General features: G+C 61.5%; 186 protein-coding genes, 3 tRNA genes and 2 pseudogenes (2 of these 191 cut by a window edge). 106 read left to right on the top strand and 85 right to left on the bottom strand.

Going from position 1 to position 230,686, the window contains the following annotated elements:
* The 3 genes from AC0VX3_RS17190 to AC0VX3_RS17180 form a co-directional block, all read right to left on the bottom strand.
* A protein-coding gene (locus tag AC0VX3_RS17190) for a lytic murein transglycosylase (RefSeq protein WP_475521538.1) crosses the window boundary here: on the bottom strand, positions 1–1,179 show its 5' portion. Its footprint begins 18 nt before the window's first position; only the first 1,179 of its 1,197 coding nucleotides appear in the window; its start codon is at positions 1,177–1,179; its stop codon lies beyond the left edge, outside the window.
* Positions 1,180–1,337: 158 nt separating this feature from the next.
* Positions 1,338–1,817: a hypothetical protein gene (locus AC0VX3_RS17185; RefSeq protein WP_475521537.1), complete on the bottom strand. Its 480-nt coding sequence runs from the start codon at positions 1,815–1,817 to the stop codon at positions 1,338–1,340.
* A gap of 166 nt (positions 1,818–1,983) precedes the next feature.
* Complete coding sequence (locus AC0VX3_RS17180) at positions 1,984–3,162, bottom strand: SH3 domain-containing protein (protein ID WP_475521535.1); 1,179 nt, start codon at positions 3,160–3,162, stop codon at positions 1,984–1,986.
* A gap of 284 nt (positions 3,163–3,446) precedes the next feature.
* Between AC0VX3_RS17180 and AC0VX3_RS17175 the strand changes: the two genes are divergently transcribed.
* The 6 genes from AC0VX3_RS17175 (at position 3,447) to amt (ending at position 13,467) form a co-directional block, all read left to right on the top strand.
* Positions 3,447–4,631, top strand: coding sequence for an ABC transporter substrate-binding protein (locus AC0VX3_RS17175; protein ID WP_475521534.1), 1,185 nt, complete (start codon positions 3,447–3,449; stop codon positions 4,629–4,631).
* A gap of 101 nt (positions 4,632–4,732) precedes the next feature.
* On the top strand, positions 4,733–5,344 hold the full coding sequence (locus AC0VX3_RS17170; protein WP_475521533.1) for a TetR/AcrR family transcriptional regulator: 612 nt from the start codon (positions 4,733–4,735) through the stop codon (positions 5,342–5,344).
* 106 nt (positions 5,345–5,450) lie between these two features.
* Positions 5,451–6,557: an alkene reductase gene (locus AC0VX3_RS17165; protein WP_475521532.1), complete on the top strand. Its 1,107-nt coding sequence runs from the start codon at positions 5,451–5,453 to the stop codon at positions 6,555–6,557.
* Positions 6,558–6,921: 364 nt separating this feature from the next.
* On the top strand, positions 6,922–8,766 hold the full coding sequence (ilvD, locus tag AC0VX3_RS17160; protein ID WP_475521531.1) for a dihydroxy-acid dehydratase: 1,845 nt from the start codon (positions 6,922–6,924) through the stop codon (positions 8,764–8,766).
* A gap of 132 nt (positions 8,767–8,898) precedes the next feature.
* On the top strand, positions 8,899–9,990 hold the full coding sequence (locus tag AC0VX3_RS17155) for a metal-dependent hydrolase (protein ID WP_475521530.1): 1,092 nt from the start codon (positions 8,899–8,901) through the stop codon (positions 9,988–9,990).
* Positions 9,991–10,269: 279 nt separating this feature from the next.
* The gene (amt, locus tag AC0VX3_RS17150) at positions 10,270–13,467 is read left to right on the top strand and encodes an ammonium transporter (protein ID WP_475521529.1); all 3,198 of its coding nucleotides are present in this window, start codon (positions 10,270–10,272) and stop codon (positions 13,465–13,467) included.
* Positions 13,468–13,590: 123 nt separating this feature from the next.
* On the opposite strand, the gene AC0VX3_RS17145 is transcribed toward amt, so the two are convergent.
* Both AC0VX3_RS17145 and AC0VX3_RS17140 read right to left on the bottom strand, forming a co-directional pair.
* On the bottom strand, positions 13,591–14,607 hold the full coding sequence (locus AC0VX3_RS17145; protein ID WP_475521528.1) for a hypothetical protein: 1,017 nt from the start codon (positions 14,605–14,607) through the stop codon (positions 13,591–13,593).
* A 331-nt stretch (positions 14,608–14,938) separates the two neighbouring features.
* Positions 14,939–17,125, bottom strand: coding sequence for an anthranilate synthase component I (locus tag AC0VX3_RS17140; RefSeq protein WP_475525196.1), 2,187 nt, complete (start codon positions 17,123–17,125; stop codon positions 14,939–14,941).
* Between the two features lie 713 nt (positions 17,126–17,838).
* On the opposite strand from AC0VX3_RS17140, the gene sthA reads away from it, so the two are divergent.
* The 3 genes from sthA (at position 17,839) to AC0VX3_RS17125 (ending at position 20,805) form a co-directional block, all read left to right on the top strand.
* The gene (sthA, locus tag AC0VX3_RS17135; RefSeq protein ID WP_342894296.1) at positions 17,839–19,239 is read left to right on the top strand and encodes a Si-specific NAD(P)(+) transhydrogenase; all 1,401 of its coding nucleotides are present in this window, start codon (positions 17,839–17,841) and stop codon (positions 19,237–19,239) included.
* Between the two features lie 143 nt (positions 19,240–19,382).
* Positions 19,383–20,213, top strand: coding sequence for an amidohydrolase family protein (locus AC0VX3_RS17130; protein WP_475521527.1), 831 nt, complete (start codon positions 19,383–19,385; stop codon positions 20,211–20,213).
* A complete protein-coding gene (locus tag AC0VX3_RS17125; RefSeq protein WP_475521526.1) occupies positions 20,203–20,805 on the top strand; it encodes an amidohydrolase family protein in 603 nt (200 codons plus the stop codon). Before AC0VX3_RS17130 ends, AC0VX3_RS17125 begins: the two co-directional genes overlap by 11 nt.
* Positions 20,806–20,929: 124 nt before the next feature.
* Here AC0VX3_RS17125 and AC0VX3_RS17120 read toward each other — a convergent pair whose 3' ends face one another.
* Positions 20,930–21,697 (bottom strand): FKBP-type peptidyl-prolyl cis-trans isomerase, encoded by a 768-nt coding sequence (locus AC0VX3_RS17120; protein WP_475521525.1) that lies wholly within the window; start codon positions 21,695–21,697, stop codon positions 20,930–20,932.
* Positions 21,698–21,915: 218 nt separating this feature from the next.
* Complete coding sequence (locus tag AC0VX3_RS17115; protein WP_475521524.1) at positions 21,916–22,491, bottom strand: MarR family winged helix-turn-helix transcriptional regulator; 576 nt, start codon at positions 22,489–22,491, stop codon at positions 21,916–21,918.
* 336 nt (positions 22,492–22,827) lie between these two features.
* On the opposite strand from AC0VX3_RS17115, the gene AC0VX3_RS17110 reads away from it, so the two are divergent.
* Positions 22,828–23,730: a DMT family transporter gene (locus AC0VX3_RS17110; protein WP_475521523.1), complete on the top strand. Its 903-nt coding sequence runs from the start codon at positions 22,828–22,830 to the stop codon at positions 23,728–23,730.
* 28 nt (positions 23,731–23,758) lie between these two features.
* On the opposite strand, the gene AC0VX3_RS17105 is transcribed toward AC0VX3_RS17110, so the two are convergent.
* On the bottom strand, positions 23,759–24,652 hold the full coding sequence (locus tag AC0VX3_RS17105) for an ROK family protein (protein ID WP_475521522.1): 894 nt from the start codon (positions 24,650–24,652) through the stop codon (positions 23,759–23,761).
* A 1-nt stretch (position 24,653) separates the two neighbouring features.
* Positions 24,654–25,358 (bottom strand): class II aldolase/adducin family protein, encoded by a 705-nt coding sequence (locus AC0VX3_RS17100; protein WP_475521521.1) that lies wholly within the window; start codon positions 25,356–25,358, stop codon positions 24,654–24,656.
* A 176-nt stretch (positions 25,359–25,534) separates the two neighbouring features.
* Between AC0VX3_RS17100 and AC0VX3_RS17095 the strand changes: the two genes are divergently transcribed.
* On the top strand, positions 25,535–26,497 hold the full coding sequence (locus tag AC0VX3_RS17095; protein WP_475521520.1) for a DUF6030 family protein: 963 nt from the start codon (positions 25,535–25,537) through the stop codon (positions 26,495–26,497).
* Here the strand turns inward: AC0VX3_RS17095 and AC0VX3_RS17090 are convergent.
* The gene (locus AC0VX3_RS17090) at positions 26,466–27,401 is read right to left on the bottom strand and encodes a pirin family protein (protein WP_475521519.1); all 936 of its coding nucleotides are present in this window, start codon (positions 27,399–27,401) and stop codon (positions 26,466–26,468) included. The genes AC0VX3_RS17095 and AC0VX3_RS17090 overlap by 32 nt on opposite strands.
* A gap of 148 nt (positions 27,402–27,549) precedes the next feature.
* Between AC0VX3_RS17090 and AC0VX3_RS17085 the strand changes: the two genes are divergently transcribed.
* The gene (locus AC0VX3_RS17085; RefSeq protein WP_475521518.1) at positions 27,550–28,092 is read left to right on the top strand and encodes an AAA family ATPase; all 543 of its coding nucleotides are present in this window, start codon (positions 27,550–27,552) and stop codon (positions 28,090–28,092) included.
* 64 nt (positions 28,093–28,156) lie between these two features.
* Positions 28,157–28,762 (top strand): thiamine phosphate synthase, encoded by a 606-nt coding sequence (locus AC0VX3_RS17080; protein WP_475521517.1) that lies wholly within the window; start codon positions 28,157–28,159, stop codon positions 28,760–28,762.
* Positions 28,763–28,807: 45 nt separating this feature from the next.
* Here the strand turns inward: AC0VX3_RS17080 and AC0VX3_RS17075 are convergent, their stop codons facing one another.
* Entirely contained in the window at positions 28,808–29,689 is an 882-nt protein-coding gene (locus AC0VX3_RS17075; protein ID WP_475521516.1) for a LysR family transcriptional regulator, read from the bottom strand.
* A gap of 321 nt (positions 29,690–30,010) precedes the next feature.
* On the opposite strand from AC0VX3_RS17075, the gene AC0VX3_RS17070 reads away from it, so the two are divergent.
* Positions 30,011–31,510 (top strand): CoA-acylating methylmalonate-semialdehyde dehydrogenase, encoded by a 1,500-nt coding sequence (locus AC0VX3_RS17070; protein ID WP_475521515.1) that lies wholly within the window; start codon positions 30,011–30,013, stop codon positions 31,508–31,510.
* A gap of 81 nt (positions 31,511–31,591) precedes the next feature.
* On the opposite strand, the gene AC0VX3_RS17065 is transcribed toward AC0VX3_RS17070, so the two are convergent.
* Positions 31,592–31,945 (bottom strand): hypothetical protein, encoded by a 354-nt coding sequence (locus tag AC0VX3_RS17065; RefSeq protein WP_348143155.1) that lies wholly within the window; start codon positions 31,943–31,945, stop codon positions 31,592–31,594.
* A 250-nt stretch (positions 31,946–32,195) separates the two neighbouring features.
* On the opposite strand from AC0VX3_RS17065, the gene cydD reads away from it, so the two are divergent.
* The 5 genes from cydD (at position 32,196) to cydX (ending at position 38,911) form a co-directional block, all read left to right on the top strand.
* On the top strand, positions 32,196–34,013 hold the full coding sequence (cydD, locus tag AC0VX3_RS17060) for a thiol reductant ABC exporter subunit CydD (RefSeq protein ID WP_475521514.1): 1,818 nt from the start codon (positions 32,196–32,198) through the stop codon (positions 34,011–34,013).
* Complete coding sequence (gene cydC, locus AC0VX3_RS17055; protein WP_475521513.1) at positions 34,010–35,770, top strand: thiol reductant ABC exporter subunit CydC; 1,761 nt, start codon at positions 34,010–34,012, stop codon at positions 35,768–35,770. The genes cydD and cydC overlap by 4 nt, the downstream gene beginning before the upstream one ends.
* A gap of 243 nt (positions 35,771–36,013) precedes the next feature.
* A complete protein-coding gene (locus AC0VX3_RS17050; protein ID WP_475521512.1) occupies positions 36,014–37,615 on the top strand; it encodes a cytochrome ubiquinol oxidase subunit I in 1,602 nt (533 codons plus the stop codon).
* Positions 37,616–37,621: 6 nt separating this feature from the next.
* Positions 37,622–38,779 carry a cytochrome d ubiquinol oxidase subunit II gene (cydB, locus tag AC0VX3_RS17045; RefSeq protein ID WP_475521511.1) on the top strand — a complete coding sequence of 386 codons (1,158 nt, stop codon included), beginning with the start codon at positions 37,622–37,624 and terminating at the stop codon, positions 38,777–38,779.
* A 12-nt stretch (positions 38,780–38,791) separates the two neighbouring features.
* Positions 38,792–38,911, top strand: coding sequence for a cytochrome bd-I oxidase subunit CydX (gene cydX, locus AC0VX3_RS17040; RefSeq protein WP_342894314.1), 120 nt, complete (start codon positions 38,792–38,794; stop codon positions 38,909–38,911).
* Positions 38,912–39,017: 106 nt separating this feature from the next.
* On the opposite strand, the gene AC0VX3_RS17035 is transcribed toward cydX, so the two are convergent.
* Positions 39,018–39,560 (bottom strand): redoxin family protein, encoded by a 543-nt coding sequence (locus AC0VX3_RS17035; RefSeq protein ID WP_475521510.1) that lies wholly within the window; start codon positions 39,558–39,560, stop codon positions 39,018–39,020.
* 411 nt (positions 39,561–39,971) lie between these two features.
* Between AC0VX3_RS17035 and AC0VX3_RS17030 the strand changes: the two genes are divergently transcribed.
* The 4 genes from AC0VX3_RS17030 to AC0VX3_RS17015 all read left to right on the top strand — a co-directional run bounded on the left by AC0VX3_RS17030 (position 39,972) and on the right by AC0VX3_RS17015 (position 44,128).
* Positions 39,972–40,409, top strand: coding sequence for a TRAP transporter small permease subunit (locus tag AC0VX3_RS17030; protein WP_475521509.1), 438 nt, complete (start codon positions 39,972–39,974; stop codon positions 40,407–40,409).
* Positions 40,406–41,962, top strand: a complete 1,557-nt coding sequence (locus AC0VX3_RS17025; protein ID WP_475521508.1) for a TRAP transporter large permease — start codon at positions 40,406–40,408, stop codon at positions 41,960–41,962. Before AC0VX3_RS17030 ends, AC0VX3_RS17025 begins: the two co-directional genes overlap by 4 nt.
* A 25-nt stretch (positions 41,963–41,987) precedes the next feature.
* Entirely contained in the window at positions 41,988–43,052 is a 1,065-nt protein-coding gene (locus tag AC0VX3_RS17020) for a TRAP transporter substrate-binding protein (RefSeq protein WP_342894318.1), read from the top strand.
* Positions 43,053–43,321: 269 nt separating this feature from the next.
* Positions 43,322–44,128 (top strand): hypothetical protein, encoded by an 807-nt coding sequence (locus AC0VX3_RS17015; protein ID WP_475521507.1) that lies wholly within the window; start codon positions 43,322–43,324, stop codon positions 44,126–44,128.
* A gap of 65 nt (positions 44,129–44,193) precedes the next feature.
* On the opposite strand, the gene AC0VX3_RS17010 is transcribed toward AC0VX3_RS17015, so the two are convergent.
* Complete coding sequence (locus AC0VX3_RS17010) at positions 44,194–45,075, bottom strand: DMT family transporter (RefSeq protein ID WP_475521506.1); 882 nt, start codon at positions 45,073–45,075, stop codon at positions 44,194–44,196.
* A gap of 171 nt (positions 45,076–45,246) precedes the next feature.
* Between AC0VX3_RS17010 and AC0VX3_RS17005 the strand changes: the two are divergent.
* Positions 45,247–45,516, top strand: a pseudogene (locus tag AC0VX3_RS17005) (transposase); the annotation flags it as partial.
* Positions 45,517–45,609: 93 nt separating this feature from the next.
* Positions 45,610–46,623: a tRNA dihydrouridine(20/20a) synthase DusA gene (dusA, locus tag AC0VX3_RS17000; RefSeq protein ID WP_475521505.1), complete on the top strand. Its 1,014-nt coding sequence runs from the start codon at positions 45,610–45,612 to the stop codon at positions 46,621–46,623.
* A gap of 27 nt (positions 46,624–46,650) precedes the next feature.
* On the opposite strand, the gene AC0VX3_RS16995 is transcribed toward dusA, so the two are convergent.
* The 4 genes from AC0VX3_RS16995 to AC0VX3_RS16980 all read right to left on the bottom strand — a co-directional run bounded on the left by AC0VX3_RS16995 (position 46,651) and on the right by AC0VX3_RS16980 (position 49,742).
* Positions 46,651–47,364 carry a retropepsin-like aspartic protease family protein gene (locus AC0VX3_RS16995; protein ID WP_475521504.1) on the bottom strand — a complete coding sequence of 238 codons (714 nt, stop codon included), beginning with the start codon at positions 47,362–47,364 and terminating at the stop codon, positions 46,651–46,653.
* The gene (locus tag AC0VX3_RS16990; RefSeq protein ID WP_475521503.1) at positions 47,361–47,543 is read right to left on the bottom strand and encodes a DUF1289 domain-containing protein; all 183 of its coding nucleotides are present in this window, start codon (positions 47,541–47,543) and stop codon (positions 47,361–47,363) included. Before AC0VX3_RS16990 ends, AC0VX3_RS16995 begins: the two co-directional genes overlap by 4 nt.
* A 73-nt stretch (positions 47,544–47,616) precedes the next feature.
* On the bottom strand, positions 47,617–48,822 hold the full coding sequence (locus AC0VX3_RS16985; RefSeq protein ID WP_475521502.1) for an alpha/beta hydrolase: 1,206 nt from the start codon (positions 48,820–48,822) through the stop codon (positions 47,617–47,619).
* Between the two features lie 35 nt (positions 48,823–48,857).
* Positions 48,858–49,742 (bottom strand): adenosylcobinamide-GDP ribazoletransferase, encoded by an 885-nt coding sequence (locus tag AC0VX3_RS16980; RefSeq protein WP_475521501.1) that lies wholly within the window; start codon positions 49,740–49,742, stop codon positions 48,858–48,860.
* A 106-nt stretch (positions 49,743–49,848) separates the two neighbouring features.
* Between AC0VX3_RS16980 and cobT the strand changes: the two genes are divergently transcribed.
* Positions 49,849–50,874, top strand: a complete 1,026-nt coding sequence (cobT, locus tag AC0VX3_RS16975) for a nicotinate-nucleotide--dimethylbenzimidazole phosphoribosyltransferase (RefSeq protein WP_475521500.1) — start codon at positions 49,849–49,851, stop codon at positions 50,872–50,874.
* 102 nt (positions 50,875–50,976) lie between these two features.
* Here the strand turns inward: cobT and AC0VX3_RS16970 are convergent, their stop codons facing one another.
* Positions 50,977–52,533 carry a sensor histidine kinase gene (locus AC0VX3_RS16970; RefSeq protein WP_475521499.1) on the bottom strand — a complete coding sequence of 519 codons (1,557 nt, stop codon included), beginning with the start codon at positions 52,531–52,533 and terminating at the stop codon, positions 50,977–50,979.
* 143 nt (positions 52,534–52,676) lie between these two features.
* Between AC0VX3_RS16970 and AC0VX3_RS16965 the strand changes: the two genes are divergently transcribed.
* Together AC0VX3_RS16965 and AC0VX3_RS16960 are read left to right on the top strand one after the other, a co-directional pair.
* Positions 52,677–53,300 carry a uracil-DNA glycosylase family protein gene (locus tag AC0VX3_RS16965; RefSeq protein WP_475521498.1) on the top strand — a complete coding sequence of 208 codons (624 nt, stop codon included), beginning with the start codon at positions 52,677–52,679 and terminating at the stop codon, positions 53,298–53,300.
* Between the two features lie 168 nt (positions 53,301–53,468).
* On the top strand, positions 53,469–53,951 hold the full coding sequence (locus AC0VX3_RS16960; protein WP_342894380.1) for an Lrp/AsnC family transcriptional regulator: 483 nt from the start codon (positions 53,469–53,471) through the stop codon (positions 53,949–53,951).
* Positions 53,952–54,038: 87 nt separating this feature from the next.
* On the opposite strand, the gene AC0VX3_RS16955 is transcribed toward AC0VX3_RS16960, so the two are convergent.
* Entirely contained in the window at positions 54,039–54,686 is a 648-nt protein-coding gene (locus AC0VX3_RS16955) for a TetR/AcrR family transcriptional regulator (protein ID WP_475521497.1), read from the bottom strand.
* A gap of 168 nt (positions 54,687–54,854) precedes the next feature.
* Here AC0VX3_RS16955 and AC0VX3_RS16950 point away from each other — a divergent pair, with 168 nt between their 5' ends.
* The 5 genes from AC0VX3_RS16950 to AC0VX3_RS16930 all read left to right on the top strand — a co-directional run bounded on the left by AC0VX3_RS16950 (position 54,855) and on the right by AC0VX3_RS16930 (position 61,287).
* A complete protein-coding gene (locus tag AC0VX3_RS16950) occupies positions 54,855–56,891 on the top strand; it encodes an oxidoreductase (protein ID WP_475521496.1) in 2,037 nt (678 codons plus the stop codon).
* Positions 56,892–57,038: 147 nt separating this feature from the next.
* Entirely contained in the window at positions 57,039–58,274 is a 1,236-nt protein-coding gene (locus tag AC0VX3_RS16945; RefSeq protein ID WP_475521495.1) for an aromatic ring-hydroxylating oxygenase subunit alpha, read from the top strand.
* A 4-nt stretch (positions 58,275–58,278) separates the two neighbouring features.
* On the top strand, positions 58,279–59,352 hold the full coding sequence (locus AC0VX3_RS16940) for an FAD-binding oxidoreductase (RefSeq protein WP_475521494.1): 1,074 nt from the start codon (positions 58,279–58,281) through the stop codon (positions 59,350–59,352).
* 118 nt (positions 59,353–59,470) lie between these two features.
* Positions 59,471–59,962, top strand: coding sequence for a DUF302 domain-containing protein (locus AC0VX3_RS16935; RefSeq protein ID WP_475521493.1), 492 nt, complete (start codon positions 59,471–59,473; stop codon positions 59,960–59,962).
* A gap of 419 nt (positions 59,963–60,381) precedes the next feature.
* Entirely contained in the window at positions 60,382–61,287 is a 906-nt protein-coding gene (locus AC0VX3_RS16930; RefSeq protein ID WP_475521492.1) for a LysR family transcriptional regulator, read from the top strand.
* A gap of 3 nt (positions 61,288–61,290) precedes the next feature.
* Here AC0VX3_RS16930 and AC0VX3_RS16925 read toward each other — a convergent pair whose 3' ends face one another.
* The 4 genes from AC0VX3_RS16925 to AC0VX3_RS16910 form a co-directional block, all read right to left on the bottom strand.
* Entirely contained in the window at positions 61,291–62,457 is a 1,167-nt protein-coding gene (locus tag AC0VX3_RS16925) for a trans-sulfuration enzyme family protein (protein ID WP_475521491.1), read from the bottom strand.
* Between the two features lie 53 nt (positions 62,458–62,510).
* On the bottom strand, positions 62,511–63,338 hold the full coding sequence (locus tag AC0VX3_RS16920) for an ABC transporter permease (RefSeq protein WP_475521490.1): 828 nt from the start codon (positions 63,336–63,338) through the stop codon (positions 62,511–62,513).
* Positions 63,335–64,048: an ABC transporter permease gene (locus AC0VX3_RS16915; protein ID WP_342894337.1), complete on the bottom strand. Its 714-nt coding sequence runs from the start codon at positions 64,046–64,048 to the stop codon at positions 63,335–63,337. Before AC0VX3_RS16915 ends, AC0VX3_RS16920 begins: the two co-directional genes overlap by 4 nt.
* Positions 64,049–64,181: 133 nt before the next feature.
* A complete protein-coding gene (locus AC0VX3_RS16910; protein WP_342894338.1) occupies positions 64,182–64,958 on the bottom strand; it encodes an ABC transporter substrate-binding protein in 777 nt (258 codons plus the stop codon).
* 373 nt (positions 64,959–65,331) lie between these two features.
* Here AC0VX3_RS16910 and AC0VX3_RS16905 point away from each other — a divergent pair, with 373 nt between their 5' ends.
* Positions 65,332–65,979, top strand: a complete 648-nt coding sequence (locus tag AC0VX3_RS16905) for a glutathione S-transferase family protein (protein WP_475521489.1) — start codon at positions 65,332–65,334, stop codon at positions 65,977–65,979.
* A gap of 23 nt (positions 65,980–66,002) precedes the next feature.
* Here the strand turns inward: AC0VX3_RS16905 and AC0VX3_RS16900 are convergent, their stop codons facing one another.
* The 6 genes from AC0VX3_RS16900 to AC0VX3_RS16875 all read right to left on the bottom strand — a co-directional run bounded on the left by AC0VX3_RS16900 (position 66,003) and on the right by AC0VX3_RS16875 (position 71,021).
* Positions 66,003–67,280, bottom strand: a complete 1,278-nt coding sequence (locus tag AC0VX3_RS16900; protein ID WP_475521488.1) for a molybdopterin molybdotransferase MoeA — start codon at positions 67,278–67,280, stop codon at positions 66,003–66,005.
* Positions 67,277–67,798 carry a molybdopterin-guanine dinucleotide biosynthesis protein B gene (gene mobB, locus AC0VX3_RS16895; protein ID WP_475521487.1) on the bottom strand — a complete coding sequence of 174 codons (522 nt, stop codon included), beginning with the start codon at positions 67,796–67,798 and terminating at the stop codon, positions 67,277–67,279. Before mobB ends, AC0VX3_RS16900 begins: the two co-directional genes overlap by 4 nt.
* Positions 67,795–68,448: a molybdenum cofactor guanylyltransferase MobA gene (mobA, locus tag AC0VX3_RS16890; RefSeq protein ID WP_475521486.1), complete on the bottom strand. Its 654-nt coding sequence runs from the start codon at positions 68,446–68,448 to the stop codon at positions 67,795–67,797. The genes mobB and mobA overlap by 4 nt, the downstream gene beginning before the upstream one ends.
* A complete protein-coding gene (fdhD, locus tag AC0VX3_RS16885; protein WP_475521485.1) occupies positions 68,445–69,323 on the bottom strand; it encodes a formate dehydrogenase accessory sulfurtransferase FdhD in 879 nt (292 codons plus the stop codon). Before fdhD ends, mobA begins: the two co-directional genes overlap by 4 nt.
* Positions 69,324–69,580: 257 nt before the next feature.
* Entirely contained in the window at positions 69,581–70,039 is a 459-nt protein-coding gene (locus AC0VX3_RS16880; protein WP_475521484.1) for a BLUF domain-containing protein, read from the bottom strand.
* A gap of 286 nt (positions 70,040–70,325) precedes the next feature.
* Positions 70,326–71,021 (bottom strand): SDR family oxidoreductase, encoded by a 696-nt coding sequence (locus tag AC0VX3_RS16875; RefSeq protein WP_475521483.1) that lies wholly within the window; start codon positions 71,019–71,021, stop codon positions 70,326–70,328.
* Positions 71,022–71,409: 388 nt separating this feature from the next.
* On the opposite strand from AC0VX3_RS16875, the gene AC0VX3_RS16870 reads away from it, so the two are divergent.
* Together AC0VX3_RS16870 and AC0VX3_RS16865 are read left to right on the top strand one after the other, a co-directional pair.
* Positions 71,410–72,549, top strand: coding sequence for an Mrp/NBP35 family ATP-binding protein (locus tag AC0VX3_RS16870; protein WP_475521482.1), 1,140 nt, complete (start codon positions 71,410–71,412; stop codon positions 72,547–72,549).
* A gap of 510 nt (positions 72,550–73,059) precedes the next feature.
* Entirely contained in the window at positions 73,060–74,298 is a 1,239-nt protein-coding gene (locus tag AC0VX3_RS16865; RefSeq protein ID WP_475521481.1) for a multidrug effflux MFS transporter, read from the top strand.
* A 36-nt stretch (positions 74,299–74,334) separates the two neighbouring features.
* On the opposite strand, the gene moaA is transcribed toward AC0VX3_RS16865, so the two are convergent.
* Positions 74,335–75,330, bottom strand: a complete 996-nt coding sequence (moaA, locus tag AC0VX3_RS16860) for a GTP 3',8-cyclase MoaA (protein ID WP_475525195.1) — start codon at positions 75,328–75,330, stop codon at positions 74,335–74,337.
* 333 nt (positions 75,331–75,663) lie between these two features.
* Here moaA and AC0VX3_RS16855 point away from each other — a divergent pair, with 333 nt between their 5' ends.
* From AC0VX3_RS16855 to AC0VX3_RS16845, 3 genes are all read left to right on the top strand, one after another.
* Positions 75,664–77,100, top strand: a complete 1,437-nt coding sequence (locus tag AC0VX3_RS16855; RefSeq protein WP_475521480.1) for a cryptochrome/photolyase family protein — start codon at positions 75,664–75,666, stop codon at positions 77,098–77,100.
* Between the two features lie 76 nt (positions 77,101–77,176).
* The gene (locus AC0VX3_RS16850) at positions 77,177–77,545 is read left to right on the top strand and encodes a gamma-butyrobetaine hydroxylase family protein (RefSeq protein WP_348143062.1); all 369 of its coding nucleotides are present in this window, start codon (positions 77,177–77,179) and stop codon (positions 77,543–77,545) included.
* A gap of 186 nt (positions 77,546–77,731) precedes the next feature.
* Entirely contained in the window at positions 77,732–78,451 is a 720-nt protein-coding gene (locus AC0VX3_RS16845; protein ID WP_475521479.1) for a DNA helicase, read from the top strand.
* 66 nt (positions 78,452–78,517) lie between these two features.
* Here AC0VX3_RS16845 and AC0VX3_RS16840 read toward each other — a convergent pair whose 3' ends face one another.
* The 5 genes from AC0VX3_RS16840 to AC0VX3_RS16820 form a co-directional block, all read right to left on the bottom strand.
* Positions 78,518–79,111: a L,D-transpeptidase gene (locus AC0VX3_RS16840; RefSeq protein WP_475521478.1), complete on the bottom strand. Its 594-nt coding sequence runs from the start codon at positions 79,109–79,111 to the stop codon at positions 78,518–78,520.
* A gap of 397 nt (positions 79,112–79,508) precedes the next feature.
* Positions 79,509–81,146 (bottom strand): fumarate hydratase, encoded by a 1,638-nt coding sequence (locus AC0VX3_RS16835; protein ID WP_342894352.1) that lies wholly within the window; start codon positions 81,144–81,146, stop codon positions 79,509–79,511.
* A 147-nt stretch (positions 81,147–81,293) separates the two neighbouring features.
* Entirely contained in the window at positions 81,294–81,851 is a 558-nt protein-coding gene (locus AC0VX3_RS16830) for a YceI family protein (RefSeq protein WP_475521477.1), read from the bottom strand.
* A 24-nt stretch (positions 81,852–81,875) separates the two neighbouring features.
* Entirely contained in the window at positions 81,876–82,460 is a 585-nt protein-coding gene (locus AC0VX3_RS16825; RefSeq protein ID WP_348143048.1) for a cytochrome b, read from the bottom strand.
* 57 nt (positions 82,461–82,517) lie between these two features.
* Entirely contained in the window at positions 82,518–83,102 is a 585-nt protein-coding gene (locus AC0VX3_RS16820; RefSeq protein ID WP_475521476.1) for a YceI family protein, read from the bottom strand.
* Positions 83,103–83,526: 424 nt separating this feature from the next.
* On the opposite strand from AC0VX3_RS16820, the gene AC0VX3_RS16815 reads away from it, so the two are divergent.
* From AC0VX3_RS16815 to AC0VX3_RS16805, 3 genes are all read left to right on the top strand, one after another.
* Positions 83,527–84,246 (top strand): glycerophosphodiester phosphodiesterase family protein, encoded by a 720-nt coding sequence (locus tag AC0VX3_RS16815; protein WP_475521475.1) that lies wholly within the window; start codon positions 83,527–83,529, stop codon positions 84,244–84,246.
* Between the two features lie 445 nt (positions 84,247–84,691).
* Positions 84,692–85,903, top strand: a complete 1,212-nt coding sequence (locus AC0VX3_RS16810; RefSeq protein ID WP_475521474.1) for a FecR domain-containing protein — start codon at positions 84,692–84,694, stop codon at positions 85,901–85,903.
* Between the two features lie 103 nt (positions 85,904–86,006).
* A complete protein-coding gene (locus AC0VX3_RS16805; RefSeq protein ID WP_475521473.1) occupies positions 86,007–88,751 on the top strand; it encodes an EAL domain-containing protein in 2,745 nt (914 codons plus the stop codon).
* A 99-nt stretch (positions 88,752–88,850) separates the two neighbouring features.
* On the opposite strand, the gene AC0VX3_RS16800 is transcribed toward AC0VX3_RS16805, so the two are convergent.
* The 6 genes from AC0VX3_RS16800 to AC0VX3_RS16775 form a co-directional block, all read right to left on the bottom strand.
* Positions 88,851–90,308 (bottom strand): NAD-dependent succinate-semialdehyde dehydrogenase, encoded by a 1,458-nt coding sequence (locus AC0VX3_RS16800; protein ID WP_342895862.1) that lies wholly within the window; start codon positions 90,306–90,308, stop codon positions 88,851–88,853.
* A 233-nt stretch (positions 90,309–90,541) separates the two neighbouring features.
* On the bottom strand, positions 90,542–90,895 hold the full coding sequence (locus tag AC0VX3_RS16795; RefSeq protein WP_475521472.1) for a helix-turn-helix domain-containing protein: 354 nt from the start codon (positions 90,893–90,895) through the stop codon (positions 90,542–90,544).
* Positions 90,896–91,158: 263 nt separating this feature from the next.
* Positions 91,159–95,505 carry a translocation/assembly module TamB domain-containing protein gene (locus tag AC0VX3_RS16790; RefSeq protein ID WP_475521471.1) on the bottom strand — a complete coding sequence of 1,449 codons (4,347 nt, stop codon included), beginning with the start codon at positions 95,503–95,505 and terminating at the stop codon, positions 91,159–91,161.
* Positions 95,506–95,510: 5 nt separating this feature from the next.
* Positions 95,511–97,367 (bottom strand): autotransporter assembly complex protein TamA, encoded by a 1,857-nt coding sequence (locus AC0VX3_RS16785; RefSeq protein ID WP_475521470.1) that lies wholly within the window; start codon positions 97,365–97,367, stop codon positions 95,511–95,513.
* A 320-nt stretch (positions 97,368–97,687) separates the two neighbouring features.
* On the bottom strand, positions 97,688–98,599 hold the full coding sequence (gene folD / locus AC0VX3_RS16780; protein ID WP_475521469.1) for a bifunctional methylenetetrahydrofolate dehydrogenase/methenyltetrahydrofolate cyclohydrolase FolD: 912 nt from the start codon (positions 98,597–98,599) through the stop codon (positions 97,688–97,690).
* Positions 98,600–98,734: 135 nt separating this feature from the next.
* Positions 98,735–99,847, bottom strand: a complete 1,113-nt coding sequence (locus tag AC0VX3_RS16775) for an AGE family epimerase/isomerase (RefSeq protein WP_475521468.1) — start codon at positions 99,845–99,847, stop codon at positions 98,735–98,737.
* A 470-nt stretch (positions 99,848–100,317) separates the two neighbouring features.
* Between AC0VX3_RS16775 and AC0VX3_RS16770 the strand changes: the two genes are divergently transcribed.
* The 5 genes from AC0VX3_RS16770 to AC0VX3_RS16750 all read left to right on the top strand — a co-directional run bounded on the left by AC0VX3_RS16770 (position 100,318) and on the right by AC0VX3_RS16750 (position 106,569).
* Positions 100,318–101,286 (top strand): polysaccharide biosynthesis/export family protein, encoded by a 969-nt coding sequence (locus AC0VX3_RS16770; protein ID WP_475521467.1) that lies wholly within the window; start codon positions 100,318–100,320, stop codon positions 101,284–101,286.
* 76 nt (positions 101,287–101,362) lie between these two features.
* Positions 101,363–102,712 (top strand): capsule biosynthesis protein, encoded by a 1,350-nt coding sequence (locus AC0VX3_RS16765; RefSeq protein WP_475521466.1) that lies wholly within the window; start codon positions 101,363–101,365, stop codon positions 102,710–102,712.
* A 58-nt stretch (positions 102,713–102,770) separates the two neighbouring features.
* A complete protein-coding gene (locus AC0VX3_RS16760) occupies positions 102,771–104,003 on the top strand; it encodes a capsule biosynthesis protein (protein ID WP_475521465.1) in 1,233 nt (410 codons plus the stop codon).
* A complete protein-coding gene (locus AC0VX3_RS16755; protein ID WP_475521464.1) occupies positions 104,000–105,724 on the top strand; it encodes a capsular polysaccharide export protein, LipB/KpsS family in 1,725 nt (574 codons plus the stop codon). Before AC0VX3_RS16760 ends, AC0VX3_RS16755 begins: the two co-directional genes overlap by 4 nt.
* A 20-nt stretch (positions 105,725–105,744) precedes the next feature.
* Positions 105,745–106,569: an SDR family NAD(P)-dependent oxidoreductase gene (locus tag AC0VX3_RS16750; protein ID WP_475521463.1), complete on the top strand. Its 825-nt coding sequence runs from the start codon at positions 105,745–105,747 to the stop codon at positions 106,567–106,569.
* Between the two features lie 38 nt (positions 106,570–106,607).
* Here the strand turns inward: AC0VX3_RS16750 and AC0VX3_RS16745 are convergent, their stop codons facing one another.
* The 3 genes from AC0VX3_RS16745 to AC0VX3_RS16735 all read right to left on the bottom strand — a co-directional run bounded on the left by AC0VX3_RS16745 (position 106,608) and on the right by AC0VX3_RS16735 (position 117,511).
* Positions 106,608–107,960: an aminotransferase class I/II-fold pyridoxal phosphate-dependent enzyme gene (locus AC0VX3_RS16745; protein WP_475521462.1), complete on the bottom strand. Its 1,353-nt coding sequence runs from the start codon at positions 107,958–107,960 to the stop codon at positions 106,608–106,610.
* Positions 107,961–107,987: 27 nt separating this feature from the next.
* The gene (locus AC0VX3_RS16740) at positions 107,988–115,601 is read right to left on the bottom strand and encodes an SDR family NAD(P)-dependent oxidoreductase (RefSeq protein WP_475521461.1); all 7,614 of its coding nucleotides are present in this window, start codon (positions 115,599–115,601) and stop codon (positions 107,988–107,990) included.
* A 371-nt stretch (positions 115,602–115,972) separates the two neighbouring features.
* Positions 115,973–117,511, bottom strand: coding sequence for a trimethylamine methyltransferase family protein (locus AC0VX3_RS16735; RefSeq protein WP_475521460.1), 1,539 nt, complete (start codon positions 117,509–117,511; stop codon positions 115,973–115,975).
* A gap of 337 nt (positions 117,512–117,848) precedes the next feature.
* Here AC0VX3_RS16735 and bmt point away from each other — a divergent pair, with 337 nt between their 5' ends.
* Positions 117,849–118,877, top strand: a complete 1,029-nt coding sequence (bmt, locus tag AC0VX3_RS16730; protein ID WP_475521459.1) for a betaine--homocysteine S-methyltransferase — start codon at positions 117,849–117,851, stop codon at positions 118,875–118,877.
* 48 nt (positions 118,878–118,925) lie between these two features.
* Here the strand turns inward: bmt and AC0VX3_RS16725 are convergent, their stop codons facing one another.
* Positions 118,926–119,423, bottom strand: coding sequence for a hypothetical protein (locus AC0VX3_RS16725; RefSeq protein WP_475521458.1), 498 nt, complete (start codon positions 119,421–119,423; stop codon positions 118,926–118,928).
* A gap of 175 nt (positions 119,424–119,598) precedes the next feature.
* On the opposite strand from AC0VX3_RS16725, the gene AC0VX3_RS16720 reads away from it, so the two are divergent.
* The 5 genes from AC0VX3_RS16720 to AC0VX3_RS16700 all read left to right on the top strand — a co-directional run bounded on the left by AC0VX3_RS16720 (position 119,599) and on the right by AC0VX3_RS16700 (position 124,430).
* Complete coding sequence (locus AC0VX3_RS16720) at positions 119,599–120,942, top strand: ferredoxin reductase family protein (protein WP_475521457.1); 1,344 nt, start codon at positions 119,599–119,601, stop codon at positions 120,940–120,942.
* A gap of 94 nt (positions 120,943–121,036) precedes the next feature.
* A complete protein-coding gene (locus AC0VX3_RS16715; protein ID WP_475521456.1) occupies positions 121,037–121,471 on the top strand; it encodes a PaaI family thioesterase in 435 nt (144 codons plus the stop codon).
* Between the two features lie 214 nt (positions 121,472–121,685).
* Positions 121,686–122,153 (top strand): 50S ribosomal protein L13, encoded by a 468-nt coding sequence (rplM, locus tag AC0VX3_RS16710; protein WP_342895879.1) that lies wholly within the window; start codon positions 121,686–121,688, stop codon positions 122,151–122,153.
* 2 nt (positions 122,154–122,155) lie between these two features.
* A complete protein-coding gene (gene rpsI, locus AC0VX3_RS16705; protein WP_475521455.1) occupies positions 122,156–122,632 on the top strand; it encodes a 30S ribosomal protein S9 in 477 nt (158 codons plus the stop codon).
* A gap of 400 nt (positions 122,633–123,032) precedes the next feature.
* Positions 123,033–124,430, top strand: coding sequence for an MATE family efflux transporter (locus AC0VX3_RS16700; protein ID WP_475521454.1), 1,398 nt, complete (start codon positions 123,033–123,035; stop codon positions 124,428–124,430).
* Here AC0VX3_RS16700 and AC0VX3_RS16695 read toward each other — a convergent pair.
* From AC0VX3_RS16695 to AC0VX3_RS16685, 3 genes are all read right to left on the bottom strand, one after another.
* The gene (locus AC0VX3_RS16695; RefSeq protein WP_475521453.1) at positions 124,391–124,972 is read right to left on the bottom strand and encodes a hypothetical protein; all 582 of its coding nucleotides are present in this window, start codon (positions 124,970–124,972) and stop codon (positions 124,391–124,393) included. The genes AC0VX3_RS16700 and AC0VX3_RS16695 overlap by 40 nt on opposite strands.
* A 107-nt stretch (positions 124,973–125,079) precedes the next feature.
* The gene (locus tag AC0VX3_RS16690) at positions 125,080–125,601 is read right to left on the bottom strand and encodes a hypothetical protein (protein WP_475521452.1); all 522 of its coding nucleotides are present in this window, start codon (positions 125,599–125,601) and stop codon (positions 125,080–125,082) included.
* A gap of 49 nt (positions 125,602–125,650) precedes the next feature.
* Positions 125,651–126,088, bottom strand: a complete 438-nt coding sequence (locus tag AC0VX3_RS16685) for a helix-turn-helix domain-containing protein (protein ID WP_475521451.1) — start codon at positions 126,086–126,088, stop codon at positions 125,651–125,653.
* 68 nt (positions 126,089–126,156) lie between these two features.
* On the opposite strand from AC0VX3_RS16685, the gene AC0VX3_RS16680 reads away from it, so the two are divergent.
* Entirely contained in the window at positions 126,157–127,383 is a 1,227-nt protein-coding gene (locus AC0VX3_RS16680; protein ID WP_475521450.1) for an MFS transporter, read from the top strand.
* Between the two features lie 41 nt (positions 127,384–127,424).
* On the opposite strand, the gene guaD is transcribed toward AC0VX3_RS16680, so the two are convergent.
* Both guaD and AC0VX3_RS16670 read right to left on the bottom strand, forming a co-directional pair.
* Positions 127,425–128,732, bottom strand: coding sequence for a guanine deaminase (guaD, locus tag AC0VX3_RS16675; protein ID WP_475521449.1), 1,308 nt, complete (start codon positions 128,730–128,732; stop codon positions 127,425–127,427).
* Positions 128,733–128,784: 52 nt separating this feature from the next.
* Positions 128,785–129,714, bottom strand: coding sequence for a cation diffusion facilitator family transporter (locus AC0VX3_RS16670; protein ID WP_475521448.1), 930 nt, complete (start codon positions 129,712–129,714; stop codon positions 128,785–128,787).
* A 223-nt stretch (positions 129,715–129,937) separates the two neighbouring features.
* On the opposite strand from AC0VX3_RS16670, the gene speB reads away from it, so the two are divergent.
* A complete protein-coding gene (gene speB / locus AC0VX3_RS16665) occupies positions 129,938–130,900 on the top strand; it encodes an agmatinase (protein WP_475521447.1) in 963 nt (320 codons plus the stop codon).
* 33 nt (positions 130,901–130,933) lie between these two features.
* On the opposite strand, the gene AC0VX3_RS16660 is transcribed toward speB, so the two are convergent.
* On the bottom strand, positions 130,934–131,539 hold the full coding sequence (locus AC0VX3_RS16660) for a DUF6653 family protein (RefSeq protein ID WP_475521446.1): 606 nt from the start codon (positions 131,537–131,539) through the stop codon (positions 130,934–130,936).
* A 375-nt stretch (positions 131,540–131,914) separates the two neighbouring features.
* Here AC0VX3_RS16660 and AC0VX3_RS16655 point away from each other — a divergent pair, with 375 nt between their 5' ends.
* Positions 131,915–134,182, top strand: coding sequence for a putative bifunctional diguanylate cyclase/phosphodiesterase (locus AC0VX3_RS16655; protein WP_475521445.1), 2,268 nt, complete (start codon positions 131,915–131,917; stop codon positions 134,180–134,182).
* Positions 134,183–134,242: 60 nt separating this feature from the next.
* Here the strand turns inward: AC0VX3_RS16655 and AC0VX3_RS16650 are convergent, their stop codons facing one another.
* Positions 134,243–136,048 (bottom strand): PHA/PHB synthase family protein, encoded by a 1,806-nt coding sequence (locus tag AC0VX3_RS16650; protein WP_475521444.1) that lies wholly within the window; start codon positions 136,046–136,048, stop codon positions 134,243–134,245.
* A gap of 337 nt (positions 136,049–136,385) precedes the next feature.
* Here AC0VX3_RS16650 and AC0VX3_RS16645 point away from each other — a divergent pair, with 337 nt between their 5' ends.
* From AC0VX3_RS16645 to AC0VX3_RS16600, 10 genes are all read left to right on the top strand, one after another.
* Complete coding sequence (locus tag AC0VX3_RS16645) at positions 136,386–136,652, top strand: hypothetical protein (RefSeq protein WP_475521443.1); 267 nt, start codon at positions 136,386–136,388, stop codon at positions 136,650–136,652.
* A 115-nt stretch (positions 136,653–136,767) separates the two neighbouring features.
* A complete protein-coding gene (locus tag AC0VX3_RS16640; protein ID WP_475521442.1) occupies positions 136,768–138,003 on the top strand; it encodes a GGDEF domain-containing protein in 1,236 nt (411 codons plus the stop codon).
* Between the two features lie 256 nt (positions 138,004–138,259).
* Positions 138,260–139,477, top strand: coding sequence for an LL-diaminopimelate aminotransferase (locus AC0VX3_RS16635; RefSeq protein WP_475521441.1), 1,218 nt, complete (start codon positions 138,260–138,262; stop codon positions 139,475–139,477).
* Between the two features lie 22 nt (positions 139,478–139,499).
* The gene (locus AC0VX3_RS16630; protein WP_475521440.1) at positions 139,500–140,822 is read left to right on the top strand and encodes a homoserine dehydrogenase; all 1,323 of its coding nucleotides are present in this window, start codon (positions 139,500–139,502) and stop codon (positions 140,820–140,822) included.
* 49 nt (positions 140,823–140,871) lie between these two features.
* Positions 140,872–141,867, top strand: coding sequence for a class II fructose-bisphosphatase (glpX, locus tag AC0VX3_RS16625; RefSeq protein ID WP_342895893.1), 996 nt, complete (start codon positions 140,872–140,874; stop codon positions 141,865–141,867).
* Positions 141,868–141,878: 11 nt separating this feature from the next.
* Positions 141,879–143,696: a single-stranded-DNA-specific exonuclease RecJ gene (gene recJ / locus AC0VX3_RS16620; protein WP_475521439.1), complete on the top strand. Its 1,818-nt coding sequence runs from the start codon at positions 141,879–141,881 to the stop codon at positions 143,694–143,696.
* Between the two features lie 107 nt (positions 143,697–143,803).
* Entirely contained in the window at positions 143,804–143,995 is a 192-nt protein-coding gene (locus tag AC0VX3_RS16615; RefSeq protein ID WP_475521438.1) for a hypothetical protein, read from the top strand.
* Positions 143,996–144,111: 116 nt separating this feature from the next.
* Positions 144,112–145,002, top strand: a complete 891-nt coding sequence (locus tag AC0VX3_RS16610) for a nitrilase-related carbon-nitrogen hydrolase (protein ID WP_475521437.1) — start codon at positions 144,112–144,114, stop codon at positions 145,000–145,002.
* Positions 145,003–145,123: 121 nt separating this feature from the next.
* Positions 145,124–145,609 (top strand): NUDIX hydrolase, encoded by a 486-nt coding sequence (locus AC0VX3_RS16605; RefSeq protein ID WP_475521436.1) that lies wholly within the window; start codon positions 145,124–145,126, stop codon positions 145,607–145,609.
* A 150-nt stretch (positions 145,610–145,759) separates the two neighbouring features.
* Positions 145,760–147,271, top strand: a complete 1,512-nt coding sequence (locus tag AC0VX3_RS16600; RefSeq protein ID WP_475521435.1) for an inorganic phosphate transporter — start codon at positions 145,760–145,762, stop codon at positions 147,269–147,271.
* 119 nt (positions 147,272–147,390) lie between these two features.
* Here the strand turns inward: AC0VX3_RS16600 and AC0VX3_RS16595 are convergent, their stop codons facing one another.
* The 5 genes from AC0VX3_RS16595 to AC0VX3_RS16575 all read right to left on the bottom strand — a co-directional run bounded on the left by AC0VX3_RS16595 (position 147,391) and on the right by AC0VX3_RS16575 (position 153,371).
* The gene (locus AC0VX3_RS16595; RefSeq protein WP_342895899.1) at positions 147,391–148,116 is read right to left on the bottom strand and encodes an endonuclease/exonuclease/phosphatase family protein; all 726 of its coding nucleotides are present in this window, start codon (positions 148,114–148,116) and stop codon (positions 147,391–147,393) included.
* A 112-nt stretch (positions 148,117–148,228) separates the two neighbouring features.
* Complete coding sequence (locus AC0VX3_RS16590; protein WP_475521434.1) at positions 148,229–148,804, bottom strand: sarcosine oxidase subunit gamma; 576 nt, start codon at positions 148,802–148,804, stop codon at positions 148,229–148,231.
* Positions 148,797–151,799: a sarcosine oxidase subunit alpha family protein gene (locus AC0VX3_RS16585; RefSeq protein ID WP_475521433.1), complete on the bottom strand. Its 3,003-nt coding sequence runs from the start codon at positions 151,797–151,799 to the stop codon at positions 148,797–148,799. Before AC0VX3_RS16585 ends, AC0VX3_RS16590 begins: the two co-directional genes overlap by 8 nt.
* Positions 151,796–152,101 (bottom strand): sarcosine oxidase subunit delta, encoded by a 306-nt coding sequence (locus tag AC0VX3_RS16580; protein WP_475521432.1) that lies wholly within the window; start codon positions 152,099–152,101, stop codon positions 151,796–151,798. Before AC0VX3_RS16580 ends, AC0VX3_RS16585 begins: the two co-directional genes overlap by 4 nt.
* Before the next feature lie 16 nt (positions 152,102–152,117).
* Complete coding sequence (locus AC0VX3_RS16575; protein WP_475521431.1) at positions 152,118–153,371, bottom strand: sarcosine oxidase subunit beta family protein; 1,254 nt, start codon at positions 153,369–153,371, stop codon at positions 152,118–152,120.
* Positions 153,372–153,763: 392 nt separating this feature from the next.
* On the opposite strand from AC0VX3_RS16575, the gene AC0VX3_RS16570 reads away from it, so the two are divergent.
* Both AC0VX3_RS16570 and fghA read left to right on the top strand, forming a co-directional pair.
* Complete coding sequence (locus AC0VX3_RS16570) at positions 153,764–154,876, top strand: S-(hydroxymethyl)glutathione dehydrogenase/class III alcohol dehydrogenase (RefSeq protein ID WP_475521430.1); 1,113 nt, start codon at positions 153,764–153,766, stop codon at positions 154,874–154,876.
* Between the two features lie 63 nt (positions 154,877–154,939).
* Positions 154,940–155,767, top strand: a complete 828-nt coding sequence (gene fghA, locus AC0VX3_RS16565) for an S-formylglutathione hydrolase (RefSeq protein WP_475521429.1) — start codon at positions 154,940–154,942, stop codon at positions 155,765–155,767.
* A gap of 22 nt (positions 155,768–155,789) precedes the next feature.
* Here fghA and AC0VX3_RS16560 read toward each other — a convergent pair whose 3' ends face one another.
* The 5 genes from AC0VX3_RS16560 to AC0VX3_RS16540 form a co-directional block, all read right to left on the bottom strand.
* The gene (locus AC0VX3_RS16560; protein ID WP_475521428.1) at positions 155,790–156,872 is read right to left on the bottom strand and encodes a lysophospholipid acyltransferase family protein; all 1,083 of its coding nucleotides are present in this window, start codon (positions 156,870–156,872) and stop codon (positions 155,790–155,792) included.
* Entirely contained in the window at positions 156,869–158,302 is a 1,434-nt protein-coding gene (locus AC0VX3_RS16555) for a cytochrome P450 (protein WP_475521427.1), read from the bottom strand. The genes AC0VX3_RS16560 and AC0VX3_RS16555 overlap by 4 nt, the downstream gene beginning before the upstream one ends.
* A gap of 58 nt (positions 158,303–158,360) precedes the next feature.
* Entirely contained in the window at positions 158,361–158,762 is a 402-nt protein-coding gene (locus AC0VX3_RS16550) for a DUF423 domain-containing protein (protein WP_475525194.1), read from the bottom strand.
* Between the two features lie 48 nt (positions 158,763–158,810).
* The gene (locus tag AC0VX3_RS16545; RefSeq protein WP_475521426.1) at positions 158,811–160,853 is read right to left on the bottom strand and encodes a M3 family metallopeptidase; all 2,043 of its coding nucleotides are present in this window, start codon (positions 160,851–160,853) and stop codon (positions 158,811–158,813) included.
* 170 nt (positions 160,854–161,023) lie between these two features.
* Complete coding sequence (locus tag AC0VX3_RS16540; protein ID WP_475521425.1) at positions 161,024–161,632, bottom strand: pyridoxamine 5'-phosphate oxidase family protein; 609 nt, start codon at positions 161,630–161,632, stop codon at positions 161,024–161,026.
* Positions 161,633–162,132: 500 nt separating this feature from the next.
* Here AC0VX3_RS16540 and AC0VX3_RS16535 point away from each other — a divergent pair, with 500 nt between their 5' ends.
* The 7 genes from AC0VX3_RS16535 to lhpI all read left to right on the top strand — a co-directional run bounded on the left by AC0VX3_RS16535 (position 162,133) and on the right by lhpI (position 169,851).
* Positions 162,133–163,479, top strand: coding sequence for a substrate-binding protein (locus AC0VX3_RS16535; RefSeq protein ID WP_475521424.1), 1,347 nt, complete (start codon positions 162,133–162,135; stop codon positions 163,477–163,479).
* A gap of 92 nt (positions 163,480–163,571) precedes the next feature.
* Positions 163,572–164,600: a branched-chain amino acid ABC transporter permease gene (locus tag AC0VX3_RS16530; RefSeq protein ID WP_475521423.1), complete on the top strand. Its 1,029-nt coding sequence runs from the start codon at positions 163,572–163,574 to the stop codon at positions 164,598–164,600.
* A gap of 1 nt (position 164,601) precedes the next feature.
* The gene (locus AC0VX3_RS16525) at positions 164,602–165,738 is read left to right on the top strand and encodes a branched-chain amino acid ABC transporter permease (protein ID WP_475521422.1); all 1,137 of its coding nucleotides are present in this window, start codon (positions 164,602–164,604) and stop codon (positions 165,736–165,738) included.
* A gap of 12 nt (positions 165,739–165,750) precedes the next feature.
* Entirely contained in the window at positions 165,751–166,506 is a 756-nt protein-coding gene (locus AC0VX3_RS16520; protein ID WP_475521421.1) for an ABC transporter ATP-binding protein, read from the top strand.
* Entirely contained in the window at positions 166,503–167,282 is a 780-nt protein-coding gene (locus tag AC0VX3_RS16515; protein ID WP_342894980.1) for an ABC transporter ATP-binding protein, read from the top strand. Before AC0VX3_RS16520 ends, AC0VX3_RS16515 begins: the two co-directional genes overlap by 4 nt.
* A gap of 409 nt (positions 167,283–167,691) precedes the next feature.
* Positions 167,692–168,792, top strand: coding sequence for a calcium:cation antiporter (locus AC0VX3_RS16510; RefSeq protein WP_475521420.1), 1,101 nt, complete (start codon positions 167,692–167,694; stop codon positions 168,790–168,792).
* Positions 168,793–168,894: 102 nt separating this feature from the next.
* Positions 168,895–169,851, top strand: a complete 957-nt coding sequence (gene lhpI / locus AC0VX3_RS16505) for a bifunctional Delta(1)-pyrroline-2-carboxylate/Delta(1)-piperideine-2-carboxylate reductase (RefSeq protein ID WP_475521419.1) — start codon at positions 168,895–168,897, stop codon at positions 169,849–169,851.
* 65 nt (positions 169,852–169,916) lie between these two features.
* Here the strand turns inward: lhpI and AC0VX3_RS16500 are convergent, their stop codons facing one another.
* Positions 169,917–170,768, bottom strand: a complete 852-nt coding sequence (locus tag AC0VX3_RS16500; protein ID WP_475521418.1) for a GNAT family N-acetyltransferase — start codon at positions 170,766–170,768, stop codon at positions 169,917–169,919.
* A 247-nt stretch (positions 170,769–171,015) separates the two neighbouring features.
* Between AC0VX3_RS16500 and AC0VX3_RS16495 the strand changes: the two genes are divergently transcribed.
* From AC0VX3_RS16495 to AC0VX3_RS16465, 7 genes are all read left to right on the top strand, one after another.
* Complete coding sequence (locus AC0VX3_RS16495; protein ID WP_475521417.1) at positions 171,016–173,727, top strand: caspase family protein; 2,712 nt, start codon at positions 171,016–171,018, stop codon at positions 173,725–173,727.
* A gap of 19 nt (positions 173,728–173,746) precedes the next feature.
* A complete protein-coding gene (locus AC0VX3_RS16490; protein ID WP_475521416.1) occupies positions 173,747–174,016 on the top strand; it encodes a hypothetical protein in 270 nt (89 codons plus the stop codon).
* A 22-nt stretch (positions 174,017–174,038) separates the two neighbouring features.
* Positions 174,039–175,661, top strand: a complete 1,623-nt coding sequence (locus AC0VX3_RS16485; RefSeq protein WP_475521415.1) for a caspase family protein — start codon at positions 174,039–174,041, stop codon at positions 175,659–175,661.
* A gap of 158 nt (positions 175,662–175,819) precedes the next feature.
* Positions 175,820–176,506 carry a hypothetical protein gene (locus tag AC0VX3_RS16480; protein ID WP_475521414.1) on the top strand — a complete coding sequence of 229 codons (687 nt, stop codon included), beginning with the start codon at positions 175,820–175,822 and terminating at the stop codon, positions 176,504–176,506.
* Between the two features lie 128 nt (positions 176,507–176,634).
* On the top strand, positions 176,635–178,437 hold the full coding sequence (locus tag AC0VX3_RS16475; RefSeq protein WP_475521413.1) for an adenylate/guanylate cyclase domain-containing protein: 1,803 nt from the start codon (positions 176,635–176,637) through the stop codon (positions 178,435–178,437).
* Positions 178,438–178,857: 420 nt separating this feature from the next.
* On the top strand, positions 178,858–180,861 hold the full coding sequence (locus AC0VX3_RS16470) for a peptidoglycan DD-metalloendopeptidase family protein (RefSeq protein WP_475521412.1): 2,004 nt from the start codon (positions 178,858–178,860) through the stop codon (positions 180,859–180,861).
* Positions 180,862–181,125: 264 nt separating this feature from the next.
* Positions 181,126–181,422 carry a PAAR domain-containing protein gene (locus tag AC0VX3_RS16465; RefSeq protein WP_348148137.1) on the top strand — a complete coding sequence of 99 codons (297 nt, stop codon included), beginning with the start codon at positions 181,126–181,128 and terminating at the stop codon, positions 181,420–181,422.
* Positions 181,423–181,503: 81 nt separating this feature from the next.
* Here AC0VX3_RS16465 and tssH read toward each other — a convergent pair whose 3' ends face one another.
* The 9 genes from tssH to AC0VX3_RS16420 all read right to left on the bottom strand — a co-directional run bounded on the left by tssH (position 181,504) and on the right by AC0VX3_RS16420 (position 193,790).
* Positions 181,504–184,314, bottom strand: coding sequence for a type VI secretion system ATPase TssH (gene tssH, locus AC0VX3_RS16460; protein WP_475521411.1), 2,811 nt, complete (start codon positions 184,312–184,314; stop codon positions 181,504–181,506).
* A gap of 25 nt (positions 184,315–184,339) precedes the next feature.
* A complete protein-coding gene (tssG, locus tag AC0VX3_RS16455; RefSeq protein ID WP_475521410.1) occupies positions 184,340–185,968 on the bottom strand; it encodes a type VI secretion system baseplate subunit TssG in 1,629 nt (542 codons plus the stop codon).
* Complete coding sequence (tssF, locus tag AC0VX3_RS16450; RefSeq protein WP_475521409.1) at positions 185,965–187,962, bottom strand: type VI secretion system baseplate subunit TssF; 1,998 nt, start codon at positions 187,960–187,962, stop codon at positions 185,965–185,967. Before tssF ends, tssG begins: the two co-directional genes overlap by 4 nt.
* Positions 187,959–188,510, bottom strand: coding sequence for a type VI secretion system baseplate subunit TssE (tssE, locus tag AC0VX3_RS16445; RefSeq protein WP_342894966.1), 552 nt, complete (start codon positions 188,508–188,510; stop codon positions 187,959–187,961). The genes tssF and tssE overlap by 4 nt, the downstream gene beginning before the upstream one ends.
* Positions 188,511–188,654: 144 nt before the next feature.
* Positions 188,655–189,140, bottom strand: coding sequence for an Hcp family type VI secretion system effector (locus AC0VX3_RS16440; protein WP_475521408.1), 486 nt, complete (start codon positions 189,138–189,140; stop codon positions 188,655–188,657).
* Between the two features lie 205 nt (positions 189,141–189,345).
* Positions 189,346–190,869 (bottom strand): type VI secretion system contractile sheath large subunit, encoded by a 1,524-nt coding sequence (gene tssC / locus AC0VX3_RS16435; RefSeq protein ID WP_475521407.1) that lies wholly within the window; start codon positions 190,867–190,869, stop codon positions 189,346–189,348.
* A complete protein-coding gene (gene tssB, locus AC0VX3_RS16430) occupies positions 190,870–191,424 on the bottom strand; it encodes a type VI secretion system contractile sheath small subunit (RefSeq protein WP_342894963.1) in 555 nt (184 codons plus the stop codon).
* A 274-nt stretch (positions 191,425–191,698) separates the two neighbouring features.
* Positions 191,699–192,976 (bottom strand): type VI secretion system protein TssA, encoded by a 1,278-nt coding sequence (locus AC0VX3_RS16425; RefSeq protein WP_475521406.1) that lies wholly within the window; start codon positions 192,974–192,976, stop codon positions 191,699–191,701.
* A 97-nt stretch (positions 192,977–193,073) separates the two neighbouring features.
* The gene (locus AC0VX3_RS16420) at positions 193,074–193,790 is read right to left on the bottom strand and encodes an OmpA family protein (RefSeq protein WP_475521405.1); all 717 of its coding nucleotides are present in this window, start codon (positions 193,788–193,790) and stop codon (positions 193,074–193,076) included.
* Between the two features lie 395 nt (positions 193,791–194,185).
* Between AC0VX3_RS16420 and AC0VX3_RS16415 the strand changes: the two genes are divergently transcribed.
* From AC0VX3_RS16415 to AC0VX3_RS16365, 11 genes are all read left to right on the top strand, one after another.
* Positions 194,186–196,012 carry a type VI secretion system Vgr family protein gene (locus AC0VX3_RS16415; protein WP_348148116.1) on the top strand — a complete coding sequence of 609 codons (1,827 nt, stop codon included), beginning with the start codon at positions 194,186–194,188 and terminating at the stop codon, positions 196,010–196,012.
* A gap of 50 nt (positions 196,013–196,062) precedes the next feature.
* On the top strand, positions 196,063–196,659 hold the full coding sequence (locus tag AC0VX3_RS16410) for a DUF6931 family protein (protein WP_475521404.1): 597 nt from the start codon (positions 196,063–196,065) through the stop codon (positions 196,657–196,659).
* 23 nt (positions 196,660–196,682) lie between these two features.
* Positions 196,683–198,455, top strand: coding sequence for a type VI secretion system-associated FHA domain protein TagH (gene tagH, locus AC0VX3_RS16405; protein ID WP_475521403.1), 1,773 nt, complete (start codon positions 196,683–196,685; stop codon positions 198,453–198,455).
* Between the two features lie 59 nt (positions 198,456–198,514).
* Positions 198,515–199,849: a type VI secretion system baseplate subunit TssK gene (tssK, locus tag AC0VX3_RS16400; RefSeq protein ID WP_342894957.1), complete on the top strand. Its 1,335-nt coding sequence runs from the start codon at positions 198,515–198,517 to the stop codon at positions 199,847–199,849.
* Positions 199,849–201,507: a type IVB secretion system protein IcmH/DotU gene (gene icmH, locus AC0VX3_RS16395; RefSeq protein ID WP_475521402.1), complete on the top strand. Its 1,659-nt coding sequence runs from the start codon at positions 199,849–199,851 to the stop codon at positions 201,505–201,507. The genes tssK and icmH overlap by 1 nt, the downstream gene beginning before the upstream one ends.
* A gap of 32 nt (positions 201,508–201,539) precedes the next feature.
* A complete protein-coding gene (gene tssM / locus AC0VX3_RS16390; RefSeq protein ID WP_475521401.1) occupies positions 201,540–205,193 on the top strand; it encodes a type VI secretion system membrane subunit TssM in 3,654 nt (1,217 codons plus the stop codon).
* A gap of 2 nt (positions 205,194–205,195) precedes the next feature.
* Complete coding sequence (gene tagF / locus AC0VX3_RS16385) at positions 205,196–205,867, top strand: type VI secretion system-associated protein TagF (protein WP_475521400.1); 672 nt, start codon at positions 205,196–205,198, stop codon at positions 205,865–205,867.
* Complete coding sequence (locus AC0VX3_RS16380; RefSeq protein ID WP_348148101.1) at positions 205,864–206,631, top strand: PP2C family protein-serine/threonine phosphatase; 768 nt, start codon at positions 205,864–205,866, stop codon at positions 206,629–206,631. The genes tagF and AC0VX3_RS16380 overlap by 4 nt, the downstream gene beginning before the upstream one ends.
* A complete protein-coding gene (locus AC0VX3_RS16375) occupies positions 206,628–208,514 on the top strand; it encodes a serine/threonine protein kinase (RefSeq protein ID WP_475521399.1) in 1,887 nt (628 codons plus the stop codon). The genes AC0VX3_RS16380 and AC0VX3_RS16375 overlap by 4 nt, the downstream gene beginning before the upstream one ends.
* Before the next feature lie 42 nt (positions 208,515–208,556).
* Positions 208,557–208,979 (top strand): biopolymer transporter ExbD, encoded by a 423-nt coding sequence (locus tag AC0VX3_RS16370; RefSeq protein ID WP_475521398.1) that lies wholly within the window; start codon positions 208,557–208,559, stop codon positions 208,977–208,979.
* 244 nt (positions 208,980–209,223) lie between these two features.
* Entirely contained in the window at positions 209,224–210,699 is a 1,476-nt protein-coding gene (locus AC0VX3_RS16365) for a hypothetical protein (protein ID WP_475521397.1), read from the top strand.
* On the opposite strand, the gene AC0VX3_RS16360 is transcribed toward AC0VX3_RS16365, so the two are convergent.
* The 3 genes from AC0VX3_RS16360 to AC0VX3_RS16350 all read right to left on the bottom strand — a co-directional run bounded on the left by AC0VX3_RS16360 (position 210,691) and on the right by AC0VX3_RS16350 (position 212,372).
* A complete protein-coding gene (locus AC0VX3_RS16360; protein ID WP_475521396.1) occupies positions 210,691–211,362 on the bottom strand; it encodes a MotA/TolQ/ExbB proton channel family protein in 672 nt (223 codons plus the stop codon). The two genes, AC0VX3_RS16365 and AC0VX3_RS16360, sit on opposite strands and share 9 nt — an antisense overlap.
* A gap of 46 nt (positions 211,363–211,408) precedes the next feature.
* Positions 211,409–211,840 carry a hypothetical protein gene (locus tag AC0VX3_RS16355; RefSeq protein WP_475521395.1) on the bottom strand — a complete coding sequence of 144 codons (432 nt, stop codon included), beginning with the start codon at positions 211,838–211,840 and terminating at the stop codon, positions 211,409–211,411.
* An 82-nt stretch (positions 211,841–211,922) separates the two neighbouring features.
* The gene (locus AC0VX3_RS16350; RefSeq protein WP_475521394.1) at positions 211,923–212,372 is read right to left on the bottom strand and encodes a DUF1036 domain-containing protein; all 450 of its coding nucleotides are present in this window, start codon (positions 212,370–212,372) and stop codon (positions 211,923–211,925) included.
* Positions 212,373–212,523: 151 nt separating this feature from the next.
* On the opposite strand from AC0VX3_RS16350, the gene AC0VX3_RS16345 reads away from it, so the two are divergent.
* Positions 212,524–212,940, top strand: coding sequence for an ExbD/TolR family protein (locus AC0VX3_RS16345; RefSeq protein ID WP_475521393.1), 417 nt, complete (start codon positions 212,524–212,526; stop codon positions 212,938–212,940).
* A 129-nt stretch (positions 212,941–213,069) separates the two neighbouring features.
* On the opposite strand, the gene AC0VX3_RS16340 is transcribed toward AC0VX3_RS16345, so the two are convergent.
* The 3 genes from AC0VX3_RS16340 to AC0VX3_RS16330 all read right to left on the bottom strand — a co-directional run bounded on the left by AC0VX3_RS16340 (position 213,070) and on the right by AC0VX3_RS16330 (position 215,765).
* A complete protein-coding gene (locus AC0VX3_RS16340; RefSeq protein WP_475521392.1) occupies positions 213,070–214,611 on the bottom strand; it encodes a caspase family protein in 1,542 nt (513 codons plus the stop codon).
* Between the two features lie 512 nt (positions 214,612–215,123).
* Positions 215,124–215,199: transfer RNA gene (locus AC0VX3_RS16335), tRNA-Glu, on the bottom strand.
* Between the two features lie 125 nt (positions 215,200–215,324).
* Complete coding sequence (locus tag AC0VX3_RS16330; protein ID WP_342894944.1) at positions 215,325–215,765, bottom strand: VOC family protein; 441 nt, start codon at positions 215,763–215,765, stop codon at positions 215,325–215,327.
* Between the two features lie 59 nt (positions 215,766–215,824).
* Here AC0VX3_RS16330 and AC0VX3_RS16325 point away from each other — a divergent pair.
* The 7 genes and pseudogenes from AC0VX3_RS16325 to AC0VX3_RS16295 all read left to right on the top strand — a co-directional run bounded on the left by AC0VX3_RS16325 (position 215,825) and on the right by AC0VX3_RS16295 (position 221,258).
* A pseudogene (locus AC0VX3_RS16325) lies at positions 215,825–216,604 on the top strand (SIR2 family NAD-dependent protein deacylase).
* Positions 216,605–216,741: 137 nt separating this feature from the next.
* Positions 216,742–217,323, top strand: coding sequence for a cold-shock protein (locus tag AC0VX3_RS16320; RefSeq protein ID WP_342894942.1), 582 nt, complete (start codon positions 216,742–216,744; stop codon positions 217,321–217,323).
* Between the two features lie 174 nt (positions 217,324–217,497).
* Positions 217,498–217,983 carry a DUF192 domain-containing protein gene (locus tag AC0VX3_RS16315; protein WP_475521391.1) on the top strand — a complete coding sequence of 162 codons (486 nt, stop codon included), beginning with the start codon at positions 217,498–217,500 and terminating at the stop codon, positions 217,981–217,983.
* A gap of 213 nt (positions 217,984–218,196) precedes the next feature.
* On the top strand, positions 218,197–218,631 hold the full coding sequence (locus tag AC0VX3_RS16310; RefSeq protein ID WP_475521390.1) for a type III secretion system chaperone: 435 nt from the start codon (positions 218,197–218,199) through the stop codon (positions 218,629–218,631).
* Between the two features lie 52 nt (positions 218,632–218,683).
* Positions 218,684–220,645, top strand: a complete 1,962-nt coding sequence (locus tag AC0VX3_RS16305; protein ID WP_475521389.1) for a hypothetical protein — start codon at positions 218,684–218,686, stop codon at positions 220,643–220,645.
* A 30-nt stretch (positions 220,646–220,675) separates the two neighbouring features.
* Positions 220,676–220,888 carry a hypothetical protein gene (locus AC0VX3_RS16300; RefSeq protein WP_475521388.1) on the top strand — a complete coding sequence of 71 codons (213 nt, stop codon included), beginning with the start codon at positions 220,676–220,678 and terminating at the stop codon, positions 220,886–220,888.
* Between the two features lie 293 nt (positions 220,889–221,181).
* Positions 221,182–221,258 (top strand) — tRNA-Pro (locus tag AC0VX3_RS16295).
* A 160-nt stretch (positions 221,259–221,418) separates the two neighbouring features.
* Here AC0VX3_RS16295 and AC0VX3_RS16290 read toward each other — a convergent pair.
* Entirely contained in the window at positions 221,419–221,652 is a 234-nt protein-coding gene (locus AC0VX3_RS16290; protein WP_475521387.1) for a hypothetical protein, read from the bottom strand.
* Between the two features lie 347 nt (positions 221,653–221,999).
* Here AC0VX3_RS16290 and AC0VX3_RS16285 point away from each other — a divergent pair, with 347 nt between their 5' ends.
* Together AC0VX3_RS16285 and AC0VX3_RS16280 are read left to right on the top strand one after the other, a co-directional pair.
* The gene (locus AC0VX3_RS16285) at positions 222,000–222,305 is read left to right on the top strand and encodes an ETC complex I subunit (RefSeq protein ID WP_342894936.1); all 306 of its coding nucleotides are present in this window, start codon (positions 222,000–222,002) and stop codon (positions 222,303–222,305) included.
* Between the two features lie 121 nt (positions 222,306–222,426).
* Positions 222,427–222,503, top strand: a tRNA-Arg gene (locus tag AC0VX3_RS16280).
* A gap of 545 nt (positions 222,504–223,048) precedes the next feature.
* Here the strand turns inward: AC0VX3_RS16280 and AC0VX3_RS16275 are convergent.
* Positions 223,049–223,306, bottom strand: coding sequence for a hypothetical protein (locus AC0VX3_RS16275; RefSeq protein ID WP_342894935.1), 258 nt, complete (start codon positions 223,304–223,306; stop codon positions 223,049–223,051).
* A gap of 180 nt (positions 223,307–223,486) precedes the next feature.
* Between AC0VX3_RS16275 and AC0VX3_RS16270 the strand changes: the two genes are divergently transcribed.
* Positions 223,487–225,466, top strand: a complete 1,980-nt coding sequence (locus tag AC0VX3_RS16270) for a BTAD domain-containing putative transcriptional regulator (protein WP_475521386.1) — start codon at positions 223,487–223,489, stop codon at positions 225,464–225,466.
* Positions 225,467–225,479: 13 nt separating this feature from the next.
* On the opposite strand, the gene AC0VX3_RS16265 is transcribed toward AC0VX3_RS16270, so the two are convergent.
* Positions 225,480–225,761: a hypothetical protein gene (locus AC0VX3_RS16265; RefSeq protein WP_475521385.1), complete on the bottom strand. Its 282-nt coding sequence runs from the start codon at positions 225,759–225,761 to the stop codon at positions 225,480–225,482.
* 78 nt (positions 225,762–225,839) lie between these two features.
* The gene (locus tag AC0VX3_RS16260; RefSeq protein WP_475521384.1) at positions 225,840–226,130 is read right to left on the bottom strand and encodes a hypothetical protein; all 291 of its coding nucleotides are present in this window, start codon (positions 226,128–226,130) and stop codon (positions 225,840–225,842) included.
* Positions 226,131–226,378: 248 nt separating this feature from the next.
* Between AC0VX3_RS16260 and AC0VX3_RS16255 the strand changes: the two genes are divergently transcribed.
* Positions 226,379–227,794, top strand: coding sequence for a YcaO-like family protein (locus AC0VX3_RS16255; protein ID WP_475521383.1), 1,416 nt, complete (start codon positions 226,379–226,381; stop codon positions 227,792–227,794).
* Positions 227,795–228,094: 300 nt separating this feature from the next.
* Here the strand turns inward: AC0VX3_RS16255 and AC0VX3_RS16250 are convergent, their stop codons facing one another.
* The gene (locus tag AC0VX3_RS16250; RefSeq protein ID WP_475521382.1) at positions 228,095–228,643 is read right to left on the bottom strand and encodes a CAP domain-containing protein; all 549 of its coding nucleotides are present in this window, start codon (positions 228,641–228,643) and stop codon (positions 228,095–228,097) included.
* Positions 228,643–229,479: a phosphodiesterase gene (locus AC0VX3_RS16245; RefSeq protein WP_475521381.1), complete on the bottom strand. Its 837-nt coding sequence runs from the start codon at positions 229,477–229,479 to the stop codon at positions 228,643–228,645. The genes AC0VX3_RS16250 and AC0VX3_RS16245 overlap by 1 nt, the downstream gene beginning before the upstream one ends.
* 170 nt (positions 229,480–229,649) lie before the next feature.
* On the opposite strand from AC0VX3_RS16245, the gene AC0VX3_RS16240 reads away from it, so the two are divergent.
* A protein-coding gene (locus tag AC0VX3_RS16240) for an ArnT family glycosyltransferase (RefSeq protein WP_475521380.1) crosses the window boundary here: on the top strand, positions 229,650–230,686 show its 5' portion. 793 nt of this gene lie beyond the right edge of the window; 1,037 of the gene's 1,830 nt are visible here — the first part of the coding sequence; its start codon is at positions 229,650–229,652; its stop codon lies beyond the right edge, outside the window.

Raw genomic sequence — 230,686 nt, 5'->3', positions numbered from 1 at the left:
TGCGGGAGTGGGCCATGCGTCTGCGGGCATGCCGAGCTTCTGCTGGACATCCTGAACGGCGGCGCGGGTGCCCGAACCCAGAATGCCGTCGATCTTGCCGACATCGTAGCCCTGGTTGCTGAGTTTGGTCTGAAGCTGCTTCATCTGCGCGTCGTTCAGGCCCGGTTCCGGGTTGCCCTGGCTATAGACCGGTGCTCCTGCCAGCCGTGTCGCGAAATAGGCGGCCGTGGTCGTGTAGATGAACGACTGGTTCCATTCCAGATAGATGTTGTAATTCGGATAGGCGAGGAAGGCCGGACCCTTGCGCCCCTGCGGCAGCAGCAGGGAAGCAGGGAGATTGCCGGAAATCTGCCCCCAGCGCGGTTGTACGCCAAGCGATGCCCACTGGGACCCGGTCCGGGTCTTGTTGAGACCCGTTGCCGCCCAGTCGAGGCTTTGCGGCACCACCACTTCCTGGAGCCAGGGCTCGCCGCGGCGCCAGCCGAGATGCTGGATGAAGGCCCCGGCAGTCATGATCGCATCGGCGGCGCTTTCCTTCAGCTTGACATGGCCGTCGCCGTCGCCGTCCTTGCCGAACTTGATGATGTCCTCGGGCAGCATCTGCACCATGCCGATTTCACCGGCCCAGGCGCCGGTCGTGCGCTGCGGGTCGAGATCGCCGTGCTGGACCATTTCGATGGCCGCGATCAGTTGTGGCCGGAACAGATGCGGCCGGCGGCAATCATGGGCCAGCGTTGCCAGCGCATTGACCGTGTTGAAATCGCCCTGAACGGCGCCGAAGTCGGTCTCCAGGGCCCAGAACGCGGTGATGACCGGAGCGGGGACGCCGTATTGCGCCTCTTCGCGCTGAAACACACCGGCGTATTTCTTCATGTTGGCGGCGCCGTTTTTCATCCGGTAGCCGGAAATGACGCGCTTGGAGAAATCCAGGAAGGTCATCTTGAAGACACCCTGGGCCCGGTCGCTCGACAGAACCTTGCGGTCGATCCGGGCGCCGGCCAGCGTCCGGTCGGCTGCCTGCGCAGAAAGCCCTTTGGAGACAGCTTCCTGTTTGACACCCTCCAGGAACTGCCCGAAATCGCCACCGCATTGCTGGGCCAGGGCGGGTACCGGAGACATCAGCAGGCCGGTCAGGACGGCAATTGCGGTAGTCGGGAAAATGCGGGCACGGCTCATCATGAAAAAGTCCTGTCGTTCTGAATGCGAGAGGCAGGCCGAAGCCTGAAAAAATCGGCCACAGTTGACTGTGCTTCGCGCTCAAGGTCAACCGTTCACAGGCCTTTCCAGGGGTCTTCCACGAGGCAGTGTGCCGCCACCGGCCGATCAGCAGGGAGGTTCTACCGGCAGTCGCCCATGCCCGAACCCGCGATGATGCCGCCTTCGGGCGTACGTCTCAGGGGCGCGTTGACGCTGGCCGATGAGCGGCAATCGGAACCGGAAGGTGCCAGGCCGGGCGCGGGATAGTAGGGCGCGGCCGCAGCGCCGGAGGTCTGCTGCTGACACATCTGATAGGCCATGTCGTAGAGTGCCTGCCAGCCGCCGGGCAGGGAGCCGAGATTGTCCAGAACGCCGAGGGCGCCACCGGCGCGCGCACCGCGGCGGGCGCCGCCGGGGCCGCGCCAGGCGCCACCTGCAACCGCACCGGTCATGCCGCCGGACACCGCGTCGCCAACCAAGTCGCCGCTGCCCATACGGGCGTTGGCGTAGTCGGTGGCGTAAATGACGCAGTCGGTGCCGTCCGCCAGGGCCGCCGGTGCTCCGGCGCTTGAGGCCACGAGTGCAATCGCGAGGGTGCGGGCGCGGGATCGGCAAGCCATGAACTGTCTCCTGTCGGCAATGCAGCAACCGGGCAGCAACCGGGCAGCAACCGGAATGAACAGGAAGCCACCCGCCTTGGTGATCGCGGCGGGGGCCCGGAATGCGCGCATTCTAGCGGGTTGCGCTTAACAACGTTCTACCGGGATCGGGACAATGTGTCCGAAGTCACTGTGCCTTTTCAAGGAACGACCGGCCGACAAATCCCCGCTGCCCCTGATAGGCGATGCCGCACCACCAGGTTCCGCAGCTGTCGTAAGTCACGCTTGTGCCTGCCGGGACAACCGCCAGAACGGCCGCATCATTGTCGTCCGATTGCCGAAGATTGACCGAAGCGGTGATCGTGCCCGTGTTGGGGTAGGTGCCCGTGTTGGGATAGGTGGCCGGGGCCGGGGAGGCTGCCTCAAGGGGCGGGGCCGTCTTCGTGGTGCTGAAGGCGTCGTCGGCAACAGCGGGTGCCGAAGGGGACACCTGGCCGGATCCAGCGGTCGCCGGTTCCTGTTCGGGCAGTTCTGTCTGCCGGGACACGGCGGCGCCCTGCGTGGGCGTGCCGGGGGGCGCGTCCGTCGCAATAGACCGGAGCGAAGGCGGCGTGGCGGTTTGGCTTGCAACCTGCCGGGGCAAGGTCAGCCGCGCCTGGATCTTGCTTGTCTCCTCTATCCCCGGCCGATTGATCACGGAGCCGGCAAAAGCTTCCTGGATGCGGATCTTCGCGTTGGCGATCTGCGCCGGGCTCGGGCCGTCGGTGCGCGCGTTCTGCCGGGTGGAGACGTTGGCTGCGATCAGCCCCTCGATTGTCGGATTTACTGCGATGTCCTGGGGGGTGACTGTCAGGGTTCCTGAAGTGCTGCCGGAAAAACCGCCGATGCCCAACAGAACGGCGGTGCCAGCCGCCGCAATCGCAAGAGTACCTGCGAGCGCGACCTTGATACCGGGCCTGCGATGGACGGCAGCCGGCGCCGTATCGGGCACTTCCGGCAAGGGAGCTTCGGATGGATCCGTCTGCGCGTGACGCCTGAGAATTCCCTGCATGTCAAAATCATGAGCGCCCAAGGTTTCCGAACCTTCGGCATCTTCTGCACCTTCCGGGCCGTCCGCGAGCCGGGGACGCCGGCAGGTCGTCGCGTTTTCGTCCTCTGCGCCCGCATGCAGATCCAGGATCCGCGCGGCGAGCGTTTCCGGGTTGATCTTCGGCCCGTAAGGGGAAGTCGCCGGGGAAACGTCGGGGGAGGCTATGGGTCCGGTAACCAGTTTCAGACCGGTTTTTGGCGTCGCCTCCGGGACAGGGTCTGGACCGGTGGCGTGGAATTTGTCGCAAGCCGCGGCTGACACGGGTACAAAATACATGAAACCCTCCTTGTGGTGCGGTTGGGGCGCGCTTGAAGCGGACAGGAGTGTATTAACCTTCGCCAATGCGTCGCCACACGGGCCGGATTGCGGCGGCTCTGGGGAAATTTCGGGAAAATATGACAGGGATGTGATCGGGTTTGCGGCAAGTTGCCTGCCGTTTGCAAAAGCCTAACCGTTGTTTGCCATAATGGCCGAAAGTCGTCCGGCTCAAAGACCGGCCGCGGGCGCGCCGGGCCGGTCGTGATCGGTTCTTCGGCGCAATATTGAACGGGCAGATCATGATGAAACGCGGGCTTTCGCAATTTTTTTCCCTCCTGGCAGGCGCTGCGGCCGGCCTTGTCGTCGCCGGCCAGACTGTTGCCCAGGACATACCGGAACTGAAGATCGGCCTGATGGCCACCCTGTCGGGACCGGCGGCCATTTACGGCCAGCACATGCGGGACGGCTTCATGCTTGCGGTTCAGCAATCGAATGGAGCGCTTGGCGGCCTGCCGACCAACGTTCTTGAAGTCGACGACAAGCTGGATCCGGACTATGCGCTCGAACAGGCGACGAAACTCATCGAGCAGAACGGTGTCGATCTCATTGTCGGCGTGAATTTTTCCAAGGTCATGCTTGCTGTTCACGATCCGATCGTGCGCACGAAGACGCTTTTCATCGGCACCCATTCCGGACCGGCGCCGATCGCAGGACGCAATTGCAGTCGCTATTTCTTCTCCACCGCCTCTCAGGATGACCAGGTCCACGAGACCATGGGACGCTACGCCAGTCTGAAGGGCTATCAGCAGGTGGTCACCATCGCGCCGGATTTCGAGGCGGCCCGGGACGCCATCGTCGCCTTCAGGCGGCATTTCAAGGGACAGATCGCCCGGGAATTGTTTCCCAAGCTCGGTGCCACGGATTTTTCCGACGAATTCAAACAGGTCGAGGAAATCGAGCCCGATGCGGTCTATGTCTTCATGCCCGGTGGCATGGGCGTTGAACTGGTCAAGCAGTTTCACACCTCCGGTCTGAAAGGCCTCATCCCGTTCTTGTCCTCCAATACGGTGAATGCCCTGTCGCTGCCTTACACGTCCGAGATGGCGGAGGGATTGTTTTCAGCCTCTCAATGGGCTCCCAATCTGGACAATCAGGCCAACAAGCAGTTCGTGCGCGATTTCGGCCGGGCCTACAGCTATGCGCCGTCTGTCTATGCCGCTCAGGGCTACGATGCGGGCAAGCTGATTCACTTCGCCCTGGAGCTGACCGGCGGTATCAAGGACATGGAAGCCCTGCTGTCCGCGATCGGTGCGGCGCCGTTCGAAAGCGTTCGTGGCGACTTCCGGTTCAATTCCAACCAGTTTCCGATCCAGGACTTTTATCTGGTCGAAGGTGTCCGGCGCACAAGCCGGCTTTACGAGATGGAGGCCGTCGCCCGGGTTTTCGACGATGTCGGCGACGCCTTTGCCGGGTCTTGCCGGATGTGACCGGGCCGCGGCACCACGGTCTCCGGTCTTTCTGAAACGCTCAGTCCAGAAACATCTTCCGGCTCTCTTGCATTCTGGACCTCGCGGTCCATATCAGGGACATGACCGAGACACAGGCACATGCAGGACCAAATAGCGGAGGCGCAGCCAGACGCACTCCCGGACCCGGACGTCCGCGCAGCTTCGACGAAGCGGCGGCGCTGGACGCGGCGATGCGTGTCTTCTGGCAGAAAGGCTTCGAGGCCACGTCCCTGGACGACCTGACCGGGGCCATGGGCTTGAGCCGCTCGAGTTTCTACGGAACCTTCGACAGCAAGCAGACGTTGTTCCTTCGAGCCGTGGAACACTATTCCAGAAACGGGCTCAGGAACCTGAAGGAGGTCGCGGATACCGCGGAAAGCGACGCGGTAGCTGCGATGATGCAGGCGCTTTCGGATCCGAACGGGGGCCCGAGAGGGTGCCTGCTGGTCAATTGCATCACCGAACTTGCTCCGCACGATGAGAGGGTGGCCGCGATCGGACGCAGTCACCTTGAAAGTATCGAGGAATTGTTTGCCAGGGCGATCGACCCCGATAACCCGGATGCAGTCCGTGACAGGGCAAGCGCCTATTCCTCCCTGGCAATCGGGACAATCGCGCTGCGCAAGGCCGGGGTCCCCGCGGACAGGATCGACAGAACCCTTCAACAAGCCAGGTCGGTGCTTTCTCCCTGACCGTCCTGTTTCTCAAAACGCACTCCGGAAACACTTGCGCCTAATTTTGGACTGAAGAGTCCGGAAACAACAACCACGTCAATGACAGTCAAAAGGATGAGTGATCATGTCGGAATTCAAACTTTTTACGCCCTTCACGGCGGGGGCCATCGCGCTTTCAAACCGTGTCGTCATGGCCCCGCTCACACGCAATCGGGCGCGGCCCGAAGACGATGCGCCGCATGACCTGACCGTGAAATACTATGAGCAACGCGCCGGCGCGGGTCTCATCATCACCGAAGCTTCCCAGATCTCGCCCCAGGGCAAGGGCTATGCCTGGACGCCGGGCATCTACTCCGATGCCCAGGTGGCGGGGTGGAAAAAGGTGACCGATGCCGTTCATGCCAAGGGCGGCAAGATCGTCATCCAGCTTTGGCATGTCGGCCGGATTTCACATCCGGTCCTGCAGCCGGATGGCGTGGACCCTGTGGCCCCGTCCGCGATCGCTGCCGCCTCCAAAACCTTTGACGGCACCCAGTTTGTCGACACACCGACCCCGCGGGCCCTTGAGGCAAGCGAGATCCCGGGCATTGTCGAGGATTATCGCAAGGCGGCCGAAAACGCCAAGAAGGCAGGGTTCGACGGCATCGAGGTTCATGCGGCGAACGGTTACCTGATCGACCAGTTCCTGCGTGACGGATCCAACAAACGCGATGACACTTACGGCGGTCCGATCGAAAACCGCGCCCGGTTCCTGAAAGAAGTGATGGACGCGGTCGTCGGTGTCTGGGGAGGGGATCGGGTCGGTGTACGCCTCAGTCCGTTCTCCGGTGCAAACGACAGTGCCGACAGCGATCCGCAGGCAACCTTCTCCCATGCGATCAGGCTGCTCAACGGCTACAGGCCGGCTTATCTGCATCTGGTCGAAGGCCAGACCGGCGGATCGCGCGACATTCCCGAGGGAGGCGATCTCTCGGCGCTCTACGGACTGTTCGACGGCGCCCATATGGGCAACAACGGATATGACCGGGCAACCGCGATAGATGCCGTGGAGAGCGGGAGGCTCGACCTCGTTGCCTTCGGCCGCCCCTTCATTTCCAATCCGGATCTCGTCGACAGGCTCCAGAAGGATGCGCCGCTGAACGAGTTGGACACGGACACGCTCTACGGCGGCGATGCGCATGGCTACACGGACTACCCGGCTCTCGGGGAACGCGCAGTGGCGGCCGAATAAGGAACCCGGACGAGCGATCTGGGTTTCGGGCCGGCTGACATCCACACTGTCCATGGCGGCCCGAAGGAAAGCCGGTGCCGATCCTCGGGTCTGCACCGGCTTTCTCTTTCCAGGCAGTCATGACCTGCCTGACAGTTTCAGGGGTCCGCGCCCGCGGATCGCTTCGGTGAGCCGGTTCGGGTCGGCGGCATCAAGGCAACCGTACCGGAGCGTACACTTTTCCTTCAATCCGCCCTTTCGCCGGATCGAAAAACCTGTCAAACCCTCCGACAGAGTTACATTCGGGCGCGGTAAGCTCTCCGGACCGGCTTGCCAAGGAAGGCCGGTGCCCGAGAGCGGTCTGCACATGTAGGGAGAGACCACTATGCCCCCTTATCGTTCCAGAACGTCGACCCATGGTCGCAACATGGCCGGCGCGCGCGGCCTGTGGCGCGCCACGGGTATGAAGGACAACGATTTCGGCAAGCCGATCATCGCGATCTCCAATTCCTTCACACAGTTTGTTCCCGGTCATGTTCACCTGAAGGACCTGGGTCAGCTGGTTGCGCGGGAAGTGGAAAAAGCCGGCGGTGTCGCCAAGGAATTCAACACCATAGCGGTCGATGACGGCATCGCCATGGGCCATGACGGCATGCTCTATTCACTGCCCTCACGCGAGGTCATTTCCGACTCGGTCGAGTATATGGTCAACGGCCATTGCGCCGATGCGCTGGTCTGTATTTCCAATTGCGACAAGATCACGCCAGGCATGCTGAATGCAGCCATGCGGCTGAACATTCCGGTGGTGTTCGTTTCCGGCGGTCCCATGGAAGCCGGCAAGGTGGTTCTTGAAAACGGTGTCGAAAAATCGGTCGATCTGGTCGATGCCATGGTGGCGGCAGCCGACGACCGCATGTCCGATGCCGATGTTCTCGCGCTGGAACAAAATGCCTGTCCGACATGCGGCTCGTGTTCCGGCATGTTCACCGCCAATTCCATGAACTGCCTGACCGAGGCGCTGGGCCTGTCGCTGCCGGGCAACGGCTCGACACTGGCCACCCATGCCGACCGCGAGCGTCTCTTCGTGGAAGCGGGCCACCTGATCGTCGATCTGGCCAAGCGCTACTACGAACAGGACGACGAAAGCGTCCTGCCGCGCAACATCGCCAGTTTCAAGGCGTTCGAAAACGCCATGAGCCTCGACATCTCGATGGGCGGTTCGACCAACACCATCCTGCATCTGCTTGCGGCCTCCCACGAGGGCGAAATCGGCTTCACCATCGATGACATCGACCGCCTGTCCAAAAGCGTGCCGGTCCTGTGCAAGGTCGCTCCGGCGGTCGAGAACATTCACATGGAGGACGTGCACCGTGCCGGCGGCATCATGTCGATCCTCGGTGAACTTGACCGCGCGGGTCTGCTGCACTCGGACGTGCCGACGGTCCATGCATCGACCATGAAGGAAGCACTGGCCCGCTGGGACATCCGCCAGACCAATTCCGAAAGCGTGCACCGGTTTTTCAGCGCCGCACCGGGCGGTGTGCCGACCCAGGTGGCCTTCAGCCAGGAACGGCGCTGGGATGACCTCGATCTGGACCGGAAGTCCGGTGTCATTCGCGAACTTGACCATGCCTACAGCAAGGATGGCGGACTGGCGGTGCTATACGGCAACATCGCCAAGGACGGCTGCGTGGTGAAGACGGCGGGCGTCGACGAGAGCATCCTGAAGTTTTCCGGCCCGGCCCGTATCTTCGAAAGCCAGGACAGCGCGGTCTCCGCGATCCTGACCAACAAGGTCAAGGAGGGCGACGTGGTGCTGATCCGCTACGAGGGGCCCCGCGGCGGCCCCGGCATGCAGGAAATGCTCTATCCGACCAGCTATCTCAAGTCGAAGGGCCTCGGCAAGGCCTGCGCCCTGGTCACCGACGGACGTTTCTCGGGCGGGTCCTCCGGGCTCTCCATCGGCCATATTTCGCCGGAAGCCGCCGAGGGCGGTGCCGTCGGCCTGGTGGAAGACGGCGACATGATCGTTATCGACATTCCGAACCGGGTGCTGAAGGTGGACCTGTCCGACGGCGAACTTGCCCGGCGGCGGGCGGAGATGGATGCCAGGGGCGAAGCTGCCTGGAAACCGGTCGAGAAACGCACCCGCAAGGTGACAAAGGCGCTGCGCGCCTACGCCAAAATGGCCACCAGCGCCTCGAAAGGCGCGGTCCGCGAAGTGGACTGAGTTTCAAAGCATGTTTTTGCTTGAACAGGCGGGTTTCGAGACCCGCCTGTTCCGTCTCAGGGCAGGGCCGCGTCTTCGGCCCTGCCGCACATGACGGCGCACTTTCCCAATCGATCATGCTACGGTTCTGCGATGGATTCTCTTACTCAGTTCGTGCTCGGCGCTGCCGTTTCCACCGCACTCCTCGGCAGGAAAATCGGCCCCCGCAAAGCCGCTCTTGTCGGCGGCGCACTCGGCACTCTGCCGGATCTGGACGTGTTCATTCCGTTCGATGATCCAGTCGACAGCTTCGTCTACCACCGGGGCTGGACCCATTCGGTCTTCGTGCATGCTCTCGCCACACCGATCCTGGGGGAGGGGCTGCTGCGTCTCTTCAGGGGCCTGCGCGCACATCGCTGGCTGGTCTGGACGGCCGTGTTCCTGTGCCTGTCGACCCATGCGATCATCGATACCATGACGGTCTACGGGACGCGGATCTTCTGGCCGGTCTATTCCGATCCGGTGGGCATAGGCTCCGTGTTCATCATCGACCCGCTTTACACCCTGCCGTTGCTGGCGGTGGTGGTGTGGGCGCTCTTCAAAAAGACGTGGACCCCGCGGCTTGGGAACTGGGTCGCTGCCGCACTCCTCCTTTCCACCGGTTATCTCGCTCTGAGCATCGCTGTCCAACAATTCGTGGCGGTGAAGGCAAATCGGATCTTTCTGGAAAACGGCGGTCCGCCGGACAAGGTCTACGCACTCGCCACACCCCTCAACATCCTTGTCTGGAAAGTGATCGGACTTCGGGAAGACAGCTATGACAACCTGTATATTTCGCTGCTGGACGGACCAGGTCCGGCGGAAATCTACACCCATCCTCGAAATCCGGAGCTGCTGTCCTGCCTTGAGGAAACCGGTTCATTTCAAAAACTGAACTGGTTCAGCCGCGGGTTTTTCACAACAGACCTGATTGACGGCAACGTCGTCCTGTCCGATCTGCGCATGGGTTTGACACCGGGCTATGCCTTCCGGTTCGTCATTGGGGAGATGGGCGACGCCGGCGTTCGGCCCGCCGGCCCGGAACGGCTGCTGGATACCGTCCGGGTGGAAGAGGGCGACTGGGACTGGCTCCAGGCCAGGTTGCTGGGCAGACCAGGTGTGCGGCACGCCGAAGCGGATCTCCCGGGCCTGTCCGGCGACAGCGTGGTCGCCAGCTGTTTATCGGGCGGACCGGCCGCAGGCTGAAAAGGGCGAAAGACCCGCTCTGGAAATCTGGAGCCTGCCCCAATTTTGAGCACGGTTTCAGAGCCTCGTCCTTGCTTCATGGCGTCGGCAACAGGTGCTTTCCAAAATTAGGCATTGTTTTTCAGGTGTTTGTTTTTTGCCCGCGGCCGGTCAGGGAACGGGCGTGGTTGATGAAGAAATATGCAGAATTTTGCCGGTGAAAACCTTGGTAGAATTAGCAAGCAAGAATTAACTGTTCCCGGAAATCATGCCTCTGTTTTTGTTTGACGGGACAGTTTCATGATCAAGCGGACGGCCGCTGCAACAGCCGGTCTTTGCATCGCCGGATTTATCCAGGCTGACACGGCCCACGCTGCGGACTTCGCGGCGTCGGCAACCTTTCAGCAAAGCCTCGACATGGTCTGGGTTCTGTTCGCGGCAAGTCTCGTGCTGCTGATGCAGGTCGGCTTCATGCTGCTGGAAGCGGGCCTGGTCCGGTCGAAGAATTCCATCAATGTCGCGCAGAAGAACCTGCTCGACCTTGCCGTCTCCGTGCTGATTTTCGCGATCTTCGGCTTTTCGCTGGCATTTGGGACAGGCGGTGGCTGGTTTGTCGGTTTCGACCCGCGCCTGTTCGGACTTTCGGGTCTCGATCCCTGGGGTCTGACGGTGTTTGCCTTTCAGGTCATGTTCTGCGGCACCGCCGCGACCATCATATCCGGTGCGGTCGCCGAGCGCATGCGGCTGTCGGCCTATATCTGCTGCTCGGTGCTGACCGCCGGGCTCATTTATCCCGTGTATGCGCACTGGGCCTGGGGCGGCGCGCTTTTCGCGGATGCAAGGGCAGTCCTTGCCGACGCCGGGTTCGTGGATTTCGCCGGATCGACCGTGGTCCATGGAACCGGGGCCTGGATCGCTCTGGCCGCCTGCACCATTCTGGGCCCGCGCAACGGGCGCTTTGCTTCCGACGGACAGGTATTCCGGATCCAGGGACACAGTTCGGTCCTGGCCACATCCGGGGCGCTGATCCTGTTCGTGGGCTGGCTCGGTTTCAATGGCGGTTCAACCCTGGCCGCGTCCTGGGATGTGCCGCAGATCCTGGCCAACACGGTGCTGGCAGCGGCGGCCGGAACCGGGGCAGGTTACGTGATGGGTCGCCTGAAGGATCAGGTCATCCTGCCTGAAAACTCGATCTCGGGACTGCTGGGCGGCCTGGTCGCCGTTACGGCCGGATGCCATGTGCTGACGCCTTTGGGGGCGATTGCCGTCGGCGGTGCCGGCGGCACTGTCGCCATCCTCGGTGCCATGTTCCTCGAGCGCAAACTGAAGATCGACGACCCGGTCGGTGCCATCAGCGTCCACGGCTTCGCCGGGGTTGTGGGAACGCTGGGTCTTGCCCTGCTGGCGCCTGTGGATCAATTGCCGCTTGGGGCGCGTCTGCCGCAACTGATGGTCCAGTTCGCCGGGGTCGTGGCCTGTTTCATCTGGTGCTTCGGTGCCGGCTGGATCCTTCTGTCGCTCGTGAACCGGTTGCAGCCCCTGCGCCTGGATGCGGCCAGCGAGGAACTCGGCCTCAACGAGGCCGAGCATGGCACACGCCTGGGCATCGGACACGTCGAGGACGCGCTCGACCGTCTGATTGCCGGCAAGGCGGACCTGTCCATGCGGCTCGATGTGTCCAAGGGGGATGATTCAGAACGTCTGACGCGCCTGTTCAATGCCCTGATGGACACGGTGCAAAGCGAGGAACAGGCCCACACAAGGGTCGCGGACGCAAAGCGGACACGCGAGGAAGCCGAACGCCTGTCGGCGCTCGCCAACGCCACGTTCGACGCCATCGTGATCTCGGTGGAAGGCCGGATTCTGGACGGCAACAGGACATTCGAAGAATTGATCGGCTATGACATCAACGAACTCGAAATGCGCGGACTCTACGAATTCGTCGACAACGAACTTGCCGGAACGCTTGAAGAGCACCTGATCAAGGCCGAAAAGGAACCGCGCGAGGTCACGCTGATCAGCCGTTCCGGCGAACGGGTGCCGGTGGAGATCCGCACGAGGGTGATTTCCTATCGCGGGATCCCGACCCGGGTTTCGGCGCTGGTCGACCTGAGGGAACGCAAGAAAGCGGAAGCCCAGATCCTGCATCTGGCGCAACACGACCCGCTGACGGACCTGCCCAATCGCGCGGTCTTCAACGCCGAACTGAACCAGGCGATCAGCCGCTGCGAGTTGAACGGGCAGTTCGCTGCCCTGCTGCTCATCGATCTGGACCGCTTCAAGGACATCAACGACCTCCACGGCCACCCGGCCGGGGATACCGTGATCCGGGTGACGGCGGACCGGCTGAGGCAGGCGTGCCGGGACGGGGATACGGTCTCGCGCCTCGGCGGCGATGAATTCGCGGTCATACAGAACGGCATCCAGTTCTCGAACCAGGCCGAGGACATGGCATTGCGCCTTGTGCAGAAACTGTCCGAGCCGGTCGACTGCGGCCAGGGTCTTGTCCTGAAGCCGAGCGCGAGCATCGGCATTGCCCTGGTCGGTGGCCAGGATGCCGAGGATCAGGTGATCTCCAACGCCGATATCGCCCTTTACAATGCGAAGAACCTGGGCCGGAACACCTATTGCCTGTTCCAGACGGGCATGGGCGATGAGGTTCGTCAGCGCCGCGCCCTTGAAAAGGATCTGAACATGGCCCTGTCGGACGGGCAGTTCGAGCTGTATTTCCAGCCGCGCATGAGCCTGTCCGCGCCCAGGATCGTCGGTTACGAAGCCCTGATCCGGTGGAACCACCCCGAGCGCGGCATCGTCAGCCCGACGGAGTTCATTCCCGTCGCGGAGGCATCGGGACAGATCGTGGCGATCGGAAAATTCGTTCTGGCACAGGCGCTGCACATAGCCTCCCGGACCATCCTGGAAGCAAATATCAGCATCAATGTCAGCCCGGTTCAGTTCCGCGACAAGAATTTTGTCGACGACGTTGAGCGCGCGATCGAGAGCTCCGGAGTGCCTGCGGGCCGCATCGAACTGGAAATCACGGAAAACACCCTGATCGAGGACAATGCCAGGGCGCTGTCCGTCCTGACCAGGTTGAAGGCGATCGGGGTGAAGATCTCTCTCGATGACTTCGGCGTCGGCTATTCCTCCCTGAGTTACCTGAGCCGGTTCCCGTTCGATTGTATCAAGATCGACCGGTCCTTCGTGTCCGAGGCCAAGCGGAACTACGGCTCGCTGGCCATCATCGAAACCGTGGTGCGGCTCGGCAAGGCCCTCAACATGCGTATCGTCGCGGAAGGCGTCGAGGATACGGAAAAGCTCTGCATGCTGGCACAACGCGGCTGCCATGAGGCGCAAGGATACCTGATCGGAATGCCCATGCCGACCAGCAAGCTCTCCCGTGACATCCCCGAAGAGGTCTCCAGGGCGCTCGAAGATCTGAAGTTCGGCGGCTTGCAGGTCTTCGAGGAGGCCAACAAGAAGAATATTGCCAGCTGATCGCTGCCCGGGCGTCGGTCAGAACCATCGCCGACTGCGATGCACCGCAACGCGCTTTGCGGCCCGCCGTGCCCGGTGCGCCTTTTCAGGCTCCCGGGCGGTTCAATAGGGTCGGGAAGTGCGCTAGTTGAGATCGGTTTCGGAGATCGGGATCAGCATGGTCCGGCTCAACAGAGTTTCAGGATCGTGAATTTCCGGCACCTGGGCGCATTCGGTTTGCGGACCGCTGGAGAGCGCCAGCGTTCCTTTCAGGTCCGCGCAGATCGGGATCGCCGCCTGGCGCGTGCCGCCGGCGGCGACCGTCATGACATCCAGCAGGGAACCGTCCGTTTCCTCAAGAGCGATCGAGAAGTGTTTGGCAAACAGGGAAATTGTCCTGTCCGCCGAATAGTTGGCCGCCTGTCCGGGCCCGGAGGAGATCACCAGAGCCTCGGGACGGTCCTTGTGGTCGACGCTGTGGCTTTCCAATAGACCTATATCGACCGCATGCGGATTGTTGGTGTCCAGAACCAGAACGACTTCGCCGGCCGGAATGGCATGCACGAGCGCCGCGAAGGCGGAGGCCGACATCCAGGTGCCGTCGCTGATGGCCTGAACGGTCGTTTCCGGCTTTGCCTCCGCCCACAGTTCAAGCGCATAGCTGCTTGCACTGTCGGCGCTGGCGGTATCCGTCAGGCCGAGCGGCAGGTTGGCATAGATGACCAGGCGATCCCGCGGCCCGAGCGTGTTGGCAAGTTCGGTGGCCTTGAGCTTGAGCGCATGCGCACTGGCGCCTTCATTGACGAGAACATGCCTGTTGGCGGGGTCGGCATCCAGTCTTGGCGCCAGCGACGTCATCACCTTTTCCAGACTGTGCCGGCACACCTCGACGGATTGAGTGTGCCAGGGCGGGCAGATGCCGATCGCCAGGACGTGGTTCTGGCTTGAAGGCTGGTCCTGCGCCTGAGCGGGGACGGGCGGGGTCACCAGCATGGCGAGCATGACTGGAAGGGGCGCAAGCAGCGCCGCCGGGCGCGAAGCGCGCGTCCGCCCGATCATTCCCCTGTAGGTTTCCGCCATCTGTTCTCCCAGTTTCACCGGATGTTCCATGACGCGGGCGGGAACACCTGAAAGTTGCTCCCGGCCGATCTGATAGAGCATGTCGGTCGCGAGACAATCAACGTAAAATGCAGCATTCTGTTATACATCAGAATTCGGAAAACATACTGACTTCACGTGAAGACGGTCTAAATTGAAAAGCGTATATCCATTGAAATTTGGTGCTGTCTGTTAATCAATATTATTTCGGTTTTACAGAAATTGCTGCCGCTGAATCCCGAAGGCAAGAAAGTCCCTGTCGAAAGCTGCGCGTTAAAGGGCCATGCAACGTTCGATTGGCGCTCTTGACCTCCGCTGGCCGCCGGCACATCACGCAAGGCGCCGCAGGCCGGGAAACCTGCGGCTTGCCTATTGGTACTGCGCGCCCAGGCCATCAGAGCGATGCGGCGGCCAGTTCGCTCTTCCGGATCACCAGGCGGCTGACGACGTTTTCCACGATCTTGTAACCGGCTTCCTGGTCCAGCGACATGATCGATTCCGGGTGAAACTGAACTGCCGCGATCGCTTCGCTCTGGTGTTCGATCGCCATGACCACGCCGTCCTCCGTTTCCGCCGTCACGCGCAGGTCCGCCGGCAGCGTGTTTCGCTTGGCAAACAGCGAGTGGTAACGGCCGACAATGACCGGCGCGTCCAACCCGTCGAACAGCAGCGAATTGCCGGAGACCGTGACGGCAGACGGTTTGCCGTGCATCGGAATGTCCAGTTGGCCCAGCTCCGCGCCGAAATATTCGGACAGGGCCTGAAGTCCCAGACAGACGCCGAAAACCGGCAAGGCACGAGCCCGGGCGCGCCCGATCGTGGCCGCGCAATCGAAGTCCTGCGGTTTGCCGGGGCCGGGCGACAGCACCACCAGGTCCGGATTGACGTCGTGGAAAACATGGTCCGCCACAGGCGACCGGTAAGTGACAACCTCCGCGCCGGTCTGCCGGAAATAGTTGGCAAGCGTGTGCACGAAGCTGTCTTCGTGGTCGACCAGCAGGATTTTCAAACCCTGACCCGGCTTCTTGTTTTCCCGCTTTTCCGCGGCCCGTGTCGCCAGGCCGGCTTCGCGCACCGCCGCGCGCATGGCCTCTGCCTTCAGTTCCGTCTCCGCTTCCTCGTCTTCCGGAACACTGTCGTAGAGCAGTGTCGCGCCGGCTCGGATCTGCGCCAGGCCATCCTTGATGCGCACGGTCCTGAGCGTCAGTCCGGTATTCATGTCGCCATTGAACAGCACGGCACCGATGGCACCGCCATACCAGGCGCGGGATGATTTTTCATGGTCCTCGATGAACTGCATCGCCCAGCGTTTCGGGGCGCCGGTGACCGTCACGGCCCAGGTGTGCGACAGGAACGCGTCGAGCGCGTCCATGTCATCGCGCAGGATGCCCTCGATGTGATCCACGGTATGGATCAGGCGGGAATACATCTCGATCTGGCGGCGGCCGATGACCCTGACCGACCCCGGCACGCAAACCCGGCTCTTGTCGTTGCGGTCGACATCGGAACACATGGTCAGTTCCGCCTCGTCCTTGGCGGAATTCAGAAGCTTGCGGATCTGGGCCTCGTCCTCGATCGCATTCTTGCCGCGCCGGATGGTGCCGGAAATAGGGCAGGTTTCCACCCGCCGGCCACCGGTCACGCGTACATACATTTCCGGTGAGGCTCCGACCAGGTATTCCGCATTGCCGAGATTGAAGAAGAACGCATAGGGCGACGGGTTGATCTGGCCAAGGCGGCGGCAGACCGCGGAAGGCGGGTTGGGGCAGGGCTCGTAGAATGTCTGGCCGGGAACCGTCTCGAACAGGTCTCCGCGGCGGAAGTAATCCTTCGCCTGGTCCACCAGGCGCGCATATTCGCCCGGCTCGTGATCGCCGCGGCCCGGGTCCCGGTTCGCGGGGGCGTAGGGATGTTGCTCGCCGCTCCGCTCCATGCCCCTGGTTGTCCGGCCGTTCACGACAAAGTCGTATTCCAGCACATGGGCGCGCTTGCCGTGGTGATCGACGATCAGGATCTCGTCCGGCAGGAACAGCACCACGTCGCGCTGGTCGTCCGGCCTTTGCAGTTTCAGATCGATCGGCTCGAACTGGAAGGCGACATCGTAGCCGAAGGCACCGTAGAGGCCGAGCTGGTCGTCATCGCAGGCGAACATGTCCCGCATCGCCCGGACGATCGAGAAGGTCGAGGGCTGACGGGATCGCTCTTCCTCGTTGAACAGCCTGTCCGGTGTCTTCACGCTCAGGTCGATCCGTGTATCGCCGGCCTCGAAGGTTGCGATGTCCGGGTGGGGTTTCAGCGCCGCGGCGACGGCGGGCAGCAACAGCTTGCCACGCTCATTGAGGGCCCGGATTTCCACCCGCCGGTCGGCCGCCTCCAGCACCAGCGGTGGATTGACCAGGGCCATGTCCCAGCGCGTGTAGCGGCCGGGATACTCATAGGACGAGGACAGGACCGCACCGAGTTCGGTGTCCAGACGGTCGATCCATTCGGACGTTCCCGTTTCATAGTCGGACGGACGCGAGGTTCGCAGGATGGTGATCCCGCTGGCGGTTTCATAGGTCTTGTCGGCCAGCACCGGCATGTTCTTCAGGTCCCGTTCTGGTGGCTGCCTGGAAGCGCCGGCGGCCTTATAAAGCATCAAGGCCGCCAGCGGTATCCCGCGGCGGCCTTTGGTTTGATCTATGTTCCGTTCAGAGCATGACTGATCGCTGGCCGCCTATTTCGCGCCGCGCCACCACCATGCTGCCTTCTGGATCGTGTTCATGCCAAGAGGCATAGCCGAAGGGGCCTGAGATGGCAACGGATTTGTTGGCTGCGCGCGCCTCTCGCCGGGCGCAATCAGGTCTCGGGCGCAGTCGGCGCAGCGGCCGTTTTCCAGTCTCCGGTTCGCAATTGACCGGACCCTCATCTTCGCGCCGGACGGGGATGCCACGGCTGTCCTGAAGTCGAGCGCCGGGGCATTGAGGGTCATGGTGCTGATCGTCTGGGCATTGAGTGAACATGCCGCGAGGAACACGCCGCTACAGACCGCTGTGAACAGGCTCAAGCGCATGAAAGCCACTGCGTCCCCTTCGTTTCGTCGTGATGCTGTCGGCATTTTAACGAAAGATCCGGCAAACTCCACAGATCGAAGCAGGTCAAGCTGGTGCGATTCCCGGTCCCGGCTTGACCGATTGGCAAGGATGCGGTCTTTGCGATGCAACAACACCAGGGAATGCACAGGTGCGTGTCCGGCACCTGTCCGGCGCGTGGTGCCGGTGAAGAGTGCGGCGGACAGGGCATGATGAGGGGCGCATGGAACACTACGAACTGATTGTCATCGGCAGCGGACCGGCCGGTCGGCGTGCCGCGATCCAGGCCGCCAAATTCGGCCGCAAGGTTCTTGTGGTCGAACGCGGGCTCCGCGTCGGCGGCGTGTCGGTCCATACCGGCACCATCCCCTCCAAGACCCTGCGCGAGACGGTCCTGAATCTGACCGGCTGGCGCGAGCGCGGCTTTTACGGCCGGGCGTATCGTGTCAAGGACGACCTGACCGCCGCCGACCTGCGCGCGCGCCTCCACATCACCCTTGATCACGAGGTCGAGGTGCTGGAACACCAGTTTGCCCGCAACAAGGTCGACACGATCAGCGGCGAAGCCCGCTTTGTCGATCCGCACAAGATCGAGGTCGAAGGCGACGCGGGTGAAGTCCACACGTTTTCCGCAGACAGGTTTGTCATCGCGGTGGGCACAAAACCGTTTCGCCCGGACTATGTCCCGTTTGACGGTCAATATGTCCTCGACAGTGACGATATCCTGGACCTGAACGAGCTGCCGCGATCGATCGCGGTCATCGGGGCTGGCGTCATCGGCGTCGAATACGCCTCGATCTTCTCCGCGCTGGATGTGCATGTCACGCTGGTGGAACCGCGCGAGACCATGCTCGATTTTCTGGACAAGGAACTGGTGGCGGATTTCACCCATCAGTTGCGCGACCGGGGCATGGCGCTGCGTTTCGGCTCAAAAGTGGACCGGATCGAGAAACACGGACCCGGCAATTGCGAGATCACGCTGGAAGGCGGGCGATGCGTGCGCTCGAACGTGGTCCTGTTCGCCGCCGGGCGGATGGGAGCAACGCCCGCCCTCGAACTGGAAAATTGCGGCCTTGAGGTCGACCACCGCGGCCGGCTCCAGGTGGATCCGATGACCTTCCAGACCAATGTCCCGCATATTTTCGCCGCCGGCGACGTGATCGGCTTCCCGAGCCTTGCCTCGACCTCTATGGAACAGGGCCGCATTGCCGCCTGCCATGCGCTCGGCGAAAAGGCCTACGATCCGCCGGAATATTTTCCCTACGGCATCTACGCGGTCCCGGAAATCTCCACCGTCGGCATGACAGAGGAAGAAATCCGTGAACGCGGCATTGCTTATGAATGCGGCGTCGCCCGGTTCCGCGAGACCTCTCGCGGGCATATCATGGGCCTGGATACCGGTCTCCTGAAAATGATCTTCTCACTCAAGACGCGGCGCCTGCTGGGCTGCCATATTGTCGGGGAAGGGGCGACCGAGCTGGTGCATATCGGCCAGGCGGTTCTCAATCTGCGCGGCACGCTGGAATATTTCGTCGAGAACACCTTCAACTACCCGACACTCGCCGAAGCCTACAAGATCGCCGCCCTCGACGCCTGGAACCGCATGCCGCCGCAGGAAGAGTGAGACGGAACCCGACCGCCGATCCGGAACGCTCTGCCGCCTTTCACAAGAAACAGCTTCAACTTTCGCAAAATGGCGCCGGGCCGTGCGACCGGTTAGCTTGAACAGTGAAGTTTCCTTTCTTTAGGCCCATCCAAGGATCGACGATGCCGCAGACCCTGCTTGTGAAAAACGCCGAGATGCTGGTCTCCATGGACGGTGCCCGCCGCGAGATCGCCGGTGGCGGGCTTTATGCCGAAGACGGCATCATCCGGCAGGTCGGCCCGATGCAAGACCTGCCGGAAACGGCCGACCGGGTGATCGACGCCTCGGGACAGATTGTCCTGCCGGGCCTCGTCAACACCCATCATCACCTCAACCAGACGCTCACACGCAATCTGCCGGCGGCCCAGAACACCAACCTGTTTCCATGGCTGCAGGCCCACTACAGGGTCTGGGCGCGGACCAATCCCGATGCCTCGCGTGCCAGCACCCTCGTGGGTCTCGCCGAACTGGCGCTGTCCGGCTGCACCACCGTGTTCGACCACACCTATCTTTTCCAGAGCGGCAACAAGGTCGACTACCAGATCGAGGCGGCGCGGGAGATCGGCGTGCGCTTTCACGCCAGCCGCGGTTCCATGTCGCTTGGCGAAAGCAAGGGCGGTCTGCCGCCGGACGACTGCGTCGAGGACGAGGAAGAGATCCTGAAGGACACCGTCCGGGTGATCGACCGCTATCATGACGCCGGCCCGGGTGCGATGACCCGCATCGTCGTGGCGCCCTGTTCGCCCTTTTCCGTCTCCCGGGATCTGTTGATCGAGAGTGCGCGTCTTGCCCGCGACAAGGGCGTGATGCTGCACACCCATCTGTGCGAAACCTCCGACGAGGAACGCTACACGCTGGAGCGTTTCGGCAAGCGGCCGGTGGACTGGATGGAAGGGCTCGACTGGACCGGCCCGGACGTTCTGGTTCGCCCATGCGATCCATGTGAACGATGACGAGATCCGGCTGTTCGCGCAGACCGGCTGCGGCGCTGCCCATTGCCCCTGTTCCAACATGCGGCTGGCGTCCGGCATCGCCCCGGTCAAGAAATACATGGCCGCGGGTGTCCGGGTCGGCCTCGGCGTCGACGGCTCGGCCTCCAATGACGGCTCCGGCATGTTGGCCGAGGTGCGTCAGGCGATGCTGCTTGCCCGACTGGAACTGGGCCTGAGGCCGGCGGAGGGGACGGACCGGCAAGCCCTTCTGCCGCCGTCACATCCTTCGAGAGCCGGGGAATGGATGACGGCCCGCGAGGCTCTGGAACTGGCAACACTGGGCGGTGCCTCCGTTCTCGGCCGCGAGGACATCGGCTCCCTGGGGCCGGGAAAATGCGCCGACTTCTTCACGCTGGACCTGACGACGCTGAATTATGCGGGGGCTCTCCACGATCCTGTCGCTGCCACAGTCTTCTGCGCCCCGCAGGTGGCGAAGACAACGGTTGTCCACGGGCGTGTGATCGTTCAGGACGGAGAGGTGGTCACCCTGGACATGGAACCGGTGATACGGGACCACAATCGCCTCAGTCTGGAACTGGCGGCGGGAGAATAGGCGGCTTCGCTCCGGAGAGGTTCAGGACCCGTCAGCACGTGTTGCCGGCAAGGTCATCGCGAAGTTCTCCGTATTTGCCATCCCGAACGGCAGCGGGTCGCTCCACGGGACTGTATTCAGCCGTTCAGCACAACCAGCAATTTTCCGGTGCCTGCGCGTCCGTGACCTCGCCGCCGTCCTGGATCCAGCTGGTGATGCCCTTTTCGACATTGGCGACCCTGGTGAAGCCGGCCTGGCCGGCGAGATATTCGGACAGCATCTGGCTGCGCCGGCCGGTGCGGCAGATAAGGACGAGTTCATCTGCCGGGCCGGAGATCAGTTTCTGCAGCTCCGCGCCGAAACCGGGGTTCACCTTGCCGTCCTGGTCGAAAAAGGTCAGCAGATGGCTGCCCGGGATGACCCCGGTCTGTTTCCATTCGTCCGGCCGGCGTATGTCGATCACGGTGGTGCCCGCCGCAAGTTTCGCCTTCAGGTCCTCATTGCCGATGTCGGAGAACTTCTTCGCCTTGACGTCAAGCAGCTCGATCTCGAATTTCAACGTGGCATCGGGCGGGATGACGCCACCGGCGCCCTTTGAGCCATAGGCCATGTCCGGCGGAATGATCAGCTCTCGCTTGCCGCCGACCTGCATGCCTTCGACGCCCTGTTCCCAGCCCGGGATCACCCGGCGCTCGCCGAGCGTGAAGGAAAACGGCGTACCGCGGTCGACACTGCTGTCGAACTTGGTGCCGTCCATCAGCCAGCCGGTGTAATGCACCACCACCGTCTCGCCGACATTGGCCTCCTCGCCGGTGCCTTTTTCGATGTCGCGTATCTGCATCTCTTCCTGGGCGGCGGCGGATACCGTCAAAAGGGCGGGAAGGGCGAGGGCGGCCAGCCATTTCATGATCATCGGGTCATCACCTGCTTGCGGTCTGTATCTTTGTGCGAAAAGTTGCCGCCAAGGTTCACGATTGGCGGCGGGATTGCAATTCAACGCTATTTGATGGCGGATCTTTGACAAGAGGACGGGACGACGCAGCCGTGAGAGAACCGGGCACCCTCAGGTGAGCGGCACGTGGATCGGCCCTGGGAAAACCTCATCAGGAGAAGCCGCGGCAGGTCCACAGCCTAAGGCAACTTCTTTTCTTCCGCCGAGCGCAGGAGTTTTTCAAGCAGGCCGGACAGGTGCTGCTGTTCTTCCGCGCTCAGTCCGTCGACCGCCCCGTGCTGAACCTCGATATAGTCCGGGATCTTCGATTTGATCAGGGTCAGGCCTTTCGGGGTCAGGCAGACCGACAGGGCACGGCGGTCGTCCGGATGGGGTGTCCGCTCAATCAGACCGGCTTTTTCAAGCTTGTCGAGACGGGCGGTCATGCCCCCGGAACTCATCATCGTGGTCCGGTACAGTTCGGTGGGGGTCAGCTTGTAGGGTGGACCCGAGCGCACCAGGGTCGCCAGAACATCGAACTCGCCGGTCTTGAGCCCGATCTCCGCATAGGCCGGAGCCAGATAGTCACGGCTCATGACCTGTGCGGCTTCGCTCAACCGGCCGAGCAGCACCATTGGCGACAGCCGGTCACGGACTTCCGGCATTTCCTTTTGCCATTGCCGCCGGGCCCGCTCGGCACGGTCGGTGAGGAGATCTTCCGGATCCCCGAACAGGGCTTCCTTGGAAGGGGCCGGATCTCGTGATTGCTTGCTCATGGAAAAGTGTCCGATCCAGTCAGTCCGCGCATCCGGGGAACCTGGATCCCGGTATGTGCCGGATGCGGGTCAACACGCTGAAAACAGGTTGTTTCCTTGCCGGAAACCTGACCGCAGCACCGTCGAATGTCAATGAAAATCAAGAATCTTTAAATCAAGAATCTTGAAATAAAGATAAAATAGGTTATCTCATGTCCGAAGCGCGCGGAACTGTGACGGCGCTGACGAGTGTCGTGAAAGGACAATGCGATGACAGCCCCGATCAGATCCGTACGGACATTGAAAGCAGATGGTTCCGGTCACGGACAAGTTGATACCCCGTCCGGGGCCGTGAAGATGTTTGAACAGCCTGTGGTGCTGCTCCTTGTCGTCGGCAGCTTTCTCGCGGTTTCCACGGTGATTGCCAAGGCGGCACCTGCGGCCGGGTGGCATCCCCTGGCCCTGTTGCAATGGTCCATTCTCGGCGGTGCGGCCGGTCTCTTCGTGATCACACGGCTTGCCATGCCACGATATCGCCGCGCCGGACCGGGGCGCGCACGGCCGGACACAGGGCAACTTGCCGTCTATCTCATTGTCAGCGGGGTGTTGTTCATTGCGCCGAACATGATCGCCTTCTCAGCCGCTCCCAGGGTCGGCGCGGGGTTCGTGTCACTGAGCTTTGCCTTCCCGCTGGTCCTGACCTATGCCTTTGCCGTGCTGCTGCGTCTTGAACGGCTTCAGGCGTTGCGCGGGGCAGGGGTGCTGGCCGGTCTCGCCGGCGCCGTGCTGCTGGCGGTTTCAGGCAAGGACCTTGATGTCGACGCCTCCTGGTGGACGATGTTTGCCCTGTCGATCCCGGTTTTCCTGTCCGTTGGAAACATCTACCGGACCCTGCGCTGGCCGGTGGGCGCGCGACCGGTGGATCTCGCTCTCGGCATGATGGCGGCCGGTTTCACCGCGCTCGCCCTGTTCAATGCGATGGCGGGTATCCCGCTGACGCCGATTGCCTGGAGCCTCGCCAGTCTCGGCCTCCTGATCGCCCAGATGGCAATCTTTGCCTTGCAGTACGGGCTCTATTTCAGGTTGCAACAGACGGCAGGTCCTGTCTATCTCAGCCAGATAGGGTCGGTGGCGGCTGTGGTCGGCCTCGGTTTGGGGCATCTGGTGTTCGGCGAGGTGCCGGACATGGCGAAACTGGCCGCCGTCGCTTCGGTCGGCGCCGGGATCGTTCTGGTGTCCCTGCGCCGGGGCGCGTCCTGATCAGGCGAAACGCGGTTTGCCGGCGGCCTCAGCCCCACAGCCAGGCCGCACCGCGCACGCCTGAGCTGTCACCATGAACAGCCTTGCGGATAGGTGTTTCGAACGTATCGGAAAAGATGAAGGGCAGCATGGCCGCCGGCAGGTCGTCATAGAGTTCGTCGATGTTCGACATGCCGCCGCCAAGCACGAACACGTCCGGGTCCAGCAGATTGGCGGACATGGCCAGGGAGCGTCCGAGACGGCTGACATAAGCCTCGTAGACTCTCACCGCCGTTGCATCGCCGGTGCGTTTCAGCGCCATGATCTCGTGGCCCTTCAGAAGGTGTCCGGTCCTGTCCTTGTAGTCGAGCTGAAACCCGGTGCCCGAGCACCAGCGGTCGATAACGCCCTTGTGCCCGATCCAGCTGTCCGGTCCGGGAAATTCCTCCGCTGTCAGCCAGGGCACGGTGATCGCGCCCCATTCGCCGCCGATGCCGTTGGCGCCAAGGTGGGCTTTGCCGTCGATCGCGATGCCGGAACCGCAGCCCGTGCCGATAATGATGGCATGAACGACATGTCCCCCGGCGCCCGCGCCATCTGTGGCCTCCGAGACAGCCAGGCAGTTGGCATCGTTCTGGATGCGCACGGGCCGGCCAAGGACCGCCTGAAGATCCTTGTCCAGCGGCTTGCCGTTCATCCAGGTGGAATTGGCGTTTTTCACCAGACCCGTTTTGGGGGACAGAGACCCCGGAATGCCAAGGCCGAGCGTGCCGGTTTCGGCCGTGGCCTGTTCTGCCGCCTCGACCAGATGCCGAACGGCGTGCAGACAGCCGTCATAATCGTCGCGGGGGGTGTCCAGCCGTTGCCGGAACATCTCCGCGCCCGCGTCGGACAGCGCGATGATCTCGATTTTGGTCCCACCCCAGTCAATACCCAGGCGCATGTCAGTCCATCCGTGTTGGCAATTCGAAAGCCGCGGGGCCATCGGCGAGTTCGTGCGCCTGTTTGCCGTAGCTTTTGAATTTGGTCAGGATTTCGGCCATTTCCCGATCATCGAGCAGGACCGGATCTCCGAGGGAAAGCGCGGACAGATACTGGTCTGCCAGATCCTCGACGCCCTCGGCGACCGAGAGTGCCTTCTTGAGCGTCGGCGCACCGGCGATCTGTCCGTGATTGGCAAGGAGGCAGGCATTGCGCGAACCAAGCGCCGCGACCATGGCTTCCGACAGGGCCCTCGTGCCGAAGCTGGCGTAGTCCGCGCACGCGATCCGGTCGCCCCCCGCAAGCGCGACCATATAGTGAAAGGCCGGAATTCCACGCCGGTGGCAGGACAGGGCGGTGGCGCGGGGGCTGTGGCAATGAACGACCGCGCCGCACTCCGGCCTGGCGAGATAGAAGTCCAGATGCATGCGCCATTCGGAAGAAGGCAGAATGTCCCCCCGGTATCGTCCCTTTAAATCAAGGGCGACGATGCTGTCGTCGCGCAGCTCTTCATAGGGTGTTCCCGACGGGGTCACCAAAAAGCCGGAATCTGTACGTGCACTGACATTGCCGGAGGTGCCCTTGGTCAGTCCCAGCCGGGGCAATGCGCGCGTGGTCTCGATGATTTCGCGGCGCAGATCGGCTGAGTCGACTGGGAAGGTGGACATTCTGAACCTTGTAGGCTGAATCTGCGGACCTGTGCACATGTGCTCGGGCCGGATTGCAGGAGGATCGTTGAACAGGTGCCTAAATGACAGCTATCCGGTTGCGTTTTCAAGAGTTTGCTTCGATAAATTCTCAATCCCCGGCCCTCCGGTCGGGTGGCAAGGCGAGTTGAACGGAAATGACGGGACTCGCGAACAGGGTCTGGGAGCGGCTCAAGGCCTGGAGACCGGTACCGGGTGACGGCCGCGAAGACCTGCGCCCCGGCGGACGGCCCGCAGCGCGCGGCACCGGCCCGCGATGGGCCGAGTCCGAAGCAGACGACCTCCAGGCCCCTGCACGGGACAAGCCGGACAACCGGGCGCACCCGCCGGCTGCCGGCAGGCCTCAGGTAACGGCCTTTTATGTCTGGGGAACACTTGCGCTGCTCATGATGGGCTTCGCGCTGGCGGGGATTGCCCTGCATCTGCGGCAGGACGTGGCGGGGGACACCGCTCCACGTCTGGCCGATCCGCTGTCACCTCTGCCGCAAAGGGAGCGCGAGGCCCTGCTCGATCCGGCGCCGGAGCTGGCCGCCGAATTGAAGCGCGGATTTCACGGCGCGCCGGATACGCTGTGCGACGAGTTGCGCGCGCTTGGTCTCGCAAATCAGGGCTGGCACAGGGCACCGTTCCAGACAGGCCGCTGGCAGTGCGCGTCCGATCTGGTGCCCCTGACGACACCGAGCGTGGACTACGGTTCCACGACCCTGTTTTTCCTGTTGCGTGGTTCGTCCGAGGACAGCATCGACTATCTCCGTATCAAGCTGGTGGTCGAGGATCCGCGCCAGAAGCAGATCGGGCTCGATGCGGTCTGGCTGGTGATCGATGCGCTCGCGGACCGCTTTGGCTGGACGATGCCGGACAGGTTTCGCGCCGCTGTCGCCGGGTTTCGGAAACTGGAAACAAGCCACCACGGCGTACGTGTGTCCGTGGCACCCGAGGATCCCGCCCTGACGGGAGATCCGCTTGCCAGCGGGCGCCTGAACATCATCATGAATTTTGGCGAGCCGGACCTGATCCGCCCTGCGGACAAGTTCCGCCAGGCGCCGCCGCTTGAAAGTGGCTGGGAGGTCAGGGACCGGACCGGTCGGGCAGGGGAATGAACTCCTCCGCGTCGCCTGGAACAGTATCGAAACGGCCTGTGCGCCAGTCCTCCTTGGCCTGTTCGATGCGTTCCCTGGACGAGGACACGAAGTTCCACCAGATGTAGCGCCTGCCGTCCATCGGCTCGCCGCCGAGCACGACGAAGCGCGCGGGTATCGAAGTGTTGTTCTCGATGACGAGGTGATCGCCCGGCTTGAAGACAAGCAGTTGCGCCGGATCGAAGCTCTGGCCGGCGATGGTGATCCGGCCGGAAACCGTGTAGAGTCCGCGTTCCTCCCAGCTGGCGTCGAGTGGAATTTTCGCGCCGGGGTCAAGACAAATGTCCGCGTAGAACATGTCCGAAGCGGTCGTCACCGGAGCCTTGTGGCCATAGAGTTCGCCGGCGATCAGCTTGACGGAGGCGCCCTTGTCTGAAAATTCCGGCTGCTCCTGAGACCCGAAATGCTGGAAGGACGGCTCTCCTTCCTCAAGATGCCTTGGCAGGGCAACCCAGCTTTGCAGTCCGAACAACGTCCGGTTCAGCATCTTGCGGTCAGGTTGCTCCCGCTCGGAATGAACGATGCCCTTGCCCGCGCTCATCCAGTTCAGCGCGCCCGGGGCAATAGCGATTTCAGTTCCCAGACTGTCGCGGTGATACATTTCCCCCTCGAAGAGATAGGTCACCGTTGCAAGACCGATATGGGGATGCGGGCGCACGTCGATACCGCCGCCGACAAGTAGTTCCGCCGGTCCCATCTGGTCGAAGAAAATGAACGGACCGATCATGCGCCGCCGCACGGACGGCAGCGCTCGACGCACGGAGAAGCCGCCGAGATCAGAGGTTCGCGGCACGATGACCATTTCAACGGGATCGCAGCTCGCGGCGTTGCCGGCGACCGGGTCGGGGGTGTTCAACCAGCTCATTTGCCATTCCCTCAACATGAATGTGCGTCTGAAACTCAGATAAGGTCCTCTCCGTCAGAATGTCCATTGAACAGTGCGTTTCCGCCTTTTCAATGCTGCAGGGATCGTTATAAAGGCCAGCCCTTCGCGCAAATTTGGATAGGTCATCATGAAACGCGTCATGATCGTCGGTGCCCCTGGATCCGGCAAGAGCACGCTCGCGCGTGCGCTTGGCAAGAAAACCGGTCTGCCGGTTCATCACATGGACAAGATCCACCACGGGCCGGACTGGGCCGCACGCTCGGAGGTGGAAAAGGACCGGCTCATCCGTGAAGTGCATGTTCTGGACCGCTGGATATTCGAAGGCGGACATTCGAAGACCTACAAGGAAAGGGCCGCCCGCGCCGACACCTTCATCTGGCTTGATGTGCCCGTTGGCCGGCGCCTGTTTCGTGTGTTGCGCCGATCCGTGAGATATCGTGGCCGCAGCCGCCCGGACCTCCCGGACGGCTGTGTGGAACGTTTCAACCTGCAGACCCTCGAGTTCTTTTATTTCATCTGGCGAACACGTCACAGCTCCCGGCGCAAGCTGGAAGCCATTTTTCGCGCGCCGCCGGCTCATCTGACGGTCCACCGGATGGAAACGTTCGCCGACGTCAGGCAATTCCTCGACGGCCTCGCGGACGCCACTGAACCCGCGCGCCTGCCTTGACAGCGAGCGTGCTGGGCGACATGGCAGGTCCGGCAACATTTTTTACCGGCAGGGCGGTGCAAGCATGAAACTCGATCCTTTCTATCTCATCGTCGACAGCTCCGAGTGGATCGCGCGGCTGGTGCCGCTTGGCGTCAAGCTGGTTCAACTTCGTATCAAGGATGCGCCGCAAGACAGGCTGAGCCATGAAATCGCCGCGTCGAAAGCGGTCTGCGAAGATCACGATTGCCAGTTGATCGTCAACGACCACTGGCGCCTTGCCATCGATGAAGGCTGCGATTTCGTTCATCTGGGTCAGGAAGATCTTGCCGACGCGGACCTCGCCGCCATTCGCAACTCCGGTCTCAAGCTGGGTGTTTCCACCCATGACGGCGATGAACTCGACACGGCCCTTGCCGTCGAACCGGACTATGTGGCGCTGGGCCCTGTTTACCCGACCGTCTCGAAAGACCTGAAATGGGCCCCCCAGGGTCTGGACAGGATCGGTGGATGGAAGAGGCGTATCGGCGGACTGCCTCTTGTCACGATCGGCGGCCTTACGCTGGAAAGGGTGTCGGGCGTTTTTGAACACGGCGCCGACGCGGCCGCCGTCATTTCCAACGTCACCGGCAATCAGGACCCGGAAGCCAGGACACGGGCGTGGCTTGCGCTGACCGAAACATGGCGGTGAAGGTCGGGGCGCCCGATCAGAAAGATCTTCGACTTCGGGTGCCGCTCAGGCGAATATCGCCTTGTCGCACGCGACCTGGTCGCGCAGGAAATCCCTGACGGCGGCCACATGGCGCAAGGGCCGGGAGCTTTCATGGGTCACCATCCAGTAGGCCCGGTGGATCTTGATTTCCGGCAGTATCGCAACAAGGCCGGGATCTCCGCGGGCGATGAAATCGTGCAGGATGCCGATGCCCGCGCCGGCGCGCACCGCCTCTGTCTGGCCGAGGGCGGAGGCGATTTCGAACCGGGCCGACCAGTTGCGCGTTATCTCCGTGCCATAGCTGAGCGAGGGCGAATAGAGAATGTCCTCCACATAGCCGATCAGGTCGTGCGCGCTTAGATCGCTGGCATTTCCGGGTGTGCCTTGCCGGTCGAGATAGCTCCTGGAGGCGTAAAGGCCGAGCGCGTAGTCCACCAGTTTGCCCGCGACGAGGCGCCCGGTTTCCGGCCGGTCGACCGTGACCGCTATGTCGGCTTCCCGACGTGACAGCGAAAAGGAGCGGGGCATGGGGACGAGCTGGATCGTCAGGCCCGGATGCCTTTCGGTGAGCTTGCCCAGGCGCGGTGCGAGATAGGCAACCCCGAACCCGTCCGGCGCGCCGATACGCACAGTGCCGCCAATGCCGGGCGTGTCGCCCGCAAGATCCGCCTGGGCGGCGACGGCTTCCCCTTCCATGCGTTCCGCCCGTTCAAAGAAACGGCTGCCGCCTTCGGTCAGAACACATCCGGACGTTGATCGGTCGAAAAGGCGGGTGCCCAGGCTTTCTTCCAGGGCCGTGAGCCGACGGGCAACCGTCGCGTGGTTCACGCCCAGCCGCCGGGCGGCCGCAAGGATCTGTCCCGTGCGGGCGATGGCCAGGAACACACGGATATCATCCCAATTCATTGCAAAAGGGCTCCATGACAGGCGGGCTTAGCCTCGGTCCCCGATCAACCTGAGCCGGTGGTTTTGTCCGGCAAGCCATGTCTTGACCGCGCGATCGGTCGAGACCTGCGGATGACAATCGGGGGGGATTGCATCTATCGTTCTGGAAGACGGGTGTATTTTCGGGCGAGCGCATTTGGAAATTCTGCCATAACTACAAAAATTGCACAACAGAACCGGAAATCTGCGGCTTGTTTGATGCAAAAATAAAAGTCAGAAAGACGGCATACAGAACGCACAAGAGCTTGGCCTGCGCGTCAGGACATTTGGGAGCAACGGAAAATGCAGAAGATCGGTCATTTTATCGGCGGCAAGCGCGTGGAGGGCACGTCCGGCCGTTTTGCGGATGTCTTTAATCCGGCAACGGGCGAAGTACAGGCACAGGTCGCGCTCGCCAGCCAGCAGGAGATGGACGCTGCCATCGGCAATGCCGCCGCCGCGCAGCCGGCCTGGGCAGCGACCAACCCGCAGCGCCGTGCCCGTGTGATGATGAAGTTCGTCGACTTGCTCAACCGCGACATGGACAAGCTGGCCGAGGCGCTGTCCCGTGAACACGGCAAGACCCTGCCGGACGCCAAGGGCGACGTGATTCGCGGCCTGGAAGTTGCCGAATTCTGCATCGGCGCGCCGCATCTCCTGAAGGGCGAATATACCGAGGGCGCAGGGCCGGGCATCGACATGTATTCCATGCGCCAGCCGCTCGGCGTTGTCGCCGGCATCACGCCGTTCAACTTCCCTGCCATGATCCCGATGTGGAAATTCTGTCCGGCGATCGCGGCCGGAAACAGCTTCATCCTGAAGCCGTCCGAGCGCGATCCGTCCGTGCCGATCATGCTCGCCGAACTGATGATCGAGGCCGGTCTGCCCGCCGGTATCCTGAACGTCGTCAACGGCGACAAGAGCGCCGTGGATGCCATTCTGGACGACGAGACGATCCAGGCGGTCGGCTTCGTCGGCTCCACCCCGATCGCGCAGTATGTCTATTCCCGCGCGACGGCCTCCGGCAAGCGCGCCCAGTGCTTCGGCGGTGCCAAGAACCACATGATCATCATGCCGGATGCGGACATGGATCAGGCCGCCGACGCGCTCATCGGCGCCGGCTACGGCGCGGCCGGCGAACGCTGCATGGCCGTATCCGTGGCGGTTCCGGTCGGCGAAAGCACGGCGAACGCGCTGATCGAGAAACTCGCACCGAAGGTCGAGGCCCTGAAGATCGGTCCGTACACGGCCGGCAATGATGTCGACTTCGGCCCGCTGGTCACGAAGGAGGCGCTTGCGCGCGTCAAGGGCCTGGTCGAGCAGGGCATCAAGGAAGGTGCCAAGCTCGTCGTCGACGGCCGGGATTTCTCCATGCAGGGCTATGAGGACGGCTTCTTCATGGGCGGTTGCCTGTTCGACAATGTCACGAAAGACATGGACATCTACAAGACCGAGATCTTCGGACCGGTGCTGTCCGTTATCCGCGCCGAGACCTACGAGGAAGCCCTCGACCTGCCGATGAGCCACGAATACGGCAACGGCACGGCGATCTTCACAAGGGACGGCGACACTGCCCGTGACTTTGCCTCCCGCATCAACATCGGCATGGTCGGTATCAACGTGCCGATCCCGGTGCCGCTTGCCTATCACACGTTCGGCGGCTGGAAGAAATCCGGCTTTGGCGACCTCAACCAGCACGGTTCCGACGGGTTCAAGTTCTACACCCGCACGAAGACCGTGACCTCCCGCTGGCCGTCGGGCCTGAAGGACGGTGCCGAGTTCTCCATTCCGACGATGAAGTAGACATCGCTGCGCGTTGAAGTCTGAATGGCGCTTCCGGCCTCGGCCGGGAGCGCCATATTTCGTTGAGAAAGCGGACCGGCTTCAGGAAACGGACTGGATCGCGGTCCCGGGCAGGTACCACCAGGCCCCGGCGACCAGGGCCAGAATCAGGACGCCGTAAAGCCAGAAGAAAAACCAGAAAGCAGTCGTCTGCCGCGCACGGTGGAGGTAAACCGGGGGCAGCAGGACTTTTCCGGCGGCAAAATCCCTGATCAGGCAACTCGTCCAGAATGCCAGGAACAGAAACAGGATCAGACCGATTGCAGCCTGCACGTAGGCGCCCGAAAACGACAGCACGACTGCCAGAGTCACGCCAAGCGCCAGGACCAATGAGGCAAGCGCACGCGCCATAATGATGAAGGTGTAGTCACCGATACCGGGTTTGCTGCTGCTCATGACGCTCTCCCGCCGGGAGGGGTGTCGAGTGCCCGGCTCGCGGTATTGGCGGTCAATTGGCGGACAGATGCAAGCCGGCGCAGTGCTGTCAGCTCTGGAAAACGCACCATGTCGGCAACAAAGGCGGATAAATTCAGTCCGCTTCGGCTCAAACCGTGGCAATCTGCCGCTTGAATTCGCGAGGGGAGCGCGACATCAAGAGCCAATGAAACAAAACGTTGAGCAGGGTGGGGACGCCGGAGCCGGACCGGTGGCGACAACGCAAACGAATTCGGATCCGGATACGGGCATCGGTCATCCGGTTGAAGGTGAGCGCAAGGCCTTGTCGCGGGGGGGCGTCTTGCTGGCGGTCGCCGATCTTCTCTGGATTCCCCAGGCCGGACTGATCGCCTTTGCCTTCGGGGTCATGGTGACATCCCTTCATGGAACGGGGGATGGCCTCCCGCCGGACAGCATCCGCTCCGCTCCGCTGGCTGGATCCCTCGCGGGATCCTTGGCAGGACTTGTGCTCATTGCGATCGTCCGGGTGGTGCTGCAGAAGACTGGCCTGGATCTGGCCCGGAAAGCCGCGCGCAGCCTGCAGAGCCGTGCACGCGCCGAGTTGCTGGCGGCGGCGGCCGACTGCTCGCCCGCGGCGGCGTTTCCGGCGTCGGGTGCCTTCGCAGCCCATGTCACCGAGCAGGTCGGCCATCTGGGTCCCTATTACGGCAATTTCGTCCCGCAGACGGTCCGCTTGAAACTGGTGCCGCTCGGGATCGTTCTTGCAACGGCCTGGTTCAGTTGGCTTGCCGCCCTGATCCTGCTGATCTGCGGTCCTCTGATCCCGGTGTTCATGGCACTCATCGGCACGAAGGCCAAAGCTGCCAGCGCGGACCAGCAGGAGGAACTGACACGCCTGAGCGGGGTCCTGCTCGACCGCATCCGGGGGCTCGAAACCCTGGAACTGTTCGGGGCGCTGCAGCGAACCCGCGAGGATATCGCCGGCGCGGGAGAGAAATTCCGGACAGGCACGATGCGTGTCCTCAAGATCGCTTTCCTGTCATCGACGGTTCTGGAACTTTTTTCCGCGCTCGGCATCGCCTTTTGCGCCGTTTTCGTCGGCTTTTCCCTTCTCGGTGAAATATCGACCGGAACCTGGGGGCAGCCGCTCGGCTATGCCACCGGCCTGTTCATCCTGTTGCTCGCGCCGGAATTCTTCTCGCCGCTCAGGGCCTATGCCGCGGCCTATCACGACCGGGCCGGGGGGCTGGCCGCACAGGACAAACTGTCCCGGATCCTGATGCAAGGCCGGGCAGGGGCCGCGCCCGTGCCCATATCCGAGCCCGTGGCCGTCCCCGCACAATGGAAGACCTTCAGGGTCGGGGAAGAAACCCCTGCCTTGACGCAACCCCCGGCAATCTCGTTGCGGTCCGTGAGCCTCGTTCTTGGGGCACGCACGGTCTTTCAAGATCTCACTCTGGAAATCGAACCGGGAGAAACCGTGTTTCTGACCGGGGCAAGCGGCAGCGGCAAGACCAGCCTCCTGGACACGATTCTGGGCTTTCACCTGCCTGGCAAGGGGCAGGTCAGGATCGGCGGCCTCGCGCCCGGGCAACACGGCCCGGACTTTCTGCAATCCGTAAGCTGGCTCGGTCAGGCACCGCGGCTGTTTCACGGCAGCCTGAGAGCGAATCTTCTCAAGGGTGCGGGCGACCCCGCGGCAGTCAGCGACGCGGACATCCGGACGGCACTTGATCTGGCCGGGGCCCTGCCACTGGTCGATCGCCTGCCGCAGGGACTGGCGACACGTTTGGGCGAAGACGGCTTCGGCCTTTCGGCCGGAGAAATCCGGCGCGTGGCACTGGCCCGGGCCGCCCTGAGACACCATTCCAGACTGTTTCTTGCCGATGAACCGACGTCAGGCTTGGACGAGGACACCGCCGCAGCGGTGATCGGAGGCCTGACCCGGCTCGCGCAGGGCCGCACGACGGTCATCGCAACCCACGATCCGGCTGTTCTCGACCTGCCGGGACGGGTGATCGACCTGGGCGCGTATCCTGTCGTCCGGCATCAGGAGGCGGTGACATGAGAGCCGTCCGGGAAATCATTCGCGCCCAGTTTCGCCATGACCGCGTCGCCTTCGTGCTGGCGATCCTGGTTGCGCTGCTGCCCGCAGCTGCGGGCCTTCTCCTGCTGGGTGTTTCCGGCTGGTTCATTACGGCGGCTGCAATCGCCGGCCTGACCGGTGCGTTCCTGAACATCTTCGTACCGAGCGCGCTCATTCGCGGGCTGGCAATCCTGCGCACCGGGGGACGATACGGCGAGCGTGTCCTGACCCATGACGCCACGTTCCGGTTCCTGGCAAACTTGCGCAACCAGGTCTTCACCGGGTTCACAGCCAGCCGCAAGCGCGGCGCGCGGTCCGGTCTGCTGCTCAACCGGCTGACGCTCGATATTGCCGCTCTCGACACGGTGTATCTGCGGATTGTCGTACCCGCCGCGCTCGCTGCGGTTCTTGCTCCTGCACTGCTGTGGTGGTGGGCGGGCATATCCGTGCCGGTGCTGATCACCGGCATCGCATTCTTGAGCGCATGGGCGATGCTGGCCTGGCTGTCCTTTGCGCGGGCGGACAGGAAAGCCGCCCGGCGGGCGGATGCGGCGCTGGAAGCCATGCGCCTGCGCACGGCGGATCTGGTCGCCGGCCGTCGGGATCTTGCCATCTACGGCGGCCTGGATGTGGCCGCGCAAGCTGTGCTGTCGGCCGGAGAGCGCCTTGAAGCCGCGGAAGACACGGAGGAGCGGCGTATCTTGATCCTTGGCGCAGCTTCCGGCCTGATCGGGCAGGTGTTTCTGGCTGCGGCCCTGGCGGTTGCTATCTGGGGCGCGGCATCGGGTGAGATCGGCGCCGCCCTTGCCGTTGCCCTGGTTCTGGTGGTGATGGCGCTGCCCGAAGTGGCCGCGCTCCTGCTGCCGGGCCTGTCCCGGCTGCCGCGTATCGCGCTTGCCGCTGACCGCACGATCGGATTGCTCGGGGACACAGGGGTGGTGGACACAGGCACTGCGGACACTGGCGCCGGGGGAACTGGCGCTGCGGATACCGGTCTCCACGAAGAAACAGGCGGACTTCAGCGGCAGGACGCGGTGGATGTCCTGGCGTTTCGGGATGTATCCTTTGGCTACCCCGGAGCGCGGCGTGATGTTCTGGAGAAGCTATCCTTCCACATCGACACGTCCGAAGTGGTCGCGATTTCGGGGCCAAGCGGTTGCGGAAAATCCACGGTCGCGGCGCTGTCCGCCCGGATGCTCACTCCTGAAACCGGTCGTATCTTGCTGCAAGGCAGGAACCTGGCAGACATTCCCGAAGCGACCCTGCGCGGAACGGTGACGGTTCTCGGCCAGCGTCCCTACCTGTTCAACGACACAGTGGCCGCAAACCTGCGCATCGCCAGGGCAGAGGCGAGCGACGCAGAGCTCTGGACGGCTTTGGAACAGGCGGCCCTGGCGGAGCGGATTGCCGGCAATGCGCTGGGACTGGAAACTGTGCTCGGGGAAGGGGGGATCGGTCTTTCCGGAGGCGAGCAGCGCCGCCTTGCCCTTGCCCGCGCCATGCTGACGCAGCCGGCGCTGTTCATTCTGGACGAAATGACGGAAGGCCTGGATGCGCGGACCGCCGCCGAGGTTCTCGACCGGTTCTTCGCAGCCAGAGGCACGGCTGCGGTTCTGATGATAGCGCACAAACGGCGGGAACTCTCAAGGGCAGACCGGATCGTGCGGTTTCCGGTCCGATCGGCACCGGGGGCAGACCGGCACAAACAGGCGATCCTGTCCGCTCCGCAGGCCTCGTGATGCGTCTGCGGGTCTCAGCATCTGCGGAGTGTGGTGTGCGAAGAGTTGCATTGACCTTGTCAGGCCCCTGCGCCACCATCCGGGCAACAGAAGACTCGGTATTTCAGCCGGTTCATCGATGGCACATGCCTGCGGTTCGACGTGTGGGATCGCCGGGGCTGTCTTGACCGGACCGGCGGAAAATTCACAAGTTCCGGCTTGTTACATGCTCAGGTCCGGCCGGACCTGAAAAGGGGAAATACGATGGAACTAAGCGTCGTTGACCTGTCCCGGCTCCAGTTTGCCATGACAGCGCTCTATCACTTTCTTTTCGTGCCCTTGACGATCGGGTTGTCGATCCTGCTGGCGACCATGGAAACGGTCTATGTGATGACGGGCCGCGAGGTCTGGAAGCGGATGGTCAAGTTCTGGGGAACGCTGTTCGGCATCAACTTCGTGCTGGGGGTGGCGACCGGACTGACCATGGAATTCCAGTTCGGCATGAACTGGGCCTATTTCAGCCAGTATGTCGGCGACGTCTTCGGTGCGCCCCTGGCGATCGAAGGCCTGATGGCGTTTTTCCTGGAAGCCACCTTTGTCGGCCTGTTCTTCTTCGGCTGGGACAAGCTTTCAAAGCGCCAGCATCTGGCCGCGACCTGGGCGGTTGCCATCGGAACCAATTTTTCCGCGCTCTGGATCCTGATCGCGAACGGCTGGATGCAGCACCCGGTGGGGGCGGAATTCAATCCCGACACCATGCGCATGGAAGTCACCAGCTTCTTCGACGTGCTGTTCAATCCGGTCGCCCAGGCCAAATTCGTGCACACCGTATCCGCCGGCTATGTCACCGCTGCCATGTTCATGATCGGCATCTCGGCCTGGTACATGCTGAAAGGCCGCCATCTCCAGATCGCCAAGCGGTCGATCGCGATTGCGTCCGCCTTCGGGTTTGCATCGGCCCTCTCCGTCGTCGTGCTCGGTGACGAAAGCGGCTATGAAGCCAACCTGAACCAGAAAATGAAGCTCGCGACCATCGAGGCAATGTGGGACACCGAGCCCGCACCGGCCGCGTTCAACGTTGTCGCCTGGCCGGACATGGCCAAGCGGGAAAACATGTTCGCGATCGAGGTTCCCTATGTCATGGGGCTGATCGCGACCCGGTCTCTCGACACGTCCATTCCGGGTATCAAGGACCTGGTGGACCGCACCAAGGACCGAATCCGTCAGGGGGCGATCGCCTGGGACGCGCTTCAGAAGATCCGTCAGGACCCCGCGAATGCCGGCGAAGACGTGCGCGAGACCTTCCGGCAAAACGAGAATTCGCTCGGATATGCCTACCTGCTGCTGCCCTTCACCGACAATCCCATGGAAGCGACCACGGAACAGGTGGACGCGGCTGCCTGGACGACCGTGCCGGAAGTCTGGCCGATGTTTTATGCCTTCCGGATCATGGTGGCCTGTGGCTTCTTCTTCATTCTGCTGACCGCCGTGTTCTTTTACTATTCCTCGTCCGGAAAGCTCGACGGATTGCGTGACAACCGCCGCTGGCTGCTGCATGTCGCGGTCTGGTCGATCCCGCTTCCCTGGATTGCCTGCGAGATGGGCTGGTTCGTTGCCGAATACGGCCGCCAGCCCTGGATTATCGAGAGCATGCTGCCGACATCGGTCGGCGTCTCCAGTCTCAGCGTCACCGAGGTGCTGATGACACTCGTGGGCTTTGTCGTGCTCTACAGCGTTCTGCTGGTGATCGAGATCGCCCTGATGATCAAGTACATCGGGATCGGTCCGGAGGACGGCGACACCGAACAGGCATCTCCTGCACCCGCCCGGCCGGTCGCCGGCGTGACCCCGGTTCCAGCGGAGTGATTTGAAATGGTTCTCTACGAATTGATCGACTACTCGGTGCTGAAAATGATCTGGTGGCTGCTGCTCGGCGTGCTCCTGATCGCGTTCGCGGTCATGGACGGGTTCGATCTGGGCGTCGGCACGTTGCTGCCCTTCATCGCCGAAACCGACATAGAACGGCGTGTCGTCATCAACACGATCGGCGCGACCTGGGAAGGCAACCAAGTCTGGTTCATTCTTGGCGGGGGAGCGATCTTCGCGGCCTGGCCACCGCTTTACGCCATCAGCTTCTCGGGTTTCTATCTGGCCATGTTCGTGGTGCTGGCGGCGATGATCCTGCGGCCTGTCGCCTTCAAGTATCGCTCCAAGCGCCCCGATCCGTCCTGGCGGACAGCCTGGGACTGGGCGCTGTTCACCGGCTCCTTTGTTCCGGCGCTGGTGTTCGGCGTTGCCGTCGGCAACGTGCTTCTGGGGATACCGTTCACGCTCGACAATGACCTGCGCATGACCTACGAGGGCTCGTTCTTCGGCCTGTTCTCGCCGTTTCCGCTGTTGTGCGGCGTGCTCTCCGTCACCATGCTGGTCATGCATGGCTCCGTCTGGCTGGTAATGTGCGCGTCTGGCGATATCGCCAGACGCGCACGCCGGACCGGAACCCTGGCCGCCGTTCTGGGGATCGCGTTGTTCGCGCTCGGTGGCTATCTGATCGCATCGGGTTATGTCGAAGGCTTCCGCATCACATCCGTGGTGGACCCGGACATGCAGGCCAATCCGCTTGCCAAGCAGGCGGTCATCGAGGGCGGTGCCTGGCTTGCAAACTATGCGGCCCACCCGATCCTTTGGCTGGCTCCCGGACTCGGCTTTTTCGGCATGCTCGGCACGCTGGCCCTGCTCCAGACCCGTCTCGAGATGCTGATTTTTCCATTTTCGAAACTGGCGGTGCTCGGGATCATCTCGACCGTCGGCGTGTCGATGTTCCCGTTCATTCTGCCGTCTTCGGTTCAGCCCGAGGCCAGCCTGACCGTCTGGGACGCGTCCTCCACCCATCGAACTTTGTTCAACATGCTGGTGGCGACTGCGATCTTTCTCCCGATCATTCTCGTCTACACCGCCTGGGTCTACAAGGTCCTGTGGGGCAAGGTGGACGAGGAAACCATCGAACGCGACAATCACACTGCTTACTGAGGACACCGAAACATGTGGTACTTTGCCTGGATCCTCGGAATGCCGCTGGCCTGTTGCGTGGCGATCCTGAACGCCATGTGGCTGGAACTGCGTTCCGAGGACGAACGCCGCCGGCTGGAAGAGCAGCAGTAGCCGCTGGTGGGTGCGTCCCGTACCCGGATCCGTCCCGCCGGGAATTCGGCAACAAAAAACCCCGGCTGGAAAGCCGGGGCCGTTTGTCTCGTGAGGCAGTGTGCCCTCAGGCCACCTGGACCTTGGCGGCACGCAGCTTCTCGAGGATGTTCTGCGGCGACGACACCCCGTAAGGGTCGCTTTCGCAATTGTCGGAAAAGCCTTCTTCTTCGAACCACTGCTCGACAAGACCGTCATTGACGACCGCGCCGTAGCGCCAGGAACGCATGCCGAAGCCGAGATTGTCCTTGGCGACAAGCATGCCCATCTTGCGGGTAAATTCTCCGGAGCCGTCCGGAATGACGCTGACGTTTTCAATGCCCTGAGCCTTGGCCCAGGCATTCATGACAAAGGCGTCGTTGACGGAGACGCAGTAGATCGCGTCAACACCTTCTGCCCTGAAATCTTCGAAGAGCTTCTCGAAATCCGGCAGCTGGAACGTGGAGCAGGTCGGCGTGAAGGCCCCCGGGAGGGAGAACAGAACAACCTTTTTGCCCTTGAAATAGTCGTCGCTGGTCTTGTCCTCCCAGCGGTACGGGTTCGGGCCCTCGATGGCCTCGTCACGGACGCGCGTGCGGAAGGTAACGGAAGGAACTTTTTTGCCGAGCATCTCTCACTCCAGAATTGGTTGTGGTCGGGATATTCAGGGCCCTGGATCGTGCCTGCGCCGCGGGAGGAAATGCGGGGGGAAGCTCCGGGACCCTGAAGCGGAAGAGGACTCTCGCGTAGCGCATTTGTTGCGATGCCGCAATTCATTTTGCTCTGCAATATCCGGCAAGGCCGGCCGCGGGCGGAAGAATGCGGCGTCAAGGCCGGGGGCTTGGCGGATCAACGGCCTGTGCAGCGCAATTCACCGTTCGTCGGCTTTTCCCTCAAATCATTGTATACATGAATAATTCCGCCATCTAATGTGGCGGCAGCGCGTGCCTTGCCACCGGGTGGCGGGGAGCGCAATCTATCGGGTGCCTCAGGATTTCAAGGGTCGATGCGAACAGTATTCCGGGCAGTGAAACGGCTCTGCATGATCTTGGCCGCCATCGTGTTTTTCGGGCAGCTCGCCATGGTTCTCATGCGCTATCTGCTCGGCTTCGGCTTCCTGGAAATGCAGGACGCGGTGAATTATGCCTTCGCGGCCCTGGCCGCCTTGTCGGTCACGATTGCCTTTGACGAGGACAGGCACGTGCGGGTGGATGTATTCCGCCAGAATTGGTCGGAGCGCACCAATGGCATCATTGATGTTCTGGGTAGTCTTCTGCTCGCCTTGCCGATTTTCGCGCTGATGGCCTGGACGGCCTTCCCGCTGGTGCGCGGTTCCTGGGCGATCCTGGAAGGATCCCCTGAAACGGGCGGGCTTCCCGGGCTGTTCCTGGTCAAGACCTGCCTGCTTGTACTGCCGGTTCTGGTGGTTCTTCTAGTCCTGCGACAGTTGATCGGCGCTTTTCGGCGGACGGCGCCATGAGCGCGGACATTCTCTGGCTGGTCTTCATGGCGATGGCCGTGTTCGCCTGTATTCTCAGCGGGGTCCCGGTTCTGCTCGCGATAGCTGGCGCCCCGGCACTGGTTGCGCTGCTGGCGGCGGCCTGTGGTGATTTCGATCTTCTGTTCTTTCAGGCCGTGCCGCAGCGCGTCTTCGGCATCATGTCCAATCCGCTGCTGCTGGCGGTGCCGCTGTTTATCCTCATGGGTCTCCTGATCGAGAAATCCGGCCAGGCGGAAAAGATGCTCAAAAGCATGAGCGCGGCGCTTGGAGGCAACCAGGCGGGGCTGGCGCTCTCGGTTGTCCTCGTCAGCGCGCTCATTGCGGCCTCGACCGGCATCATCGGTGCCACGATCGTCATGCTGGGCACGATCACGCTGCCCGCGCTGCTTGCAGCCGGGGTGAACAAGCACCTGAGCAGCGGCCTGATCTGCGCCAGTGGCACGCTCGGTCAGATCATTCCGCCCTCGATCGTGCTGATCCTGTTGGGGGACCAGATTTCCAATGCCTATTTCGAGGCGCAACAGGAAGCCGGCAACTTCGCGCCCGATCCGGTCACCGTCGGGGATCTGTTCGCCGGCGCGCTCCTGCCCGGGCTGTTGCTGGTCGTCCTTTACGGCGCCTACGTTCTGTTGCGGCTGCGGGGGGCCGCAACACAAGGACAGCAGGCCGTCGAGCGGCGGCAGGTTCCAGCGCTCGAGCTGATCGGAAACATCGCACCGACGCTCGGTCTCATCGTCGCGGTGCTCGGCAGCATTCTTGTCGGCATCGCCACGCCGACCGAAGCCGCCAGCGTCGGGGTCGCGGGCGCGATCCTGATTGCCGCCGCGGGCCTGGGAGGGCGCGCCGCCCGCCTGGCCATTGCTTGTGCCGGTCTCGCGGTGGTGCTGTTGCTGCTGCGCCGGGCAGGGGGCTTCGGCCTGGAATTCAGCGGTGGCCACATCGACTTCTCGGCGGCGACGGTCCTGTCGCTGGTCCTGACCGGCTCGGCTTTCGCGTTGTTGCTGGCGGCCTCCGGGGCGGTCCTGCGCGGCGGCATGTTGTTGCCTGCGCTGCGGGAGACCGTGACGATCACCGGCATGATCTTCGGAATCGTGATTGCGGCCAGCATTCTCTCGCTGGTATTTCGCGGTTTCAACGGCGACGAACTCGTGGCCGATTTGCTGCAGTCCCTTCCGGGCGGCGCCTGGGGCATGCTGGTGCTGACCATGCTGGTGATCTTCTTGCTCGGGTTCATTCTGGAATTCGTCGAAATCATCTTCATTGTCGTGCCGATTGTCGGACCCATCATCCTGCAATCCGACATCAGTCCGGTCTGGTTCGCCGTGCTGATCGCGATGAACCTGCAAACATCCTTCTTGACGCCGCCATTCGGGTTTGCGCTGTTTTATTTCCGGTCCGTGGCACCGGCGGAAATACGCACGACCGACATCTATGTCGCGGTGATACCGTTTGTTGCCATTCAACTTCTGGCGCTTGGTCTGGTCGCCGCCTTTCCGGCACTTGCGACGCTGTTGCCCGAGGTTCTGTTTTAACTGTTGAGGAGTGGAGGAGAACACCATGAAAAGACGCGAATTCCTGAAGGCCGGGGCGATTGCGGCACCGGCCGGCCTGCTGGCGGCTCCGGCCGTCGCCCAGGGCAAGATCGAGTGGAAGCTGCCGACGTCTTTCCCTGCGAAAGCGCCGGGTGTCGGCACCAATGTCACCACTTTCGCGGACCGGGTCGCGGCCATGTCCGACGGGCAACTGACCTTCAAGGTCTTTTCCGGAGGTGAACTGGTGCCGCCCTTCGGTGTCGAGGATGCCGTCGAACAGGGCACCGCGGAAATCGGTCATTCGACACCCTATTACTCGGCGTCGAAAAACTCCGCGCTGCATTTCTTTTCCGCCGTTCCCTTCGGCATGACGGCAGTGGAGACCACCGCGTGGCTGCGTTATGGCGGCGGCCAGGAACTCTGGGACGGCATTTACGCCGAACGCGGTCTGAAACCGTTTTATTCGGGCAGCTCAGGCGTGCAGGCGGCCGGCTGGTTCAAGAAGCCGGTGGAAAGCCTGAACGACCTGGCCGGTCTCAACATGCGCATCGCCGGTCTCGGCGGCGAGGCCATGCGCAAGGTCGGCGTCAACGCCGTACTGCTGCCGCCTCCGGAAATCTTCCCGGCGTTCCAGTCCGGTGCCATCGATGCAGCCGAATGGGTCGGACCGATGCTGGACCAGGCCTTCGGCCTGCAGAAGGTCGCCAAATACTGTTATGTGCCGGCCTTCCACGAGCCGTCCGCCGCCCTGGAGATCGTCGTCAACCAGGAAGCCTATGACAGCCTGCCGCCCAATCTGCAGGCGATCATCGCCAACGCTGCCGAGGCCGCCTCGAGCGAGACCACGGCGCAGTTCGACTATTACAACGCGGTTGCCATGCGCAAGCTGAAGGAAGACGGCGTTACCTTCGCGGCGTTTCCGGACGATGTCATCAAGGCATTGAAAACAGCGGTCGCCGAGGTGATGGCCGAGAATGCGTCCGCCAACCCGGCGTTCGCCGAAGTCCAGAAAAGCTACGATACGTTTCTGGAACTGGCCAAGGACTACGCCTCTCTGGTGAAGGCCGCGACCTTCACCCAGAGGCTCTAGAAGAACCGACAGGCCGTCGTTTTTCGTTCGGTCGCGTTTATCAGCAGCCTCTCCCCGGCGCATTGTCAGGGAGAGGCTGCTGCGAAGATACCGGTCCAGGCGCCGGTTCATCCGGCAACGACGTGCCGGAACGCTCCCCTCAAAATCATCCGAATTTTCCGAACCGCGAAGCGTGCTGGAGCGCATTGGTCACATAAACAACCTATGATAGATTTATGGAATAATCACAATCAAAAGACTTTTCTCGACACCAATTTTGGAGGAAGATCATGAAGGGCCTTTTCGCAACAATTGTGCTGATGCTGGGCATCGGGTACGCCCCGTTTGCCGCGGTCGCCACGGAAGATCTGCCACCGCCTCGGTCGGACAGCTGGACCGTGCCGACGCAGTTTCTCGCCTGCCGCGGCAATGTCTACGCGCTTTGTTATTACTCCGGACCGGAAATCGCGACGCCGAGCCGGCGTTACTCCAATCCTCCGGTCATGCCGTGCGAGATGGACGCCGATGGGGCCGAGGCCGCCGCGTGCACCTGTTATGCGGTGACCGACCTTCCCGCCATTCCCGACGAGAGCCCTCTGGGGCTGGCGCTTCAGTTCAATTATGTGCTGATGACCAGCATTCTGCAGAAAGACGTCAATCGGGCAACGATCGAGGAATGCGGACCGCTGGGAGACAAATGCCTCAATCTGGTAAACTTGGGCACGTGCGCCGGGTCGGAATTTCAGGGGGAGGGCTGTCAGCAGGCGGACGTCTGTTCAATGCTCGGCGACGCCAGGACCGGCGCGCGGCAGACCCTTTATGAGAACCTGACGGATGTGACGCTGATCTCGACATTCAGCTTCGAAAACGCTTCCCAGCACGCCTTCGGGTCGACCTCCTGCGACGGCGGGAAATACGCGGGCTGCATGACGGCGCCGTGCAAGCAGGACGAAAATGGCCTCACGACATGCCAATGTCCGGTTTTCGACGGCCCTTACCAGGTCGGCCAGCGGTCGGAAAGGCTCAAGGAACTCGGCCTGGGTTGCGATATCTCGCCCAATGTCTGGTCCGCGGCCAACCGCATCGCCCTGCCGTAGGGACAGGACAGCGCAGGGCAGGCGGCCGGAACTCTCGGCGCTGGCGTGGTTGCCGGCGGAAAGGTTCAGGGTTCCGCCTGCCGCTCGCGGTAGACGATGTAGATGCCGCTCGCGATAATGACCGCTGCGCCGATATAGGTGGCCAGATCCGGAATTTCTGCCCACAGAAGATAGCCCAGCAGGGTCGCCCACAGAAGCGCAGTGTAGTCGAACGGGGCCACCACTGTGGCCGGCGCCAGCCGGAACGCCTGGGTCATCAGGGTGATGCCGGTTGTGCCGAACAGGGCGATACCCAGAAAAAGCCAGATGTCCCCGGGCCGGAGCTGCACCCAGAAAAACGGCATGGCCAGCGCGCTCAGGAGAGCGCCCGCCCCAACCAGATAGACCATCAGTGTCCACACGCTCTCGCGCGGATCGACCCAGCGGGCGCTGAGCATCAGCAGCGCGTAGACAAAAGCGGTCGCCACCGGCAGAAGCGAGGCGGTCTGGAAGGTTCCCGAGCCGGGGCGCACGACGATCAGAACGCCGGCAAACCCGACAAGAACGGCCGACCAGCGCCGCCAGCCGACCGGTTCGTGCAACACCAGTGCCGAGATCGCCGTCACGAAAACAGGCATGGCGAAAATGAGCGCCGTCGCCTCTGCCAGTCCGAGATAGAGGAAACTGGTGAAGAACATCGTCGCCGCCAGCAGCCAGAGCAGGCCGCGTAGCAGATGGGCGGCGGGCCGGACGGAGCGCAATGCCGCGGGGCCTCCCATCGTGAGGGCAACCAGGACGGCGACGGGCAGGGCGATGACATTGCGCAGAAAGAGGATCTGCACGGGCGGGTAGCCCTCCGTCAGCGTCTTGCCGATGGCATCGTTGATACACAGGCAGGCCACACCCGCGGTCATCATCACGATGCCGATAGTGACCTGGTTGCGACTGACGGATGTGGCTGATTGCATGACTTGGCCTCCCCCGGGACCGGCAGATAAACATCGCCCGCTCGGGGTGGCAAGCCGGGTTTCGACCACAAATGGAGGGTGCGCGACCTGTTGGTCTGCTCCCGCTAAATGCCTTCGATTTGAGTTAGAGTTTTCCGCGACGATTTTCCTGGCTGGGAAGGAGCGGACTTGATGAAGGCGTCGAAGTTTTCGGATGCGCAGGAGGCGTTCATTGTGAAGCGTGGGGAAGAAGGTGTTCCGGTCGCGGAGATTTGCCGTGAGCCTGGGATCAGTCAGGCAACGTACGTCAACTGGCGCAAGAAATACGCAGGGCTGATGCCGTCGGAGATGAAGCGGCTCCGGGAGCAGCAGAATACCTGGCTCAATGAGATCGTCGCGGACCTGTCTGTGGACAAGGAAATGCTCCAGGCTCGTCAAACGGAAGCTCTGAGGCCTGTCCGTGCGTTTCCCGTGCAATACGAGATCAAATAAGGTACAAGCCCGTGCAACTTGAGCTAATTCCGCGCACGTCACTCTCTGCCTGAATTCATTGAAATGTATCATAAAACTCTGAAAAATAACGCGAAAATACTCGCCATCGCCCCGATGATGGAGTGGACCGACCGGCATTGCCGGGCGTTTCACCGGGCGTTGACGCGGCACGGCCTGCTTTATACGGAGATGGTGACCACCGGGGCGGTGATCCACGGCGACCGGCAGCATCTGCTCGGCTTTTCCGATATCGAGCACCCGATTGCCTGCCAGCTCGGCGGTTCGGATCCGAAGGACATGGCCGAGGCTGCGCGGGTCGTTCAGGACTTCGGCTATGACGAGGTCAACATCAACGTCGGCTGTCCCTCGGACCGGGTCCAATCCGGCCGGTTTGGCGCCTGCCTGATGACGGAACCGGACCTGGTGGCGGCCTGCGTCGCGGCGATGAAGGCCGCAGTGGACATTCCCGTCACCGTCAAGTGCCGGATCGGCGTCGATGACCAGGACCCGGAGGAAGCGCTCGACCGCATGGCGGATGCTGTCTTCGCCGCCGGTTCCGACGCACTCTGGGTGCATGCGCGCAAGGCCTGGCTGCAGGGGCTGAGCCCGAAGCAGAACCGGGACATTCCACCGCTCGATCATGACCGCGTCGTCAGACTGAAACAGCGCCTGCCGGAAAAATTCATCGGCCTCAACGGCGGTCTGCAGACGCTCGACCAGGCGCAGCCCTGTCTCGACACGTTCGACGGGGTGATGTTCGGGCGCGCCGCCTATCATACACCGCAGATCCTGGGCGAAGTCGACCGCCGGCTCTATGGCACGGACGAGCCCGATGTGTCGCCCTGGGAGGCTGTCAGGGCGCATCTGGCCTATCTCGATGGTCAACTGTCCGGCGGCGTCAGGCTGGGGCACATGACACGGCACATGCTGGGCCTGTTTCACGGCCTTCCCGGCGCGCGCTCGTGGCGGCGCATCCTGACTGTGGACGCGATCAAACCGGGGGCAGGCCTGGAAGTGGTCGAACGGGCGCTTGCAGCCGTCAGCCCCGCCAACGCGGAGCTTGCTGCCGCGGAATAGGTCGCGCGCGCAGGGGACGCGCTGCCGTCACGGCGACAGAACCAGCCTGTCACCCTCGATCCGCCAGCCTTGCAGCCGGTCCAGCGCGCTCATGCCGAACAGGCTTGCCTCCAGCGAACCCTGGCGCGCGACGAAACCCCGAATATTGCGCAATGTGTGATCGCCGATCGTGATCGCCTCAATCTGCACCGGTGCGACCATCGTCCGGCCGTTGGCGGTCGACACGGGGACGGTAAAGGACAGATCCTGTTTCCGGAAGCCGGCGCGGCGGGCATCTTCAAAGGTCAGCACCACAGCGCTGGCGCCCGTGTCGAGCAGGAACTGCGTTCTGGTGCCGTTGGTGCGTCCGTCCAGAACGAAATGCCCACCGGCATCCCGGACGATCAGGATGGTGCCGTCCGGCTGGCTCACCGCAAGGCCGGGCGACAGCGCCCCCAGGACCCTGTAGCCGACCTGGACCAGGTCTGTCCGGTAGGTGTAGCCGGTGACCAGCAACAGGCAAAGCCCGCCCCAGAACAACGTTCCCTGGATGATTTCCCGGACCCTTGGCTGGCCGAAGATGAAACTTCCCAGGAAGACGAAGGCAAGAGCGGATAGCGCGACGAAGCGCGGGCCGGTGTCGTCGAAATTGACATTCGAGGGATCGGTGGGATCACCGAAAAACGCATAGTACGCAGCGATCGCCATGACTGCGATCAGCACCACCACCACAAATCCGCGAAAGCGTTTCGGGCCGCTCATCGGCGCCCGCCTGCAGCACCGCCCGGCAGGCGCCGGTCGGCAAGGTCCGCCATGATGTCGGCGCGTTGCCGGTCACTGTAACTTGCCCAGGACGCGATTTCGCCGGCTGTGCGCAGACAGCCCGCGCACAGGCCGCTTTGCCGGTCGATGAGGCAGGTTTTGTTGCACGGTGACTTCATCAGGCGGATATGGCGGCAGATTGTGGCTTTGCCAAGACTGAAACGGGCACAATTGTGCGAGACATGGGACCCGTCACAGACCTCCGGCAGCATAGGTGAAGGGGGCCGTGATCACGCGGATGGGCAGGGTGACGGCGGCCTCGGCGGTCTGTCCGACGAAACTGCCGAGATCACCTCCGAGACCGGCGCCCCGGTTCTGGTCGGTGTTTGAGGCCACAGCCGACTGGCTGAAGGTCGTCACGAGTTCCGGTCTGAACTGCGCCAGTTGCGCGAACTTGGTATGATGCGCCCCGTCGAGCGACTCCAGGTCCGTGACATCGACGACGATGGCGCCCAGTTCGGCGAGCTCCTGGTCGTCGGAATACGCGCCGACGCGTTCCTTGCCGCCGGCAATCCTGCGCGACAGCCGCAGCGCCCTGTCATCCCTGGAGACGATCACGGTGTAGGGTTTTGCCGGTTTGCCGATCTTCTTCAGTTGCGCCTTGAACAGGTCGACATCAATGTCGGGCGCGGCCAGCACGATGTTGTTGATCTCGCGGCTCAGCAGGCCGCGGTTTTCGGGCCGAATCTGGACAGCCGTTTCCATCAGCAGCCAGTTGCCCATGGAGTGGGCCAGAACTGTGATATTGTCCGCCTTTGAACGGGCAAGCTCGACGAGTGTTTCCTCAAGCGCGCTACGTGCGATCGCCGCACTGTTCAGGTCATAGACGTAATCTTGCAACTTGCCGCGCGATGCCCAGGTGAAAAGCACGGGCACCCCTTCGAACCTGGAGTCATGAACGATCTGGGTGAAACGGTAGAGGCTCTCGGGAAAGCGCGTGTTGTAGCCGTGGATGAACACCAGGATCTCGCGTTTTCCCTGTGGCATGGCCGCCAGGCGTTCGTTGATCTCCTGCCGGAAAGCAGCCTTGTCGGCAATGTAGCCGGCGTCCCGGGCAACAAATTCCTTGTCCGGATTGCCCGGCAGGCTTGCAGGCCACTCGATCTCTCCGGGGACGTGGGACGGCGGCACCGAGATCGAGGCTTCCGCATAACTGACTGCGGTCGCGCGTTCACCGCTGAAATAGCTGCCCGGGCGGCTGTCCCGCTCTCGGGTTGTCGCGATCAGGATATCGCTGACCCGCGCGTCGGGCGCCGGATCCGTGTTCAGGGCAAGCGCACCGGCTCCGGGCCGTCCGCTGCAGGCCGTTACCAGCGCCAGTGTCACGACAAGGGCTGTGGCGGTGAGCGCTTGCGTGACCGGGCGTCGGCGCTGATGGGTCCGGTTCAATTTGAGCATGAATGCGATATGTCCTGAAGGCATTGTGCCGCTGGTCACGGCAACATAAGCACGCCGGTGAGAAAACCAAGTCCGCTGAGTTGTTGAATTGCGCCCAAAACATCCCCCGTGACACCGCCGATCCTGGTCAGGGCAAGCCGTCCGGTCATGTGCGCGACCCCGGCCGCGAGCAGCAGGCCGAGCGACAGGGCGGGCAGAGGCAGGAGCAGAGCGGCCGGCAAGAGCAGGATCAGGGCCACTAAGATTGCCTGGCGGGCGGTTTCAGGCAGGGGTTTGCCGAACCGGGCGGCGAGGCCATCAGGGCGGGCCGGGGGAAGGACCTGCCATTGCCAGACCAGCACGGCACGGCTCAGGGCCTCGCTGCCCAGCAGGATGAGGGCAGCGTCTGCCGGACCGAGCCGTTGCCACAGCGCGGCGAGCAGCGCGACGCGCAAGACTGTCGTCACAATCAGCGCAAGAGCGCCATAGGCGCCAATGCGGCTGTCCTTCATGATCGTGAGCCGCTTCTCGCGGCTTGCTGCGCCGAAAAAACCGTCGGCGACATCGCCCAGGCCGTCCTCGTGAAGCGCTCCTGTTGTGAGCGCGAGCAGGCCGATCGTGATGGCGGCCACGGCAAGCTCGGGAAGGTGGGAAAATCCGAGCAGGATCCCGAGCGCCGCTGCCGGCAGCGCGATGGCGGTGCCAGCCAGCGGTGCGGCGCGCGCGATCCGGGCAAAATCCGGCAGGGCTGCTGGATCATCCGACGCATTGACCGCCGGAAGCGGCAAGCGGGAAAAGAATCGGATACAGGCGGCCGTGTCGGCGGCGAAGCCTGTAAGCACTCCTGTGAGCGCCTTGGCAAAGACCACCGCCTGATCCCGGGTTTTGTCGGACCGTGTTTTCTGTCCTGAATCAGGTGTTTGGTCGGATTCGGAGGTCATCAGGCCGGTCCCGCGCTTGAGTTTTTCAAGGACGGGTTATAGATCAGCTCCCTAGCGAGACCAAGTGCCGGCGCGTTGCCGCCGCTCAAACCGGAACCAGAACCCAATGTCCCTCTCCGAGACCGCGCTTCCCTTTCAGGATATCCGCAACCTGGTGCATTCCATGCCCGGACCGGACGAGGAAGCCCTCGCCAGGGTCAGGGCGCGGGATGCCGAATTGACCAAACCGGCCGGATCGCTCGGTCGGCTGGAGGAAATCGCCGAATGGCTCGCTGCCTGGTCCGGCAAGGCGCCGCCAAAAATCACCCGTCCGCTCGTGGGGATCTTTGCAACCGCCCATGGCATCGCCGATGAGGGCGTGTCCGCGTTTCCCGGCTCGGTCAACCGTCAGATGGTCGAGAACTTCGCCGCTGGCGGTGCGGCGATCAACCAGTTGTGCCGGGCTTATGACATTGGCCTGAAGGTGTTCGATCTGGCGGTGGACATGCCGACTCCGAGCATCACCCGCGAAGATGCCATGGACGAAGCCAACTGCGCGGCCACCATGGCCTATGGCATGGAGGCGCTCGCGGGCGGTATCGACCTGATCTGCCTTGGTGAAATGGGCATCGGCAACACCACGGTCGCGGCGGCGGTCCTCAACGGGCTGTTCGGCGGCGAGGCCGGCGACTGGGTCGGACGCGGCACAGGTGTCGACGACGAGGGTCTTGCCCGCAAGCGCGACGCGGTCGCGGCGGCTGTCGCGCGTCTGGGTGGGGAGAAAGACCCGCTGGAAATCCTGCGCCGCATCGGTGGCCGTGAAATTGCCGCCATGGCCGGGTTGATCATAGCGGCGCGTCTGCAGCGCGTACCGGTCATAGTCGACGGCTTTGTGACAACGGCGGCGGCAGCCGTGGTGTATGCCATGGATCCTGCCGGCCTCGATCATTGCCTGTTCGCCCATGTTTCCGCGGAACAGGCGCACTCCAGGGTGTTGGACCACATGGGCAAGCAGGCCCTGTTCGATTTCGGCATGCGTCTGGGGGAAGGATCGGGCGCCGTGCTGGCGGCCGGGATCGCCAAGGCGGCCGCCGAAATGCATTCCGGCATGGCGACCTTTGCCGACGCGGGTGTCGCGGAAAAAGGCGCCTGAGTCCCGGTCAGTGGACCTGACTGGTTCCGTCTCCCGATCAGGAGGGGTGTTCAGGCCAGGTCCAGGGCGCCGCTCACCTGAATGCGCCCGGCGCTCTGTGGGTCAGGCGGAGTGGGCCTTGTCCGCCGGGGGGCCGTCGTCGCGGTTTTCCGGTTCGGCCCAGTCCACGTCCAGCGAATAGTTCATGATCCGGGCCCGCGGCAGGGTCACCGTCACTTCGGTGCCTTCGCCCGGTTTCGATTTCAGGGCGAACCTGCCGTCATGCATGCTCACCAGGGCCTGCACGATGGACAGGCCGAGACCGGTTCCCGGTTCTGCGCTCTTGATCGCGTGGGATCCCTGGCCGAAGGCCTCGAGCACGGTCGGAATTTCATCTTCCGGAATGCCCGGGCCGCTGTCCCTGATGGACACATGCTGACCGCCGTCCGGTGTCGTCCCGACCATGATCCGAACGTCGCCGCCGACAGGCGTGAATTTGACCGCGTTGGACAGAAGGTTCAGTACCACCTGGCGTATGGCGCGCTCGTCCGCCCACACCCGGGGCAGGCCCGGCTCGTGGGTGTGATGAAGCGCGACCGACTTGGCCTTGGCACGCACATTCATCATGCTGGCGCATTCCTCGACGATGTCGTCGAGATAGAGCGATTCCTCATGCAGTTCGTGGCGCCCGGCTTCGATCCTCGAGAGGTCGAGGATCTCGTTGATGAGGTTCAGCAAGTGCTGCCCGGAGCCGTGAATATCGTCGGCATAGGACCGGTAGGTCTTGTTGTGCATCTGGCCGAGCACTTCATCCTTCATGATTTCCGAGAAACCGAGGATGGCATTGAGCGGTGTGCGCAGTTCATGGCTCATGGTCGCCAGAAACCGTGACTTGGCAAGGTTGGCCGCTTCCGCGCGCCGCCGCGCCTCGTCCGACGAGGCGTTCGCCGTCTCCAGCTCCGCGATCAAGTGGTCCTTGTCCGCCCGGTATTCCAGCATGGTGTTGGCATTCTTGAGCAACTGGTTGCCCAGAATGAAGAAGAACCCCTGGGCGCCGATGGCCATCGCGGCGAGCGTGTAATGGATCGGGTCGACCTGTTTCAGGAAACTGACGGTCACCACAAGGGTCATCGGCAGGGTGCTGGCCAGAAGGCATTTCGGCAGCGTCGCCGATTGCATCGTATTCATGGCGACCACGATCAGCAGGGTCGCGAAGTGAAAGATCACCAGACCGTCGCTGGCTTCACCGGCTTTCGGCATCAGGAAGAACAATGCCCAGCTGCAGCCATAGATGAAATCTCCGAGTGTGAAACGCCGCCGCCAGTAGATTCGGGCCTTCTGGTCGGAGGGCGCTTTCTCGAAGGCATGGCTGGTGTAGACCATGAGAAAATGGGTGCACAGGGTAAGGGTGAACCAGACACCGATGAACACTGGGTCGAGCCACAGGACGGAGATCGCCGCGACGATCAGGGCCAGCAGTGGAACGGCATAGGCTGCATTGATGCGGGTGTCCGCGAACAGGTGCTGGCGCTCGAGATCGAAAGTTGTATGCCGGTTGTCCTGCGCCCCGAGGCGGCTGTGAACAGACCGCGCGGACCGTGCCATTGCCCGCCGGCGAATGGCTCGCTGTTCGTTGATGGCGTCTTTGTCGGCGCCTGTATCTGACGCAAGGTTGCCCATGTGCCGCCCGGATGTTTTGATTTTGTTATTGTGATACTGCGTGTTTGTTCAATCTGACTCACCATTCCTTAAGATCGTCCTCAGGATCGTGGTAAGGGAACGGTTAACCGCCTGTACCAAGGTGCAACTACTTGCCGGAAACGATGAAGCCAGCGAACCTTGAAGCTCTTGTCAGCGACGTGCGCGCCTGCCGCATCTGCGTCGAGGCGCCCGAGAAAACCCCGTTGCCGCACGTGCCCCGGCCGGTCCTGCAGGTATCGCGGACGGCCCGGCTGTGTGTTTGCGGTCAGGCCCCTGGAACACGCGTGCACCGGAGCGGCCGTCCGTTCACAGATCCCTCCGGCGACAGGTTGCGTGCCTGGATGGGGGTCGGCGAGGACGTTTTCTACGACGCGGAAAAACTTGCGATCGTGCCGATGGGGTTCTGTTTCCCGGGGCTCGACGACAAGGGGGGCGACCTGCCGCCGCGGCGCGAATGCCGCAAGGCCTGGCATGACAGGCTGTTCGCGGCAATGCCCCGGATCGAGCTGATCCTCGTCATAGGACAATATGCGCAGGCCTATCATCTGGGCGGGGAACGGCAGAAGACAATGACGGAGACGGTGGCGAACTGGCGCGCTCATTTCGACGTTGGACGCGCCGGCAGGCCTGCGGTGCTGCCGCTCCCGCATCCATCCTGGCGCAACAATGCATGGCTGAAAAAGAACCCCTGGTTCGAGGCCGACCTGCTGCCGGTGCTCCGGCGTGAGGTCGCGCGCCTGACGTGATCCCTCGGCACACTGCTAGATGTTCGAAAATAATTCTCAATTTGGCTTGAATTGACAACTCGGTTGAAATTCAGGTACGGATTTTTATCTTCAGGTAAAATGATTTCCCAAGAGCGCGGATTGCCTCAGGTGGGAAAATCGCCGCCGAAACCGGATTTGTGAGCAATGATCGACCGTATCGACCGCCGTATCCTTTCCATTCTGCAGGAAGACTGCACCGTCCCGGTGGCCGAGGTCGGCCGTCGGGTCGGTCTGTCGACCACGCCGTGCTGGCGCCGTATCCAGAAAATGGAAGAAGATGGCGTAATTACCGGACGGGTCGCCCTGCTGGACCCGGGCAAGGTCAATGCCAAGGTCACGGCCTTCGTCGCCATCACCACCAACCAGCACTCGGAAGACTGGCTGAAGAAATTCGCCGACGTCATTCGCGAGTTCCCGGAGGTGGTCGAGTTCTACCGCATGGCAGGCCAGGTCGACTATCTGTTGCGGGTCGCCGTGCCGGACATTGAGGCCTATGACGAATTTTACAAGAAGCTGATCTCGAAGATAGACATCTCGGATGTCTCGACGACTTTCGCCATGGAGCAGATCAAGAACACGACGGCCCTGCCACTCGCCTATGTCGCGGCGGAGAAGCCCAAGTCCAAGTAACGCCCGGATGGATCCCTGGATGCCGGATGGGTCGTTCCGGGCGCGTCCCGGCGGGTCGTCGATCCACGGGCCCGGGCAGCGGGGACCTCATGTTTCCGGGTGAAGGGGATGGCGTGCAAGGAAGCGGGCGCGTTCGGCGTCCAAAACCGGCTGGCCGGAAAAGATCTCCGCGTAAGTGGGCATGCGCCTGAGACGCGGTTCCAGCGGTTCGCTCGGTCCGTCCTTGACCATTGAAATATACCCGATCTGGGTCTGATAGATCGTGTTGGCCCGGATGTTCGCGTGGGCCGGCTCGAACCCGAAGCGGCTGAACATCGCTTCGAGGGACGTGACCCTGATCGTGTCGGCTTCCTCCAGCATCTTCGCCAGGTCCGGATCCGTGTGCGCCCAGTTGCGCATCGCAAATTCCAGGCGCGTGTCGAACAGGTCCGGCAGCAGCCAGAGATCGAAGACATTCAGGATCGCCTCGGTAATCGTTTCCGCGTAATCCTCGGTCCGCTTGATCAGGTTGCCCGTATTCTTCGATTGCCACAGTCTTATCAGGGCGTTCAGCAGATCCTCGCGATCCGAGAAATGCCCGTAAAAACTGGTGCGGGACAATCCGAGGCGTTCGGCCAAGGGCATCACCTTGACCGCGTCGATCCCGCTGTCAAGCAGCACCTGATAGGCCGCTTCGATCCAGATCTCGCGGGACCCGCGCCAGCCGGATGACTTTTCGATCAGGACAGTGTTCATGAGGCTCCGATACCAGAGCCGCCAAACACCGGCAATCAAAATTGACACTTATGTCGACAAAAACGACATGAATGTCGTTTTTGCGTCTTTTCAACAATGTTGAACTGTCACTAGTGTCGCAGGCAGAGGGTTTCCGCAAAGCGGCACAAAACAGGAAGAGGGACGCGCATGTCGAAGGATCCGTTGCTGCAGCCTTACAAGCTCAAGCATCTGACGCTGAAAAACCGGATCATGATCACCTCGCACGAACCGGCCTACCCGGAAGACGGCATGCCCAAGGACCGCTACCGGGCCTATCACGAGGTGCGTGCACGGGCGGGCGTCGCCTTGACGATGACGGCCGGGTCGGCCGCGGTCTCGCGAAATTCCCCGCCCGTCTTCAACAACATCCTGGCTTACAAGGACGAGGTCGTGCCCTGGATCAGGCGCCTGACCGATGCCTGTCATGATCATGGCTGCGCGGTGATGATCCAGCTCACCCACCTGGGGCGCCGGACCCACTGGAACAAGGGGGACTGGCTGCCGGCGGTGTCGTCGAGCCATCAACGCGAAGCGGCGCACCGGGCCTTTCCCAAGAAAGTGGAGGACTGGGACATTGCCCGCATCATCGAGGACTATGCCGATGCCGCGGAGCGCATGAAGGCGGGCGGCATGGACGGCATCGAGTTGCAGGCTTACGGCCACCTGATGGACCAGTTCTGGTCCCCGGTCACCAACACGCTGGATGGGCCCTACGGCGGGTCGCTGGAGAACCGCATGCGGTTCTCGCTGGAGGTGATCGATGCGGTTCGCCAGCGTGTCGGCGACGACTTCATCGTCGGTGTCCGCTTCACCGCCGACGAGGACCTGGAAGGCGGCATCGCGCCGGAGGAGGGACTGGAGATCGCGCGGCGCCTGAAGGCGACGGACCAGATCGACTTTCTCAACGTCATCCGGGGGCATATCGACACCGATCCGGGACTGACCGACGTGATCCCGGTGCAGGGCATGCGCAACGCGCCACATCTGGACTTTGCCGGCAAGATCCGCCGGGACATCGGTTTGCCGACCTTTCATGCCGCCAAGATCCCGGATGTGGCGACGGCCCGGCACGCGATCGCGGAAGGATTGCTCGACATGGTCGGCATGACACGGGCGCATATGGCCGATCCGATGATCGTCAGGAAGATCGCGGAAAAGCGGGAAGGCGACATCCGGCCCTGCGTCGGCGCCACCTACTGCCTCGACCGCATCTACCAGGCGGGCGATGCCCTGTGCATCCACAACGCTGCAACGGGCCGCGAACTGACCATGCCGCACGAGATCCCTCCGGCGGATATAAAAAAGAAGGTCGTCATCGTCGGGGCAGGGCCGGCAGGCATGGAAGCCGCGCGGGTTGCCGCCGAACGTGGACACGATGTCTGCGTGTTCGAAGCCGCGCCTGATGCGGGAGGTCAGGTGCGCCTGACGGCCCAGTCGGAGCGGCGCCGGGAAATGATCTCGATCATCGACTGGCGTATGCAGCAATGCATGGCACACGGCGTAAAGTTTCGCTTTAATACATTCGCGGAAGCAGAAGATATAAAACAGGAAAATCCGGATACGATTATCGTTGCAACCGGCGGTCTGCCGCACACCGAAGTCCTGAGCGAGGGCAACGACCTGGTGATTTCGTCCTGGGATATCATCGCCTCGGATGTGAAACCGGGCAGGCGGGTGCTCGTCTATGACGACGCGGGCGATCACGCGGCGCTGCAGGCCGCGGAAATCATCGCGAAATCCGGCGCGCATGTGGAGATCATGACACCGGACCGTTCGTTCGCGCCCGATGTCATGGCCATGAACCTTGTACCCTATATGCGGGCGCTTCAGGACAGGGATGTCCGTTTCACCGTGACCTATCGGCTGAAGGCAGTGCGCCGGTCCGGCAACATGCTGACCGCCGTGATCGGCACGGACTACTCTGCGCATTGCGAAGAACGGGACTTCGACCAGATTGTCGTCAACCATGGCACCATCCCGATGGACGATCTCTATTTCGAGCTGAAACCGCATTCCAAGAATCTCGGTTCGGTCAGTCAGGATGCGCTGATCTTCGGGCGGCCTCAACCGCTGGACGCCAATCCGGACGGCACGTTCGCCCTTTTCCGCATCGGCGACGCCGTGGCCGCACGCAACACCCATGCGGCGATTTACGACGCGCTGCGCCTTGTGAAGGATGTCTGACGAATGCTGCGCTGCGGCAAAAAAATCGTCCGTGCGTCTGACAGGGATAAGCGGATGCCGCTTTTGCGTCATGCGCCCGGGGGTCTGTGAGCCTAGTTTTCGCACCAGGGATCGGCCGGAAGACTCGGCCGGAAAGGATGGGTCACCATGCTCAGCGATGCAGATATTCATTCTCTCTTGATGAGGCGCCGCGCGGGGTATTCCCTGCCGCAGGCCTTTTATACCGACGCCGATGTCTACCAGGCGGATCTCAAGAACATCTGGCAAAAGGACTGGATTTTCGCCGTTGCCGCTGCCGAGCTGCCCAAAACGGGCAATTACGTCACCCTGCAGATCGGCGCCTGTTCGCTCATCATTGTGCGTGGCGCGGACGGTGTCATCCGGGCTTTCCACAATTCCTGCCGGCATCGCGGCAGCCGAATCTGCTCGGCTGGCAAGGGTTCGGCGCCAAAGCTGGTCTGCCCGTATCACCAATGGACTTATGAACTGGACGGCAAGCTGTTGTGGGCGCGCGAGATGGGGCCGGACTTCAAGCCGGAGAACCACGGCCTGAAGACCGTCCATTGCACGGATATTTCCGGCATGGTGTACATCTGCCTGGCAGACGAAGCACCGGATACGGGCGAGCTGGCAAGACAGGCGGCGCGTTATCTCGGGCCGCATGACCTTTCCAACCTGAAGGTCGCGCACCAGTCCACGATTCTTGAGAAGGGCAACTGGAAGCTGGTGCTGGAAAACAACCGCGAATGTTATCACTGCTCCGGGTCTCACCCGTCCCTGTGCCGCACCTTTCCTGACGACCCGAACCTGGTGGGCGGTGACGACGCCTCCACGTCCAATGTCGGCAGGGCGCATGTGGACCGCTGTGAAAACGCCGGACTGCCCGCGAGCTACCGGATCGCGCCCTCCGAACAATGGCGCCTGGTGCGCATCCCGTTTCTGGGCGATGCGGTCAGCTACACGATGGACGGCAAGGCAGCCGTGTCGAAACGCATCGGCACGGTTCCGTTCGACAACGCCGGAACCTGCCTGTTCTACCATTACCCGAACACCTGGAACCATTTCCTGTCGGATCATGTGCTGACCTTCCGCGTCCTGCCTGTGGGGCCGATGGAAACGGAGGTCACCACGACCTGGCTTGTGCGCAAGGATGCGGAGGAAGGCGTCGACTACGATCTCAAGCGCCTGACCGATGTCTGGATCCATACCAACGATGAGGACCGACGGATCATCGAGGAGAACCAGGCGGGAATTCTGTCGCCTGCCTATGAGCCCGGACCATATTCCCCGGTCCAGGAAAGCGGCGTCATCCAGTTTGTCGACTGGTATTCACGCGCGCTGGAAACCGGCCTTGTCGGACGCTTTCGGGTAGCAGCGGAGTGACACCATGATTCCGATGCCTGGTCGTGACACGCCGCCCTGGAACGCCAGCGAGATGCTGGAATGCGTCAGCGTGTTGCCCGAGGCTCCGGACGTGAAGACCTTCACATTCCGGCCGCCGTCCGGAGCGACCTTCGTCTACAAGGCCGGGCAATTTATCACGCTGGATCTGCCCGTGCCCGGCGGCAACGTGCAGCGCACCTACACCATCTCCTCCACGCCGATGAGCAGCGCCTACATCTCCGTGACGGTGAAAGCCGGGCAGGGCAGCGTCGGCACCCGCTGGATGCTGGGCAGTCTCTCACCCGGAATGCGTCTCAAGGCGTTCGGACCGGCGGGCCTGTTTCACCTGCCGCCTGACCCTGACGGCAAGTTTCTCTTCATTTCGGCCGGTTCCGGTGTCACGCCGATGATGTCCATGGCAACCACGCTGTTCGAGCGGGGGGAGGAGCCGGATATCTGCTTCATCCAGTGCGCCAACAGACCGGTGGACCTGATCTTCCGCAAGCGGCTGGAATACATGGCCAGCCGCGTCAACGGGCTGCAACTGCATTTCGTGGTCAGCCGGAACGACCCCTATGAGGTCTGGACCGGATACCGCGGTCATTTCAATCAGTTGATGCTCGGCCTGATGTGCAACGACTATCTGGAACGCGAGGTCTACTGCTGCGGGCCGGAAGGCTTCATGGAGTCTGTCCGCGAGATCCTGAATGCCCTTGGCTATGACATGGATCGCTATCATCAGGAAAGTTTCCAGGCGCCCGCGGAAACCACCGCAGAACTCACCGAATTCGACGATGTCGTGCCTCAGGACGATGTGCAGGCACAGATCGTCTTCGCGGATTCGAAAGTGACCGCCTGGTGCGCCGAAACCGACACGGTTCTGACGGTGGCCAAGGAAGCGGGGCTGAATATTCCTTCCGGATGCACCTTCGGTGTCTGCGGGACCTGCAAGATCAAGAAGCGCGCCGGTGAGGTTCACATGGTGCATTCAGGAGGGATCAGCGATGACGATATCGCCGCAGGATACATCCTGGCCTGCTGCTCCAATCCCATCGGCACGGTGGAGGTGGACGTCTGATGCCGCCGCCATCGGTCATGGTGCGGGAGAGGGTTGGAAATATGCAAAATTTGCGATGTGTCAATGGCATCCTGCCGCTGGTGAGCGTAGTCTGCGTCCATCACAGAGAGGATGTCGCATGATGAACACGTTTCAAACTGCCATGCTGGCCGGGGCCGCACTGCTTGTGGGGGGAGCTGTTCCGTCGGCGGCGCAATCCGTTCGGGAGGGCGTCACGACCTACCAGGTCGAGGCTGCATTCGAGGATGTGCGCTTCGATCTTGAAAACGCCATCGTCAACCGCGGTCTTGTGATCGACTATGTTTCCCACATCGGCACGATGCTGAACCGGACGGCAGCCGATGTGGGCAGCGAAACCGAGGTGTTTTCGAACGCGCAATCCATGCTGTTCTGTTCGGCCGACCTGTCGCGCAAGGCCATGGAGGCCGATCCGCTCAACATCGCCTATTGCCCGTATTCGGTGTTCGTATATGAGCAGCCCGGCAAGCCCGGTACGGTCACGATCGGTTACCGCCAGTTGAGCGAAACCGGCTCGGACGCCTCCAGGGCAGCGCTTGCCAATGTCAATGCGTTGCTGGACGCCCTTGCCAGGGAAGCGGCCGACCAGTAGCCGGGCGCGCGAAGCTACTCCCTGAATTCTCCCACCGGGCGCTTCGTCCCGGTGGCGGTTCGTCATGGCCGGTGACGTCCCGATTGCCTTTTGTTCTCAGGCAACCGCTCCCCCCCAGATCCTTCTGTCTTCACGTACACAGGCCCGGTCAATCAAGGCCCAGCCAATCAACCCAGATTGACCCACCGGAGCAGGTGAAGCCTGTTGCGCCACCGCTTCGTGCTTTGGGCCTCGAGGACCTTCTGCGTGTGCGGGCCTGGGCGGGTGTTCGGTGTGAAACGGGTTGCTTCCAGAAAGCTGTGCGCGTAGATGTTAAACATTGACTTACATCCTCTTGCCGGTGGTGTGATGGTAATCTGGCAACAAACCGGGAGATATGCGAGTCAGGAAGATTTTTGATATGTAAGGTGGATTAACAGATGGATTGGCGTTCCCTGCCGTCGCTCAACAGTTTGCGGGCCTTCGCCGCGGTCGCGGAAACCAAAAGTCTTTCGGCTGCGGGACGCGAGTTGAATGTGACGCATGCGGCTGTCAGCCAGCAGGTTCGTGCCCTGGAGGCGTTTCTTGGTCTGCAACTTGTCGCCCGGGAAGGCAGGGGCGTTGCGCTCACGCCCGAGGGTGAACGTCTTTTCGAAGGATTGAGCAGCGGCTTCGAAACCATCCGCGAAACCGTCGACGAACTCCTGCAGGACGATGTCGCCAGGCCGCTCAACATCACCATGACCCCGTCCTTCGCGGTCAGCTGGCTGATGCCGCGGATCAATGATTTTCGTCTGCAAAATCCTGATATCGAGCTGATGCTCAACCCTTGCGCGGATGTCGTGGAACTCCGGCCGGGCGGCGTGGATCTCGCCATCCGCTTCGGAAAGGGACAATGGGCAGGACTGGACTCGGAACTGTTTCTGGAAACGAATTTCGCCATTGTCGGTGCAAGTTGCCTGATCGGCGACCGGAGGATCGATCAACCCGAAGACCTGCTGGACTTCCCGTGGCTGCAGGAATACGGCACCAACGAGCTTACCATCTGGATGGAGCGGCAGGGAGTTGTGCCCAAGGGCAAATTGAACATCACCCATCTGCCGGGCTACATGGTGCTGGAAGGCGTGCGCCGGGGCAACGGGATTTCCGCGACCGCCAAAACGTTCCTTGAGGCGGACATCGCTTCCGGCAGCATGAAGGTGCTGTTCGAGGAGGGCGTCTATCCCGGAACGGGGTACCATCTGGTAACCCGCCCGGGTGTCAAGCGTCCGCCGCTGAAGGCCTTTCTCGGCTGGATGCGATCCTTGCGATCCGAGCAGGCGCAACGCGACGGTGAGGGAGGCTGAGCCTCACAGCCTCGCGAGCGCCTGGTCGAAATCGGCGATCTGATCATCGGAGTGTTCGATTCCGACGGACAGTCTGAGCAGGTTCTGCGGTATGGCGGAGTTCGCCCCTTCGATCGTGAAGCGGTGTTCAACGAGGCTTTCCGTGCCGCCGAGCGACGTTGCCCGCTGGAACAGGTCCAGCGCGCCGGCCACGCGCAGGGCTTCTTCCTTGCCGCCATTGACCTGCACCGACAAAAGCGATCCGAACCCGCCGGTCATCATGGATTTGGCAAGCTCGTGCTGAGGATGGCTGACAAGCCCCGGATAGAGAACGGTTTCGACCTTCGGGTGCTTATCGAGAAAGGTCGACAGCTTGCGAGTGTTTTCATTCATGCGCTCGACGCGCAAGGACAGCGTTCTGAGGCTCCGCAGCAGCAGCCAGGCCTCGAAGGATCCGAGCACGGCACCGGCCAGTTTACGTTCTTCCTTGATGAACGCCCAAGCTTCGCTGCCGGCGTCACGGGAGGTGACGACACCGCCCAGCAGATCCGAATGGCCGTTGAGGACCTTGGTGGCCGAATGCATCACCAGATCCGCGCCGAGGGCCAGCGGCTTCAGGATCAGCGGCGTGGCGGCGGTGGCATCCACGCATGAAACCGCGCCCACCTGGCTGCAACACTCGGCAATGCTGCGGATATCGGCGACTTGCAAAAATGGATTGCTCGGCACTTCCAGCCAGACAAGGTCAGGTCTTGTCACCGAAATCTCGTCCAGAAAGACCTCAAGGTCGCTGGTCTCGGCTTCGACAAGGGCGACGTTGTTGCGCGCGCAGAGCTTGCGCAGGAACAGCGTGGTCCCCCAGTAAATTCCGGACTGGACCAGCAGAGTTCCGCCGGGCCGCACCAAACGGGTGATCGCCGCGATAGCGGCCATGCCCGAGGCAAACAGCCGGCTTTCGGCCCCGCCCTCGAGCGCCGCGATCAGACCCTCGGTCTTTTGATAGAGCGCGTTGTCGTCACGGCTGTAGAGATGCGTGGCGCTCACCAGTTCGTAGTTCTCGTCCCGGACAAAGGTTGTCGCTGTCTGGATCGGTGGTACCACCGCCCCGGTCGCGGCGTCGTGACCACCACCGCCGTGGGCCAGCAGGCTGTCGACATGGAGGCCGGGGGCGGCCAATGGCATTTTGGGCATGATAAACTATCCGTTTGTAGAGAGCGGTGGGCAGTCGGGAAAACGGCGGCGGGTTACCGTTTCAGATGACGGGTAAGACGCGCTTCGATCCTGTCCCAGACCCGGCGGAGAACCTCCACGATCATGAGATACAGCACGGCAGCCCAGATATAGGCCTGGAAATCGTAGGAGCGCGAATAGGCCCGTCTGGTTTCACCCATCACGTCGTAGATGGTGATGATGGAGGCAATGGCGGAGCCCTTGATCATCAGGATGATTTCGTTTCCATACGGGCGCAATGCGACCATCAGGGCTTGCGGCAGGATGATCTTGAAGAACGTGACCGGTCTTGACAGGCCGAGCGCCTCGGCGCCTTCCCACTGGCCCTTGGGCACGTTCTGTATCGCCCCGCGCAGGATCTCCGCTTGATACGCCGCCGTATTGAGTGAAAACGCGAAAATCACGCAATACCAAGCTTCCCGGAAGAAGCCCCAGAGCCCGACTGCTTCCAGTTCCGGCCGGAACGAGCCGGCGCCGTAGTAGATCAGGAAGGTCTGCGCAAGCAGAGGGGTGCCGCGGAAGAAATAGACAAACGCGTATGCCGGGGCGGAAAAAATCTTCCACCTGGACGCTCTCGCGATCGCGACCGGAAGGCTCAGCAAGGCACCGATGAGGAGCGAGAGACTGACGATCTGCAGCGTAATCACAAAGCCGTTGACGTAATTGGGCCAGTACTTCAGCACAAACGGGCTGGCGATATTGGACCCGAGGTAATGGACCAGCGAGATGCCGGAAACGATCCAGAGCGCCATCAGCACATGCCCGAGGATCCGGGCGTTGGTCCAGCGGCGAGGCCGTGCCGGGGGGCGTTGCATGCCTGTTTCGGGGGCGGCCGCGATCATCGTGGGCTGTCTCCCCGTTTGCTCCAGTGTTCAATCCGGGTGAGACCAGCGGACGAAATCATTGCCAGAACCAGATAGACAAGGCACGCAACCCCGAAAAACAGGAACGGCTCCTTGGTCACGCGCGCGGCTATGCCCGCCTCCCGTACCAGATCGGCCAGTCCGATGACGGAGACCAGGGACGTTTCCTTCACCAGGATCAGCCACAGGTTTCCGAGGGCTGGAAGAGCAAGACGGATCAGTTGCGGCAGAATGATGAGCCGCATTGTCTTGAAGCGCGACATGCCGAGCGCCTTGCCGCCCTCGTACTGGCCTTCCGGGATGCCGCGAAAGGCGGACAGAAAAGCTTCGGACGCATAGGAGGAAAAGACCAGGGCCAGGGCAACCATGCCGGCCACAAAGGAATTCACTTCGAAATAGGCATCGTAGCCGATCAGTTTCAGACCCTGCTGAATTCCGATCTGGACACCGAAATACACCAGGAACAGGGTCAGAAGTTCCGGCAGGCCCCTGAAAATCGTCGTGTAGATGTTGGCCGCGAGCTTGAGGCTCGGCTCGGACGAGTTCTTTGCAAGTGCAATCAGGAATCCAAGGATCAGACCGAAGGGCAAGGTCGCGAGTGCCAGGGACACTGTTACCAGAACGCCGAGCGCGATGGTGTCGCCCCAGCCGCCTTCGCCAAATGACAGCAGCGTCAAAGCTTCGTTCATAAGCCGGCGCGTCTTTCTTGCTTGTTGGAGTTGGTCAGGCTGCCGCTCTGGCCGTTCCGCGGGTCAAATCCCGCGGCAACGGGGTGCGGCACGTCTATGCGCCACACCCGAATTTTGGTCAACGAGGCTCGGTTCAGCCGCCGTAGACGTCGAACGTGAAGTGCTTGTCGTTGATTTCCTTGTACTTGCCGCTCGCCAGGATGCCCTCGATGGCCGTGTTGAACATTTCCTTGAGGTCGCCGTCGTCCTTGCGGATGGCGATCCCGGCGCCTTCGCCGTTGATGACCGGATCCGGGGTCAGGGTGCCCAGCAACTTGCAGCAGGCGCCGTCATCGGTCGCGAGCCAGTCGGACAGGACAACGACATCGTCGATCACGCCGTCGATGCGGCCGCTGGCGACGTCAAGCTTGTACTCGTCCGGGGTCGGATAAAGCTTCAGCTCTGCCGAGCCAAGCTTCTCTTCGGCATAGTTGGAGTGGGTGGTGGAGGACTGTGCACCAAGAGTGACACCCTTGAGATCGGCGTCGGATGTGCCGGCGATCTTGGAATCCTTCGGCACGGCGATTGCCGGCGGGGTGTTGTAGTACTTGTTGGTGAAGTCGACCTTCTGCTTGCGCTCCTCGGTGATCGACATGGACGCGATCACGGCATCGAACTTGCCGGCCTGAAGAGCCGGGATCATGCCGTCCCAGTCCTGGGTGACGAATTCGCACTCGACCTTCATTTCCTCGCAAAGGGCGTTGGCGATATCGATGTCGAAGCCGACCAGTTCACCATCGGCTGTCAGTGAGTTGAAGGGAGGGTAAGCGCCTTCGGTGCCGATGCGCACCTTGGACCAGTCTTTCGCCTCAGCGCCACCCACGACGGCCAGCACTGCAACAGCGGCCGCAGCCATACGCAAAACACGCATATTCAGTTCCCCTAATAGTGACTTCGCGGCGCAAGCGGGTTCTTCCCGCCTTTTTGCCCGAAAGCTCTATTCCATACACTTCAGCCCAGATTTCAAGCATGCCTATGAAAAAAACACTTGGCCATTTCTTCCGCACGGCGATTTTGCCGCAATGTCGCTTGGGAACCCTCGCCGTGTTGTGGAAAATTCCCGCCGTTGTGCATGCCCGCTCAGGCGATTGGCAGAACTTGCGGCCGGGCGGCAGGGGGCGGATATTCGCAAACGCGATGAATGTCATGAACTTCTTGAATTGGAAGCCTGGCGCGCGGCAGCGTAGGAAACAGGACCAGACAAAGCCCTGCACCTTGCCTGCCGCCCGCAAAGGAATACCGCGATGCCCGATCTTGAGCTCTTCATTGGCAACAAGAACTATTCCTCCTGGTCGTTCCGGCCGTGGATAGCGCTGACACACAAACGGATCCCGTTTCGCGAAAATCTGGTTCCCTTCGATTTCGAAGCCGGCAACCCGGATTTCGCGGCATTTTCCCCGAGCCGGAAAGTGCCGGTTCTGAAGGATGGCGACCTGACGGTCTGGGACAGTCTTGCGATCCTGGAATATGCTGCGGAGCTTTTCCCGGAAACCGGCCTCTGGCCGGAATCGGGCGCGGCGCGCGCGACGGCGCGCTCCGTTTCCGCCGAAATGCATTCCGGCTTCGCAGCATTGCGCGAGGCGTGTCCGATGAACATGCGTCGGGAAAGAACCGCGCTTGCCGTCGATGACGCCGTCAAATCTGATATTGCCCGGATTGTCGATATCTGGAGCGACTGCCTGAACGTGTCCGGAGGGCCGTTTCTCTTCGGCGAGTTCACGATCGCAGACGCGATGTATGCCCCGATTGTGAGCCGCTTCGACAGCTACCGGCTCTCAGACGATGCGGTCGCGGGCCGGTACCACGAGACAATGACCGGCACCGCCGCCTGGACGGCCTGGGAGGCGGCAGCGGTCAGGGAGCTGTGGACCATTCAATCCGAAACCGTTTAGGGCGCTGGCAGACCCACGTCGTTCTACCGCATGCCGAAGCTGGAAAAGGGCAGGAAGGTGACCAATTCCCCCTGGGTTACGGAGGTCGCTTCCTCCGGGATTTCCACCAGCCCGTCAGCCTCCCGCAATCCGGTGATCAGGCCGGATCCGTCGCGCATGAACTTGTGCGCTTCCGGTTTGCCATCGGGGCCGGGTTTCAGAAAAGCACGGTAAAATTCCCGTCGGTCCGGTTTCTTGCGGGGAATTTCAAACGCGGCCGGAACCTGAAATGAGTGCGGGGCGAGAAAAGGCCCGCCTCCCAGAACGCTCATGACCGGCCGCGCATAGAGCAGGAAACAGACCATTGCGGCAACGGGGTTGCCCGGCAGTCCCAGGAAAACGCAGTTGCCGATGCTGCCGAACATCATCGGGCGGCCGGGCTTGATGGCCAGTTGCCACATATGCCGTGTTCCCAGACCGTCGAGCGCCCAAAGAACGTGATCCTCTTCGCCCCGGCTGGCGCCACCGGTGGTCAGGATGACGTCGAAGCGGTCGGCGGCCTCCTTGAGTGTTGCCGTCACAAGCGCGCCGTCATCCCTGACGATGCCAAGATCCACGATCTCGACAGGCAGGGTCGCGCACAATGCACGCAGCAGAAAATGGTTGGAATCATAAACGTCGCCGACGGTGATCAGGTCGCCTGGACGGCGCAGCTCGTCTCCCGTCGAGACGAGAGCCACCTTCAGCTTGCGGAAAACGGGGACTTCGGCGCGGCCCGTCGAGGCGATCGCGGCCAGATCCTGAGCGCGCAGGCGCTGCCCGGCGCTCAGGATGGTCGTGCCTTCGGCCACATCCTCGCCGGCCAGCCTGCAATTGGCGCCTTTCCTGAGTCCCTGCGGCACGATAACGAAATCCTGGCCGTCCTGCTGGTGCTGTTCGCAATCCTCCTGCATGGCCACCGTATCCGCTCCCGGCGGCATGACGGCTCCGGTGAAGATCCGGGCCGCGCCCCAGGGCGCGAGGCCGGCACCGCCGGACTGGCCCGCGGCGATTCTCTGCTCAAGGCGAAAGAAGCCGCCCGCTTCGTCGAAATCACCGTGGCGGAAGGCATAGCCGTCGACCGCGGAATTGTCCGCCAGGGGAACATTGCGCGGCGCGGACAGATCTTCGGCCAGAACCCGCTCCAGCGCGGCTTCAAGCCGAACCGTTTCGGCAGTGGCAACGGCCGTCAGCCGGTCCTTCAGGATCGTCAGCGCTTCTTGGTGCCGCAGGCGGTCCTTGTCATGCAGGAAACAGTCGTCAAGGAGCTGTTTGCCCATCATGCGGGAAGCCTTTCAAGACCAAGCCGGACCTGGATGAAGTCCGCCATGGCCGGTACATCGTCCAGATCGAACACCGGCAATGGCTCGCCCGGCAGCGCGTGATCCGCGGCGATCGCAAGAATGTTCGGGTCAAACGGCGCCAGGGGGCCACGATCCCTGGTTTCAAGGCGTCGTGTCTCGATCTTGGGATGGTTTTCCCGCTTGTAGCCTTCGATCAGAACGAGATCGCACGGGGCCAGACGGGCGAGAATGTCCTCAAGGGGCGGTTCTTCCTCGTCCCGCAATTCATGCATCAGGGCCCAGCGGCGGCCGGAAACAAGGGCAACTTCCATGGCGCCCGCTTCCCGGTGGCGGTAACTGTCGGCCCCCGGCTTGTCGATATCGAAATTGTGGTGGGCGTGCTTGACGGTCGACACCCTGAGGCCGCGCCGCGTGAGTTCGGCGACGAGCCGGCTCACGAGTTGGGTCTTGCCGGAGTTCTTCCAGCCGGTGATGCCGAAGACGGGAGTCGTTTTCATCTGGAATGCTGGCTCAATGCGTTTCGGACGGTGGTCAGGTCGTCAGGACTGTTGGCGTTGAAGAACGGATCCAGGCCAGTGGCCGGATCGGTGCCGAAGGCGACCTCTATGCTGTCGTGCCGGTCGACAAAAGCAAGGACCTTGCCGTTCTTTCCTGTCTCCAGCCAGTCTTGCAAGTCGGGCCGCAAGGCCACAGGCCACAGTCCGAAAACCGGGTGCAGCCTGGCCGCGGAGGAAGCCATCGCAACCACCGGTCTGTCCGCCGGGACGGCGGTGCAGAACCGGTCCACGAGGTCTTGCGGAAAAAACGGCGTGTCGCCGGCGATGGAAACCACATGGGTCACGCCGGGCCGGTGCTCCTGTGCATAAGCCAGACCCGCCAGCACACCGGCAAGCGGGCCTGCATGGTCACCGACCGGATCGGCGATCACCGGAAGTTCGAACCGTTCGAACCGCTCCGGATCGCCGTTGGCGTTCAGGACGATATCCGTGAGCTGCGGGGCGAGCCGGGCGAGAATGAGGTCCAGCATCGACTGACCGCCAAGATCCATCAGGCTTTTGTCACCACCGCCCATGCGGCGGGACTGACCGCCCGCCAGAACGCAGCCCAGCATCTTGTCCCGGGTCAATGTCGCGCGTGCTGCCGTCATCGTGCCGGTACACTCCCTTTCCGCCGGTTTCTGTCCGGCTCCTCCTCGGCGTGGCCGGGATCCATGTCGAAATCTATGCGGTCCTGTCCCGCCAGCGTGACGAAACGCTTGCCGCGGGCGCGGCCGATCAGGGTCAGTCCCGCCTGCCGTGCCAGCTCCACGCCCCAGGCCGTGAAGCCGGACCGGGATATCAGAATGGGAATTCCCATCATGACCGTCTTGATGACCATTTCCGAAGTCAGGCGTCCGGTGGTGTAGAAAATCTTGTCATGGGCCGGAATGTCATTGAGCACCATCCATCCGGCGATCTTGTCGACGGCATTGTGGCGGCCGACATCCTCCATGTAGACGAGGGGCCGGTCCTTCTCGCACAGAACGCAGCCATGGATCGCACCTGCTTCCAGATAAAGGGAAGGGGTGGTGTTGATCGTTCTTGTGAGCGCATAGAGCCACGACGTCTTCAGCCGTGCCTCGCGGGACAGCGACACGGTATCGAAGCCCTCCATGACATCGCCGAACACGGTTCCCTGCGCGCAGCCGGAGGTCCGAACCTTCTTCTTGAGTTTTTCCTCGAAGTCGGTTTCCCGCTCGGTGCGCACGATCACCACATCCAGATCGTCGTCGAAGTCGATGTCCGTGATCACGTCGTCATCGGCAAGCATGTTCTGGTTCTTCAGATACCCCACCGCCAAAAGGTCCGGGTGATCCCCGATGGTCATCATTGTGACCACCTCCTGCGAATTCAGGAAGAGGGTCAGTGGCTTCTCGGTCACCACTCTGGTTTCGACGGCGTCCCCGTTCTGGTCGATACCGCTCACCGTGGTCGACAAGCCCGGGACCGACGGATCCGGTTGCAGGATATAAGGGCCTGTCACAGCCGCGCGACTCCATGCTCTGTTGTTTTTCCAACACTATTGGAGGCGATTGCGCCAGGGCAAGAGATTACTTTGCCGCTTCGGTTCGGGAGAGGGCCATCAAGGCACCGCCAGCCGGACGCCGCCGGAAAGCATCGGAAACGCGCCGGACACACCGAAAAAACCGACGCCGGAGGCGGAACCGGGACATGGAGGTCACAGCAAACGCAATAAAAAGATCGCTGCCTCTTTGCAAAGACGTTTGGTGAGCCAGCGGCTCAGATCATGAGCATGTCGTTGGTCAGGCGGCCTTGCTGCAGTTCATTGGCGAAATGGCTGAACGCGAGATAGGCTTCGTCGCGTGTCACGTCGTTCGGGTGGTCGAGCAAGGGCCGCAGAAGCTCGTTTCCGGCAGCGGCCACGCCGTCGGTCAGGTCACGGAAGAACATCAGCGAATTCGGAAACAGCCTGAAATCGGCCGGTTCGTGAATGATGCCCTCGATATCGTGCAGACGGGAATCGTTCATCACGCAATACACGGTCTCGAGCACCGGGCCGGTGCGTCCTTCCAGGATCTGGATGATGTGCTGGTCGACAAGCAGCAGCGCCCCGGTGACGCCGGCCTTCCGGTTGATGCGACGAATTCGCAGCAGTGTCTTGTCGATTTCATCGGGCAGGGGCAGACGCATCTCGTTCCATCTGATCTTGCTTCTGTAGCAGGCTCGATAAAGTTCCATGACGTGTCCCATCCGTTGGCCGATGAATCCAGCCTGCGCTCCAATTCCTCACATTTGCTTAAAATTTGAATCAAATTGGAAGAAGACCGATGAGGGTTACCCATCCGTTGCCAAGATTTGCGGAAACATGTGCTTGAGCGCCCAGGCGGCGTATCAAGAAAATTGTGTAAAACTACGAAGGTTCATCTTTGTGGGGAGAAGGCGTTTGAATCGCAGGTGGCCTCTTGAATAGTCGGACTTTTTTGAGACGGAAATTCTCCGGTGGCGGAATCAGCCCTGCGGTCGTTCAGAAGGGCCGTTCCTCGCCCGACCACTTGAAGAACTTGCCGGTGTCGGCAAGTGTGAGGCGTTCGCCGATCTTCAGAATGCCGGCGGCGACATCGACCGGAGAATTGTCTGCCTGCGGTCCGCCCATATCCGTGCGCACCCAACCCGGATCGACCAGTGCCACCGGAATGTTCTGAGGCTCAAGCTCGGTTGCGAGTCCTTGCATGACCTTGTTGATCGCGGCCTTCGACGCGCGGTAGGCGATCGTGTCCGGTTTTCGGTAGCCCATCCAGGACATCTGGCTGGACACCGTCAGGATGCGGCCGTTTTCAGACCGCTTCAGGGGCGCGAGAAACGCCTGCGACACGGCCAGCGGCGCGAGCGTGTTGACGCTCAGTGTTTCGGCGAAACCGTCGAAATCCATGTCGAGCGGTGTTTGCCGCTTCGGACCGATGATACCCGCATTGTTGATCAGCAGGTCCAGCGGGCCGGGCAGCGGTGCGGCGGCCGCGCGAACGGCGTCGTGATCGGTCACATCGAAGACCAGCGGCCGGAAATCTCCTTCCGGGAACTCGGCTTCAAGGAGCTTCGCCGTGTCCCTTGCCAGGTTTTCACTTCGCACCGATCCGTAAACAGTCCAGCCCCTGGAAAGGGCAGCACGCGCAAGTTCAAGTCCGATGCCGCGATTGGCAGCGGTGACGAGGCAGACGGGCATGTTCAGGTCCTGATGTTCTGAGTGGCGGGACACAGCCGGTGAAGATCGTGCCGGCCACCAGTCCACGGTTTCATGAATGGCAAGAAATGATGTGAGTTGGAGTGGCCCTCGTCAAGGCGCGCAAGCGGAGAATATGCGGCGCATTTTCGGATCTTTCACAACGCGCGTTACAAGAGAGCTCTCGGCCGGGAAAAGGACCGCGCCGGGTCCGCGCTTCCGCCGGCGGGCTTGTATCGGCCATGCATCACTTCTAAGACTGCCTTCAAATGGAAAATCGCATGTGCTTCAGTTTGGCAGCTTGCGGCGGCGATGCGGAGATTTACATTTCGCACAAGCCGATGATCGCGCGTGACGAGGCGGCGGCCGGCGATTTCAACAGGGCGGAATTATGAACGACTCCATCAAGAACGCGGTCATGGACCGGCTCGGACAGATCAAGGGACCCGATCTGGAGGGCGATATTGTTTCCCTGGGACTGGTGTCGGATGTCTTTGTCTCCGACGGCCGTGTGGCTTTTTCCATCACGGTGCCCGCGGAAAGGGCCCAGGAACTTGAGCCGTTGCGCCAGGCCGCCGAGAAGGTCGTGCGGGAAGTGCCCGGTGTCGAAACGGCGATGGTTGCGCTGACGGCCGAGCGTGCGCCCGGAGCCAGGCCCAATGCCGCTCCCAAGGCGCCGCCGCCCGCCCGCGCAGCTCCGGAAGAAAAGGCGCCGGCAAAACCGGGTGTTCCGGGAATCACCCATATCATCGCGGTCGCCTCCGGCAAGGGTGGTGTCGGCAAGTCCACCACCACCGCCAATCTTGCCCTTGCCATGGCCGCCTCCGGCAAGAAGGTCGGCGTACTGGATGCCGATATCTACGGCCCTTCCGTTCCGCGCCTGTTCAACGTTTCAGGCCGTCCGGAAGCGCTTTCCGGCAGGACCTTGAAGCCGCTGGAAGGCTACGGCGTCAAGGTGATGTCGATGGGCTTCATGGTCGAGGAGGAGACGCCCATGATCTGGCGCGGACCCATGGTCATTTCCGCGCTGACACAGATGCTGCGCGAAGTGGCGTGGGGCGAACTGGATGTTCTGGTTGTCGACATGCCGCCGGGCACCGGTGATGCCCAGTTGACAATGGCGCAGCAGGTGCCGCTCGCCGGCGCCGTCATCGTGTCCACCCCCCAGGACCTGGCGCTGATCGATGCGCGCAAGGGGCTCAACATGTTCAAGCGCGTCGACGTGCCCGTGCTCGGCATCGTCGAGAACATGAGCTACTTCCTGTGTCCCGATTGCGGTGGCCGCCACGATATCTTCGGGCATGGCGGGGCCCGCGCCGAGGCGGAACGGCTCAACGTGCCGTTTCTCGGCGAAGTTCCCCTGGCGATGAAGATCAGGGAAACCTCCGATGCGGGAACACCAATCGTCGTCTCCGATCCGGAAGGTCAGGTCGCGGGGATCTACAAGTCGATTGCGGCGAGTGTCCTGGCAGGGATCGAATCCGAACAGTCGGCTGCCGGCCGGTCGGCACCCGACATCGTGTTCGAATAGGCCATTTTTCAGAAATTGCCTCGGCCGTCCGGAGCTGACGGCCGAGGTCTGAGCGCGGCTGAGCGGTCGCCCCGTTTTCACGGGACCGGCTTGCTTGACATCTGTCTGATGCCAACTGCTTAAATGCGCTGCAGCAGCGTGTTCGGCCGCCTTTGATTGCAACCAAAAATTGCGCATTTTTCATTGAATCGCGATAAGTGCCAATCCTAGGCAATCCGCTCAAAGTGCCTTAGCGGAATCTTGAGTCTTCGGGGATTTCGGTCTGCTTCTCACCGGTGAAGCAGGGGAGAGGCCGGTCGCGTCGACCTGAATCTGCGTCGATTTTCCGGCAGGCATCTCCTGGAAAATCCCTTGATGCGAGCAAGGGTGAAATCGGCACTTTCAGATTGATAAAACCCGTGAGGGTCTGTAACAATTGGGCTTTTCACGTCCGGATCACGGGTGCCGTGTATTCTGAGCAATCGAATTCGGTAATTGAATCCTCAAAACGGTAGAGGCTCATTCCACGGCATGATCTCCGGCCGCGCTCAATCAAGTGGTGATGACGCCAAACCATCCCTGGGGGTTCTCGTCGCGATCTCGACGGTGGGGCCGCTGGCGATGCAGATCTATTTGCCGTCGCTTGCCGGCATGATGATCGTGTTTTCTGCAACCGCGGGTGAAATCCAGCTGACGATGTCCGCTTTCTTTGTTGCGGTCGCGGTGTCCCAACTCTTCTGGGGGCCGTTGTCGGACCAGTTCGGGCGTCGGCCCGTGATCATCGCGGGTCTGTCGCTGTTCGTCCTGGGAAGTGTTCTGTGCCTTGTTGCGCCGACCATCGAAACCCTGATTGCAGCGCGGGTGCTGCAGGCTGCGGGCAGTTGCACCGGCATGGTGCTCGGGCGTGCCATCATACGGGATCTTCAAGGGCCCGAACAGGCTGCCAGCATGATCGGCTATGTCACAATGGGCATGGCGGTGATGCCGACGCTCGCGCCTGCGGCCGGTGGCCTGCTTGACCAGGCCTACGGCTGGCAGGGCGGATTTGTGCTGATGCTGGTCTTCGGGATCGGCGTTCTGTGGGCCAGCATCTACTTCCTGCCGGAAACACATCACAAACGCTCCTCGGTGGGAATTGGACAGATCTTGCGGTCCTACGCGGTTCTTTTGACGGAACCCTTGTTCTGGAGCTACGCCCTGACCTCAGCTTTCAGCGCGCTCACCTATTTCGCCTATCTCGGTGGAGCGCCGTTCATCGCCTCGGGTCTGCTGTCGCTGAGTGCTGCGGAAATGGGTTTCTATTTCATGTTCGTCGCACTGGGATACATTGCCGGAAATTACATTTCCGGCCGGTTCGCCGAACGGGTCGGATTGTACCGGATGATGCTGAGCGGCACCTTGATCGGAATGGCGAGTGTCGTGCTGATCACCGGGTTCGCCTATTTCGGAGCGTTGACCGCCCCGAGCCTTTTCCTGCCGATGTTCCTGCTTGGGCTCGGCAATGGCGTGTGCCTGCCGAGTGCGATCTCGGGCGCCGCCAGTGTCCGTCCGGAACTGACCGGAGCCGCATCCGGCCTGACGGCCTCCCTGCAGGTCAGCACGGGAGCGGTCGCAGGCACGCTGGTCGCCTGGCTCTATGCCGACAGTTTTCTGGCCGGCACGCCCTGGGGCATGATCATCGTAATGGCGATCGGGATGAGCCTCAGTCTCGTCGCGGCACTCACCGTTCGCACACATATGGCGCGAGCCAAATTTGTTCCCGCGGAATAAGACGACACAGCGCGCGCGAAAACACCGGTGATTGCGTCAGCCGCCGGTCACGCTCATGTGGCGGGCGACCGCCGGCTGCTTGCTGTTTCTTTCGATCACGAAATCATGGCCCTTGGGTTTGCGGCCGATGGCTTCGTCAATCGCGCTGTTGAGAAGTTCGTTGCCTTCGGACGCCCGCAAGGGCGCGCGCAGGTCCGCCATGTCGTCCTGGCCCAGGCACATGTAGAGCTGGCCGGTGCAGGTGACGCGGACCCGGTTGCAGCTTTCGCAGAAATTGTGGGTCATTGGCGTGATGAGACCGAGCCGCCCGCCGGTTTCCTCGATTGTTACGTAGCGCGCCGGGCCGCCGGTCTTGTAGGGAATGTCCGTCAGCGTGAAACGCTCGGCAAGGCGCGCTCGCACGGTGGATAGCGGCAGGTACTGGTCCGTGCGGTCGCCGTCGATTTCACCAAGTGGCATGGTTTCGATCAAGGTGAGATCGTGACCGTGTTCATGGCACCATTTCAGCATGGGCACGATCTCGTCCTCGTTGACGTCCTTGAGCGCGACCATGTTGACCTTGATCTTCAGTCCGGCTTCGGTCGCGGCACGGATGCCGTCCATGACCTTGCCGAGATCTCCCCAGCGGGTAACCGTCTTGAATTTCTGCGGATCGAGCGTGTCGATGGAAACATTGATCCGGCGGACACCGCAGTCGCGCAATTCGGTTGCAAATCTGGCGAGTTGCGATCCATTGGTGGTCAGCGTCAGTTCCTCGAGCGCACCGCTGTCCAGATGGCGGCCGAGACTGCGGATAAGGCTCATGATGTTCTTGCGCACCAGCGGCTCGCCGCCGGTCAGGCGCAGCTTGCGCACACCCTTGTCGATGAAGGCGGTACACAGGCGATCAAGTTCTTCAAGGCTCAGAACTTCCCGCTTGGGAAGGAAAGTCATGTCCTCGGCCATGCAATAGACACAGCGGAAGTCGCAGCGGTCGGTCACCGAAACGCGCAGATAGCTGACTGCGCGTCCGAACGGATCGATCATGGGCACACCCGGGGAAACAGGCGTGGCGGATGTACCGGCTGCCGCCAGTTCCTTCGCCGCCGGTTCCACTGACTTTGGGTTCGGCACCAGGATCTTGCCTTCAGACACGTTGCGCTCTCCCTACGCGTTTTCTTGTGTCCCGATCATATGGCGCCGATCGGTCCAAGATCAATCGAAACCGGACCTAAAACGCCCGCTCTACGGTAACAGGTTGCAAAATCGATACAAATGAGCCGCGGCATGATCGCACAACGCGGAAATAAGTGGGCGGAACGCAGGCCGGATTGATCCGTTTCCCGCCAGCGGCGTATTGCAGTTGCAACAAAAGCAAGGGGCATCATGTCAACACTGGTCTGGTTCCGTCAGGACCTGCGCATTCAGGACAATCCGGCGCTGTTCGAAGCTGCCAGAAAAGGAGCGGTTCTACCGGTCTTCATTCTGGAACCAGCGGAACACGCGGGGGACACCCACCCGATGGGGGGCGCCAGCCGCTGGTGGCTGCACCACAGTCTGGCTGCATTGAAACAGGTTCTGCCGGAACTCGTTCTGTTGCGCGGCAGCGCCCGCCACCTCATCCCGGAACTGGTCCGGGACTGCGGAATCCGCGCGGTTTACTGGAACCGCTGCTATGAACCCCACGCCATCGAACGCGACACGGACCTCAAGACGGCGCTGACGGATGAGGGGGTTGAAGCCAGAAGCTTCAAGGCTTCCTTGCTGTTTGAGCCCTGGGAACTGGAAACGAAAACCGGTGGTCCCTACAAGGTCTATTCGCCCTTCTGGAAGGCGGCCCTGGACCGTGATGTGCCGGCGCCGCTGCCTGTCCCCGAAGCCCTCGAACCGGTCGTCTGTGACGGTGGTGAGGAACTGGAAAACCTTGACCTTCTGCCCGGCAGACCGAATTGGGCGGCGGGGTGGGAAGACCTCTGGACACCGGGAGAGGCCGGGGCGACAAGGCGGCTGGCGGAGTTCCTGGAGGGAGGGCTGAAGGACTATGGGACATTGCGCAACCGTCCTGATCTGGACAGTGTCTCCAGATTGTCGCCGCATCTCCACTTCGGCGATATTTCACCGCGCCAGATCTGGCAGGCGACGCAGCAGCGCATCGCCGCGGACGGAGCGGAAACAAAGGACGGCATGAAATTTCTGTCCGAGATCGGCTGGCGCGAATTCTCCCACCACCTGCTGTTCCACTATCCCGCGCTGCCCTCGGAAAACTGGCGCCGGACCTTCGACGCCTATCCCTGGCGGGAGGCGCCAGAGGATCTGGTGCGCTGGCAGAAAGGCCTGACAGGGTATCCCATCGTCGATGCAGGCATGCGCGAACTCTGGCACACAGGCTATATGCACAACCGGGTGCGCATGGTTGCGGCAAGCTTTCTGGTCAAGCATCTGCGTCTCCACTGGCATCACGGCGAAAGCTGGTTCCGCGACACGCTGCTCGATGCGGATCTTGCCAACAATTCCGCGGGCTGGCAGTGGGTCGCGGGGTCCGGGGCCGATGCGGCACCGTATTTCCGGATCTTCAACCCCATCACCCAGGGAGAAAAGTTCGACCCCGAGGGAGATTATGTCAGGCGCTGGGTACCGGAACTGACCGATCTGGAGACCCGCTACCTCCATGCGCCCTTCCAGGCGCCGAAAGAAGCCCTGAAGGCGGCCGGCGTGGTTCTGGGGCAAACCTATCCGAAGCCGGTTGTCGATCATGCGCGTGCCCGCCAGGCCGCCCTTGAAGGCTACGAAGCGGTCAGGGCGGCGGGACAAAACGCGGCTTGACGACGGCCGGTGGCGCGGTATCGTCCGCGTCTTCCGCCGGGGTGCAATCGCCCGGTGTGCCTGAAAGGATCTGCCGATGACCGACAAGACCGCGCCCTGGCCGACCGAACTGCGCGTTTCAAAGGACAGGCGAGTGCTGTCCGTTGCGTTCGATTCGGGGGAACGACACGACCTTTCCGCGGAATATCTGCGGGTCTGCTCGCCGTCGGCGGAAGTCAAGGGTCACGCGCCTTCGCAGAAACAGACCGTGCCAGGCAAGCGGCAGGTGGAGATCATGAAAATCGAACCGGTGGGCAACTACGCCGTCCGGATCCATTTCGACGACATGCACAATTCCGGGATCTTTTCCTGGACCTACTTTCTTGAACTCGGCAGGGACAGGCAAACCCATTGGGATGGATATCTCGGTGAACTTGAGCAGAAGGGCCTGAGCCGGGACCGCTGAATTCAGGCCCGGAAGCGCTTGTGGCGCCGCGCATTCAGAATCAGCTATCCTGCACGCGGCTTGACCCGCGCCTTCCCCCTCCACCTGGAGCAGCAGCCGACCTGCAGGGCAGTTTTTTCATGCTTCCGGACCGTGCGTTCGCATAAGGAGGGATTGCGTCATTCGCACGTGGCATGGAGGTCGCACATGAAATTGACAATCTCGATCCACCGATTGAAACGCCGGGCGCGGCAACTGGCACGGCAAAACAGGATGCCGCTCCACCGGGCCCTCGATGAGACCGCCTCCGCTGAAGGCTTCGATAGCTGGAGCCATCTGGCGCGGACCTGGCGCCCGCGCGGACCGGCACGTGTGCTTCTGGATCGCCTTTTGCCGGGTGATCTGCTGGTGCTTGCTGCCAGGCCCGGGCACGGAAAAACGGTCCTCGGCCTGGAGATTGCCGCGGAAGCACCGGCTGCGGGCCGCGCATCGGTGTTCTTTTCCTCGGAGTGCACGGAACGGGACGTGCGCGACAAGCTGGTCGAAAGCGGGTTCGACGCCACGCCGGGCTCCCACGGGCCGCATGTTGATCTCGCCGACAGCCTCTGTGCGCGGCACATCATGACTGAGCTTGCGCAGGCCCGGTCCGGTACGGTCGCGGTGATCGACTATCTTCAGGTCATGGACCAGCGCCGTCACGAACCGCCGCTGGAGCGGCAGGTAAAGGAACTCAAGCAGTTTGCCTGTGCGCGCGGCCTCGCGTTCGTCTTCCTGTCGCAGGTCTGCAGGACCTTTGACCCGCAGGTCAAACCGCTCCCGGATTTTTCCGACGTCAGGATTGCAAATCCGGTGGACCTGTCGGTCTTCACCGGCGGATGTTTCCTTCACGGCGGGGAACTTGCCATGGTTCCAAACGCTCCAGGCTGATCCCAACGGCTATAAACTCGAAAAGCCGGACACGAAGCCCGGCTTTTCGTCAGATTATCAATCGCGTCAGCGCTTGACGACGACCCTCGAGCCAACTGCGACGTTGTTGTAAAGATGAATAACGTCCTTGTTGGCAAGACGGATACAGCCGGAGGAAACGGCCGAACCGATTGTCCACGGTTCGGTTGTTCCATGGATGCGGTAAAGGGTGGAGCCGATATAAAGCGCGCGGGCGCCCATCGGGTTGTTCGGACCGCCCGGCATATGTGCCGGCAGGATACGGCCCTTGCGGCGCTCGCGCACACGCATCTGCGGCGGCGGTGTCCAGCCCGGCCATTCCGCCTTGCGCGTGATGCGGTGCGTACCGGCCCACTGGAAACCTTCCTTGCCGACGCCGACGCCGTATCTCATCGCCTTGCCGTTTGGCAGAATGTGATAGAGGCGGCGCTCGGACGTGTCGATGACGAGAGTGCCCGGCTTGTACGGACCGTCATACTTGACGCGCTTGCGCTTGACCGGAGACGGGCCGCCAGGATGATACTTCGGCGTTACCCAGGTGTTCGTGCTGTGATCGAAAAAGCCGTATCGCGGAGCTGCCTGAGCCGTCAGCGCGAACGCGCTCACGACTAAAGCCACCACGATGAAGAAAATCTTGTTCATTCTAATCCCCCATTCGCACCGGGTCCACTGCCCCACGGGTGCCAGTCACAGGAGTGACGTTACGAAAATGTCCTTGCCGCACTGTTAATAAACATGTCCCAGATCGTTCGCAAAAGGAATTTCACGTTGATGTGAGCAGGCCCCGGAGTGTTCGAATGTGCTGAATTTGCAACGTTTTGCTCGCTTAGTGCTTGAAGAGGTGGGTGACTCACGCTCAGGTTGCTGTAATTGTCTCTCCGAAGGCGCCGAACCCGCCTTTTTCCTCTCCGGCACGCGGCCGGACCAGGGACAAATCCGATTCGCCCCTGACTCCGACCCGGTTCCGGGCAGTATCTGAGGATACGCGCACCCGGTATCGGGCCGGAGCGGGTCGGGAACTCCAGTGCCGGAGACTGGCCTATCCCAGGTTCAGTTCCTTGAAGAAATCATTGCCCTTGTCGTCGACGACGATGAAGGCAGGGAAATCCTCGACCTCGATTTTCCAGATGGCTTCCATGCCGAGTTCCTCGAACTCGACCACCTCGACCTTCTTGATGCAGTCCTGTGCAAGTCGCGCTGCGGGACCGCCGATGGAGCCGAGGTAAAAGCCGCCATGTGCCTGGCAGGCCCTGCGGACCTGGGCGGACCGATTGCCCTTGGCCAGCATCACCATCGAGCCGCCGGCGGCCTGGAACTGGTCCACATAGGCATCCATCCGGCCGGCCGTGGTCGGGCCGAACGAACCCGACGGCATGCCTTCGGGGGTCTTGGCGGGGCCGGCGTAATAGATCGGATGGTTCTTGAAATAGTCGGGCAGGGGCGCGCCGCTCTCCAGCCGGTCGCGCAATTTCGAATGCGCCAGGTCACGGGCGACGATCAGCGGACCTGTGAGGGACAGGCGGGTCTTGATCGGGTGCCGGGTCAGTTCTCCCAGGATTTCGGACATCGGCCGGGTCAGGTCGATCTTGACCACGGTGTCGGACAGGTGTTCGTCGGTGACTTCGGGAAGATATTTTTCCGGATGCATTTCCAGCTGTTCCAGGAACACGCCGTCTTTCGTGATCTTGCCGACGGCCTGACGGTCCGCGGAACAGGACACGGCGAGGCCGATCGGCAGCGACGCGCCGTGCCGCGGCAGCCGGATGACGCGCACATCGTGGCAGAAATACTTGCCGCCGAACTGGGCACCGACGCCGGTGGCCTGGGTCAGCTTGAGAATCTCCTCCTCCATCTCAAGGTCGCGGAAGGCGTGGCCGAGTTCGGAACCTGCCGTCGGCAATCCGTCGAGATAGCGCGCCGAGGCGAGCTTTGCCGTCTTCAGGTTCATCTCCGCCGACGTTCCGCCGATGACAATCGCCAGATGGTAGGGCGGGCAGGCGGCGGTGCCGAGCGTCAGGATCTTTTCCTTCAGGAAATCGATCATGCGGTCATGGGTCAGCAGCGAGGGCGTGCCCTGAAACAGGAAGGTCTTGTTGGCAGAGCCGCCGCCCTTGGCCATGAACAGGAACTTGTAGGCATCTTCGCCGTCCGCGTAGAGTTCGATCTGCGCCGGCATGTTGCTCTTGGTGTTGGCTTCCTCGAACATGGAAATCGGCGCGAGCTGGGAGTAGCGCAGGTTCTTCTTGTAATAGGCATCGCGCGCGCCTTCACCGAGGGCGGCCTCGTCCGAGCCGTCGGTCCACACGCGGCGGCCCTTCTTGCCCATGATGATCGCAGTGCCGGTGTCCTGGCACATGGGCAACACGCCATGGGAGGAAATATTCGCGTTTTTCAGGAGGTCGAAGGCGACGAACTTGTCGTTTTCGGTGGCTTCGGGATCGTCGAGGATTTTCTTCAGCTGCTCCAGATGTCCCGGACGCAGATAGTGGTTGATGTCCTTGAAGGCTTCCTCGGCAAGCAGGCGCAATCCTTCCGGCTCGACCATCAACACTTCTTCGCCGTTGAACTCTGCCGTCTTGACGAAGTCGGAGGTCAGCTTGCGGTACGGGGTCTGGTCCGCGCCTTGCGGAAACAGGGCGCTGTGGTGGTAGTCGGGGGGCGTGACGGGAGCGTTCATGGGACGGCTTTCCTGATCTGGCTGCTTTCCGGACATCGGGGTCGAAAAGCGCTGGAACATTCTGGTGAGGAACTCATACGGTAAAAAGGCCGCGAGCGCCAAGGGGCGCGGCCTGATCAAATGGTCTCACGCAGGAAAGATATCGCATTACCGCGAAGCGGACAGATCCAGCGTCACCGTCACCGCATCGCCCACCGTGTCCGTTCCGACACCGGAACCGAGCTTGTAGGCGAGACGATTGACGGTGGCAGTGCCCCTGGCCCTTGCAGTGTCGCCGTCGATTTCCAGTGAGAAGTCGAGATCGACCGGTTGGGACACGCCCTTGACCGTCAGGGTTCCGCTCGCGCGATAGCTGTTGCCTTCCACCAGTGTGGCACTATTGGCTGTGAACTCGGCTTCCGGAAAGGCGTTCACGTCGAACCAGTCCTTTGCCGGCAGCGTGCCATCGAACTGGGGATTGCCCGTTGAAGCACTCGCGGGACGGATGGTTGCCGTAATCGCGGCCGTTTCAGGGGCGGCCGGGTCGAAATCGATCCTGGCCTGCCACGTGGCAAAGAAACCCTTCACCGTGCCCGTGCCCTGCTTGACCTCGAAGCCCAGCCGGCTCTGGTCCGCATCGACCGTCCAGACATCCGCGGCAGCTGGTGTCGCCGACCAAGCAAACGACATCATCACAAGGGCAGGGAGAGTGTTTTTCAAAAGCATGTCGGGTTTTCCTGAATCGATCTGTTAGAAATCCGCCTTGGCGGGTCCGGTTGAAATCATCCGTTTCAGCGTGTCGTCCCGGGCGATCAGATGGTGCTTGAACGCAGCGGCCGCGTGGACGACGATCAGCGCGATCAGCAGGTAGGCGCCATATTCGTGAAGGTTCTTGAAAAGGGCTTCTGCCTGCTCCTGGCTTCCAAGGGAGGCGGGCACGGGCAGATGCGGGACCGGCAGAACGTTGAAAAGAACCGTCGGGATGCCCCAGGGCGACGCGGAGACCATCAGCCAGCCGGTCAGAGGCAGCGCGAAAATCATGGCATAGAGGCCGATATGTCCCAGGTGCGCACCGATCCTCTCCAGGGGATGCATGCCGGCGGGAAGCTTCGGGGTCGGGTTGAACAGCCGCCAGAGCAACCGCAGGCCGGCAAGGGTGAGAACCACGAAACCGATGGACTTGTGCAACTGGAAGAGCTGAAACGTGGCCGGCTCGGTGAGCGGCAGACCGCGCATGTAGAGCCCCAGTGTCAGCATGCCGAGGATCAGCACGGCCATCGTCCAGTGAAACAGGATTGCCACGAGGCCGTATCCCGATTTGGTGTTGCGCAGCATTGACGGCTCCATGGATGGGACGGAGGCCGCGAGCAAAGGCCTCCGCTTTGGTCAGGATCAGTTGGTCGCGTCGGCCTTCAACGTTTCGGCGTGGAAGGTCACGGTCACTTCATCGCCGACATATGGCACATACATGTCCATTCCGTAGTCGGATCGTTTGATAACGGTGGAAATCGCGAAGCCGGCGGCTTCCTTCTTGGCCATGGGATGTTCGCCGAAGGTCGTGACGGTCACCTGGAGCGTTGCAGGTTTGGTGATGTCCTTGATGGTCAGGTCGCCGGTCACTTCAAGCTGGTTCTCGCCGACCTGCTCGACCTTGGTGCTCTTGAACGCGGCTGTGGGAAAGGCCTCCGCATTGAAGAAATCGGCGCTGAGGAAATGCTTGTCCCTGTCTGCGAAGAACGTGTCGATGCTGGACACGTCGATCGTGAACTCGACGGTGGAATCGGCCGGTGTTTCCTTGTCGATAAGCAAGGTGCCGTCCCATTCGCCGAAGCGGCCATCGGTGGTGGAGTAGCCGAGATGGTTGTAGGAAAACGCCAGGTTGGCGTGGGACTTGTCGAAATCGAACGCGACAGGCTCTGCGACGGCGGTGCCGGCAAGCAGGGACAGGGCGAAGGCGGAAGCTGCGATGCGGATCATTGTCAAACCTCTGGTAGCGGTGTCCGGAGCGTTCTTTCATGAACGCCGTTTCCCCTAGATAATCGAATTCGCGGGGAGTGCTATTTGACTGACTGTTCGTACTGGATGAACAATGTCGGTCCGGCAGACCGGTTTTGATCGAAGAGGCTATCGGTATGAATTTTCATTTCTTTTGAATGTCTTGATTGCCGGATGCATGGACGAATCAGGCCGCGCTCGGCAAACTGGCTTGCTGCTGATCCTGTTTCAGCCGGAACCGCCGTTTTCCCGGGATTTAAACGCATGAATTCATGTGGAAAGTTGCGATGTCATCAAGACATCAAGAAGATCAGGCAAAGCAAGGATAACTTTCCCTTCAACTGTGGCTTGCAAAGGAGCCCGGTAAGCTCCGAATGATAGGTCCGGAGACACAGGAGTATTGAACGTGAAGCAAGCGGTCATTGTCTGTCACAGGGGCGCCAGCAAGATGGCTCCCGAGAACACTCTGGCATCCCTTGAGAAAGCCATCGAGCTTGGCGCCGGTGTTGTCGAACTGGACGTGCGGCCATCGAAGGACGGTGTGCTTTATGTCATGCATGATGTCACGGTGGACCGGACAACGAACGGGACAGGCAGGTTCTCGGACCTGTCGTCCGCCGACATCGATCGGCTGGATGCCGGATCTTGGTTCGGCGCCGCGTTCGAAGGCGAGCGTGTGCCGCGTTTCGACGTGTTTCTGGACAGCTGCAAGGGACGCATCGCGACCTATGTGGAAATCAAGGAAGGCGATCCGGCCGAGGTGCGCGACATGCTGGCCGTGCGCGGCATGCTCGGCGACGCCTGGACGTTTTCCTTCGACCAGTCCATCCGCGCCGAGGCAAGGGCCAAGGTGCCGGATCTTCGGCGCATGGTGCTCTACATGCATGTCGGTTCCGTTGACCGTGCGGTTGCCCAGGATGCCCATATTCTGGAATTCCACGAAGACAACCTGGATCCTGATGCGGTCGCCGCCGCCAGGCGTGCGGGACTGATCACGCAGATGTTCTATGCCGGACAGGACCGGGCGGTGTTCGAAAAGGCCGTGCGCTGTGGTGTCGAGCAGATGAACATCGACGAGGTCGAAATATACAGGTCGGTGGAAAAAGATCTTCTGGCCATCGTCTGACCTGCAAATAATCAGAGTTCGGTTCTTGCCTGTGCCCATGTTCCGGATGTGGCGGCGGGGACAACGCCGACTGAATCCGGACGTGGCTGCGAAGCACCGGGATATGCCTGCAAGGCACATTGTGGGCTTGGCCGGATCGCGTGATCTGCATGGGCGCGCATTACGCAGGGTTTCCTCAACAAGAAGCCTTCGCTGACCCAGATGCAGGAAACGTTGGATTGAAAACTGCGTATGGATTTTGATCGCAAATCGGGCCGGGTGAAGAAACCGGATTTTAGCCGATGAATTTCACCCGAAATTAAACAACAACCAGATAGATTTGTCGCCGTTATCTAACAGGCGACATACGATGGACCATAGTAAAGCAACGTCTCCATGCGTGACGTTAAAGAGAAAAATCGTTCATTTCGTATTAGGTTTCTCTCGATTGGCTCGAACGACCGGGATGCTGGCTGGTATTCTGCTGACGCTCCAGGTTTGTGATGCGCACGCGGCATCCGCCGGCGAATGGGTGGTCAAACGTGTGTCGGGGATCTCCTATTTTGTCGCGCCGAATATTCCGGCCTTTCGGGTAAAAAAGGGCATGGTATTCCACAAAGGCTACACTCTGGGAACACGATCGGGATCGAGAGTGCTCATCGTGCGCGGAACCGATTCCATCGCCGTGGGCCCGAACACCACGTTTGCACTCTCGAAGTACCGAAGCCCTGGAACCACGACCACGCTCTTGCAACGCAAGGGAACCGTCGACGTGGACGTGCAAAAGCGCCGCCGGCCGCATTTTTCCGTCGAGACGCCGTATTTCGCGGCCGTTGTGAAAGGGACCAGGTTCAGGGTGAGCTTGCGAGGCGGGAAAGGCGACGTATCCGTTCAGCGTGGTGTTGTCGGCGTGGCAGACTTTGCCTCCGGTGATACGGTCGATCTGGGCGCGGGGCAAAGCGCATCGAGCGCACCTTCCCGCAAGGTGGGATTGACTGTCGGCGGTCGAACGAAACCGACAGTCCGCCCCGGCAAGAAACGTGCCCCGGTCTTCGAAACACCGCCCGTCCAGAATGTGCCGGCCAGTGATGCGGCTTCTAGCTCGACGAGCAATTCAAGCAATGGTGTCCTCGGCAGCGTTCTTGGCAGCAGCAACAGCAACAGTAATTCCGGCGGCAACAGTAACGCTGGCGGCAACGGCAACGGAAATTCCGGTGGCAATGGCAACGGCAATTCCGGCGGCAACGGCAACGGCAATTCCGGAGGCAACGGCAGCGGCAACTCCGGTGGCAACGGCAACGGCAACTCCGGCGGCAACGGCAACGGCAATTCCGGCGGCAACGGCAACGGCAACTCCGGCGGCAATGGCAACGGCAATTCCGGCGGCAACGGCAACGGCAACTCCGGCGGCAATGGCAACGGCAATTCCGGCGGCAACGGCAACGGCAACTCCGGCGGCAATGGCAACGGCAACTCCGGCGGCAACGGCAACGGCAATTCCGGCGGCAATGGCAATGGCAATTCCGGCGGCAACGGCAACGGCAACTCCGGCGGCAATGGCAACGGCAATTCCGGTGGCAACGGCAACGGCAATTCCGGTGGCAACGGCAACGGCAACTCCGGTGGCAACGGCAACGGCAACTCCGGCGGCAACGGCAACGGCAACGGCGGCGAGTGATGACGGCCAGCGCGTGCCGCCGGCGAACTGAGGGGACGTTCTGAACGGTGCTGTTCAATACTCAAATCGGGCAGAGGGTGTGTAGGTGTTGCGGGGAGCACAGGTGAGACGTGTCCTGAACGCAGTCCTGATCGTAGTCATCGTGATTGCGGCCACAGCAATGGTGCGTTTTGCCGGTTTCGGCGCCGCGTTGGACAGGTTTCTTCTCGAGGCCCGGTTTCTGGCCGATGAACGGCCGGTAACCGGCGAAATCGTGCTTGTCGAAATTGACGCAAGGAGCCTGGAGCAACTTGGCGTCTGGCCGCTGCCCCGTAGGCTGTTCGCGGACCTGACGGACAAGCTCTCCGCAGCCGGCGCCCGCGACATCGTCTTTGACGTGGACTTCAGCGCCATCTCCAATCCGGAGGACGATGCACTTCTGGCGGAGGCATTCGAACGCGCCGGCACTGTCAGTCTCGCGGTTTTTCGTCAATCGGCCACGGCCGGTTTCGAAACCGGGGAAGTGACCAATCAGCCGATCGACGAACTCATGAACGTCACGTGGCCGGTCGTGGTCATGGTGCCCATGGAAAAGGACAGTCGAATCTGGCGCAATCTCTACGGGTTCGAGATTGACGGCACGGCCGAGTTGTCCGCAGCAGCCTTGCTGGGAGAACATACGGGCAGCACCGCCGGCACATTCTGGCTCGACTACAGCATTGCCGTCGGCCGGCTGGAGCGCATTTCCCTGGTCGACGTTTTGCAGGGCAAGACACCACCTGGCGTTTTCTTCGAAAGGAAGGTGATCGTGGGAGCGAGCGCGCAGGAACTCCGGGACCTGTTTCCAGTGCCGGTACATGAAATCCTTCCGGGCAGCATGATTCAGGCGCTGGGGGCTGAAACCCTGTTGCAGGGACGGGCTCTGGAAAAAAGCGGAGAATGGATTGCGTTCGCCGCGGCGCTCGCGGTTTTCGTTCTTCTTCTTCTTCTGACCAATGTCGAAGGCTGGGCCGTCAAGACCGCGATTCTTGCGTTGTGCGCAGTCGCGCTGGAACTTGTCGCCATTTCCCTGCAGAAGTCTTTCCCGGTGATTGTGCCGACAGCGAGCGCCCATTTCGTGCTGCTGATGGCTGCGGCCAGCGTCGTGTTCAGGGAACTCGGTCTCCACAAGCTCCTGTCGCATATCGCGACCATTCGACAGCGAAACAGCGAGCGCATGCTGGGTCTCGTGTTCGATGACAGCTTCGACGGGATCATTGTCGTCAAATCCGGCGGTCTGGTTTCGGCTGCGAACCAGACGGCCAGGACCCTGTTTCAATGCGACGATCTTGTCGGCAGAAATGCCCGGCAGGTTCTCCCTGCCGAACTTGTGGAGGAAGCGCTTGCTGTGCTGGCCGCTCCGCCGGCAGGAAAACCGGTTCCCAGTATCATCGAGGCAGCGCAAATCGACGGCAAACGCCGGTTTATCGAATATGTCGTCACCCGGTCGGAACGAACAATCGCGAATTCGGCGCGTTCGAAAAAGGTCAGGACGCAAGCAGTCGCCTGCCTCACTTGCAGGGATGTGACCCTTGAACGCGAATCTGTTGAACGCCTGTCCTACCTTGCCCGGTACGATGCCGTCACCGGTTTGGAAAACCGCAATGGCTTTGAGGAAAAACTCGAGCAGGTTATCGTGTCTGCGCAGGCAACCGGTCAGGATTTGTGCGTAATACAGTTCGCGATCATCAATCTCGATCAGATCATTGCGTCCTTGGGATTTTCCTATGGTGACCAACTCCGGCGCGCGATTGCGGTTCGCCTGAAAAATCATCCTGCACAAAAGGCACATTGGGCCGCGATCTCGGCAGACGTCTTCGCGTGTGTGCTGGACTGGCAACCCGACCTGGAATTCGGCGTGATCGAAACGGTGAAACAGGTTGTCGCAGAAGACTACAATATCGAGGGCGCCCGGATCTCGGTGCAGTTGAACTTCGGTTTCGTCGTTTCCGACAATTCCGCGTCGGCGGAGGATCTTCTGAGAAAGTCCGGCAATGCCCTGGCGCGGGTTCGCCGCGACAGCCAGTCACAAACGCTGGCATTCCGGCCCGAGCTTGATGAGCAACTCCAACGCAGGCGTCTGCTTGAGACCGAACTCTTCAAGGCAATCGGCCGTGACGAGATCCACCTGGCCTATCAACCACTGGTGGATTTGTCCGACAATTCTGTTATCGGCGCGGAAGCCCTGATGAGGTGGCACCATCGCGAGCTCGGTCCTATATCGCCTATGGAGTTCGTGCCGATCGCGGAAGAAAACGGCTATATCGTCGAACTGGGTGCATGGGCATTGAACCGGGGGATGAAGGAAGCGCTTTCCTGGCCGTCTCCGCTCAGACTGTCCGTCAATATTTCCGCGGTTCAGTTCAGCCGGGGCAACCTGGTCGCGACCGTGAAGGAGGCATTTGAACGAACCGGATTTCCCTCTGCGCGTCTGGATCTTGAAATAACAGAATCGCTGTTCATCGACGACGATCTGGATCTGGAATTCCGCATGCAGGAACTGAAGGCTCTCGGTTGCAGTTTCTCGCTTGACGATTTCGGAACCGGTTATTCATCGCTCGGCTACATCCCGAAATACTCTTTCTCCAAGATCAAACTCGACAAGTCCTTCGTCCGCCAGTCGATATCCAACAGACAGGATATCACCGTCATCGAGGCGGTGCTGCACCTGGCGAACGGATACGACATGTCGGTCGTCGTGGAAGGCATCGAGACTGCCGAACAGGCAGACAAGCTCAGGCAACTCGGATGCCAGATAGGCCAGGGCTATCTGTTCGGTCGCCCCATGAGCGCATCGAGCCTGTCGGCGCATCTCGCGAATGCTGCCTGACATTGCAGAAGACGGACCGGCATTGATCCCTCCGGCGGCTTTGTTTGGCCACCGGTTTAATGGATCGAAGCTGAGTCAGTGCCTTTCTGATTTTCCGTCTTACAGTCCGAGGCCGCCGATGCAGCTGTATTTGACGTTGAGATAGTCGTCCAGGCCGTATTTGGACCCTTCGTTGCCCAGGCCGCTGTCCTTGACGCCGCCGAACGGCGCGACTTCGGTGGTGATAACGCCTTCGTTGACGCCGACAAGACCGTATTGCAGCCGTTCCATGACACGGTACGTCCGTCCAAGGTCCTGCGTATAAAAATAACAGGCAAGGCCGTACTCGGTGTCATTGGCGAGCCGGACCGCCTCATCCTCGGTTTCGAACCTGAACAGGGCTGCGAGCGGGCCGAATGTCTCCTCGTGCGCAACTTTCATTTCCGCAGTCGCGCCCTTGATCAGGGTTGGTTCGTAAAAGGTTCCCGGACCCTGCGGACGTGCGCCGCCGGAGACCAGCTCGCCACCCTTGGACAGGGCGTCCTTGACGTGATCGGCAACCTTGTCGACCGCGGCTTCGTTGATCAACGGCCCCTGGGTCACACCGGTCTCCAGTCCGCTGCCAACCTTGAGCTGATCGGCCATCGCCGCTTTCAGCTTGTCGGCGAAGGCATCATAGACCCCGGCCTGGACGTAGAACCGGTTGGCGCAGACACAGGTCTGGCCGGAATTGCGGAACTTGCTGGCAATGGCGCCGTCAACGGCGCGATCAAGATCGGCATCGTCAAAGACGATGAAAGGAGCGTTTCCGCCCAGTTCCATCGAAATCTTCTTCATGTTCCTGCCGGCATTCGCGGCCAGCAGCTTGCCGACGCGTGTCGACCCGGTGAAGGTGAGTTTGCGCAGCGCCGGATTTTCACACATCTCCTCGCCGATTGCGGGAGCATCGCCGGTGATGATGTTGATGACGCCGGCGGGAAGGCCGGATTTTTCGGCCATCACTCCGTAGACAAGAGCCGAAAACGGCGTGAATTCGGCGGGCTTCATCACCATGGTGCATCCAGAGGCGAGGGCGGCTCCGAGTTTGCGGGCGATCATGGAATTGGGAAAGTTCCAGGGCGTGATCGAACCGGCAACGCCGACAGGTTCCTTGGTCACCAGAATGCGGCGGTCGGCCCAGGGGGAGGGGATGGTGTCGCCGTAAATCCGCTTTCCTTCTTCTGCAAAGAAACGGATGTATTTCACGCCGAGCGAAATCTCCCCTTTCGCTTCCGCCACCGGTTTACCCATTTCCGTGGTCAGGAGCACGGCTAGGTCGTCCAGGTGGTCCATGATGGCGTCGCACAGGGCATGCATGTGGTTCGCGCGCGCCTCGGCGGTGAGCGCCTTCCAGCCGGCGAACGCAGTCTCAGCCGCCGCGATCGCTCGGGCCGTTTCCGGGCGGCCGCAATAGGGAACCGTTCCGATGGTTTCACCGGTGGCCGGATTGGTGACGCCGATCGTCTGGCCGCTGTCGGCATCCTGCCAGACGCCGCCGATAAACACCTTTTGCTGCAACAACGAGGGATTCACTGACATGAGGAGTTTCCTGTACCGTGGATGCGCCCGCACCGAGGGAGGGACTGGTCTGATAGTGATAAGGACGGCGGGAACGCTCTGACAAGGGCTTTTCGCCCTGGCAGCGCGTGATTGTTCCGTCTTCATTCATCCGGAACTGCCCACGGCGCCCCGGCGGGCCGCCGCCGGAAGCGGCAGCCTCGTCAATCGGGAGATACGTGGGCCATGAGCAGACAGCGCGGAGGCGGGAAGCATCACGCTCCGTCAAGGCGCTCCTGCAAGGTCGCGATTTCGTCCGCGAGCGCCTGGGCCTGGCGCTGCACACGGTCCAGAGCGACACGCATGCTGTCGAGATCCGACACCGCCGGCAGATCCGAAGCCGGCGGCGTTCCGCGACCGACGAGCAGCCAGGTCGGGCTCACATTGAGAATGCCGGCCAGCAGAACCAGCTTGTTCGACCGGGGTTCGGAGCGGTCGCTTTCCCAGCTTTGAAGCGTTGAGGTCTTGATACCGAGGCGGCGTGCAAGCTGTGCGGTTGACAGGCCGGAGACGTCCCGCGCCTTGCAGATCCGCTCGCCGAGAGTGTAGTCGCTGCTGCTCGTGGACATCAATTCCCCCCCGTCATCTTCGGCTGTCTCCGCCGCCAGATAAACAGTCGTCTCCGGGTGAGACGGAGTGTTTCTTGTGTAGGATTTGGTCATGGGCCGCACATTCGCATGGCACGCAAGGAGACCGCAACAGCCCGAGCGGAATTTGTCGCAATAGGGCCCGGACAGGCCGCGTTCCAGCGCGGTGCCTGTCAAAAATACGAAGTCGGTGTGATCAGGAACCGGACTGCCGCAAGCGGGTCGGCCGGCGTTCAACGCCGAAATCAGTATTCGCGCTCAAAGAAGATGCCGGCTTTCGAGGACCCGTCCGCGCCGACTTCGCCGCGCACCTTCAGGCCGCGGTCAAGGTCGATATCGACCTTGACCCGGCTGGATCCCGAGCCGGTTCCCTGTTCCACACCGACATAGATATTGTCGTTGATGTATTTTCCGACCGCGACCGAAGGCCCGTCGTCGCCTTCCGTATTGATATCGATCGCATCGAGGCCGAGAGATTTTCGGATCGAGGCCAGTGGTCCACTGTCGCTGCCGCCGGTCAGCGTGGCAATGGCCGCGGCCAGCCGCGCCACCTGTGTCGCCGACAGATTGCCGACATTCTTGCCGAACAGAAGCAGGGCGAGCACTTCGTCCTGGGGCAGGTCCGGAGAGGACGAGAACGCAATCTGGGGATCGTCCGCCTCACCGCTCACCGTCACGGTGATTGTCGTGTCGCCGACCGATGTCGTGGCCGCGAAATCCAGGATGGGCGTCAGCGACCCTTCGAAGGTGGCGTTGCCGCGAGAGAACACGAGCCGGCGCGTCAGGATATCCAGTTGGCCGCGCCTGAGGCTGAAGGCACCGATTGCCTGAGGGGAGGCCGTCGTTCCGACAATTTTCAGATTTCCCTGAAGTTCGGCGTCAAGGCCGCGTCCCCGGACGAAGATCTGGCCGGGTGCCGAGAGCAGTATGTCCAGCCGCGGCGGAACCGACTTTTGCTGGGTCTGCGCCCGGCCACTCTCGCCGCCGAGTTCCGCAACCTGCTGGCGGATGGCCGCCGAGGCGTTGACATGGTGCACGTCGACCGGCGGGATCGCGCCCGGCAGATATTCCGGTATGGAGACATCCGCCTTGTTGATCGTGATCTTTCCGTCGATCAGCGCGGCTGAAGACGTGGAGGCCAATGGGCCCGACACTTTCAGATCGGCATCGACTTCGGCGCTCACCAATCCGGGATCGATGTAGCGGCCCTTGTCGAGCTTGAGGGCAAGGTTTGCAGGGAAATCGCCCGTCACGCCGACGGTTCCGGACGCGGCCAGAGAGCCGCCCGTGGCCAGGTCGCCCGTGATGCCGTTGATTGATGCCTGGTTCTGATCAACGGTTGCCGTCCCCCGGATGTTCTGCACCGTGAGACCCGTTGACAGGCTGGTGACCTTCAACCCGTCAGGCGTCGCCGTGATCTCGTAGACAGGTGATGTTGCCGTGCCGCCGACGGTGCCGTCGAGCGCGACCGCGCCATCAGCCCGGATTCCGGCGTTCAGCAGGGGCCGCCGCAGGACGGCGGCGGGCACCGTACCGCTCAGGGTCAGCGACAGGGCGTTGGGCTGAGCCAGACCGACAGTGCCGGTGGACGACAGGTTCAGGCCATTGGGATCGCTGATCCCGGTGGTCTGGGAAATCTGGTTGTTCCTCAAGGTGCCCGATGACGACAGTCCGAGCGCGGCAAGCCCGTTGTTTCGCAACTCGGCTGCCGTCAGGTCCGACCCGGTAATGGTCCAGTCTGCTTGCGGATCGGAGGCACTGCCCGTGGCGGAGGCCTTGCCGCTGAGCGTGCCGCCGAGCCCGAGCGACGGCACGAAGGCATTGGCCAGGTTGAGCGGCACCGATTTCAGTTCGGCGGTCAGGTCGAGCGTCTCGCCGGCCTTTCCGGCAAGCGCGAGCGACCCGTCCCCGAATTGCAGCTCCAGCGGTTCAATGGTGGCGACACCTTGCGCGTAGGAAATTGTCGTCGGGTCGATCAACCGGCTGGACACGCCCTGGTAGCGCATGGCCAGTTCCGCCAGGTTCACAAGATAGCTGCCGCTTTCAGGCTCGCTGACTTGAGCCATCAGGGACAAACCGTCCTTGCCGTCGCCATCCAGTTGCATGTCTCCGTCTATCGAGGTGCCGCCATTGTCGGGCCTGGCCTGAAGGGTAACGCTGTGGATCGGTGTTGCATCTGTCAGAAGGTCGGTGATTTCAACATCGGCGGAGACGCTTTCGGGAGCATAGGGAGCCGTCAGATCCGCCTTGAGTTTGAGGCCGCCGACGCTGAGGGAAGGCAGGTTGATATCGGCGCCGGTGATGTTCAGCGCCAGGCGCTTGTTGTCCGGGTCGGCCGAGGCCGTGCCTTCGATGCGTCCGCTTATCTCGGTCAACAGAAGCGGGGAGAGCGAGCCAAGGTCGGGCGCATCGATCTTCAGATTGCCCATCAGTGTCTCGACGGGATTCTCAAGATCTGCAAAGGCAAGCGTACCCGAAACGCTGTTGCCGGCCAGCCGGACCGAAAGAGGATTGATCTCGGCGCCGCCATCCTTGCTGGTCAGTTCCACATCGACAGCAAGCGGCTGGCCATTCAATGCGGCAGTGCCTTCTATTCTGGCCGTGGGTGCGGCAAGGTCCGCCGTGGCTTGCGCCGACAGCTCAAGATTGTCGAGCGGCGTACCGGCAAGAAGGATTTTCTTCGACGCGGCTTCGGCCTTCACGTCCAGCGCGGACAATGGTCCGGCGGTGCTGGCCTCAAGAGCGAGGCTTCCGGACAGTCGCGGATCGACCTTCGCGAGATCCTGGAGTTGTGCTGTCAGATCGGAGGTCAGACCCTCATCCCGATACCGGCCATTGCCCTTGACTGCCAGCTGTTCGTTGTCGAGGGCGAGGCTGGTCAGCGAGATGTCATTGGGCCCCGCGAGGGCCGCCGTGGCATCGACGCGGGTTTCACCTGTCAGGAGTGCGTCAGCCTGAGCACTGCCGGTCGCCAGATCCCGGGTGATCAAAGCCGCGGTCACGGATCCGCTCAGATCTTCCGGGTCCAGGTCGGCCGATAGGGTCCCGGTGACGCTGCCGCCCAGATCGCGCCCGGCCAGAACAGAAAATTTCGCCAGGTCGCTCACCGCAATGTGGCCCTGTCCGTCGACCCGCGCCGGTGACAGTGTCGACTCGGTGAGGGTCAGATTCACCGCTTCACTCGTCAGGGCAAGTTCCCGGAAGTGCAGGTTTTCCGAGGCCGCATCGAGATCGCCGTTGCCCTCAAGCGTCACCGGGCCGGTCAGGGCCGCGGTTTCCGGCACCAGGCCCTCCAGATGGCCGATGTCGAGCTTCAGGGCGAAAGGCGAGGTCATTGCTGAAGGCGACACGTCGGCGTCCTCGCCGGACACGGTCAGACTGACGGCTTCCGTGCGCAGCTCCCTTGTCTGAAACGACGCCAGATCGACACGCGCGCTCCAGTCGGCGGCGTCCTGCTTGCCCGAGACCGAGATCTTGCTGTCAAGCGTTCCGAAGGCAATCCGCCTCTCACCGATATCCAGGCCGATCAGTGCCCCGTCACCGGCGCTGACGGACAGGTCGGCGCTGACGTTCGCGGCGTTGTCCGCGAGGTCCGCGCGTGCGTCCAGTGACACCGTTCGGGTCCTGAGCGACACATCCGCCGAGTTTGGCTCGAAATCGTGCGAGAACCGCGCCGAGCCGGAGGCATTGGTGGTTCCGAGCACAAATGCCTGTGCCGCCGGCGGTGCCAGAGTGGCGAGATCGCCATCCAGGTCGAAAGTCAGATGGCGCCCGGAAGCGGTCTCCATGATCTGCGCCGATCCGGTCACGGTGGTCCGCCCGTCGAGCGCGAGTGACAGTTCGGCGGCCCAGTCCGTCAACGGGCCGTCCCCTTTCAGGGTCAGTTCGAGAGCTGGCAAGTCCGGCACCTCCAGCAACCGGGCGGCCAGTCCGCCGCGGGGTTCGGAGATGTCGATGTCGAACATCAGTTCTTCCGCAGCCGGCTGAAATTGCGCTTTCGCCGAAAGCCCGGCCTCGACACCGTCGATTCGTCCGACATCGAGATCCGCACTGATCAAGGCCGGGTCCAGAGCAAAGGAACCCGAGCCGGACGCGGTCAGGGAAATCGGCGCGCCGAGAAGGGCTTCGCCGAGATTGATCTCCTCAAGGGTCAGTTGTTGCACTCTCACGTCGAAGGGCAGGGGCCAGCCGTCGGAGTCGCCGGCGTCCTGCTGAGACGCGGTGTCGGCGTCCGGTTGCGGCGCGGGCGCCCTTTGCAGGTCGATCTGGCCGGCGGAAATGGACGTAACGTCGATGTCGCCTGACATCAGGCGTGCCGGGCGCCAGACGGCTTCAATGCCTTCCGCCGTCAGCCAGACGCCTGTCCGGTCGGCTATTTCGACACGGCTGACGGCTGCGTTCAATCCGAAGCCGACATAAAGGCCGTCCAGGACAATCTGCCGATCCGGTGTGGAAACCAGCGAACTGACCATGCCCGATATCATGGCACGTCCCGAGGGAACCTGCAGCACCGCGATCAGCAACACAGGCAAGGCGACCGCGAGGGCGATCAGGAATCCGAAGATCCGCAAGGTGAGATTGATAAAACGCATGTGCGTCAGAAAGCCTGGCTCAAACCGACATAAAGGGCGAAATCCGGGTCGTCCTGTCCCGGATCAAGCGGCACCGCCGCGTCGATGCGAAGCGGGCCTATGGGGGTAAAGTAGCGCAGACCGGCACCGACGCCCACCTTCAGGCTTTCGGAAAAATCAGGCACGCTGTCTTCATAGGCGTTGCCCGCATCCACAAATCCGACAATTCCGATGGTGTCCGTCACCTTGACGCGCACTTCACCCGACAGTTCGATCAGCGACCTTCCGCCGGTCACTTCGCCGTCCACACGCGGGCCGACATTGCGATAGGCATAGCCGCGGATCGAACCGCCGCCGCCGGCGATCAGCCGCCGGCTGGCCGGAACCGACTCGACCGAGGGCGCCAGGATGGAACCGGCGGATATCTTGCCGGCCAGAATGAAACGTTTGGAGTCATCCAGCGCCACATAGCTGGACACGGTTCCCTTGACAAAGCCCATGCCGTTTGAATTCAGAGTGTCGTAGGCGGGCTCCGCGAACAGCGCGGCGAAAACGCCTTTTGACGGATTGAGCTTGTCGTCCCGATTGTCGAAGGTCAGGTCGGCGGGAAGTCCGACGAGCAGGTACTCGTCTTCGCCGAAGGCATCTTCCTCGTCGGCGTAAAAGACCTCCGCACCGGCACGTCCCTTGAACTGTTCCGTGAATTCCCGATTGAGATAGGCGTCGTAAGTGATCGTCCGGCTCTTGTAGGCGTCCGGGTTTTCCTGCCGCGCCTCCAGACTGGTGGAAAAGCTGGTCAGGGGACCGAACACGCCAGGCTTCTCGAAGGCGATCCGGGCGGAATATTCCTGGTCTTCAAGACTTGCATTGCCGATCCGGCCGACGGATCCCTCGATGGACAGGAGCTCGCCGCGTCCAAACAGGTTGCGTCGGCGCCAATAGGCCTCAACCCCGAACCCTTCGGTGCTTGACCAGGAGGCGCCGGCGCCGATCACGTGACGCTTGCGCTCGCTGACCTCGATCGTGACGGGCATGGTTCCGTCCGGCCCGGCGATATCGCCTTCAACAAGCCGGATGGAAGAAAAGATGCCCAGGTCATTCAGCCGCTTGCGGGCGCGGGCAAGATCGCCCGGAGAATAGACCCCACCTTCGGGCAGCATGGCCTGCTGGACGACGAAGTCAGGATCCGTGATTTCAGTGCCGTTCACGGCAACCGGCCCGAAGCGGGCCTTGGGCCCTGAGGACGCAACAAGGGCGACGTCGAGCGTCTTTGTGGCATGATCGGCCGTGATGCGGCGCTCGGCAATTCTGGCTTTCGGATATCCACGGCCGCGCAACACGCTCACCATGCGCTTTTCGGCGGACAGGATTTTCCCCGAGGCGGCCGTGTCACCGCTGGCCAGTCCCCAGAAAGACGGGTCGGACGACAGGTCACCCTCGCGTGTCGACACGGACACATTGCCGAACGTGAACACGGGACCCGGATGAACCAGGATCATGACCTTGACCGGTCGCCTGTCCGGCAGATTGCTCTGTTCGAGTGCCGTCTCCAGAGGAACGCCGGCCAGCTTGATCTCAACGGTGCCGCCATAGCGGCCATCCCCATAGAGTTTCGCAATCAGGCGTTCCCGGTCGGACAGCGCCCGCGCGATGAGCCCTGGCTCGCCGGAAGGCGGTTTGGCCTGCTGCTGAACAAGCAAGGAGGCGGCGGAAAGTTCGTCCGTGAGTTCCTTCGAACCGGTCGAGACAGACAGCTCCGTTTCATAGGCAACGGGATCTGGAACCGCATCGGCCTGGTCCTTCGAGGATTCGAAAAATGTCTTGCCAAAAATCTCGAAGGCGTTCGCGGACAGCGCGGTCGTGGTCAGAAAGACGGACGCCATGCCGGCCATCAGTGGCTTGCGCGCACGCCAAAACGCGCCCGTCTCCCGAGAGGCAGACAGCGAGGTAAATGCGATTGCTCGCGTGCCGGCTGACGCACCGGACTTGCAGGACGGTAGACCCTTCACTTACTGCCGCCTGACGGATTGGCCGGGCCGACCGGTCACGGGATATGCTGACACGATCCGGCCCACTGCATCTGCAGCCCCTAAGCTCACAAGCCTAGGACGCCATGGTTAAGGTAATCACAACACGATAGATCATGGCACCCGGAGAAGCGCAAGCGCGAAGGCCGCCCGGTGCCCTGGTGCTGCCGGTTGTCCTAGAAAAGAGCTTCCTCATCGGGAAGGTTGTTCAGCCGGCGCGCGGCCGTGAGGGTGTTGACCATCAGCATGGCGATGGTCATCGGGCCGACACCGCCGGGAACCGGTGTGATCGCGCCCGCATGCGCGGCGGCCTCCTTGAAGGCAACATCGCCGACGAGCCGGGTTTTGCCATCGCCGAGTTCCGGCGCGGGGATGCGGTTGATGCCGACATCGATCACCGTTGCTCCGGGCTTTATCCAGTCGCCCCTGACCATTTCCGGGCGCCCCACGGCGGCCACCACGATGTCCGCCGCACGCACGACGGCCGGCAGGTCCCGCGTACGGCTGTGCGCGATCGTGACCGTGCAGCTTTCCTGCAGCAACAGGCTTGCCATCGGCTTGCCGACAATGTTCGAGCGGCCGACCACCACGGCGTTCAGGCCGGAAAGCGTGTCGCCAAGCGTGCGTTTCAGCAGCACGAGGCTGCCCGCCGGCGTACACGGAACGAGCGCGTTCTTCCGGTCTCCCGATGTCAGCAGGCCGACATTGACCGGGTGGAACCCGTCGACATCCTTTTCCGGCCGGATCAGCCTCAGGACCTTGCTTTCGTCGATATGGGTCGGAAGCGGGAGCTGCACCAGAATGCCGTGAATGTCCGGGTCGTTGTTCAGGGTTTCGACAAGCGCAAGCACGTCGGCTTCGTCCGTATCGGCCGGCAGCGTGTGTTTCAGGGAATGAAATCCGCAGGCTTCCGCGGCCCGGTCCTTGTTGCGTACATAGACCTCACTGGCCGGGTCCGCGCCCACCAGGACGACGGCCAGACCCGGACGTGTCCCGCTGGTTTCAAGCAGTCTGGCTGCCCGGTCGGTGATTTCCTGCCTGACAGATCCGGCGATGGCTTTGCCGTCGATGATTTGCGCCTGGGACATTCGGCCTCGCTGATTGCTTGCGTCGTATCGGGTTGTTCGGGCTCAGCTATAGAGTGCCGTCCGTGATTGAAAAAGACCGAATACGTCTTTTCCTGCTCTGGTTTCGCCATTTCCCTTCAGGCTTGGCGCGGCGCTCTAAAGGCTGCGGGCGAACGTGTTCAGTTCCGCGATGGCGCACACGATGTGATAAAGCGAGCTGGCAGGGGCGGGTTCGGACACGAACGATCCGTCGGGTGAAAGCTTGTCCTGCCACAGCCCCTCGGGAGCGCTGTCCAGGAAAACCCTCAGGGCGCCGACGGCCTCGGTCAGATCGGACAGGTAGGCCGCCCGCTCGGGACCAGTGGAGACCTGTGCCAGGGAGATGGCGGCCTTGATCCATTCGGTCTGTCCCCACAGCCGGGCAAGCGGGTCCCGAACGGTGAAGTCGGAACTGAGTGCCATGAAGGCGACGCCGCGGCTCTCGTCGATGCCATAGGTCCAGGCAATGTCATAGAGCCGCCGCGCGGCGATGAGCGCGCCGGCATCGCCGCGGGACCGGCCCCATCCCACCAGCAGCCAGGCCCATTCGAACTGGTGCCCGGGCTCCATGGTCCGGCCTTTGTCGCCGTCGAACGGTGCCCAGTCCAGACCGAAAAACTCCCGCAGTCCGCCGGACACCGGGTCGATGAAACGCGTCAGCGCCAGCTCGGCGATCTCGTCGGCGAGATCGCGCCATACCGGATCATCGCTGACGCCTTCCCAGGCTAGGCACGCCTCGAACAGGTGCATGTGCGGGTTTGACCGCAACGGCAGCCGGTCGGGAACCGCCTCCCGGAACCCAGCCTCGCTGTGGCGAAGGGTGTCGCGCAGCCTGTTCAGAAGATCGGTTGCGTGTTTGGCCGCGATGTCTCTGCGCCCGGGAAGAGCCGCCGCCACCTGGGCGAAACCGAACAGCGAAAAGGCCTGATTGTAGAGATCAAATGTCGTGTCGGTCACCTGGTCAACCCTGTCCGCCGAAGCGGCATAGAAGCCGTTGTCCAGAAGATAGGTGTCGAGGTACCAGTCAAACAGCGTGGTCGCGATCGCCGCTCCGGGACCCCTCCACCCGAGCCGTGTCCCTTCAAGGAAGGAGTAGATCTGCCTTGGAACTACGCGCGCCCGGCAGGTTGAACCGGTTCCGCTAACGGTTTCTAAGTTGATGGCTTCGAAACACGCGCCGGTCTCGGGGTCGACGCCGTGAGAGGCCCACAGGGGGAGCGCTGACCCCACAAGCCAGCCTGTTAAATCTGACGAGAGTGTTTTAATAAAATCTTCGGTGTCGGTCAGCTCTTTGTCTGTCATCGAAATCCCCGGAATTCATGCGACGGAAAGCAGGCGCAGGCCGTTAAATAGGGCTGAGTCCACGGCGGGCAAAAGGCGATAAATGGGAAATTAATCAATTCACTAGGAAAAGCGGTCTAGTGTTACAGCAAAGTCACAGCCTGGATGTTTCTCCGGGGGATAGCACCGAAGCGTCTTGGACATCCCGGTGTGAGGGTGCTACCAGACTGGCAGCGATAAGGGTGGAATAGGTTCTGATGCGGATTTTGTTAATATTGGCGGTTGCTGGGACATTGTTTGGATGCGCAGCTCTACCGGGGGACGGACCCGCTGCCATCAATATTACGTCCCAGGATGTCGAAGCCAGTGCCCAGTCGGGTGACTATACGGTCGTAACAGTCGGACCGGACAACATCGACATGATCAGGGCTTACCGGCCTCTGGCCTTTGCCAATCAGTTCCGCGGCGTCGGCAGCGGCGGGTCGCCCACGCTCCTCGGTGTGGGGGACACGCTGACCGTGACGATCTGGGAAGCGTCTCCCGACGGCCTGTTTTCCAGCGGCGAAAGTGGTTCCAGCAAGATCCCGTCCGTTGTGGACGAAAACGGCTACATATTCGTGCCCTACGCCGGGCGGGTCCGTGCGGCCGGTCTGAGCATCGAGGGCTTGCGGCAGTCGGTCCAGAAAAAACTGGTCGGCAAGGCCGTGGAACCGCAGGTCCTGATTTCCCTGATGGACAAGCTGAGTTCCACCGCGGTTGTGGTCGGCAACGTCGCCAAACCCGGTGTATACCCGCTTCCACTGCGCAACACGCGGCTTCTGGATCTGGTCGCCCAGGCCGGTGGCGCGCGCGAGGCGACCTACGAGACGGTCGTGACGCTCAAGCGCGGCAAACGCGCCGGCACGACACGTCTGGAAGACCTGTTCGACTATCCGGAAAACAATGTCCTGATTTCCCCGAACGACAATATTCTCCTGTCGCATCGGCCGCGGACCTTTTCCGCCTTCGGTGCCGTCAAGGCCAACCAGCTGGTTCCTTTCCGGACCAAGACGGTCACCATGGCCGAAGCGCTCGCGACGGTCGGTGGATTGCGTGACGAACGCGCCGATGCAAATGGCGTGTTCCTGTTCCGCTTCGAAGACGCGGCTCTGGTCCGCCGCCTGAACCCCGCGCTGGCCGAAAAGATCCCCGGATCCGGGACCGTCCCGCTTGTCTACAAGGTGGGGCTCCGCGATCCAAAGGGCTTCTTCCTGGCGCAGCATTTCGAGATGCGGGACAAGGACATCTTGTACGTTTCAAATCACCCGACCGCGGAACTCGGAAAGTTCCTGCAAATCATCGCGCCGCTGATCAGCAACTACTCGAATGTTGCCAGAATTACCGATTAACCGGTAAGGGTCGGACCGAAACACGCCGCGGCCGAGGTCGGCCGGGGCACCCAAGCCAGCAGATTGGCAATTTGGTATGAGTTCAGTCAGCTCTTTGGTGGTGCTTTTTCTGCAAGGCCCGCCCGGTGTATTTGCACGCACGATCGCGGACAGTCTGGAACAAGCCGGTGCAACGACCCTGCGCGTCAATTTATGCGCCGGGGACTGGCTTGGCTGGCATGACAGCAGATGCGTCTCGTACCGGAAGCGCCTGACGGACTGGCCGGCCTGGCTCCGGGCCTATTGCATTGAAAAACAGGTCACGCATATCGTTTATTATGCGGACCGCGTTCCCTACCATGTGGCCGCCGCCGAAGTGGGCGCGGAACTCGGCATCACCTGCCTGACATATGAAAACGGCTATCTTCGGCCCGACTGGATCACGCTGGAGCATTGCGGCATGTCCGCTCATTCGCGTTTTCCGGAGGATCCGGACGTGATCCGCACGGTCGGAAGCGCGCTGCCGGAGATCGACCGGCAGCCGCGGTACAGGTACCCGTTCATCAATGAAGCCGTGAACGAAGTCAGCTGGAACATGGCCAACGTGATTTTCTTTCTGGCCTATCCCGGATTTTTTCGCGACAAGCTGTATCACCCGGTGATCGACTATCTGAGCAACATTCCCCGATTTGCGATGGCCAGGCGCCGCAACCGGCAAGCCAACCACCTGATCGACGACATCATCTCGACGGATCTTCCATACTACGTATTTCCGTTGCAGCTGCAGAGCGACTACCAGCTGCGCTTCAATTCTCAATATGACCATATCGCCGATGCGGCCGAAGAGGTCATTCAGTCCTTTGCCCGCAATGCTCCGGGTGCGGCCCGGCTGGTTTTCAAGATCCATCCGCTCGACAACGGCATCGAACCCTGGTCGCGGATCCTGCGCACGCTTGCCAGAAAACACGGCGTCAAGAAGCGCGTTGTTCTGGTCGACGGCGGAAATCTCAACCATCTTCTGACCCACGCCGCCGGTTCCCTGACCATCAACAGCACCACCGGCCTGTATTCCCTGCGCGCCGGATGCTCGACCAAGGTTCTGGGCATCGCGCTCTATGACATAGCCGGCCTGACCTGCCAGAAGTCGCTGGATGATTTCTGGCGCGACGGGTCGGCGCCCGACACGGATCTTCTGGATGCGCTGGAACGTCTGCTGGCTGCCTCGATCCAGGTCAAGGGGTGTTTCTATACGAAGGAAGGCCGGGAGGCCGCCGCGGCCCTGATGGCCGATCGTATCATGAGCGGTCGCGTCAACCAGCCTCAGGCGCATTGCGACCGGCCGCCGCGCCTGGAAAAGGCACTCGAGCGCGGGATCGTGACAACATTTGCGGAGCAGATCGCAACGCGCGGCAAAACGGAACGGTGGACCTATGCCTGGCGTGGCTGAGAGCGGGCTGCAGGCAGAAACGCGGCGTGTCCTGTTTCTCCAGGGACCGTTGTCCCCCTTGTTCAGACTGATTGGTGAGCACCTCAGGTCCGAAGGCATGTCGGTCTTCCGGATCAATTTCTGTGCGGGCGACTGGCTGCACTGGCACGGGAGCGGCTGCAGCAGTTTCAAGGGGACCCCGTCCGACTGGCCCGAGTTCATCGAAAGCTATCTGTCCCGCAACGGGATCACCGATCTTGTGCTCCATGGAGACCAGCGGATCTATCACCGGGCCGCCATTGCAAAGGCCCGGGAGAAGAGCATCCATGTCGCGGTTACGGAGCTCGGTGCCCTGAGACCAGGCTGGATGACGCTGGAGCGCAATGGTCTGTCGACCCTCAGTCACTTTCCGGATGATCCCGATGCCATCCGGGGGATCTCGGATAGCGCGGGGCCGGTGGACCTGAGCCCGATGTTTCCGTCTTCATTCTGGCTGCAAACCGCCCCGGATGTTGTCTACAATCTACTCAATGTGTTGCTGGCCCCCCTATATCCCGCCTATGAGCGCCATACGATTTATCCTCCGATCTCGGAATATGCGCGCGGCGCTGTCCGGTTGTTCGGGGAAAAGGCGCGCACCACACGGGCGGAGCGGGACATCCGTCACCTGCAGGCGGCGGGCACACGGTATTTTGTACTGCCGCTGCAACTGGAAGGAGACTTTCAACTGCGCAGGCATTCGCCCTACGACAGCTTTGCGCAGGTTCTGGAAAGCGTCTTCGGATCTCTTGCCGAGGCAGCAACCGCAGAGACGCATATTGTGCTGAAGAGCCATCCGCTCGACGTCGGTTTCGAGAACTGGGCGGCTGTCGTCGATGAGCTGACAGCGAAATACGGACTGAACGGCAGAGTTCACTACCTGGACGGCGGAGGCCTGGCAGCTCCCTTCAGCGAAGCTGCCGGCGTGGTTACGCTCAACTCGACGGCCGGACTCGAGGCCTTGCAGGCCGGACTGCCGGTCAAGACCCTGGTCCCCGCGCATTACGACATTGAAGGCCTGACGCACCAGGGCGACCTGGCCGGGTTCTGGCAGGCGCCGCACCAGCCGGATGCGGATCTGCTGAACGCCTATGTCAACGCGCTGGCCCTGACAACTCAGGTCAGGGGATCGATTCACAACAGCGACGGGGTCCGCGTTGCCGCAAGGAACATCGCCGCAAGGGTCGCAGCGCGGGCGCTCAACCCGCTCGGTGCCTATGTGGATCCTCCGCCGCGGCTTGAAAAGGCGCGCAAGCTCGGAGTGCCGTTATGAGCACCCGGGACCGTCGCTGGTCCGGAAAACTGCGGCTCGCCGATCCTGCGCTCAAGCCTCACCGGGCACGTCTGGTCGCCGCGGTCGACGCCGGTCCGCTGCCGCCACCACCTCCCGGGCACCTCTACCTGGCAGCCGGAGAGAACAGCCTGTTTCGCGCCCGGGCGCGATCGAACCGGTCAGGAACGATCCCGCTTCTGGTGCTCCAGGGCCCGACACCGGCAGAGGCGAACCGCGTTCCCGCGAGCCTCTTGCTGCTGCCCGTCGGGGCCGGTCAGTCTCCGGACGAGGCGACCGCGGTGCTTGTCGATGCCATCTTGAAACAACAACAGCCGTCCGCGTTCGATTTCTGCGGCTTCTGGAGATCGCGTGATCTTTCCTGTCAATCGGCGGGCGAAACCGCGACGCTCGGCCAGGATGAACGCTGCCTTGAAGAGTATCTGTCCGGGAAGGCGGCGAAGCTGCCGGATCATCCGTTCTGGACCGGCGCGGCGACGGCCTGCGCGTCTGCCGGTCTGTCCGAGACGGAGTTTGTCAACCACGTCCTGACCTGGCGAACCGTCTGGTTCTCGCCTTACACGGGCGCCCCCGTTTCACCGGCGGAAGCAGCCGGCATTTTCGCGACGATGCAGGATCAATGGCAATCCAATGCGCAGCCGTCCCATTGTTACGGCGCCCAGTACTGGAACCATCCGTCGATCGAGGCGACCTTCACCGGGACGGGCGGGGGCGTCCGGTTTCACGAAACCCAGGCCGGGGCGATTGACGCCGCTAGCGAAGATGGCGGGCGCATCCTTTCCTGGGCGGGCCGAACCGATCCGGCCTTCGAGGCGGAATGCACGGCCAGGGAAGTTCCACTCCTGCGGATCGAGGACGGGTTCCTGCGGTCCGTCGGGCTCGGTGCAGGCCTCGCGCGCGGCGCCATGCTCGCCGTCGACGATCTGGGCATCTACTATGATCCGTCCCGCCCAAGCCGCCTCGAAAAGCTTCTCAACGATCACGATCTCACGGAGGCAGAACGGCAGCGCGGCGTCACCCTTGTGGATCTCATAAGCCGGACCCGTGTTTCGAAATACAATTTCGGCAAGGCGCGCCGGTACGATTTTCCCTCCGGTGCCACGAAGATCCTTGTGCCGGGACAGGTTGCAGATGACGCCGCGATCCGAAAGTCGCTCTCGCGGACCATCGATTGCGCCAACACACCGAATGTCAATCTGGACTTGCTGCGACTGGCGCGGGAGCGCAATCCCGGCGCCTATCTGATCTTCAAGCCGCATCCCGATGTCGAGACAGGACTGCGCAAAGGCAAGGTGTCCCAGTCGGAAGCGCTGGAATACGCCGATCACGTCGCAGCGGATGCGAACATCATCGACCTCATCGAAGCTGTCGATGGTGTCGAGACCTTTTCATCCCTGTCGGGTTTCGAAGCCCTGCTCAGAGGCAGGAAGGTCGCCGTGCATGGAGCCCCGTTTTACGCCGGCTGGGGACTTTGCGAGGATCTTACCCCGATCGAGGGCAGGGGCCGGCAGCGGACGTTGCCGGAACTGGTTTTTCTCGCACTGGTGAAATATGCGGCCACCATCGATCCGGTGACGCTGCTGCCGTGTTCTCCGGAGTTTCTGGTCTCGAGACTGGCGGCGCAGCGGACGGATCGCAAGCATCTGGTTGCGACGGCCTTGAAACGGCATGCCTCCTGGCTCGGGCGCAAGCTCGGGCTGTGACACAAACGAGGATAACGGCAATGACAAACGAGCATGACAGGGTCATCGTCCTGACGGGAGCCAGCGGCGGCATAGGGGAGGCGCTGGCTCGGGAATTTTCGGGGGCGGGGACCTATTTCGCCCTCATCGCACGTGACGAGACACGGTTGTTGCCACTGCTTGCAGAGCTGCGGTCAACAGGGAGCGACGGCGAGGCAAAAGCGGTCGACATTCGCGACCGGGATGCGCTCCATGCCTATCTCGGGGATCTGGACGCGCGCAAGCCGGTGGATCTGGTCATCGCCAATGCAGGGGTAACGGCAGGTCTCGGTCCGAATCGCACCCGCGAACCGGACGAGGACAGCGACCGCCAGATTGACGTAAATTACCGGGGCGTCGTCAACACCGTGACGGGCGTGATCGACGGGATGCAGAAACGCGGGCGCGGCCAGGTCGTGCTGGTCTCTTCCCTGGCAGGCATGCGGGCCCTGCCGGACATGCCGTCCTACAGCGCGACCAAGGCGGCCCTGATCGCTTATGGACATTCCCTGCGCGGCTGGTTGAAGCCCTTTGGTGTTTCCGTGACGATCATCTGTCCGGGGTTCGTGACGTCGCCCATGTCCGCCCGGCACAAGGGAGCCAAGCCTTTCGAAATGCCCGCGGATCAGGCCGCAATGCTGATGCACAAGGCAATCGCCAAACGGAAAGCGTTTTACGCTTTTCCGTTCCTGCTGGCACTTGGCATCCGCCTGCAAAACCTTCTGCCGACGCGTCTCGGCGACCTGTTCATGGGCGGTTTCAACGTCGAGATCGAACAGGATCCGAGATATCGGGATCAGAACAGGAAAGAGCCGGGCAAGTCATAGCCCGGCTCCCATGGCGCGCGGATATCAGGATACCCTGATTATCTCGCGGCCTTGATCAACCTGTCTACTGCGGACCCGTCTTCGCGCATCGCATCCAGTTCGGTGGCCGTGGTCTCGACGGCCCGCTTGATCTGCTCTTCGGTGTGATCGCTGGTGATGAAGAACCGGATCCGCGCCGATTTTTCCGGAACAGCCGGGAAAATGATCGGCAGTGCGTTGATTCCCTTTGCGAGCAAACGGTTGGAAAGCGTTGCGGCACCGGCGGAATCCCCGACGATGACCGGCACCACCGCATACCCTGCGCTCGGTCCGGTGTTCAATCCGGCAGCCTTGGCCAGTTTCAGGAACAGGGCTCCGTTTTCCTGCAACCGCTGGACCCGCTCAGGTTCCTTTTCAAGCAACTCGGCGGATGCAATGGCCGCTCCGGCGAGGGCGGCGGACAGGCCAACGGAAAACACGAACCCGGGCGCGGAAACTTTCAGGTAATCGCACAGCACCTTGGAACCGGCGATGTAGCCACCGCAGGAGGAAAAGGTCTTGCTGAGCGTCCCCATCCAGATCTCGACTTCCTTAGGGTCAACGCCGAAATGTTCGGAGATCCCCCGGCCGGTCTTTCCGAGCACGCCAATCGAATGCGCTTCGTCCACCATCAGCCAGGCATCGTAGGACTGCTTGAGCTTCACGATCCGTTTCAGATCGGGGAAGTCTCCGTCCATGGAGTACAATCCCTCGACCACGACGAGCACCTTGTCGAACTTGTGCCGGTGGTCGGCCAGCATCTTTTCAAGCGCATCCAGATCGTCATGCGGGAAGTTCATCCGGGTGGCGCCTGACAACCTGACACCTTCGGCGATCGAGTTGTGCACGAAGGCGTCCGTCAGCACCAGGTCACCCTTGTGCATCAGATGCCCAATGCTGGTCACGTTGGTCGCGTGACCGGAGACCATCACAATGGACGACTCCACGCCGTGAATGCGGGCCAGGGCTGCTTCCAGCTCGGCGTGAAACGGACGTTCGCCCGCAACGATCCGGCTTGCGGACACGCTGGTCCCATACTGGTCCACGAAGGCTTTCGCCGCCGCATTGATCTGCGGATGCCCGTTCAGGCCCAGATAGTTATAGGACGCAAAGTTGTCGTAGTCGCGGCCGTCGATCACGCTCGTCCCTGCCGCCAGTCCGTCATGCGGCCGGAAGAACGGGTTTTCGATGCCCATCATGTCCGCAGCAGCGCGGTGCATCTGCAACTGCTTGACCTGGGGCAATTCCTTGAAGTCGTAGACCTTGCGCTTGGGCGCTGCCACTGTGGCGGGGGTCGAAGAAGCCCGTCCGCGTGCGGAGCGCCGGTTGGCCTTCAAGCTGTCCATCAGCTTGGCGCGATCATTTGCGCCCATTCCCGATATTCCTTTATTGGTCGCCGGTTACAGGAACGATCCGAGTTCCCGGCTCTTGTTTTCGACTTCCGCGGCAACGTCGGAAAGATTATCTGTGTCCGATCGGGCGTCATCCGTGTGCAGGCTCGCCAGTTGTTGCGCATCGTCGGACATGCCCGAGGCATTTTCCTCGCCGAGTACGCGGTTGGCAACACGGCTTGACAGATCGATCAGGGTCGCGCCATTTGCCAGCGACATGAGCGGAATGTCGATTCCGAGTTGACGCTCCGCGCTCATGCGCAGTTCCAGCGCCATCAGGGAGTCCATCCCGATGTCCGACAGGGGTTTGTGCGGATCAATCTCTTCGGGAGAGATTCTCAGGATCTTGCCGATTTCCGCTGCCAGAAGCTTGGCAACCGTCTGCGCCGCTGTCACCTGGTCCATGCCGTCCAACATGGCTGCGAGATCGATCGCACCTTCCGCTCCGGCTTCGTCCTCGTCGCCGAGACCAAGAAGACTTACCAGCGGAGTGCCGACAAGGGCAAGGTCCTTGCGGGCTGCCTGCCAGTCGATCCGGGCAAATCCGAGTGCCGCATCCCGTGCTTCGCCGTCATTGGGCAGCGCCATCAGGGCCATCAGGCCGTCCAGCGCTTCCTTCGCGGTCAAGGCATGCCGGCCGAGCTTGCGGGACAGCATTTCGTTGACGTCTTCGTTGCGTGCGAGATAACCGGCGTCGGAGATCGCCCCCCAGGCCACTGAAAGCCCCGGCCGTCCGTCGGCCCGCCGCTTGCGCGCCAGTCCTTCCAGATAACCGTTCGCAGCAACGTAGTTCGCCTGACCAGGATTGCCGACAAGAGTGGTCGCGGACGAATACAGGACAAAATGATCAAGCGGATCGTCGCCTGTCAGTCTGTCCAGCAGCTCCGCGCCGCGCACTTTCGGCGCCAGCACCCGTGTCAGCCCGTCATGATCCATGTTGGCGATCAGAACGTCGTTGAGGACCATGGCGGTGTGGAACACACCCTTGAGCGGCTTTCCGGTCGAACGGATATCGGCCAGAGCCTTCTTGATCGCCGCCTCGTCGGTGATGTCGCAGGCATAGCCTTTGACCGTAACACCGCGATTTGCGAGTTGGCTGACGACCGCCCGGGCCTCGTCGCTGTCGTCACCACGGCGGCTGAGGACCGCAAGAGACTTGGCGCCGTGATCGGCAAGCCGGTTCAGCAATGCGGCGCCGAAGCCACCGAAACCGCCGGCAACCAGATAGACCGCATCGCCGTCGAAGGAGATTTCGCGGGCCGCCGGCACACTTTCGGGGACATCCGGCGGACGGATCACGATCTTGCCGATATGCCCGGCCTGTTGCATCAACCGGAAGGCGTCGACAACGTCGGGTGCTTCGAAAACACGGTGCGGCAGAGGGCGCAATATGCCGTCCTCGAACAATTCGACCAGCTTGACGAAAAGATCCACCGCGAGCTGCGGCTGGCGGGTCAGCAACTGGTCCGCGTCAATGCCGAAGTAGGTCAGATTCTGACGGAACGGCCGCAGGCCTATACGGGTGTTGCCGTAATAGTCGCGCTTGCCGAGTTCGAGGAAGCGGCCGAACGGCTTCAGAACATCGATACTGCGTTCCATGGCTTCGCCGAACAGCGAGTTCAGCACCACGTCCACGCCTTCGCCGCCTGTTTCTTCCATCACGGCGTCGACAAAGGCGAGGCTGCGCGAATCCAGCACAACATCCGCGCCAAGCAGTTTCAGCGTGTTGCGCTTGTCTTCGGACCCGGCAGTCGCGATGATCCGGGCGCCGCGCCATTTGGCGATCTGGAGGGCGGCCAGACCGACGCCGCCCGCACCGCCGTGGACAAGAACGGTCTCACCTTCCGAAAGCGCCGCAAGATGCACGAGTGCATAGTAGGCGGTCAGGAAGGTCACCGGAATGGTGGCAGCTTCTTCCGCCGAGACAGTGCTCGGCATCGGTGCACACCCGCTCTCGTCGACCGTGACGTGGGTGGCGAAACAGGCCGGAGCGAAGGTGATCACCTTGTCGCCCGTCTTGAAACGGGAGACGTCCGGTCCGGTTCCAACCACATGGCCGCAGCATTCCATGCCGAGCGTCGGCCCCGCGAACCCGTCTTCGAGCGCTTCTTCCGGCAGCAGTCCAAGCGCCCACATGACATCGCGGAAGTTCAGGCCGCTGGCCTCAACCGCAATTTCAACTTCCTTCCCGGCAAGCGGCTTGCGCTCGACGGCCTTCCAGGCAAGCTGGTCAAGGGAGCCCTGGCGCAGGATATCGAGCTGCATTGCAGGGTTCGCACCGTCGGGAAGAACCGCATCGGACAAGACGCCGCCCTTGAGCAGACGGATGCCTGAGCGTGTCTTGCTGTCGAGAACGATTTCACGTTCGCCGTTCGTCACCAGGATTTCGTCGGCAACGCGCGCTGCCGCGATTCCGGGCTCCAGGTCCGGGGATACGTCGATCAGCTTCAGCGTCGCATCCGGGTACTCGTTCATCACGACGCGGCCGAATGCCCAGATGCCGGCCTGATCCGGCGCGGGAGCCGCGCCGCCCGCGATGTCCTGAGCGCCGGCAGGGGCAATCAGCGAGACTTCGCCGCTTTCGCCGCCAAGCGCTTTCAGGATGGATATCAGGCTGTAGGCGCGTGTGTCGACGCAGGCAAGGGCGTCCCCCTGGGTCGCATAGGCACCAAGAAGGTGAACCACGCGACCGTCATGTGCGCTCAGCAGGCCCTTCAGAGCCGCGTCGTCTGTTTCGGTCAGCTTGTCCGCTTCCAGCGCGGCGCTCCAGATGTCATCTCCGAGCTGTTCGGTGACATTTCCCGGAACGAGCAGGGTTGCACGATGTCCGGTGCGCTCGAGACAGGACTTGAGCCCTTCGGCCAGGCGGTGTGCAGGTCCTTCGGAATCGGTGAGCAAAAGATACGCTTTTTGCGCTTCTTCAGCCTCTTCCGCCGCGGCGCCGTCCACTGCCTGCGGCTCGCTTTTGTCTTCGGCCGCACGGGCGCTGATGAGGTCGGCTTCCACAAGACTGCTGTTCAGCGGAAGGCTCTCAACGGACCTCAGACCGGCGGTCTCCAGCACACGAGTCCAGTCGGACTGCTGCCTTGAAATCGGGAACTCGGAACTCGCGCTGCCGTCCCACCAGTCCGCTCCGATCCCCATGATCAGGTCGGTGAGCGGGTTCGGCAGCGGCTCCGCACCCAGCACGAGGCCACCTGGTGCCAGGGCGTGCGAGAACCGCTTCAGGGTGTCCGCATCCATGTCGGCAAGAGAAGTGTCGAACAGGATCAGGTCGAAATGTCTTTCGAAGGCGAATTCGGATTCCGTCGGATCGACGAATTGCGTGGCCGAACTGCCTTGCCAAAGACGTTCTCCGCGGCTGACGGCCGCTGGTGACGCATCGGTAACCGAAAGCGCCATGTAGGTCGGATCAAGCGACGCATCAATCGTCGCGGCAAGACCGCCACTTGCCCCGACAAGCAGCACACGCAGGGCCTGGTCGGTCGGCCATTCGGCGACGATCTTTCCGGCAAAGGCATGAAGCGCGGCGGACAATTCCCGCTTTCCGGGCGACGAGGCACGGTAGGCTTCAAAGAGGCTCGAAGCGTACTCCTTGGCCGCGGCATCCAGCAGACCGGTTTTCAGAATTTCGGTCAGACCTGTCCACAGCCGTGCAAGCAGAGCGGCTTCCGCGATGTGTTCGCCGCCGCCGTCCGTCAATGCTTGAAGCAGTTCCGAGGCGGACGGATTTTCTGAAGGATCGCTCAGGAGGTAGCCGTTTTCGGTTTCCTCGCTCATGCCGCTTTCAGCAAGCCAGCTCAGCAGTCCGGCAGCCAGTGGCACCGCGGTCTCGTGCAGGTCGCCCGCGTCCCGCAGACCCTGCAGGAACACAGGGCCGGCCCCGTAAAGGTCATGGAGGGTCTGATGCGCGATGGTCAGCCCGAGCGCTTCCATGAGGACCCGGCTGTCATCAAGCTCCTGATCCTGCGATCCTGCCAGTTCAAGCTTTCGCGCCAGCGCCGCAAGACCCTGAAAGCTGCCTTGAAGCGGCGAAACCCTGTCTCTTGCCGGCAGGACGGTTGCGATCTGGCGATAGATCAGATCGTCCGGCCTTGTGTCCTGGCCCAGCGAGACGGCCCTGAAACGGGCTTTTGTCAGGCGCGCGATGGCCTGTCCGTTGCTGTCGAGGAATTCGAAACTCGCCTCGATCGAACGGGGTGAGGCCTTGGTGACATCGATGCGAACGGAGGCCGGATGTGCTTCGGGCGCAAGCAGACGCAGCGCACCGATGCGGATCGGCAGGAACGACGTGTTCTGCGGCACGTTCTCGACACCGTCGAGCAGGGCGAACAGTCCGTGGAAACCGGCATCGACAAGGGTCGGACACAGGGCAAAGGGCAGGTCTTGCAAACTGTCGTCCTGGGCGAGAAGCGCAACCGTTGCCCGGGTGTTCGAATGTTTGACGACCTTTTCGGCCCGACGGAATGAAGGCCCGTAGTTGAGGCCGAAACTTCTGGTGAGTTCATAAAGCGTGTCGTGATCGAGTTCGGCAACGAACTCCGCACTTTCCCGCAGCCAGGGAGACCGCGACGTGGTCGACGGTGTCATGAACGATCCACGGGCGTTCAGCGACCAGTCGCTGTCGGAAAGCCGCGGCCGGGTCAGAACCTCGATGACGCGGTCGTCCGGCGAAATCCGGACCTGCGTTTCCCAGACTTCGTCGCCTTCGATCACCAGCGGCCGCAGGATATCGAAATCGCGCAACTCGATCTGGTCGCCGCGGGACCAGCGCAAGGCGGCCCTCAGGCACATCTCGATATAACCGGCAGCCGGAAAGACGACGCTCTCCTCGACCTTGTGGTCCTGCAGGAAGGGCAGCGAGCCACTGTCGATATGGTTGAACCATTCGGCCACATCCTGGCGCAGCCGGTAACCCAGAAGCGGCCACGTCTGGCCGAACATGAAATCGACCCGTTCCTGGCTGTTTTCCGGCCGGAACTCGACGTTCTGCCAGGGATAGGAGGGCAGGGAGGCCAGCCGCGCGGGTTTCACGCCGACAAACCGGTCAAGATCCGTTTTCCCGCCGCTGGCGAGGATCGAAGCTGCAATCCTGTCAAGCGGATTGCCGGAAGTGCTCTGCGCTTTCTTGGACGGTTCCTTGAGTGTTTCCAGGAACTTGGCGTTCTTGCCCTTCGCGCGCAAGACATCGTTCACATAGGTGCCGAGAACAGGTTTGGGACCGATCTCGACCAGAACGGTGAACTCGTCGGCGGACATGTTTTCGATTGCCGCGGCGAACCTCACCGGTTGGCGCACGTTGCGCCACCAGTAATCGGCGGTCACGCTGACGTTGTTCTCGCCGGGGGTAACCGTCGAATAGAACGGCAATGCAGGTTTCGCCGGATCGAGGCCGTCGAGAGCTGCCAGAAGCGGCGCCTCGATCAGATCCACGAGCGCACTGTGGTACGGGTAGGCGAGATTCAGACGGCGCATCGCCCATTTGTTCTTGCGCGCGAATTTCGCGAACGCGTCAAGGCTCTCGCTGTCACCGGAAATGGTGACGCTGCGCGGGCTGTTGTCGGCGGCAAGTTCAAGCCGCGGCAGGCCGCTCTCCTCGATCGCTGCGACCGCCTGCTCGGCAGGCAGGAGCAACGCCGCCATGGAGCCGAGATCCCGAACGACTTCCTGCTCGCTGGAGCGGGCGCGAATGACACGCACGGCTTCATCCAGATCGAGGGCGCCGGAGCACCAGGCTGCGGCGACTTCGCCCACCGAATGGCCTGTGGTTCCGGCCGCGGTGATGCCGCGGCTGCGAAGCGAGTCCACAATGCCCACCTGGATCGCGAACAGCAGGGGCTGTGCGATTTCGGAGCGTTCCAGATCCGATTCCAGGTCCTCTGCGAACAGCGTGGTCACGAGTGACCAGCCGCTGAGGCCCATGAAGATCTTGTCGACCTTGTCGAAGGCCCGGCGGAACTCGATGTCGGCCTGGTAGGCCTCCTGGCCCATCCCGGCCCATTGCGAGCCGTTGCCGGAAAAGACAAACCCGACCTTGGCGTCCGGCCTGATGACGCTGCCTGAAACGGCGTCCTGCTGGTCGTCGTCTTCGTTTGCAAACGAACGCAGCGCCGCGAGTTTTTCCTCTTTGGACTTGCCGAGCACCACAAGGCGTTCCGAGAGCAGGTCCCTGCCGTGAACGCTGGACGCGATCACGTTGCCCGCTGCGGCGTCGTCTTCTGTTCCATCGAGCAGGTCCGCATAGCCGGCCGCGAGTTTTTTCAAGGCCTCTGCGGATCTGGCCGTCAGGACCAGAGGCGCTTCAACCGGTGCATCGGAGGAAACGGCCGGAAGCGGATCCGGGTCCCCGATGATGGCATGGGCATTGGTGCCGCCGAAACCGAACGAGTTGACACCCGCGAGACGCCTTGTCTCGCTGGGTTTCAGTTCAACCGCGTCGCCGGCCACCTTCAGGTTCAGGTCCTCGAAGGGGATGTCCGGGTTCGGGGTCAGGAAATGGAGCGATTTCGGAAACAGGTTTTCGCGCAGCGCCATGACCGATTTCAGCAGACCGACAAGACCCGAAGCCGGCTCCAGATGGCCGATGTTGGTCTTGACCGACCCGATCGGAAGCGCGTCGGTGCGTTTCTGGCCGATGACACGCCCGAGGGCATCTGCTTCCGCAGGATCGCCGACACGCGTACCGGTGCCATGCGCCTCGATAAAGGCGAGGCTCGACGGATTGATCTCCAGGCCTTCGTACATCTCGCGCAGAAGGTCGGCCTGCGCATAGGGAGACGGCAGGGACAGGCCGACGGTCCGGCCATCGGCGTTGATGCCGGTCGCAAGCAGTTTTCCGTGGCTTTTCGTGCCCTCGGGCAGGCCCGCACGGGCCGCGCGCAAAACAACGACCGCGCCGCCTTCGGAACGGACATAACCGTCGCCATTGGCATCAAACGCCTGACACAGACCCGTGGGCGACAACATGGTTGCCCGGGAGAAGCCGACAAAGGCGAAAGGGCTGAGAAGAAGGCTTACGCCGCAGACGATGGCCGTGTCGATCTGGCCGCTTTCGATGGCCGAAACGGCCTCATGCAGAGCCACGATCGATGACGAACACGCGGTGTCGACCGTGAAACTGGGGCCGCGCAGGTCATAGATGTAGGAGATTCGGTTTGAGACGATCGACAGGGTGTTGCCCGTCATGAATTGCATGTCCGCCATCGCCGGGTCGACGAGGAACCGGTGATGGTAATCCAGCGAGGAGGCGCCGACATAAACACCCGTCGACGATCCGGCCAGATCGCTCGGACGGATGTTGGCGTGTTCGAGCGCTTCCCACACAAGCTGCAACAACAGGCGCTGCTGCGGATCCATCTGAATGGCTTCACGTGGCGAAATGCCGAAAAAGGCCGGGTCGAACCCCCAGACATCATCCAGTTGGCCGGCGGCCCAGGTGTATGTCTTGCCCGAGGTGCTCTGGCCGGGATTCTTGAACCGGGCAAGCGGCCAGCGATCATTGGAAACGGATGTGACTGCACAGTCGCCGTTTTTCAGCAGCGACCAGAATTCATCACTATCGTTGGCTCCGGGGAGCCGCGTAGAATAACCAAGAATATCGATGTTTGAAGTGAGCGACGCCACAGAACAACCTGTTTTTATTTGTTGAGAACGGACAAGTTATTGAGTTACCTCGAGGAAGCCTAAAATTCCAGAATGCTCATTTCAATGCTCTCCCTCAAAGTCTACTCAAACCAGGAAAGCTCATCCTGAATATGTCAGATACGAGCTTATCCCATGGCCAAGACGGTTTCCACCTGAATGAAAACCACCGAGACCGGCAACCTTTATCCTAAGCTTAATAGCTGTGAAAGGCACTAAGCGCAAAAAACGCAGATCTTCCTCGCGTTATCACTAACTGCTTCAATGAATGCGAAGAAAGTGAGGCTGCAGTTGCGAATAATAAAAAAAACGCCCCGCTGCACGGCGAGGCGTTTTGCGCGATTTGACGAGGGTCACACATTGCTGTCTGGAAAAGACGCCTTGCGTTCGCTCATGTATGCCTGCAATGCCTCGTCAATACCCGGATCGAGTTCCGGTCCGGTATAGGCCCTCAGCTGCTCTTTCCAGCGGCCGTTGGCGCGCCGGGCCGCGTCCAGTTCCCCGTCGGCGAGCCATTGTTCATAGGAATTGTTGTCTGCGATCGAAGACCGGTAGAACGCGCTTTCGAAGTTTCGTTGCGTGTGGGCCGCGCCAAGGAAATGGCCGCCCGGGCCAACTTCCTGAAGCGCATCCATTGCCAGGGATTCGTCGGAGAGATCGATCCCCTTGGCAAGCACATGCATCATGCCGAGCTGGTCGGCGTCCATGACGAATTTCTCGTAGGACGAACACAGGCCGCCCTCCAGCCAGCCGGCTGCATGGAGACAGAAATTCACGCCGGACTGGACAGTCGCGAGGATCGTCTGCGCCGATTCCTGCGCCGATTGGCCGTCCGGAACCTTCGAAGCGGTGAAGGAACCGCCGGACCGGAACGGCAGGTTGAGACGGCGGGCCAGTTTTGCCGCGCCGTTCAGGAGCAGGGAACCTTCCGGGCTGCCGAAGGTGGGGGCGCCGGACTGCATGGAAATCGAGCTGACAAACGCGCCGAACACAACGGGTGCGCCCGGTCGAATCAACTGGGTCAAAGCACAGCCGGCCATTGCTTCGGCCAGAATCTGGGACAGCGTTCCCGAAACGGTCACCGGGCTCATGGCGCCGGCGAGGATGAAGGGCGAAACGATACAGGCCTGGTTGTGGCGGGCATAGACCTTCAGGGCGCCGAGCATCGTGGCGTCGAACACCAGCGGCGAGTTGGCGTTGATCAGCTGGATCATGACGCAGTTCTGATCGACAAAACCCTCGCCGAAGGTGATCTGAGCCATCTTCACGGAATCCTCGGCCCGTTCCGGTGCCGTGACCGAGCCCATGAACGGCTTGTCCGAATACTTGATATGGGAATAGACCATATCGAAATGGCGCTTGTTCACCGGCAGATCGACCGGTTCGCATACCGTTCCGCCCGAGTGATGCATCCAGGGCGACATGTAGGCCAGTTTCACGAAATTCCGGAAATCGTCGATCGTGCCGTAGCGCCGGCCCTGATCGAGATCGGTGACGAACGGGGGACCGTAAACGGGTGCGAAAACAAGGTTGTTGCCGCCGATTTCCACATTGCGCGCCGAATTGCGGGCGTGCTGCGTGAATTGGCGCGGCGCGGTTTTCAGGATCTCGCGCAGCATGCCCTTCGGAAATCGGACCCGCTCCCCGTCAATCTCGGCGCCCGCGGCCTTCCAGATGGCGATGACTTCGGGATCTTCGCGAAACTCCAGTCCGATTTCTGCCAGGATCCGGTCGGCATTCGTCTCTATCCGTTCAGCGCCTTCGTCGCTCAGGATCTCGTAGTTCGGGATATTGCGGGAAATATAGGGAACGGCCTGACCGGCAGGGCCAGCTTGCCGGCGTTCGCGGCGGGCATTTCGTCCTCGACGGCCAGTAAGGGCGGCGTCTGACATTCTTTGGCTCCCAGGATGCGTTTTGTTACGCATAGTCTTGATCAGGCGGTCGGGCCGCCCGGCTCCAGATCCGTCGCGCAATGCCGTAAATGCGTCATGGGGCTTTGTTGCTCCATTTTGTCCCGAAAGTCCATTGACTTCGCGGCCTTGAAAGCCTTAGAGCCGCCCGGGGATCCGCACATGCGCTCCCGGTGCGCTGCTTCTGGAACGAGAGAGCCGCTCCGGGGCCGCAGTTCTCACAGGGACGCTCCTATTGGAAGTACCTGCGGGGTCTGCAATGGCAGAAAGACACCCGGCGGCGGGATCAGGAACGACAAACAAGACGAAAGGCGACCCGATGTCCAAGCTGGAAGACCTTCTGGCCAGAAAAGGCGCTCTTCTTGCCGATGGCGCGACCGGGACCAACCTGTTCGAGATGGGTCTCGTGTCCGGCGATGCACCGGAACTGTGGAACACGGATGAGCCGGACAAGATCCGGGCTCTGCACACGTCCTTCGTCGACGCCGGATCCGATATCATTCTGACCAACACGTTCGGCTGTAACCGGCACCGGCTGAAATTGCACAATGCGCAGAACCGGGTGCGGGAACTGAACATTGCCGGCGTGGCCCTGGCAAGGGATGCCGCCGGCACCACGGAACGCGATGTGCTCATCGGCGGCTCCATCGGTCCGACCGGCGAGCTGTTCCAGCCGCTGGGCGCCCTGAGCTACGAGGAGGCCGTTGCCGCATTCCGGGAACAGATCGAGGGGCTCGTGGAAGGCGGCGCCGATATTCTCTGGGTCGAGACGATGTCGGCGGTGGAGGAAATGAAGGCCGCTGCCGAAGCCGCACGGGACTTCGACCTGCCGCTGGTGATCACCGCCAGTTTCGATACCGCGGGCAAGACCATGATGGGCCTGTCGCCAAAGGGACTGGGAGATCTTCAGGCGCAGTTCGCCTGCACACCGGTGGCCATCGGCTCCAATTGCGGTGTCGGGGCCTCCGACCTCCTGGCGGCGATCATGGACATCACGGACGCCTACCCGGACGCGGTCGTCGTCGCCAAGGCCAATTGCGGCATCCCGCAGATCCGGGGCGACGAGGTCGTCTACACCGGCACACCGGAGCTGATGGCAAACTACGCCCACATGGCCCTGAATGCGGGGGCGCGGGTCATCGGCGGCTGTTGCGGCACCTCGCCGGTCCATCTTGCGGCCATGCGCGCGGCCCTGGACGAACACTCTGCTGGACAGCGTCCGACACTGGAAGACGTGATCGCGGAAATCGGGCCACTGGTGTCCCCGCCGAACACGGCGGCGGATGCCGCGCGTGCCGAAGCTGCCGGTTCTGCCGGAGGCCGCCGCCGCGGGCGCCGGCGCGGCTGACGCCGGAAGGAAACGGGCACGGTGACGGGCGGCCCTTGACCCGAAGCCTCAGCAGGGGCCGGGCGAGACCTTGCCGAAACTTTGATCCGTTGCGCGCAGCGAAGCCGACACGATCCCCATCGGTTGGTAGGGAGGCGCGCTCTGCATGCCCAGATTTGTCATGTGGACGGTGTAGCATCCTGTGAAGACCGTGGTGGTCCCGTCCGTTTTCCGGGCGGCGATTGCCACGGGCAAGGCCCAGTGTATCTGGCCGGCGCCGGGATCCGGTGCCGTCTCTCCGAATCTGACCTTGACGGAGCCGGTGTCCGCGTAGCCCTTTACCCATGTATCGAAACTCTTGGGCGCCGAGCCTTCCTGAAAATAGCTGTAAGCTTGCGCATAGAAGCGGTTGCTGATCGCGTAATAGTAGCTTTGGACCAGTTTCTGGGGCGTGGACCGGTCGTCGAGATAGCTCCAGTCGTCCGCACGGGCCTGGGGCACCGCCTGTGCCACAATTGTCAGCAAGGCGCAAAAACCCGCGGCACCGAAGAATTTCAAGACGCTCATGTATCAAGTCCCGGTTGGTGTGATCGGCATCGTCAGGGTCCGACAGCTCAGCGGTCTCCGCAAGGTGAAACTTTCGTGACCATAACGAATGTTTATCGCTTTTGAGATCCGGCATGATAGGCAGGCGCGCAATTTGGAGCCTTGGGCAAGGCGCGCGCCGGCGGGGGAGGAGCACTTGCGCATTTTCGGTTTGATCCTGATCGCACTGGCGGGCCTTGTGCCGCTTTACTGGTTCGTGCCATTGGCCGGTTCACGGGATGCCGGCGCTCTCTTCAGCCAGTATATCGGCTCCCTGGCACTCATCCTCATGGGGATCAACCAGTTCCTTGCGACCCGCGCACCCGGGCTGGAGACGGTATTCGGGCCCCTTGACCGCATCTACGTGCTGCACAAGTGGCTGGGTGTTGTTGCGATGGTCTGCCTCGGCCTGCATGACATCATCGACGCTGAAATGAACGGATTGCGGGGCGGCCCCCTGGCCGGTATCGCCGAGGATCTCGGCGAGATCAGCCTGTACGGCCTGCTGATTCTTGTGCTGGCGTCGGTGATCACCTTCATTCCCTATCACTTGTGGAAGTGGAGCCACCGGCTGATCGGCATCTTCTTCTTTTTGGGGGTGTTTCATTTCTTCTTTATCGAAAAGCCGTTTTCGAGTTTTGATCCGCTCGGGCTTTACATCTGTGCCTTTTGCCTGCTCGGCATCGTCAGCTATGTCTGGATGTCGGTGTTCCGTCCGATGGCGCCGCGCGGCCACAGATACACAGTGGCAACGGTCCGTCATCTCGGCGGCCTGACGGAAGTGACCCTCAATCCGAAGGGCAGGGGACTGCGGCACAAGCCGGGTCAGTTCGCCTTCCTTTCGGTCGGGGGAAGCGGCCTGTCGGAAGAGCACCCGTTCACCTTGAGCGGCGCGCCGCGTGACGACGGGGCTCTGCGCTTTTCGATCAAGGATCTGGGTGACTACACCCGCCATCTGCGCCGTGAACTGAGTGAGGGGATGGAGGCCACCGTCACAGGGCCATACGGCCGGTTCTCGATGCCAGCCGGAAGGGATCCGCAGGTCTGGGTCGGCGCCGGTGTCGGTGTCACGCCGTTCCTGGCGTTCGCGGAAAGCCTGAAGGCAAAGCAGACCGGGCCGGTCAAGCTCTACTACTGCGTTCGCGAACGCGACGACATCCCCTATGCGGTCGAACTGGAACGGGCCGCCGAAGAAGCCGGCAATCTCGAACTGGTCATCGTCAACTCCGATGAGGGCGTTCGCCTGACGCCCGAGCGCATCGCCGCCGATCTTGGCGGCGATCTTTCCCGGGCCCATGTCTTTTTCTGCGGTCCGTCCGCCATGCGCAAGACGCTGAAGAGCGGACTGGTTTTCAAGGGGCTGCGCGCAAGCCGGTTTCATTTCGAAGAGTTCGAGATGCGCACCGGAATCGGCCTTGCCACGCTGTCCGCCTGGTTGTGGGACAGAAGCATCTACACCATCGAGAAACGCCGGGAGGCCAGGAAGCAGGCCGCGGAATAAGCTGTCGTGCGGAAGGGTCCACTTGCATTCCACCCGTTCTGACCTTTACGTAAGAAAGGTCGAGAAGTTGACTGTATAAGAACGCAGTAGGGAGGTGGCGATGCAGCCAGTGATGACGGATGGCGAAGTCATGGAGATGCTGGACCGGGAGTTTCCGCAGATCCATGCGGGCGGCCGGGTCTATTCGATTGACAGTGTCTCGCCCGGTGAGGCTGTCGTGCGCCTGTCGGCCAACGAGCTTCATCTGCGTCCCGGCGGCACCGTTTCCGGGCCGTCCATGATGGCGCTTGCCGATCTGGCTGCCTATGTGGTCATTCTCGCTCATATCGGCCCGGTCGCACTGGCCGTGACCACCAGTTTCAACATCAACTTCCTGCGCAAGCCCGAGCCGGGCGACCTGCTGGCCACCTGCCGCTTGCTGAAGCTCGGCAAACGTCTGGCTGTGGTGGACTGTGCCATTGCGGGGGAGGGACAGGAGAAACTGGTGGCGCACGCGACGGCGACTTACTCGGTGCCGCCGCGCCAGTGAACCGGAAAATCCGGATGAATGTTGTGGTATCATGATACCGTTTTTTCAAGTTATTGATTTTATTGACAATTTTCAGGAGATTGCGCAAAGAATGTAATTGACGGCAATTTCCTGCCGGCGTATAAGCTGCCTCGAACGAATTTCGGGTCCGTTCGCTGGCTTCCCTTGAAGCTGCGCGGACCCTTTCTTTAACCGACCAGTATGGATCAGACTCATGAAGACCTTCTCTGCCAAGCCGGCTGAGGTCGAGAAAAAGTGGATCTTGATTGACGCAGAAGGCATGGTTGTCGGCCGTCTCGCCGCATTCATCGCCAATCACCTGCGCGGCAAGCATCTGCCGATTTTCACGCCTCACATCGATACCGGTGACAATGTCATCGTCATCAATGCCGACAAAGTCGTGTTCACCGGCCGCAAGTACGACAACAAGAAGTACTACTGGCACACCGGTCATCCGGGCGGCATCAAGGAACGCACCGCACGGGGCATCCTGGAAGGCCGCTTTCCGGAGCGTGTTCTGGAAAAGGCTGTTCAGCGCATGATGCCGGGCGGTCCGCTGTCCAACAAGCAGCTGAAGAACCTCAAGGTTTACGCTGGTCCGACCCACCCGCATGAAGCTCAGTCGCCGGAACTCGTCGACGTGAAGGGCCTGAATGCAAAGAATGACGGCAAGAGGGCATAACCATGGCTGAGCTGCAATCCCTGGAAGAACTGGGCGGCGCGGTCGACACCGCAGCCCCCGAAGCCCCGGTCCATGTCCAGAAGTTGGACGCACAGGGCCGTGCATACGCAACCGGCAAGCGTAAGGACGCGATCGCACGCGTCTGGATCAAGCCCGGTACCGGCAAGATCATGATCAACAAGCGGGACTATACCGAGTATTTCGCTCGTCCGGTCCTTCAGATGATCCTTCAGCAGCCGATCATGCTCGCCGACCGTTCCGGCCAGTACGACGTTGTTGCGACCGTGAGCGGTGGCGGTCTGTCCGGTCAGGCCGGCGCGGTGCGTCATGGCCTGTCCAAGGCACTGACCCTTTATGAGCCGGATCTGCGTCCGGTTCTGAAGAAAAACGGCTTCCTGACCCGTGACAGCCGTGTTGTCGAGCGTAAGAAGTTCGGCCGTGCAAAAGCACGCAAGAGCTTCCAGTTCTCCAAGCGTTAATCGCTGGACGGACAGGTTGTGTAAATCAGGAACCCGCCGGAGCGATCCGGCGGGTTTTTTGTGTCCGGGGCGGCGGACGCATTGGAGGTGTGTTTCGCCCACACGCTCCGGGTAGACGTGCCGGCAGGGATGGAAAGGTCAAGGACAAGGCAATTCAGGCAATGATTTCAGCCTGTGGCCGGCACGATGGCCAGAAGCGGCTCTGCCGCGCTCGGCCGGGAACAATTGTAGTGCAAGCCGGTTCTCTCGATCAATTCCGAACGGATGGCTGAAGGGGCCGTTCCGGACCCGCCGCAGGAAACTGCCGGCGGCACGCATCGGGCAACAATCGGCTTGCAATTGTCGCGGGACCGGTCCATTTCCGCGTGAAGACTTGGAACCGGACCTGACATCGGCCGACATGAACGACGCCAAATTCCTATCCGGCAGCCTGTTCCGGCATGTCACCGTGATGTCGCTGACCGCGTCGGTCGGCCTGATGGCGGTTTTCGCCGTCGACTTTGTCGACATGATCTTCATTTCAATCCTCGGCAAGGCGGAACTGGCAGCGGCGGTCGGCTACGCCGGCGCGATCCTGTTCTTCACCACGTCCTTCAACATCGGCGTCGCCATTGCCGCTGGGGCACTGGTCGCGCGCGCTCTCGGGGCCGGTGACAGGGAGAAAGCCCGGCAGCAGGCTTCCAATGTCCTGACCTCGGGTGTGATCTTCTGTGGCCTGTTCGCCCTGCTGGTGTGGCTGTCGCTGGACGACATGGTGGCGTTGGTCGGTGCGAGCGGCCGGACCCAAGACCTTGCGGTTCACTATCTGTCGATCATCGTGCCGACACTGCCGCTGCTTTTGCTCGGCATGGCCGGCGGTGCGGTCCTCAGAGCCCATGGGGATGCCAGACGGGCCATGCTCGCCACCATAGCCGGTGGCTTGGTCAATGCGGTTCTGGATCCGATTTTGATCTTCGGCCTGGATCTTGAACTGACCGGGGCCGCCCTTGCCAGCGCGGCCTCCCGCGTGGCCATCGCCTTTTTCGCGCTTGCGCCGATATTCCGGTTTCACGGTGGGCTCAGCATGCCACTGCCACTCAAGCTGTTGAGGGACCTGCCGTCCTTCGCCGCCATCGCCTTTCCCGCGATCCTTACCCAGCTCGCAACGCCGGTCGGGCAGGCTTGGGTCACCCGTTCGATGTCGGAGTTCGGCGAGGACGCGGTTGCCGGCATGGCGGTCATCGCCCGTATGACCCCGCTTGCCTTCGCCGCCGTCTTCGCCTTGTCGGGCGCGGTCGGGCCGATCGTCGGACAGAACTATGGCGCCGGACTGTTTGACAGGGTTCGCGGCACCCTGCGCGAATCGTTGCTGTTCACCGCCCTTGTCGTCGGCTTTGCCGCTTTTGTCCTGTTCCTGTTGCGCGCGCACATCGCCGCGCTGTTCGATGCCGATGGTTTGGACCTGACATTGATCTATCTTTTCTGCGGACCGTTGGCGCTGGCCTATTTCTTCAACGGCATGCTGTTTGTCTCGAACGCCTTCTTCAACAATCTGGGGCGGCCGTTCTATTCAACCTGGATGAACTGGGGCCGGCACACGCTCGGCACGATTCCGTTCGCCTGGGCCGGTGGCCTGATTTACGGCGCACCGGGCGTCCTGATCGGCCAGGCGGCCGGCGGGATCGTCTTCGGTCTGGCCGCGATCCTGTTGGTCCGGTTCGTGATCCGCGATGTCGAACAGCATCACGAGGTCTCCAAAGGACCGGGCCTGTTCCAGCGTCAGGCGCGCCAGGTGGTTCTGTTCTTTTCCAGAAGGTGACCGGTCCTGGCTGTGTGCGCGGCAAGTTTTTGCAGCTGGCGCAATGCCTTGACGGCCGCAATATCCGTCATCGGCGGCGATGAGGCCGCGCCGAAATCGCCGGTGAAATAGGTCCACGCGAACAGGACCGGATCGGTCGAGCTCAACCAACTGGGCATTTGCGTGACCCGTTTTTCCGCCAGAACCTGTCCGCTATCGATATCCAGAAGATAACCATAGAGCGTGACAGAAGGGCGGATGAACAGCGGTATCCAGGTGTCGCTCGTGTTGAGTGATGCAAGAAATCCATAGCGCAGGTCGGTGATTGCCAGATGCAGGAGCTGGTCCCCGGGCTTCCGTTCCGTATCGGGTGCAAACAGCGACAAACCGAGTGCCTGCGCAAAATAGCTCCGCAGCTGGTCCTCATCGGGTTCTGCTTGAACGGGGGTGCCGAAATAATGACAAAAGGAACTGATGATGTTCCAGCCGAGATGCATCTGGACATCGCCGAGAAAAACGGTCGGCGGTTTCTTTCGGCGGAACAGCCAGTTCAGTATCGACATTTGCCACTGCCATAAGTTGGATATTTGGCTGCCGAACCAAGCCGGCCAAAAAAGCTATCTAATTTGCCCCAATAGTCCGGTGTCGGGCTCTCAATTCGACGAGCATGTCAAAGAAGCGCTTCCTGCTTAAGAGATTTGAGAAGCTTAACGGCCGCTACTTCAATCATCGGCAAGCTCGGAACAGTCCGCCCGAAAATTGATCGTTTGGCGCTAAAGGTCTCGGTTACCTGGTTTTCAGCGAGAACATGTCCCGTAGAGGCTCTTGTCAGTCTTCCGTCAAGGGAGATGGAAACCGATTGAGCATCGAACAGGTAAAGAATAAGACCGACGGTGACCCCGGTATCGGAGCCGTACAACATATCAGTGCCGGTCTCGTTATTGATGCTAGTAATGGTGAAACTAAAGACCACTGTGCCGGGATGAGGCTCGCTTTCTTTGGTGTTAAAAATAGGGAGACCAAAGAGTCTCGAGAAATACTCATCCATCTTTTCCTGATTGCTTCGTTCCCGATGCTTCGTTCGAAATAACCCTAGAAAATTATAGCGCAAATCGGAGCGCAATTTCGTGTCGACAAGACCGATCTGAATGTTCGGGAGTTCCGCACAAGGTTTGATCGATGGAATTTTCACGAGCGTTCCTGTTTCAATGCATCCAAGATGTAGGTACTTCTCTCGAGTCTTAAAGAGTGTCCACACTTGAATAGCCTTTGCCGAGCTTTGTCTTTCTCCGCTTTCCGCTGATGCGGATCAGCTGCTGAAATTTCTCACATTCCATGTGGCTGGGCGCCGGACAGTCCGCCACGTGGCGGATCATGTCGCGCAAGCCGGAAAGCCGTTCGATCTGCCGGTCGAGATCATCCGCCTTCAGATGCAGTCCTGCCCGCGAGAGCGCAGGAAGGCCGTCGGCGCCGAACATGTCCCGGATCTCATCCAGAGAAAACCCCGCATCCCTGCCAAGCGAGATCAGGGCGAGCTGATCCAGAACGCCGGCACCGAACAGGCGTTTCAGCCCGCGCCGGCCAAGCGAGGTGATCAGGCCCTTTTCCTCATAGTGCCGGATGGCGGAGGCGGCCACGCCCGTTTGCTTGGAAACTTCGGAAATATCCAGTAATTTCATCTCTTGACCTCAAGTCGACTTGAATTGGTAGGCTGCTCCCGTGTCGTCAAAAAGGCAAGGGAATAAAGGTGTCATCAGTTCATAGCGCTCAACAAGGGCGTCCACTCTGGCTGGAAACGGCGGCGATCGCATTGCTGTTGACGGCAACTCTCAAGATCATGGCGAACGCCACCATAAGTCCGGCGTTGCCGGGGTTGCAGGCCAGTTTCCCGGACACGCCGCAAGCCGCATCCCTGACCAGGTTTCTGGTTGCTGCGCCGTCACTGTCAGTCGTCCTGATCGCACCGCTTGCCGGGATCTTCGTGGACCGGTTCGGGCGATCACCCCTGCTGATGGCGGGGGTTGCGCTGTTTGCCCTGAGCGGCACCGCCGGGGCCTTTCTGCCTGGCCTCTATTCCATCCTGGCCAGCCGTCTGGCGCTCGGTGTTGCCGTCGCGCTGATCATGACCGCCCAGGCTGCATTGGTGGGCGACCTGTTCGAAGGGCCGCGCCGGAACGCCTTCATGGGGCTGCAGACTGCGGCGATCAATTTCAGCGGCTTTGTTTACATTGCCCTGGCGGGCTGGCTCGCGGGCCTGTCGCCGCGCCTGCCATTCCTGATCTATGCGCTCGCACTGCTTCTGTTGCCCCTGTTGCTGCCGGTTCTGCGCCAGGAGCAGCTGCGCGGCCGGCCCTGTACCCGGGATCGTCCGCAGGGGTCTACCGGCCGGCGCAATGACTGGCTTGGGCCGGCCTTGTCGATAGGACTGCTGGGAACGGCGACGGTTGCGATCTTCTTTCTGATGCCGAGCCAACTGCCGTTTTATCTCGATGAGAACGACCTGGACGGGGCCGCCGGCACGGCATTCGGCCTGGGGGCACTGACGCTCACCGGCGGCTGCATCGCCATGATGTTTCGGCGGATCAGCGCATTTCTGGGACTGGCTGCGACGTTTCTCCTCGGCTTCACGGTTATGGGCGCCGGTTTCGCAACTCTGGCCATGAATGCGGCCTGGTCGTTCATTCTGGCAGGGGCCGCTCTGGTGGGCGCCGGATATGCCCTGGTGCAGCCGGCGCTCCTGCTGCTTGCTCTGGAAAAGGCGCCCGTGGACAGACGCGGAAGCGTCCTGGGGATCGTTACCACGGCGATCTTCCTTGGACAGGTGGTTTCGCCGCTGGCACTCACGCCGCTTATCCGCAGCGCCGGCTATGATGCGGTTTTCCTCGGAGCCGCGTGTGTTCTCCTCGTGATGGGTGTGTCCGCCACCGGTCTTCTGAAATTCCGCGGCTCCCGGGCCTTGCGGTCTGGAACTTGACCATCCGGTCCGGGCTCCAATTGCGGCCGGGACGGCGGATCTCAGGTCTTGAGCGGAATACCCGCGGCATAGGTCTCGACGACGGCCCTGTCGTCGCCGAGTGTCTGCAGCACGAAGAGTTCTTCAGACAAGGTCCGGGCTGTTTCCATACGCAACGCCATGGCTCCGGTTGCCCTGGCATCGAGCACCACGAGGTCCGCGTCCGTGCCCGGCTCAAGGGTGCCGATCCGGTCCTGAAGGGAGAGAGCTTCCGCGTTGCCGCGCGTGACCCAGTAAAAACTCGTCAGAGGATGCATGCGTTGACGCTGCAGTTGAAGGATCTTGAAGCCTTCGTCCAGTGTCCGCAGCATGGAATAGCTGGTTCCGCCGCCGACATCCGTTGCGATTGCCGTGCGGACCCCGGCGCTTTCAAGACCGGCCTTGTTGAAGAGACCGCTTCCCAGGAAGAGGTTCGACGTCGGGCAGAACACCGCAACTGATTGTGTCTCGCGCATGACCTTCTGTTCCCGGCTGGTCATGTGCACGCAATGACCGAGCAGGGATTTCGGGCCCAGAAGCCCGAAACTCTCATAGACGCCGAGATAGTCTGTGGCGTCCGGATAGAGCTCCAGTGTCAGGGAGATTTCGTTGTGGTTTTCGTTGATGTGCGTCTGCAGGTAACTCTGCGGGTGTTCCTTCAACAGCGCGCCTGCCGCTTCGAGCTGAGCCGGTGTCGAGGTGATGGCGAACCTCGGCGTGATGACATAATGCGCCCGGCCGCGCCCATGCCATTTCTCCAGCAGCGCCTTGCTGTCATCGTAAGCGCTTTGTGCCGTGTCGCACAGAGCGTCGGGAGCATTGCGGTCCATCATCGTCTTGCCGCCCAGCATCAGCATGCCACGCCGTTCCGCTTCCCCGAAATAGGCCTCGACGGAGGCCGGATGGCTGGAGCAATAAGCGGAGGCGGTGGTGGTGCCATGGGCAACCAGTTGATCGTAGAAACCGGAGGCGATCCTGCGCCCGTGCTCGGGGTCGGAAAACTTCATTTCCTCGGGAAACGTGTAATCATTCAGCCAGTCCAGCAACTGATCGGCCCAGGACGCGATGACCTGAGCCTGCGGGAAATGGATATGGGTGTCGATGAAACCGGGCATGACCAGATGGGGCCGGTGATCCACGATCCGTGTCGTGGCCGCGTCACAGGCGGCCTGCATGTCGGGGTAGCGGCCCCGGGCAACGATCTTGCCGTCCCGGATCAGCAGGGCGCCGTCTTCCTCGTAGGAGTAGGCACCCTTGTCGTCAGGACTGTCCGGAACAGCGGAAAAACTCAGCAACCGGCCGCGCAGGAGTATCTGGTCTTGGTCTGGCACAGCTTGTGGTCCCTGTTGCGCGCGCGAATCTTCGCGCACCTCCGGATTGTTTTTAGTCGGGTGAGGGCGAGGCGACAACGGGGCACCGGGACGGCGAAGAGGTTTCAACGGTGACATGGTCGATGCCATGTCGGTCGGTCAGCCGGTTGCGCACTTGCCGCAAGACGAGGTCGGCGTCCTTTCCCGGATGCAGAACGGCATGCATCGTGGCGTTGACCTTTCCCTCGGACAGCGACCAAAGATGAATGTGAAAGACGTCGGCAAGGCCGGGCACTTCCGCCAGAAGATCCGCCTTCAGGGCGTTCCGGTCGATGCCCGGTGGGGCCCCCTCCAGGAGAATATGGCCTGCCTGCCGCAGCACCGAGACCGCGGACCGCACGATCAGCAAGGCGACGAAGAGGGACAGGATCGGATCGATCGGAAACCAGCCGGTCAGGTAGATCACGATCGCGGCGGCGATCGCAGCGACCGATCCCAGAAGGTCGCCGAGCACATGCAGGATGGCCGAGCGCATGTTGAGGGATCCGTCGCCGCCACGCTGCAGGATCAGGAAGGCGCCGATATTCACCAGAAGGCCGAGGACCGCGATGATCAACATCGGTCCGGCAAGGACGGTTTCCGGTGTCAGGAACCGGCCGACCGCCTCCACGCAGATCCAGGCGGTGACAATGAGCAGGAATATCGCATTGGCGAAGGCAATCAGGACCGGCAGGCGGTCGCGGCCATAGGTGAGCCGGTCATCCGCCGGCTTCTTAGATTGCTGGAACGCCCACCAGGCAAGACCCAGGGAAGCTGCATCCGTGACCATGTGTACGGCATCGGCCATCAGGGCCAGCGAGCCGGACAGCCAGCCGCCAATCAGCTCCGCGAGCATGAAGCTGGCAATCAGCAGTCCTGCCCAGGCCACCGCCCGCGCATTTCTGTCCGTGACTTCCGTTGCATGGTCGTGGCCACTGTGGTCTGAATGGGAAGGCTCGGTCATTGAGCGGTCGTCTCTTGTGTCTCAAGGTGTTGTCATCCTGAGGACTTTGCCGCCCATGAGGCTGGCGGATCAAGTCCCCACAAACGCGTACAGGCAGGGCGCGGCGTTGACGGCCCCGGGATTTCGGGTTTACACGCCAACGATTGCCGGAAACATTTTCCCGAACGTGGTATTTGGTCGGATTATGTCATGCGCATTGCCACGCGAGCCGAGGATACCGAACATGTCATCAGATCTGCCGCGCCCGACCGACAATGCCTTTCTTGGCAAGGACATAAAGGGCGGATCTCACGAGCCGACCTATGCAGGCGCGCTGTCCTTCATGCGCCGCCGCTACAGCAGGGACCTGAACGGGGTCGATCTGGCCGTCTGGGGCATTCCCTTCGATGCTTCGGTCTCCAACCGGCCCGGTGCCCGGTTCGGGCCGCAAGGGGTGCGCCGGGCCTCCGCCATTTTTGACGGCGACCCGCAATATCCCTTCCACATGGATCCGTTCGAGACCCTTGCCTGCGTAGACTACGGCGATTGTGTCTTTGACTATGGCCGAAACGCGGATATTCCAGGCCACATCCAGAGCCAGGCTGCACAGATCCTGGAAGCGGGCGCGCATCTGTTTTCCATCGGTGGCGACCACTTCGTCACCTATCCGTTGCTGAGGGCCCATGTCGCCAGACACGGACCGCTTGGTCTGGTCCAGTTCGATGCCCATCAGGACACCTGGCCGGACCAGGGGGACCGTATCGATCACGGCACCTTCACCGGCCGGGCGGTGCGCGAGGGGCTGATCGATCCCGAAAGATCCATTCAGGTCGGCATTCGCACCCATGCACCCGAGACCTGCGGGCTGGAGATCATCTTCGGGCACGAGATGGACAGTCTGGGCATTGACAGCGTGATCGAGCGGATCCGCTCCAGGGTCGGAACCGGCCCTGCCTACATGACCTTCGATATCGATTGCCTTGATCCTGCCTTCGCACCGGGGACGGGCACGCCGGTCGCCGGAGGACTCTCGTCCCGGGAGGCTCTGTCGGTTCTGCGCGGGCTTGGCTCACTGGATTTTGTCGGCGGAGACGTGGTCGAGGTCGCACCGGCCTATGATCATGCCGATATCACATCGATTGCCGGCGCGAGCGTTGCATTGACCTATATCGGCCTGCTTGCCGAAAGGCGAGCCCGGTCTGCCTGATCTGCTGCTCGTGGTCCGGCGCGGTGTGGCCGGTCATGCAGACCGGCTGCTGCCGGAGCGGGTCGGCCTGTTGTCATTCACCGGCAGGACCGACCAGAACCGGTACAGCGGATGTCGTTCCCGCATGATTGCGTAAAGGCGGATCAGCTTGCCGAGACACACCGCTTGCGCGCTGTAGGCGACGACGAGCCCGGAGGCCGACAAGATCGGAAGCTTCGCGAGTGCCCCCCAGATCGCGACCAGGGCTCCCAACCAGAACACGAAGTAGAGAATTGTCAGCCGGTGGTTCAGGTCCCTTGGCACGGGTATCAGAAGCCTGTTCAGCCAGATCCTCTCGCCGTATCCCGCCAGACGCGCCCAGGTGACCCTGTTGGCGGCCTTGCTGAAGATCTGCGGTCCAAACAGCAAGAGCATGCAGACCCCGAGCGTCAGGAGCACGACTTCGGTCATGCCGAACCAGGACCTGGTCCAGAGGCACGCGGTCAAGACGCCGGGAGCGAGCAGCTTGGCCAGGATTGTCGATGCAGCCGTGGGGCTGCTCGCTGTGCCATTTTTCAGGGCAACAGGCGGACGAAACCCGGAGGGGGGATGATTTCCGGATTCATCTCCCGGTGTTTTGTGGCGTTGCGGCTTGTGCATGAATTCGGGCCGGAAATTGAGACAACGCGTGATCATAGCCGCTGAAAAGGGACCTTGGCAAACCACTTTGTTGTGCGGGACTGATAATCTGCGGACAGGTTTGTCGGTCAATATTTCGCGGTCTGAATTGAAAAATTCGTCCGCAATGGAATGAGAAGTATACTGGAAATATCATTCAGATAGTGGCGGCGTGAATTTTCCTCTAGGTATTTTTGCCGATAGTCTTTCGGTAACAAGATCTAATACGTTGTTCTCAAGCAGGGAATCTGTGAAAATAATCAACTACCTGTTGGTAAGTTAACCTGAAAGCCGGGCAAGAAAATGGTCTTGAGCAGAGGTCGCCACGTAGGAGGCGTCAGTGAAAATTCCGATGTCATGCTGCTGGCAGCGGAACTGGATCGGCTCAATGGTCTCGAACATCTCAGCGGGGCCGACAAGCTGAGCCTGAGCGGGGACTGGCTTCAGACCCTGCTCAACGAAGTATCCGACTATATCCTGATCAAGGACCGCGGTTCGCGCATTGTCATGGCAAACAGGCAGGTTGCCCTTGATGTCGGACTGGAGGACGCTGCCCAGTTGATCGGCAAGACGGATCTCGACCTGCATCCATTGGAAACCGCCCGGAAATTCCTGGCGATCGAACAGGAGATCATGTCCACGAACCTGCCGCGGATTGATTTCGAGGAACCCTCCATTCTGGTGAACGGACGCCGCAAGTGGTTTGCGTCTTCCAAGTTCCCCGTGAGCGACAGCGACGGCAAGGTGGTGGGCCTGATCGGACTGTCGCGCGACATCACGGACCGCAAACGGGCAGCTCTGCTGCAGGAGGGGCAGAACAAGGTCCTGCAGGATCTGGCGTCGGGCCGGCCGCTGGAGCAGGTTCTGGATACGCTGGTGCTGACCATCGAGAAGCAACTCGATGGGGTGCTCGGGTCCGTCATGCTGGTGGAGGAATGCGGAACGAGGCTCCGTGCCGGCGCAGCGCCGAACCTGCCCGGGGACTATGTCGCGTTGACCGACGGTCTCGAGGTGGGACCAAGGACGGGGTCATGCGGCACGGCTGTCCACCGGAGCGAAAGCGTCATTGTCGAGGACATCTTCAAGGACCCGCTCTGGGAAGATTTCCGTGAGTTGGTCAAGCCGTTCGATTTGCGTTCCTGCTGGTCGGTGCCGTTCTTCGGCAAGGATGGCGGCGTGCTCGGCACATTCGGGCTTTACACTGCGGAGGTCCGCAGTCCCACCGACCACGACCTGAAGCTCGCGCTTGAGGCGGCCCGTCTGGCGGCGGTGGCCGTTGAGCGTGAGCTGGATGAACAAAAGATCCGCTATCTCGCCAATCACGACGCCCTGACCGGATTGCCCAACCGTCAGGAGTTTGAATCGAGACTGAACGACAAGGTCACCGCAAGCCGGGACTCGGGCGCACCGGTTGCCGTCGTCTTTGTCGATCTCGACAACTTCAAATTCGTCAATGACAGTTTCGGCCACGCCATTGGCGACCAGGTGCTGAAGATTGCCGCCGAACGGATCGTGTCCGTCGTTGACGGCAAGTGCCAGGCCATTCGATTTGGCGGAGACGAATTTGTCCTGATTGTCGAAGGAAACGCCGCGCACAAGTCCCGACTGAAGCAGCTCATGGCGCAGTTGAGGAAGGAAATCGGCAGGACAATCCGGATCGGAGACCTTTCGTTTCATGTGACCTGCAGTCTCGGAGCGGCCCGCTATCCGCAAGAAGCGGAAGATGCAGACCAACTTCTGCGGAATGCGGACAAGGCAATGTTCGAGGCCAAATCCCTGGGCCGGAACGGTTTTCAGATCTATCAGCATACCCGGCCGGAAATGTCGCTGAACAAGATGACACTGCTGGAAGACATGCGATCCGGGATCGGGGCCGATCAGTTTTTTCTGGAGTATCAGCCCCAGTACAACCTTGATACCGGCCGGATTACCGGCGCCGAGGCGCTGGTGCGATGGCAACACCCGGACCTGGGCCGTCTGATGCCCGGAGAGTTCATCACGCTCGCCGAGGAAAGCGGACTGATCGTGCCCCTTGGACGGTGGGTGATCAAGGAGGCCTGTCGGCAGAACAAGGAATGGCAGGACGGCGGGCTGGTGCCGGTCACAATCGGGGTCAATGTCTCTGCGCGACAGTTCCGCGAGACCGGGTTGATTGCCAACGTCTGCGCGGCGCTCGACGAAAGCGGTCTGCCGGCCGGGTCCCTGGAGCTGGAACTGACGGAAAGCCTGTTGATCCAGGACGCGGAACACGCGGTCAGTCTGATGAATGATTTCCGCGGCATCGGCCTGAAACTGGCGATCGACGATTTCGGCATCGGCTATTCAAGTCTGGTGGCGCTCAAGAGCTTTCCGCTGACCCGATTGAAGATCGATCGCAGCTTTATCCATGACCTGGACTACGACGAGAACGATCGTTGCATTGCCCGCGCAATTATCTCGCTGGGGCGCGAACTGGGCCTGAGCGTGGTTGCCGAAGGTGTCGAAACCGCGAAGCAGCAGGCCTTCCTCGCCGGCTGCAAGTGTGAAGTGGCGCAGGGGTTTCATTTCGGCAGGCCGATGAGCGCGGAAAAATTCGGCAAGCTGCTCGCCATGACCCTGACGCCGCTGGACGCGCATTCCCGCTAAGCGGGCTCTTTTCCTGCCGGCGGCCGGTCCCGAAGACAATCCCTATCCCGGCCCCGGAAGTCAGACCTTGGTCATCACGTAGGATCCGGGCGCATCTTCCAGGAGTTTCATCCGGTAGGCACCCGGTTTGCGGGCCTTGGCCATCGTGTCGTCATTGGAGCGGATCCACTGGTCCCAGTAGGGCCACCAGGATCCGGGATGTTCATCGGCGTTGTTGAGCCAGTTTTCCAAAGTTCCCTTGGGGTCGGCGCCGGTCCAGTACTGGTACTTGTTCTTCGCGGGTGGATTGACGACACCGGCGATATGGCCGGAGCCTGCGAGCACGTAGTCGACAGGTCCGCCGAAACAGCCGGACCCGAGGAAGACGGATTTCGGCGGCGCAATGTGGTCCTCGCGGGTGGCAAGGTTGAAGACGGGGATCGTGACCTTGGAAAGGTCGAGCCTTTCGCCGGCAATTTCCATTTCGCCCTTGGACAGCCGGTTCTCAAGATAGCAGCTGCGCAGATAGAAGGAATGGTTCGCCGCCGGCATACGCGTTGAATCGGAGTTCCAGTAGAGCAGATCGAACGGGAAGGGCTCCTTGCCTTTCAGGTAGTTGTTGACCACGTAGCTCCAGATCAGATCGTTGGATCGCAGCATGTTGAAAGCCGAGGACATCTTCGATCCGTCCAGATAGCCCTGTTCCGCCATCCGTTTTTCCAGGGAAGATATCTGTTCCTCGTCGACGAAGACCTTCAGATCGCCGGCGAACGTGAAGTCCACCTGGGTGGTGAAGAAGGTTGCGGTCTTGATCCGCTCGTCGCCCTTCCGGGCCATGTAGGCCAGCGTGACCGCGAGCAGTGTGCCGCCCACGCAGTAACCGATCGCATTGACCTCGCTCTGGCGCGTCGCCCGCTTGATCACATCGAGCGTGTTGAGGATGCCTTCCTTCATGTAGTGCTCGAAGTTCTTGAGCGCCTGGCGTTCGTCCGGGTTGACCCAGGAGATCACGAACACCGTGTGCCCCTGATCAACAGCCCACTTTATGAACGATTTCTCGGGGTTGAGGTCCAGAATGTAGAACTTGTTGATCCAGGGGGGGACGATCAGAAGCGGGCGCTTGAGCACGTTTTCCGTTGTCGGCGCGTACTGGATGACCTGGCAGACATCGTTCTGGGAGATCACCTTGCCCGGGGTGTTGCCCATGTTCTCGCCGAGCTTGAATTTCGTCGGGTCCGTCTGCCGGATCTTGAGTTCACCCTTGCCGGTTTTCAGGTCCTCGACAAGATGCTGCATGCCCTTGACGAGGTTTTCGCCGTTGCTTTCCAGGGTCAGGCGCAGCAGTTCCGGATTGGTCAGCACGAAGTTCGAAGGGGAAACCGCATTTGCGATCTGGGTGACATAGAACTCCGCCTTGTGACGGGTGTGCTCGTCGAGCCCCTGGGCGTCGTGGACCATGTCCTCGGCCCATTTGCTGGTGATCAGATAGAGCTGCTTGATGAAATCGAAGAACTGGTTGTCTTCCCACTCCGGGTCGGCAAACCGCTTGTCTTTGTGCGGCGTCTGCACCGCCGGTGTCGAAGGCTCGCCCATCATCCGTTTGAGGGACGAGTTCCAGAGGTCGATATACCCGCCCCACAGGCGGGACTGGGCCTCGACGGCGCGTTGAGGATCGGAGGCCCAGTATTCGCCCACCTGCGCCAGGGTCTTGACGATGCCTGTCAGCTCGTCCGTCGACTCATGGGGGATCTTGCCCTGTTCCCGCGGCTCGATATAAGCGGCGAGGGCCTTGCCGGCGTGCTCCAGCGTCTTGGCCAGGTTCTGGGCAAAGGCCTCCGGGTTGTTGATGATAAACTGCAACATGGGATGCTGGCGGTCATCAGCCATAGGCAGGTGTTTCCTCCGGTTTACGCAGCCTCGTCAGGCCGTGGAACGGTCTGAGAGCCCTGTCAGTCCATTCGCCTTATCTTGTTCTGTTTTCGCCGGTATTTAGAACTGACGGTTATTTATGACACAAGGTTCCGCTGCCGTCGATTGGATTTCAACGTGTTTTGCACTTCGCCGGTGCGGGTGGCCACGGTTCAATTAAATTGCAGACAGCATGGCCGAACACTCTTAAATAGATCAACTTGCGGATGTCCGATCGGTCCGGACCGGGTGTCCATGACTAGAGTGAATTTGTGTCGATCAGATGGATGCCGCCGTCGTTGTCGAGGAGGAGCGGATGACTAGATTGCAAAAGGTTCGCGTCGGTCTGACGGGAACGGCGGTTCTGCTGTTCTTGTCGGGGTGCGCTGTTGGTCCCGGAACGCCGTTGCTGGCCGCCCTGAAAACCGAACCGGGCCTGGTCAGCACCAATGTCCCCTCGTCACAGGCATTTGGTCCACCTGTCGGAGCCGGCGTTGCATCCGGTCTGATCAACCCGCAGGATCGGCGCGCGACGGAAGCCTATCTGGAAACGCTCGCGCCGCGACAGAGCCCTGCCAGGTAGGACCGCTCCGGTCTGCCGGAAGGGGCGCGGCGCGATTGCGGGTTGGTGAAATACGCATTCTTTTAAGGGTTGGTGACCTAGGGTTCTTCCAGGACTTTTTCAGGGCATTTCTTTGATGCAACTCGATACGCCGACACTGTTTGCCTGTCTCACCGTCGCCGGTTTCGCCGGCAGCGCGGTTCTGCTGCTGTTTTACCGGTTCTGGCCTGTGAAAAGCCTTGCGGGATCGCGCAGTCTTGCCTTGTGGGCGGCCGGTCTGTTCCTGGCGGGCTGCGGAACGCTGCTGATCGGCCTTCGCGGCACGATACCGGACGGTCTGAGCATCATCGGCGCGAATTTCCTGATCATTCTGGCAATCGGATTGAGGCGCGCCGGCCTCGCGGTGCTTCTGGGCCTGCGCGGACACCTGTGGGTGTTTGCGATTGTCGCAACCGGCTGGCTGGTCATGTGCCTGTTCCCGCCGTTCCTGGAGAGTTTCCTTTTCCGTGTGAATTACGTGCAGAGCTGCCTGATCCTGGGAGGTCTGTGGATGGCCGCCATGGTGTTTTTCGAAAACACGGACAAGCTGCATTCCGCCAGACTGCTGGGAATGACCATCCTGGTCGAATGCGCTGCATTCGCCTGGTTCATGCTGAACCAGAACCTGCTGCAATTCCCGACGTTCCTGTCCGCATTCCCGGAAGGGTTCATGACCGTTTATCTGGTCGTGCTGCTGTTTTCCACGGTCATGACCATTGTTCTGCCCCCGTCTATGCTCGTCGAGAAATCCCGGGAGCTTTCGCGGGAAGAGAATGCGCGCAATGACGTGACCGGCTTGTCGACCCGCGGTGCATTTTGCGATGACGCGCAGGCCTGGATCCGGGAGAACCGGGAAAACGGATCGGGTTACAGCCTGGTTCTCTTTGATCTGGATGAACTGAAGACCGTCGGCGAGAAATACAGCCCGGCAATGAGCGACGCCCTGTTGCAGCTGTTCGCCCGTATCCTGAAGGACACGGTCGGGGAAACCGCCGTGGCCGGCCACATCGGGAAAAACGAATTCGCCGTTTTCCTGCCGGAAACAGATCATGAGCGTACCCGTCTGACCGCGCAAAGCCTGTGCCGGCAATTCGGCCTCGGATGCGAGGAGGCGTCGGCAGGCAAGCTGATGATCTCGGTCAGCGTCGGATTCGTCACGGCAAGCGCCGTCACGCGCCTCGGGCGGGTGATGGAAACCGCGGAACGCGGCCTTGAAAAGGCCGGCAGGCAGGGCAAGGCCCAGATCGTCGCGGTCGACCTGACCACCAGCGGTTCGGCAAGAAACTCCGCCCGGAAGCCTGCTTTCCCCACCCAGCACAAAAACGCGGCCTGATCCAATCGGACAAGCCGTCACCTGAAGCCGGCGCTGGGCGACGGTCACGGTCCGGGAGTTTTCGCGCCCAGGGCCCGGGGAACAGGGCCATTGCACGCCCTGAACGGCATCGTTTCGGACATCGCGGCAAATTTAGTCGGCTTGCAACGCAAAGACGGGTGTGCATTTTTTTCCGGGCTGCTAAAAGGGCCCCGCTGGGCTGCCGCCGCGCCGGGTGATTGGCGCAGTCAACTGTTAACTCGCAAGGATTCGCGTCATGGAGGAATTCCACAAGGTCAAACGGCTGCCGCCGTACGTCTTCGAACAGGTCAATCGCCTGAAAGCCAAGGCGCGCGCGGATGGAGCGGACATCATTGATCTTGGCATGGGCAATCCGGACCTGCCGACGCCGCAACATATCGTCGACAAGCTGACTGAAGCCGTGAAGGACCCGCGCACGCACCGCTATTCGGCCTCAAAAGGCATCCAGGGTCTGCGCAAGGCGCAGGCCGCATATTACGGCCGCCGGTTCGGCGTCAAGCTCGATCCGGACAGCCAGGTCATCGCGACACTCGGGTCCAAGGAAGGCTTCGCCAACATGGCGCAGGCCATCTCGGCGCCGGGCGACGTGATCCTGAGCCCGAACCCGAGCTACCCGATCCACACCTTCGGCTTTCTGATGGCTGGGGCTTCGATCCGCAACATTCCCGCAGAGCCGGGACCGGAGTTTTTCGACGCGCTGGAACGGGCGGTGATCCACTCGGTGCCCAAGCCGATCGCGATCATACTGTGTTATCCCTCGAACCCGACCGCCTGTTGCGCCGATCTCGACTTCTACCGCGATGTTGTGGCCTTTGCGCGCAAGCACAACATCTTCATCCTGTCCGATCTGGCCTATTCGGAAATCTATTTTGACGCGGCACCGCCGCCGTCGGTCCTGCAGGTTCCCGGCGCGATGGATGTTGCCGTCGAGTTCACCTCCCTGTCCAAGACCTTTTCCATGCCCGGCTGGCGCATGGGGTTTGCGGTCGGGAACGAACGGCTTGTCGCGGCTTTGGCACGGGTCAAGTCCTATCTCGACTACGGTGCCTTCACCCCGATCCAGGTGGCGGCGACCGCGGCGCTCAACGGGCCTGACGATTGCATTCGTGAAATCCGGGAAACCTACAAGGGCCGCCGCGACGTGGTCGTGGAAAGCTTCGGTCGGGCCGGCTGGGACATTCCCGCGCCTCAGGCCAGCATGTTCTGCTGGGCCCCCATCCCGGAAAAGTTCCGCGCTCTGGGCAGTCTCGAATATTCCAAGCTTCTTCTGGAGCGGGCGGAGGTTGCGGTGGCGCCCGGCATCGGCTTTGGCGAACATGGCGACGGCTATGTGCGCATAGGACTGGTGGAAAACGAACAGCGGCTGCGTCAGGCCGCGAGAAATATCCGCCGCTTCCTTGAAACAGCGGACCAAAAGCTGCACAACGTCATCCCGCTCGGAACCTCTGGCTGATTAGAACTGGACTTTTTTCCGCATGGCTGAAGCATTGAAAGTTGGCGTTGCAGGGCTTGGCACCGTGGGGGCCTCCGTCCTGCAACTCCTGTCGCAGCATGGCGGACAGATCGCCCGCAAATCCGGTCGCGCGGCAACCGTCACTGCGGTGAGCGCCCGGAACAGGACCCGGGACCGCGGCTTCGACGTGTCCGGTCTGACCTGGTTCACCGATCCGGTCGAGATGGCGGAAAAGGCCGACATAGACATTTTCGTCGAGTTGATCGGCGGCGACAGCGGGCCCGCGGAGGACAGCGTCCGCGCTGCGCTCAATAGGGGCATCCATGTCGTCACCGCCAACAAGGCACTGCTTGCCAGGCACGGCGTCGACCTGGCGATCCTGGCGGAAGCGGGCAACGTCTGCCTGAACTACGAGGCAGCGGTCGCCGGCGGCATTCCGATCGTCAAGACCTTGCGCGAATCGATGGCCGGAAACGACATCAGCCGCGTTTACGGGATCCTCAACGGCACCTGCAACTACATCCTGACCCGCATGGAAACCGACGGCATCGGCTTCGAGGAATGCCTCGCTGATGCGCAGCGTCTGGGCTATGCCGAGGCCGATCCGGGATTTGATATCGAGGGCAACGATACCGCGCACAAGCTTGCCATCCTGACAAGCCTGGCCTTCGGAACGAAGATCGCCTGCGACGATATCTATATGGAAGGGATCACTTCGATCGCGACCGCGGATATCCAGGCCGCCGACGAACTGGGGTTCCGCATCAAGCTGCTGGGCGTCGCGCAGCGCACTGAAACGGGCATCGAACAGCGCGTGCATCCGACCATGGTCCCCAAGGCATCCGCGATCGCGCGGATTGACGGTGTCCTCAACGCGGTTGCCGTGGATGGTGACTTTGTCGGCGAGATCGTTCTGGCCGGACCCGGAGCCGGCGGCAAGGCAACGGCGTCTGCCGTCGTTTCGGACATCGCCGACATCGCGCGCGGCGACAGGACCCCGGTTCTGGGCACGCCCGCGGCGGACCTGAAGGACTATACCCGGGCGCGCATGCGCCTGCACGAGGGCGGCTATTACATTCGGCTGTCCGTGTTCGACCGGCCGGGCGCATTCGCGGAGATTGCCCGCTGCATGGGAGAAGCGGGGATATCTTTGGAGTCCATCGTTCAAAAGCGGAACGCGGAGGCCGATGCGCCCGTGAAGGGCAACGTCGAAGTGCCTCAACCTGTCATCTTGATCACGTATGAAACCACTGAGGTGGCGATCAAGCAGGCACTGGACGTGGTCATGTCCAAGGGCGTCGTCGCCGAGAAGCCGCAGATGATCCGTATCGAAAAACTGAATTGACACGTGAGTGCCCGCCCAGGCGTCTTGCGGGGAGAGACTGGAGAAGTTGATGTCCAAAACTGAAAAACAGCCGGCGAGCGGACTGGACCGTATTCTGACGCTTGAACTGGCCCGTGTCAGCGAAAGAGCGGCTGTTTCGGCCGCCCGGTTGCGGGGCCATGGTGACGAGATGGCGGCGGACCAGGCGGCTGTGGACGCGATGCGGCGCGAGCTCAACCGCTTGCCGATCGACGGGACGGTCGTGATCGGCGAAGGTGAGCGGGACGAGGCGCCGATGCTCTATATCGGCGAGAACGTCGGCACCAAGCAGGGCCCCAAGGTGGACATTGCGCTCGATCCGCTGGAAGGCACCACCATCTGCGCCAAGAACCTGCCGAATTCCCTGGCGGTCATTGCCCTTGCTCCCGAAGGGGACTTGCTGAACGCCCCTGACAGCTACATGGACAAGATCGCGATCGGGCCGGGCTATCCGGCCGGACTGATCGATCTCGACGCACCGATCGCCGACAACATCGCCGCCGTGGCAAGGGAGAAGGGCGTCAAGGTCAACGAAGTCACCGCCTGTGTCCTGGACCGCCCGCGTCATGCCCGGCTGATCGAGGACATCCGCGCGACCGGTGCAGCCATCCGCCTGATCGGCGACGGCGACGTGGCTGGCATCATTCACACGACGGATCCGGACGAGACCGGCATCGACCTGTATATCGGCATCGGTGGTGCGCCCGAAGGCGTGCTGGCAGCCGCGGCGCTGCGGTGCATCGGTGGCCAGATGCAGACCCGGCTGGTCATCACCCGTGAGGAGCAGGTCGAACGTGCCCACCGCATGGGCATCGAGGACATCAAGAAGAAGTACACGCTCGAGGAAATGGCCGGGCCGGACGTTCTGTTCGCGGCGACCGGTGTGACTGACGGCAACTTTCTGCAAGGCGTCCGGTTCGGCCGCCATCATGTCACCACGCATACCGTCGTCATGCGGTCATCCACAGGCACGGTGCGTTACATCAAGGCCCAGCACACGGATCTTGAAAAATTCCATATGGACTAAGACGGCGCTGAATGCTGGGAACATCCGGGGAAGATGACAGGAGGCTCGTACTGGGGGTCTCCCGTTCCGCAAATGACAATGCCTGGCGCGAACGCCTGAGCGTCGCCGACGCACGCGCCGCGATGGCCATTTCGCAGACGCACGGTTTGCCCGACGTTCTGGCCCGGGTGCTGGCGGCGCGCGGTGTTCTGCCCGACGATGCGCCGGCATTCCTGGATCCCGCTCTCAAGCTGCTCATGCCCGATCCCTCCACGCTCGTGGACATGGATGCCGCCGTCGAAAGGGTCGCGGACGCCGTCGAGGCCGGCCGCAAGATCGCGATCTTCGGCGACTACGACGTCGACGGCGCGACGTCCTCCGCAATTCTGGCCAAATATCTCCAGTGGCTCGGTCTTGATCCCGTGATCCATATTCCGGACCGGATCATCGAGGGCTACGGACCAAATGGACCTGCCATCGAGGCCCTGCACCAGGGCGGCGCCGAACTGCTGGTTACGCTGGACTGCGGCAGCACGTCTTTCGAGGCCTTCGAGACGGCCGGCAGGCTGTCACTCGATGTCGTGGTCATCGATCATCACCAGGTCGGTGAGACGCTTCCGGACGTTCGCGCGCTGGTCAATCCCAACCGCCAGGATGACCTTTCCGGACAGGGACATCTGGCGGCGGTCGGCGTGACCTTCCTGTTCCTGGTTGGGTTGAACAGGGAATTGCGCCGGCGTGGTGCCTTCGCAAGCCGGCCACAGCCGGACCTGATGGCATTGCTCGATCTGGTGGCACTGGGAACGGTGTGCGATGTCGTGCCGCTTCAGGGCCTCAACAGGGCGTATGTCACCCGCGGTCTGGCGGTCATGCATCAGCGGCGCAACCACGGACTGACGGCCTTGGCGGATGCCGCCCGCGTCAGCGGCCGGCCAGCGCCCTACCATCTTGGATTTCTGGTCGGGCCCAGGATCAATGCGGGCGGCCGGATCGGGGATGCCGCGCTCGGAGCACGGCTGCTGACCACCGAGGACCCGCATGAGGCCCGCGCCATCGCGGAACGTCTCGACCAGCTCAACAGCGAGCGTCAGACAATGGAAGCGGTGATGCTCGAACAGGCCGGCGCGGAAGCTGCCTACGCCATCGAGACAAGAGATCCCGCGGTTCTTCTGACCGGCTCGCCGGACTGGCATCCAGGCATTGTCGGCCTGATCGCCTCACGGCTCAAGGAAGCCCATCGCAGGCCGGCCTTCGCGGTCGCTTTCGACGAAACGGGCAAGGGGACCGGCTCCGGCCGATCGATACCGGGGGTCGATCTCGGCAAGGCGGTTCGCCAGGCCGTCGACGACGGATTGCTGGAAAAGGGCGGTGGGCATGCCATGGCTGCCGGGCTCACGGTCCGCCGGGAAAAGATCGCTGATCTGGAAGCCTATTTCAACGAATCGCTGCAGGCTGATGTCGAGGCCGCCACCGCCAGCCGGGAATTGTCGGTCGATGCGGCGCTGACGGCGACAGGGGCAACGCTTGAGCTTCTGGAGTTGCTGGAAAAGGCAGGCCCTTACGGCGCCGGTCATTCCGAGCCGGTTTTTGCATTCCCAGCGCACCGCATCTCCTATGCGGATGTTGTCGGCAAGGGCCATGTGCGCGCGACAATCACTGCCGGCGACGGCGCCGGCCTGAAAGCCATCTGTTTCAAGGCCGAGGACAAGCCGCACGGAAAAATGCTGCTTGAGGGCCGGGGGCGGGGCCTCCATGTTGCCGGAACCCTGTCCATCGACACCTGGCAGGGCTCGCGGAAAGTGCAGCTCCGCATTCTGGATGTTGCAGACCCGCAGAAAAGCCGTCCTTGATGGTCTGCTGAGTGCCTTGATGGCGTGTTGATCGAATGTGCCGTTAACCAAACCCTAAGGACCCGCGCCTAGTTTTTGTCCACGCGAAGGAATCGTGAGGATCAGGCATGCACGCTCAGAATGAGCTTTCGCCCTATTTTGCGGAAATAGACCGGCGTACCGACAGGGCGCTGAAGGGCATACGTGAGGTCCGGCGGTCGGCCAAGTTCAAGACCTTGCCCGCGCAGCCCAGGTCCGCGACGCTTGCAACCGGTCTGCTGGTTGTACTGGCCCTGTTTGCCGGCATGTTCCTCGATTGATCCCTTGATCATCGAGACTGGATCAACATAGTTTTCCGTTCCGCCTTCCTGAGGCCTGATACGGTCAGGGTCAGGCCTTGTTTCTGTCGTCTTTCTGAAAGACAAAACGGCAACAGATGACCCATTATCCAATTGCTCTCTGGTCCTTCAATCTCGGCCGCGCGCCTGAAAGCGTGGGCGCGTTCGCGGCGCAGATCGGGGAGGGGCTTGCCCGGGCTTCCGCGGCAGGTGCCAGGCTCCTTGTCCTGCCGGAATACCTGATCGAATGCTGCCTTGCCTTCAAGCCGGAAGGCTTGCAGCCCGAAGAGGAAATGGCCTTTCTCGCGGATGTCGGCCAGGACCTGCTGCCCCTTCTGGCGGACCTGCCGAGACAGCAAGGCGTCTCGCTTCTTGCCGGCTCGATGCCGGTCAGGACGCCTGCGGGCATCACCAACACGGCCGTACTCCTGACGGCCGACGGCCGGCAGATCCGGCAGGACAAGCTCTGTCTGACGCCGTTCGAACAGAGCCCGGACACCTGGCACCTCACGCCCGGTACGAACTTGAAGGTGTTTGACCTCGACGGGCTGAAAATGGCGATCCTGATCTGTCTGGATGTGGAAATGCCCGCGCTGAGCAGTCTTCTGGCCCGCCAGGAACTGGATCTGTTGCTGGTTCCCTCCATGACGGAAAAACTCTCCGGATATCACCGCGTGTTCGGCTGTGCAAAAGCCCGGGCCGTGGAACTTCTGTGTGCCGTCGCCGTTTGCGGGGTGGTCGGCACAGCGAAGGGAACCACGCAGAACGACACCAATGTGTCCGGAGCCGCGCTGTATCTGCCATGCGAAGAAGAGTTCGGGTTTTGCGGAGTTGCCGCCGAAATTCCGCCAACATCCGGCGCCAATGGTGAAGACCCGTTCCTGATCGCCGACGTGCCGGTTCGGATGTTGCGTGACCTGAAGTCGGGAAATGCCGAAGTCTGGCCCGGAGCGTGGTCCGCCGATCATGTCAGGATTTCCAATGTCTGAATGCAGGTCCGTGATCATTGCGGACCGGCAGCAATAGAAATGTGCACAGTGTGCACTTTTGACTGGACGGAAAATTCTTTTGCCTCTATATAACGTCCACCCCGGAACAGGCGGTATAGAGATGAGTGTCGCAAAGGCTTTAACAGTTCAGAACATATCGTGGTTGCACGGTTTCAGTGGTTTGTTCGTCAGACCGCGCCGTTTGCAGATCGCCGCGCTGTGCTGTCGCCCGGGCGACAACGAACCCGAGATTCTGCTTGTATCGACGCGCGGGACAGGCCGTTTGATCCTGCCGAAAGGATGGCCGGAGAAAGACAAGCCGGCCTACGAGACCGCGGTTATCGAAGCCTATGAAGAAGCCGGCGTTGTCGGCGAACCTGATTCGCGCGCCATGGGCAGTTTCCGGTCCTTCAAGGGCCTGTCGGACGGGCTCAGGATCCGGACCAAGGTCCTGGTTTTCAGGGTCCGGTTCAAAAAGCAGTTGCAGAGCTTCCCGGAAATCGGCCAGCGGAAACTGTTCTGGCTGCCCCTGTCCGAGGCCATCGAGGCCGTCGATGAGCCGGCGCTGGGGCGTTTCTTGCGAAAGCACCGCTCTGACCTCGTCTGAAAACCCGTTCCAATCCAGTTCAGTTACTATGAACGACGCAAGGGTGTCGCGCGGGCGTGCGATCAATGACGGCATGATTTTCAACCGGGACACCGGTGGCTGGGCATCTCGTGCCGGCTCCCGTGTTTCTCTCGAGATTGGGCCGCCAGCTTGCTGACAAACAGAGACCTCAAAGCGAAAGATCTGGACAAGGATCTCGACAGGCTCGGATTCGTCGGCGAAGCGGCGGAAGCGATGGGCCGCCGCCTGACCGGGACTGGTCTTGCCGTGATTTTTCTGGGCCTGTGTGCGGCGGTAGCCGCTTCCCAGATCGTTTCCGGCGACATGTCGAACGCGCTCATTCTCGTGGCCGCAAGCGCGATTGCCGGTTACATGGCCCTCAACATCGGTGCAAACGATGTTGCCAACAATGTCGCTCCTGCGGTCGGCGCCCGCGTGATCAGCCTGACCGGCGCCCTCGTTCTCGCCGCGATCTGTGAAAGCGCCGGAGCGCTGCTTGGCGGGGCGGATGTGGTCTCCACGGTCTCCAGTCAGATCCTGAGCCCGGACGATGTCCGGCATAATTTCACGTTCATGCAGGCAATGCTGACCGCCATGGCCGCCGCCGCCCTGTGGATCAATTTCGCCACATTGGTCGGTGCGCCGGTGTCCACGACCCACTCCATTGTCGGTGGTGTCGTCGGAGCCGGCGTTGCGGCCAGCGGCTTCGCGGCAATCAACTGGACAACGGTCTCGACCATCGCGCTGACCTGGGTTGCCTCTCCGGTTCTGGGCGGGCTGATCGCGGCGGCCTTCATGGCTTTCATCAATTCCCGGGTGGTCTATGCCGCCGACAGGCTCGCCGCGGCCCGGTTCTGGCTCCCCATACTGCTGGGTCTGCTGGGGGGCTTCTTTGCCGCGTATGTTTCCAAAAAGACCGGTGACCGCCTGCTCGATCTGCCTGAATGGCTTTCCATCGGTCTCGCGGTGCTGACCGCACTGGTTGTCTGGCGCATCTATCTGCACGTCGTACGCAAGCAGACAGTCACTCAGGAAAACACCGCGCGCGCGGTGCGGCAACTGTTTGCAATTCCGCTCATGGTCACCGCCGGCCTGCTGTCATTCGCCCATGGAGCGAACGACGTTGCCAATGCCGTCGGCCCGCTGGCGGCCATCGTGCTCAGTCAATCAAGTGACTTCCCGGACCTTGTGTTCTGGTACATGGGGGCACTCAATCCGGTAATTCCCCTGTGGGTGAGCGCGGTCGGGGCCTTCGGCATTTCCGCCGGTCTTTTGCTGTTTGGCCGGCGGCTGGTGATGGTGGTCGGCAAGAAAATCACGAAATTGAGTCCCGTCCGGGCTTTTTGCGTCACCCTCGGAGCCGCCACCACCGTCTTGATGGCCTCGGCTCTCGGCATGCCCGTCTCGTCCACGCATATTGCCGTCGGTGCGGTTTTCGGTGTCGGATTCTACCGCGAATGGCATCGCAACCGTTATGTCACCGAAAACGGCCGAATCAAGCCGCGCAAGATGATGCGCAATCGGGAGGAACGCCGGCGCCGGCTTCTGGTCAGGCGGGCCAATCTCCTGACGATTGTTGCCGCGTGGGTCGTCACCGTTCCGGCAACCGCATTGTTTGCCGCGGCGCTGTTTCATCTGCTGAGCCTGATTTTCGCCCTCTAGGGGATTTTCAATCGCGGCCCGTCAATCGCGGCCTGTCAATCGCGGCCTGTCAATCGCGGCCTGTCAATCGCGGCCTGTCAATCGCGGCCTGTCAATCGCAGCCTGTCAATCGCGGAGCTTCAATCGGAGCGGTCTGCGAGGTGACCGGCGGGTTCCAGGGTCAGATGTGCCCAGACCGGAAGATGGTCCGACGCGACGCGGGCCGTTCTGGACTTGTGAACACCGGCCTGCTGCACCGTGAATTCCGGGCTGGTGATGATCCGGTCCAGGCTGCCGACGGGAAGCGGGCTCGGGAAGCTCCGTCCGGGCGTGGTGACTTCGTAACGTTCCTCGAACAGCCGGATGCTGCCGGCAGAATCGCGCCACTCGTTGAGGTCGCCGATCAGCACGGTCGGCAGGTAATCGAGGTGCGCGTGCAACTGGTGCATGAGCGACGTGATCTGTTTCTTGCGGAAATGTGCCACCAGGCTGAGATGCATTGCCGCGATCCGGATCTTTTCACCGCCGACAATCAGGTCCACGGCCACCGCTCCGCGCGGCTCGAGTGTCGGCAGGTCCAGCTTGCGATGGTCCAGGATCTCGATGGAATTGCGCACAAGCACGGCGTTGCCGTGCCAGCCGAGGCTCTTCTCACCCGTGTCGAACGGCACAGGCCGGAAGTCGGTCTCGGCCAGAATACTGTCCGGATCCAGTGTGCTTTCGCGCGGTCCGAAGCGCTTGTCGGCCTCCTGAAGCGCCAGGATATCGCAGTCCAGTTCCTGGATCACCTTGAGCGTCCGTTCCGGACGGCGGCGGGCATCCACCCCGATGGATTTCTGGATATTATAGGAGCCGATCTTGAGCATGGCTGAAAGAGATGCGGGCCAATGCGGCAAGATGCAAGCCGAACGGTGTCAGGAGTCCGGCCCGGCAGCCTTTTTAGGCAGTTTTTTGCCCCTCAGAACCCTTCAGAGCCGTTCAGGCCGCTTCCAGCTCCTGCGCAGCCTGAACCAGCAGCCCGGATAGATACTCCATGAACGACACCCAGGCCTCGACCACGAACGTGTCCGGACCCGTACGCCAGAGCATCACCGGCGCCTTGTGAAAAATTGTGCGCGTGACCGTTCCGACCGGAAAGGCTTCCGGTGACAGGTCGATGAATATCCCGGTGTTGAGCAGCCAGGCCGCCTTGTCGCCGCTGATTATGATGGCCTGGGAGCGGTCGGAGATGTCGACCAGGGCGTGGGGTGTGTCGCCGAGCCTGGCCTCGATGGCGGAGAACACCGTCTGCAGGTCGTCCTCCGGTGCCAGCAGTGTCCATTCGTCCGGTCCCATCCACAGTGCTGCCCGCCGGGCGGCCGTCGCACATGCGAGGGGCGTGTCGGGCAGAGCCGTGCCGAACGCGGCTCCCGCGTCCGCGACCGACGTCTTCCGGCCTCGAAAGGAAAGCCGCGCGATCGGAGCGCACTTCAATATGGAAACCTCAGCCAGACTGAGCAGCGGCACTTCGCCCGCGTCGGGCGTGATCAGGTCGCTTGCCAGAAGTTCAGACATTGAGCCGCGCTCCTTCCTTGTCAAAAAACACCGTGCCGGTTATCTCGACCGGAATGCTGCCGTCCGGCATGGGCACGTAGAGCGTGCTGCCCTCGAGGGCGTGGCCGTTCTTCACGATGGCCAGTGCAATGGTGCGGTCAAGGGCGGGACTGTAGTAGGACGAGGTGACATGCCCTTCTGCCGGGGTGCCGGTCGCCGGGGTCTCAGACACCGTGATCTGAGCCCCTTCCTCCAGTTTCACCTTGGGGTCCTTGGTCAGCAGGCCGACGAGTTGCTTGCGGTTTTCAGCAACAAGATCCGGCCGGTCCAGGCCGCGTTTGCCGACGAAATCGTGTTTCTTCTTGCCGATGGCCCAGGTCATGCCGGCGTCTTGCGGCGTGACGGTTCCGTCCGTGTCCTGGCCGACGATGATATAGCCTTTTTCGGCCCGCAGGACATGCATGGCTTCGGTTCCGTAGGGGGTCCCGCCGTGCTTGCCGATTTCCGTGGCAAGGGTTTCCCACATCATCTGGCCATGGCGGCGCGGAACGTTGATCTCGAAGCCGAGTTCACCGGTAAAGGAAATCCGGAACAGACGGCAGGGGACGCCGCAGAAAGTGGCTTCCCTGACGCTCATGTGGCTGAAGGCATCCGCGGACAGGTCGACACCATCGACGAATGGCGCGATGACCTCCCGGGCTTTCGGACCCTGAACCGCGGCCACTGCATATTGTTCGCTCGTCGACGTGATCCAGACATCGAGGTCCGGCCATTCTGTCTGCAGGTAGTCTTCCATTGTCGCGAACACGTTTGGCGCGCCGCCGGTGGTGGTGGTGACGTGAAAACGATCCTCTGTCAGACGTCCGATCACGCCATCGTCGGTGATGAAACCGGCGTCGTTCAGCAGAAGGCCGTAGCGGCAGCGGCCCGGCGCCAGCTTTTTCCACGGATTGGTGTACATCCGCTCCAGGAACTCGGCGGCATCCGGTCCGACCACCTCGATCTTGCCGAGCGTCGAGGCGTCGAACAGCCCGACGCTGTCACGCACGGTCTTGCATTCGCGCGCCACGGCGGCATGCATGTCCTCTCCGTCTTTCGGAAAATACCAGGTGCGTTTCCACTGGCCGACATCCTCGAAGATGCCGCCGTTCTCGACGGCCCAGTCGTGAGACGGCGTCTTGCGGACCGGATCGAAGAAATCACCGCGCGAGACCCCGGCGAACAGGCCGAATGTCGTTGGCGTGAACGGTTGGCGGAATGTCGTCAGTCCGACATCCGGTACCGGGCGGTCCAGGGCACCGGAGGCGATCTGCAGCGCGTTCATGTTGGACAGACGGCCCTGATCGGTGGCCATGCCGGTGGTCGTGTAGCGTTTGATGTGCTCGATCGAGTGCATGCCCTCGCGCACGGCAAGCTGCACGTCCTTGGCGGTCACGTCGTTCTGGTAGTCGACAAAGGCCTTTACGCGGGATGCGTTGCGGTCATGCGGAATGGCGCCGAGAGTGCCGCCGGACCCGGCTTCGCCTCCGGTGGCGGTGGCACGGGTGATCGCGGCAGTCTGGCCGGTGGCCGCCCGAGCGGCCTCTTCCCCGGCCGCATAGCCGTCTTCGAGGGTGGCTTGCAGCCCGTAGAGACCTTTCGCTGCTCCGGCGGAGCGTTCATGTTGAACGGACGTGCCGGGCACATAGGCGCCCTTGGCAGCGTCCCAGACGACCTTGCCGCGGGATTGGGAATACAGACTGACCGTCGGTGTCCAGCCGCCGGACATCAGGATCGCGTCGCAGTCGACCTGTCCGCCGGACGCAACCTGTCCGGATGTCATCAGGCGTCCGAGCAGAGCGGACCTGACCCGTTTGCGGCCGAGCGTTCCGGTGACCACACAGCCGGCTTCCACGCGGATGCCGCGCGCCCTGGCGATGGAAATCAGGTTCTCGGGCGGGGCCTCGCGCATGTCCGCGATCGCGGTGACTTCCACGCCCTGGTCGGCGAGATCGAACGCCGCCTGCCAGGCGGTGTCGCAAGCGGTCGCGACCAGCACCTTGTGGCCGACTTTCACGCCGTAGCGGTTGAGATAGGTCCGGCCGGCGTCGGCGAGGAAGATGCCGGGCCTGTCGTTTTCCGGGAACACCATCGGTCGCTCGATGGCTCCGGCCGCGATCACGACTTCCCTGGCCCGCACCTGCCACAGCCGTTCGCGCGGAAGTCTAGGGTCGGGATCGGCCAGGTGCTCGGTCACACGCTCGGCCAGGGCAATGAAATTATGCGCGAAATACCCGAAAGCCGTGGTGCGCGGCAGCAGCGTGACATTGTCCATTGCCGACAATCTGGCGACCGTTGCGGCAATCCAGTCAGCGGGCGTGCCGCCGTCGATGCTGGCACCGGCTTCGCTCAGGAGGCTGCCGCCGAACTCCGCCTGCTCGTCGCACAGGATCACCTTCGCGCCGGTTTCCGCCGCGGCGAGTGCCGCGGCGAGGCCGGCAGGTCCGGACCCGGCGACCAGCACGTCGCAATGGGCGTAGAGATTGCCATAGACATCCGTGTCGGCGTTCTTCGGGGGCTTGCCGAGGCCTGCCGCCGACCGGATCACCGGTTCATAGACCCGGTCCCAGAAGGATTTCGGCCACATGAAGGTCTTGTAGTAGAAGCCGGCCGGAAACAACGGCGACAACAGGTCGTTGACGGCACCGATATCGAAGCCGAGGGAGGGAAACCGGTTTTGCGAGATCGCTTCGAGACCCTGGTAGAGTTCGACCTGGGTGGCGCGCATGTTCGGTGTCTGGTCGCCGTTGCGGTAGATGCCGACCAGGGCATTCGGCTCCTCCGAGCCGGCGCTGACGATGCCGCGAGGACGGTGATACTTGAACGAACGGCCGACAAGATGAACGCCGTTGGCCAGCAGGGCGGAGGCAAGCGTGTCTCCCGTGTGACCCTGCATTTCTTCGCCGTCGAAGGTGAAGGTCAGTTGCGCGGCACGGTCGATGCGGCCGCCCTTTTCCGTGCGGAATGGCTGGCTCATTTGCCGGCCTCCTTGGCAATGGCTTCAAGGTCGGGTTTTGGCTCGCCGGCCTTGTAGACTTTCAGGAACCTGTCGCTGACGGTGTCGCGGACGGCGTTGAAGAAGCGGCCGCAGCCGTGAATGTGCCGCCAGCGTTCGGCATAGAGGCCTTTGGTGTTGGAGCGCATGTAGAGAAAATCCACCCAGTCCTCGTCGCTGGTCTGCGTCGGGTCGGCGGGACGTGCGATATGGGCTTCGCCACGGCAGGAGAATTCGGTCTCCGCGCGCTCGACATCGCAATAGGGGCAATAAACCAGCAGCATCTGATGAGGTCTCCGCTTAGTGAGCGACGGCGGCAGCGGCCGCTTCGTCGATCAGGCGGCCGGTGCGGAACCGGTCCATGGTGAACGGTGCGTTGATCGCATGGGGCTCATCGCGGGCGATGGTATGCGCGAAGACATGGCCGGATCCGGGTGTGGCCTTGAAGCCGCCGGTGCCCCAGCCGCAATTGACGTAAAGCCCGGGAACGGGGGTCTTCGACAGGATCGGTGAGCGGTCCGGAGTGACATCCACGATCCCGCCCCAGTTGCGCAGCATGCGCATGCGCCGGAAATGCGGGAAGAGCTCGCAGATCGCGTCGATCGTGTGATTGGAGATGTGGATGCCGCCGGTCTGGGAATAGGAGATGAACTGGTCCGTGCCCGCACCGATCACCAGTTCCCCCTTGTCCGACTGAGAAATGTAGGCGTGGATGGTGTTGGACATGACGACGCACGGAAAGGCGGGTTTGACCGGTTCGGAGACAAGCGCCTGCAGGGGATAGGATTCAAGCGGCATGCGCACACCGGCCATCTCCATGACGGTCGATGTGTGCCCGGCGGCCACGACGCCCACCTTCTTGGCGCCGATGAAGCCCTTGGCGGTCTCAACCCCTTCCACCGCTCCGTCCGGACCACGGCGAATTCCCGTCACGGCGCAGTTCTGGATGATGTCGACGCCCAGGGCGTCGGCGCCGCGGGCATAGCCCCAGGCCACCGCATCGTGGCGCGCCGTCCCGCCGACTCGCTGGAGCGCGGCGCCCATCACGGGATAGCGGATATCTTTTGAGATGTTGAGCGGCGGGCAGTAGTCCCTGGCCTGTTCGGGTGTCAGCCACTCGTTCTGGACACCGGCCAGGCGGTTGGCGTGTATGTGTCTCTGGGCAACCTGAACGTCATGGACGGTGTGCGCCAGCATCATGACGCCGCGGGCGGAATACATGACGTTGTAGTTCAGCTCCTGGGAAAGGCCCTGCCACAGGTTGATTGCATGATTGTAGAGCGCCGCGCTTTCTTCCCAAAGGTAGTTGGAGCGCACGATCGTCGTGTTTCGGCCGGTGTTGCCACCGCCGAGCCAGCCTTTCTCGATGACCGCGATGTTGCGGATGCCGTGTTCCCTGGCAAGGTAATAGGCCGTGGCCAGACCATGGCCGCCGGCGCCGACGATGACGACATCATAGGCGGCCTTGGGTTCGGGCGCGCGCCATTGACGGCCCCAGTTCTTGTGTGCGGACAAGGCATTCTTGGCCAGTTCCAGGAAGGAATATCGCTTCATGAAGCAGCAGCTCCGCACGTTGCCGGCCGGTTGATCCGGAAAGTCCCGGAATGCCCGCCAAGAGGTTTGTAATGTTTCAGGGGGGACCATAGCGAATGCGGCGGGGTCCCGTCCATTGGCGGGCATATTCGCGATTGGGCCGGTCCTTGCGTATAAGGTTTCAGTCGCCTGCTGGTCTGAATACGACATGGGTGTCGCAAGCCGTGCGGCCATTTGCAGCATTCCGCCGGAAAGCCGAGAAAATCAAGGGGTTGAAGGCGCTGTTTTCACACCCGGGATCACGTTTGTCATGCCTGCGGGCGCAATCGCGACTGCGGATGCCGCTTCGGTTCTTGCAATTGCCGACGCGCAGGGTAAACCTCGACAAAACAGTCCAATCAGGAGTCCCATCCATGGAAGTTCGCGCCGCCGTTGCCGTCAAGGCCGGAAAACCTCTCGAAGTCACCACCGTGAACCTTGAAGGTCCGCGCGCGTTCGAGGTGCTGGTCGAGATCAAGGCGACCGGGATCTGCCACACGGACGAGTTCACCTTGTCGGGGGCCGATCCGGAAGGCCTGTTCCCGGCGATCCTGGGCCATGAAGGCGCCGGGGTTGTCGTGGAAGTCGGTCCCGGAGTGACGACATTGAAGCCGGGCGATCACGTGATCCCGCTTTATACGCCCGAGTGCCGCACCTGCGAATACTGCCTGAATCCGAAGACCAACCTGTGCCAGGCGATCCGCTCCACCCAGGGCCAGGGCCTGATGCCGGACGGCTCGTCGCGGTTCACCACGCTCGACGGCGATCCGATCCTTCACTACATGGGCACGTCCACCTTCGCCAACTATACGGTTGTGCCGGAGATCGCGCTGGCGAAGATCAATCCGGACGCCCCCTTCGACAAGGTCTGCTACATCGGCTGCGGGGTCACCACCGGCATCGGCGCGGTGATCAACACGGCCAAGGTCGAGATCGGCTCCCGGGCGATCGTGTTCGGCCTCGGTGGCATCGGTCTCAACGTCATCCAGGGCCTCCGTCTTGCGGGTGCCGACCAGATTGTCGGGGTTGACCTGAACGCGGACAAGAAGCCGATGGCCGAGCGCTTCGGCATGACCGATTTCGTCAATCCGACCGAGGTCGAAGGGGATCTGGTTCCCTATCTGGTCAATCTGACCAAGGGCGGGGCCGATTACACCTTTGATGCCACCGGCAATGTCAATGTCATGCGCACGGCGCTGGAAGCGGCGCACAAGGGCTGGGGCGAAAGCATCATCATCGGCGTTGCGGCCGCGGGCGCGGAAATCTCGACGCGTCCGTTCCAACTTGTGACCGGGCGGTCGTGGCGCGGGACAGCCTTCGGCGGCGCGCGCGGGCGCACGGACGTTCCGAAGATCGTCGACTGGTACATGGACGGGAAGATCGAGATCGACCCGATGATCACCCACACCATGCCCCTGGAAGACATCAACAAGGGCTTCGACCTGATGCATGCCGGCGAATCGATCCGCTCCGTCGTGCTTTACTGATCATCCGCCTGCGCAGCGCCGCGACCCGTCGCGGCCGCCACTCGAAAGTGGAGACCCATGACAATGAAAACCGTTTCTGAAAACAAGGCCTTCGGCGGCGTTCAAGGCGTCTACAGTCATGTGTCGGACGTCTGCGGCTCGGAAATGACGTTTGCCGTTTACCTGCCGCCGCAGGCAGAAGACGGCCCGGTTCCGTGCCTGTGGTATCTGTCCGGCCTGACCTGCACCCACGAAAACGCAATGACCAAGGCGGGCCTTCAGGCGCATGCGGCGGAATTCGGCCTGGCCGTCGTGTTTCCCGACACCAGCCCGCGTGGCGACGGCGTTGCCGATGACGAGGCCTATGATCTGGGGCAGGGAGCCGGCTTCTACGTCAACGCCACCGAAGCGCCTTGGGCGGCGCATTTCCAGATGGAAACCTACATCGCCAGCGAATTGCGCGACCTGGTGACGGAGAAGTTCGCGGTCTCTGTCCATCACGGCATCACCGGCCATTCCATGGGCGGACACGGCGCCCTGACCCTGGCGATGAAATATCCCGGCCACTACCAGTCCCTGTCCGCCTTCGCGCCGATCGCCAACCCGACGCGGTCGGACTGGGGCCGCAAGCAGCTCGGGGCGTATCTGGGTCCCGATGAAACCGTGTGGGCCGCCCATGACGCTGCGCGGCTGCTGGAGGACAAGGGCTGGGCCTCGGATGTGCTCATCGACCAGGGCGCGGACGATCAGTTCTACAACCTTTTGCGGCCAGCCGCGTTGCTGACGGCCCTGGCCGATACGAAAACGGCGCACACCTACCGCCTCCAGCAAGGCTACGACCATTCCTATTATTTCGTCTCGTCCTTCGCTCGCGATCACGTTGCCTGGCATGCGGCGCGCCTGAAAGCCTGACCGCCAGGCCTAACCGCCAGGCCTAACCGCTCCGGGCCTGTTCATTTCGAACGGCGAGCGACCTGGCCCAGGCGCTCTTCGCGAAAGTCTTCGGAAGACGCAACTCGCCCAGCATGTACCACTCCTCGATGTGTTCGACCACGATCGGTTCGAACACATCGTTGAGCGCCTGAAGCGTTGGCTGAACGGGATAGCGCCCGTCTCCCTCTGCCCTTTCAACCGGAGGCAGGATGACCAGTTTGAAACGCGCGGGTCCTGTGCGTGTCAGGTAGGTCGGCACGAGTGTGGCCCCGCTGGAATTGGCGATCTTGACCGCCACCACCGCATTGCCTTTTTGAGGAAGCTTGCGGCCGAAACAGGGCAGGTGCACCTGTTTGTCCCGCACCTCGTCAATGAAAATCGTCATGCAATAGCGGCCGCCTGACATCAGCCTGCGCAGGCGGTAGGCACTGCGCTGGCCCGGCGGGAACAGATACTGGTTCCGTTCCTTCCTGATGGCGTGCACGATCCGGTTCTTGAACCGGTTGGGTTCGGGCTGGAACGGACCGATACTGGGGCCGGCAAGGCCTTCGTGTATCGCCACGAAGAGCGCTTCCCAGGTGGCGAGATGCATGGAGGTGAAAACGATGGGGCAGCCTGTTCGCCGGGCGGCTTCCAGATGCTCGATACCTTCAACGTCTACTCGAGAAGAACTCCATAAACTGTTGACGATACTGAATTCGGATATGGTCCTGGAAATGTTCCCCCACCACCTTCCCAGCGCCTCTTTCTCACGGGTGGCGTCGCCTTCCGGCCAGCGGCCTTGTGTCAGTGCGGAGAAATTTTCGCGAATGCGGCGGGGAAAGACCTTGTTGCGGTAGGACCAGCGCATCAGCGGAACGAGCGCATGGCCGAAGTTGGAAACGGCTTCCGCAGGGCAGCGCTTCAGAATGTGATGAAAGACGGTGTTGAGAAGCCCGTCCTTCGTGTGCCGTATCCAGTGGATATTGGCCTTCAGGCGCAGTCCCCGGTCGCGGGAAAACAGGTCGCCCAACGGCGGCGCGTCGGGGTCTTCCGCGAGCGTCTCGGCAAATGGGATGTCTTCCAGCCGGGACGGTTTGCTCATGTGCTGCGCGGGTGAAGCGTCATCGGCATCCGGTCCCCGGGGCGCAGGGTCAGCCGCGCGACCGGCTGGATATCGGCACCGTCCTTCAGCTTCAGCTCGAAATTCTGGGCGAGAATGGCCAGGCTGAGGATCGCTTCCGTCATGCCAAACTGAAGACCGGCGCAGATGCGAGGGCCGATGCTGAAGGGGACATAGCCGTATTTGTTCGGTTTCTTGGCCTTCGGATCCAGAAAGCGCCCGGGATCGAACACATCCGGTTTCGACCACAGAACCGGGTTGCGGTGCATCAGCCAGGGCACCACCATGACCAGCGACCCCTTCGGGACCGCTTTGCCGCCGATGGTCGTGTCTCCTGTTGCCTCCCGGGCAAGGATCGGAACCGGCGGGTAGAGGCGCAGGGTCTCTTCGATGACCGCCTTTGTGAAGGGCAGGCTGGCAACGTCCTTGAACGTGGGCGTGCGCCCGGCGAGCACCGTGTCGAGTTCGTCCTGCAACCGCTTGCGCGAGCGGGCGCAGTTGGACAGCAGAAACCAGGCCCAGGCGAGGGTATTGGCGGTGGTCTCGTGGCCGGCCATGAAGATCACGGCTGCTTCGCTGCGGATCGCATCGCGGCTCAGGGGATTGCCCTCGTCGTCGCGCGCCTCAAGCAGGCCCCCGATCACGGATGCCTCGCCGTTTTCCTTTTGGGCTTCATAGCTGTCGATGATCTCGTCGAGCACGGACATGATACGCTGCACCGGCTGCTTGATGGCACGGCCCCGGATGCGGGGCAGCCATTCGGGCAGTCCGAACAGGGAAAACAGATCGATCTGGTCGATGTGGCGCTGGTATTCGGAGAATCCCTGAACGACTTCGGCGGCGTAATTCTTGCCGAGCTGGCGCCCGAAAATGGTTCTGCAAATGATTTCCGCGGTCAGATGCGCCATGTCGGCGAGTGCGTCGATCTCCGCGCCGTCGCCGAGCGCAGCCCATTCGGCGCGTTTCTCATCGATCGTGTCGATCATGATCGGCGCGAATCCCTTGACGCGCGAGCCGTGAATGATCGGTGCGACCACCTTGCGGCGTTTGGCCCAGGTTTCACTGTCGCTTATGAACAGGCCGTCGCCCAGAAGCGGCTCCAGCGCATGGCGCATTTGCGGGCTCTTGCGCTGAAGGACCTCGTGGTTGGACTGAAACGCCTCGCGGACGACATCCGGCCGGTTGCAGATGATCAACTCGCGCGTGAAAACCCGCTTGCTGCGCAAACGACTTTGAAAGTCGTCAATTCCCCAGATGGAGAGAAAATTCCGCTTGGCCATGCCGATCAGGGTCCAGACCGGCGGCATTTTCTCGTGGCGAAACGGGTAGGGCGGGACAAAATCCTCGGCCGGGGCGATGTCCATCTCGCCGTCTTGCCGTGTGTCCTCGGGCTGCTGCGTGGGTAAGGTCACCAAAACAATCCAAATTCAGTCAAGTCACGCCGGAAGTATTTCATTTTCAGGCTTTTAATCACTTGGGCCGGACACGTAAAGCACCGATCGCGAGGGTCAGCCAGGACAAGATGACAAGCATGCCGCCGATGGGGGCGGACATGGCGAAAAGACGAGATCCGGCAAACGCGCGCATGAACAGATCGCCGCAGAAAAGGCCGAGGCCAACGGTCAGAAAGACCATGACAAGCGGAAGCAGCAGGACGCGCCGGATCTGCGAGAGAACGGCGAGCCCAAGAAAAAGCGGGGCGTGAAACAGAAGCATCTGGGCTGCTGTTTTCAAGGTGGGAGAGGCGTCCGCATGGGCTGACAGGGCAAGACTGACAACGCCAGCCGCTCCGCAGAGCCCGGCGAGGACCATGCCGGTTCGAAGCAATCTTCCGGTCGGCTCTGCGGATGTTTGAATTTTCTTGTCGTACATGGTCATGCGCGGGCCTCGTGGACCGGCCGGCAGGGCCGGCCGGCAGGATCAGGCGGCAAAGCCGCGTTTCTTGAGCAGAGCGTTGATTTTCGGTGTCCGGCCCCTGAAGGCGACATAGGCCTCTTCCGGGTCCTGACGGCCTCCTGCGGAATAGATATGCGTCAGCAGGTTCTTCGCCGTCCGGGGATCGAAGATGTCACGGGCTTCCTCGAACGCCTCGAACGCGTCGGCGTCCATCACCTCCGACCACATGTAGCTGTAGTAGCCGGCCGAATAGCCGTCGCCTGAAAACACATGCTGGAAGTGCGGGATGCGGTGGCGCATGGTGATCGCCTCCGGCATGCCGATCCTGGAGAGGGCCTTCTTTTCGAAGTCGGCGACATCCAGGCTGCCGGGATCCTCCAGAAGATGCAGTTCCAGGTCGATCAACGCGGACGCGGTGTATTCGACCGTTGAGAACCCCTGATTGAAGTTCGCTGCGGCCAGGAGCTTGTCCAGCAGATCGGCGGGCATCTGGGCACCGGTCTTGTAGTGGACGGCAAACTCGGACAGGATTTCAGGCTGAGACAGCCAGTGCTCATAGAGCTGCGAGGGCAGTTCGACGAAATCGCGCGCAACGCTTGTTCCCGAAATCATCGGATAGGTCACGTCCGACAGAAGGCCGTGCAGCCCGTGCCCGAATTCATGGAACAGGGTCCTGGCATCGTCAAAGGTCAGCAAGGTCGCCTCACCGGGCGCACCCCTGGAGAAATTCATGACGTTGACGATAATCGGAGAGACATTGCCATCCAGCTTGTGCTGTGAGCGGAAGGCACTCATCCAGGCGCCTGAGCGTTTCGACGGGCGGGCAAAATAGTCGCCCAGAAACAGGCCGATATGCGTGCCGGACCGGTCGAGGGCCTCGAACACCCGGACATCGGGATGATACACCGGCATTCCTTCCAGTTCGCGGAAGGAAACGCCGAACAGGCGCCCGGCGGTGTCGAACGCCGCCTTGATGATGTTTTCGAGCTGAAGATACGGTTTGAGTTCCGTCTCGTCGAGGTCGTGCTCGGCCTTGCGGACTTTTTCCGAGTAATGCCGCCAGTCCCAGGCTTCGATGGGATGGTTTTCACCGCCGCTGCGTGCCATTTCGGCGAGCCGTGCCTCTTCCTCGCGGGCCTGGGCAACGGCTGGCTCCCAGACGGTCGTCAGGAGGCCGCGCACGTTGTCCGGGGTTTTCGCCATGGTGTCGTCGAGTTTGAACTCGGCGAATGTCTTGAAGCCGAGCAGGCGGGATTTTTCTGCGCGCAACGCCAGCGTTTCCTGAATAATCGCGCGGTTGTCGGTCTCTCCGCCGGTCTCGCCGCGTGACGTCCACGCCCTGAAGGCTTCTTCGCGCAAAGCCCTGTTGGTCGAGAACTGCAGGAACGGCTCGATGGAGGAACGGGACAGCGTGATCACATGCTTGCCGTCCAGACCGCGTTCCCTGGCGGCTTCGGCGGCCGCCGTCAGAAGGAAGTCCGGCAGGCCGGCGCGGTCCTCTTCCGTTTCAAGAACGAGCTGGAAATCCGATTCGTCCTTCAGGACATGCTGGGAGAAATCCGTGCCCAGCGTCGCCAGGCGTTGCGAAATCTCCGCCATGCGGGCCTTGCTCGCCGCGTCGAGGGAGGCTCCGGCACGCTGGAACATCTTGTGGTAGCGCTCCAGCACGCGGGCCTCTTCGTCATTCAGGCCAAGCGTGTCCCGCTTGTCCCACAGGGCGGCGATCCTGTCGGAGAGACTTGCGTTCAAGAGGGTGTCCGAACCGTGCTTTGCAAGTTTCGGCGCGACGGCGCGTTCTGTTTTCTGCAGGGCCTCACTGGTATGAGCTCCCGTGAGGTTGAAAAAAGTACGGGCCACGCGTGTGAGGGCTTCCCCGGACCGTTCCATGGCCACCACGGTGTTCTCGAACGTGGCCTCATCGTCCTGCGCGGCAATCAGGTCGATGTCCCGACGGGCCTGTGCCATCGCCACATCGAAGGCTTCTTCGAAATGGGCGGGCTCGATCTGTGCGAACGGTGGCAGTTGAAACGGCGTGTCCCAGTCGGCAAGAAGCGGATTGGTTGTCATGGGGTCCTCGGCGGGAATGAATTGATCTGAGACAGATATGGCCCTAATTCCGGATGCTTCCAAGGCCGTTTCCTGAAATCGACCGGCAAACGGCGATCAGAAAAAGCGCAGTCGGGTTCCGGCGCCCGACGAATCCCGGGCGGGAACGGGCGCGCCGCACCTGCTGTTTTCTACCACATCGAGGTTTTTGCGCGATCCGGCCAGTCCTGATCATAGGACCGACCGTCGAAACCGTCCTCGATCTCCTGCATGATGTCACCTGGTGTCGGCAGGTCGTCGCTGGCGGTCTGCTGCTGCGCATTCCACAGATCCGCCCGCATGATTGCACGGGCGCACTGAAAATAGATCGTGCCGGTGGTGATGACGATGACGCTGCGCGGAGGCTTCCCTTCCTTTTCAAAGGAAGCGAGCAGGTCGGGATCGACGGACAGGACGGCTTCGCCGTTTATTCTGAGCACGTTGTTCCAGCCGGGCACCATGAACATGAGCGAAACCCGCGGGTCTCTCACGATATTGCGCAGGGAATCGATCCGGTTGTTGCCGCGCCTGTCGGGCAGGAGCAGGGTGCGTTCGTCGTGGATCCTGACGACGGCCTCGTCGTCTCCCCGGGGGGAGCAGTCGAGGCCTTCCGGGCCGCATGTGGACAGGGCGCAAAAGCGGGAGGTTTCGACGATCTTGCGATAGGCAGGGGTCAGGTGGGCGCTTTCCTTTATCAGGGAAGCCTTCCCCGGGGTTCCGTAGTGCGCGTGCAGCGCATCCAGCGTTGTCAGCAGGCTCATGAGTTGATGTCCGGATGTCGTGGTAAGGGCGTGGCCAATGCGAGGACTTTAGCTGTCGTGCCGGCTCAGCGTCAATTTCCAGCTCACCGTCAGTTTAATGGCGAATCGCACACTTTGAAGGGTCTTGCACTTTGGTCTAAGATCTTGAAAGCCTATCGGTTTCTAACATTACGTAATCGGAACTTCGCAGGAGCGAAGCAAAGAATTATAAGTGTATGGAAACGAACACGAAACTTAATGGTGCGATGCGGTATAGAATAGTTTTCGCCGATTGAATTTAGCCGTGATTACTTCGAAAGTATAAGGACTTGGCCAGGGGAGACGATCCGATAGTCGTATTGCTGATGTGTAGGTGAGTTTTTTACAGTCGGTACAGCTTGCAGTTTTGGCACAGAGGAGCCGGTCTTCCGGACGGGGTAAGGGCCAGAATTGCTTGCCGCTGTACAGCTACTGGCAGGTGGATCCAAGGTGGGTCCGCCATGCTTTTCTGGGAGGAAAGTATGAGCTTAATTCGCAAACCCCTTAATCGTCGTTCCATTCTGCGCGCAGGCGCAATGGGTGGCGCTGCACTGGCAACGCCGACGATTTTCACAAGCCGGGCATGGTCCGCAGGCTATCTGAACGAGCCGACCGGCGGTGAAGTGGTCCTGGGTTTCAACGTGCCGCAGACCGGCGCATACGCCGATGAAGGCGCCGACGAACTGCGCGCCTATCAGCTCGCCGTGAAACACATCAACGGTGAAGGCGACGGAGGCATGCTGAACACCTTCTCTTCCAAGGCCCTTGGCGGCAATGGTGTGAACGGCAAGAAGGTCGCTTTCGTGACCGGTGACACGCAGACCAAGTCCGATGCGGCCCGTGCATCCGCAAAGCGCATGATCGAAAAAGACGGTGCCGTGATGATCACCGGCGGTTCGTCCTCCGGCGTGGCAATCGCGGTTCAGTCGCTCTGCCAGGAAGCCGGCGTGATCTTCATGGCCGGTCTGACCCACTCCAACGACACCACCGGCAAGGACAAGCGCAAGAACGGCTTCCGTCACTTCTTCAACACGGAAATGTCCGGCGCGGCTCTGGCTCCGGTGCTCAAGAACGCCTTCGGAACCGACCGGACCGCGTATCACCTGACCGCGGACTACACCTGGGGCTGGTCCCAGGAAGGGTCCATCAAGAAGTACACCGAGAACATGGGCTGGAACACGGCTGCCGCCGTGCGCACGCCGCTCGGCGCAGGCGACTTCTCGCAGTACATCACACCGGTGCTGAACTCCGGTGCCGACGTGCTGGTCCTGAACCACTACGGCAAGGACATGGTCAACTCCCTGACCCAGGCGGTCCAGTTCGGTCTGCGCGACAAGCAGGTCAACGGCAAGGACTTCGCCATCGTCGTTCCGCTTTACTCCCGCCTGATGGCGCAGGGTGCCGGCGAAAACGTCAAGGGCATCTTCGGTTCCACCAACTGGCACTGGTCGCTGCAGGACGAAGGCTCCAAGGCCTTCGTGAAATCCTTCGGCCAGGAATACGGCTTCCCGCCGAGCCAGGCAGCGCACACCTGCTACGTGCAGACTCTGCTTTATGCGGATGCGGCGCAGCGTGCCGGTACCTTCGAACCCTGTGCCCTCGCAGCATCGCTGGAAGGCTTCGAGTTCGACGGCATGGGCAATGGTCCGACCCTCTATCGTGCAGACGATCACCAGTGCTTCAAGGATGTTCTGGTCGTGAAGGGTAAGGAAAATCCGAGCTCCCAGTTCGACGTTCTTGAAGTCGTCGAAGTCACCCCGCGCGCTCAGGTCGAATATCCGGCCGATTTGCTCGGCGGTGAACTCGGGGCGTGCAACAACGGCGTTTAAGGCCTTGAAAATCGCAGCCGCCGGGGCTTCAGGCTCCGGCGGCTGCTTTCGATCAAGAGGCACTTGGGCTTAGCAAAACAAGCGGCAAGACAATGGATGTGATAGTTCTACAATTGCTCAACGGGCTGGACAAGGGTGGCGCCTATGCGCTGATCGCCCTGGGACTGACCCTGATCTTCGGCACGCTCGGGGTCGTCAACTTCGCTCACGGAGCGTTGTTCATGCTCGGAGCGTTCTGTGCCGTGTCCTTCAACGCGTTGCTAAGCCTGGAAATGGTCGCGCTCGATCCGGACAAGACCACGGCCTGGGGCACGCCGCTCGAAATTCGCACGCCTTATATCGAGGCCTATTTCGGCGACTTCGGCGCCTGGATCCTCAATTATTCCGTGCCTGCATCCATCCTGCTTGCCATTCCGGTCATGCTGATCATCGGATTCGTCATGGAACGGGGCCTGATCAAGCATTTCTATAACCGTCCGCATGCGGATCAGATCCTTGTGACGTTCGGCCTCGCGATCGTCCTGCAGGAGATCATCAAATCCATTTTCGGTGCCAATCCGATCCCGCAGGCCGCCCCTCAGGCGGTGCGTGGCGCGGCCGATATCGGCGCCGTTTTCGGCTTCGATCCCGGAGTGATCGTCTATCCCTACTGGCGCATGGTCTATCTCGGTTTTGCCGGAGCCATCATCGGTGCCGTCTTTGCGTTTCTTCAATTCACCACCTTCGGCATGGTCGTGCGGGCGGGCATGGCGGACCGTCATACTGTCGGGCTGCTCGGCATCAACATCGAACGCCGGTTTACTGTGGTCTTCGCTATCGCCGCGGTCGTCGCCGGGCTTGCCGGCGTCATGTACACGCCGATCCTGCCGCCGGATTATCACATGGGCATGGATTTCCTGGTGCTCAGCTTCGTGGTCGTCGTGGTCGGCGGCATGGGGTCGCTTCCGGGCGCTGTTGCCGCGGGCTTCCTGCTTGGCATCCTGCAGTCCTTCGCCTCCATGAACGAGGTCAAGGCAATTCTTCCGGGCATTGACCAGATCATCATCTACCTCGTTGCAGTGGTTATCCTCCTCGTGCGTCCGCGCGGGCTGATGGGCCGCAAAGGCGTCATGGAGAACTAAAATGAGTACAAGAATGTCTCCTGCACGCGACCTGATATTTTTCGGTATCTTCGCCGTCGCAGTCCTCACCATGCCGATATGGCTGGCGCCGGTCGGCGCGGGCTATCCGGATCTCCTGCAGAAATTCGCGATCTTCGGACTGTTCGCGACCGGCTTCAACCTGCTGTTCGGTCTGACCGGCTACCTGTCGTTCGGCCATGCCGCCTTCCTCGGGGTCGGATCCTATACGGCCGTCTGGTCCTTCAAGCTGCTCGGCATGAACCCGGTTCCTGCCGCCGTGCTTGCGGTGGTCACGTCGGGCGTGTTCGCCCTGGGGATCGGCTATGTGTCGCTGCGCCGCTCCGGCATCTATTTCTCGATCCTGACGCTTGCCTTCGCGCAGATGTCCTACAACCTCGCCTATTCGGTGCTGACGCCGATCACGAACGGGGAGACCGGCCTGCGCGTCCTGCAATCCGATCCCCGCATTTTCGACAGCTCGACAGCAAGCGACGGACCGCTGATCGCCAACCTGTTCGGAATTGAAATGACGGGATGGGGCGGGTTCTACTTCTGTGCCGTGGTGCTGCTGATCGGTTTCTTCATTGCACAGCGGATCTTCCGCTCGCCCTTCGGCATCATGCTGCGGGCCGTGAAGACCAACCAGAACCGGATGACGTATACCGGGCTCAATCCGCGCCCCTATACGCTGGCGGCCTTCGTCATATCGGGCATGTATGCCGGTCTTGCCGGCGCGCTGATGTGCATCACCGATCCGCTGGCCGGTGCGGAACGCATGCAGTGGACCGCGTCGGGCGAGGTGGTTCTCATGACCATTCTCGGCGGGGCGGGAACCCTGCTCGGGCCGATCTTCGGCGCGGCGCTGATCAAGTATTTCGAGAATATCTTCTCCGCGTTCAACGAGCAGACACTGCACGAGATCTTCGGGTTCCTGCCAGGCTTTCTGGAAGCGCCGGTGGTCTCTGTCGCGAGCCTGTTTGTCGGCGAGGGCTGGCACCTGACCCTTGGTGTGCTGTTCATGCTGATCGTGGTCTTCCTGCCGGGCGGGATCATGGAAGGTGTTTCCCGGATCGGCCGCCTGTTCAGGGGGAAATCCTCGAAATCGGATCAACGCGGCACGACGTCCCCTGCTGAGTAAGGAACACACAACATGGAAATCTTGCGCGTAGAGGGCGTTAACAAGTCGTTTGGCGGATTGAGAGCCCTCAACAATGTGAACTTCTCGGTGGAAGAGGGCGATGTGCACGCGATCATCGGGCCGAACGGGGCAGGGAAGTCGACCTTCCTGAATTGCCTCATCGGTCGACTGATCCCGGACACCGGCAGCGTGATGTTCGGCGATGTGTCGCTGACCGGCATGAAGCCCTACCAGATCAATCAGGTGGGCGTGTCGCGGGTGTTTCAGACCCCGGAGATCTTTGCCGAACTGACGCTTCTGGAAAACATCATGATCCCGACGATGGCAAAGCGGGACGGCACGTTTGCCCTGCATATCTTCAAGCGCCTCGACCAGGATGCGGAAGTTCAGGACAAGGCACTCCACATGCTTGAGGATGTCGGGCTGGCGGACAAGAAGGACGACATTGCGGGATCCCTGTCCCGGGGCGACAAACGCCGCCTCGAACTGGCCATGTGCCTGACGCAGGACCCCAAGCTTCTGCTTCTGGATGAACCGACCGCGGGCATGTCGCGGGCCGATACCAACAACACCATCGATCTCCTGAAGCGCATCGGCGACCGCGGCATCACCAAGGTGGTCATCGAGCACGACATGCATGTCGTGTTCTCGCTGGCCGACAAGGTCACGGTGCTTGCCCAGGGAGCGATCATCGCGGAAGGCAAGCCGACGGACATAAAGGGCGATCTGCGCGTTCAGGAAGCCTATCTCGGAGGAGCGCACCTGTGACCATTGTCGAAGATCAGTTCAGCGGCCGGACCGCTCCGGGCGTCCAGCCAAAAAAGGCGGCGGGCGCGGCCCCCGCATTCTTCTCCGCTTGGGACATGCACGCCTATTACGGCGAAAGCTATATTGTCCAGGGTGTCAGTTTCGATATCCGGGAGGGCGAAATCCTGGCTCTGCTGGGCCGCAACGGTGCTGGCAAGACGTCCACTTTGCGCACCATAGCCCGCATGGACGACCCCCAGTTGACTCGCGGCGAAATCTGGCTGGATCACAAGCCGCTGCACGAAATGAAGAGCTACCAGGCCGCACGCCTGGGTGTGGGGCTCGTTCCCGAGGATCGACGGATCATTCCAGGTCTGACGGTTCAGGAAAATCTGGAACTGTCCCAGATCGCCGAGCCCAAGGGCTGGTCGATCGAGCGCATTTACGATCATTTTCCGCGTTTGGCGGAAAGACGCGCACAGGACGCCGTGACCATGTCCGGCGGCGAACAGCAGATGCTTGCCCTTGCCCGCATCCTTGCAAGGGACATCAAGCTGCTGCTGCTCGACGAGCCCTATGAAGGACTTGCACCTGTCATCGTTCAGGAAATCGAGCGTATCCTCGAGGGTGTCAAGGAACTGGGCATCACCACCGTGATTGTCGAACAGAACGCGATTGCAGCGCTTCATCTTGCGGACCGTGCCGTCATCCTCGATATGGGCGAAGTGGTTTTCGACGGGTCGGCCCAGGATGTTCTCGACAATGCCGAACTGCGCCAGGAATACCTTGCGATCTGAACAAGAGGTCGATCGATAGCAACCAGGCCGGCGCCCCGCGCCGGCTTCAGCTTGTTGACAGGTTCTCAGTTGGTCATTCCGGACAAGTGCAGCGAAGCTGCGCGCTGATCCGGAACCTGGCGCATCAGCGCGAGCGAAGGCGAGCACCGGAGCAATTCAAACATCTGTAATCATTATTAAAGACGCGCCTGCGGCGCGAAGTAATCGCTGGATTCCGGCTCTGGCCATGCAACTGCGCTGCAGGCCGGCCGGAATGACCCGGGTGAGTTTGTCAGCAGTCTGAGGCCGGCGCCCCGCGCCGGCTTTTTTTGTGGGAGGTCTGTAAAACGGAGACCTCCGGGTTGCTGGACCATGAAGCCGCAGCCTATACTTTGCCTGATTTTATTCCTCGCCAGGCCGGTGTCTTCAAGTGAAAAGTCTCAGATCCGAATTGCCCAGCCTCACTGGCTTCGCCATTTTTGCCGTTTTCTTTTATGCGGGGGACAGCCTGTCTCCGGACACGGTGGGCATCGGCCCTTCGCTGATCCTGCTGGGGGTTATTTTCGCTACGGTGATGTGGTGCGCCTTTTCGGTGGTGCGCCACGCGGAATGCCTTGCAACGCTGCTCGGAGAACCCTTCGGAACACTGATCCTGACACTGGCCGTCATCGGCATAGAGGTGGCTCTGATTGTCGCGATCATGCTCTCGGGCGATGCGAACCCGACCATGGCCCGCAACACCATGTTTTCGGTCGTGATGATCGTGCTCAACGGGCTGGTGGGTGTCTGTCTGCTCGCCGGAGGCCTGCGGCATCGCAATCAGACCTACAATCTTCAGGGCGCCAACGCGTTCCTGTCGGTTCTCGTTCCGCTGGCGATATTCGCGCTGGTGCTGCCCCGGTTCACGCAATCCGCGCCGGGCGGTGAACTGTCACCGATCCAGGCAGGCTTCGAAGTGATCATGTCGGTCCTGCTCTACGGGGTCTTCCTTGCGATACAGATGGTCACGCACAGCGACATTTTCCGCCAACCCGACGCAACGGACGATGACCACGGCCATCACGACATCGTGGTTCGATCGATGCCGTTTCATGTGGTCGGCCTGTTCGGCGCGCTGCTGCCGATCATTCTGCTGTCGAAGAAACTGGCGCTTTACGTTGAATTCGGCATCGACGGGCTGGGGGCGCCCCTTGCCTTGAGCGGGTTCATCGTCGCGGCTCTGGTGCTGATGCCCGAAGGCCTCAGCGCGCTGCAGGCTGCCCGTGAGAACAAGCTGCAACGGGCGGTCAATATCTGTCTGGGGTCGGCGGTTGCAACCATCGGCCTGACGGTGCCCGGAGTGGTCATCGTGGCCTCCGTGATGGGACTGAATGTCGAACTCGGCCTCGAAACGCCGGAAATCATTCTTCTGATCCTGACCCTGTTCGTAAGTCTGCTCACGTTCGGGAACAGACAGACAAGTTATCTGCAAGGGGCTGTTCACCTGAGCCTGTTCGCCGCCTATGTGATGATGATTTTCGATTTGTCCTGAGACATCCGCAGCCTGAACAGATATTGCGGGGCCCGGCCTTGGAAGCCGGCATTGAATGTGGTTTGTATGCCTGCCGATTTCCCTGACCGCGGTTGACCCGAAATGCTTCTCCTGACTGAAAACCAGACCCGTGACGCCCTGCCGTTTCCCGAGCTGATAAATGCGCTTCGCGAAATGTTTCGCGACGGCTGCGTCATGCCCACCCGGCATCACCACGACATGGAGATACCGGGAGAGGCGGAAGGCACCATGCTGCTGATGCCCGCCTGGGTTCCCGGCGGCTTTGCCGGCGTCAAGGTTGTCAACGTGATTCCGGGAAATTCAGCGCGAAACATGCCAGCGGTTGCCGCGCAGTACCTGTTATCGGATGCCAGCACCGGTGAAATGCTGGCGCTGGTGGACGGCGGTGAACTGACGGCCCGGCGCACGGCCGCGGCTTCCGCGCTCGCCGCCGGATATCTGGCGCGCCCGGAAGCCCGTCATCTGCTGGTGCTCGGGACCGGGCGTCTGGCCGCGAACCTGATTGCCGCTCACATGGCGGTCCGGCCCATCGATACGGTAACCATTTGGGGGCGGTCCGCAGACAAGGCCGAAGCGCTGGTTGACGCGCTCAAGGCGAGCATTCCGGTCAGGATGGAGGTCGCCGGCCAACTGGAGGATGCGCTCCCCAAGGCCGACATCATCAGCTCCGCCACCATGTCGTCCGTGCCCCTGATCAAGGGGGATTTCGTATCACCTGGTACCCATGTCGATCTTGTCGGCGCCTTCAAGCCGAGCATGCGTGAAAGCGACGACACCCTGATTGGGCGCGCGGAGATCTATGTCGACACACGCGACGGCTGCCTGTCCGAGGGGGGCGACATCGTTCAGCCGATGCGCTCCGGAGTGATCACCGGTGAGGACATCAGGGCCGACCTGTATGACCTCTGCCGCGGCGACCATGCCGGTCGTTCGTCGGAGGATGCGGTCACGCTGTTCAAATCGGTCGGGGCGGCCCTGGAAGATCTGGCCGGCGCCATCCTGGCCTATCAGAGCATCAACCGTTTGCCGGATGCGTGATCGCATGGATGGCAGACGGACGGCGTCGTGCCACGCCTGAGGCGCCGTCAGGCCGCTGCAAAACGTCAGCCCAGCTCGAAGGTCGTGATCCCGTAGATCTGGTCCATCGGCAGATCGGGCGCCGGGCCGCGGTACATGCGGAAGGTTTCGAACTCAGGTGACAGCTCGTATTTTTCAGCGAGCAACAGGGCGCCGGAATTTGGCTCAGGCGTATCCAGAACGACCATTTGCCCCTTTACCTGTCCCGCGAGTGCGCGAAAAAGAGTGTCGGCAATTGCCGGGGTATCGGCAAACAGTGGACCGATCTTGTAACCCTCGGCGCACTGGCGGATCACACCGTAGCCCTTGAGGCTCCCGTCTTCGACAAAAGCGAAGCCTCTGCGTGTTTCCAGCATCGGCGCGGTCCAGAGCTGTAGAAATCCGGTGCGCGGCGCAGGGAAGAAGGTCTGGTCGTAGTCGCGTACGGCGGGAAACAGGCCCTGGCCGAGCTGTGCCAGGCGCGGGTCCATGGGCGTGTCGCAGAGCGACAGTCCCGCATGGCGCACGTTGCGGTAGACCGGCTTGAAGCCGTGTTCGGCATAACTGCCGGTCTGTTCCTTGACCGCGTCAAGGCCGATCAGGCGGGATCCCATGTAGGTCATGGCATGGCTCCAGATCCGGTGCCCGTAACCGTGTGCCCTGAACTCGGGTTTGCAGATATAAAAACCGATAAAACCGAAGGCATCGCCGTAGCGAACGGCGGATATCACGTTGACCAGCTTGCCGTCGATTTCGCCTGCGAGAAACCCGGTCGGATCCGCGGCGTGAAACGCCGGTCCGTCCTCGAGACCCGGGTTCCAGCCTTCCTCCTTGGCCATTTCAATGGGGATATGGATTTCGTCTTGCCGCAGCGGGCGGACTTTGAGTTGTGCCGTCATGTCGATACCGGTTGTCCTGATTTTTTTCAGCCTAGGCCGACTCGCGCGGAATTGAAATGGCGGGCCCGGCGAGGTCCCGGACCGGCTTGCGTCCGGACGGTAAGTATGTATCACTTGACGTAAGGAAAAGAGAGCCGGGGGGCGCCGGATGCGATTGGGCCGGTCCGCCGATAGTGTGAGTTTCGTCACAGACAGGCAATGGTTCAGGCATGTAGGTTTGACAGCGTGATCCAGTGCTGAGGGCATTATGCAAAATTTTGATATTACACCTCTTGCTTACCGGCGGACCGAGAAGCCGAAAGCACCTTTTAACAAGCGCCTGAGGCGGGCGGTTCGGTTCGGTGTTCTTGCCGGTCCTCTCGGACTTGCGCTGGCGACGGGGTCCGCCTTTGCTGCGGCTCAGCCGGAAGACGGGCGCCGCGTGGCGCTGGTGATCGGCAACCAGGACTACCAGTTTGTGGAACCCCTGGAGAATCCGGAGAACGACACCAAGGAGATCACCAAGGTCCTCCAGGAAGCGGATTTCGACGTAACGGTCGGGCTGAACCTGAGCAAGAAGGAACTGGAAAAGGTCGTGCGCCGTTTCCTGAGGGAGCTGAACGACGGCGACACGGCGTTGTTCTACTATTCGGGGCATGCGCTCCAGGTGGGCGACTCCAATTTCATTCTGCCGGTCGACGCCAAGCTGACGTCCCAATATGATCTGGAGTTCGAAAGCCTCAAGGTGTCGCATCTGCTGGATTACATGAAGGCCGCGTCCAGCCTGCAGATCGTGATGCTGGATGCCTGCCGGGACAATCCGTTCGAAATCGCCAGTCTGTTCTGGGGTGAGGAAGAATACGCACTCGGCAAGACCAGAGGCCTGCGGCGCATTCCCAACAAGCTCGGCAGCTTCATTTCCTACGCGACCAGACCGGGGCAGGTGGCATTCGACGGCCAGGGCCCCATGAGCCCCTTCACCTCTTCGGTCGTCGGCAACGCACTGAACCCCACACTCGAGATCAAGGACCTGATGACGCGGGTGCGCGATGAGGTCGTGCGCAAGACCGGCGGCCAGCAGATTCCCTATGAGGATTCCACTCTGGTCACGAATTTCTATTTCGTGCCCCCGAAACCGGAACCGATCGTGACGGCCCATCACAGGGTAAGCGCTTCCGTCGACAGTCCTGCCGTGGCTCTCAATATTCCCGAGCCGGTGCAACCGGAAGGCGGGACACTGCAGGCTATCCTCACGCTCTCGCCGGAGAACGGCGAACTCAGGCTGCCCGGCGGCCGGGCCGTGGCCGAGGGAACCGAGTTGACCGCGGCCGAACTCGCCAGTCTGGAATATGTCCCGACGGGATCTAGTGCCGGCGATGTTGAGCTGATCGGTTACGACGTGAAGGACGAGTGGGGCGGATCCGCTTCCGCCATTGCGTCCGTGACCCTTGCCCAGGTTGTGGAACAGCCCGCACAAGACACACAGGCGGAAGATCAGGGCCAACGTCTCGGCGAACTTCTTGCCTGGATCGCGGACCAGAGCTCAGGTGCCGTGGAGGTCGATATCGGCGTTGGCCCCGTTCCGGTCTATCCGCAGGCTCCCACCACCGGTTTGCCGCCGACGAGCGACTGGTTGAAAATCGTTTCCGTTGAAAGCGACCTGCAGCTGTCTTCCGATGGGCGGTTGCTGCAGGCCGGAGACCGGTTCCCGGCGAGTGCCCTGGCGTCCCTGACCGTTCGCCCGCAAATCGGCAGCCAGTCGACGGCGGGAAATTTCGTGATGGAATTGCCTACGGTAAACGGCGGCCAGCCTGCCACGGTCACGCAAGTCGTACAGCCGCGGATTACCCAGTGCGATGCGCTGGCAACCCAGCCCTTCGATCTGCAGGCCGTCACGGAAGGCCGCCTGGCGAACCTTCTCGACAGCGACGAGGTCGACAGCGCATGTGCGGCGGCGACGGCCGCCTATCCCGAAATCGGCCGCTTCGTGTTCCAGCGCGGCCGCGGTGCATTCGCGGCGGGAGATCTCGCCGGGGCGATCGCCTTCTTCGAACAGGCCTACCAGATGGGCCATGTGCGGGCGGGTCAGGTCTTGGGACGCATGTACTTTCTCGGAGCCGGCATCGACCGGGACCGCGAGAAGGCTGTGGAACTTTATCGCAAGGCGGCCGAGCGCGGCGATGCCTATGCGATGCACTCCCTCGGCATTGCGGAAATCAAGGGCGACGGAACGCCTCAGGATGAAGCGGCGGGACTGAAAAAGCTCCTGCAATCCGTCGAGGCCGGGCACACGTTTTCCTACAACGCCATCGGCGGATTTTACCTGCAGGGCCAGCACGTCGATGAAAACGTCGACCGGGCCGTCTACTACTACAACAGGTCCGCTGCGCGAAATGACATCTATGGGTTCCTGAACATGGGCACGCTCTACCGGGATGGCAAAGGCGTTCCTCAGGACAATGAAGCCGCGCTGGGGTGGTTCCGCAAGGCGCATGACGGCGGCCACCCGGCGGCGGGCACCGCGATCGGGCTGCTCTATTTCAATGGCCAGGGGGTCGAGAAAAACGAACAGGAAGCCACGCGCTGGTTTCGCGAAAGCGCCCAGAGAGGCGATCCCTGGGGTGCATTCAACACAGCTTTCATGCTTGGCAGACAGTCCGGTGAGACGGCCGGCCGGGACCGGGTGCGCATGCTTGCCATGGCCGTGGCCATCGACCCCACATCGTCTGCGGCCGAACAGGCCAGAGACACATTGAGCAAGGCCCAAAGCGGCTACAAGGCGAAGGTTCTGCAGCAGGCCCTGACGGATCTCGGTTTCGAACCCGGTCCTGTCGATGGCCAGCCCGGGCGGAAAACGCGCGACGCCCTTGCGAATTTTTTCCAGCAATCCGGGCGCGAACCTGTTCAGGGGGACGAGGCCCTGGTCGCGCTTGTCAAGTATCAGTGGGAACAGGACCGTCCCCGCTACGACCTATTCTAGGGTACCAAGGAGATATTCAATGAAATCGTTTCAGTTCATTCTGCCGGTCGCGGGCGTCCTTGCCATGGGGCTCGCCGGGTGCCAGACACAGAATGCCGGCAACAGCGCGGCACCCGCGGCTACGCGGACGGCCAAGCCGGTCACGGCGACCACAACGCCGCGCACGCCCGCGCGGGTAATCGTGCCCAGGGAATCCGGCGGCAACGGCGGCGGTAGCGAAAGCGGCGGTGGCGGCGGCGGCGGCGGCGGTGGCAGCCCCGGTGGTGGCGGCGGCGGTTCCTGGGGCTGACCGGCAACCGAGAGTAAACGTCATGTACAAGTCAATTGATCAACGCGTCCGGCGGCGCTTGCTTCCGCCGGTCTGCGGGGTGCTGCTCGCGCTGTTGTGCGTGTCGCCGACCGTGGCGGGCGAATGGCGCGCCCTTGTCATCGGGGTCGATGCCTACCGGAATGTGTCGCCGCTGAAAGGCGCCGTCAACGACGCCAAGGATATCGCGGCGACCCTCACGGCGGCCGGGGTCGGTGATCTGACGACCCTTTATGACGGGGAAGCCACCCGTGAGGCGGTGCTGACCTCCTGGCAGGCGCTCCTGTCCCGGTCGGCGCCCGACGATATTCTGGTGCTGTCTTATGCCGGGCACGGCGCGCAGGAAACCGAATGGGTCGCCGGGTCCGAAAAGGACGGGATGGACGAGGTCTTTCTGCTCGCCGATTTTAGCCTGACGGCACCGGGTAACCGGGAGCGGCTGCGCGATGACGACGTGGCGGCGATGCTGCGCGCGGCGGGTGGACGCAGCGTGCTCGTGCTGGCGGACAGTTGCCATTCCGGCACGATGACACGGTCGATCGATCCCAGAATCACGCGTCTTGGAACTCGCCTGGTGGGCCTGCCTCCACTGGAAAACGACGTGTTGCGGTCACAAGAGCCGCATCCGGTCCTCGCCGATCCTGCGCGTGACGGGCAGGATGTGAAGTCTCTGGCCAATGTGATCTACGTCGGCGCCACCGTCGACGGGCAGGTGATCCCCGAACTCGTGATTGCCGGTCAACCCAGAGGTGCCCTGAGTTGGGCCTTCGCACGCGGTGTCGAGGGACGCGCCGACCTGGACAAGGACGGTGGCATTTCCATGGAGGAACTGAGCCGCTTTCTGCAGGAGACCGTCCGCGTCGCGACGGAAGGACGGCAATCGCCGAGCCTGAGCATCGGCGGCCAGACCCGTGCCGCCGTGCTTCCGAGGGTGGTGGACGACATTCTGGAACGCGATGACGGCACCCTGACAATCACCGCAAGCAGCCCGGCCGCGCTGCCTGTTCTCAAAAACCTGGCAGGCGACCACGGGGGACGGTTGCAGGTGATTGAAGAAGGAGCGGCCGATCTCTACTGGGACGTGGACGAAGGCGATGTCCTGACAAAATTCGGCGATGTCGTTCTGCGCGCCGGTGCGGCGAACGCGGACGGCTTCGGAGCGGTCGTCTCGAAATGGGTATTCCTCTCCGATCTCTATGCGCTTTCCCGGCAACGTCAGCCGATCGAAGGACGATTGCAGCCGTCGGTCGGTCACATTCCGGAAGGGTCTCCCTTCAAGGTCGGCCTGACCTCGGACCGGGAAGGATACATGGCCGTCTTCGGCGTTGAGGCCGACGGAACCTTGCGCCTTCTGGCCCCCGACAGAAGGGCTGATCCGCAAGGCACCGACACGACAGTCGGGGCCGATCTGCCCTATGTCCTGAACCTCAGGGCTGCCCTGCCATTCGGTGCCGACCATATTGTCATGGTGCGGTCTCAGGAACCCATGCCGCAACTGGTTGGTGTGCTCACGGCGCTGGACGGTCGCAAACTCAATACGGCGATCACACCCGGTCTGTTGAAGCTTGTCGGCAAATCGGCTGACGCGATCGGCGTTGCGGCGGTCTACACGCAACCGGCGGGCTAGCCGATTGAAATCGCTTTCGCACATGTGCCGCGGAATTCTTGTTTGTGTGACCATGGCCACACTCTTTTCGCCACGCTTTGCTAGTATCATCACTTGAAATCGCGGCGGACCAGGTTCTCGTCCGGGCCGCGGAGAGTTCACAGATCCAGGAGTTGGTCATGAAACAGGTGTCCAAGATCATTCGCATGAGACGATGTTCTCGGTCAGTTCACGCATTTGCCGCGTTTCTGCTGGGCATGGCCGCCGGCACGGGTGTTGCCTTTTCCGAGCCGGTTGCGCTTGTCCTGGACAGGTCGGAAGGCGTTCAGGTGCAGGCTTTCAGTGAACTTATGCCCGGAGATGTGATCGATCTGGGAGCGACGGGTCACGTCGATCTTCTCGACTATGCGGCCTGCCAGGAGGTCCGGATAAAGTCCGGCACCCTATCCGTCACCACCGGCGCATATGCCATTTCCGGTGGTGAGGAAGAAGTTCTGCGGGCCGGCAACTGCCTGCAGGCGAACAGCGGATCGGACAGCCAGCAGCCGGACAAGGGGTTGACCGTCACATTGCGTGGCCTGGATCTGGAGACCAAGAAAGCGGCCTCGCTGATGCTTCGCTTCGACAACAAGCTGCGGGATGAATATGACACGGTGTTCGTGTCCTTCGGCGGCGGGGCGCCGAAGCGATTCGATGTTCTGGACAATATTCTGACCGAAATGCCGGACCGTGATGCGGAAAACGAGGCCGTGGAGGTTGAACTCTTCCTTCAGGGCAAGGCGCCGGACTTCGGCGTCATCATGCGCAAGATCACCATTGATCCGGTCCAGGTCGGGCGGAAAACCGCGGTTGTCATTGTAAAATGATTTTCGGCGGCCGGTTTGCGGACGCAGTCTTCGGCCGGAAACAGCTCTTCGCTCTCATAGCATTGATCGCGACGGGGGCTGGTTTCGCTGTCGGGATGTCCTCTGAAAAGGCCATCTGGGAAGGGTGGGTGACGGACCGCCTCTTTCAGATACGTGCCCTGGTTGTCGGTGTGGACCGGCAGGAGCGCGCGCCCGTTCTCGTGGTCGGCCTGGACCAGACATCACTCGCTTCCGACAGGCTGGCTCCCATTCCGCGTGTCCTGATGACACCGGTGCTGGCGGAAGCCGGGCAGGCGGTGCTCGATGCCGGTGCGCTGGCACTCGGCTATGACTTCGTGTTCGCCTACAGCGCCGATGACTTTGTCGATCCGAGCACCGGCGACTCGCGCCTGTCGGGGTTCGATCTTCCCTTTCAGAGGTTCGTCTACCAAAACCGGGGCCGCGTGTTTATCGCGCATACCGAGGTGGGTGTTCCGCACCGGACCTTCTCGGCGGCGGCTGGGCAGGGTGGCGTGCGCTCCGTTATCGTCTCGACGGACAGCGACGGTGTCGTTCGCGAGCATACACCCAGCCTTCCGCTCTCCCAGTCGCCCCATCTCGTCGATGCGGTTCTGGGCCTGGCCGAGGCGGATATCGGGAAGAAATACACCGCGATACCGTCTGCCAGACTGGCGACCTCGGTTCCCTATCTTTCGCTGATCGATGTGCTGGATCTTCTGGAGAGCGAACAGGGACGGGCGCAGCTCGAGCGCTTTGTGGAAGGGCGGGTCGTTCTGTTCGGCGGCTTGCTGCCCTATGAGGACGAGCACCTTTATTCAGACCGGTTTCTGCCGCCCCAGGCCGATGGAGCCGTCGAGACGGGGCCAAGCGGCCGCCCGCGGGTTCAGCCCCAGACCGCCGGGGTCTTTATTCTCGCCGACCTTGTCGGGTCGGCGCTGTCGGGCCGCGTCGCGTTCGAGCCACCTGCCGGATTTCAACCGGGCCTGGCGATCGTCTTCGCGTTGACCGGAGCGCTCGCCGGCCTGTTCCTGCCGCTGTCCCTGCTGCCGGTCGTTGCGGTGGGCGGTGTCATGTGCGGCCTGGGCATCGGTCTGGCGGGCCTCGAATTCGGTGTTCTGCCGGCGCCGGGCGCGGCTCCCGTTGCCTTCGTCAGTTCATTGGTTCTGGCCGGGGTCGGCAAAGTGGGGCTTCTGCAACGCCGCCAAAGGTCCCTTGTCCGGCTTTTCGGGCACTACCTGGCACCGGACGTGATCAAGCATATGGCCCGATCGGAACAACTGCCCGAACTGGGTGGCGATACACGAAACGTGGTCGTGGCCTTCATTGATATCGTCGGGTTCACAAAAATGTCGGAGAGACTGGCCGACACGGATGTGGTGCGGGTGGTCAACGCCTGTTTCGACGAAATAGGCAAGGTGATCACCACTCATGAAGGCTACATCGACAAATACATCGGTGATGCCATCATGGCGGTCTGGAACGCGCCCAATTCCGTCGAGGAACCGGAACGGGCCGCCGTCGATGCTTCGATCGAAATCATCGAACTGCTGGACCATTTGCGCGGCATTACGGGGCAGGAGCAGCTCGACCTGCGCATCGCACTCAATCAGGGGCCGGTCCTTGTTGGGGACATTGGCGGTGAACACAGGCGCTCTTTCACTGTCATGGGCACCACCGTCAACACAGCCAGTCGCATCGAGGCGGTCGCCAAGGACAAGAAGGTTCGCCTGGCGGTCAGTCAATCTGTTGCGGAAAAACTGCCTGGAACCTACCGGGCCTTGGAAATCTGGACAGGACAGTTGCGGGGCCTGAGCACAGGCATTTCGGTGTTCACGCTGGACCGGTCGGAGATGTTCATGGAGCCGACGGACAGTCTTCCGGCCCCCAACACCGGGGACGGCCGATCCAGACTGGTCCGGTTCCCGAGTTAGGCTCCTGCGATGGGCAGGCAATTGATGCCTCTGTCCGGGTCCGGAAAGGTCTGTGTCCCGGGGGCGGGCGTCCACACAAACCGGCTCGCCTTGACGAGGCATCCGTTTTTCGCCATCACATTGGGGTGTGAAGACATAAATGAAGACGAAATGGCATTGGAAATGGAGACCACCCGTTAGGAAGCGTGCGCGGAGTGGGCGTCTTGCCCGGTCAAGCACGTTGACAACACGGGGTGAAGCCATTTCCACGTCCTCCGGATTTGACCGAATTGGTCCTCCTCTGCGTCGCGAAAGGCTTGAAAATGAAACATATTTCCTGCGCTTTCGCTCTTTGATGAAGACCAATTCGCCTCAAATCATTTTATCTTCGTTTATGAGTTCACACCCTAGTCAACAGAATTCGTGACCCAAGGTCTCTGCATGGCTCAATGGCCTGACACCCAAAGCCCGGGTTCGTCTCGTCCTGAAAACGACCGGACCGTCATCCGCCGTCCCGGGCAAGGTGCCGCGCCGGCTGGTGCCGCTCCCATCGGGGCGCAAACGGGCGGTGGAAAGCCACCTCCGCCGCCACCACCACAGCAGAAGAAAGCACCCGGGCGCAGTTCCAGGGCAGGGTTTCTGGCACTGGCTTTCGGGTGCCTTGTTCTGGGCGGGGCCGGTGGCGGGATCGCCCATCTGCTGGCGAGCGGTGCCATTTCCTTTTCGCCTCCGAAAGAGACCGCGCTTCCTGAAAGAGCCGAAGCCACGGCCACCGATGCTCCGGATGAACAAATCGCGGAGCTGCCGACTGAGGAGGAAACAGAGGTCGCCGAGGCCGGGCAGCAGTCGCCTGCGGAGGCGGCCTTCGCGAACGAAGAAGAACTGAACATTCCAGCCGACCCGTTTTACGACATGGCCCTTTCCGCCGTCATTCCGCTTGCCGGCGATCCGGTTCTGCTGAAGGACAGCGCCGCGAGTCGGCGCGTCGATCTGTCGGCGCGGGCGGTGCCGATTGCCGCGGACGGAGAATTGAAATCGGGCATCCCGGCGGCCAGCGCATTTGTTCTCGACAGCCGGATGCTGGACGACGACGGCAAACTGGTCATCCGCGCGCCCGGCAGTGAAGCGGACTTTCAGTTCGGCAATTTCGGCGGTGGCGACGAGTCCGACGGCCTTGTTGTCGACGAGCAGGACGCCGCTTCCGATCAGCCGGCTGATCTGCCGGTGTTCCTGAAACCCTCCACGGACACGCTGGATCTCTATCTTTCGGAGCGGCCGATCGGGCAGGGACCGAGCCGGATCGAACTGCGGCAGGAAATCGCTGAAGCCGTGTCCCTGAAAGCCTACCTTTTGGAGAACGGTTTTGAGGAGGAGGCGATCAAGCCCCTGCTTGAGTTTGCCGGAACCGAATTCAACAAGAGCGATCTGGTCGCGGGCGACAAGATCGCGTTGCGCGGCATCAGGATGCCGAACAGGCTCGGTCGTGTCGGCGACTATTACCGGCCGGTACAGGTTTCCATCTACACCCCGGACGATTATCTGGGCACCGCCGCGCTGTCGAACGAGCGCGACGGGCCAGCCTATGTTCATGGGGCCGATCCCTGGTTCGGCAAGACAATTGCACAAGACAGGATCGATGACGATCGGAAGTCTGCCGACACAAGAAGCCATCGGCTGATTGACGGTCTTTATGCCACGGCGGTCCGCAACGCCGTGCCCGCCTCTATCGTCGGCGAGGCAATCGCCTATCTTGCTCCGATGACGGACCTGCAGCAGCCGATCAGGGAGGGCGAGCGCTTCACCCTGGTGTTTACCGATATGCCGCGTGACGACAAGCGCGGCGGCGGCAAGGTTCTGTTCGCCGGCGTTCGGCAAGGCAATGACTGGTCGGTACGTTGCTATGTCATGAAGGCTCCGGGAAACCGGGGGTTTGCCTGCGTGAGCGAGGGCGGCAAGGTCAGTCTGTCGGGGGCCATGCTTGTTCCGGTGAAAGGCGTGCTCACCTCGAAATTCGGAATGCGCTTCCACCCGATCAAGAAAACGGAAAGACTGCATGCAGGTGTGGACTGGGCGGCTCCGACAGGAACGCCGATCCGGGCGGCATTCTCCGGGAAGGTGTCCTACCGCGATGTGCGCGGCGGTTATGGCAACTTCATAGAGCTTAGCCACAAGGAAGGCACGACCAGCCGGTATGCCCACATGCATGAATATGCCGATGGCATTCAGCTTGGATCCGTGGTCCAGGCCGGTGATCTGATTGGGTATGTCGGGACCACGGGCCTGTCGACAGGCCCGCATCTTCACTTCGAAATCAGAATGCGTGGCGAGCCGACCGATCCGCTTTCATTTGAAATGGAGGCCGGTTCGGATGCGCCGCAATCCGTTGCCGGCAGCGATATCAGAGACTATCAGAAGTCCATCACCGAGATCCTGACAGTCCACTAGGCGGAATACCAGGCTCGACGAACAAGACCTTGTCTGATGGCTTGATCCGGTCCGTCGGCAAGGAGCGCCGCGCGTCCTGGCCGATGCCCTGCAAAGCCCCGCGACACGCGTCTGGCCGAAGGACCTCCAGGCGCGGTCAGATGGCGCGGAATCAACACGCCCTGGTAGAATGCGCCATGGACCGTCAGAAGTGTGACGCAGATCCCATCGCTCAGGATTTGTGATGTATAGTCTGCCGGGGACGCAACAAGCTCCGAGGCAAAGATGTCACAACCGGCAGCCCGACTGGGTGATTTTCATATGTGCGCGATGACGCCCGTACCGCCCGGTCTTCCGATTGCGCCGCCATGCAAGGTGAATGTGCTGATTGGCAAGCGCCCGGCGGCCCGGCAGACGGACCTGTGTGTATGCGTCGGTCCGCCTCCGGCAAATGTGGATCCGATCGTTTTCGGGTCACCGACCGTGCTGATCGGCAAGTTGCCGGCCGCGCGCATGGGAGACCCCACCGCGAAGGGCGGTGTCATAACGACCGGAGAATTCACCGTTCTGATCGGTATCTGAGACCCGCTTCAGCCCCGGCTGGAGACCTGGAATCGCGTACCCCGGCCTGTCAGCAGGCCGGGGTTCGTTTTTGCGTTCCATTCAGTCCGGGGAACCGGTTTCAATCTCGATTCCGTCTTCACCCGCTTTCAGCGTGGCCTGCGTGATCTCTTCCCCGTTCATCTGCGCGGTCAGGAAGGCCCGCGACAGTTTGGGCAGGAGATCATTGGTGATGATGTTGTCGATCATGCGCCCGCCGCTGTCCGGATCGCGGCACAGCGAAACGATATGGGCGACGACATCGTCGCCAAAGACGAGCTCCGCGTTCCGGTTCTGCCGGACCCGTTTGACGATGCGGTTGAGCTGCAGCCGGATGATGAACCCGAGCATGGACGGCGACAGCGGAAAATACGGGATCGTGACGATGCGGCCGAGCAGGGCAGGCGGGAAGACGTCCAGCAGGGCGGGGCGCAGAGCTTCCGCCAGCTGTTCGGGATCCGGCGCGTTCGGGTCCGTCGCGGCCAGGTCGGGATCGCTGGACACCGGAGAATCGAGCATGTGGCTGGCCGCGTTCATGATGATCTCTGTGCCGACATTCGAAGTCAGCAGGATCAATGTGTTGCGGAAATCGATTTTCCGGCCCATGCCGTCTTCCATCCAGCCCTTGTCGAAGACCTGGAAGAAGATTTCGTGGACGTCGGGGTGGGCTTTTTCGACCTCGTCCAGGAGAACCACGGAATAGGGCTTGCGGCGGACGGCTTCCGTCAGACGGCCCCCCTCGCCATAGCCGACATAACCGGGAGGCGCCCCTTTCAGTCCGGAAACGGAATGGGCTTCCTGGAACTCCGACATGTTGATGGTGATCATGCTCTCTTCACCGCCATAGAGCGTTTCGGCGAGCGCCAGCGCGGTTTCGGTCTTGCCGACGCCGGACGGGCCGCACAGCATGAACACGCCAATCGGCTTTTCCGGATTGCCGAGCTGGGCACGGCTGGTCTCGATCCGCTTGGCGATCATGCCGAGACCGTGGGCCTGTCCGATCACGCGCTTGGTGAGGTTTTCTGTCAGGCTCAGGATGGTCTGCATTTCGTCCTGCACCATCCGGCCGACCGGAATTCCGGTCCAGTCGGAGATGATGCTGGCAACGGCCTCGTCATCGACATAGGCATAGACCATGCGGTCGTCCTCCGGGATGTCCGACAATTCCGCCCGTTTGGCATTCAGGGCATCGCGAATGGCGTCCTCACTGGTCAGATCCACGTCCAGATCGAGCTTGATCTCGTCGATCGGCACGAGGGCCGGACCTTCGCTCTCGGGATCCTCGATGGCACCGCCTTCCGGATGCGGTGCCGGCTCGCCGCCCCGCAATTGTATGAGCGCCGAGTTCAGCCTGCGGATCTCCGCGACCAGCTTGCGTTCACGCTCCCAATCCGACCGGACTGTCTCGATGCTCTTTTCGGTGTCCTCGATTGCCGTGTTCAGCGTGTCGAGTTTTTCGTCCTGGTCCATGCCGAGTTCGGCGTCGTTGGTCAGGGCCCGTTTCTCGGTTTCCAGGAAGCCTTTCTTGGCGACAAGATCGAGCAGCCTGGCCGGTTGGGCGGCCTGGGAGATGTTCACCCGTGCCGATGCCGTGTCCAGGACGCTGACGGCCTTGTCCGGAAGCTGGCGGGCCGGAATATAGCGATGGGACAGGGTAACCGCACTGCGCACGGCACTGTCGAGAATACGCACCTGGTGATGGTCTTCCATCGGGCCGAGCAGCCCGCGCACCATGGCAAAACACTTTTCCTCGTCCGGCTCGTCAACCTGCACCGGCTGGAAACGCCGGGTAAGGGCCGGATCCTTCTCGAAATGCTGGCGGTATTCCGACCATGTGGTGGCCGCGACGGTGCGCAGCGTGCCGCGTGCCAGCGCCGGCTTGAGAAGATTGGCGGCATCCCCGGTTCCCGCCGCTCCGCCGGCGCCGACCAGGGTGTGGGCCTCGTCGATGAACAGGATGGTCGGGATCAGGGACCCGTGCACGGCATCGATCACCGCGCGCAAGCGCTTCTCGAACTCGCCTTTCATCGAGGCGCCGGCCTGCAGCAGGCCCAGGTCGAGCGCACACAGCCGTGTGCCCAGCAGGGCGGGCGGAACATCGCCGGCAACGATCTTCTGGGCGAAACCTTCGACGATGGCCGTTTTGCCGACGCCGGCTTCCCCGGTCAGGATAGGGTTGTTCTGGCGGCGGCGCATCAGCACATCGATGACCTGCCGGATTTCCTCGTCGCGCCCGACGATGGGGTCGAATTCCTCGGCCCGGGCCCGGGCCGTGAAATCCACCGTGAACTGGGACAGGGCATCCTCGCCGGGGCCTCCTGCCGCGAGGGCTTCGGCCGGCCGCTCGCCGTCTGCCGCGGTCTTGGGTCCGGAACCGTCAATCGGGCGAGAGCGGGCCTCGCCGGAGGCGTCGACGATTGCGTCCAGATTGTTCGCGATTTCATCGCGCTTGAGTTTGTTGAACGCAGACGACAGCCGGAACAATTGTGTCCGCGATGTATCGTCGTCCAGCACCGCGATCAGCACATGGCCCGAGCGGATCTTGTAGTCGCCGAAGCTGAGCGTGCTCACGAACCAGGCGCCTCGCAGCGCTTCAAGGAAGGGTTTGGACATGGACGGCAGTTCGGTCTGATTGATCTTGAGATCAGAGATCGCACTCTGCAGGTCCTTGTCGAGAGCACTCAGATCGACATCGAAATGGCGCAGGATCTGGTAAAGGTCCGATTTCTCGTTCCGCAGCAGATAGTAGAACCAGTGCATCAGCTCCACATGCCGATGGCCTGTGTCCTTGGTCAGCCGCATTGCCTTGTCGAGGCTCTCGTAGGCTACCGTGGTAATCTTGTACGCAACGTCTTCTACTGAAATGTCACTCATGGTACCGGTCCTTCAGACTTGAGACCTATTGATAAACGGTGGTGTGCCGGCGGACGGGACGGAAACGCGTATCGGTCAGCATTTCCTCGTCTTCGAGCGGTTCTTCCGCTCCTGTTTCCGCCGGTGCGGCAGGCTTCAGCCAGCCGATATGGCCCAGCGTTGCCGAATTGCGTCGGTCCATGCCGATGGCGGAGGCGCAGCGTTTCGGCAAGGCAAGTTCGATTTCGTACTCGATCTCCAGTCCCAGATAGGAATCGATGAGATCAAAGAGCTTCTCGGTCCATGGATTGGGCCGCGCACGTGTCGGCGGCAGGAATTTCCGGTATTCCTCGAGAGAACGCGTGAAGATACGGATTCGGATCTTGTCGCTGACACTGTAGACCTTGGCACCCACGATCGTGTCGGCGCCGAGTTGTCCCGCGCCACCGGGACCGAAACCGCCAAGTTGCAACTGATCGTCCTTGTCGAGATGCAGCCAGGTGCCGACGCACTGGTCGATATCCACCTTCACGCCGAACACGCCGGTTATCAGTGCTTTCAGGCGCGCGGCGCTTTTAGTCTTGGAGGACGTCAGTCCGGCATAAAGAAGTTTCAGACGGTCGTCGATGCGGTCGAGATCGCGGTAGATCGGCGTGCCGATGCCGATCGACGACCCGATATACGCCAGGAACCGGTCGTCGTCGGGTCTGTCGTGCTGCACGATCGGGCGGGCATCCGCCCAGGCTCTGAAAAACAGCTGCACGAAGCGGTTGTTGAACACATCCAGAAAGCGCGGAAAGCTGTCGTCACCGCGCAGGCCGCGCATGATCGCCTCGTCCGTGTAGGACGCGGGCAGGGCGCCCTGCGGGCCGAGCATGCCCAGGAAACGTTCCAGCAGCACCAGGCCACCGTCGGCGTCTCGCGTCGCCCGCTCAATGGTCGAAGGTGCGAACTCGCTGGAGGGATCCTGGCCGAAACGGACGATGTCTTCCAGCATGCGCCGGCTCTTGCCGATCCGTGGCGGTGCGGGCTCTCCGGATTGCTTCGGGCCCATCCCCGTCAGGTTGGCTCCCGAGGCGCTGGTTCCCGGTGCATTGGCTTCCGGCGAAGTCTGACCTTCCAGCATGCGCAGGACGGCAAGAAGATCGTGACCACCGGGGTGTTTCTCGATCCGTTCACTCAGGGCAGCCAGGAGCGAGGCATATTGCTGCTGGACCGGCAATTCGATCCTGGGAGCCTCGGGAGGCTCTTCGTCCTCATCGCTGGCCAGAGTTTCGGGAGGGTCTTGCGGCACCCCGGTCTGAAGCGCCGTGTGATGGTCGTCGCTATCCGGTGTCTCGTCGCCGGCAGAAGGTTCCGCAGTGCCGTCACCGTGCATCGCAGATGCCGGCGAAGGTTCGCTCGGCTCTGTTTCCGGTTCGGGCGGTTCACCCGCGTCCGGCAACGGCGCCACCGAACTTTCCGAAACCTCCGGGGCCTCCGAAGTCGCCAAATCGCCGGTTTCACCGGTTTCACCGGCTTGCGCGACCGAGGCGACGTTGGTGGGGGGCGCTTTTTCGGTATCGGATGGATCTTGTTCGGGCCAGGCGGCCCGATCCGTGCCGCCGAATTGAACGATCGTCTTGTCCGCTGGCTTTGGGCGCCTGGTCAGGTCGTCGTCTTCGGGACCTGTCATAGGATCCCCTTCGCGCCGATCCTGGGCGGCCACTTCATGATGATGCCGCGTTCCGTCGTTGCGATCACGCATTGGGTAAAGTGGTTGATGGACGCGTATTCCGCGACGAACCGGTCCAGCACCGCTCCCAGAAGAAACGCGCTCGCACCCTCGAATGCCTTGTCATCAAGCGTTATCGTGACTTCAAGACCGCGCGCGACGCCGGTCCCCGACTTCTGCTGGAGCCTGCGCACCACCGGGCGTGTGGAAACGGACCGGACCGATTGCGCCTGCCGGTCGGCGGCATTGTCCGAAAGCGGCGCGAACACGCTCAGGATGTCGCGAAACGAACGTCCGTCCTCGCCGGCGGCCGAATGAACCAGCCCGGTATGATTGAGCGCAAGAATGTTGATCAGCCGCCAGGCAATGGCTCCGGCATGGCCCTCTTCGCCGAGGCGCTCGTTGTAGGACAGGAGCGGAGGCCTGGGAGACGTTGGACCGGCGACACAATCGACCTTGAGGCCGACATCCTCCAGAATGCGGAAATCGCCGGTCGGCGACTTGTCCTGACCGGTGCCCACGGGAAGATCCGCGGCCAGCGCGCGGTTGGATGCCATCACTTTCAGCGACAGCTCCGCGAGACGTTTCTTGCCGCTTTGAAGCAGGGCAGACGCCTGCGCGCCGCTGGAAATGGATATGAAGGTTTCGGTGCCGATGTAGGAACTTGGCTGCTGACGGCGAACTTCACTGGAAGACTGGCGGCGCGGCAGCCGCCGGATCGTGTAGAACCATTCGTGTCCGGCTTTTTCCGTGTCCGGAGCAACGCTGTAGAGCGGCTCGATCGCCCGTTTCTCACCGCCGGAGAAATGCGCGTTGACCTCGGTCACCGAATGGACCTCGTAGTCAAGCGGCCGGGTCCGGTCGGCAATGACCGCGAACTCGTGCTGCCCCTTCTTGATCGGGACCCGGTCCGTCTGACGCTCGAACAGGTTCACGGCGGGTGTCGTGTGCAGGGCGAAGATCTTGTCTTCGACATGAGCGGGAAGACGGGAATCGGCCTCGTCGAACACGAATATGATGTCGAAGGACTTGGCCTTTATCCGGTCGAGATAGCGACGCAGCCCGGTCAGTTGAAAACCCAGGTAGCTGCGCGGAAAATTGAAATAGTCGCGCAGGTGGTCAAACCCGGTGAACAGCCTCAGGTCGTTTCCGAGCAGCGCGTCGTCCTCGTCGAAGCCGAGCTGCTTGATCGCGTTTGCCGGGAGGCGCTGCAGGCTTGCCTGGCCGAAGGCGTCCTCGGTTCTCAGATAAAGCGCGATGGTGTGGCCGAAGATCTGTTCGTAGACTTTCGCTGCCAGGTCGATCGGGCCGATCAGCCGGACGGGAAGATCGTCGATACGGCAGCCGGCAACCTGGTACTCAGGCTTTTTCAGCGCCTCTTCCGCCGAGACCTCGTTCTCGCGGTCTTCCGCCATGCGGTGGGTGAGCGTGATCGCAAGCCCCGCCCGTGTGCGGCGATCCTCCGCCATGTCTGCGCCGAGGCCGGACACCTGGGCCGCGGAACTGAGGTATTTCGCGGCCGTGAGTTCAAGCGGCGTCAGTGTGATCGGCGACGTCAGCGTGAAGCGGCAGCGGACTTCACCCTGTCTTTCGCGAAAGACAGCTTCCATCGGGGCATGCCGGCTGATCTTGATGCCGTTGCGCAGGTTTGAATCGCCGTATTTCGGGACCACCCGGGCCAGCACCATCGAGGGGATCGGGGCAAGGGCGGTTGGATAGAGCTGCTCGAAGAGATTGGACGTGAATTCGGCGAATTCATGTTTCATCTTGAGCTGAACACGCGCGGACAGGAATGCGGTGCCCTCCAGCAATCCGGACAGCATCGGATCCGAGCGATCCTCCAGCAGGCCTCCCAGCCGCTCGGCCACCGCGGGATAGGCTTCCGCAAAGGCGGCACCTTGTTCACGCAGGTAGATGAGTTCCTGATTGTAGAGGTCCAGAAATTCGCGATTCATGAAGTTGCCCCGATGATCTTGATCCTGCCGAAGGCCGGATCGACGTCCGCGATGAATTCGCTCGAGACCCGGATCGGATCGCAACGGATTTCCGCCTTGATGATGAAACGGACCTTGAACGTGTCGCCGTCCGTGCTGTCGTCGCGCGTCACCTGCAGGTTGCGCGGGTCCATGCGAGGCTCGAAGCGCGTCAGGGCCACGCGAATGTCCTCAGCCAGCCGGTCGATGCGCACGGTGTCAACGATGTGAACCGAGAGATCCGGAAGGCCGAAATTCAGGACGGATGACGCGACTTCCGGAAAATCGGACAGATCCTGTGTCGAATTGAGATTGACCGTGTTGAGCAGGGCCTGGAGATCGCGGCGGACTTCCGCGAGCAGCGTGTGTTCCGAAACGCCGTAGGCTCTGGAGAGGCGTCTGCCGGAGCGGAGACTTCCGACGGTCTTGTCTTCCTTCTGCCTGGCCTGGGAGTCCCTGTAGTCCCGGTCTTCCATGGCCCGGAAGGCCCACATCAACGGGGAGTGCATTTTCACGGTTGATTTAGCCATCGGCCATGCCCACGCTGACTGCTTCCCCTGGAACTGATTGTCGTTTTGTCGGCGGTACGCTCTGATCCGCAAGTCGGCCGCCGGCCAGCTCTTTAAAAAAACAGGCTGCCGCGCGAGGGCGCGGCAGCCATTCAGGCCGAAGCCTTATTTCTTTTCGTTTGCCGCAATGTCCCAGGCAAACTCCGGAGCGGCGCCCTTGGAACCGTCGTTCTTCTGTTCGGTGTAGATGTACTTGTACTCACCGAAATTCAGGGTGCAGCTTTCCGTGATCCGGTCATCGGACCCGCTGCCGCCGGTCGAGACGTTGGTGACAATGATGTCCTTCATCTCGATCTTGATGTATTCCAGCGGTGTATCGCCGGCCGCCTTGCGCACGAAAAGAGTGCCCTTGGTGATGTGCTTGCCGGTCGAGACGTGCTGAAGCAGCACCGGTGTCGACTTGTCGACGAATTTGGTGATGCTCAGGTCCTGAAAATGAGCCTTGCCGGAGCCGGAGCCGCCGCCCATGTGGGTGGTGCCCGACTGGGAGGCGCCCCAGGACCAGGACAGGACGTTAATCTTGTCCTTGTGGGCCTTGTCCTGAGCTTCGCCTTTGATGCCTTCAAGTTCCAGAAAAAAATCGACAGCCATTTGAATAGATCCTTTTGGGTGTTGACGGCCAGGTGAAAAATCCTGGCACAACGTCTGCTAAATCTGACAACTACCTCGGACCTCACGGTCCAAACCCCTAGACGCTTGCGCGACTTGTTTGTACCTCCGCCCGGCTGAGCCGGACCGCATCCTTTGGGGATGCATGCCGGAGGGGCGGACCCCGCCTCTCCGGCAATTCGTAAAATCAGGTGCCGTCCTGCGGGATGCGGGACGCCAGGCTCATGCCGATGTCCATGCCTTCCAGCTGGTAGTGCGGACGCAGGAAGAACTGGGCACGGTAGTAGCCGGGGTTCTCCTCGTCGGGGACGATGGTGACCTTGGCTTCACGGAGCGGCTTGCGCGCTTTCGTTTCCTCGGTCGAGTTGTCCGGATCCCCGTCGACATAGTCCATGATCCAGTCGTTCAGCCAGCGCTGCAGCTGAGCCGATTCCTTGGTCGAACCGATCTTGTTGCGCACCATCACCTTGAGGTAGTGGGCAAAACGCGTGGTCGCGAACATGTACGGCAGGCGTGCTGACAGATTGTCGGACGCGGTGGCGTCCTTGCCGTCCTTGCCGGAAAATTCGCGCGGCTTGAAGACCGACTGGGCCCCCAGGAATGCCGCCTGATCGGTGTTCTTGCGGTGGATCAGCGGGATCAGGCCGAGGCGGGAGATTTCATGCTCGCGCCGGTCCGAAACCGCGATCTCCGCGGGACATTTCTGGTCGACGCCGCCGTCGTCCGTCTCGAAGACATGCGTCGGCAGTTCCTCGACCAGTCCGCCGCTTTCCACGCCGCGGATCCGCACGGTCCAGCCATATTCCTTGTACGCCCGGTTGATGTTGGCGGCCATTGCATAGGCGGAGTTCATCCAGGCGTAGTTGTTGTGGCTGTCCTCACCGAATTCCTCTTCGAAGGCGAACTCCTCGACCGGATCGGACTTGGCGCCATAGGGCTGGCGGGCGAGCACACGCGGCATCGTCAGGCCCAGGTAGCGGGCATCTTCGGATTCGCGCAGCGTCCGCCATTGTGCGTGGATCTCCGTATCGAAGATCTTCGACAGGTCGCGCTTGGCCGGCAGTTCGGTCCAGCTGTCCATCTGCATCAGCTGCGGGTTGGCCGCGGCGAGGAAGGGCGCATGAGCCGCAGACGAGATTTTCGCCATGCCGCGCAGGACGGTGATGTCCTGGGGTTCGTAGGAGAATTCGTAGTCCCCGACGAGACAGCCGTAGGGCTGGCCGCCGAGCTGACCGAATTCGGCCTCGTAGATCTGCTTGAACAGCGGGCTCTGGTCCCACTTGGCACCACGGTAGCTCTTGAAGACGCCGGCAAGCTCGTTCTTGGAGATGTTCAGGAACTGCAGCTTCAGCGACGCATCCGTTTCGGATTGGTGAACCAGGTAGTCAAGTCCGCGCCAGGCACTTTCCAGCGTCTGGAACTGCGGCGCGTGAATGATCTCGTTGACCTGTTCCGACAGTTTCTCGTCCAGCTTGGCGATCATCTCGTCGATGGTGTCGTAGACATCATCCTTGATCAGTCCCTGGTCGGAAAGCGCTTCCGCGAGAAACGTCGACATCGCGGTGTCAACCAGCTGGTTGGCCGTTTCGTTCTCGTTCTTGATGCGGAAATTCTGTTTCAGGATCGAGGCAAATTCCTCGGGGCTCTGTTCGCTGGTGGCTTCGCCGGCAGCTGCGCCGCCTGACTGGGCGCTCGTATCCGTGTTGCTCATTTACGCCTCCTCCGTGCCGTCGCCGTCTGCCGAATTGTCGGAAGACTGGGATTTTTCAGCTTCGATTTTCTGTGCCAGGGCCTGCATCAAAGCCGGGTCCCTCGTCAGTTCTTCCAGTTGCGAGATCGCCTGGACACGGCCGTCCATCATCGTGCGCAATGCGGCCAGGCTTCGGCGGGCATCCAGCAGTTTCTTCAGGGCCGGGACCTGTTCGGCGACCTTGCCCGGTGTGAAATCGTCCATGCTCTTGAAACGGAGCTGAACGCTCATCTTGGTGTCGTCCTCGCCGGACAGCTTGTCTTTCACCGTGAAGGCGGTGCCGGGCTCGATGGCTTCCATGCGCTTGGAGAAATTGTCCATGTCGATGTCGAGAAGCTTGCGGTCGTCAATGTCGGCTTTCTCGACACCGGGGCTGTCTCCGGAAAGGTCCGACATGATGCCCATGACGAAGGGCAGTTCGACCTTCTGCTCCGCATCGAACGGATCTTCATAGAAGATGTGGACCCGGGGAGGCCTGTTGCGCTTGATAAAACCTTGCCCACTATTGGAAGCCATTTTACTCGCCTTTCATCTTCGTGATCCGAAAAAACAGGGATCGTTATTTAGTCAAATACGGACGCAGAAAACTTATTTGTTCAGTTAGTCAGTGAACCTGCGTTTCGTCTCTTGAATATCTATGTACTGCGATTGTTCGAAACAGGAAGTGATCGCAGTCACACCATCGACGGTTTGGATTTTTCTTTCAAATATTGAGGACCTGTTGTTCGAATGAGTCAAGAAAGAAGCTTGGAGTTCGCGGAAATGGCGAAAAGCGGTTTCATCGCCGGGATCAGTCGTCTTCCGGCCGCAGGAACAGATTGAGCAGACCGGTGAAGGAGCCGGAACTCATGTTCTGGGCCTCGTCGAGAAGCATGGGGATCGGGCTGGTCGGTTCGTTGGCGGAAAAATAGCCCTTGACCGAAGCGATGCCTTTCATTGCGTCGGCCCGGTTCTCGATCACCATGACGGAAAAGCCGTCGATGTCGCCCAGGTCCCGGTCGTCGCCGTCATTGAGATCGTTCAGTCTGTCATTCGACAATTGCAGGCCGCTTGTGCCCAGCAGCAGCGCAACGTCGTCAAACCGCCTCGGCATGAGCACCTTCAGGGCGTCGAGATAGGACTTGCCGACCAGACCGCGGGCTTCGCGCACCAGAAACAGCGCCGGATGGGAGGGTTCCCTCGAGGCGAAATAGTCCTCGACCGCATCCAGGATGAGTTTTGCCTGCGCCGCGTTCTTGATGTCCGCCTGGTTGTCGGTGGAAGGCGCCGGCCCACCGGTGTCTTGCTCCGGATCGTCCACGGGCTCTTCCGTGTCGTCCGAAATCCGGCCAAGCCTCCGGTTCAGGTCGGCGCCCATCTCCTTGAGGAGCGTGGTCAGGGCCTCGAAATCGGGAGGAGCCGCCTTTGCATTGCTTTCCTTGAGCCGGGTCGTACAGATCTCGGCAATGGCCTCGAGTTCGCCCGGCAGATCGGAAAGATCCTGCAGAACTTCCTCTATGGCATCCTGTTCGATCTCTCCGGACGTCAGCGCCGCTTCGATGGCACCGAGCGAAATCGTGTGTTCGTCGGGCCGCGCCGTCGCGTTGCCGGCGGCGATCTGTATCGCGCGGTAACTGATCGGGCCGGTCCGGCGCGTCTTCAAAAGGGCAGCCGCCTCGAGCGGCAGGAACACCGACGGCCTGCTGTTCAGCGCCTCGAGCGTACCGACCCGTTCCATGAAGCCGAAGTCCGCGTCGGACGGGTGGACGCTGTCCCAATAGTTTTCCAGCAGCTTGCGGATAATGCGAACCGCATTGGCAAACGTGTTGAGCTGACCGCTCAGCACGCTGAATTGCGCCAGGGCGACGAGCAGCCTGAGGTCCCTGGATTGCTTCAGGAACCCGTCCATTTGCTTGAAGAGGTCGGAAAAGTCGATTTCGGCGCGGTCGAATTCGCTGAACCGTTCCGGCAGCAATTCTTCGCAAGAATCGAGAAGCGCGGCAAAGGCCGGCTCGGTATCGTAAAGGTCCGGTCCGCAGCCGGCGCCTGGCGCGACTTCGGTGCCGTATTTTTCCGGATCAAAACTCATTGCTGCCCCCCAGCCCGGACGAATGCTCCGGGTCCGGCCCCATGTCTGCTGCAGGCCAGGCCGGATTTCAGCCGGCCGGGCCTGACTTGTTCGGTGACTACTGTTCGAGGATCAGCTTGCTTTCGACGCGCCGGTTCGAGGGATCGTTGAGATCGGCGACCTTGGGTCTCGACTTCCCGTAGCCGACTGTCTTCAGCCGGTCACGGCCAACGCCCAGTCCCACGAGAAACTCGCTCACCGCCCGCGCGCGGTCTTCGGACAGACGCTGGTTGTAGGACGTTGAGCCGATCCCGTCCGTATGGCCTTCGATCACGAAGGTTGCGCCGGCAAGATCCGGATCCCTGATGCCTTTCGCGAACTCGCTCAAATTGACCTTCGCGGAAGGGCTCAGTTTTGCCGAAGCGTATTCAAAGGACACCAGAAGATTGAATGCGACATCGATCGCCTGGGTTTCCGGGTCGACGACAAGCGGCTCGGCGGGGCCTGATGCGGTCGCTTCGGTTGACGCGTCCGGATTTTCCTGAGTGACGGCAACCTGTCCGCCAGCTTCCGCCGCCGCATTCGGATTGCACTCGTCACGCGTGCCGATGCACAGCGCCCGGGTCCTTCCGGTGGGCTTCAGGGAACGCGTCTTGAGCTGCTTGAAGTGACGGGTCACCTCATCGGCGGAATAGGTCGGGTCCTGTGCGGCGGCCGGCAGGACCGGAGTGAATACAATGCCGATCAGGAGAGCTGCCGCGGTCGCGGACAGAACGCGGCGGCGAGCGCCTGGGACAGGCTTTTTGAGTATGGAAAAATCAATAATTCGGGTCACGGCTTCAATCCTCCCTTGTGGAGTGGTCGAATGCGTTTTCGCATCGGGCTTCGAAATACATCGTGCCATATCTTGACAATAATAGTGTGGCGAAAGTCACTAAAGTGCGATTTGATGTCAGTATGTCGGTTTGTAGCGATTTGGCAAGGGGCGGAGTTGTCGGGATTGATGTTGATGAGCAGGCTAAGTAGTAATCTATAGTGGCCGAATTAGTAGGCTCGAAACCAGTTCACGCGCAGGGCGCCCTTGGATCGGCACGAAATATAGCGTTTAAAGTATTTGCAACAATTGTGTTCTTGAGCACATTATTTTTGACGGAAACGCAATAGGCACTGGAGGACGGCAGCTGACCGGCTGCCCCTGTCAGAACCAAAGTTTTTCCGAGGAGATCTTTCGTGGCCTTAGGACAACTCAAACAACAGCAGCGGATGGCCGAACTGACGTCGGTCTTTGGCGCGGATGAGCTCTCCATCGTCACCGTCGAGTGTGATGAGGGTCTGAGTGACGATTTCGAAATCCGTCTTGAGGTTGTCAGCCAGAAGGAAGATCTGGACTTCGACCAGGCGATCGCGACGCACATGACGGTCAAGGTGCTCACCAACAATGGTGACACCCGGTATTTTGACGGCTTGCTGACCGATGCCAGATGGCTCGGGCACCGCGATTCCTATTACATCTACAGGCTGGTTCTCCGGCCCTGGTTCTGGTTGCTCACCAAGAACTCGAATTGCCGTATTTTCAAGGACATGACAGCGCCGGACATCATTTCCCAGGTTCTCGGCGAACATGATTTCGCCGACCACAGGAAGAAGCTGACCGAAAGCTACGATCCGATCCACTACTGCGTCCAGTACCGGGAATCGGACTATGGTTTCTGCCGCCGCCTGATGGAGGAAAACGGGATTTCGTATTTCTTCGAGCATGAAGACGGCAAGCACACGATGATACTGGCCGATGCGAAATCCTCCTACAGCCCGATCATGGGGGACCCGGCGATACCGTTTATCCCTCTTGGCGGCGACAACCAGCGCAAAGAAGAGCATCTGTATCACTGGATCCCGACGCGCCGGTTCCGGACCGGAAAATTCGCGGTCAACGACTACGATTTCGAGAAACCCAGCGCCTCGCTCGAGGCGGACCGCGATGCGGGGTCGTCCTACCGCGCCGGGTCGCTGGAGCGCTACGACTATCCCGGCCGCTATACGGAAAAGGACAAGGGCACGAATTTCTCCAAGATCCGGCTGGAGGCCGAACAGGCCGCCGACAAGCGGATCGAGACCGCAGGCGAAGTGCCGCGGATCCATGCCGGAGGCCTGTTCACGCTGAAGGAACATCCCCACGGGCCGCAGAACAAGGAATACCTTGTGGTGCGCGCAAGTCACCAGATCATCGCCGAACAGTACAGGACTGGCGGCGGCGGTGCCCAGGGTGAGGCCTACACCGGCACATATGATGTTCTGGCCTCCGATATTCCCTTCCGGACACCCGCCGTGACGGGCAAGCCCCGTATTCCAGGCCCGCAGACCGCGAAAGTCGTGGGGCAAGGCGAAATCGATGTGGACGAATACGGTCAGATCATGGTCGAGTTTCACTGGGATCGCGACAAGACGCAGTCCCGGCGGGTGCGTGTGGCCCAGGTCTGGTCCGGCAAGAACTGGGGCGGCATCTACATTCCGCGTGTCGGCCAGGAGGTCATCGTTCAGTTCCTGGAAGGGGACCCGGACCAGCCGATCATTGTCGGGACGGTCTACAATGCGGAAAACATGCCGCCGTATTCCCTGCCGGGGGAGAAGAACAAGGCCGGGATCAAGTCCGACTCGACACAGGGCGGCGGCGGCTACAACGAGTTCGTGTTCGACGATTCGAAAGGACAGGAACTCATCGGCATGCACGCCGAGAAGGACATGGAGACCGTCATCGAGAATGACGAGATGCTGCATGTCAAGAATTGCCGGGAAACGCGGATCGACGTCAACCGGACCGAGGATGTCGGCAACAACACGACCGAGACGATCGGAATGAAATGGAAGGTGACGGCCGGCTCGAAGATCGAGTTCATCTGCGGCGCAAGCAAGATCACCATGACACCGGCGTCGATCAAGATCGAGTCCGCGAAGATCGACGTGATTGCCTCGGGCGTGCTGAACACCAAGGGCACGATGCACAATGTGACCGGCAGTGCGTTGTTGAAGCTGAAGGGCGGACTTGTGATGATCAATTGACGGCGCGGTGCTGAGACTGCGGCAACAGAAAAAGAACAGGAGTAGAGCTGATGGGATCACGTATCCGCTTTACAAGGGCCAAACAGGTATTTGAAGCTTATCCGGAGCTCTCTGATATTGTCAGCGAACCATCGGGCGAACTGGCGCCGGAAGACTATGCGATGGAACTGCAGGAAGGCGAGGAGCCGTTGAAGGCACTTGCCTATTTTGCCCATATCCTGCCGAAACGGGAGTCCGTCTGGTGGGGTATGAATTGCGTCGCCGGACTTGACGGGACCAGAAGCGAGGACGACCGTCAGGTGCTAGCGTTGAGCGAAACCTGGGTGCGCGAAGGCGACGAGGACGCGCGCGCTGCGGTGCATGCGGCGGCGGAAGCCTCGCGCGCGGACAGCGCGTCCGTCTGGATCGGATTTGCTGCGGGCTGGTCCGGCGGGTCGCTGTCTCCGAACCAGGAACACCGGGTCGAGATGCCGGACGATCTGACCGCCAAGGCGGTCAACACCGCGCTTCTGATCGCGCTCGGGACACTGCCCGCCTCCGAACGCGACGAAGCCCTGAAATCATGTCTCTCCGCCGGCCTGTCTTTCGCCGGAGGAGGGGCCATGCCGGTGGTGAGCGTCAAGGCACCCGCACCGGCCATGTCTTAGTCGAAAGAAGGAACGCCGCTAATATGCGCATTACGCTCCAGATCGAAAATTTCGACCGGTTGGAAACCGGCGGTCAGCTGTCCTACAGTTGCACCGCGCGCGGTTTCGACATCGGCCGGCATGAGCATCTCGACTGGAGCCTGCCCGACCCGAATCGTGTGATCTCGGGCAAGCATTGCGAGGTTCGGTTCGAAGGCGGCCAGTTTGTCCTTTATGACTTTTCCACCAACGGCACGTTCCTGAACGGCGGCCAGACGCGGATGGACAAGGCGCATGTGCTGAGGTCCGGCGACCGCGTTATGATCGGGGATTACATTATCCTCGTCTCCCTCGAAGCCGCGTCCGGGCAGGAACAGCCTGCATTCGCTCATGCCGCCTCCGCGCCGCCTGCCGCCGAGAGCTGGAGCGCGGCTCCGGCCGGCACGGGCCCGGCCTGGCCGTCAACACCCGCGCCCGCTCCGCACGCACCAGGTCCCCACGCATCAGGGCCGCACCAGCCGGCACCATACCCGTCGGAACCAGCCGCCGGCCCGTGGGCGTCTCAGGGGCCGGGCATGGAAGGGCGCCACGCGCCACCGACATCCGATCCGGGCATCGGTACGCCTGCCGACGATGTCTGGAGCCAGCAGGGGCATGGCTGGGGCAGCGCCGATCCGGCGCTCTACGATCCCCAGGTGCATCAGCCGGACAGGGAACCGGCAAGACCTGTGCAGGCCGACCCGCTCGATCATCTGGCGCAACAGCCCCATCTGTTTCAGGACCCGGTAGCGGCGCCGCCTTCCGGTCTGTCCGCCGCTGCACCCGATACGCCGTTCCCGCCCGTTTCCGGGGAAACCGCCGGTGGGGCCGCGGAACCGATGTTCCAGATGCCTGATCTGGTTCCAAAGGAAGGAAACCCGGCCCCGCAACCGTTCGCGGAACCGGCGATCGCCGCGCTCCCCGAGCAGCCTGCCGCGTCACCGTTTCCCGAAGCGCCCGCCTGGCCGGCTCCCGAGCCGGAGGTCGCCGCGGTTCCGGCGCCTCGGCCCGATGCGGAACCGGTTCCGGACGCGGCCGGGAACGAGGCCGTGACCGCTCCCGTGCAGGCGCCTGTGGCTGCCGCCGAGAAAACCCAGGCGGCCGCTGTCGGGGTGCCTGTGGAGGTGGGGCAGCCGGCCGAGAGCACCGGACAGGCGCAGACCAATGCCGATGCCGTGGATTTCATTGCCGCTTTCGCGGAAGGGGCGGGCATACCCGTCGAGGCCCTGAAAGGCAGGGACCAGGAAGAATTCGCCCGCGAACTGGGCGGCATCCTTCAGGGCATTACCGGCGATCTGATGGGACTGCTTCAGGCGCGCAGCCAGGTCAAGGCGATGACCCGGAATGTCAATCGCACACTGATCATGCGCAGCGGCAACAATGCCTTGAAGTTCTCGCCCACGCCCCAGGTGGCTTTGCAGACAATGCTGTCGCACAGTGCCGAGGAAACGGGCTATCTGCCGATCACGAAAGCCATGTCCGAGGCCTTCAAGGACATTCAGAAACACCATGTGTGGACCTACGCGGCCATGCAGAAGGCTGCCGCCCGTTTCGACGAGACCCTGTCGCCGAAGGCGGTCGAAGCGGAGGGGCAGGTCTCCAAGAGCGCGTTCGGCGGCCAGAAAGCCAAGCATTGGGACCGGTTGCAGGAACGGTGGACGTCTTTGACACAATCATATGACGATGGTCTGGTAGGTGTTTTCACGCAATATTTCACCGAAAGCTACGAAGAAATGAGTGATGACGAACCGGGGCAGATGTCCGGACGATTTGAATAAGTATTTTTTGCAGTTCAGGTGCGCAATCGCGCCGGCAGCGTTTAGGGAGCAGTGCCTTTATGTCGTGGTATAGCAAGGTTGCATGGACCGAAGGCCTGTTTTTACGGCCACACCACCTGCAGCAGAGCGACCGTTACGCGGAACACCTGCTGGATGAAAGGGTGCGGCTGGCGTCTCCCTATCCCTGGGGCTTTTCCGACCTGGAAATCGATCAGGATGTCGGCCAGCAATGCCGCTTCGCCCTGCGTTACGGACGTGGCATCTTCCCGGACGGCACGGTGTTCAATTTCCCTGCGGACGGCACGCCGCCGCCGGCGATCGACGTTCCGGAAGATGCGGCCGGCCAGATCGTCTGGCTCGGCGTCCCCGAAACGACGGTCAACGCGGTCGAAGTGGCCAACGGCCGGGACGATGCGGCCACGCGATACGTTCAGGATCGCGAGACCATCATCGATTCGACCTCGACCGTCCGGCAGGAAGAGGAAATCGACGTCGCTCATCCGCGGCTCATCTATTCCATCCGCTCGACACCGCATCCCGGACAGGTCTGTCTGCCCGTCGCACGGATCACGGAGATCAAGGACCGGATCGTCATCACCGACGGTGCCTTCGCTCCACCGGTTCTGGCCTGTCATGTGCACCCGGTCATTACCGGCTGGATCGATTCCGTCATCGGCTGGGTGGAGCGCAAGCTCAGCGAACTGGCCCGTTACGCTGCCGATACGTCGGCCGGCGGCGGGCTGCAGAATTTCGACTACCTGACGCTGCAGCTTCTCAACCGAACCTATCCCTTGCTGATGCACCTGAGAAAATCCGCCTATGTGCATCCCGAGCGGGTCTATTCGGAATTTCTGCAGCTCGCCGGGGAACTGGCGACCTTCGCGACCGAGGAGCGCCGGGCGCGCAACTATCCGGTCTACGATCACGACAAGCTGCATGATATCTTCAAGCCGCTTCTGGCGGACATTCAGGCCTTCCTGTCGGCCGGGTACGACCGGCGTGCGATCCGGCTGCCGATCGAGCAGCTCGCACCGAATGCCTTCAAGTCGACCGTGGTCGACCGGAACCTGTTCTCGCAGGCAAGTTTTGTGATCGAAGTGGCGGCCCGCCGCCCGCTGACCGAAATCCAGAACGAATTTCCCCGCCTGTTCAAGGTCGGCCCGTTCGGCCAGATGCGCCAGATCGTCTATTCGAACCTGCCGGGCATTCCGCTGATCCACATGCCGGTGCCGCCGGCGCAAATCCGGGCCCTGACGGACCGGGTCTATTTCAGGCTCGACAAGACGACGCCGCTGTGGCGCGAATTCAGTCAGGATTCGGCGGTTGGATTGCAGTTTTCCGGCAACTGGCCGGAGCTGCAGCTTGAGTTCTACGCCATTCGGGAGGGACGTTGATGTCTGACAAGGACGACCCTTTCGGTGTTTCGAAACGCAAGGGCAAAACCATTGTCATGCCGAACCCCGGCGGCCGCTGGAGCGAAGACCAGTCCGCGGGGGCGCCCCATCAACCTGGCCAGCAACCGGGCCAGCCGCCACAGCAACCGGCGCATCCTCAAGCCGGCCCGGGCCAGCCACCTCATCAGCCGCCGCAACAGCCGCCCCAGCAGGGCCGCGGCGGGTCCGCCGATCCCTGGCAGGGGGGCGGCGCGGGCAGGGATCCCTATGCCGCCACCCCGGCAGGCTACGAATACGGACAGCAACAGGCTCCCGACCTCAGAACACCGCCGGCAGGACCTCACGGAGCCGCGCCGGGGCAGGGGCCTGGACATCCGCAGGGACAGCCCTCCGCGCAAGGTGCGGGGCAGTTGGCGCACACGCCGGACATCAAGCAGATCCGCGTGGCCAACCGAAATCCCATTTCCCGTGCGGCCGCGCCGTTGCTGCTGCTGCTTGGACGCCTGCATCTGACAATGACCGATGCGCAATTCGATCAGTTGATGCGCGACGTTTACACGTCGATCAAGACTTTCGAAACGGACCTGCGCAGTGCGGGGATCACGGATGAACAGATCCGCTCCGCGGCCTACGCGTTGTGCGCCACATCCGACGATATCGTTCAGAATCTGCCGTCTGCCGGTCGCCATCAGTGGACGCAATACTCGATGCTGACCCAGTTTTTCGGTCAGGCAACGGGCGGTGTGGAGTTCTTTCAGCTCCTGGAAAAGGCGAAACAGGATCCGGGCCGCAATTACGGCGTTCTGGAGGTCATGCACGCCTGCCTGTCGCTCGGCTTTTACGGCAAGTACCGGGCCATCCAGGGAGGGCAGCAGGGTCTTGAACGTGAACGCCGGGACCTGCATGAAATCTTGCGCCGGGTGCGCCCGCGTCCGGGCGATGACCTGTCCCCGCACTGGCGGGGTCTTGAGCTCCTGCAGAGGCGCACCGGCTTCTCCATCCCGATCTGGTCGGTCGCGGCGGTTGCGGCCGCTCTCCTGCTCGGTGGCTATGTGACCTTGATGCTGCTTCTGGCCAGCGGCAGCGAAGTCGTTGCGGGCCGGGCCGCGTCGATCTACCCGACGGGGCCGATCGAACTGGCCCGCGAAGGCTACCAGCCCAAACCGCCGCCCGCGCCGCCACCGCCCGAGGATCCGCCGATCGACTCGGTCTCCGACCAGCTTGCCGGTCTCGACGGCGTGGAAGTCATTCCGGCCGGGCCCTCGATCATGTTGCGCATGCGCGCGCAGTTCGACGTGGCAGCGTCGACCCTGCGTCCCGAGTTCAAGTTGCTGGTTGAAGAGGTCAGCCGGACCCTGGACAGGATCGACGGCGATATTCTCGTGGTCGGTCACACGGACAGCGATCCGATCCGCAACAATCCGCGTTTTCCGACCAACTGGCACTTGTCCGTAGAACGGGCCCAGTCGGTTGCCGATGTCATGCAGGCGGTCTTGCAGACGTCCGATCGCGTCCAGGTGGAAGGACGCGGCGCGGATGAGCCGATCGCGCCCAATACCAGCCGTGACGGCAAGGCGCTGAACCGGCGTGTGGAGGTTTTCCTGAAACCGTCGGGAGGCGTGAAACCGCCGGCCGGTGGATTGGTGATTAACAATTAGATCCCGGGCAACCGCGGAACAAGGTTTTATCGATGAAATTCTGGCTCGGCATAACGGCAATCCTTATCGGCATTCTCGCCCTGGTTGCCCTGATCTGGTTCGGCGGCCCGTTTCTGGCGATCGCGGGTGTGCGGCCGTTCGAACCATTGTGGGTGCGTCTGGTCCTCTCCCTCCTGATCCTTTTGTCCCTGGGAGGATGGCAAGCCTGGCGTGTCTACAGGCGCATCGCCGCCAACAAGGCCCTGGAGCAGGAAATTCTTCAGCCCAAGGCCAGCGAAGAGGACCTTGAGATCCTGTCGGAACGCATGAAGGATGCGCTCAAGACGCTGAAGACCTCGAGCGGCAGCGCGCGGACCTATCTCTACGATTTGCCGTGGTACCTGATGATCGGCCCTCCCGGAGCCGGCAAGACAACGGCCCTGATGCACTCCGGCCTGAAATTCGCAGCTTCCAGGGGCAAGGGGGAAGCGCAGAAGCTGGAAGGCCTCGGCGGGACCCGATACTGTGACTGGTGGTTTGCAGAGACCGCGGTTCTGATCGATACGGCCGGCCGCTACACAACGCAGGATTCGGACGCGGAGCACGACCGGGAATCCTGGCTCGGGTTCCTCAATCTTCTGCGCAAGGCGCGGCCGCGGCAGCCGGTCAACGGCGTCATGATCTCGATCAGCCTGGAAGATCTGATGACCCTTCCGGACGACGAGCTCAAGAAGCATTCGGATGCGATCCGCGCCCGTCTCATCGAGCTCTACAAGACCTTGAAAATCGATTTCCCGGTCTATGTCATCTTCACCAAGGCGGACACGGTCGCCGGGTTCATGGAGTTCTTCGGATCCTATCCGGAAAGCCGCCGAAATCTCGTTTGGGGAGCGACGTTCCAGACACGGGAAAAGACCAAGAACATGGTCTCCGAGACGCCGACGGAGTTCGACCTGCTGGTCGAGCGGCTGAACGAGGAGATGGCGGACCGTCTTCAGGAGGAGCCCGATCCGCGTGCCCGGCTGATGCTCTACGGATTTCCGACTCAGGTCGCCGCGCTCAAGGACAGGGTAACCGGTTTCCTGAATGCCATTTTCGAACCGAGCCGCTACTATCCCAATGCGGTGCTGCGCGGGTTCTATTTCACCTCGGGTACGCAAACAGGAACCGCCATCGACCGTGTCATCGGCTCGATGAGCCAGGCCTTCGGAACGGCCTATCAGGCGGCCGCGCTGTCGGGGCAGGGCAAAAGTTATTTCCTGAGTGATCTTCTGACCAAGGTGATCATCGGTGAAGCGGGCTGGGTGACCCATAATCGCCAGGCCGTGCGCGTTGCCACCGCGACACGCATCGCCGCCTATGCCGCCATCGCATTGGTGACGATCGGGCTGGGGAGTCTCTGGACGATCAGTTACCTCAACAACAAGGCGTTGATCGACGAGACCGCGAGGGCGGTGGACAGCATTCGCAGCTCGGGTGAATCCGTCCTGTCGGAACGGATCGTGCGCGACGACGACCTGCTCAGAACGGTTGATGTCCTCAACAAGCTGCGGACACTGCCTGCCGGCTATGACAGCCGGAACAATCCGACACCGTTCACGGAACAGTTCGGCCTCGGTCAGCGCGCGCGTCTGGAAGCCGCGGGTGTCACATCTTACCAGAGCGGGCTGGAAAGGCTGTTGCGGCCGCGACTTCTCCTGAGGATCGAGGACCAGATGGCCGAGGTCCTTGACAACCGGACCGGACCCGGCGGTGAGGATATCGACCGGCTGTACAATCTGGCGAAGCTCTACCGGATGGTGGCGCGCGACGCGCCGGAGATCGATGAGGACCAGATCAAGAACTCCTTCCGCGCGGATTTCGTGCAGAGTTACCCCGGTCCCCAGGGCGAGATCTTCCGTCAGCCCCTGAACCAGCATGTCGCCTCGATGCTGGAACTGGATTTCAGCGGCCGTCCACTGACCGATCAGCTCGACGGTGTTCTGGTCGCCGAAGTTCAGCGCGAACTTGCAAGAGTAAGCCTCGCGGAGCGCGGCTATGCTCTGCTCAAGTCACGCGCGAACGGACTGGCGAGTGAAGACTGGATTGCCGAACAGCGCGGTGGTCCCGATATGGAAATCGTCTTCGAAACGGAGAATGGCGACACCCTGGACACGGTCGTCGTGAACAAGTTTTACACCTATCCGGGCTTTCACCTGTCAGTCCTGCCCAATCTGGCCGGCATCCGCCAGGAGCTTGAACGCGACAAATGGGTGTTCGGAGAAGTCGGCGAGGTCAATGCCTTCAACGACCAGTACGAGTCGCTTCCCGGTGAAATTCTCGCGCTCTACACCCAGGACTTCATCGAAGCATGGGAAAGTGAGCTCGGGAACCTGAAATTCAAGTCGATGAGCGAGGACAAGCCGCTCTATACGACCCTTCAGGCGGTCTCCGCCCGCGCCTCGCCGGTTGTCCAGCTTCTGGAAAGCCTGCGCCGCGAAACCATGCTGACCCAGGAACAGACAAGTGAGGGTGTCGCCGGCGCGCTCGCCGGAGGCAGTGCGCAGAATGCGGGCTCGGAAGCCGCCGGCAAGATCTTCCAGCGCTATGTGCTGGATTCGTCCGGCGGCCTGAAACGCATCGGTCTGGAAGCAGGTCTGAAGGCGCTTGCGCCGAACGGCGTGACGGGGGCGATCGGATCGGCTGCCGGAGGTGGCGGGCCGGCCATCATTCCGGGCAAAGCGATCGAGGATCATTTCCGTCGCTACCACGAATTGGTCGAAGGCGAGAACAGCCGCAAGATCGATGCCCTGTTGCTCAACTTCAAGAACATTCTCGACAACCTTCTGATCGTTGCCAACAATCCGCTGCAGAGCGAGACCGCCAATTCCAACGTGCAGATCCAGGCCTCTCTGCTGCGCAGCAACGCGACCCGGTTTCCAAATCCGTTCGACAAGCTGATCCTGCAGGCGGCCAAGGAATTCGACGAGGAATTCAAGGAAACCTCGATCACCCAGCTGAACGAGAAGCTCAAGTCCCAGGTGGTCGATCAGTGCCGTCAGATCGTCGGCCGGAACTATCCGTTTGAAAACGGCCGGTCCGAAGTGCCCATGACGGAGTTCGCGAAACTGTTTTCCCCTGCCGGCCTCATGCAACGCTTCTTCGACGAAAACCTGAAGCCGCTTGTCGACACGTCGGCCAGACCCTGGACCTGGAAGCCGGAAGTCTCGCAGTCCGACCGTCTGTCGAATGCCACGTTGCGGCAGTTCGAGCGGGCCGACCTGATCAGGCAGGCCTTCTTCCCGACCGGCAACGCGTTTCCCTCGGTTGGCCTCCAGGTGGTTCCGCGCGCGCTGTCGCAACAGGCGGAAGCGGCAAGCCTCGAGGTCAACGGCAACGTCGTGTTTATTACGCGGGGCCCTGGTTTCAATGCGGAAATACAACCCGTTCCGGCCAATTTCGACTGGCCCAGCAACACGGCGACACCCCGTGTCGTCCTGGTGCTCCAGCCGGATGTGCCGGGGTACCGGTCCCGTCAGGAAATTCACGGCGACTGGGCCTTTTACCGCTTCATCAAGGCCAACCGGGTCAGTTCAGGTCAGAACAAGTTCGTCGTGCGCAAAACTCTTGGCGGGCGCCAGGTGGCCTTCACCGTCACCTTGCGCACCAAGCCGAACCCGTTCTTCCTGTCCGCGGTCGGCGATTTCAGCTGCCCGTCGAGTTTCTAGCAATGGGCTGCTGTTATTTCGGCAAGTTGCCGGCCCGTTCGGATTTCGTGATCGGCCAGTGTCCGAAGGGCTTTTTGAAGTTGTGGGAGCCGTTTGTGATGCAGGGGCTCGCGCAGTCCAGACTGGATCTCGGGGGCGCCTGGAGGCAGGCCTATATGACAATGCCGGTCTGGCGGTTCGAGATCATGCCCGATCCGGCCGTAGGCAACGCGCCGGAAGCTGTCCTGGGGGCGGTCATGCCGAGCGTGGACGGTGTCGGACGCGAATACCCGCTCATGCTGGCAGCCAGTACCGACCCGGTGGCCGGTATCGACACGCAGAGCTGGTTCGAGCAGGCCGAAATCGTCCTGAGGAGCGCATTGCTGGAGGAAACCGACCTGTCCGATTTTCAGAAGGCTGTCGAAAGCCTGGAGTTGCCGGATGTGCAGGGTGTCATGGAGAATCCCAAACCGGGTTGCAGGTTCGCCGCCGCGCCGGGCACGCAAGGTAAAGTCTCCTCCCTCTTCTGGTGCCGGGGCGGGGAAACGGAATTCGTATTCGGCTGTGGTGGGCTGCCGGATGCGACGGAATTCCGGTGGCTTCTGCTGCCGGAACGGTTTTCGGCCGCTGAAGAGCCGGACGGGCTGGCAGGGGAAAATCATGGGCGATACTATCCGGAGGATCATCGAACATGACGGAGAGTACTGAGGAAACCTTGCGCGGATTTGCGGTTGGTCTGACCGATGTGGGCCGGGTCCGCGATCACAATGAGGATACGTTCCTGGTCGATGAGGCCAAGGGTGTGTTTGCGGTGATGGATGGCGCGGGGGGATTGTGCAACGGCGCCATGGCATCGGGTCTGGTGCGCGAAGCGCTTACCGGAATCTCGGCGCCGAAAAGCGCCGAAGATCTTCTCGAGCAGTTCGAAAGTAGTCTGATCGTTGCCAAGGACCGGATCGAAGGGGCTTCGGCAAAGGCGGATGGCGCGGCGATGGGCACGACCATAGTCGCCCTATTGACCTATCAATCGGATTTCGCCTGCCTCTGGGCCGGAGACAGCCGGGTCTATCGGCTGCGCAACGGCAAGCTTGAACAATTGACGACGGATCACACCGAAGTTCAGGAACTGGTGGATCAGAAGGTTCTGACGCCGGAAGAGGCCCGAAACTTCGCACGACGGCACGTCATCACCCGTGCAATCGGGTCCAGCCTGGATCTGGAACTGGAGCTGGTGTCCGGAAACCTGCAAAAAGGCGACCGGTTCCTGCTATGCTCGGATGGCCTGACAGGCCACCTCGATGATCCTGTCATCGGGACCTTCATGATGAACGGCGCCGCCAGGATGACGGCCCAGAGCCTGATCAACGGGGCGCTTGAAAACGGAGGGTCGGACAACGTGACCGCGGTGATTGTGGATATTGACCGGATGCCCGCGGGCGAGGGAGCAAGCAACTTATGAGCCCATCCGACCAGCTGTTGCCGACTGGCACGCGGCTCAACAATCTCTACGAGATTGAGGAACATATCGCCGATGGCGGCATCGGCACCGTGTATCGGGCCAGGGACGTTGAAAGCGGGGATCCGGTCGCGATCAAGGTTCTTCTGGCAAGGTTCGCCAAGGACCCCATGATCCTCGACCTGTTCAAGCGTGAAGCCAAGATCCTGCGCAAACTCAAGCATGACGCGCTGACGCAGTATTTCGTCTTTGCCAAGGAACCGACGCTCGAAGTCTATTACCTCGCGATGGAATTCGTCGCCGGTCCGTCGCTCAGTACCCGTCTGGAATCAGGGCCCCTGGAGCCCGAGGCCGTGTTCCGGCTGGTCCATCGGCTGGCATCGGCATTGCAGGCGGTTCATGACCGGGAGGTGATCCACCGGGATCTGTCCCCCGACAACATCATTCTTCAGAACGACGATGTCGGTCAGGCCAAGATCATCGATTTTGGCATTTCGCGGGCGAATGCAGCCGGACCCACGATCATCGGAGACGGCTTCGCGGGCAAGGTGAACTACGTTTCGCCCGAACAGGTGGGTATTTTCGACGGCAAGGTCACCGCCCGCAGTGACATCTATTCGCTGGGGCTGGTCATCGCGGAATTGCTGCTCGGCCGTCAGGTCGACATGGGCGGCACGCAGGTTCAGATGGTTGACAAGCGGCGCCAGTTGCCGTCGCTTGAAGGTGTCGACAACCGGTTTCGTCCTCTCCTGGAAGCCATGCTGCAGCCCGATCCGGCAAATCGGCCCGGCAGCATGGCGGAGATCGCGGACTGGTCCCTGGGAGCTCCGATGCAAAGCCAGGCGGACGACCGGACGGTCATCATGCCGGCGTCCCCACCGCCCGAACAGACCTCGCTGGACACGCCGCCGCCGGCTGCCAACTGGGGCCGGCGCGTGCTGGTGGCGGTGTCGCTTCTCGGGTTTACGGCTGTGGGCGCCGCCGGGGTCTATTTCCTGGTCGGTCAAACGGTTCCGGAACAGGATCAGAAACCGGTTCTGGTGGCGACACCGCGCGACGATGCGCCCACGGCACCGGTCATTCCGGTTCCCGAGGCTCCGGAGACGCAGACGTCCGCGACTGACAACGGCGCGCAGCCGGAAACCGGCGCAACTGTCCCACCGCCGGAACCTATCGATATCGCACCTGAAAGACCTGCCGATCCGCCGCAGGACATTGCCGTTCAGCCTGTCGAGCAGCCGGTGCAGGAGGCGCCCGTCGCCCCGCTGACCCCCGAGGACAAGGTCCAGAAGTTCCTGAGCAGCTATCAGGCCGGAGATTGCATGTACCTGCAGCCGATCCGGATAGACGGCCGGTCGGCCGAGATCGAGGGGTTTGCTTCCCGGACGCCGCCCTTCATCAGTTTTGACCGTGATTTCACCCGGAGCCAGGGGTTCGAGGCAAAAATTCAGGTGAACCTGGTTGCTGACGCCCAGTGCCCTGCGATCGCCTTTCTCAGGGGAACGCCGCAGGGCAATGTCGACACGGGATTGCGGCTGGACATGCAAAGGACCGTTGTTCCCAACGGTTCGAACCTTGCCGGACGTATTTCGGGATACGAACCGTCGACCGGCGGTCTCGGGCTGATCTTCGTCAACAGCAAGGGCGAGGTGTCCAACCTGTCGCCCTACCTGCAGTCCGATGATGGTGGCGCGGGCTTTGTGGTCCCGTTGACCTTGAAGACGGTGGCCGAGGAAACCGGTCTGATCATCGCAATGGTCGGCCCGGACGTGACCGGCAACCTTTCCAGTCAGGCCGGAAAAGGTTCTGAAACCTTCTTCGACAATCTGATGCAGGGCTCCCCGATCTTGCGAGCCACGGCAACCACGGTCAAAGTGGTTCCCTGACGGACGACGATCGGTCTTGAGAACCAGGGTTTCGGATTGGCCATGAAACGCTACACAAAACCTATCCATCTTCAGGAACTTTCGCCCCACCGCAGGGCGGACAGTTCGTTACCCCTGATCAATGTCGTGTTTCTCCTGCTGTTGTTCCTGCTTGTGTCCGGAACACTGAGACCGCCGCTGCCTGACGAATTCACCTGGGCCGAGACGTCCCGCGACGAGGGCGCTGGCAACATTCGTGGTGGTCTGGTCCTGACCCGGGAGGGCCGGGTGTGGTCCGAGGGTCAGGCGCTGGAAAGCGGGGAACTCGCCGACTTCCTGATCCGGACCGCCGAGACGAGCGATCTTCTGACGGTACAGGTCGACAAACGGACCAGGATGGAAGCAGTCGCCACGCTTGCCGCGCAGGCCAGGTCGAGCGGTATCGCCCGGCTTACGCTCGTGACCGTCGAGGCGGATGGACCTTGAGCGCGGCGGCCTCCAGTACCGAACAGGGATGGGCCATTCCGGCCTATGTCTGGCCGCCGGTGCTTGGAGCCTCGGTTGCGCTGCATCTGTCCGTTCTGGTCTTCGGATTGGCAGAGATGCGCCTGCCGCAACAGGATCCGGCTGAACTGACCGAGACCGAAATCATCATCGAAAGCGGAGGGGTGGCTTTTGAGGACGTGGTCGCGTCTCCCCCCTGCAGCCGGAGGCGGCGGCAGTTGAAGCCGTGGATGTCTCGGCTTCGGAAGTTGCTGAAACCACACCTGCCTCCGGCGAGGTGAACGAATTGCAGCCTGTTGCGAGCGACGTGCTCGCAGCCTCCGACATCGTCGAAAGTGTGGAAGTGCTGTCCGTTCCAGACACCAACCCAGTGGAGGCCGTTTCCGCCAAGGTTCCGGATGTGACCCCGGCTGCTCCGGAAACTGCGATCCTGTCACAGGTCGAGACGATCGAGGCGATAGAGACGATAGAGGTAATAGAGGCTGGGCCGGCGGAAGTGGCACAGGTGCTTGAGCCCGGCGGAGACATCCCTCTTGCACCGGTAACCGACAGTCTTCCGGCGGATCCGTCCACGCTTGCGCCTTTCGACGTGGCGGACGTGGTGCCGCCGGCTGTCACACCGGCGGTTTCCACCACTGCCGCCGAAAGTGCCGTGATCGAACCCGTCACGGTCAGCCAGGGCACGGTCGGGCTGATCAGCGAGGACGTGTTGACGATCGTGTCTTCTGCGACTGAGGCGCAGCCGATCGCGTCTGTCGGTGTTGAGCCGGTTGCCCCGGCAGCGGTCCCGGTGTTCAGCGTCACCGAGCCAGAGCCAGAGCCAGAGACCGTGATTGCCGCCAACGCCGGGATCACACCCGTTGCGAGCGTGGAGATCGAGGCCGTGTCACCCGCGCAGGTCGTTTCCGCTGTGCAGCCTGCGGAAACCGTCGTGGCGGCGATATCGCCGAGCGAACCGGATACATCGGCTGTGCCGGCGGTGGCCCCGCCATCGGAACCGGCCGAGAGCGTCCCACCCGTGGAAGTCGCCACGATCGATCCGCTCGCCAGAATAACGAACTATGTCGAGACCTACGATTTCGGAGACTGTGCGCACCTCTCCGTACTGGCAGCGGGGTCGGACAGCGCATCGGTCACGGCGTTCGGGTCGGGCATTGACCCCTTTGTCAGGTTCGACAAGCGGTTCTCCGCGGATCAGGGCTATGAGGCGGCCATAGAACTGCGTCTCGTGACCTCAAGCCAGTGCGGCCTGTTGAATGCGCTTGGCTTGTCCGAAGGCATCGAGGCGGCCGGCCTGGTCGAGCTTGACGGCACGGTGGTCCGGAGCGGTTCGCATGTGACAGGGGTGATCCGGCGGGATCTGCCGCTGGAGCGCATCGCCGCCGCTGAACAGACCGGGCTGGATCTGAGCGGGAAGGGGCCGCCGGAACTTTACCTGATTGACGACGCGGGACAGATCCACGACGGCCGCGAGTTCCTGCTCCCGGTTTCCAGCGCCAGGACAGCCGGGGCGTGGCGTTTCAAGGTGCCGGTCACGCTTATGGCGAGCCAGAGCGAGGAAACGGCGCTTGTGCTCGCCATCTGGAACCGGCCCGCCTCACGTCAGCCGCCGCGCTTTAGGGTACAGCCGTCCGCACGCATCACGGATATACTCGCCCAGCCGGGGGTCTATTCCCTGTCTGCCTTCAAGGTCTCACCCTGAAGCTTGCGGGACACCGGCGCCTGCCGTGAACACGCCGGTCAGGAGCACCTCGAGGGCGGCGCGTTCTTTTTCGAGACGCGTTTCGAACCAGGTCACCGCGACCGAAACCGGGATCGCGACAGCGAGACCGCAGGCCGTCGTCAGCAACGCCACCCAGATTCCGCCGGCAAGCGTGGCCGGGCTTGCGGCGGCGCCTGAATCCTGCAGGGTCTGAAAGGTATCGATCATGCCGATGACGGTGCCGAGAAGACCGAGCAGGGGGGCGATCTGCGTCACGAGGTCAAGCGCCTTCAGCCAGCTTGCAAGAGCGAACAGGCGATCGGCGGCGCGCGCGGAGATCTCTTCGTGCAATCGTTCTTCTCGGATGTCGCGTTCCTGGGATGACAGGGGCTGCTGATCCAGCATCTGGATGGCATCCATCGCGCCGCGTACCAGCGACGCGGACAGAGACCGGTCCTTGAGCAGGTTTTGCGCGGCCTTGGCCCGATCGCCGGACCGCCACAAGGCGACGGCCTGGCGGGCCTGGTTGTTGCGCCCAACCCTGGCGCTCGAGAACTGAAAGACCTTCGCGAAGATGACGGCCAGCGCCGCCATGGAAATGACGAGCAGGATCAGGACGACCGGTCCGCCCAGTTCCAGCAGGGAGGTGGAGGTTTCAACCATGCGAGCGACGTTTCCTCAGATGGGTCATGATTGACGCAATATGACGTCAGTCGCCGAATTGAACGGGCGTGCGATTGCCCAGATCCATGAGATCGGGACAGTAGACGTCCGTGATACTGGGCGGAACGCAGTTCATGACGTTGTTGACATGCAGGCGCGAAATGCCGTCGCATGGTTTCCCGGCCAGGTCGAACTGCAGGATCTTGGTCTTTCCGGCGGAAATGCGCGAGAATTTCAGGCGCAGGAACTGTTCGACAAGCCCGTCCTTGTCGAAGGCGACCATCTCCAGGCCGAGCTGATCGATCGGACGTTCGAGCCCGTTGGTCGCGATGATCGAGAGCCGGCAGCCACCATCGGCGATCGGCTGCAACTGGTTGAGCTCAAGACTGATCTTGCCGGTCACGGTCTCGGCCTGAGCGCCCGTGGCACTCGCGACGCCAAAAACGGCAGCAAAAACCCAATGAACAAAAAAACGCATCGATACCCCCAAGTGTCCCTGAAAATCACGTGTCGTTGTTGAAATCAAATGTCAGGCCATGACCTGAAGCCCGTGAACCGGTTCAGTCATAAGACAGAAGAACCGTCCAGTCTTGCGCGCCCTCGGTTTCGATCTGAAAGAAATCGGCTTCGATAAGCCCCCGTTGCCAGCATTGATCCCCATCATACAGAACGAATTTTTCTTCCCGAATGCAAAGGGTAATGTCCCCAGCGAGCCGGCTTTCGCCAAAACCGTCGGCGACGTGAAGGTAGTAGCGCGCATTCTTGAGCGGTTCCTGCAGCACCTGGCTGCAGGCATTTGCGGTGATGGTCCACCAGCCTTCGCTTCTCAGCCCGTCGTCGGTCTCGTATCCGACAGCCACATTGACCAGATCGACCGACCCGTTGCACACACGCAAGCCCGCTTCGGCTGTCTGCGGCAGCAGGGACGCTCCTGCAGCCAGGCCGATGGTAACGAGGAGGCTGCGGGCCGGGCGAAATACGGCCGCCGCATAGCCGGACCTTTTATTCATCTGAACGGTTCCGGTTCGGTCAATTGAACAGGCACGCTACGGAAATGCTTCTCGGCGGTCAATTTCGCAATTGCGATTGAGCTCCGGAGAAATCTGGGTGACACTCGGCGGCCACTTTCAACAAACACCATTTCGTGCCTCGGTCCTGACGATGATCCTGATACAGACGCCGGTAGCCAGACGCAGGCGCATTCCGTTGACGCCTCTCATCGATGTGATCTTCATCCTGATCATGTTCTTCCTGCTGTCCTCGACCTTCGGCATCTGGCGCCCGCTGTCCGTTTCGCTGGAACGGCCGGTTCCCGAGGCAGGCACGCAGCAGGCGTCATCGCCCCGTGGTCCCGCCGTATTCATCGTGGTCCGGGCAGGGGAGCGCGCCGAACTGACTGTCAATGGCGTCGAACTGTCCTTTGGTGAACTGGCGGCGGAACTGGACCGATTGGCGGATCTCGGCGCAGAAACCGCGCTGCTGGTGCCGGACAAGGGCATCGATTTCCAGCGGGTCGTGCATGTTCTGGACGAGGCACGGGCATCGCGGCTGAAACGGGTGAGCCTGCATCTGGACTGACCGCCTGGCGCGGTTGCGCGGCAGTGCCACGGATAGCTCATGAAACAAATAGGTGCGCATTGAAAAGCTGGCGCATGAAAAAGGCGGCCCGGCACAACCGGACCGCCTGTTCTGTTTTCCTGGCCTGTATCAGCGGCCGATGGCGCCACCAATGATCCCGCCGACCACACCGCCGAGAAAGGCGGCTCCGGCCGGATTCATGCTACCACCGGAGTTTCTCTTGGTGGTCCGGCGCTTGTTGGTATTGCGGCTTCCGGCACTGCGCGACGCGGCAGCGGCCTGCTGCTTGCGGTTCACTTCGGCGATATACGCCGAATACTGCGTCGCGGTTTGCGAGGTCAGCAGGGCATATTGGGCTGCGGTGAAATAGCCGGTCGCGACAATGCCGTTGACGGTCTGCCAGGAGGCAACGCCCGCGCGGGTTTTCGGACCGAAGGCACCGTCCGGGCGGCCGACGTCATGACCGGAGAGATTCAGGCGGGCCTGAACTTCCCGGCGCGCCGTCCGGTTCCAGCCAAGGGTCGATTCCGTGATCTGCGTTCCCGGAATGGCTTTCTGCGGGTCCGGAAGCGTTGCCACAGCAGCGCCCGCCGGTGCGGCTCCGGGGACCACCCCGGGATTGATCGCGGCCACCTGGTTCTGGCTGCCCAGACGCTTGATGGAGTTGCGCGCGAAATCCGCGAACAGGCCGTTGGGGTAGGCAGCGAGATACGCCTCGTAGTCGGCTGCGGTGTTGCTGGCCTTCGCTGTTTCCCAGATCAGCTTTTCGCGTTCCCAGGCAATGGTGGACTGGGTCGCCGACGGCGACGCCGCGACCGCTGGCGCGGGCTGCTGGGCGGCGGCGGTCGGCGCGGTGCCGAGGGCGGCGACTTGCGCTGCCGGAGCTGCGGCCGCTGCCTCCTGCTTGTTGAGGAAAACCTCACCGATCAGGGACGCGTTCACCCAGGGACGCTGGCGTCTCTCGGTTTCTTCGAAGACGTCTCCGGTCACGCGGGTCATCACCGTCTGAATGGAGGCATTGGGCGTATCGATGTGCCGGATGAGCGCCGAGGTGAACGGGGAATTGGTGCCTTCACCGTCAAGCGCGACATCGCCGGGGCTGGTGGCGAATGCAATCACCGAGCCTTCGCCACCGGTTTCCTGGATCTTGATTTCCGCCAGACCGGAGCCGACGCTGCCGGACCGGCTGGGGCCCATGCGCCGCGCCAGCGTACGTGCCAGCGGATTGTCGCGGCAGGCATCCAGGAACACCATCTGAACCTTCACGTCCTTCGACATCTGCCGCAGGATGAAATCGACCGTGATGGTTTCGAAGTCGAGCGAGGTTTCGTCCTCGATCGTCGCGTCGATCGGTACGAGGTGATTCTGCTCGCCGACCTGCAGACCATGACCTGCATAGAAGAGGATCGCGATCTCCGCGCCATAGGCCTTCTTGGAAAAATTCATCACGGACCTGCGCATGTCAGCGTAGGTCTGGTCCTGCCCGGCGACAACGTCAAAACCCAGGCCACGCAGCTTGGCTGCCATTTCCTGGGCGTCGTTCGCCGGATTGGGAAGAGCTACCGTGTGCTCGTAGGCGCCGTTGCCGATCACAAGGGCAACGCGCTTCGCAAGTGCCGGCGCAGTTCCTGCAAGTATCATTGCCAGCACGGCGATCAGTCGTTTGAACATGTCCTGTCCTCTCGTAGATCAATGTTGCCTGTCGGTTGGACCGATCTTGAAACGAGGTTTGTGCCCTCTTGAGAACAGGCGTACCCCGATTGGCGATATGGTTCTGTAATACGCGTCACAGGAACTTGAAATTGGAAATGCTGCCCCTGATGACCCCGAGGAACCCCGCCAGCCCTGTCCGGCGACGCTCCCACTCAAATCAGAAGCCGACTATATCCAATTGTTTCCGAAAACACCACTTTCGAGGGCATGAATAGTGGCATTTTCTCCGATTGCCTGAAGGGAAGGTAAAATCGGGTGAAGTGCCGATTGCCCGTTGTTTCCGCTCGGTGTCTCGACCCGTCGGGCTACGGCGCGGGCGGCGGCGGCTGACGATGGATTCAGACGGGAGCTTCCGGGCGGGCCGTCCCGGTTGGAGCGACGATCCGGCACAGCGGTTCGCGCGTGTCCGCACAGGGCAGAGCCCATGCGAGCTGCGCGGTGTCGGCTTGATCAAAAATGGGGAAGAAAGTTGGTACGCCCAACGGGACTCGAACCCGTGTTTCCGCCGTGAAAGGGCGGCGTCCTAGACCGCTAGACGATGGGCGCGCGGTCGACGCGGCTGCGTCGTGGGGAGGCTTATAGGCGGGAATGGTTCGGCCCGCAAGAGCTTATGTTACAATTTTTTGCAGGCCCGGATCACCGGACCTGTCACTGTTGAAAACCGGCCTGTTTCACCACTCGCCGGTGTTCGGCATGGACGCCCAGGGGTCTTTGATTTCAAGAGCTTCGCCCTTTTGCAGAAGCTCGAAGGAAATGTTGTCCGGCGAACGAACAAAGGCCATGCGGCCGTCCCGGGGCGGGCGGTTGATCGTAACGCCTTTTTTCTGGAGGGTTTCGCAATAGTCATAGATGTCGTCGACCTCATAGGCGAGGTGGCCGAAATTGCGTCCGCCGGAATAGCTCTCCGGATCCCAGTTCCAGGTCAGCTCCAGCAGGGGCGCGGAATTGGCCTTGCCGGCTTCGATATCCTCGGAGGCTGCCAGAAAGATCAGCGTGAAGCGGCCCTTCTCGTTCTCGATCCGGCGCACTTCCGTCATGCCCATCTTGTTGCAGTAGAAATCCAGGGAGTCCTCGATGCTGGTCACGCGGACCATCGTGTGCAAATAACGCATGTCCTATCCTTTTCCTCTCGCGAGGCGCATTTTCATTTCTAGGGGCACCGGACAGGCCGATGAAGTGCATAACCAGTCTGCCCGAAGCGCAAGACTTTGTGGCACAATTCAACAAAGGTTCCTACCGGCGCATTGTCGTTCTGACCGGCGCTGGGATCTCGACGGAATCCGGCATCCCGGATTTTCGCTTACCTTGCGGCATCTGGTCCCGTCGGCAGCCGGTTCAATACCGGGATTTTCTCACGCTGGAGAGCAAGCGCCTGGAAGACTGGCAGCGGCGGTACGAGATGCTGGCGTTTTTCCACAGCGCGCTTCCCAATGCCGCGCACCGGGCGATGACCGGTCTGGCCAACGCGGACCGGCTTGCATGCCTGATCACACAGAATGTGGACGGGCTGCATCAGAAGACAGGATTTCCGGAAGACCGGCTGGTCGAGATCCATGGCAATTCCACTTACGCGTCCTGTCTGGACTGCGGCGCGCGCGCAGACCTTGAAGCGCAGCGGGCGTGTGTTGACGGCGGGCGGAGCCCGCGCTGCAACTGATGCGGCGGGCTGCTGAAGGCGGCGGTGGTCAGTTTCGGCCAGCAGATGCCTGATGACGCCGTCCGGAAAGCGGCGGGCGCAGCGCAGGATTGCGATCTGTTCTTGGTGCTTGGCTCCTCGCTGGCCGTGCATCCGGCCGCGCAATTGCCTGCACTGGCGGTCAGGGCAGGTGCTGAACTGGTGATTCTCAATCGCGACGCCACACCGCTCGATTCGCTGGCGTCCACAGTCATTCGAACGCCGCTTGCTCGAACATTTGCCGATTTCGGAGGGCCAGGGGCCGATATTCCGTAAATGGCCTGTGGTTAGTTCGTTAATTTCCCTTCTCGTCGGAAAGCACAATGTTATCCTTTTATTAGGAATCAGCAATCGGGCGAGTCGGGTTTTGCCCACAGTTGTGATGATGCGGACCAGGGACGGGACAAAAGGCTATGGGGGTTAAGACCGCACGGGAACCCCGCGCACTCGATACGATGACGGAAGATGTTGCCGTCGATGTCTTCGAGATTGCCGGAACGATTAAATGGTTTGATGTCGGGAAGGGTTATGGCTTCATCGTTCCGGACAGCGGCGAGGAGGACATTCTCCTGCATGTCACCTGCCTCAGGCGGGACGGCTTTCAGACCGCCTATGAGGGTGCGCGGGTCGTTTGCGAAGTGCTTGACCGGCCGCGGGGCCTGCAGGCCTTCCGCATCCTGTCCATGGACGAAACCAGTGCCACGCATCCCTCGCAACTGCCTCCTTCCAGAACCCATGTTCAGGTCGTCGCCGAAAGCGGCTTCGAAAAAGCCACCGTCAAATGGTTCAACCGGGTCAAGGGCTTCGGTTTCCTGACACAGGGCGAGGGGACGGAAGACATATTCATCCACATGGAAACGCTGCGGCGCTTCGGTATCACGGAGCTGCGTCCGGGGCAGGACGTTCTCGTGCGGTTCGGCGCAGGTCCCAAGGGACGCATGGCGGCCGAGATCCGACCGGTCGGCACCGGGACCCATATTCCCGCTTCCCACTGATCGCCGGTCGCGGTCGCACCGCCGTTTTCGCTCGAAAGCCAGGGCCGGACATGTTCCGGCCTTCTTGTTGGCCGAACGTTCACGGAAGTTTTTCTTTTGTCGGCCCTGCCTCGAAGGCAGGGTGATCCGGTGTCAAACTCCTGCATCTTCAGTGTTGCGTCAGGACGTGTCTGAATGCTTCTCCACCTGTCCCGCCCGGTTCTGTTCATGGTCTTGTCCGTTGTCGCGACAATGGCTTTTTCGGGTGCCGTCCGCGCCGACACCCCGCAGACGGATCTGCCGGTCGAAACGCTGGTCGTCACATCCGCTGACCGGATCCACCGCTTCCAGGTGGAGGTCGCCGCTAGCGACCGCGAACGTGCCATGGGGCTGATGTTCCGCGAAGAAATGGGACCGGACACCGGCATGCTGTTTGTCTTCGAAAGCGAAGACCAGCGCTATTTCTGGATGAAGAACACGCCGTTGCCGCTCGATATCATTTTCATCGGCGCGGATGGAGCCATTGTCAGCATCGCATCCGGCACCACTCCGTTTTCCACAGACACGATCCCGTCCGGCAAACCGGCCAGGTTCGTGCTGGAACTGAATGCGGGCCGGGCTGCGGAGCTGGGGATCGAGGCCGGGGACACCGCCAGCAGTCCGTCGATGACGACCGACTAGGTCCGAGGCGCCGCCGACTTTTCCGTCCGCGCCGGCACGAAGGTATTTTACGGATCGGGTTTGCCCCGGAGCGCCATCCGGCAGGGCGATGGCGCTTGCGGATACGTGGCATCTACACGTTCCGACAATCCGTGTACCAAACGGGACATGCCTCCCTGACGGCAAATACTATCTTCCTTCCAAACTGAAAATACGGCGCTGAAGGAAATCCAGATGCAGGCACGCGCGCTTGTGGTCGATCTCGGTCGCTTGCTGAGCATTGATCTTGCTCCTGACAATTCCGGGCACTGCGCACTTCGGATCTCCGGGACAGTCGTCGTCGTCGCGGTGAGCGAGGACGGCAAGACACTGAGCTTCGAGGCGATGATCGCGGATGCTTGCGAACATGATTTTCGCGCGGCTTTGGAGGCAAACCATTCCGGTGACTTCGGCGCGACTTTCGTCAGCCTCGATCCCGTGGAAACTGCGTTTATCGCCAGGGAGGTCATCGCGGCCGAACGGGTCACCGGCGATGATCTGAAGATCGCCGTTTGCCGGTTTGTCGAACGTGTGGCGGCTTTGCGAGCGCATTTGGTTGAGGGAGCATCGCCGGAGCTTGTGTCCGAAGATCGCGACACGGCAGGTGAAGTGGTCCTGATGCGCGTCTGAGACTTTCGACATTTGAGTTTCATGCAATTTTTCGAGATAGGGGAACGGCACCATGGGTGGCATTCGTCTGGACACAACACAGTCCATTCAATTGATACACACACAACATCAGGAGTATGACCCCGATACGCAACAGCAAGCCTGGCTGCAGCCGGTTCCCGGTCATGTGACCAACCGGTTGGCGCGTGAGGATGCCCGTCCGAGCTATACGACTTTCGTGGAGGTTCTCGGCGTGTCGAATGAGAAGGGGGAGGCTATCGAGAACAGACTCACCTATCAGACCAGGGAAAACCTCAGGATGCGCTGTGCGCAGATGATCCCGGTCGAGAAGAAACTGTTCGACGAGATATTGACCTTCAAGCACTACGCGCGCGCGCACACGACGGAAGACATGCGGATGGACATCCGCACGATCCTGACCGCGGTGGTGGCCCAGGGCTGTCCGCTCGATCTGGCGACGGTACTGCGCAAGGACCTGAAGCATATGACAGCCGAGGAGGTGGCAGACCTGGCGCGCCGGCTTTCGTATGACGATTGTGCCCTCTTCGAGCTTGAGTTCGACCCGGAACGGCCGATTTCACTCGAGGTATTGAAGACAGGCCTGAAAACGTCGCTCGGTGAACTGCTCTTTCACTTGCGCCTGGATCTGGACGAAGAGCTCCTGAATTTATTTGATTCTCTGGCCTATCAGAACAACAACGAGCCGCAGCAGGATATTGCGAGAGGCCTGTTCAAGTTGCAACTCGGAGATATTCAGGGCGCGGCGGAACTGCTTGGACAAGCAATCACCAACCTCACCTTCATGGATCGAAATCCTGAGGGGCTTGAGTTGATGAGCCTCCTTTTGGCGCGCGCCCCGGTCGAACCGGATCGCGCGAACCAACGCGAAGCAACCGTGATCTTGCAGAAAATTATGATTACAAGGATCCGCGGCTTTACCGTCGCCCGCGATGAAACCGGTCAGTTGCAACTCGAGCGCGTGAGCAACGTCAAACTCCACATCGATCAGAAACTCACACAGGAACAGGTCGACAACATCAGGGCTGTCTTTGAGGAGGTCTGTGACAAGCCATACAGCAGGCTCGGCGGGATCCTTGAGTTTGCCCGATACGTGCGTGACCAACGGCGGGAAAACCCTGATGCGGCGCTGGCGGACTTGTTTGCCGCCTTCGAGCCCGATCTTTCCACCGTGGTCGACGAGTATGGATTTGGCAACTGCATCAGCCTGGCGGCGAAATTGCAGAGCAGGCTCGCTGACATCGGTATTCAGTCGATCGTGACAGGCATTGCGAATCCGGGGCTCACGGGACTGTCCCTGACGCAGGACCAGTCCGGCCTCGTGCATCACACGGACGTGGTCATCCCCTACATAGGCGAGGACAATGAGCAGCATCACGTGATGATTATTCCGGGTATGGGAGTGCAGCCTGCACCCGGTGTATACGGGCAGGAGTTTTTTGGTGATCACACCGAACCGTTTCAGGGTCTCTTCTATCTGACGACGCCGGAGGGAGAGGGGGTGCAGATAGGCACGGTGCAAAAGGACGCGATGGGGCACCTGGCCAAAATCCAGTCCCGCAAGGAAGCGCCGGATGGAACGACCACGACCGTGTTCGGTGTCGATCTGAACAACGGCACGATTTATCTGAACGGCAAGGCCTCCGAAGAATATGCCGGCGCCGAGATCGGTGAACGGACAGACCGGGGAAGGGTCGTTCTGAATTTCCGGGAGTTGATGTCAAATCCGGATGGCGCCACAACCGTGATGGTCCCGACAGAAAATGCGGGCACCGAGCCCATGGAAATGACAAACCGTGAGGCCTGCGAGCTGTTTCTGACCTGTCTGGGTCATCAGTTTTTCGAGGATCAACCTGATCCGGAGGCAACAACCGATCTGTTTGTCGATGACATGATGGCCTTTCTCGAAATCGCCGAGGAATACGGCGACACGGTTCTTTGGCCGGCCGTTCGGGAAACGAAAAGCTGGCTGGCCGGACATGGCACTACCGGTTGAACTCAAATGCAATGACGTCAGGAAAGCATGATGACTGAGAAACAGACGCGCTCGGAACTGACCCGCGAGCAATTGCACGCCATGGCACGCCGGATCCTGAAGCAGGGAGGCGATACACCCGCGGTAGCCCTTCACGCCACCTTCGGTGGATCCGGCGCGACCGGGTGGAACGACGAGGCGGAACCGTCCGATCCGCCTTCCGCGCCGCCAACGCTGGGCAATGCCGACGCGAACGACGTGTGATCGGACGGGTTTTCCTGCTGAAAACATCCATGACCGGCTTTGCGACCTGCCGCCAGGTCTCGCACCTGTGCCGGCTCTGCCTGATATCCGCTTGAGCGGGGACCGGTTTCGCTTCGCTCGACGGGGTCAATTCAGATGAACATGGCATTGAGGGGGTGGCGGGGCGTTTGTCGTGTCTCCGGTCGCGCCGTGACTACGTCTCGGGCGTCCATGGATCGTGGGTATGAAGACTTCCTGGCCTGTTCCCGCTTGACGGAACCCGCGAACGTCTTTACACCCCAGAAATCAGCAGTCGGGGCATAGCGCAGCCTGGTAGCGCATCTGGTTTGGGACCAGAGGGTCGCAAGTTCGAATCTTGCTGCCCCGACCATTACTCCAGCTTTCAGAAACGCCGGTTTTAGCAGCGATCAGCGTCAGGCAGCGATGGCCGCGCATTTCGTGGCGGCAAGTGTGCACTCTGATCTATGTCTTGAAATTGTTGTGATCAGTCCGGCGCCAAGACGCCCAAAAAGGCTCGACACTGGATCGGGTTACCGGTCGTAGGCCTTCAGGAGAAGGGACATCACGTTCAGGAACTCGTCGCGTTTTTCACGAGACAGGTCATCCGGATCCGAAACGCCGTAGTCGAGGGTCAGAATCATGTCCCACATGGTATCGATATTGGCGGCTTCGATTGCAGCTTTCAGATCGTCAGTGCTTACAGTGATCGGTCGGACATGTTCCGGCACATACGCGTCAAGCGGTTTCAGATGGTCGTGTTGCATATTCTGGTCTTGCTCATTCTCTTCCGTGAAGCTGACCCGTTCCGGGCGCCCGCTCCCTGATCGGTCTGTTCACGCAATGATGCCCGAAAAAACGTGGGCCGATGACTGCTTGTTCACGTAAAGTCAGCTCATAACACGACGGGCGGTCTGCTGTCATGTCACGATAGTGTCACGCAGGCGCCATCGACTGACAGCGTTAACACGGGCTTTCAGCGGAATTTGTTCAACGTTCGATGTGGCCGAAAGGCCGAGAGAGCCAAGATCGGTGTTGACTCTGGTGGCAAAGGCGGGAAAAAGCTCCTGTAAGAGAAATTGACTCTCCGCGATCCGATTTGAGGGCTGTTCACATGGTTGCGCGCATCTATCGTCCGGCAAAGACCGCCATGCAGTCAGGCAAGGCGAAAACCCATCGCTGGATACTGGATTATGAGCCGGAGGCTGCCAAGTCCGTCGAGCCATTGATGGGCTACACGTCTTCTTCAGACATGAAACAGCAGATCCGGCTTTATTTCGAGAGCCAGGAAGACGCGGTGGCCTACGCCCGGCGTCACGGCATTCCGCATCGGGTTGAAAAGGTTCACGAGCGGAAGGTGCGCGGTTCGGCCTATGCGGACAATTTCAAATTCAACCGTGTGGCCCCCTGGACACATTGAACGCGCGTTCCGCGTGCCGGCGCAATCGTCCCGGCATGCCTGTTGATTGCGGATAAGCGGATCGAATGAAGTTTCATTTCAGCGATCAGGACAAGGAACCGGATCCGTTCGGCAAAAACACGGCCCCGTAGCTCAGCTGGATAGAGCGCTCGCCTTCTAAGCGAATGGTCGCAGGTTCGAATCCTGCCGGGGTCGCCATTTTTTCATTTTCAAGAATTTCATTTCTCGCACTGTCGCTTGCCGGTTCCTGGCATGCCGCGAGATCACCGGCTTCAAGTCGTTCGTGTCGACAGGTCCTGGAAAGGGCCAATGCGACCCAGGGTCAGAGCCCGTTCACATGTTGAAATGGTATGAGTCTATCTGGTTGTCTGCCAGCTGCGTTTGAGCGCAAAAATGTCCGGTTTCCAGGCAGGCGCAACACTGCAGGCGGGCAAGTCGGTAATGGGCCGCTGGGATGTGCAAACGGCCACCATGTTCGACATTAAGGTGTTCGACCGGGCAGAAACTTCGGCCGGGCGACATGACTTGACTGAACAGAGCAGCGGTTCCGGTCGTGTGGCGAGGCAAGCCTCGGTCAATGCAAGCCTCAGAAGGGACCGGCCCGGACCTCGCCATCCCGGACCATGCCGGGAGCGAAACAGATCAATTCGCAGGGTCGCAATGGGCGCCTGCTGCAATTGGAAAGGAGAAGCGCCGCCCGGATGTCTTCGGCACGGCGCGATCTCTTGTCGCCAAGTGGCGGCTCAGGCTGATTCGGCTTTTCCGGAATCCATCGTCTTCTGACCCACCATGAGAGGGGTGATCTTGGACTTCAGGATCGTATCGACATCTTCGGACCCGTCCTCAAGGGACTGAAGCGCCATATCGAGGAAATAGGAACAGAACGTGCGACCGTCCTTGTCCGATTCCTTCTTTGTATAGCGGATCATGCGCTTGATCGCTTCGATTGCCGGCTCCTGTTCAATCTCGGTACGGTCCGGTTTGACAACTGTCTTAGACATAGCACTACCCACCAGTATTCGTATTGCCGATTGCAGCAACGCTGCTGTGACCATCCACCAAAATCATGCTGTTGCAGCGTGAAATGAGCGTGATAAGGTGTTGTTGTGTTTCCGGTTGCGCGATATTCGCAGTTGCGCAATCACGGATCCGAAAACCTAGAATTCAAAAACGGGGAATTGATGGCAATCGCGTCCTGCTTCGCATGTCTGGGACGGCCTTTGCTCCTCGATAAGGACCAGGATCCCGTCGCGGTAAAAACCCGCAAGGCGCTGGCGATCATGGGATATCTTGGCCGCATGGGCGGCCTGACGTCGCCAAGGGAAGCGCTGGCCGATCTGCTGTGGAGCAGCACGGACAGACACAAGGCGATGCAGTCGCTGCGTCAGGCCCTTCGCCAGCTCAAGACGGCCGAAGAAACTGCCGGCATCGATGTCGTTCGCTCCTCTCCAGGTCATGTTCAGCTCGATCAGGCCCTCTTCTTTTCCGATCTGACCCGGGTTCTGGAATTGGTGAACCGCGGCAACGCGTCCGACTTCCGCGAGGCGGAAGAGCTGTGGCGCGGCGAATTCATGAGCGGATATGATGACATAGATCCGGAATTCTCCGACTGGCTGACAGTGGAACGGGAACGGGTCCGCTCGGAAGTGGCCAGTGCGGCGTTTCGGCACCTCAACGAGATCTCCGTCGACGACGAAGGCGCGAAGGTGGAGGCCGGCGGACGCTTTCTCCTCAAGATGGATCCGGCGTTCGAGTCGGCGCATCGGGTGTTGATCCGGCTGTATCTCAAACTGGGCCAGCGCGAACGGGCCGAGCAGCAACTGCGGACCTGTGAACGCGAAATGCGGTTGCACCTGGATGCCGAGCCGGAGGAGGAGACCAAAAATCTCCTGCAGCGGGACGACGCCGCTTCAGTCCGCCACGAGGGCCTGCAGGACACCGGGGACGTGAAGCCCATCAGGGGTTTTCTTCCCAACAACGAGGATGTCGTCCGCCTCCCGGAAATATCGATCCTGTCGACGTCGCTGTCAAAAAAAGGCCTGGGCGATGCCGTGCACCTGAGGGAAGAGGTGGTCTCCGGCCTGTCTTCATTCAGGTCGTTTGATCTTTACGAGTCGCAATATTTCGGTGACGAGAATTTTCCGATGGCGACGCTGGTCAAAGGCAACGACCTTGGCAGTTATCTCCTTCGTTTCCGACACGACGAGCGGTCAGGAAAAATTGCCATTCAGTTCGAGGACCGTGGCAGCGGACAGATTGTCTTCAACGAGATCGTGGATCCTGCGATTTGGGATGGAATTACCAAGTCTGCGAGCCAGATCGTCAGCCGCGTGCATTCGTTTGCAACAAATCGTCTTCGGCATCCAGCGAATACAGCCGTATTCGCGCGTTGGTGCCAGGCCGAAGCCCTCCTGTGGGATTTCACGCCTCAGTCAGATGAAAAGGCCATGCATCTGCTGAATGAGCTTGAGCGGACGCACAGCAGTTTCTCGATGACATATGCAGGAAAAGCGTCGATCATCATGAAACAGGAGCTTCATTTTCCTCTTCACAACAGAACGACGTCGGATGGAATCAATGGCCTGCTCAATGTCGCCGAGCGCGCAATTGTCCTGGATCCCTGGCAAGCGGTGAATCAGCGCGTGTACGGGTGGGCACTGATCTTGTCCAACATGCCGGAAGAGGCCAGGCGCGCATTCCACAATGCCGGACGTCTGAGTTCCGCCGATCCGGCGAACCTGATGTCTGTTGCGGAAGGGCTGGCGTTTTCCGGAGATGTGGATGAAGCAAGAGTGACCGCGGAGCGAGCCTTCAATCTGTTCTCGTTCGTGCCACGCGTTTTTTATGAGTATATGGCAAATATCTTTTTCGCGGCAGACGACTATGAAAACGCAATTCGACAAATTGAACGCGGTGCTGGGCTGAGCATAGGCGGACTGACGACACGCGTCGCCTCTCTCGTTTGCGCAGGCAAGCATGACGACGCCATTTCAATACTGACGACCTTTGCCGATCGCCGCGGCGAATTGTTGAAAACCTCACCTGAACTGGCTCAGGATCCGGTGAGCTGGAGACGCAGAGTTAACTTTTTCCAGGACGAGAACGTCAGGGAAAACTATGACAAGGGCGCCGCAATGGTGCAAAAATTCCTGTTCGAGTGATCCCTGTCTGCACCTATTGAACCAGACTGGCGATCCCTGTCAGATAATCGGCATCTTCCTGATTGAGTTTTTCCTTGTTCAGCCTGTAGGGCAGAGAGACAACTTTCTCGCCTGGGGTCTGCTCAACGACGGAAAAACGGAGCAATTCGGTGGTCTGGCCGGGCAAGCCGATGTCCGACAACAGTTTTTTCGGATCGGCCTTGAGTGCTTCCGACAAGGCCGGGTCCGTGGCCGCTTTCGCGAGCAGCTCTCCCAGAGCCTTCACGTTTCGATTGTAGTAGGGAAATCTTGCCATCTTGCACGCTCTGGGTACTCCCGCCCGAACCATGAGCGGTTCGGGCGGAGTTTAAGGGCTTCAGTTGATCCGGACCGATTATTCCGGCAGATCTTCGTAGAAGCAGCTGCCGAGTGCCAGCATTCCGAGCTCTTCGAAGTAGGTCTCGTCATTCGCGGCAACGCGTGCTGCATCGACTTCGGCCGGGATGACCAGGTGGACCGTGTCGGCGGTGTCGGCCAGGATCGTCAGATTGCTCTGTACGCCGATTTCTGCCAGAACTTCAGTCGGGTTCTCGATCAACTGATCGCGGGCAGCGGCATCCTGGATGATTGCGCCAAGTTTTGCTCCGATTTCGAGTTCGGTTTTCGATGTGTTGATGGCGTTCATGATAAGCCTCCTGAAGTTGTTGTTGAAAGAATGTCTGCAAGGAACTTGGATGGTCACCGGGCAATTCTGAATTTAGCGAAGCGTTAGTAAAAAATTATCTTCACTAGTCTATAGTTGCTTTATGACTGCTTCGAAGCAGAATGTAGAATGAATTGGCGTCTACTCACAATAGTAGTTCCGACAATCTGCGATGGATGCAATTGCTGGGTGAGTAACGGCGCCTGGTCGCTGCTGTGGAAGGGGTTTCAATGATGCGGGTCGGGAACAAGGGGCAGGCTGTGCCCGGCTCGGAAAACGCGCTCGAGGGGCTTGCCGAAGGCGTGATTGCGGACCTTGTCCGTGTCGGTCTGGTGACCGCCGGCGCGGGCGCTTCCCGGCTGGAGACATTCAAGTACGAGGAAGCCTTGAACCTGTTTTCACCGCTCCTGACGCATTTCGACGTCAGGCTCAGGCCGATGTCGCGGCCTGGCTGCCCGGTCTGGTTCTGCACGGGCATCCTGAAAATGAGTGAGTCAACGGCGGCAGCCCGGGGGGCTATGGTCCGGGGAATTCCTGCGGGCGGGCAGGGAATGCGGAGAGCAAATGCAGCCATAAGTTGTCTTGGCGAGATGGCGGAACGTGTAAGCCTTTGTAGTCTGGGTCCCGAAGATCCGCGGACGGTTTCCAGATGGGTGGAGCAACCGGAAGTGGATTTGGCCGGTCTTCTGGGATTGAGCGCGACGCAAGAGAAGGCTGCTGCCTGCGGCGCGAGTGTGCCTGCCAGGGAGGGGCCGGTTTCGGATCCCGGGTCGTCGGCATCCTCCGCCGGGTACGTCCCCTTGCGCAGTCTGATCACCGGTCAGGTCTCACAGTTGCCAAGTTTCGGTGTTCTGTTTCAGGGTGCTGAGCAGACCGTTGGCCCGTTATCCGGGCTCGCATCCAGTACCGGCTGCGCGGTCTGGTCGTCCCTGGAAGGCGCGCGGGAGCGTGCGTTGCTTGAGCTTGCGGAGCGGGATGCGGTGGCTCAGATGTGGTACAACCGCCTGGGGATAAACCGGATCGTCAAGACCTATCTTCAAAAATTACTGCCGAGTGAACTTTATATTTTTCTGAATGAGCAGTCGCGTGGTTGGGGTGTCTATGTGCTCGAAACCGATCTGGCGGTTCAGGTTGCAATGGCGGTGTCCTTTGATCCCGGTGGACGTGGATGTGCCTTTGGATCTTCCGCGGGCTGGGATCTTCCCTCGGCTTGCACGAGTGCAATTGAAGAGATGCTGCAGTCGGAAAATTCACTTGCCCTGATGGACAGGGCCTACCCCGACAAGGAGACGGCTACAGATGGCAGGAGCCAGGAACCGCGCCAGCTGGCCTATGCGCGCCACAGTTCGATTCTTGACGACCTGCCTTTGAAGACAGCGCCGACAGCGCGCGACAGTTTTCTGACGGATACATACAGTTACGCGGATCTCCTGCAGAGTTGTGCCGATGCGCATATCGAAATCTGGGAATTCGACGCCACGCGCCCGGACCTGGGCATCCCTTGCATCAAGCTGCTCTCACCGGACTTGTGCACCTGGGAGCCCCGGTTCGGGCGGCGGCGGCTGTTCCAGGGGGTGGTCGATCGCGGACTGCGCGCCAGCCCCGCATCGGAACAGGACTTCGCCGCGCGTCCGTTTCCGTTCTAGGGCCAGCGGACAATCAGGTTTGGGTCGCGTCTCGACCGGCCCCTGAGTGTTTCCAATCTCTGGCACCCCTGACTGCAGGCGGCCAGATAGGCGGGCAGACAGCGCGTCAGCACATTGGAATTCCGTACCAGACACTTCCCGGACATGGTGGTTTGACAGCCGGAAAATGGCCAGTTAAAAAACATGACTCCTGAATTCAAGTTTTAGATGCAGGGCGTCCGGATGACGACTGGGTCATCCAATCTCTGGAAGAAACTTCTGGCGGGGACGTACCCCGCCATTTTTTTCCGATTGGCGTCTTCAGCGAAGACGTGGACGTCCGTCTGCGTGGGGCCGGGCCAGCGTCATGACCCAGAAATTCCGCCACTTTCCGGTATTGCGGTTGGTCCGGGCGATGCCCACCCGGGTCACATGCGGATTGAGCAGGTTCTTGTTGTGCCCCTCGGACCCGCGCCAGCCGGCGAAGGCCGCCGCGAGATCCGCGTATCCGGCCCCGAGGTTTTCCGCGGCCGCGGAGTTGGCGTAGCCTGCCTTGTCGAGACGTTGGGAAAGCCCGAATGCGCTGTGCGCCCAGGTCTCCATGCTGTCACGCTCGGCAATGTGCCGCGCCATCTTCTGGGACACCGCATCCAGTTCGCTGTCGTGGCGAAGCGCCGGGAGGCCATGTCTCTCGCGGTCGTTGTTGATCATCGACAGCATCTGCGCCTTGTCGACCGGCTGGTCGGTCAGAACGGTTCTGTCCTCGAGTTCGCCGCCGCCGGGCACGACACTGCATGCAGACACGGCCACGCCGATCAGAAACAGCGCAATCGCGGCGCGTCTGCCGTGTAAACCGGTGGCCGGCTTCATCAGGTTTCGTCTCCCGGCCAGACGACGCCTTCGTCGGAGAAGAAATTGTAGGGTCCGGGGAAATCTTCCACATAAGTCATATGGGTCACCACGCCTGTCCGGTCCGAATGGTGGTGCAGAAAATAGGCTGCCGGCTCAAAGTTGAACATGGCCGGCCCGTCTTCCGTCAGATCAAGCGCGACCTGGTGCCCGGTGCTGGGGGCCAGCGTCATGATCCGGCCGGCAAAGGCGGCGATGATCGGCCTGTGCAGATGTCCGCACAAAAATCTTTCGACATGGGCATGCGGGGAGACGACGTCCGCAAGTGCCTCGGCATCGGTGAGGCCTATGGCGTCCATGTGCTGGATACCCGAGAGCGCGGGAGGGTGGTGCAGGGCGATCAGGGTGGGGCGCCGGTCCTCCCGCAGTTTTCCGTCAAGCCAGGCAAGTTGCGCCTGTCCGAGTTCCCCGCAAGGACTGCCGGGCAAGTGCGTGTCGAGCGCGATCAGGCGCACGGTGCCAATGTTCACCGCATAGCAGATCTTGCCGTCCGCGGTCTCCGTCAGGCCCGGAAAACCCGCCATCTCGCGGCGCATGTCGGCTGTCCCGTCGTGATTGCCGGGAAGAAGGTAGACCGGCATGTCCAGTCGGGACAGAAGGCGTCTGGCAACCGCGTATTCCCGCGGGTCGCTGCGGTCGGTAAGGTCGCCGGTGATGACGAGGGCGTCCGGAACCGTTTCAAGAGACCTCAGCGACCGGATGGCCCGCTCCGCAAGCATGTTCGTGTCTGAAACGCGATAGCAGGCGAGCCCTCTCGGGCGCAAATGCAGGTCCGTCATATGCGCGATCAATGTCATTGATAATCCACGAGTCCCGACTGATGATTCAATGCCCCGGACGATAGCCCAGCAAGGCGACAGGGCAAGCACTTGTTTCCCTTTTTGAAAAGCTCATGTAGGAGAAACCTTCAGGGAACGGGGCAGGCGGTCCAATCCTTCCCGGATGTAGTCACTGAACGCGAGAATCGATGGTGGACAAGAACGACGGCGAGAAACACCCGGCAACGGACCGGACGGCTGGGAAACAGGACGGAGGGACCACGCCGGTGCCGCCCGATCCTGAGCCGGTGGTCGAACGACCGCGCAAGCCGGTCTGGCTGCACATTTTCGGTCACGATATAACCGCACCGTTTCTGCTGCTCCTGCTGTCGCTGGTCCTGTTCGCGCCCGGTCAATGGACCGTGCCGCCGCTGGACCGCGATGAGCCCCGTTTCACCCAAGCCACCAAGCAGATGCTGGAAACGGGCGACTACGTCGACATCCGTTTCCAGGAACAGGCCCGGCACAAGAAACCTGTGGGCATATACTGGCTGCAGGCCGCCGCTGCGAAACTCACCGGGACAGGCGCGGAAGCGCCGCTTTGGGTATACCGCCTGCCGTCCATCATTGGTGCGACGCTGAGCGTGCTGGCATCGTTCTGGCTGGCGCGTGCATTCATGGGCCCGGCGGGGGCCCTGCTTGTCGGCGGGTTCGTCGCTTTGGCGATCATAGTCGGCGTCGAGGCGCGCCTGGCAAAGACCGATGCTGTTCTGCTTGCGTCAATCATCGTCGCGCAAGCCGCACTGGCGCGGATCTGGCTGAAAGCTTCCGACAGACGCATGTGGGCAACGGGATTCGTCTTCTGGACGGCGCTGGCCGCCAGTGTCCTGATCAAGGGGCCGGTCGGACCGATGGTGGTCGGGCTCACGGTCGTCGGTCTGTTTGCCCTGACGCGCAAGTTTTCCTGGTTCAGGGCCGCGTCGCCCCTGCTCGGCTTCGCCTGGTTCCTGATCATCATCTCGCCGTGGTTCGTCGCGATCTGGATCGCGACCGACGGCACCTTCTTCACCGAGGCGATCGGAAGGGACCTGTTCGGCAAGGTTGGTCAGGGTCAGGAAGGCCACGGCGCGCCGCCGCTCACGCATCTGGGGGCGATGCTCGGGGTTTTCTGGCCGCTGCCGTCGTTCTTTCTGATCGCGCTGCCGCTGATCTGGCGCGAGCGCAAAAGCCCGCTTGTCGTTTTTTC

Source organism: Roseibium sp. QJM3NY_11, from assembly GCF_056173175.1.
Note: the sequence above shows the minus strand (reverse complement) of the source record. Positions and strands in the feature narration are given on the sequence as shown.

Coding starts and splice junctions, on each gene's coding strand:
- AC0VX3_RS17185 (WP_475521537.1), bottom strand. CDS start 1,817: ATGGCTTGCCGATCCCGCGCCCGCACCCTCGCGATTGCACTCGTGGCC.
- AC0VX3_RS17180 (WP_475521535.1), bottom strand. CDS start 3,162: ATGTATTTTGTACCCGTGTCAGCCGCGGCTTGCGACAAATTCCACGCC.
- AC0VX3_RS17175 (WP_475521534.1), top strand. CDS start 3,447: ATGAAACGCGGGCTTTCGCAATTTTTTTCCCTCCTGGCAGGCGCTGCG.
- AC0VX3_RS17170 (WP_475521533.1), top strand. CDS start 4,733: ATGACCGAGACACAGGCACATGCAGGACCAAATAGCGGAGGCGCAGCC.
- AC0VX3_RS17165 (WP_475521532.1), top strand. CDS start 5,451: ATGTCGGAATTCAAACTTTTTACGCCCTTCACGGCGGGGGCCATCGCG.
- ilvD (WP_475521531.1), top strand. CDS start 6,922: ATGCCCCCTTATCGTTCCAGAACGTCGACCCATGGTCGCAACATGGCC.
- AC0VX3_RS17155 (WP_475521530.1), top strand. CDS start 8,899: ATGGATTCTCTTACTCAGTTCGTGCTCGGCGCTGCCGTTTCCACCGCA.
- amt (WP_475521529.1), top strand. CDS start 10,270: ATGATCAAGCGGACGGCCGCTGCAACAGCCGGTCTTTGCATCGCCGGA.
- AC0VX3_RS17145 (WP_475521528.1), bottom strand. CDS start 14,607: ATGCTCTATCAGATCGGCCGGGAGCAACTTTCAGGTGTTCCCGCCCGC.
- AC0VX3_RS17140 (WP_475525196.1), bottom strand. CDS start 17,125: ATGCCGGTGCTGGCCGACAAGACCTATGAAACCGCCAGCGGGATCACC.
- sthA (WP_342894296.1), top strand. CDS start 17,839: ATGGAACACTACGAACTGATTGTCATCGGCAGCGGACCGGCCGGTCGG.
- AC0VX3_RS17130 (WP_475521527.1), top strand. CDS start 19,383: ATGCCGCAGACCCTGCTTGTGAAAAACGCCGAGATGCTGGTCTCCATG.
- AC0VX3_RS17120 (WP_475521525.1), bottom strand. CDS start 21,697: ATGATCATGAAATGGCTGGCCGCCCTCGCCCTTCCCGCCCTTTTGACG.
- AC0VX3_RS17115 (WP_475521524.1), bottom strand. CDS start 22,491: ATGAGCAAGCAATCACGAGATCCGGCCCCTTCCAAGGAAGCCCTGTTC.
- AC0VX3_RS17110 (WP_475521523.1), top strand. CDS start 22,828: ATGTTTGAACAGCCTGTGGTGCTGCTCCTTGTCGTCGGCAGCTTTCTC.
- AC0VX3_RS17105 (WP_475521522.1), bottom strand. CDS start 24,652: ATGCGCCTGGGTATTGACTGGGGTGGGACCAAAATCGAGATCATCGCG.
- AC0VX3_RS17100 (WP_475521521.1), bottom strand. CDS start 25,358: ATGTCCACCTTCCCAGTCGACTCAGCCGATCTGCGCCGCGAAATCATC.
- AC0VX3_RS17095 (WP_475521520.1), top strand. CDS start 25,535: ATGACGGGACTCGCGAACAGGGTCTGGGAGCGGCTCAAGGCCTGGAGA.
- AC0VX3_RS17090 (WP_475521519.1), bottom strand. CDS start 27,401: ATGAGCTGGTTGAACACCCCCGACCCGGTCGCCGGCAACGCCGCGAGC.
- AC0VX3_RS17085 (WP_475521518.1), top strand. CDS start 27,550: ATGAAACGCGTCATGATCGTCGGTGCCCCTGGATCCGGCAAGAGCACG.
- AC0VX3_RS17080 (WP_475521517.1), top strand. CDS start 28,157: ATGAAACTCGATCCTTTCTATCTCATCGTCGACAGCTCCGAGTGGATC.
- AC0VX3_RS17075 (WP_475521516.1), bottom strand. CDS start 29,689: ATGAATTGGGATGATATCCGTGTGTTCCTGGCCATCGCCCGCACGGGA.
- AC0VX3_RS17070 (WP_475521515.1), top strand. CDS start 30,011: ATGCAGAAGATCGGTCATTTTATCGGCGGCAAGCGCGTGGAGGGCACG.
- AC0VX3_RS17065 (WP_348143155.1), bottom strand. CDS start 31,945: ATGAGCAGCAGCAAACCCGGTATCGGTGACTACACCTTCATCATTATG.
- cydC (WP_475521513.1), top strand. CDS start 34,010: ATGAGAGCCGTCCGGGAAATCATTCGCGCCCAGTTTCGCCATGACCGC.
- AC0VX3_RS17050 (WP_475521512.1), top strand. CDS start 36,014: ATGGAACTAAGCGTCGTTGACCTGTCCCGGCTCCAGTTTGCCATGACA.
- cydB (WP_475521511.1), top strand. CDS start 37,622: ATGGTTCTCTACGAATTGATCGACTACTCGGTGCTGAAAATGATCTGG.
- cydX (WP_342894314.1), top strand. CDS start 38,792: ATGTGGTACTTTGCCTGGATCCTCGGAATGCCGCTGGCCTGTTGCGTG.
- AC0VX3_RS17035 (WP_475521510.1), bottom strand. CDS start 39,560: ATGCTCGGCAAAAAAGTTCCTTCCGTTACCTTCCGCACGCGCGTCCGT.
- AC0VX3_RS17030 (WP_475521509.1), top strand. CDS start 39,972: ATGATCTTGGCCGCCATCGTGTTTTTCGGGCAGCTCGCCATGGTTCTC.
- AC0VX3_RS17025 (WP_475521508.1), top strand. CDS start 40,406: ATGAGCGCGGACATTCTCTGGCTGGTCTTCATGGCGATGGCCGTGTTC.
- AC0VX3_RS17020 (WP_342894318.1), top strand. CDS start 41,988: ATGAAAAGACGCGAATTCCTGAAGGCCGGGGCGATTGCGGCACCGGCC.
- AC0VX3_RS17015 (WP_475521507.1), top strand. CDS start 43,322: ATGAAGGGCCTTTTCGCAACAATTGTGCTGATGCTGGGCATCGGGTAC.
- AC0VX3_RS17010 (WP_475521506.1), bottom strand. CDS start 45,075: ATGCAATCAGCCACATCCGTCAGTCGCAACCAGGTCACTATCGGCATC.
- dusA (WP_475521505.1), top strand. CDS start 45,610: ATGTATCATAAAACTCTGAAAAATAACGCGAAAATACTCGCCATCGCC.
- AC0VX3_RS16995 (WP_475521504.1), bottom strand. CDS start 47,364: ATGAGCGGCCCGAAACGCTTTCGCGGATTTGTGGTGGTGGTGCTGATC.
- AC0VX3_RS16990 (WP_475521503.1), bottom strand. CDS start 47,543: ATGAAGTCACCGTGCAACAAAACCTGCCTCATCGACCGGCAAAGCGGC.
- AC0VX3_RS16985 (WP_475521502.1), bottom strand. CDS start 48,822: ATGCTCAAATTGAACCGGACCCATCAGCGCCGACGCCCGGTCACGCAA.
- AC0VX3_RS16980 (WP_475521501.1), bottom strand. CDS start 49,742: ATGACCTCCGAATCCGACCAAACACCTGATTCAGGACAGAAAACACGG.
- cobT (WP_475521500.1), top strand. CDS start 49,849: ATGTCCCTCTCCGAGACCGCGCTTCCCTTTCAGGATATCCGCAACCTG.
- AC0VX3_RS16970 (WP_475521499.1), bottom strand. CDS start 52,533: ATGGGCAACCTTGCGTCAGATACAGGCGCCGACAAAGACGCCATCAAC.
- AC0VX3_RS16965 (WP_475521498.1), top strand. CDS start 52,677: ATGAAGCCAGCGAACCTTGAAGCTCTTGTCAGCGACGTGCGCGCCTGC.
- AC0VX3_RS16955 (WP_475521497.1), bottom strand. CDS start 54,686: ATGAACACTGTCCTGATCGAAAAGTCATCCGGCTGGCGCGGGTCCCGC.
- AC0VX3_RS16950 (WP_475521496.1), top strand. CDS start 54,855: ATGTCGAAGGATCCGTTGCTGCAGCCTTACAAGCTCAAGCATCTGACG.
- AC0VX3_RS16945 (WP_475521495.1), top strand. CDS start 57,039: ATGCTCAGCGATGCAGATATTCATTCTCTCTTGATGAGGCGCCGCGCG.
- AC0VX3_RS16940 (WP_475521494.1), top strand. CDS start 58,279: ATGATTCCGATGCCTGGTCGTGACACGCCGCCCTGGAACGCCAGCGAG.
- AC0VX3_RS16935 (WP_475521493.1), top strand. CDS start 59,471: ATGATGAACACGTTTCAAACTGCCATGCTGGCCGGGGCCGCACTGCTT.
- AC0VX3_RS16930 (WP_475521492.1), top strand. CDS start 60,382: ATGGATTGGCGTTCCCTGCCGTCGCTCAACAGTTTGCGGGCCTTCGCC.
- AC0VX3_RS16925 (WP_475521491.1), bottom strand. CDS start 62,457: ATGCCCAAAATGCCATTGGCCGCCCCCGGCCTCCATGTCGACAGCCTG.
- AC0VX3_RS16920 (WP_475521490.1), bottom strand. CDS start 63,338: ATGATCGCGGCCGCCCCCGAAACAGGCATGCAACGCCCCCCGGCACGG.
- AC0VX3_RS16915 (WP_342894337.1), bottom strand. CDS start 64,048: ATGAACGAAGCTTTGACGCTGCTGTCATTTGGCGAAGGCGGCTGGGGC.
- AC0VX3_RS16910 (WP_342894338.1), bottom strand. CDS start 64,958: ATGCGTGTTTTGCGTATGGCTGCGGCCGCTGTTGCAGTGCTGGCCGTC.
- AC0VX3_RS16905 (WP_475521489.1), top strand. CDS start 65,332: ATGCCCGATCTTGAGCTCTTCATTGGCAACAAGAACTATTCCTCCTGG.
- AC0VX3_RS16900 (WP_475521488.1), bottom strand. CDS start 67,280: ATGATGGGCAAACAGCTCCTTGACGACTGTTTCCTGCATGACAAGGAC.
- mobB (WP_475521487.1), bottom strand. CDS start 67,798: ATGAAAACGACTCCCGTCTTCGGCATCACCGGCTGGAAGAACTCCGGC.
- mobA (WP_475521486.1), bottom strand. CDS start 68,448: ATGACGGCAGCACGCGCGACATTGACCCGGGACAAGATGCTGGGCTGC.
- AC0VX3_RS16880 (WP_475521484.1), bottom strand. CDS start 70,039: ATGGAACTTTATCGAGCCTGCTACAGAAGCAAGATCAGATGGAACGAG.
- AC0VX3_RS16875 (WP_475521483.1), bottom strand. CDS start 71,021: ATGCCCGTCTGCCTCGTCACCGCTGCCAATCGCGGCATCGGACTTGAA.
- AC0VX3_RS16870 (WP_475521482.1), top strand. CDS start 71,410: ATGAACGACTCCATCAAGAACGCGGTCATGGACCGGCTCGGACAGATC.
- AC0VX3_RS16865 (WP_475521481.1), top strand. CDS start 73,060: ATGATCTCCGGCCGCGCTCAATCAAGTGGTGATGACGCCAAACCATCC.
- AC0VX3_RS16855 (WP_475521480.1), top strand. CDS start 75,664: ATGTCAACACTGGTCTGGTTCCGTCAGGACCTGCGCATTCAGGACAAT.
- AC0VX3_RS16850 (WP_348143062.1), top strand. CDS start 77,177: ATGACCGACAAGACCGCGCCCTGGCCGACCGAACTGCGCGTTTCAAAG.
- AC0VX3_RS16845 (WP_475521479.1), top strand. CDS start 77,732: ATGAAATTGACAATCTCGATCCACCGATTGAAACGCCGGGCGCGGCAA.
- AC0VX3_RS16840 (WP_475521478.1), bottom strand. CDS start 79,111: ATGAACAAGATTTTCTTCATCGTGGTGGCTTTAGTCGTGAGCGCGTTC.
- AC0VX3_RS16835 (WP_342894352.1), bottom strand. CDS start 81,146: ATGAACGCTCCCGTCACGCCCCCCGACTACCACCACAGCGCCCTGTTT.
- AC0VX3_RS16830 (WP_475521477.1), bottom strand. CDS start 81,851: ATGCTTTTGAAAAACACTCTCCCTGCCCTTGTGATGATGTCGTTTGCT.
- AC0VX3_RS16825 (WP_348143048.1), bottom strand. CDS start 82,460: ATGCTGCGCAACACCAAATCGGGATACGGCCTCGTGGCAATCCTGTTT.
- AC0VX3_RS16820 (WP_475521476.1), bottom strand. CDS start 83,102: ATGATCCGCATCGCAGCTTCCGCCTTCGCCCTGTCCCTGCTTGCCGGC.
- AC0VX3_RS16810 (WP_475521474.1), top strand. CDS start 84,692: ATGCTGGCTGGTATTCTGCTGACGCTCCAGGTTTGTGATGCGCACGCG.
- AC0VX3_RS16800 (WP_342895862.1), bottom strand. CDS start 90,308: ATGTCAGTGAATCCCTCGTTGTTGCAGCAAAAGGTGTTTATCGGCGGC.
- AC0VX3_RS16795 (WP_475521472.1), bottom strand. CDS start 90,895: ATGTCCACGAGCAGCAGCGACTACACTCTCGGCGAGCGGATCTGCAAG.
- AC0VX3_RS16790 (WP_475521471.1), bottom strand. CDS start 95,505: ATGCGTTTTATCAATCTCACCTTGCGGATCTTCGGATTCCTGATCGCC.
- AC0VX3_RS16785 (WP_475521470.1), bottom strand. CDS start 97,367: ATGGCGTCCGTCTTTCTGACCACGACCGCGCTGTCCGCGAACGCCTTC.
- folD (WP_475521469.1), bottom strand. CDS start 98,599: ATGTCCCAGGCGCAAATCATCGACGGCAAAGCCATCGCCGGATCTGTC.
- AC0VX3_RS16770 (WP_475521467.1), top strand. CDS start 100,318: ATGATCAGGGCTTACCGGCCTCTGGCCTTTGCCAATCAGTTCCGCGGC.
- AC0VX3_RS16765 (WP_475521466.1), top strand. CDS start 101,363: ATGAGTTCAGTCAGCTCTTTGGTGGTGCTTTTTCTGCAAGGCCCGCCC.
- AC0VX3_RS16755 (WP_475521464.1), top strand. CDS start 104,000: ATGAGCACCCGGGACCGTCGCTGGTCCGGAAAACTGCGGCTCGCCGAT.
- AC0VX3_RS16750 (WP_475521463.1), top strand. CDS start 105,745: ATGACAAACGAGCATGACAGGGTCATCGTCCTGACGGGAGCCAGCGGC.
- AC0VX3_RS16745 (WP_475521462.1), bottom strand. CDS start 107,960: ATGGGCGCAAATGATCGCGCCAAGCTGATGGACAGCTTGAAGGCCAAC.
- AC0VX3_RS16735 (WP_475521460.1), bottom strand. CDS start 117,511: ATGTCAGACGCCGCCCTTACTGGCCGTCGAGGACGAAATGCCCGCCGC.
- bmt (WP_475521459.1), top strand. CDS start 117,849: ATGTCCAAGCTGGAAGACCTTCTGGCCAGAAAAGGCGCTCTTCTTGCC.
- AC0VX3_RS16725 (WP_475521458.1), bottom strand. CDS start 119,423: ATGAGCGTCTTGAAATTCTTCGGTGCCGCGGGTTTTTGCGCCTTGCTG.
- rplM (WP_342895879.1), top strand. CDS start 121,686: ATGAAGACCTTCTCTGCCAAGCCGGCTGAGGTCGAGAAAAAGTGGATC.
- rpsI (WP_475521455.1), top strand. CDS start 122,156: ATGGCTGAGCTGCAATCCCTGGAAGAACTGGGCGGCGCGGTCGACACC.
- AC0VX3_RS16700 (WP_475521454.1), top strand. CDS start 123,033: ATGAACGACGCCAAATTCCTATCCGGCAGCCTGTTCCGGCATGTCACC.
- AC0VX3_RS16695 (WP_475521453.1), bottom strand. CDS start 124,972: ATGTCGATACTGAACTGGCTGTTCCGCCGAAAGAAACCGCCGACCGTT.
- AC0VX3_RS16685 (WP_475521451.1), bottom strand. CDS start 126,088: ATGAAATTACTGGATATTTCCGAAGTTTCCAAGCAAACGGGCGTGGCC.
- AC0VX3_RS16670 (WP_475521448.1), bottom strand. CDS start 129,714: ATGACCGAGCCTTCCCATTCAGACCACAGTGGCCACGACCATGCAACG.
- speB (WP_475521447.1), top strand. CDS start 129,938: ATGTCATCAGATCTGCCGCGCCCGACCGACAATGCCTTTCTTGGCAAG.
- AC0VX3_RS16660 (WP_475521446.1), bottom strand. CDS start 131,539: ATGCACAAGCCGCAACGCCACAAAACACCGGGAGATGAATCCGGAAAT.
- AC0VX3_RS16655 (WP_475521445.1), top strand. CDS start 131,915: ATGCTGCTGGCAGCGGAACTGGATCGGCTCAATGGTCTCGAACATCTC.
- AC0VX3_RS16650 (WP_475521444.1), bottom strand. CDS start 136,048: ATGGCTGATGACCGCCAGCATCCCATGTTGCAGTTTATCATCAACAAC.
- AC0VX3_RS16645 (WP_475521443.1), top strand. CDS start 136,386: ATGACTAGATTGCAAAAGGTTCGCGTCGGTCTGACGGGAACGGCGGTT.
- AC0VX3_RS16640 (WP_475521442.1), top strand. CDS start 136,768: ATGCAACTCGATACGCCGACACTGTTTGCCTGTCTCACCGTCGCCGGT.
- AC0VX3_RS16635 (WP_475521441.1), top strand. CDS start 138,260: ATGGAGGAATTCCACAAGGTCAAACGGCTGCCGCCGTACGTCTTCGAA.
- AC0VX3_RS16630 (WP_475521440.1), top strand. CDS start 139,500: ATGGCTGAAGCATTGAAAGTTGGCGTTGCAGGGCTTGGCACCGTGGGG.
- glpX (WP_342895893.1), top strand. CDS start 140,872: ATGTCCAAAACTGAAAAACAGCCGGCGAGCGGACTGGACCGTATTCTG.
- recJ (WP_475521439.1), top strand. CDS start 141,879: ATGCTGGGAACATCCGGGGAAGATGACAGGAGGCTCGTACTGGGGGTC.
- AC0VX3_RS16615 (WP_475521438.1), top strand. CDS start 143,804: ATGCACGCTCAGAATGAGCTTTCGCCCTATTTTGCGGAAATAGACCGG.
- AC0VX3_RS16610 (WP_475521437.1), top strand. CDS start 144,112: ATGACCCATTATCCAATTGCTCTCTGGTCCTTCAATCTCGGCCGCGCG.
- AC0VX3_RS16605 (WP_475521436.1), top strand. CDS start 145,124: ATGAGTGTCGCAAAGGCTTTAACAGTTCAGAACATATCGTGGTTGCAC.
- AC0VX3_RS16595 (WP_342895899.1), bottom strand. CDS start 148,116: ATGCTCAAGATCGGCTCCTATAATATCCAGAAATCCATCGGGGTGGAT.
- AC0VX3_RS16590 (WP_475521434.1), bottom strand. CDS start 148,804: ATGTCTGAACTTCTGGCAAGCGACCTGATCACGCCCGACGCGGGCGAA.
- AC0VX3_RS16585 (WP_475521433.1), bottom strand. CDS start 151,799: ATGAGCCAGCCATTCCGCACGGAAAAGGGCGGCCGCATCGACCGTGCC.
- AC0VX3_RS16580 (WP_475521432.1), bottom strand. CDS start 152,101: ATGCTGCTGGTTTATTGCCCCTATTGCGATGTCGAGCGCGCGGAGACC.
- AC0VX3_RS16575 (WP_475521431.1), bottom strand. CDS start 153,371: ATGAAGCGATATTCCTTCCTGGAACTGGCCAAGAATGCCTTGTCCGCA.
- AC0VX3_RS16570 (WP_475521430.1), top strand. CDS start 153,764: ATGGAAGTTCGCGCCGCCGTTGCCGTCAAGGCCGGAAAACCTCTCGAA.
- fghA (WP_475521429.1), top strand. CDS start 154,940: ATGAAAACCGTTTCTGAAAACAAGGCCTTCGGCGGCGTTCAAGGCGTC.
- AC0VX3_RS16560 (WP_475521428.1), bottom strand. CDS start 156,872: ATGAGCAAACCGTCCCGGCTGGAAGACATCCCATTTGCCGAGACGCTC.
- AC0VX3_RS16550 (WP_475525194.1), bottom strand. CDS start 158,762: ATGTACGACAAGAAAATTCAAACATCCGCAGAGCCGACCGGAAGATTG.
- AC0VX3_RS16545 (WP_475521426.1), bottom strand. CDS start 160,853: ATGACAACCAATCCGCTTCTTGCCGACTGGGACACGCCGTTTCAACTG.
- AC0VX3_RS16540 (WP_475521425.1), bottom strand. CDS start 161,632: ATGAGCCTGCTGACAACGCTGGATGCGCTGCACGCGCACTACGGAACC.
- AC0VX3_RS16535 (WP_475521424.1), top strand. CDS start 162,133: ATGAGCTTAATTCGCAAACCCCTTAATCGTCGTTCCATTCTGCGCGCA.
- AC0VX3_RS16530 (WP_475521423.1), top strand. CDS start 163,572: ATGGATGTGATAGTTCTACAATTGCTCAACGGGCTGGACAAGGGTGGC.
- AC0VX3_RS16525 (WP_475521422.1), top strand. CDS start 164,602: ATGAGTACAAGAATGTCTCCTGCACGCGACCTGATATTTTTCGGTATC.
- AC0VX3_RS16520 (WP_475521421.1), top strand. CDS start 165,751: ATGGAAATCTTGCGCGTAGAGGGCGTTAACAAGTCGTTTGGCGGATTG.
- lhpI (WP_475521419.1), top strand. CDS start 168,895: ATGCTTCTCCTGACTGAAAACCAGACCCGTGACGCCCTGCCGTTTCCC.
- AC0VX3_RS16500 (WP_475521418.1), bottom strand. CDS start 170,768: ATGACGGCACAACTCAAAGTCCGCCCGCTGCGGCAAGACGAAATCCAT.
- AC0VX3_RS16495 (WP_475521417.1), top strand. CDS start 171,016: ATGCAAAATTTTGATATTACACCTCTTGCTTACCGGCGGACCGAGAAG.
- AC0VX3_RS16490 (WP_475521416.1), top strand. CDS start 173,747: ATGAAATCGTTTCAGTTCATTCTGCCGGTCGCGGGCGTCCTTGCCATG.
- AC0VX3_RS16485 (WP_475521415.1), top strand. CDS start 174,039: ATGTACAAGTCAATTGATCAACGCGTCCGGCGGCGCTTGCTTCCGCCG.
- AC0VX3_RS16480 (WP_475521414.1), top strand. CDS start 175,820: ATGAAACAGGTGTCCAAGATCATTCGCATGAGACGATGTTCTCGGTCA.
- AC0VX3_RS16470 (WP_475521412.1), top strand. CDS start 178,858: ATGGCTCAATGGCCTGACACCCAAAGCCCGGGTTCGTCTCGTCCTGAA.
- AC0VX3_RS16465 (WP_348148137.1), top strand. CDS start 181,126: ATGTCACAACCGGCAGCCCGACTGGGTGATTTTCATATGTGCGCGATG.
- tssH (WP_475521411.1), bottom strand. CDS start 184,314: ATGAGTGACATTTCAGTAGAAGACGTTGCGTACAAGATTACCACGGTA.
- tssG (WP_475521410.1), bottom strand. CDS start 185,968: ATGACAGGTCCCGAAGACGACGACCTGACCAGGCGCCCAAAGCCAGCG.
- tssF (WP_475521409.1), bottom strand. CDS start 187,962: ATGAATCGCGAATTTCTGGACCTCTACAATCAGGAACTCATCTACCTG.
- tssE (WP_342894966.1), bottom strand. CDS start 188,510: ATGGCTAAATCAACCGTGAAAATGCACTCCCCGTTGATGTGGGCCTTC.
- AC0VX3_RS16440 (WP_475521408.1), bottom strand. CDS start 189,140: ATGGCTGTCGATTTTTTTCTGGAACTTGAAGGCATCAAAGGCGAAGCT.
- tssC (WP_475521407.1), bottom strand. CDS start 190,869: ATGAGCAACACGGATACGAGCGCCCAGTCAGGCGGCGCAGCTGCCGGC.
- tssB (WP_342894963.1), bottom strand. CDS start 191,424: ATGGCTTCCAATAGTGGGCAAGGTTTTATCAAGCGCAACAGGCCTCCC.
- AC0VX3_RS16425 (WP_475521406.1), bottom strand. CDS start 192,976: ATGAGTTTTGATCCGGAAAAATACGGCACCGAAGTCGCGCCAGGCGCC.
- AC0VX3_RS16410 (WP_475521404.1), top strand. CDS start 196,063: ATGGGATCACGTATCCGCTTTACAAGGGCCAAACAGGTATTTGAAGCT.
- tagH (WP_475521403.1), top strand. CDS start 196,683: ATGCGCATTACGCTCCAGATCGAAAATTTCGACCGGTTGGAAACCGGC.
- tssK (WP_342894957.1), top strand. CDS start 198,515: ATGTCGTGGTATAGCAAGGTTGCATGGACCGAAGGCCTGTTTTTACGG.
- icmH (WP_475521402.1), top strand. CDS start 199,849: ATGTCTGACAAGGACGACCCTTTCGGTGTTTCGAAACGCAAGGGCAAA.
- tssM (WP_475521401.1), top strand. CDS start 201,540: ATGAAATTCTGGCTCGGCATAACGGCAATCCTTATCGGCATTCTCGCC.
- tagF (WP_475521400.1), top strand. CDS start 205,196: ATGGGCTGCTGTTATTTCGGCAAGTTGCCGGCCCGTTCGGATTTCGTG.
- AC0VX3_RS16380 (WP_348148101.1), top strand. CDS start 205,864: ATGACGGAGAGTACTGAGGAAACCTTGCGCGGATTTGCGGTTGGTCTG.
- AC0VX3_RS16375 (WP_475521399.1), top strand. CDS start 206,628: ATGAGCCCATCCGACCAGCTGTTGCCGACTGGCACGCGGCTCAACAAT.
- AC0VX3_RS16370 (WP_475521398.1), top strand. CDS start 208,557: ATGAAACGCTACACAAAACCTATCCATCTTCAGGAACTTTCGCCCCAC.
- AC0VX3_RS16360 (WP_475521396.1), bottom strand. CDS start 211,362: ATGGTTGAAACCTCCACCTCCCTGCTGGAACTGGGCGGACCGGTCGTC.
- AC0VX3_RS16355 (WP_475521395.1), bottom strand. CDS start 211,840: ATGCGTTTTTTTGTTCATTGGGTTTTTGCTGCCGTTTTTGGCGTCGCG.
- AC0VX3_RS16350 (WP_475521394.1), bottom strand. CDS start 212,372: ATGAATAAAAGGTCCGGCTATGCGGCGGCCGTATTTCGCCCGGCCCGC.
- AC0VX3_RS16345 (WP_475521393.1), top strand. CDS start 212,524: ATGATCCTGATACAGACGCCGGTAGCCAGACGCAGGCGCATTCCGTTG.
- AC0VX3_RS16340 (WP_475521392.1), bottom strand. CDS start 214,611: ATGTTCAAACGACTGATCGCCGTGCTGGCAATGATACTTGCAGGAACT.
- AC0VX3_RS16330 (WP_342894944.1), bottom strand. CDS start 215,765: ATGCGTTATTTGCACACGATGGTCCGCGTGACCAGCATCGAGGACTCC.
- AC0VX3_RS16320 (WP_342894942.1), top strand. CDS start 216,742: ATGGGGGTTAAGACCGCACGGGAACCCCGCGCACTCGATACGATGACG.
- AC0VX3_RS16315 (WP_475521391.1), top strand. CDS start 217,498: ATGCTTCTCCACCTGTCCCGCCCGGTTCTGTTCATGGTCTTGTCCGTT.
- AC0VX3_RS16310 (WP_475521390.1), top strand. CDS start 218,197: ATGCAGGCACGCGCGCTTGTGGTCGATCTCGGTCGCTTGCTGAGCATT.
- AC0VX3_RS16305 (WP_475521389.1), top strand. CDS start 218,684: ATGGGTGGCATTCGTCTGGACACAACACAGTCCATTCAATTGATACAC.
- AC0VX3_RS16300 (WP_475521388.1), top strand. CDS start 220,676: ATGACTGAGAAACAGACGCGCTCGGAACTGACCCGCGAGCAATTGCAC.
- AC0VX3_RS16290 (WP_475521387.1), bottom strand. CDS start 221,652: ATGCAACACGACCATCTGAAACCGCTTGACGCGTATGTGCCGGAACAT.
- AC0VX3_RS16285 (WP_342894936.1), top strand. CDS start 222,000: ATGGTTGCGCGCATCTATCGTCCGGCAAAGACCGCCATGCAGTCAGGC.
- AC0VX3_RS16275 (WP_342894935.1), bottom strand. CDS start 223,306: ATGTCTAAGACAGTTGTCAAACCGGACCGTACCGAGATTGAACAGGAG.
- AC0VX3_RS16270 (WP_475521386.1), top strand. CDS start 223,487: ATGGCAATCGCGTCCTGCTTCGCATGTCTGGGACGGCCTTTGCTCCTC.
- AC0VX3_RS16265 (WP_475521385.1), bottom strand. CDS start 225,761: ATGGCAAGATTTCCCTACTACAATCGAAACGTGAAGGCTCTGGGAGAG.
- AC0VX3_RS16260 (WP_475521384.1), bottom strand. CDS start 226,130: ATGAACGCCATCAACACATCGAAAACCGAACTCGAAATCGGAGCAAAA.
- AC0VX3_RS16255 (WP_475521383.1), top strand. CDS start 226,379: ATGATGCGGGTCGGGAACAAGGGGCAGGCTGTGCCCGGCTCGGAAAAC.
- AC0VX3_RS16250 (WP_475521382.1), bottom strand. CDS start 228,643: ATGAAGCCGGCCACCGGTTTACACGGCAGACGCGCCGCGATTGCGCTG.
- AC0VX3_RS16245 (WP_475521381.1), bottom strand. CDS start 229,479: ATGACATTGATCGCGCATATGACGGACCTGCATTTGCGCCCGAGAGGG.